The following is a 229,691-nucleotide window of genomic DNA, read 5'->3' as shown; positions in this document are numbered from 1 at the left end:
GAAGACATAGAAGTCGCAATCGAGGTACTGTACATCCACCGGCAGGTGCACCGCCGCCTGACTGCCATCGACCAGAACGGGGATTCCGCGCTCATGCGCGATGCGGCAGATTTCCTTGATCGGGGTGATCGTGCCGAGCGCATTCGACATATGGGTGATGGCGACGAGCTTCGTTCGTGGCGTCAGCGAGCGCTCGAATTCCTCGATGCGAAATGCGCCCAGATCATCGACCGGCACCCAGACCAGCTTAGCGCCCTGTCGCTCCCGGATGAAGTGCCAGGGAACGATGTTCGAGTGATGCTCCATGATGGAGAGCACGATTTCGTCGCCTTCGCCGATGTTCGGCATGCCGAATCCATAGGCGACAGTGTTGATGGCGGATGTCGTGTTCGAGGTGAAAACGATGTTGTCCACCGACGGCGCATTCAGGAAGCGCCGCACGATCTCGCGCGCCTTTTCATAGGCGTCCGTGGCGGTGTTGGAGAGGAAATGCAGGCCACGATGGACGTTGGCATATTCCTGCGAATAGGCGCGCTGGATGGTGTCGAGCACGATCTGCGGCTTCTGTGCCGAAGCGCCATTGTCTAGGTAGACCAGTGGCTTGCCATAGACTTCGCGCGACAGGATCGGGAAGTCGCGGCGGACGGCCTCGACGTCATAGGGTGGTGTTTCGACCTTCTGGTCCATCGTCCTAGCCGTGCGCCGCAAACCACGCATCGAGCCGCGCTTCCAGCGCCTCAACGACCGGCTCGACTTCCAGTTCCTCGATCACTTCGGCAAGGAATGCCTTCACAAGGAGGCCCCTTGCGTCCTTTTCGTCGATGCCCCGCGCCATCAGATAGAACAAATGGTTCCTGTCGATCTCGGTGACCGTCGCGCCGTGGCCGCAGGCAACATCGTCCGCGAAAATCTCCAGCTCCGGCTTTGTCGAAAACTCGCCGTCATCGGAGAGAAGCAGCGTGTTGCACGCCATCTTGGCATCGGTCTTCTGCGCGACCTGATGCACATTGATGCGTCCCTGAAAAACACCGCGCGCCTTGCCGGTCACGATATTGCGGACAAGCTCGCGCGAAGTCGTGTTCGGAACTGCGTGGTCAAGCACCATGGTGACGTCAGTGTGTGTGTCGCCGGCCAGCAGATTCACGCCGCGAAGCTGGAAGTCGGACCCTTCGCCCTTGGTGACGACTCGGATTTCCTGCCGGACGAGCTTGCCGCCGGAATTCATGATGAACAGCGTCAGCCGCGAGTTCTTGCCGATCCATGCATTGAACTGTGCCAGATGGGTGGAAGCCTCGGGCTGTTCCTGCACGATCAGCCACAGAACCTCCGCGTCATCGCCGACAAGGAGGTTGGTCACCGAACTCACCAGCCCCGTCTCGCGACCCGCATGGCGCTCGACAATTGTCGCCTTCGCGCCGTTTCCGACGCGCACCGGCAGGCGCACATGCGACTGGCCGCCGCCCTGAACGTTCTGCAATTCGAGCGGTGCGTCGGGTTCTGCACCGTCCGCGATGCGGACATGCCAGCCATCGGTCACGAACGCGGTGTTCAACGCGCCGATAGCATCATCGTCACCCGCAAGGTCTAGCGCCGCCGCGAGGCTGCCGTCCTGAAGCTTTTCCGAAACGCGCTGCACGGTGACGCCTTCGATCCCGCTCAGGTTCCCCACTGCCTTTCCGTTGAGCAAAGCAAGCACGGTGGAGCCTTCGATGACGGGTGCCAGCACCTTGGCGTCGCCCGCCGCGGCAAAGTCCGGCACGGAGGTCAGGAGCCGGCGCAGGTCCGTGTAGTGCCAGGATTCCACGCGCTTTGTGGGCAGGCCCGACTTCAGCAATTCGACGGCATTGTCGCGCTTGACGGCAATTGCGCTGTCACCCGGCAGATCGGCCATCTGGCGGTCGAAAGCGTCGAGGATCGCCTTCTCCGCAGTCGTGTGCATTTGAGCATGCATGTTCATGGCCAATCCTCAAGCCGCCTCGCCGATCACGCCGGCATAGCCGTTTGCCTCAAGCTCGTGCGCCAGCCCCTTGTCGCCCGACTTGATGACCTGACCCTTGTAGAGCACGTGGACCGTGTCTGGCACGATATGATCGAGCAGCCGCTGATAATGGGTGATGACGAGGACCGCGCGGTCCGGCGAACGCAAAGCGTTCACGCCTTCGGCGACGATCTTGAGCGCATCGATATCGAGGCCGGAATCGGTCTCGTCCAGCACGCAGAGCTTCGGTTCGAGAAGCTTCATCTGGAGAATTTCGGCCCGCTTCTTCTCGCCACCCGAAAAGCCGACATTGAGCGGACGCTTCAGCATGTCCATGTCCATCGACAGAGAAGCGGCGGCCTCTTTCACGCGCTTGAGAAATTCCGGCACTTTCAGCGGCTCCTCGCCGCGCGCCTTGCGCTGGGCATTCATCGCCACCTTTAGAAATTCCATAGTGGCGACGCCCGGTATTTCCATCGGATACTGGAACGCCAGGAAAATTCCGGCGGCAGCGCGTTCGGCGGGGTCCATCTCAAGAATGGATTCGCCGTTGTAGAGAATATCGCCCTCAGTGACTTCATAGTCGTCGCGTCCCGCGAGAATGTAGGACAGCGTGGACTTGCCGGAGCCGTTCGGCCCCATGATCGCCGCCACTTCACCCGCTTTCACGGTGAGATTGAGGCCGCGGATGATTTCCGTATCCGTATCGGCGATCTTGGCGTGCAGGTTCTTGATCTCAAGCATCTTGTTCTTCCTGAAATTTATTGCGGTCAGCCAACGGAGCCTTCGAGCGAAATCCCGATCAGCTTCTGCGCCTCGACGGCGAATTCCATCGGCAGTTCCTGAATCACTTCCTTGACGAAGCCGTTGACGATGAGCGCGATGGCTTCCTCCTCGGGGATGCCGCGCTGCATGACGTAGAACTTCTGGTCCTCGGAGATTTTCGAGGTTGTGGCTTCGTGCTCGAACTGCGCGGTTGCGTTTTTGGCCTCGATGTAGGGCACGGTGTGCGCGCCGCACTGGTCGCCGATCAGCAGGGAATCGCAATTGGTGAAGTTACGCGCATTGGTTGCCTTGCGGTGCGCCGAAACCTGCCCGCGATATGTGTTCTGCGAGAAACCGGCGGCAATGCCCTTCGAGATGATGCGGCTCGACGTGTTCTTGCCCAGATGGATCATCTTGGTGCCGCTGTCGATCTGCTGGTAGCCGTTGGAAACCGCAATCGAATAGAACTCGCCGCGCGAATCGTCGCCGCGCAGGATGCAGCTCGGATATTTCCAGGTGATCGCCGAGCCGGTTTCGACCTGCGTCCATGAAATCTTGGAGCGATGCCCGCGGCAATCGCCGCGCTTGGTGACGAAATTGTAGATCCCGCCCTTGCCCTGTGCGTCGCCGGGATACCAGTTCTGGACGGTCGAATATTTGATCTCGGCATCATCCAGCGCGATCAGTTCGACCACGGCCGCATGAAGCTGGTTTTCATCGCGCTGCGGCGCGGTGCAGCCTTCGAGATAGGAGACGTAAGCGCCCTCCTCCGCGATGATCAGCGTGCGCTCGAACTGGCCGGTGTTGCGCTCGTTGATGCGGAAATAGGTCGAAAGCTCCATCGGGCAGCGCACGCCCTTCGGCACGAACACGAAAGAGCCGTCCGTGAAGACCGCCGAGTTGAGCGTCGCATAGTAATTATCGGTCGTCGGCACCACAGAGCCGAGATATTTCTTCACGATCTCAGGATGCTCGCGGATCGCCTCCGAAATCGAACAGAAGATAACACCCGCCTTGGCCAGCTCCTCCTTGAAGGTCGTGACCACGGAAACGGAGTCGAACACGGCGTCCACGGCAACGCGACCGGACGCATAGACATTGTCGCTTTCCTCTGCCTCGCCGTCCCGCTTCTGGACTCCGGCTAGAATCTCCTGCTCGCGCAGCGGGATTCCCAGCTTTTCGTAGACCTTGAGCAGTTCGGGATCGACTTCGTCGAGCGAACGCGGTCCCGTCTGGTTCTTCGGCGCGGCGTAGTAGTAAATGTCCTGAAAGTCGATCTTCGGATATTCGACGCGCGCCCATGTGGGCTCCTCAAGCGTCAGCCAGCGCCGGAACGCCTCAAGACGCCATTCCAGCATCCATTCGGGCTCGTTCTTCTTCGCGGAAATGTAGCGGATGATATCTTCATCCAGCCCCTTCGGAGCCTTCTCGGTCTCGATTTCCGTTTCGAAGCCGTATTTGTATTGGTCCACATCGATCTTGCGGACAGTATCTATCGTCTCCTGCACTGCAGGCATCTGCGTTCTCCATCCATGCCGGGGTCAAGACCCGGCCGTTTTCAAACTCGGCGCTATGTGTTGCGCCTCATATAGTGTCTGCGGCTGATAAATTCAGCCGCTTCATTCTTCAAGCCGCCCGTGTGGTTGAATCGCGTCGCGAAATCAACGCGCCAAGCGCACGCTCGAAATCCTCGATGTCCGTTTCGGTCGTTCCATGCCCCATCGAAACGCGCAAACCGCCCGCGCCGTCGCCAAAGCCCATGGCCTTGAGCACATGGCTCGGGCCGACCTTGCCCGACGAGCACGCCGAACCGGCGGAAATCGCCACACCTGCGAGGTCGAACGCGATTTGCGCCGTTTCCGCCTTCATTCCCGGGATCGAGAAGAATGTGGTATTCGCGACACGCTGCGCGGCTGCGCCATACACAATCGCATCGGGACAGATTTCGAGGACACGCGCCTCCATCCGGTCCCGCAGTGCGCGAATGCGATCCGTGTGCGGCAGGGCGTTGGCTGCAAGCTCGGAAGCCACGCCGAAGCCAACGATTGCGGCAAGGTTTTCGGTACCCGCGCGATGTCCTTTTTCCTGCCCGCCGCCAGCGATCAGCGGCTTCGGCATCATCAGGTCGGAGGTCGCGACAATCGCCCCCGCGCCCTTCGGCCCGCCGATCTTATGCGAGGACAGGATGATGTAGTCGGCAATTCCCGCCGCCTGGTCGAGCGCGATGCGTCCCGCTGCCTGAACGGCATCCAGCACCAGTACACCGCCCGCATCACGAACCAGCGCCGCAATCTGCAAGACCGGCTGCACCACGCCCGATTCGTTGTTGACCGCATGGATTGCCACCAGCGGCAGGCCGCTGTCGCGCGGATGCAGGGCGAGCGCATCCCGCAACGCCTGAAGGTCGACAATACCGTCGCGGTCGACGCCGACGCGCGCAATCTCGCCCGTGGCGAACCGGCCGCCGTTCAACAGGCAGGGGTGGTCGGCCTCGCACACATAAAGCCTGCTCATACGAAGCGGCGCGCGGCCCATCTGCCAGTCGGGCGTCAGCAGCGTCGCGGCGGCCTCGGTGGCGCCCGAGGTGAACGTCACATGCTCGGCCCTGCCGTTGACCAGCGCTGCCACCTGTCGGCGCGCGGTCTCGACCAACTGCCGCGCCTTGCGTCCTTCGCTGTGAACGGAGGAAGGATTGCCGAACACGTCGAGCGCATCGACCACGGCAGAGCGCGCCGCGTCGAGCAGCGGGGCACTGGCGTTGTAGTCGAGATAGGCGCGACGCCCGTTCATGCGCTTTCGATCCGATATTCTTGCGATCAAAACCCGGCGCGAACTGCTGGACTCGCAATTTCCTTGAAATTGATAGTCGAGCCGTCCTATCTAGCCGCTCTTGCAGGGATGGCGTGTCACCATCCAATTTTGAACCATTCTAAACTAGCTCTAGGACGGCCAACGCACTGCGTCAAGGCTTGAGCGGGCCGGTTTCGAATCTCCCGGCACAATAAGTGGAGTCTTTCGGAGTATTTTATGCCAGAGGTCATTTTCAACGGTCCCGAAGGACGGCTCGAAGGCCGCTACCAGCCTTCCAAGGAAAAGAACGCACCGATTGCCATTGTGCTGCATCCGCACCCGCAATTTGGCGGAACGATGAACAACAAGATCGTCTACGATCTTTTCTATATGTTCCAGAAGCGAAATTTCACCACGCTTCGCTTCAATTTCAGGGGCATTGGCCGCAGTCAGGGCGCGTTCGACCACGGAGTCGGCGAGCTTTCCGACGCAGCCGCCGCGCTCGACTGGGTGCAGTCGCTGCATCCCGATTCGAAAAGCTGCTGGGTCGCGGGCTATTCGTTCGGCGCGTGGATCGGGATGCAACTCCTGATGCGCCGCCCGGAGATCGAAGGCTTCATTTCGGTCGCGCCGCAGCCGAACACATATGACTTCTCATTTCTCGCGCCCTGCCCTTCGTCGGGCCTGATTATCCACGGCGATGCGGACAAGGTTGCGCCGCCCAAGGATGTTCAGGTTCTGGTGGACAAGCTCCACACGCAAAAGGGCATCACCATCACCCAGAAAACGCTGCCCGGTGCGAACCATTTTTTCGCAAGCCATGCCGAGCAACTGATTGAGGAATGCGCGGACTATCTGGACCGCCGCCTCGCCGGGGAGCTTGCGGAGCCGAAGCCGAAGCGGCTCCGGTAGATCAAACCAGTTCGACCTCGACCACGCCGGGAATGGCGCGCATAGCGGAAGCGACGCGCGCATCGAACTTGTAGCGCTCGGGCAGTTCAATCTCGACCTCGCCCTTGCCCTCTTCCTTGATGACGATGAAGCTGACCTGGCCGTCACCCCTGACAGCAAGCTGAGATGCCAGTGCTGGAACGGGAATCCGGTCGCGAACATAGATACGCATGGATTTCTGTATCTGTGTCGCCTCTTCCTCAAGCGACTTGACGCTTTGGATCCGCAGGTTCACGCCTTCCGGGCGGTCTTCAGCCGCGACCGTGATGACCAATGATTTTCCTGGTTCGAGCATGTCGCGATATTGCGCCAGCGTTTCGGCAAACAGCACCGCCTCATATTGCCCGCTGGTGTCGGAAAACACCACGACGCCCATCTTGTTGCCCATGCGTGTCTTGCGCTCCTGACGCGAGGCAACCGTACCCGCCAGCCGTCCCGCAGTCGCGCCGAGCTTCACGGCGGCGGAAAAATCCGCCCAGCTCTGCACGCGCATCTTGGCCAAAGCCGCCTTGTATTCGTCGAGGGGATGCGCCGACAGATAGAAGCCGACGACCTGAAATTCCTTGTGCAGGCGTTCCGCCGGCTGCCACGGCTCGGTGATCGGCAGCCTCAGCGGCTCCGGTTTGCGGGCGGCGCTGCCCGCTCCGAAAATATCGATCTGGTCGCTGGAGGCGCTGCTTTGCGCAAAGGCGGCGGCAGCCATCATTTGCTCGACACCGGCCATCATCGCGGCGCGGTCGCGCCCAAAGCAATCCAGTGCGCCCGCCATGATGAGGCTTTCAAAGACGCGCTTGCCCACGATCTTGGGATCGACGCGCTGCACGAAATCCTCAAGGCTGTCGAACTGGCGCTCCTTGCGCTTTTCCACGATATGTTCGACCGCAGCCTCGCCGATGCCTTTGATGGCCGCAAGCGCGTAGTAGATTCGCTGCTCGCCGACCTCGAAATTCCTGAATGACGTCATCACCGAGGGCGGTATGACCTCGATGCCGAGCCGTGTGGCGTCCTGCCGGAAATCGTTCAGCTTGTCGGTGTTCGACATGTCGAGCGTCATGGAGGCCGCTAGGAACTCCACCGGAAAATGCGCTTTGAGATAGGCGGTCTGGTAGGACACGACCGCATAGGCGGCCGCATGCGACTTGTTGAAACCATAGTCCGCGAACTTCGCGAGCAGATCGAAGATGAAATCCGACTGCTGCTTTGTGACACCGCGCTCCACCGCCCCGGTGACGAAGCGCTCGCGCTGCTGGTCCATCTCCGCGCGGATCTTCTTGCCCATCGCGCGGCGCAGCAGGTCGGCTTCGCCGAGCGAATAGCCCGACAATTCCTGCGCGATCTGCATGACCTGCTCCTGATAGACGATTACGCCTTGGGTTTCCGTCACCAGATGATCGATCTTCGGATGGATGGAGGCGATCTCCTCCTGTCCGTTCTTGCGGTTGTTGTAGGTCGGGATGTTCTCCATCGGACCGGGACGATAGAGCGCGACAAGGGCGATGATGTCCTCGATGCGGTCGGGCTTCATGCCGAGCAGTGCCTTGCGCATGCCCGCACTTTCAACCTGGAACACGCCGACCACTTCGCCGCGCGCCAGCATTTCATAGGTCTTTGCGTCGTCCAGCGGCAGCGCCGACAGGTCGATCTGGACTCCACGGCGCTTGATGAGTTCGACCGCCGTTTGCAGAACCGTCAGCGTCTTGAGGCCGAGGAAGTCGAACTTCACCAGCCCCGCATCCTCGACCTTCTTCATGTTGAACTGCGTGACCGGCATGTCCGAGCGCGGATCGCGATAGAGCGGCACCAGTTCCCAGAGTGGACGGTCGCCGATGACGATGCCCGCCGCATGGGTGGATGCGTGCCGGTAAAGGCCCTCGAGCTTCTGCGCGATGGCGAGCAGGGTCTCGACAATCGGTTCCTTCTCGGCCTCTTCGGCGAAACGCGGCTCGCCTTCGATCGCCTTTGCCAGCGTCACCGGATTGGCGGGATTGGCCGGCACCATCTTGCACAGTCGGTCCACCTGTCCGTAGGGCATTTGCAGCACGCGGCCCACATCGCGCAGCACCGCGCGCGCCTGCAAGGTTCCGAACGTGATGATCTGCCCGACCTGGTTGCGCCCGTATTTCTGCTGGACGTAGCGGATCACCTCTTCGCGGCGATCCTGGCAGAAGTCGATGTCGAAGTCGGGCATCGACACGCGATCCGGGTTAAGGAAGCGCTCGAACAGCAGCGAGAAGCGCAGCGGATCGATGTCCGTGATGGTGGTTGCATAAGCAACCAGCGAGCCGGCGCCGGAACCGCGTCCCGGCCCGACCGGAATCCCTTGCGACTTTGCCCATTTGATGAAGTCGGCGACGATCAGGAAGTAGCCCGGATATTTCATCCGCTCGATGATCGAAAGCTCGTATTCCAGCCGCGTCCGATAGTCCTCCTCGGTGTAGCCCTGATAAGGACCGTGCGCCGAAAGGCGCGCCGTCAACCCCTCGCGGGCCTGCCGCGCAAGCTCGGCAGCTTCGGCGGCCACCACATCGTCAGCGTTCGACGCGTTACCGCCCGTGAAGCGCGGCAGGATCGGCGCGCGGTTCCTGGGATAGTAGGAACAGCGCCGCGCAATCTCCAACGTGTTCTCGACCGCTTCCGGCAGATCCGCGAACAGGACCGACATTTCGGCGGACGATTTGAGGTGATTGTCCGGCGATAGCCGCCGCCTGTCGTCAGACGCGATCACCGAACCCTCGGCAATGGCGATCAGCGCGTCATGCGCTTCGAAATCGTCCCGGCTCTGGAAGAATGCCCCATTCGTCGCGACGAGCGGCAACTGCATCGCATAGGCAAGCTCGACGGTGGCTGCTTCGAGCGCGCGATCATATCCACCCAGCCGTTCAAGCTCGACATAGAGCCGGTCGCCGAACAGCGTCTGCAACTGCTCGAGCCGCGCCTCCGCGACATCCGCATGTCCGGCCTTGAACGCGACGCCGACCGGCCCGCGCGGCCCGCCCGTCAGGCAGATCAGCCCGTCGGTGAATCCCTGCAACTGCGTGGCGCTGCGGTGCACCGGCTCGCCGGACGGCGTGTCGAGATAGGCCGCGCTGACGATGCGCATCAGGTTGGAATAGCCCTGCTCGCTGGCGACCAGAAGCACGATGGGTGCGAGATCGGGTCCCTGCCGCCGCCCCGACCGCGACGCATCGGGATCGGCTGCCTCGAAACTGAGGTCGAGCTGCATGCCGATGATCGGCTGCACGCCGTCCTTCGACGCCTTCTGGGCGAACTCCAGCGCACCGAAAAGATTGTTGGTGTCCGTCACCGCGATGGCAGGCGACTGGTCCTTGATGGCGTGGCCGATGATCTTGCCGTGCGGAAGCGCGCCTTCCAGCAGCGAATAGGCGGAATGAACCCGCAGGTGCACGAAAGGGCGCGGAGCGCTGCGCGGCTGCGGCTCGCCTTGAAGTGCTGCACGCAAGATCGGGTCACGGGGGGGACGGTCGCTGGCCATTGCCAAAGCCTAGCAGGATTCGCCGCCGCGGAGTCGGTCCCTGTCGAATTTCCTCAGGCGAATTCCATGATGACCGCATCGACGGCGAGGCTGTCGCCGGGCTTGCAGTTGATCTTGGTGACGGTCAGGTCGCGCTCGGCGCGCAACACGTTTTCCATCTTCATGGCCTCGACGACCGCAAGTGTGTCGCCCGCCTTGATCTCCTGCCCTTCCTTGACGGAAATCGAGACGACCAGCCCCGGCATGGGGCAGAGGAGCATTTTCGACGTGTCTGGCGGCAGTTTGACGGGCATCAGCTTTTCAAGCGCAGCTGTGCGCGGCAGCATGGCGCGGGTCGTGACCGACATGCCTTTCCAGTCGATGCGCAAGCCCTTGCGACCGGGCCGAAGCTGCGCCGAGACCGTCTTGCCAGCGACCGTGCCGTGCCAGACCGGCTCGCCGGGCCGCCAGTCGGACGCAATGGTGACCGGCGTGCCGCCCTCGACAGAAAAGTCCGCCTCGAACGGAATCGAGATCATGCCGTCGCGCAGCGAAACGGAGACGTAATCCTCATCGATCTTGACCACCCAGTCGGGCTTGATGACGCCCGAATGCGGCGCAAGGCGTCCGCCAAGACGATCGAGACGGTCGCGCCGCAGGAGTTCGACCGCCGTGGCAATCGTTGCAAGCACGGCCTTCTGCGCAGCGTCAGGCTTGATCGGTGCGAAGCCGTCGGGAAATTCCTCCGCGATGAAGCCCGTCGAAAGCCGGCCTTCGCGCCAGCGGGGATGCTGCATGAGCGCCGAGAGGAACGGAATATTGTGCTCGATGCCGTCGACAACGAAGCTGTCCAGCGCGTCGGACATGGCGTCGATGGCCTGCATGCGCGTGGGCGCCCAGGCGCAAAGCTTCGCGACCATCGGGTCGTAGAACATCGAAATCTCGGACCCTTCCGTCACGCCCGTGTCATTGCGGATGATGGCCTCGCCGGACGGCCCCTCCTCCGGCGGCCGGTAGCGGGTCAGGCGGCCAATCGAGGGCAGGAAATTACGGTAAGGATCTTCCGCGTAGAGGCGGCTCTCCACGGCCCAGCCGTTCAGCTTCACGTCCTTCTGTGCGATTGCGAGTTTTTCGCCCGCCGCGACGCGGATCATCTGCTCAACGAGATCGATGCCGGTAATCAACTCCGTGACCGGATGCTCGACCTGCAAACGTGTATTCATTTCAAGGAAATAGAAGTTCTTGTTCTTGTCTACGATGAACTCGACCGTGCCCGCGCTCTGGTAGTCCACGGCCTTGGCAAGCGCCACCGCCTGCTCGCCCATCGCGCGCCGCGTCGCCTCGTCCAGAAAAGGGGACGGCGCTTCCTCGACCACTTTCTGGTTGCGCCGCTGAATGGAGCATTCGCGTTCGCCAAGATAGATGGCATTGCCATGCGCGTCGGCCAGCACCTGGATTTCGATGTGACGGGGCTCGACCACGAATTTCTCGATGAAGACGCGGTCGTCGCCGAAGGAGTTTTTCGCTTCCGAACGGGCGCGGTCGAAACCGTCACGCACCTCGGATTTATCCCATGCGATGCGCATGCCCTTGCCGCCGCCTCCGGCGGACGCCTTGATCATCACCGGATAGCCGATCTCGCCCGCGATGCGCTCGGCATGATCCGCATCCTCGATGACGCCGAGGAAGCCCGGCACAGTGTTGACCTTCGCCGCGTTCGCGAATTTCTTGGACTCGATCTTGTCGCCCATCGCCTCGATGGCCCTTGGCTTCGGGCCGATGAACACAACGCCCTGCTTTTCAAGCTCGGCGCAAAAGGAGGCGCGCTCCGAAAGGAATCCGTAGCCCGGATGCACCGCTTCCGCGCCCGTCGCCTTGCACGCCTCGATGATCTTGTCGGCAACCAGATAGCTCTGCGCGGCGGGAGCCGGTCCGATATGCACGGCCTCGTCGGCCATCTCGACATGCATCGCGTTGCGGTCTGCGTCGGAATAGACGGCCACGGTCGCGATGCCCATGCGGCGCGCGGTCTTGATGACCCGGCAGGCGATTTCGCCGCGGTTGGCGATCAATATCTTCTTGAACATTCGGCGACTCCCTGCGGCTTCCTTTTATGGACTTGCGCTTTCGGGTCAAGCACGGCCTGCGCACATCTTTCGTCGCATCCGGCCAAGCTGTGCGTTCGCTTGATCCGCAAGGCAAATCCTGAAAGGTTCGGCTAATAAAACAGGTGGAGTCGGTGATGGCGAATGGCCTGCTTCACAGGCATGCTCCCTTCTATCTTGCGTCCCTTTTCGGGCTGGCGGGACTGGCCGTCGGCTGGTGGACGGGAACGGACATTACGCTCGTCATAGCCTCCAACGCCTTTTTTGCCGTCTACATAGCGACGACGCTGCCGACGCTCAAAAGCCTCACGCCGCAATATCTGCGCAAATATGCGGCTAGCAGCGATGCGCCTGTCTGGCTGATCTTCATCGTCACGATCAGTGCGGTTGTGGCAGCAATGATTTCGCTGTTCCTGTTGATAAACAACAAGCGCACTCCCGAGCCCGTGCATCTCTTTGTTGGTCTCATGGCGGTGCCGCTCGGCTGGTTCACCATCCACCTGATGGCGGCAATCCACTATGCGCACCTCTACTGGCAGCCCGAGACGTCCGACAAGGATGCCCGGCGCGGCCTGGATTTTCCCGGCACCAAAGACCCGATAGGCATTGATTTCCTTTACTTTTCCTGCGTCATCGGCATGACGGCTCAAACTTCGGACACCCAGATAACCGGGCGCCATATACGCTTCTTCTCGCTCGTCCACGGCATCGTGTCGTTTTTCTTCAACGCGGTGATCCTGGCGGCGGCGGTCAATCTCGCTGTTTCGCTCGGCGACTGAGGCTCATCGCAATCTGTGTCGCAGGGTGGTGACAAGATGTCGGTCATGGGTTATTTAGCAAATTGTCAGAGGCCCGAGTCTGCTATCGGATTTTGGCCTGCCGGTATGCGGGAGAGAGCAGCGCAAGCTGCCGCCGAAGGTGAAATAGCCCGAAATCTCTCAGGCAAAAGAACCGTTGCCGGTAATGACACTCTGGAAAGTCGGAACGAAAGTTCCGCGCCGAAGGTGTAAGCGAGGCTGGCATTGTTCAGGTTTCGCGAGTCTCTCAGGCTTCCGACAGAGGGGCGCTCACAGGCCGCATCCAGCGGCTGAACAGGCGCGACTCTGAGGGAGCCATGACAGGCGAAACCGTAAAAGAACTTCCACTCAAAGACATTCACGGCAAGGCGGGCGCAAAATTCGGCGCTTTCGCGGGCTGGAACATGCCGCTGACCTATCCGCCCGGCGTGATGAAGGAGCATCTGCACACGCGCGAGCATGTGGGGCTGTTCGACATTTCCCACATGAAGCTCTTCGAGATCGAGGGAAATGGCGCTGCGGCGCTCTTGTCCAAGACCTGCCCGCTCGATGCAGCCTCCATGTCGGTCGGCCAGTCGAAGCTGACATTTTTCCTCAACGACGACGCGGGCATCATGGACGACCTGATCGTCACGCGCCTCGGCGACGAGCGGTTCATGGTCGTGGCCAATGCCGGCAATGCAAAAGGCGACGAGGCGCATCTTCGAGATGTCGCCCGCCATTACACTGCCGTGGTCGAGCCTCTGGATCGTGTTTTCCTGGCAATTCAGGGACCTGAAGCCGCAGCCGTGCTTGCGCAGGCAGGCGTCGACACCGGCAATCTCGTGTTCATGACCGGGTTCGAGCCGCGCTCCGGCTGGTTCATGAGCCGCTCGGGTTATACCGGCGAGGACGGGTTCGAGATCGGCCTGCCCGAAGCCGATGCGCGCGCGCTGGTCGAGCGCCTCGCGGCGGATGAGCGCGTGCAGTGGATCGGCCTTGCCGCCCGCGACAGCCTTCGCCTTGAAGCGGGGCTTTGCCTGCACGGCAACGACATCGACGTGAACACCAATCCGGTCGATGCCGCGCTGCTGTGGGCCATTCCAAAGGATCTGCGCGAAACGGGAACGTTTATCGGGGCGGCGGCCCTGCGGACGGCAATCGCGGCCGGTGCCACCGAAAAGCGCGTCGGGCTGAAGCCGGAAGGCCGCCAGCCGGTGCGCGGCGGCGCCACGCTGGTCGATGCCGAGGGCAAGACGGTCGGGCGCGTCACGTCCGGCGGCTTTGGCCCCTCCGCCGCGCATCCGGTCGCCATGGGCTATGTGCGCGCCGGTCTTGCAAAGCCCGGCGCGGCTAAACTCTTCGCGGAAGTGCGTGGCAGCCGCATCCCGGTTGACGTCGCTCCGCTTCCTTTCATCCAGCATCGCTATTTCAAGGGATAATCCATGTCCAGGACCTACTACACCGAAGACCATGAGTGGCTGACCGTCGATGGCGGCGTTGCCACGGTCGGCATCACCGACTATGCGCAGGAACAGCTCGGCGACCTCGTATTCGTCGAGGCCGCCGAGGTCGGCAAGCAGTTGAAAAAGGGCGATACGGCGGTGGTCGTGGAGTCGGTCAAGGCCGCCTCGGACGTGTACGCGCCCGTGGACGGCGAAATCGTCGAGGCCAACGAGGCGCTGGCTTCCGATCCGGCATTGGTCAATTCCGCGGCGACGGGCGACGGCTGGCTTTGGAAGATGAAGCTGGCCGACGAGGGCCAGTTGGCGGGCCTCATGGATGAGGCCGGCTACAAGGCACATATTGGATAAGGCCATGAACAGCTACGCAACTTTCGCCCCAAGGCATATCGGGCCGAATGTGGCCGACACGCGCGCCATGCTGGCTGCGCTCGGCGTGCCTTCGCTCGAAACCCTGATCACTCAGGCCGTGCCGAACAAGATCAGGCTGGACCGACCCCTGAACCTGCCGCCCGCTGCCACGGAAGCGGAAGCTCTGGCGGAGCTTTCCGAAAAAATGTCGGCGAATGTCGTCCTGAAAAGCTTCGTCGGACTGGGCTATCACGGCACGCACACGCCGCCCGTCATCCTGCGCAACATGTTCGAGAACCCGGCCTGGTACACGGCCTACACGCCCTATCAGGCCGAGATCAGCCAGGGCCGTCTCGAAATGCTGTTCAATTTCCAGACACTGGTGACGGAACTGACCGGGCTGCCGGTCGCCTCCGCTTCGCTGCTGGATGAGGCGACCGCGCTTGCCGAGGCAATTGGCATCGCGGTTCGCCACCACAAGGAGAAGCGGACGCGCATTGCCTTTGCGAACGCGCCCCATCCGCAGACGCGCGATGTGGCGCAGACGCGCGCCGAACCGCTCGGTATAGAGATCGACGGCGATACCATCGACGAAAACACGGCCGCGCTGGTCGTGGCATGGCCGGACACGCACGGCGTCTATGGCAACCACGCGGCGAAGATCGCGGAGGCGAAGGCAGCGGGCGCGCTGGTCATTTTCGTCGCCGATCCGCTGGCGCTGACGGTGATGCAACCCCCTGCAAGTCTCGGAGCCGACATCGCCGTGGGGTCCATGCAACGTTTCGGCGTGCCCATCGGCTTCGGCGGGCCGCATGCCGCCTATTGCGCGGTGACCGAAGCGCTGACCCGGTTGATGCCGGGCCGCCTCGTGGGCCAATCGGTCGACACCAAGGGCCGTCCAGGATACAGGCTCGCGCTCCAGACGCGCGAACAGCACATTAGGCGCGACAAGGCGACCTCGAACATCTGCACCGCGCAGGCGCTGCTTGCCAATATGGCCACAGCATACGCGATCTGGCACGGGCCGGAGGGCTTGCAGGCCATTGCCAACCAGATCCACGCACTCGCGGCCCGGCTGGCGAGCGCGCTGATGGCGAAGGGCCTCAATGTGCTTGGCGCACAGCGCTTCGACACCGTAACCGTCGAGTTCAAGGGCAAGGCGAAGGAAAAGGCCAAGGAGGCGCAGAAGGACGGACGCCTGCTGCGCATGGTCAGTGATGATCTGATCGGCATCACCTTCGACGAGACATCGACGGAAGCGGACGTGCAGGCGATTGCCGCCCTGTTCGGCGCAACCGTTCCGGCGCAGGCGCTCATCGCCCTGCCCGGCGCGACTCGCGACGTGAGGACGTTCCTCACCCAGCCGGTGTTCCATGAAAACCGGTCTGAAACGGATATGATGCGTTTCATGCGCAAGCTTGCCGACAAGGATCTGGCACTCGACCGGACGATGATTCCGCTCGGTTCCTGCACCATGAAGCTGAACGCCGCGGCTGAAATGATCCCGGTAAGCTGGCCAAGCGTGGCGAACCTGCACCCCTTCGCGCCGAAGGCGCATTCGAAGGGCTATCAGGCCATGTGCGAGGATCTGGAGCGCTGGCTCGCGGAGATTACCGGTTTCCATGCCGTTTCGCTCCAGCCCAATGCGGGCAGCCAGGGCGAGTATGCGGGCCTGCTGGCAATCCGCCGCTATCACGCCGCGCGCGGCGACACCAACCGCGTCATCTGTCTCATTCCTTCGTCGGCGCACGGAACCAACCCGGCGAGCGCTGCGATGGCGGGAATGCAGGTCGTGGTGGTCAAGTGCACGGCCAGCGGCGACATCGACATGGACGACATGCGCGCCAAGGTCGAGCAGCACGCCGCCAATCTCGCGGCGCTGATGATCACTTATCCGTCCACGCACGGCGTGTTTGAAGAGACGATCAAGGACATCTGCAAGCTCGTGCATGACAATGGCGGGCAGGTCTATCTCGACGGCGCGAACCTCAACGCGCTGGTGGGCCTCGCCCGGCCCGGCGACATAGGCGGCGATGTCTGCCACATGAACCTACACAAGACGTTCTGCATTCCGCATGGCGGCGGTGGGCCGGGGGTCGGCCCGATCGGCGTTGCCGAACATCTCGCGCCCTACCTGCCCGGCCATATCGACCATGGCAGCACGCATCCTGTTTCGGCTGCGCCATATGGTTCAGCGTCGATCCTCCCGATCACATGGATGTATATCCGCATGATGGGAGCGGACGGCCTCAAGCGTGCGACCGAGCACGCCATCCTCGCCGCCAACTATGTGGCCGCGCGCCTCAAGGAGCACTATCCCGTGCTCTACAAGGGGCGTGGCGACCGGGTTGCCCATGAATGCATTCTGGATACGCGGGTGTTGAAGGACAGCGCAGGCATTACTGTAGACGACATCGCCAAGCGATTGATCGACTATGGTTTTCATGCGCCGACCATGTCCTGGCCGGTGGCCGGCACGCTGATGGTCGAGCCGACGGAATCCGAGCCGAAGCACGAGCTGGATCGCTTCTGCGAGGCGATGATCGGCATTGCGCGCGAGTCGGCAAAGGTTGCCTCTGGCGAGTGGTCGAAGACCGACAACCCGCTGCTCAATGCCCCGCACACGGCAACGGAAACGCTGGTCGCGGAGTGGTCGCATCCCTATTCGCGCATGGAAGCGGCCTATCCCGGTTCGGACCCGGACACGGCAGCGAAATACTGGCCGCCGGTATCGCGCATCGACAATGTGGCGGGAGACCGCAACCTGGTCTGCTCCTGCCCGCCGCTGAGCGCCTACAGCGACGCCGCTGAATAATCGCAAAGGCGGGCGATCAGCCCGCCTTCCTGCTTTGCTCGAAGAACACCACGCGGTTGCGGCCCGCGCGCTTGGCCGCGTACAGCGCGCGGTCGGCATCCGTCAGGATTTCGATGAGGCTCGATCCTGTCGGGGAACCGAAGCTGATGCCGACGCTGACCGTGCAGCGGACCGGCCCGAGGTCGGTGGCGATCTCGCGCTCGGCATATTCGCGCGAGATGCTGTCGGCGATGGCGTGCACCTGATCCCGGCTGACCCGGGAGACAATCATCGCAAATTCCTCGCCGCCCAGCCGGAAGGAATGGTCGTGCGGGCGGGTATGGGCATTCATCACCGCGCCGAACACCCTCAGCGCCTCGTCGCCCACCGCATGACCGAACAGGTCGTTGGTGCGCTTGAAGTGATCGAGATCGAACATGGCAACGGCGGTGAAACGTCCGAATTGCTTGTCGGCGTGCAGCGTCTGCATGGCCCGGCGGTTCATCAGCCCGGTAAGCGAATCGCGCATCGCCTCGGATTCGTGCTGAACGCCCGCCCTGATGTTGTGAAGGGTCAAGAGCAGGCCGCCCAGTCCGGTCATGCATGCGACGGAAATGACGATGTTCACGCGCTCGGCCCAATTGTCGGGAACATGGCCGATCTGCCATTGGCCGTTGAACAGGAGTACCGCGCCGCACGCGGCGAAGGACGCGGCGCAAAGCACGAAAAGCGTCGCGACCAGGGTCATCAGTGCAGGCGCCTCGGCCCTGTATCGCCAGTGGATCAATCCCGTCAGCACCAGCAGCAGAGCGGTCATGAAATAGGCCAGCATGAAGGCCGCGCCATCGGCGCCGGCCAGCACGAGCACCGTCGTACCCAAAGCAGAGCTGGCGGCCAGCCAAAGCGAGTCGTGCAACCCTTTCGAGATGCCGTAGAGCTGGCGCGCGGAAGCCAGCACAAGCGCCATGCCAGCCGGCAGAAGCGCGAGCATGATGCAGGCGATCCAGGTGCTGGCGTTGTGGGCATAGGCCCAGTAGAACATGACATGCGCGACGAGCGCCGCCACGCCCGCCGCGCTTGACACGAGATGTCTGTGCTCTCGTGCCGGTATCCACACTACCAGCAGCGCGACAAACAGGAACGAACCTGAAAGCGCAGCGGCCAACAGAAGTGAAACGTAGTCAAGGTCCATTTTTTCGTTCCGCACTCGCGCCGCCGCGCACCTTCGCGAACGGCTTTCGCACGCGCGCAACCAAAGGTAATCCAGTCACGTTTACAGAAACATGGACCAACAAGGAAAATTTTATCCTTTTGGTCAAAATATCGTTTACGTTTGACAAGCCGCAATTGACGAACAGAACCGGAACGCTTGTCGTGTACCGCCCCGAAATGGCAGTATTGCTCAACTGATTCGCACTAGGTCGTAGTGACGATTCAACGATTTGCTGCGCCGCAGATGAAATTGGTCAGTTCGAGGAAGAAGGAGGAAGGATATGCAGCGCATATTCGACGACGCGTGACGAAGAAATGGCCGATTTCGGCGCGGCCCCTCCGGGGTTGGGCAGAAAAGGCCGCTGAATGCGTCGAAAATGCTCGACGGTGGTCAACACCGCCTTGCGCTTTTCTCCTGTTCAGCGGTCTTTTCCGCTCCAACGCAGCGAACCGTTAAATCGTCACTACGACCTAGGGTCAGGGCCTGTTGATCTGAACGAAATGGCACACATGGACCAGTCCAACGATCTTTTCTCCGAGCTCGACGAGACGGGCCGCGCCGCCCAGCGCAAGGCCGACACCATCGTGCAGGCCGTGCGCAAGACCGCCGCGCAGGCGAAGGACGGCAGCGAAAGCTACAGCGCAGCCGACATCGAGGTTCTCGAGGGCTTGGAGCCGGTTCGGCGCCGCCCCGGAATGTATATCGGCGGAACGGACGAAAAGGCCCTCCACCACCTGTTTGCCGAGGTGATCGACAATTCGATGGACGAGGCCGTTGCCGGGCACGCGACATTCATCGAGGTCGAACTCGATGCGGAAGGGTTTCTCACGGTCACGGACAATGGTCGCGGCATTCCGGTCGACCCGCATCCGAAATTCAAGGACAAATCGGCGCTCGAAGTCATCATGACCACCCTGCATGCGGGCGGGAAGTTCGACTCGAAGGTCTATGAGACCTCCGGCGGCCTGCACGGCGTCGGCGTGTCGGTGGTGAACGCGCTTTCCGACCTGCTGGAGGTGGAGGTGGCGCGCGGACGCCAGCTATACCGCCAGCGCTTCACGCGCGGCATCCCCATCGGCAAGCTTGAAAAGCTTGGAGATGTCCACAACAGGCGCGGAACGCGCGTGCGGTTCCACCCGGACGCCGAAATCTTCGGCAAGAACGCGGCGTTCGAACCGGCGCGCCTCTATCGCATGGCGCGCTCGAAGGCCTATCTTTTCGGGGGCGTCAACATCAGGTGGTCCTGCGATCCATCGCTGCTCAAGGACAAGGACCCTACCCCGCCGAAGGCCGAGTTCCATTTTCCCGGCGGCCTCAAGGACTATCTGGCGGCTTCGCTCGGCGACGAGTTCCAGGTCACGCGCGAGATTTTCTCCGGCAAGAGCGAACGGCAGGGCGGACATGGTTCCGTGGAATGGGCCGTGACCTGGTATGGCGGCGACGGTTTTCTCAATTCCTACTGCAACACCATTCCGACACATGAGGGCGGCACCCACGAAACGGGTTTCCGCAATGTGCTGATGCGCGGCCTGCGCGCCTATGCCGACCTGACCGGAAACAAGCGCGCCTCGATCGTCACCAGCGAGGATGTGATGATTTCGGCGGCGGGCATGTTGTCCGTCTTTATCCGCGAGCCGGAATTCGTCGGCCAGACCAAGGACCGCCTCGCCACGCTTGAGGCAATCCGCATTGTGGAGGGCGCGGTACGGGACGCTTTCGATCACTGGCTTGCCGACAATCCGCAGGAGGCGTCGAAGCTTCTGGAATGGGTGATTGCGCGCGCGGACGAGCGCGTGCGGCGCAGGCAGGAAAAGGAAGTCAGCCGAAAATCCGCCGTGCGGAAATTGCGATTGCCGGGCAAGCTTGCCGATTGCTCGCAGAATGCGGCGGCGGGCGCCGAGCTTTTCATCGTCGAGGGCGATTCGGCGGGTGGATCGGCAAAGCAGGCGCGTGACCGGCAGATGCAGGCCGTGCTGCCACTGCGCGGAAAGATCCTGAACGTCGCCAGCGCGGGCAATGACAAGCTCGCGGGCAACCAGCAGATTTCCGATCTGATTCAGGCGCTTGGCTGCGGCACGCGGACAAAGTACCGCGACGAGGACCTGCGCTACGACCGCGTAATCGTCATGACCGACGCGGATGTGGACGGCGCTCACATCGCCTCGCTGCTTATCACGTTCTTCTATCAGGAAATGCCGGCGCTCATCCGTGGTGGCCATCTCTTCATGGCCGTTCCGCCGCTCTACAAGATCAGCCAGGGCGGCAAGACGATGTATGCCCGCGACGACGCGCACAAGGATGAACTGCTGAAAACGGAGTTCACCGGGCGCGGCAAGGTGGAGATCGGGCGCTTCAAGGGCCTTGGCGAGATGCTGGCCAGCCAGCTCAAGGAAACCACGATGGACCCCAGGAAGCGCACGCTGCTGCGCGTCGAAGTCATCGAGGACGAGGCCGAAACCCGCAAGAGCGTCGACGCTCTGATGGGAACCAAGGCCGATGCCCGCTTCCGCTTCATTCAGGAGCGCGCCGAATTCGCACAGGAAGACGCGCTCGATATCTGAGCGGTCAGGCGGCCCTTATCGCAAGCGCATGTCCGCGCGCGTTCACGCGCAACGCTTCCAGATGCACCGATTTCAGCATCGCCGCCAGATCGCTGCCGTCATCGCCGAGTTCCTTCAGCATGAGCCAGCTTGCTTCCTGCGCCCCGGCAACCAGCTTGCCGCGCGCCACCTCGCGCCAGATTTTCAACGCCCGCTCCATCACCTCGAAAGTGCGTTCGGGAAGTCCGGCCTTTCGGAACAGGGCATGAAGCGCGCTGTCAAATCCGTTGGCGATGAGTTCGCTGACGCGCTCATGCGGATATCCGGTCAGGGCGACGAGCGCAGCACCAAAGAAATCGACCTTGCCATGCGCCAGCGAGCGGATGAGGAAGCGCGGCGTCAAATCCCCGCGCAGCCGCAAATGCTCGACAAGGGCCGGAAATTCCGACGTGCGCGTCCGGTCGATCAGCGTGACCGATGCTTTCAGCCAGGCGTCCTTCAAGACCCGCCCTGCCCGCTCGCCGTGGAAAATGGCCCGCACCAGCGGCGATTCCATCAAGGCTTCACCGAGTCGCACCAGCAATTCATGGCGACACTCGGCGGGCAGCCGACGATCCGCAATGAGAACTTCGCGCACGCGACACACCCCGCCGAAGCGCTCGGTGATGCGCTTGAAGCTGAGTTCCGCGATATCCGCGCCATCATTCTTGAGCAAAACGATGCAGGAATCGGCGTCGCCCATCTCGGCGACAGCCGCGCAGACAGACATCGAGACGACCGGACGGTCTGCGATCACCGCCTGAATGGCGGCTTCGCCGACACGCACGCGTTCGATCAGGTCGCCATCGGAGAGCAAAGGGGAGCGCGCCAGCACCAGCTCGGCGACTTCCGGTTGGTCATGCGCCAGCGCGCTGACCACCTGCGGCGGCGCGACCCGGCTCATCGAAAGCACCTCGGCGAGCGCCATGCGCACCTTCACGGCAGGGTCGTCCAGCAGGAGCGTCAGCGCGGCATCGGCGGCGCAACGGTCCTCCATGGGAATGTCGCTATTGATGTAGGTGCGGGCCAGCGCAGCCGCCGCTGCAGCCCGCTCCGAAGCTGCCGCCGTCTTTACCCATTTCAAGAAATGCTCGACAATCATAGGGAATCGTAACCTCCGCAAGCCACACACTGACGCTATGCGGGAAATGGTTTACGAAGCGTTCACCATGTTTATTAACCAGCACTGAAGTCAGCGGCCGACCTTGCGGCGGCCGTGTCCCGCGCCTATGGAATGGCACAGGAGGATCGAATGGCCGGGCTTTATCTTGAGGAATTTTCGACAGGACAGGTTTTCAGGCACGGCCTGACGAAGACCGTCACCGAAAGCGACAACATGCTGTTTTCGGTCATGACGCTCAATCCCCAGCCGTTGCATATAGACTTCGATTTTGCCTCCAAGAGCGAATGGGGCAGGCCGTTGGTCAATTCCCTGTTCACGCTCGGGCTGATGATCGGCATTTCGGTGCACGACACGACTCTTGGAACGACCCTTGCCAATCTCGGCATGACCGACACCGTGTTCCCGCATCCGGTCTTTCATGGCGACACGATCAGGGTGGAGACCGAGGTCAAATCCGTGCGCGAGTCGAAATCGAAGAATGACCGCGGGATCGTAGAATTCGAGCATCGCGCCTACAATCAGGACGGGGTTCTGGTCGCGAGGACGATACGGCAGGCCATGTTGAAGAAGCGGCCCACCTGATGCGCTCGCTTTTGTTCGTACCCGCCGATTCGGAACGGAAGCTGGCGAAGGGCTTCGCCTCCGAGGCCGATGTCGTCATTGTCGATCTGGAGGATTCCGTCGCGCTGTCCAACAAGGAAGCCGCGCGCGCGACAGCCGCCGCCTTCATCGGGGCCGAGCGACACGCGACCCGCGCGCGGATCTATGTGCGTGTGAATGACCTTGCGACCGGGATGACGGACGCCGATCTCGCCGCAATCGTGAAGGCCGCGCCGGATGGCATCATGCTGCCCAAGTCCAACAGCGGACGGGATGTGCAGCAACTCTCCTCCATGTTGCGCGTCCATGAGGCCGAGGCCGGGCTGGAAGACGGCGGCATCCGCATCCTCCCGCTCATCACCGAGACGCCGGCAGGAGTTTTCACTGGCGGCACCTATGCCGGATGCAGCCCGCGCCTGTCCGGATTGACGTGGGGCGCCGAGGACCTGTCCGCAGCACTCGGCGCGCGCACCGCACGCGACGGTTCGGGACGATACACAGACGCCTTCAGGCTGGCGCGCGCCGTGACCTTGCTGGCGTCGGCGGCTGCGGACGTGCCGGCCGTCGATACGGTTTTTCCGAACTTTCGCGACATGGCCGGCTTCGAGGCCGAATGCCGCGAAGCCGAGCGCGACGGCTTCACCGCCAAGATGGCCATTCACCCCGATCAGATCCCGGTCATCAATGCCGCGTTCACGCCCTCTCCGGAAGCGGTCGAGCAGGCCCGTGCCATCATCGATGCCTTTGCCGCAGCGGGCAGTCCGGGCGTCGTTGCCGTCGATGGCAAGATGTACGACCGCCCTCACCTGCGATTGGCGGAGCGGCTGCTCGCCCGGCTGAATAGCTGAGCCCGGCGGGCGCTATTCCTTCCACGGACCGGAATAGTCGGAATAGATCGTTTCCGGATCGGGCCGCGGGCGGTCTGTCTGCCGGCCGGTATGTGTGCCGATGTGAACGAATCCGACCACCTGCTCGTCGGGAGCGAGGCCCAGAATTGCGCGGCCTTCCGGCACGGCGGAATACCAGTTGGTGATCCAGTTGGCGCCGAAGCCGAGCGCTGTTGCGCCAAGCAACAGGTTCATTGCCGCAGCACCCCCCGAGAGGAACATTTCCCATTGCGGAATTTTCGGGTTTTCCTTGGGCGCGGACACCACGCCGATCACCACGGGCGCACGCGAAAACCGCGTCAGTTCCTGATTGCGACGACCCTCCGCCAGCGGCCCTTCGCGCTTTTCGGCAAGATCGGCCAGCATTTCCCCGACGCGGTGACGCGCCTCTCCGCGATAGACGATGAACCGCCACGGGGCCAGCCGCCCGTGGTCAGGCACGCGCGAGGCGATGCGGATCAGTGTTTCGATTGCGGCGTCATCCGGCCCCGGCTCGTGCAATTCATGGATGGGCGGTGACACCCGGGTCAAAAGAAAATCGACGACAGTCTTGTTCAACAGGAATTCTCCCGGCAGATGATTGGAACGGCTTGGAACCCACCGGGGTACGCCTAGAGCGTTTCATGGGCAGGTTGAATCATTCTGTTTGTCGTTTGGCGAGGCGATCCACAAGGAAGGTCGCGAAGAACGGGCTGGTTGCCCGGTCGAGCGGCATGACGAAGTGGGCGCCCGCCAAACGCAAACCCGAAGGGCCGGGCCGGTTTGCGCCAAATCCTTCGGTCTTTGTCTTGTCCGGGCCACCAGCCCGACCTGCGACAAACCCCTTGGCCTTGCCGCAAACCGTCGCCGGCAGAATGCTTCAACCTGCCCATGAAACGCTCTAGCTGGAAATCGGCCATGAAAATGCCATCGCGACTCGCTTCATGGCAAGCTATGTATGAGGGGATGACACACAATTTTGCTCTTGCTTCGATTCTGGCTGCGCTGGCCTGGCCCGCCGCAGCGCAGGATTTCAGCTCGCCCGGCATGCCCGACCCCGGGCTTCCGGGCATATCCGGCTACGCGCCGGCAGTGCCCGCCGGGCCGGTCGCACGCACCGGCAACATCGCGCTCAACCTCAAGGCAAAGCTGACCGAGGACGGCAAGGACGTCGCGCGCGGATTGACCTGGCGCGTTTTTCGCCCCGACCCCGGACCGGACGGAAAACTGCCGCTGGTCGCCACTTCGCAAGGGGGCAGCGCGACATTCGAACTCGTGCCGGGCAGTTATCTGGTGCACGCAGCCTTCGGGCGCGCTGGCGCAACCAAGCGCATCACGCTCCAGAAAAATGCGGCCACCGAAATTGTCGTACTCGATGCCGGCGGGCTCAAGCTGAACGCGGTCGGGCCGAACGGAACGCAGGTTCATGGCGAAAAGCTGCGGTTTTCGATCTACGAGACGAAGCAGGACGCCAATGGCGACCGGGCGCTCGTCGCCAAGGATGTGAAGCCGAACACCGTGGTTCGGCTGAATGCGGGCATGTATCATGTCGTTTCCACCTATGGCGCGATCAATGCCGTTGTGCGCTCCGACATCAGGGTGGAAGCGGGCAAGCTGACGGAAGCCGCCGTCGAGCATTCGGCGGCTGAAATCACGCTCAAGCTTGTTCGCGAGCCGGGCGGCGAGGCGCTTGCCGATACGAGCTGGTCGATCCTCACTGAATCCGGCGACCCGGTCACGGAAAAGGTGGGGCCATACGCATCCATGGTGCTGGCAAACGGCAACTACACGGTCATCGCCAAGAACCGCGAGCACATTTACCAGCGCAATATTCTCGTCGAGGGCGGCAAGGACACCGAACTCGAAGTGGTGGCTAACCAGGAATCGGAAATCGATCCGGGCGACGGAGATTAGAGTCTATCGCTTCTTCACAGGCGACACCTGAATTTCGATACGCCGGTTCGCCGCTTTTCCCGCCTCGGTTTCATTCGCTTCTGCGGGGCGCGAACTTCCGAACCCGGTGACCGACATCCGGCGGGCATCCACGCCCTGCGCCGCAAGATGGCGCGCAACGGCCAATGCGCGCTTCTGGGTCAGGTCGAGGTTCTTCTTCTCATCGCCGCCATTGTCGGTGTGACCATAGACATCGACCGTGGTGCGCGCGTTCTTCTTGAGAACCGCGGCGATGATGTTGAGATCATCCAGTGAACCGCGCTTCAGGCTGTCCTTGTTGGCATCGAAGAGGTCACTACTCGGAATGGCAATCACCAGTTGGTCGCCCGCGCGCGCGATATCGACGGACTTGCCGGAAAGCTGCCGTTTCAGTTCCTGCTCCTGCCGGTCCATGTAGGGGTTCGTTTCGGCTGCGCCAACGGCATCGACACCGGCGTTGATCAGCGCATCGTTGCGCTCGGCGCGGTCGCGTCCGACAAGGCCCGTCACAGAATCCCAGCTTCGTTCGATGAAGGAACGCTCGCCCTGGTCGGCTTCGCCGCCGGACATGCAGCCGGATATCGCCAGACTGGCCGCAATGACCAATGCGGGCACCAATCCGCTGGTTTCGCGCATGTGTCTCCGCCTCCCAAAATCGAGCAGGCCGGCCAGCCGAACCGGCATGCGCAGTTTCAGGTCGGTTGACGGTTCGCACGTTTTCGGGCCGCATGGCCCCGTGCAGGTTCGGCTCCGCAACCGGCCTGCTTGCGGTGATTTCCGCCACAGAGTCATTCGCGCATATTGTGCGAAATCCCGCGACCGCCAGAGTAAGAGCCATTGATCAGCGGTGTCAAACGGTGCAGAGGAACGCTCGGCTTGGGGAGGAGAACCAGATGACTCATCGAACGACAAGCAATGCACCCGGATGCCGAAAATGGGTGGATGACGCTGTTGCGCGGATCGAAGCCGACGCGCGGCGTTCAGCGGATACGCATTTGTGGAAGCTGCCGCTCCCGGCGCTTGCGGGTGTGGACATCTACCTCAAGGACGAATCGACCCACCCGACAGGCAGCCTCAAGCACAGGCTCGCGCGGTCGCTGTTTCTCTATGGACTCTGCAACGGATTGATCAGGGAAGGCACCGCCGTCGTTGATGCGTCATCCGGCTCGACAGCGGTGTCGGAAGCCTATTTCGCACGCATGATCGGCGCGCCCTTTTATGCGGCCATGCCGCGCTCGACCTCAAGGGAGAAGATCGCCGCAATCGAGCATCACGGAGGGGTCTGCCATTTCGTGGACGACGGGCGCAGGCTCTACGCGGAGGCCGCAGAACTCGCCGCGCGGCTCGGCGGCCACTACATCGATCAGTTCACCTATGCCGAGCGCGCAACCGACTGGCGCGGCAACAACAACATCGCCGAATCCATCTTCGAGCAGATGCGTTCGGAGGAGCACCCCATCCCTGCATGGATCGTCATGAGCGCGGGCACGGGCGGAACCAGCGCCACAATCGGACGCTACATTCGCTACAAACGCCACGCCACGCGCCTTTCGGTGGCGGATGTCGAGCACTCCGCCTTCTTCGACGGCTATGCGAGCGGCGATCCGGGCTGTTGCTGTGAACAGTCCACTCGCATCGAGGGGATCGGACGACCCCGCGTGGAGCCATCATTCGTGCCCGGCGTGATCGATCATATGCTACGCGTGCCGGATGCGGTTTCGCTTGCGGCGATGCGGGTCCTTTCGCGGCTGCTCGGGCGGCGCGTCGGCGGCTCGACCGGAACGAATTTCGCAGGGGTCTGCCTGATGGCAGCCCGCATGCGCGAGCAAGAAGAACACGGCTCGATCGTGTCGCTGATCTGCGATTCAGGCGAGCGCTACGTGCACACCTACCATGACGACAACTGGCTGTCGGAAAACGGGCTGGCCACCGCCGAACACGAAGCCCGCTTCGAAACTTTCCTTGCTGGCGGGGCTTTTTCGTTCGCCTTCGATGAGGCTGTGGCGGGCTAAGCCCGGCCGGCGACCAGTTCCGCTATGGCCAGGCTGGAGGTCAGGCCCGGTGATTCCACGCCGAACAGATTGACCAGATGCGGAATGCCGTGCGCGTCTGACGTCTGGATCATGAAATCCGTGTTCGGTCCGCCGGGACGTTCGATCTTGGGCCGGATTCCTGCATAGGCGGGCTGGAGCGCATCGTCCGGCAGGCCCGGCCAATAACGCCGGATCGCTGCGTAAAAGCTGTCCGCCCGACGGGGATCGACATGATAGTCGATCGCATCGAGCCATTCGACATCGGGGCCGAAACGCGCCTGTCCGCCAAGGTCGAGCGTCAGATGCACGCCGAGCCCGCCCTTTTCCGGCATGGGATAGATCAGGCGCGAGAACGGCGCACGGCTCCCCAGCGCGTAATAGTTGCCCTTGGCCAGGTGCAGCGGCGGTATTTTGTCCGGAGGCATGCCGTGGAGGCTGCCTGCGATAGCCTGCGCACCGAGCCCTGCGGCATTGACCACAAAGCTGGCCTTGAGCGTCATCGGCTCCGCGCCGCCGGTCTCTATCACGATGCCGTCGGGTTCCACACTGCCGCCCGCAACGGGCGTTGCAAGCGCCGCCATCGCACCATGCGCTTCGGCATCGCCGAGCAGCGCACTCATATAGGCGGCGCTGTCGATGATGCCGGTTGAGGGTGAAAGCACGGCTGCGACGCAGTTCAGCGCCGGTTCCATCTCGCGCGCCTCTTCGCGAGCAAGCGGACGCAGGTCGGTCACGCCGTTCGCCGCCGCCTGCGCGCGGATCGCGCTGAGCTTTGCGATCTCGTCGTCGCTGGTTGCGACCAGCAGTTTGCCGCAGCGGCGATGGGGCACCGCATAATCCTCGCAGAAGCGGTACAGCAGCTCCTTGCCCGAAACGCAAAGGCCGGTCTTGGTCAGCCCGGTCGGATAGTAGATGCCCGCATGGATCACCTCGCTGGAGCGCGAACTGATGCCGAGCCCAATCGCCTGCTCCGCCTCAAGAACGATGACGTCGCGGCCTGCCCGCGCCAATGCACGCGCGGAAGCCAGTCCGACCGCCCCTGCCCCGATGACGATGCAATCCACATGTTCCATGCCGGTCGAAATGCCAGATCGTGCGCTGCTCAGTCCACACGGAAAATGGGAGATATCCTTTCGATGGATGCTGGCCGGGCAAACAAAAAGGCCGCCGGATTGCTCCGGCGGCCTTCGATTTTTCATGCCATGCCGCTCTATTCGGCAGCGTTGGTCATATCCGTCAGCATCGGTTCGGCGATTTCCACGCCCGAAGCCTTGCGGCGCTCGTCGAGGATCAACTCGTCGCGATGTGTGGCGATGCGGCGGATCTGGCTCATCGTGCCGCCCGTACCGGCCGGGATCAGGCGACCCACGATGACGTTCTCCTTGAGACCCTGCAGCATGTCGGTCTTGCCGGCAACCGCAGCCTCAGTGAGCACGCGCGTGGTTTCCTGGAACGACGCCGCCGAGATGAAGGAGGGTGTCTGCAACGACGCCTTGGTGATGCCGAGCAACACGGGCTGCCCGGACGCCGGCTTCTTGCCTTCCTCGATCAGGCGCTCATTGACCTCTTCCAGTTCGATCGTATCGACGTGATCGCCTGCGATATAGGTCGAATCGCCCTGATCCGTGATCTCAACCTTCTGCAGCATCTGGCGAACGATCACCTCGATGTGCTTGTCGTTGATGATAACGCCCTGCAACCGGTAGACTTCCTGGATTTCGTTCACGAGGTAGGAAGCGAGCGCTTCCACGCCCTTGATCGCCAGAATGTCGTGCGGCGCCGGGTTGCCGTCGAGGATGTAATCACCCTTCTCGATGGCGTCGCCGTCCTGGAGATGGAACGGCTTGCCCTTCGGAATGAGATATTCCACCGGCTCCAGCGTCGAGTCATGCGGCTCGATGATGATGCGGCGCTTGTTTTTGTAGTCGCGCCCGAAGCGGATCGTGCCATCGATCTCGGCGATGATGGCGTGATCCTTCGGACGACGAGCCTCGAACAGTTCGGCAACGCGCGGCAGACCGCCGGTGATGTCCTTCGTCTTGGCGCTTTCCATCGGGATACGCGCCAGAACGTCACCGGGCTTCACATGCGCACCCGGATCGACCGAAAGGATCGCTTCGACCGAAAGCAGGAAGCGCGCGTCACCACCCTTGGCAAGCTTGCCGACCTTGCCCTTGGAATCGAGCACCGTCAGCGCGGGTTTCAGGTCCGTACCACGAGGCGTCGAACGCCAGTCGATGACTTCACGCTTGGTGATGCCGGTCGACTCGTCCGCCGTTTCCTGCACCGAGATGCCGTCCACGAGGTCCTCGAACCCGACATGACCCTCGATTTCCGTGAGGATCGGGCGGGTGTACGGGTCCCATTCGGCAACGCGCTGGCCGCGCTTCACCTTGTCGCCGTCGTCCACATAGATGCGCGAACCATAGGTGACGCGATGCGCCGCGCGCTCCTTGCCTGCCTCGTCGAGAATAAGAACCGCCATGTTGCGGCCCATCGCGACAAGCTGGCCATCGGAGTTGCGAACCACATTGCGGTTGCGCAGCTTGACGACACCTTCATACGAGGCTTCGAGGAACGACTGATCGACCACCTGCGCCGTGCCACCCATGTGGAACGTGCGCATGGTGAGCTGGGTACCCGGCTCGCCGATGGACTGCGCGGCGATGACGCCGACAGCCTCACCGATATTGACCGGCGTGCCCCGCGCGAGGTCGCGGCCATAGCAAACCGCGCAGACACCGACCCGCACTTCGCAGGTGAGCGCCGAACGGATGCGCACCGACTGGATGCCGGACTTCTCGATGATGTCCACGTCGCGCTCGTCGAGCAGCTTCCCGCCCTTGACCAGCGTTTCGCCGCTGACCGGGTGGTTGATGTCCTCGAGCGAGGTGCGGCCAAGGATGCGCTGGCCGAGCGACGCCACAACCTGACCCGCATCGACGATGGGGGTCATGGTGAGGCCCTTGTCGGTGCCGCAGTCCACCGCGTTCACGATGCAATCCTGGGCCACGTCGACGAGACGGCGGGTCAGGTAGCCCGAGTTCGCGGTTTTCAGCGCGGTGTCGGCCAGACCCTTGCGGGCGCCGTGGGTCGAGTTGAAATACTCGAGCACGGTCAGGCCTTCCTTGAAGTTCGAGATGATCGGCGTTTCGATGATCTCGCCCGACGGCTTGGCCATGAGGCCGCGCATGCCGGCAAGCTGACGCATCTGCGTCGGCGAACCGCGCGCACCCGAATGGCTCATCATGTAGATCGAGTTCATCGGCTTCTGACGGCCGGTGTCGTCGAACTCGACCGCCTTGATGCGGCCCATCATCTCCTCGGCGACTTTTTCCGAGCACTTCGCCCAGGCGTCGACAACCTTGTTGTACTTTTCGCCCTGCGTGATCAGGCCGTCATTGTACTGCTGCTCATATTCCTTGGTCAGCGCCTCGGTGTCCGCGACGAGCTTCTCCTTGGCGACGGGGATGACCATGTCGTCCTTGCCGAAGGAAATGCCGGCGCGGCAGGCATGCGCGAAGCCCAGAGCCATGATGCGGTCGCAGAAAATGACCGTCTCCTTCTGGCCGCAGTGACGATACACCGTATCGATCATGCGGGAGATGTTCTTCTTGGTCATCTCCTGATTGGCGGTCTCGAACGGCACATTGTGGTTCTTCGGCAAGAGCTCGCCGATGATCATGCGGCCCGGCGTCGTGTCGTAGATTTTCGACACGAGATTTCCGTCCGCATCCACGGTCTTGAAGCGCCCCTTGATCTTGGCGTGCAGGGTGACGGCTTTCGTTTCCAGCGCGTGCTGAAGCTCGCCCATGTCGGCGAAAGCCATGCCCTGCCCCGGCTCGTTCTCGTTGACGATCGAGAGATAGTACAGACCGAGAACCATGTCCTGTGACGGCACGATGATCGGCGCGCCCGAAGCCGGATGCAGGATGTTGTTGGTGGACATCATCAGCACGCGGGCTTCCAGCTGCGCTTCAAGCGACAGCGGAACGTGGACAGCCATCTGATCGCCGTCGAAGTCGGCGTTGAACGCCGTGCAGACCAGAGGATGAAGCTGGATCGCCTTGCCTTCGATCAGGGTGGGCTCGAACGCCTGAATGCCGAGGCGGTGAAGCGTCGGCGCGCGGTTCAGCAGAACCGGATGCTCGCGGATCACCTCGTCGAGAATATCCCAGACTTCCGGCTTTTCCTTCTCGACCAGCTTCTTCGCCTGCTTGACGGTCGAGGAATAGCCCTTGGCGTCAAGGCGGGCATAGATGAAGGGCTTGAACAGTTCGAGCGCCATCTTCTTCGGCAGGCCGCACTGGTGCAGCTTGAGTTCGGGGCCGGTCACGATGACCGAGCGGCCCGAATAGTCGACGCGCTTGCCGAGCAGGTTCTGACGGAACCGGCCCTGCTTGCCCTTGAGCATGTCGGAGAGCGACTTCAACGGCCGCTTGTTGGCGCCCGTGATGACGCGGCCGCGACGGCCATTATCGAACAGCGCGTCCACAGCCTCCTGCAGCATGCGCTTTTCATTGCGGATGATGATGCCCGGCGCGCGCAACTCGATCAGCCGCTTGAGGCGGTTGTTTCGATTGATGACGCGGCGGTAAAGATCGTTGAGGTCCGACGTCGCGAAACGGCCGCCGTCCAGCGGGACGAGCGGGCGCAGGTCCGGCGGGATCACCGGGATGACCTTCATGATCATCCATTCGGGACGGTTGCCGGACTCCATGAAATTCTCAACCACCTTGAGGCGCTTGAGCAGCTTCTTCTGCTTCAGTTCCGATGTCGTCGAGGCAAGCTCGGAGCGCAGGTCGCCTGCGATCTTCTCAAGCTCCATGCCGGCCAGCAGATCGTGGATGGCTTCGGCACCAATCATGGCAGTGAAGGAATCCTCGCCATACTCGTCAACCGCGAGCATGTATTCCTCTTCCGACAGAAGCTGGTTTTCCTTGAGCGCAGTCAGGCCGGGCTCGGTCACGATGTAGTTCTCGAAATAGAGAACGCGCTCGATGTCCTTGAGCGTCATGTCGAGCAAAGTGCCGATGCGCGAGGGCAGCGACTTGAGGAACCAGATATGGGCAACCGGCGCGGCCAGTTCGATATGGCCCATGCGCTCGCGGCGAACGCGGGACAGCGTGACCTCGACGCCGCATTTTTCGCAGATGACGCCCTTGTACTTCATGCGCTTGTACTTGCCGCACAGGCACTCGTAATCCTTGATCGGTCCGAAAATGCGCGCACAGAACAGTCCGTCACGTTCGGGCTTGAACGTGCGGTAGTTGATGGTCTCCGGCTTCTTGATCTCGCCGAACGACCAGGACAGAATCTTGTCCGGGCTGGCCAGCGATATCCGGATCGAATCGAACACCTGGGCCGGGGCCTGCGGATTGAAGAGATTCATGACCTCTTGGTTCATGCCGTTCTCCTTTGCGGGGCCTTCGGCCCCTTTGCATCGTTTGCCGGGAGACACCCGGCGGGTCCGGCCTCAGCCGGCGAATTTCGAACGGTCGCGGGAAGAGGCCCGCGACCGATAAGCGGCCTTACTCGGCTGCGTCCGGCAATTGCTGCTGCTGCGCCGGATCGACCTTGGTGTTTTCGAGTTCGACATTGAGGCCGAGCGAACGCATTTCCTTGACGAGAACGTTGAAGCTCTCCGGAATGCCCGCCTCGAACGTGTCGTCGCCGCGCACAATGGCCTCGTAGACCTTGGTACGTCCCGCCACGTCGTCGGACTTGACCGTCAGCATTTCCTGCAAGGTGTAGGCGGCGCCGTAAGCCTCCAGCGCCCAGACCTCCATTTCGCCGAAACGCTGCCCGCCGAACTGAGCCTTGCCGCCCAGCGGCTGCTGGGTAACCAGCGAGTACGGACCGATCGAGCGCGCGTGGATCTTGTCGTCAACCAGATGGTGCAGCTTGAGCATATATATGTAGCCCATCGTCACCTTGCGATCGAACGGTTCGCCCGTGCGCCCGTCATAGAGCTGCGACTGGCCGCTGGTGTGCAGGCCCGCCTGTTCCAGCATCTCGTTGATGTTGGCCTCATGCGCTCCATCGAACACCGGCGTCGCGATCGACACCCCGCGCTTCAACTGGCTGGCCAGGCGAAGTACGGATTCGTCGTCATAGGCGCGCACCGGCTCGTTGCGGTCGTTGTCCGGGAAGATCGACTCGAGCGTGCCGCGCAGCGGCTTGATATCACCGCCCCGCCTGTACGCTTCGATCAGGTCGCCGATCTTGCGGCCCATGCCCGCGCAGGCCCAGCCGAGATGCGTTTCCAGAATCTGGCCGACATTCATACGCGACGGCACGCCCAACGGATTGAGCACGATATCGGCATGCGTGCCATCCTCAAGGAACGGCATGTCCTCGACCGGAACGATGCGCGACACGACACCCTTGTTGCCGTGACGGCCCGCCATCTTGTCACCGGGCTGCATCTTGCGCTTCACCGCGACGAAAACCTTGACGATCTTCATGACGCCGGGGGGCATCTCGTCGCCGCGCTGCACCTTCTCGACCTTGTCCATGAAGCGCTGTTCCAGCGCCTTCTTCGACTCGTCATACTGGCCGCGCAGCGCTTCCAGTTCGCCCTGTAGCTTCTCGTCATCGACGGCAAACTGCCACCATTGCGAACGCGGATGATCGCCAAGGATTTCAACGGAAAGGCTGGTGCCCTTCTTGAAGCCCTTCGGCCCCGCGATCGCGGACTTGCCAACCAGCATGTCGGCCAGGCGGCTGTAGACGTTGCGGTCCAGAATGGCCTGCTCGTCGTCACGGTCCTTGGCGAGACGCTCGATCTCCTCGCGCTCGATCGCCATGGCGCGCTCGTCCTTTTCAACGCCGTGGCGATTGAAGACGCGCACTTCGACAATGGTACCGAAGGTTCCGGGCGGCATCCGCATGGAGGTGTCCCGCACATCCGACGCCTTTTCGCCGAAGATGGCGCGCAGGAGCTTTTCCTCCGGCGTCATCGGGCTTTCGCCCTTCGGCGTGATCTTGCCGACCAGAATGTCGCCCGGCTGAACCTCCGCGCCGATATAGACGATGCCGGCCTCGTCGAGGTTCTTCAGCGCCTCTTCCGAGACGTTCGGAATGTCGCGCGTGATTTCCTCAGGCCCAAGCTTGGTGTCGCGCGCCATGACCTCGAATTCCTCGATGTGGATCGAGGTGAAGACATCATCGGCAACGATGCGCTCGGACAGGAGAATCGAGTCCTCGTAGTTGTAGCCGTTCCACGGCATGAACGCGACGAGCACGTTGCGACCAAGCGCCAGATCGCCAAGATCCGTCGAGGGACCGTCCGCGATGATGTCGCCCTTTTCGATCCGGTCGCCGACATTCACCAGCGGTCGCTGGTTGATGCAGGTGTTCTGGTTCGAACGCTGGAACTTCATCAGGCGGTAGATGTCGACGCCGGACTTGCCCGGATCGAGGTCTTCCGTCGCGCGGATGACGATACGCGTCGCGTCAACCTGGTCGACCACGCCGCCACGACGCGCCGCAATCGCCGCGCCTGAGTCACGCGCGACAATCGGCTCCATGCCGGTGCCAACGAACGGAGCCTCGGCACGCACCAGAGGCACGGCCTGACGCTGCATGTTCGAGCCCATCAGGGCGCGGTTGGCGTCGTCGTTTTCCAGGAACGGGATCAGCGCGGCGGCAACCGACACCATCTGCTTCGGCGACACGTCCATGAGGTCCACGTTCTCACGCGGCGCCATCATCACCTCGCCCGCATTGCGGCAGATGACGAATTCGTCAGTGAACTTGCCGTCCTTGTCCAGCTCGGCATTGGCCTGCGCAACGAAGTGCTTGGCCTCCTCCATCGCGGACAGGTAGACAACCTCATTGGTGAGATGACCGTCCACGATCTTGCGATACGGGCTTTCGATGAAGCCGTATTTATTGACGCGCGCAAAGGTCGCCAGCGAGTTGATGAGGCCGATGTTCGGGCCTTCAGGCGTCTCGATCGGGCAGATGCGGCCATAATGCGTCGGGTGAACGTCGCGCACTTCGAAGCCCGCGCGCTCGCGGGTCAGGCCGCCGGGCCCGAGGGCCGAAAGACGACGCTTGTGCGTTATCTCGGACAACGGGTTGGTCTGGTCCATGAACTGCGAAAGCTGCGAGGAACCAAAGAACTCGCGCACGGCGGCAGCCGCCGGCTTGGCGTTGATCAGGTCCTGCGGCATCACGGTGTCGATCTCGATGGACGACATGCGCTCCTTGATCGCACGCTCCATGCGCAGCAGACCGACGCGGTACTGATTTTCCATCAGCTCACCGACCGAGCGCACGCGGCGGTTGCCGAGATTGTCGATATCGTCGATCTCGCCCTTGCCGTCGCGAAGCTCCACCAGCGTCTTGACCACCGCGATGATGTCGTCCTTACGCAGCACGCGCACCGTGTCCTCGGCGTCGAGTTCGAGGCGCATGTTCATCTTGACGCGACCGACAGCGGAAAGGTCGTAGCGCTCGGGGTCGAAGAACAGCGAGTTGAACATCGCCTCCGCCGTTTCGAGTGTCGGCGGCTCGCCCGGCCGCATCACGCGATAGATGTCGAACAGCGCATCCTGACGGCTTTCGTTCTTGTCCGCGGCAAGCGTGTTACGGATGTAGCCGCCCACATTGATGTGGTCGATGTCGAGGACCTGGATTTCTTCCTGGCCCGCTTCGAGCAGAACCTTGAGCGTCTTCTCGTCGATCTCGTCGCCGGCTTCGAGATAAATCTCGCCGGTCGCGTAGTTGACGATGTCCTCCGCGAGATACGAACCGTAAAGGTCGTCATCCGTCGCCTTGATCGCCTTCAGGCCCTTTTCGGCAAGCTGGCGAGCCTGGCGGGCAGTGATCTTCTTGCCCTGCTCGACCACGACTTCGCCGGTGTCGGCGTCAACGAGATCGTTGACGGCCTTGAGGCCCTTGAAGCGCTCCGTGCTGAACGGAATGCGCCAGTGATCGCCCGACTTCTTGTACGTGATCTTGTTGTAGAAGGTGGAGAGGATTTCCTCACCGTCCATGCCAAGCGCCATCAGCAGCGAGGTCACCGGGATCTTGCGGCGACGGTCGATGCGCGCATGCACGATGTCCTTCGAGTCGAACTCGATGTCGAGCCAGGACCCGCGATAGGGTATCACCCGGGCCGCGAAAAGCAGCTTGCCAGAGGAGTGCGACTTGCCCTTGTCGTGGTCGAAAAAGACGCCCGGCGAACGGTGCATCTGCGAAACGATCACGCGCTCGGTGCCGTTCACGATGAAGGTGCCGTTCATCGTCATGAGCGGCATGTCGCCCATGTAGACGTCCTGCTCCTTGATGTCCTTGATGGACTTCGCCTGCGTATCCTCGTCCACATCGAACACGATGAGGCGCAGCGTCACCTTCAGCGGCGCAGCGTAAGTGAGGTCGCGCTGGCGGCATTCGTCAACGTCAAACTTGGGCGCCTCGAACTCATACTTGACGAATTCCAGCATGGATGTGCCGGAAAAATCCTTGATCGGAAACACCGACTTGAAAACAGCCTGCAAGCCTTCGTCCGGACGACCACCCTTCGGTTCGTCGACCATCAGAAACTGGTCGTAGGACGCCTTCTGCACCTCGATGAGGTTCGGCATCTCTGCAACTTCGGGGATCTTGCCGAAAAATTTCCGTACGCGTCTGCGGCCATTGAAAGTCTGCGTCTGGGCCATCGTCGCTCCTTGCCTTAGCCTCTTGGGCTTTACCTCTTGGGGCGCGCCGGGAACCGCGCCTTGCATCGCCTGTCGCTCCTGCGGGCGACGGGAATTTCACGTTCAACGCGTCCCTCCCGCATCCTCAAGGCAACACGCCCCAGAAACGGGAGAAAACCTGTTTCCTGAAAGCCGGATTTCGGCCTTCAGGAAATAGGTTTCCGCAACTCGACAATCCGGGGCCGACGGCTTTTCCGCCGGCCCCGAGATCGATTACTTCAACTCGACCTTGGCGCCAGCAGCTTCGAGCTGGGCCTTGATCTTCTCGGCATCGGCCTTGGAAGCAGCTTCCTTGACCGGCTTCGGAGCGCCTTCGACCAGGTCCTTGGCTTCCTTGAGGCCGAGGCCGGTGATGGCGCGCACTTCCTTGATGACTTCGATCTTCTTGTCGCCGGCGGCGGCAAGAATGACATCGAACTCGGTCTTCTCTTCCACCGGAGCAGCAGCGGCGCCAGCGCCACCCGCAGCGGCAGCGACAGCCACCGGAGCGGCGGCGGAAACGCCCCACTTCTCTTCCAGCAACTTGGAAAGCTCAGCCGCCTCGAGGACGGTCAGGCTCGACAGGTCTTCAACGATCTTGGCGAGATCAGCCATTTTTCAGTTCCTTATGGTTTGGTTCGAACGATTTGGTGACAGCGAGGAACGGCCTCATGCCGCCTCGTCCTTCCGGGCATATGCGCCGAACACGCGGGCAAGCTGTGCTGCCGGCGCATTGACGACCTGTGCGATCCGCGTTGCCGGCGTGGAAATCATGCCGACAATCTTGGCGCGAAGTTCGTCCAGCGACGGCATGGTGGCCAAAGCCTTCACACCATCGGGATTGAGAACGGTCGCACCCATTGCGCCGCCGAGGATGATCAGCTTTTCGTTCGACTTGGCGAACTCTGAAGCGATCTTCGGCGCCGTAACCGGATCTTCCGAGTAGGCGACCAGCGTCTGTCCCTTGAACAGCTCGATGATCTTCTCGGCTTCGGTACCCTGAAGGGCGATTTTGGCGAGACGGTTCTTCGCGACTTTGACGGTGCCGCCGGCCTGACGCATCTTCGAACGAAGATCGTTCATCTGCGCGACGGTGATACCGGCGTAGTGGGCCACGACGACTGAACCGGCGCCCGTGAAGGCGTCGTTCAGGCCCGTGACGAGTTCGCGCTTTTCCGCTCTATCCACTGCCTATCTCCAGTTGGCCCCTGCTCTACCGAGCGGGAGGCCGGGTTGCCTTCTGCCTTGCGGGTCACCCTTCATGGATCACCCGAAAGACGTTCGAGGATCCTGCCGCTTCCCGCCACGCCTTTCGGCGCACAGACAAAGGTCAACATGGTTCGAACCTTCCATCGGGACATTCGTCCCTTTGTCCGGTTTTCACCCGTCTCATGCCGGCCCATTCGGATTAAGGTCCGCCCTGGGGCAAGACCGCCTGCAATCTCGGACAGGATTCCGGAAACTTTCGTTCCCGGTATCCGGCCCCCGCGAACGGGAGCCGGAATTCTTGCCGGCAATCCGCCGATGGCGGACTGCCTGAAACTTACTGCGCCGGATTCAGCGACGCGATATCGAGCTTGAGGCCCGGGCCCATTGTCGAGGTCACGGAGACCTTCTTGACATAGTTGCCCTTCGCGCCAGCCGGCTTGGCCTTGGTCACCGCATCGGTGAACGCGCGTACATTCTCGGCGATCGCATTGGCATCGAACGACACCTTGCCGACGCCCGCATGAACGATGCCCGCCTTTTCGACGCGGAACTCGACCGCGCCACCCTTTGACGCCTTCACAGCCGCAGCCACATCCATGGTCACGGTGCCGACCTTCGGGTTCGGCATCATGCCGCGCGGACCTAGAACCTTGCCCAGACGACCGACGAGCGGCATCAGGTCGGGCGTTGCGATGCAACGGTCGAAATTGATCTCGCCCTTCTGGACGATCTCGACCAGATCCTCGGCGCCCACCAGGTCGGCCCCGGCGGCGGTCGCCTCATCGGCCTTCGCGCCCTTGGCGAAAACCGCAACCCGCACATTGCGGCCGGTTCCGTTCGGCAAGTTGACCACGCCGCGCACCATTTGGTCCGCATGGCGAGGATCGACTCCGAGATTCATTGCGACCTCGATCGTCTCGTCGAATTTCGCCGATGCGCGATCCTTCAGCAGCTTCACCGCATCTTCGAGCGAATAGGCCTTGTTCGGGTCAATACCCTCGCGCGCCTTGGCAATACGCTTGGAAACCTTAGCCATGATCTCAGCCCACCACTTCCAGGCCCATCGAACGGGCCGAGCCTTCAACCATGCGCATCGCTGCATCCACGTCGTTGGCGTTGAGGTCCTTCATCTTGGCTTCGGCGATCTTGCGCACTTCGTCGCGACCGATCTGCCCGGCCTTCACCTTGCCCGGCTCCTTCGAACCGGATTTCAGCTTCGCGGCCTTTTTCAGGAAATAGCTCACCGGTGGCGTCTTCATCACGAAGGTGAATGACTTGTCCTGATAATAAGTGATCACCACGGGAATCGGCGAACCCTTTTCCATTTCCTGCGTCTGCGCATTGAACGCCTTGCAGAATTCCATGATGTTGATGCCACGCTGACCAAGTGCGGGACCGATCGGCGGCGACGGTGTCGCCGAGCCTGCGGAAACCTGCAGCTTGAGCTGGCCTGCAACTTTCTTAGCCATCTCTTACCTGCCTTCACATTGTGCCGGACGTGCCGGCGGTTGCAGTTTGGTGGTCCGGTTCAGGCAGCCGGCAAAAGCCGCCTTCGCCTCCCACCATTCTTCCGACAGTTTCCCGTCGGCGTCGCGATCCTTGCGGATCGCGGCCGGATCAGGCCTTCTCGACCTGTCCGAATTCCAGATCGACCGGGACAGCCCGGCCAAAAATCGAAACTTCCACCTTGAGGCGCGCGCGCTCCTGATCGACTTCCTGCACGAAACCGTTGAAGGAAGCGAACGGACCGTCCGAAACCCGCACCTGCTCGCCGATCTCGAAAGTAACGGACGGCTTTGGCCGGTCCACACCTTCCTGAACCTGGTTGAGAATGCGTTCGGCTTCCGCCTCGGTGATCGGCACCGGCTTGGAATCCCCAAGAAAACCAGTTACCTTGGGCGTGTTCTTCACAAGCGAGAACACCGCATCGGTCAGGTTCGCCTTCAGCAGCACGTAGCCCGGGAAGAACTTGCGCTCCGCATCGATCTTGCGGCCCCGACGAACCTCGACGACCTTTTCCGTCGGCACGACGATCTTCTCGATCTGCTCCGAAAGCCCCTTCTGCCGGGCCTTGTGCTCTATATCTTCCGCGACCTTCTTCTCGAAGTTCGAATAGGCGTGAACGATGTACCAGCGAGCAGTCATCTTAAAATCAGTCCTTGTAGCCGCAATCAGCGGCCGATGCCCAGAATGAATTCGACCGCTTTTGCCATGGCCTGGTCGGCAACGAAAAAGAACGCCATGGCGATCAGCGAGAATACAAGAACCATGACCGTCGAGATCAGCGTCTCGCGGCGCGATGGCCAGGTGACCTTGCCGGTCTCGGCCCTTACCTGCTGAATGAAGGTAAAGGGGTTCGTCGTCTTTGCCATTCGCCGCTCTGTTCTCGTGAGCCCGTGTTCCGGGCCTTCTGGATTTGCCTTGCGCCTGCACGCCATCGCGATTCGGCCCGGCCATTCTAGACACGCAACAAAGGTGCGTAAAGCCAGCTTCCCAGCTCCACGCACCGCGTGTCCGTCGATCTACATAGAGACGTTTTGCCCCATATGCAAGGGCGCAAACACCTCCACCTCACCAAGCGCCGCGTCGGAACCATCCAGTCGTCCCGTTCCGGCTATGGCATTTCTATGCCAGATTTCCTCGATTGTCGCAAGACGAGCGATAATCCCGAGGAACTGGCAGGGGCAGCAGGGCTCGAACCCGCGACCTGCGGTTTTGGAGACCGCCGCTCTACCAACTGAGCTATACCCCTAGCGAGGACGCTCTCTTTTCACAATTCCCCCCTTGTTTCAAGGGAGGCTGCGGCGCTTCCACGCGGAAAAACGCATCTCGCCTGCGCGCGGCGGACCCTGATCGGGTCGCGCGCGCCTTCGCGTTCTCAGGCTGCTTCGGCCTGTTCATCCGCGGCTTCGGCTTCGACACGGGCCTTGTCGCCCGCGCCCTTGGCCGAAACGTCGCGGTCGACGAATTCGATCACCGCGAGCGGGGCGTTGTCACCGTGGCGGAAGCCCGCCTTCATGATGCGCAGATATCCGCCATTGCGCTGCGCATAGCGCGGCGCGATGGTTTCGAACAGGCGCTTCACGAGATGCTCGTTGCCGATCTGCGCGATAACCTGCCGCCGGGCGTGCAAGTCGCCGCGCTTGCCAAGCGTGACAAGCTTCTCGACGATCGGACGCAGGTCCTTCGCCTTCGGAAGCGTGGTGACGATCTGCTCATGTTCGATGAGCGAAGCAGCGAGATTGGCGAACATCGCCTTTCGGTGGCTCACGCTGCGGGCGAACCGGCGGCCGGCAAATCCGTGACGCATGGCTCTTCTCCTTGGTTTCGGTTGGGCGCTCGTCGCGCCTCAGGTGTTTTGCCGCATGGCCGGAGCTTCCGCCCCGGCGTCATGCTCAATATTGGTCTTCGTAACGCTTTGCGAGGTCTTCGATGTTGTCCGGCGGCCAATCCGGCACTTCCATGCCAAGATGAAGGCCCATAGCCGCGAGCACTTCCTTGATCTCGTTGAGCGACTTGCGCCCGAAATTCGGCGTCCGCAGCATCTCGGCTTCCGTCTTCTGGATCAGGTCGCCGATATAGACGATGTTATCGTTCTTGAGGCAGTTGGCCGAACGCACCGAAAGCTCCAGCTCGTCGACCTTCTTGAGAAGCGAAGGGTTGAAGGCAAGCTCGGTGACGGCTTCGGAAGCGACTTCCTTCTGCGGCTCCTCGAAATTCACGAAAAGCCCGAGCTGGTCCTGCAGGATGCGCGCCGCGAACGCCACCGCATCCTCGCCCGACACCGAGCCGTTCGTCTCAATGGTCATGGTCAGCTTGTCATAGTCCAGAACCTGGCCCTCGCGGGTGTTCTCGACCTTGTAGGAGACCTTCTTGACCGGCGAATAGAGGCTGTCTACCGGAATGAGCCCGATCGGCGCATCCTCGGCGCGATTGCGCTCGGCGGGAACATAGCCCTTGCCTGTATCGACCGTGAACTCCATGCGGATCTCGGCGCCATCATCGAGCGTGCAGATCACATGGTCCGGGTTCAGGATCTCGACATCGCCGACAGTCTGGATGTCACCAGCGAGCACGGCGCCCGGGCCCTGCTTGCGCACGACCATGCGCTTCGGACCATCGCCTTCCATGCGAATCGCGATCTCTTTGATGTTCAGCACGATATCCGTCACGTCCTCGCGAACGCCCGGGATCGAAGAGAACTCATGCAACACACCGTCGATCTGCACGGCAGTTACGGCAGCGCCCCGCAAGGACGACAGCAAGACGCGGCGCAACGCGTTGCCGAGCGTCAGGCCGAAGCCGCGCTCCAGCGGTTCCGCCACCAGCGTTGTGAGCGTGCGCCCCTTCGACGTGAAGTCGATCTTGTTGGGCTTTATCAATTCCTGCCAGTTTTTCTGGATCATGGTTTTTCCTTCCGTTTGCCCGCACCATCCAATCGTGACGGGCGACCTGGAAACCGTGGAGGAGCGCCGGTTGCCTCGCCGGACATGCCGGCAAAACAGATCGCGCGCTCGCGCGGCAGTTCGGTTCAAATCAGACGCGGCGCTTCTTGCGCGGACGGCAGCCATTGTGCGGGATCGGCGTCACGTCGCGGATCGACGTGATCGTGAAGCCCGCCGCCTGCAACGCACGAAGCGCCGACTCACGACCCGAGCCCGGGCCGCAGACTTCCACTTCCAGCGTGCGCATGCCGTGTTCCTGCGCCTTCTTGGCAACATCCTCGGCTGCGACCTGTGCCGCGAACGGAGTCGACTTGCGCGATCCCTTGAAGCCCTGAGCGCCAGCAGACGACCAGGCGATCGCGTTGCCCTGAGCATCGCTGATCGTGATCATCGTGTTGTTGAAGCTCGAATTGACGTGCGCGACGCCCGACGAAATGTTCTTGCGTTCGCGACGGCGAACGCGGGTGGCTTCCTTGGCCATTCAATGTCCTTCCAGTTGATCTCAACACCGCCGTAACACCAGCGGCTACACCACAAGAAATCGGCGGACGACCATTGGTCCGGCCCGCCGGTCTCCTGAATTACTTCTTCTTGCCGGCGATCGCCTTGCGGGGACCCTTGCGGGCGCGCGCATTGGTATGCGTGCGCTGGCCGCGGACCGGCAGGTTGCGACGATGGCGCAGGCCGCGATAGCTGCCCAGATCCATCAGGCGCTTGATATTCATCGACACGTCGCGGCGCAGGTCGCCTTCCACCTGGTAGTCGCGGTCGATTGTCTCGCGGATCGCGAGCACTTCGGCGTCGGTCAACTGGTTCACGCGGCGATCGGCGGGAATGCCCACCTTGTCGATGATTTCCTGCGCGAACTTCTTGCCAATGCCGTGAATGTACTGAAGCGCGATCACGACGCGCTTGTTGGTCGGTATGTTGACGCCGGCTATACGAGCCATATCATTTCTCCATGTGGGCCGGACATCCGGCGCTCGGGTTGACCCGCGTCCGGTGGAGGCCGGCCCTTGCGGGTGTTCCAATCAAAAAGCCGGCCACGCTCATACAAGAGCGGCCAGCCCGTTTCCTGATTGGAATGTGCGCCGCAGATAGTTCACGTCCGCGGCCAAGTCAACAGCAGCTTCTATCTTTTGTTACCGACCGACGCCAGAATGGCTTCAATGTCAGCCGTCACCCGATCGATGGATTGCATGCCGTCCACGTCGCGCAGCATACGCTTGGCGTAGTAGTAGCCGGTCAGCGGCGCGGTCTTCTTGTAATATTCGCGCAGACGCTCTTCAAACACGGCGGGATTGTCGTCTTTGCGAACCGGCTGTCCGGCGGCCTCGGCGTCCTGGGCGCGTTTCACGATGCGCCCGACAAGCGCCTTGTCATCGACGATGAGTTCGATCACGGCATCCAGCCCGAGATCGCGGGCCGCCAGCATCTCTTCGACCGCATCTGCCTGCTGAAGTGTGCGCGGATAGCCATCGAGGATGAAACCCTGCGCGCAGTCAGATTGATCGATGCGCTCGGCGACAATCGCATTGACGATCTCGTCCGACACGAGTTCGCCGGCATCCATCACAGCCTTGGCGCGCTTTCCGACTTCAGTTCCGGCCTTCACGGCCGCGCGCAGCATATCGCCTGTGGAAAGCTGCGGGATACCCAATTTTTCGATCAGGCGCTGTGCTTGTGTCCCCTTTCCCGCCCCCGGCGGGCCAAGCAGAATAAGCCTCATTTTCCTCTTTTCCCCCCACGCAGCTTCGATTTCTTGATGAGGCCCTCATACTGATGCGCAATGAGGTGCCCCTGGATTTGGGCGACGGTGTCGAGCGTTACACTGACAACGATCAAAAGCGAAGTGCCACCAAGGTAGAACGGCACGCCAGCCCAGGAAATCAGAAACTCCGGGATGAGGCAGACAATAACGAGATAGATTGCACCGACGGCGGTTATGCGCGTCAGCACGTAGTCTATGTATTCGGCGGTCCTTTCGCCCGGGCGATAGCCGGGAATGAAGCCGGAATGCTTCTTCAACTGGTCTGCCGTGTCCTTCGGATTGAACACGATGGCGGTATAAAAGAAGCAGAAGAATACGATCATCGCCGCATAGAGCAGCATATAGAGCGGCTGGCCGTGCCCGAGCAGCGCCAGTGCCGTGCTCGCCCAACCCGGCAGGGTGGTCGTGTTCGAAAAGCCAGCGAGCGTCGCGGGCAGGAGCAAAAGCGAGGATGCGAAGATCGGCGGAATGACGCCTGCGGTGTTCAGTTTCAGCGGCAGGTGCGACGTATCGCCCTGGAACATGCGGTTGCCGATCTGCCGCTTCGGATACTGGATCAGCAGGCGCCGTTGCGCGCGCTCGAAGAAGACGATTGCGCCGATCACCACAATGCAGAGCGCGATGATGCCGAGAATCAATCCCGTGGACATCGCTCCAGTGCGGCCAAGCTCAAGCGTCTGTCCAAGCGCATGCGGCAGGCCTGCGACGATACCGGAGAAGATGATGAGCGAAATGCCGTTGCCGATGCCGCGCGCCGTGATCTGCTCGCCGAGCCACATCAGGAACATCGTGCCGCCCGTCAGCGTGATCACGGTCGAGAGCCGGAAGAACCAACCCGGATCGGTGACGATCCCCTGCCCCGATTCTAGTCCGACGGAAATGCCGTAGGCCTGCACCATGGCCAGCAGCACCGTGCCGTAGCGCGTATACTGGTTGATGATCTTGCGGCCCTGCTCACCTTCCTTCTTCAACGCTTCCAGCGTCGGAATAACGGAAGTCATGAGCTGCATGATGATCGATGCGGAGATGTACGGCATGATGCCCAGCGCAAAGATCGCCATACGCTCGACCGCACCGCCTGCGAAGGCATTGAAAACGCCGAGGACGCCTTGGCTCTGCTGCTGGAATGCGTGTGCAAATGCGTCGGGGTTGATGCCCGGCAGCGGGATGTAGGTGCCGAGACGATAAACCAGCAGCGCGCCGAGCGTGAACCAGATACGCTTCTTGAGGTCTTCGGCTTTTGCGAAGGCCGCAAAATTCAGATTGGAAGCAAGTTGTTCAGCAGCCGATGCCATGCACCTGGTCTCCGTAAGAGCACGCGCTGCCGCTAAGGCGCACATACTCTGATGCTGGATTGCCCGCGCGAAGCACGGAAAGGGTCGTCACGACATAGGCGTGCAGGCCCGAAGATGCAAGCGGCGGCTCAAAGGCCGCCGCTTGTCCATCAAAATTACTCGGCGACCGCAGCCGGCTCGGGCAATTTCACCGAGCCGCCCGCTTTTTCAACCGCCGCGACAGCGGATTTCGAGGCGCCTGCAATGTCGAATGCGACCTTCGCCTTCAACTCGCCGCCGCCCAACAGGCGAACACCGTCCTTGACGCGGCGGATGACGCCGGCCTTGAGCAACGCTTCGGCGTTCACCGTCTCCTTGGCGTCGAGCTTTTTGGCGTCGATCGCGGTCTGGATTCGACCGAGGGACACGGCGTTGAAAGACTTGGCGAACGGCTTCTTGAAGCCACGCTTCGGCAGACGCCGGTAGAGCGGCATCTGTCCGCCTTCGAAGCCGTTGATGGCGACGCCCGAGCGCGCCTTCTGGCCCTTGACGCCGCGACCGGCGGTTTTGCCGGAGCCGGATCCAATACCCCGGCCCAGACGCTTGCGGGAATGGGTTGCCCCTTCCTTGTCACGCAGTTCGTTCAGTTTCATGGTCGTTCTCCTGCGCGGCTTACTTCTCGTCCACGACGCGGACGAGATGCGGGACCGAATTGATCATGCCGCGGACGGACGGGGTGTCCTCGAGCGTCGAACGGCGATGCAGCTTGTTCAATCCGAGGCCGACGAGCGTTGCACGCTGGCTCTTCGGCTGGCGGATCGGGCTGCCGATCTGTTCGACGGTTACGGTTTTACCTGCTTTGCTGGCCATGGCGGTCATCCCTTCCCTGGCTTACTCTTCAGCCGTCACGGCGGAGCCGCGGCGAGCCTGAAGTGTCGAATACTTGATGCCGCGCGCAGCCGCCACATCCTTGGGATGCATCTGGCTCTTCAACGCGTCGAACGTGGCGCGAACCATGTTATATGGGTTCGACGAACCCATCGACTTCGCAACCACGTCATGCATGCCGACCGTTTCGAAAACGGCGCGCATCGGACCGCCGGCGATGATGCCCGTACCGGGCTTCGCAGCGCGCAGCAGCACGCGGCCAGCGCCCCAGCGACCTTCCACGTCGTGATGGAGGGTACGACCCGAACGCAGCGGAACGAAGATCATGTCGCGCTTGGCGCTCTCGGTCGCCTTGCGGATCGCTTCCGGCACTTCGCGCGCCTTGCCGTGACCGAAGCCGACCCGGCCCTTCTGGTCACCGACGACGACGAGTGCGGCAAAGCCGAAGCGCTTGCCGCCCTTCACGACCTTGGCGACGCGATTGATGTGTACGAGCTTGTCGACGATGCCGTCGTCACGCTCCTCACGGTCACGACCGCGCTCGCGGCCGCCTTCCCGACGTTCTTGTGCCATATCCTGTTCCTTGTTCTTTTCCGGACTGACCAGGTTAAAAATGAAGCCCGGCGTCTATACCGACACCGGACCGGTTGCAAGCATGGATCCGCGCAACCTTCCGCGAAGCCGAACTCAGAAGTTCAGGCCGGCCTCACGGGCTGCCTCGGCCAGCGCCTTGACGCGACCGTGATAAATGTATGCCCCGCGATCGAACACCACGTCCTTGACGCCGGCCTTGACCGCGCGCTCGGCAACGAGCTTGCCCACGAGAGCTGCGGCGCCGGTGTCCGCACCGGTCTTGCCACGCTGGTCCTTCTCCAGCGACGACGCCGACGCCACCGTGTGGCCCTTCGCATCGTCAATGATCTGCGCGTAGATGTGCTTCGACGAACGATGCACGGAAAGGCGCGGGCGATCCCCCGCAACCTTCTTGATCTGCCGGCGCACGCGCTGCGCGCGCTTCTGAATCGATGCTTTCTCGGCCATGGCCAACTTCCTTTTGCCTTAGAAAACGGCGGCAGCCATCTGCGGTAGCCCTGCTCCCGCGACCACCTTCCGTAGCACTACTTCTTCTTGCCTTCCTTGCGCACGATGCGCTCGCCAGCATAGCGCACGCCCTTGCCCTTGTAGGGTTCGGGACCGCGATACTCGCGGATCTCGGCGGCCACCTGGCCGACACGCTGCTTGTCGATGCCCGCAACGGTAATCTCCGTGGGCTTCGGGACGCTGATCGTGATGCCATCCGGCGTCTCGTAGATCACATCATGGCTGAAGCCGAGCGCGAGCTGAAGGTTCTTGCCCTGCATCGCTGCGCGATAGCCGACGCCCGTGATCTCCAGCTTCTTCTCAAAGCCGTCCTTTACGCCATTGAGAATATTGACGATCTGGGTCCGCGACATGCCCCATTTCGAGCGAGCGTCCTTCGACTGGTCGCGTGGTTCGACCGAGATTTCGGTGCCTTCCAGCTTAACCAGAACTTCGTCGTTGACGACGAACTTCAACTCGCCCCTGGGGCCTTTCGCCGTCACGGTCTGGCCGTTGACATTTGCGGTGACGCCCTGGGGAACCGCGACGGGTTTCTTGCCAATACGAGACATCTTTCTGTCCTCGTTCCTAAACTTGCGTTCGCCGTGGGGCGCATGCCCCATCGGCCTCGTCCAATTTCAATGCCCGGCGGCTCAGACGCCGATCAGAACACCTGGCAGAGGATTTCCCCGCCGACATTCTCGTCTCGGGCCTGATGATCCGCCATCACGCCCTTCGGCGTGGAGAGGATCGAAATTCCCAGGCCATTCGCCACGTTCGGAATCGACTTGGCCGAAACATAGACGCGGCGGCCCGGCTTCGAGACACGCGCGATCTCGCGCACGACCGGCTTGCCGTCGAAATATTTCAGCTCGATTTCGATTTCGGACTTTCCGTTGCCGAAATCGGTCTGGCTGAAGTCGCGGATATAACCTTCGGACTTCAACACTTCCAGAACGCGCGCGCGCAACGTCGAAGCCGGCGTCGAGACCGAGCTCTTCTTGCGGCCATAGGCGTTGCGGATGCGGGTCAGCATATCGCCGAGCGGATCAGTAACAGACATCTCTCAGCCCTCCTTACCAGCTCGACTTGACCAGGCCGGGCACCATGCCCAGCGAGCCGAGTTCGCGCAAAGCGATACGGGACATTTTCAGCTTGCGATAATAGGCGCGCGGACGGCCCGTCACTTCGCAACGGTTGCGGATGCGGGTCTTGGAGCCATTGCGCGGCAGCGCAGCAAGCTTCAACTGCGCCTGGAAGCGCTCTTCGAGAGGCTGCTTCTGGTCCATGATGATCGCCTTCAACGCGCGGCGCTTGGCGGCGTTCTGCGCCACAAGCTTGCGACGGCGATTGTTCTTCTCAACTGAGCTGGTCTTTGCCATTTCTCAAACGTTCCTTTTCTCGCTGCCGTTACTGCCGGAACGGAAAGTTGAAAGCCTTGAGCAGTGCCCGGGCCTCGTCATCCGTCTTGGCGGTCGTACAAACGATGATGTCCATGCCCCAGATCTGATCGACCTTGTCGTAGTTGATCTCCGGGAACACGATGTGCTCCTTGATACCCATGGCGTAGTTGCCGCGACCATCAAAGCTCTTCGGGTTCAGGCCGCGGAAGTCGCGGACACGCGGCAGAGCGATGTTTACCAAGCGGTCAAGGAATTCGTACATCCGTTCCTTGCGCAAGGTGACCTTCGCGCCGATCGGCATGTTCTCGCGCACCTTGAAACCTGCAATCGACTTGCGCGCACGGGTAACGACGGCCTTCTGGCCCGCAATCAGGGCCAAGTCCTCGGCCGCAACGGCCGGCTTCTTGGAGTCGCCCGTCGCTTCGCCAACGCCCATGTTGAGCACGATCTTGTCGATGCGGGGAACCTGCATCTCGTTGTCGTACTTGAACTGTTCGAGCATCGCCTTGCGAATGGTCTCGTTGTAGACCGTCTTCAGGCGCGGTTCGTATGATTGTGCTGCCTTAGCCATTGATCACTGCTCCCGAGCGCTTGGCGACACGCACCTTCTTGCCGTCGCGAACCTCAAAGCCCACGCGGGTCGGCTTGCCGTCCTTCGGATCGGCCACGGCGATGTTCGACAGGTGGACCGGCGCTTCTTTTCTAACGATACCGCCCTGCTGGGTCTGGGACTGCTTCTGGTGACGCTGCACGACATTGACGCCACGCACCACGGCTTTGTCGTCCTTCGGCAATACCCGAAGCACTTCACCGCTGCGGCCTTTGTCCTTGCCGGTCAGCACGACGACCTGGTCGCCCTTACGGATCTTTTGCATCTTTCCGGCTCCTTACAGCACTTCAGGCGCGAGCGAGATGATCTTCATGTGGTTCTTGCCGCGAAGCTCGCGCGGAACCGGACCGAAGATACGCGTGCCGATTGGCTCTTTCTTGTTGTCGACCAGAACAGCTGCGTTCTTGTCGAAACGGATCACGCTGCCGTCCGGACGGCGAATGTCCTTGGCCGTGCGCACCACGACCGCCTTCATCACATCGCCCTTCTTCACGCGGCCGCGCGGAATGGCTTCCTTGATCGAAACGACGATGATGTCGCCGACCGAAGCGTATTTCCGCTTGGAGCCGCCCAGCACCTTGATGCACATGACACGACGCGCGCCGGAATTGTCAGCGACGTCGAGGTTTGTTTGCATCTGGATCATGACTGACCGCCTTCTTTTTCATGCACCGGGCTGGCTAGATGCCCGGCCCGGCAATTCTGTTTCTATCGAGCCTGCTCAGGGCTCAGGACGACCCAGCGCTTGTCCTTCGAAATCGGCTTCGATTCCTGGATGAACACCGTATCGCCAACCTTGTAGGCATTGTTCTCATCGTGCGCCTTGTACTTCTTGGAAAGGCGCACGGTCTTCTTCATGACGGGATGCGTGAAGCGACGCTCGACCTTGACGACTACCGTCTTCTCGTTCTTGTCGCTGACGACAGTGCCCTGCAAAACGCGCTTTGGCATAATTCTCGTCCTTAAGCCTTGTTCTTGCGGCCCGGGGCCGCCTTTTCCGCAGCAATGGTCTTGATGCGCGCGATGTCGCGGCGCACTTCCTTGATGCGGCCAGTCTTTTCGAGCTGGCCCGTCGCCTTCTGGAAGCGCAGGTTGAACTGCTCCTTCTTGAGGTCGGCGAGGTCGGTGTCCAACTCGTCGGTGGTCTTGGTTCTGATCTGCGAGGCTTTCATCTCAGCGTTCCTTATTCGGCGATGCGCTGTACGAAGCGCGTGCGGACCGACAGCTTCGCCGCTCCAAGACGAAGCGCCTCGCGAGCCACTTCCTCGCTGACGCCATCGATCTCGAACATGATACGACCCGGCTTGATGCGCGCGGCCCAGTAGTCCACCGCGCCCTTGCCCTTGCCCATGCGGACTTCGGTCGGCTTGGACGTCACTGGCACATCCGGGAAAATGCGGATCCAGACACGACCCTGACGCTTCATCTCGCGGGTGATCGCCCGGCGAGCCGCTTCGATCTCACGCGCGGTGACGCGGTTCGGCTCAAGCGCCTTCAGACCGAAGCCGCCGAAGTCGAGATTGGTGCCGCCCTTCGCAGTGCCGTGGATGCGGCCCTTGAACTGCTTACGGAACTTTGTGCGCTTTGGCTGCAGCATTGTTCTTGTTCTCCAAATTCCCTAGGCCGCTCAGGCGGCTTCGCGATCGGGACGGCGACGACCGCCCTGACGCTCGCCCGAATGATCGCCTTCGGTTGCACGACGCTCGGAAGCCATCGGGTCATGCTCAAGGATCTCGCCCTTGAAAACCCAGACCTTGACGCCGCAGATGCCGTAGGCTGTTTGTGCTTCGGCGGTGCCGAAATCCACATCTGCACGCAGCGTGTGAAGCGGCACGCGACCTTCGCGATACCATTCCATACGTGCGATTTCTGCGCCACCGAGGCGGCCCGAGCAGTTGATGCGGATCCCTTCCGCGCCGAGGCGCATGGCCGACTGAACGGCACGCTTCATGGCGCGACGGAAAGCGATGCGGCGCTCAAGCTGCTGTGCGATGGACTGCGCGATCAGCGTTGCGTCGATTTCCGGCTTACGAACCTCAACGATGTTGAGGTGCGTTTCCGACTTCGTCATCTCAGTCAGCTTCTTGCGCAGCTTCTCGATGTCGGCGCCCTTCTTGCCGATCACCAGACCCGGACGACCTGCGTGGATCGTCACCCGGCACTTCTTGTGCGGGCGCTCGATGACGACCTTCGAAACCGCAGCCTGCTTAAGTTCCTTCATCAGGTACTCACGGATTTTGAGATCCTCATGCAGCAGCTTGCCGTATTCGCCGGTGTTGGCATACCAGCGCGAATCCCACGTCCGGTTGATGCCGAGGCGAAGACCGATCGGATTGACTTTCTGACCCATTATGCGGCCTCCTTCTCTTCGACTTCGCGAACGACGATCGTGAGATGCGAAAACGGCTTTTCGATCCGGCTTGCGCGGCCACGGCCACGTGCATGGAAGCGCTTCATCACGATCGACTTGCCGACATAGGCTTCGGCGACGACCAGCGCGTCGACATCGAGGCTATGATTGTTTTCGGCATTGGCAATCGCGGATTCCAGCGTCTTCTTAACGGTTCCGGCGATACGCTTGCGCGAAAACTCAAGATCGTTGAGCGCCGTCGCAACCTTCTTGCCGCGAATGAGCGCGGCGACAAGGTTCAGCTTCTGCGGGCTGACGCGGATGGTGCGGAGAACCGCACGGGCCTCGTTGTCAGCAAGCCGGCGCGGGGCTTTTGGCTTGCTCATTGTTACTTCCTCTTCGCCTTCTTGTCCGCGCCATGGCCGTAATAGGTACGGGTCGGAGCGAACTCACCGAACTTGTGGCCAACCATCTCTTCGGAGACGGACACCGGAATGTGCTTCTGGCCGTTGTAAACGCCAAAGGTGAGACCAACGAACTGCGGAAGGATCGTCGAACGACGGCTCCACATCTTGATGACCTCGCTGCGTCCGCCTTCGCGGACCTTCTCTGCCTTCTTGAGCAGGAAGCCGTCGACAAACGGGCCTTTCCAAACTGAACGGGACACGTCTGACTACCTCTCTTAGCTCTTGCGCGCGTGGCGCGAGCGCATGATGAACTTGTCGGTCGACTTGTTGGACCGGGTCTTCTTGCCCTTGGTCGGCTTGCCCCACGGCGTGACCGGATGACGACCGCCGGACGTGCGGCCTTCGCCGCCGCCGTGCGGATGGTCGACGGGGTTCATGGTGACGCCGCGATTGTGCGGACGCTTGCCGAGCCAGACCTTGCGGCCCGCTTTGCCGAGGTTCACGTTGCCGTGGTCCGGGTTAGAGACCGCGCCGACCGTCGCCAGGCAGGAGCCGTTCACGATCCGCTGCTCACCTGAATTCAGGCGAAGAATTGCCATGCCCTGGTCGCGACCGACGAGCTGCGCATATGTGCCCGCCGAACGTGCGACCTGACCACCCTTGCCGGGCTTGAGCTCGACATTGTGGACTATGGTGCCGACAGGCATCGCTGACAGCGGCATCGCATTGCCCGGCTTCACATCCACAGCCTCACCTGCCACGACCTTGTCGCCGGCAGCAAGGCGCTGCGGCGCCAGGATGTAGTTCAACTCACCGTCCTCATACTTGATGAGCGCGATGAAAGCCGACCGGTTCGGGTCATACTCAAGCCGCTCGACGGTCGCCGTCATGTCGAACTTGCGGCGCTTGAAGTCGATGATGCGATAGGTCCGCTTGTGACCGCCGCCGATGAAGCGCGCCGTGATGCGACCGTAATTGTTGCGGCCACCCGACTTGGTCAGGCCCTCAGTCAAGCCCTTGACCGGCTTTCCCTTGTACAGGCTCGAGCGGTCAACCAGAACAAGCTGGCGGGTGCTCGGCGTCGTCGGCTTATATGTTTTCAATGCCATTGTTCTATCCTCGCGCCCCTGCTCAGAGCCCCGTGGCGACGTCGATCGAGTCGCCGTCGGCGAGCGTCACGACTGCCCTCTTCACGTCGCTCAAGCGGCCGACAGTTCCGCGAAACCGCTTGATCTTGCCCTTGCGGACCAAAGTGTTGACGCCCGTCACCTTGACGCCGAACAGCGCTTCCACCGCGGCCTTGATTTCAGGCTTTGTCGCCTTGCGCGCGACATTGAAAACGACCTGGTTCTGCTCGGAGGCCATGGTCGACTTTTCGGTGATCGCCGGGCTGACGATCACGTCATAGTGGCGGAGATCGGTCATTTGAAGCGCTCCTCAAGAGCCTCGACAGCGGCCTTCGACAGGACCAGCGTGCCACGGCGCAGAATGTCGTAAACATTGATGCCCTGCACCGGCAGCACATCGATATTGCGCAGCGCACGCGCCGCGCGGGCGAAATTCTGGTCGACCTCGGCGCCGCCAATGAACAAGGCGTTGGTCAGACCCAGCGTCTCGAAATTCGCCGCCAGCGCCTTCGTCTTGGCCTCAGCCAGCTTCAGTTCATCGACCACGATGATGTTCGACGCCTTCGCCTTGGCGGACAGAGCATGCTTCAGGCCGAGTGCGCGTACCTTCTTGGGCAGGTCATGCTCATGGCTGCGTGCCACCGGCCCATGCGCCTTGCCGCCGCCGCGAAACTGCGGAGCTCGAGCGGAGGAGTGACGGGCGCGGCCCGTACCTTTCTGCTTGTACATCTTGGCGCCGGTGCGCGCGATGTCCGCACGGCCTTTCGCCTGATGCGTGCCCTGCTGCTTCTTGGCCAACTGCCAGCGCACGACGCGCTGAAGGATGTCCTCGCGAGGCTCAAGGCCGAAAATCTCATCCGAGAGTTCCAGCTTGCCGGCATCCTTGCCGGCCAGAGTTGTAATCTTCAGGTCCATTATTCGGCTCCTTCAACAGCCGGAGCTTCATTCTTGGCCGCAGACGCGCGCAACGCAGCCGGCTTCGGCGCATTCTCCGGCAGCGGAACCTTCACGGCGTCGCGGACGAGGATCCATGCACCCTTGGTGCCCGGCACCGCGCCACGTACCAGAATCAATCCACGATCGGTGTCCGTCGCGTGGACCTCGACATTCTGCGTGGTTACCCGGGAAGCACCCATGTGGCCGGCCATCTTCTTGCCCTTGAATACCTTGCCGGGATCCTGGCGTTGACCGGTCGAACCATGCACGCGGTGCGACACAGAGTTACCGTGCGTTGCACGACCGCCACCGAAATTGTGGCGCTTCATGACACCCTGGAAGCCCTTGCCGGTGGAAGTGCCTGTCACGTCAACCTTCTGGCCCGCGACGAAATGGTCCGCCGTGATTTCCGCGCCGACATCGAGCATGTTTTCCGGGGAAACGCGGAACTCGGCGAGCTTCGACTTCGGCTCGACAGAAGCCTTGGCGAAATGTCCGCGCAAGGCCTTCGAGGTATTCTTTACCTTGGCCAGCCCCACGCCGAGCTGAACGGCAGTGTAGCCATTCTTCTCCGCCGTGCGCTGCGCCACGACCTGGCAATTCTCCATCCGGAGAACCGTTACCGGGATATGCTCGCCCGCGTCGTTGTAGACGCGGGTCATCCCGATCTTCTGAGCTATCACACCTGAACGCATTGGTTCATTTTCCTTCAGAGGAGCCTTTAGGTTGTGCCCGCCGGCTCATGTTCCTGCCCGCTTAGAGCTTGATTTCGACGTCGACACCTGCCGCCAGGTCGAGCTTCATGAGCGCATCCACGGTCTGCGGCGTCGGATCAACGATGTCGAGCAAACGCTTGTGCGTACGCATTTCGAACTGCTCGCGGCTCTTCTTGTCGATGTGCGGCGACCGGTTCACGGTGAACTTTTCGATCCGGGTCGGCAGCGGAATCGGCCCACGGACATTCGCGCCGGTGCGCTTTGCCGTCGACACGATTTCGCGGGTCGAAGCGTCAAGCACACGATGGTCAAACGCCTTGAGGCGAATACGGATATTTTGGCCGTTCATCACGTCTGTTTTCCTTGTTCTGGCGCGGCGCGGGCGAATTCCCGCCCGCGACAGATCATTGTTTTCTTACTCGATGATGGAAGCGACGACGCCTGCGCCGACGGTTCGGCCGCCTTCGCGGATGGCGAAGCGCAGCTTCTCTTCCATGGCGACCGGCACGATCAGTTCAACATCGACCGTCACATTGTCGCCGGGCATCACCATTTCAGTGCCTGCCGGAAGCGTCACGATGCCCGTCACGTCCGTCGTGCGGAAATAGAACTGCGGACGGTAGTTCGTGAAGAACGGCGTATGACGGCCGCCCTCTTCCTTCGTCAGGATGTAGGCTTCCGCCTTGAACTTCTTGTGCGGCTTCACCGAGCCGGGCTTGGCCAGAACCTGGCCACGCTCCACGCCGTCACGGTCCACGCCGCGCAACAGCGCGCCGATGTTGTCGCCAGCCTGGCCCTGATCGAGCAGCTTGCGGAACATCTCGACGCCCGTGCAGGTCGTCTTCGTCGTCGGGCGAATGCCGACGATCTCAAGTTCCTCGCCGACCTTGACGATGCCGCGCTCGACGCGACCCGTCACGACCGTGCCGCGACCCGAAATCGAGAACACGTCCTCGATCGGCATCAGGAACGGCTTGTCAACCGGACGCTCCGGCGTCGGGATGTAGCGGTCAACCTCTTCCATCAGCTTGCGGATCGCGTTCTCGCCGATCTCCTTGTTGCTGTCTTCCAGAGCGGCAAGCGCCGAACCCTTGACAATCGGAATGTCGTCGCCCGGGAACTCGTACTTCGACAGCAATTCGCGAACCTCAAGCTCGACAAGCTCAAGAAGCTCTTCATCGTCGACCTGGTCGACCTTGTTCAGGAAAACCACAATCGCCGGAACGCCAACCTGGCGAGCCAGAAGAATGTGCTCGCGCGTCTGCGGCATCGGGCCGTCAGCAGCCGAAACCACGAGGATCGCGCCGTCCATCTGCGCAGCACCCGTGATCATGTTCTTCACATAGTCAGCATGGCCGGGGCAGTCCACATGCGCATAGTGACGGCTCGGCGTCTCATATTCCACATGCGCCGTCGAGATCGTGATCCCGCGTGCCTTTTCCTCAGGCGCAGCATCAATCTGGTCATACGCCTTGAACTCGCCAAAATACTTCGTGATCGCCGCCGTCAACGACGTCTTGCCATGGTCAACGTGACCAATCGTGCCAACGTTCACATGAGGCTTCGTACGCTCAAATTTACCTTTTGCCATGTGAGGTCTCCATTTCCTTCCAGCCCATCAGGGCGAATTAGCTTTCTGATCTAAGCCCTTGGACTTACGCGTATTTTTTCTGAACTTCCTGTGCGACCGCGGTCGGCACCGGCTCATAGTGGTCGAACTGCATGGTGTACTGGGCGCGGCCCTGCGACATCGAACGCAGGTTGTCGACATACTTGAACATATTCGCCAGCGGCACCATGGCATTCACCACGACGGCCACGCCGCGCGTTTCCTGACCCTGGATCTGCCCACGACGGCTGTTGAGGTCACCGATCACGTTGCCGACATAATCTTCCGGTGTCACGACCTCGACCTTCATGATCGGTTCGAGCAACTGAACGCCCAGTTTCGACGCCGCTTCGCGGAAGCAAGCGCGCCCGGCAATTTCGAACGCCAGGACCGAAGAGTCCACGTCGTGGTAAGCGCCGTCGATGAGGGTCGCCTTCACGCCGATCATCGGGAAGCCTGCAAACGGACCGGAACCCATGACGCTTTCCACACCCTTCTCGACACCCGGGACATATTCCTTCGGGACCGAACCGCCGACGATCTTGGAATCGAACACGAATTCCTCGCCCTCGGTGTTCGGCTCGAAGGTGATCTTGACGCGCGCGAACTGTCCCGAACCGCCGGACTGCTTCTTGTGCGTATAGTCCTCGGTGTGCGAGCGAGTGATTGTCTCGCGATAGGCCACCTGCGGTGCGCCGACATTCGCTTCGACCTTGAACTCGCGACGCATGCGGTCAACGATGATGTCGAGGTGAAGCTCGCCCATGCCGGCAATGATCGTCTGGCCCGATTCCTCGTCCGTCTTGACGCGGAAGGACGGGTCCTCGGCAGCAAGACGGTTGAGCGCGAGGCCCATCTTTTCCTGGTCGCCCTTGGTCTTCGGCTCGATCGCGATCTGAATGACCGGGTCCGGGAACTCCATGCGCTCAAGGATGACAGGCTTCAGCGGATCGCAAAGCGTGTCGCCGGTGGTCGTTTCCTTGAGTCCCGCCAGCGCAACGATGTCGCCAGCATAGGCTTCATCGATATCCTCTCGGGAATTCGAGTGCATCTGGAGCATACGCCCAATGCGTTCCTTCTTGCCTTTCACGGTGTTGTCCAGCGAGACGCCCTTTGCGAGCTTGCCGGAATAGATGCGGCAGAAGGTCAGCGAACCCACGAACGGGTCGTTCATGATCTTGAACGCAAGCATGGACAGCGGTTCGTTGTCGTCGGACTTGCGGACCACTTCCTGCTCGGTCTTGGGATCGATGCCCTTGATCGCCGGAACGTCGATCGGCGAAGGCAGGAAATCGACAACGGCATCGAGCAGCGGCTGCACGCCCTTGTTCTTGAAGGCCGAGCCGCAGAACATCGGGAAGAACTTCACCGCGATGGTGCCCTTGCGGATCAGCGCGCGAAGCTCGTCGTTCGACGGCATATTGCCCTCGAGATAAGCGTTCATCGCATCGTCATCGACCTCGACGGCCGACTCGATCATCTTCTCGCGCCACTCCTCGGCCTTGGCTTGGAGGTCCGCCGGGATTTCGACCACATCCCACTGCGCGCCGAGCGACTCGTCGCGCCAAACCAGCGCCTTCATCTCAATGAGATCGACGACGCCTTTGAATTCATTTTCCGCACCGATGGGAAGCTGCACGGCGACCGCAGTCGCACCAAGGCGCGACTTGATCATCTCGTAGGAGCGGTAGAAGTCCGCGCCGATCTTGTCCATCTTGTTGCAGAAGATCATGCGCGGGACATGATACTTGTCGGCCTGACGCCAGACGGTCTCGGTCTGCGGCTCAACGCCGGCATTCGCGTCCAGCAGCGCGATCGCGCCGTCGAGTACGCGCAGCGAACGTTCGACCTCGATGGTGAAGTCGACGTGGCCCGGCGTGTCGATGATGTTGAAGCGCCGCATCTTGTCGTCGCGACCCTTCCAGAAGGTGGTCGTCGCAGCGGAGGTGATGGTGATGCCGCGCTCCTGCTCCTGCTCCATCCAGTCCATTGTGGCCGCGCCGTCATGGACTTCGCCGATCTTATGCGACTTGCCGGTATAGTAGAGCACGCGCTCCGTGGTCGTCGTCTTACCGGCATCGATGTGCGCCATGATGCCGAAATTGCGGTAGTCTTCGATTTTATATTCGCGTGCCATGATAGTGCCTCTGTCTCTCGCGCGCCGATTACCAGCGGTAATGGGCGAAGGCGCGGTTGGCCTCGGCCATCTTATGGGTGTCTTCACGCTTCTTGACGGCGGTGCCACGATTGTTGGCGGCATCCATCAATTCACCGGAAAGGCGATCGACCATCGTGGTCTCGTTGCGGTTGCGCGCAGCGGTAATCAGCCAGCGGATCGCGAGGGCCTGACGGCGCTCCGGACGAACATCGACCGGCACCTGATAGGTTGCACCACCGACGCGGCGGGAACGAACCTCGACGTGCGGCGCGACATTCTCGATGGCCTGATGGAAAACCCCGACGGGCTCCTGCTTGGTCTTGGCCTGCACCTGATCCAGCGCGCCATAGACGATGGTCTCGGCAACCGACTTCTTCCCGTCATACATGACGGCGTTCATGAATTTGGTGACAACCAGGTCTCCGAACTTCGGATCCGGGTTGATTTCGCGCTTTTCTGCACTGTGACGTCGGGACATAGTCTGTGTCTCTCAATCTTCGTCGGCCCGACGCTTCAAAAAGAAAAGCGCCGAAGCCGGGAAAAATTCCTTACTTCGGACGCTTCGCACCGTATTTCGAACGGCGCTGTTTGCGGTTTTTGACGCCTTGGGTGTCAAGCACGCCACGGATGATGTGGTAACGCACACCCGGAAGGTCTTTCACGCGACCGCCACGAATCATGACGACCGAGTGCTCCTGAAGGTTATGACCTTCACCGGGGATGTAGCCGATAACCTCGAAGCCATTGGTCAGACGGATCTTCGCAACCTTGCGCAGCGCCGAGTTCGGCTTCTTCGGCGTCGTCGTGTAGACGCGCGTGCAGACACCACGCTTCTGCGGGTTCTGCTGCATCGCCGGAACCTTGTTGCGCGTCGCCGGCGCCTGGCGCGGCTTGCGGATCAGCTGGTTTACGGTAGGCATTAAACCTTCCTCTTGTCTCTCAATCTCGTGTCACAAGCCTTTTCGAGGCCGCTTTGAACGATCCATTCCATACGCAAATTCGGGCTCAAAACCGTCTCTCACGGTTCCCGCCCGAACAAATGGCAGAGGAAGCATTGCTGCTTCATGCACGCCGGAAATGTCTTCACGTTCGTAAAACGAACCCTGTTTGAGGCGAACTCCAAGGCGCGACGCCCCGGAAAAGCAAGCCTCACATCGGCTCAGACGTCGCGGCTTCTACCTGCAACCCCCCTGCCCGTCAAGCCCGAAACCCCCGAAAAATCGCCATGCCGGACCGCCCGACAGCTATGCGAAAACGCAAAGTAATTATCTTTCGCAATCGGGCGCTTGCCGCAACAAAATGCCGGGCATGCGAGCCGTGGCCGGTGGGAATGCAGCCGCGCAGTGACTATATGGTGCGCTCAAGCCCTGTTTCCATACCGATTCCAGTACAGATCGAGAGAATCGCTTGCAATGAACGACAACGAACCGCCCATCGTCTGGATCATCGTCGGACGCGTCACGCGCCGCAAGGGCGGCGCCGAATCCAGCGTGCATGTCATGCTTCAGGCGCCGGACGAGGATTCGGCTGTCCGTCTTGCGCTGAACGGCCTCCAGAAAGAGGGATTCGCGGAAGCGCAACTCGACCAGATCGGCGAGCTGCAGGGCGAGCCGGACGAGGAACCCCATCTCTCGGCCTATCAGGGCGCGCTGGAAGGCGAAGTCGCCATCGTGATGGTGTGAGGTTTAGTCGAGGTCCTTGACCTCGCCGCCGGCCCCGCCCTCGATGCGGTGCGCCAGGCTGGCCTCCATGAAAGGGTCAAGGTCGCCGTCCAGCACATCCGACGGGCTGGTCGATTCGACGCCTGTGCGCAGGTCCTTCACCAACTGGTAGGGCTGGAGCACGTAGGAACGAATCTGGTGGCCCCAGCCTATATCCGTCTTTGAAGCCTGTTCCGCACTGGCGGCCGCTTCCCGCTTTTCAAGCTCGACCTCGTAGAGCCGGGAGCGCAGCATTTCCCATGCCTTGGCGCGGTTCTGGTGCTGTGAGCGGCCAGCCTGGCAGGCGACGGCGATGCCGGTCGGGATATGTGTGATGCGCACCGCCGAATCGGTCGTGTTGACGTGCTGGCCACCTGCGCCGGACGAGCGGTAGGTGTCGATGCGCACATCGGACTCGGGAATGTCGATCTCAATCGTGTCGTCGATGACCGGATATACCCAGGCGCTCGAAAACGAAGTGTGGCGGCGCGCATTCGAATCATAGGGCGAGATGCGGACAAGCCGATGGACACCCGACTCCGTCTTGAGCCAGCCATAGGCATTGTGGCCCTTGATGTGCAGCGTGGCAGACTTGATGCCCGCTTCCTCGCCGTCATGCATTTCCAGCACTTCGACCTTGAAGCCACGGCGCTCCGCCCAGCGGGTGTACATGCGCAGCAGCATGTTGGCCCAGTCCTGGCTCTCCGTTCCGCCCGCGCCCGCGTGAATTTCGAGATAGGTGTCGTTGGCGTCTGCCTCGCCGGACAGCATCGTCTCGATCTGCCGCTCGCGCACCTCTCCCGCCATCGCCTTGATTGAAGCCTCGGCGTCGGAGACGATTCCCTCGTCACCCTCCATTTCGCCAAGCTCGATAAGCTCGATATTGTCGGAAAGCGCCCGTTCAAGCCGTTTCACCGCGCCGATGCCGTCATCGAGCATCTGGCGCTCGCGCATGAGCTTCTGCGCTTCCTGCGGATCGTTCCACAGGTCAGCCTCCTCGGAGCGGGCATTCAGGTATTCAAGTCGCTTTACGGCCTGATCCCAGTCAAAGATGCCTCCTCAGCAGGGTTATGCCCTGCTTGATTTCATCGACGAGGTTCTCTGTTTCCGCACGCATCAAGGAGATTCTTTCATTGAAGGGCCGCTTCATAAGCGGCAGGCCATGCGCTGTAAAGCCATGCTTCAACTGTAGCCGGCATAGCGACCCGGACGATGGTTGAGCGCCAGGATCATGTTGATCACCACAGCGCCAAGCACCGAAAGGGCGATCTTGTCCGCGGGCAGGATGAAAAACGCGATGGCAAGAATGACGAGGTCGATGCCGAGTTGTACATATCCGGCGCGCCAGCCGAAGCGCTCCTGAAGCCAGATCGCAAGGATATTGATCCCGCCAAGGCCCGTGCGATGGCGAAAGAGCACCAGCATTCCGATGCCGATAAGGCAGCCGCCCGCAATGGCGGCATAGAGCGGGGCCAGCCTGCCGAACTCAAGCCATTGCGGCGTCAGGCGCACAAACACCGACACGAGGCTGACGGCGGCGAAGGTCCGCAGCGTGAACAGCCAGCCCATCCGCCAGATAGCAAGCAGGTAGAACGGCAGGTTAATAAGGGAAAAGATGACTGCAAAGCTCCAGCCCGTCGAATATTGCAGCAGCAGCGCGAGGCCGGAATTTCCCCCAAGCGCAAGCATCGCATGCGCATACAGGGCGACGCCAAGGGAAACGACCAGCGATCCGGTCAGGATCGCCAGAACGTCCTCTATCATAGTGTGGCGGTCGCCGGCGGGTTTGGACATCAATCGGCCCGGTGTGAGATTTGCCTGCCTTGCCACCTACAGCCTTGCCGCACAAAGCGAAAGACATTGCCGGGAAACCCCGGCATATTTCGCGCCGACGTGGCCGTCCGGAACGCGTGCGCCTGGCTCATGCGAGGCGACCGGGGTCCGGGCAAGGTGCCGCATTCAAACGACAAAGAGGAGCCCATGCTTTACGCAATATTGGCCTATCATGTCGAAGGCGCCATTACGGCCCTTTCTCCCGAGGAAGATGCCGCGCTCATGGAGCATCTGATCGGGATCAACCAGCGGCTGACGCGGGACGGCAAGCTCGGACCGGCGGCCCGGCTCGACTTCACCGGCAAAGCCACAACGCTGAGAGGTTCGGCCGCCTCGCCTGTGCTTGACGGCCCGTTTGCGGAAACCAAGGAGCAATTGCTCGGTCTCTACGTCCTGAATTGCGAGACGCATGACGAAGCGGTCGCCATTGCGCGCGAGTTCAAATCGGTGAACCCGACCGCCGTCTACGAAATCAGGCCGATTGTCTATTATGATCCGGGTGCGGCATCGCTCATCGCAAAGGAGGCGGCGGAATAGCTTCCGCCGCTCCTGTGTTCGTTCAGCCGTTGGCCTGAGCGACCGCGCGCTTGGCCATCGCCACGATCAGCGCGGCGCGATAGTCGGACGATGCATGCATGTCCTGCATCAGCGAGCCGGACGGAAGCTTGAGACCTTCGAGCGCGGACGGCTCGAATTTCTTTGAAAGCGCCGCTTCGACCTGCTTGGAGCGGAACACTCCGTCATCGCCGGCGCCGGTCACGGCGACGCGCACGCCGTCCTTGTCCTTTGCCACGAATACGCCGGTCATGGCATAGCGCGAGGCCGGATTCGGGAACTTCGCATAGCCCGCCTTTGCAGGCGCGGTGAAGCTGACGGACGTGACGATCTCGCCTTCCTTCAATGCGGTTTCGAACAGGCCTTTGAAAAACTTGTCCGCCGTAATCGACCTCTTGTTGGTGGTTATCGTCGCCGCCAGCGCCAGCATGGCCGCCGGATAGTCCGCCGCCGGATCGTTATTGGCGATGGATCCGCCAATGGTTCCACGGTGGCGCACCGCCGGATCGCCGATCAGCCCGGCCAGATAGACCAGCGCCGGGCACGCCTTTGCGAGCTTGGCGTCGGTCGAAACCTCGTAATGCGTGGTCCCCGCGCCGATTGTCACCGTCTTGCCGGAAACGGAAACGCCCTTGATCTCCTTGATATGGCTGAGATCGACCAGATCGGATGGCGCGGCAAGGCGGGTTTTCATCGCCGGGATCAGCGTCATGCCGCCCGACAGATATTTGGCGTCGCCCTTGCCAAGCTTGGCTGCTTCGGAAACCGATTTGGCGCGATGATAGTTAACTGCGTACATGAGTTCTTCCTCCCGCGCTCAGTTCTTTGCCGCCTGAAGTGCGCGCCACACGCGCTGCGGCGTGGCCGGCATTTCAAGATTGTTCGTCCCGATTGCGTCGGTGATCGCATTGATGACCGCGGGCGTCGAGCCGATTGCTCCAGCCTCGCCGCACCCCTTGATGCCGAGCGGATTGCCCGGGCACGGTGTGTTCTGGTGCGAAACCTGGAAGGACGGCAGGTCGTCGGCGCGCGGCATGCAATAGTCCATGTAGCTCGCCGTCAGGAGCTGCCCGTTCGACGCATCATAATTCGCGCCTTCGAGCAGCGCCTGCCCGACACCTTGCGCGATACCGCCATGAACCTGTCCCTCGACGATCATCGGGTTGATGATGTTGCCGAAATCGTCGGCAGCCACGAATGCGATGATCTCGGTCTTGCCCGTGTCGGGATCGATCTCGACTTCGCAGATGTAGCAGCCAGCGGGGAAGGTGAAGTTGGTCGGATCATAGAAGGCCGTCTCTTTCAGGCCCGGCTCCATGCCGCCCGGCAGATTGTGGGCGGTGTAGGCGGCCAACGCCATCTGGAACCAAGGCACATTCTTGTCCGTACCCGCCACCTTCAGCGCGCCGTTCTCGATCACGATGTCGCTTTCGTCCGCTTCGAGCAGATGCGCGGCGATCTTCTTCGCCTTTGCCTCAACCTTGTCGAGCGCCTTGACGATAGCCGACATGCCGACCGCGCCGGAACGCGAGCCGTATGTTCCCATGCCCATCTGCACCTTGTCGGTGTCGCCATGGACAATGGACACGCTGTCGATTGGCACACCGAAGCGTTCAGCAACGAGTTGCGAAAACGTCGTTTCGTGGCCCTGTCCGTGGCTGTGCGAACCCGTCAACACCTCGATGGTGCCGACCGCGTTCACCCGGACCTCGGCGGATTCCCAGAGGCCCACGCCTGCGCCGAGCGAACCCACCGCCGCCGACGGCGCGATGCCGCACGCCTCGATATAATTGCTCATGCCAATGCCGCGCAGCTTGCCGCGCTTGGCGGCTGCCGCCTTGCGCTTCTCGAAACCCTTGTAGTCGATGGCGTCCATCGCGGCATCGAGCGAAGCTGCGTAGTTGCCGGCGTCGTAGCACATGATAACCGGCGTCTGGTGCGGGAACTCGGTGACGAAATTCTGCCGGCGCAGTTCGGCGGGTGAAACGCCAAGCTCACGCGCCGCCGTCTCCATCGTGCGTTCCATGACGAAAGTCGCTTCGGGACGCCCTGCTCCGCGATATGCGTCAACGGGCGCGGTATTGGTGTAGACGGCGCGCACGTTGGCGTGGATTGCCGGGATATTGTATTGGCCCGACAGCAGCGTCGCATAGAGATAGGTCGGAACCGACGACGAGAACAGCGACATATAGGCGCCGAAATTGGCAATCGTATCGACCTTGAGGCCGATCACCCTGTTGTCCTTGTCGAAAGCCATCTGCACTTCGGTGACGTGGTCGCGGCCATGCGCGTCGGTCAGGAAGCTTTCCGTGCGGTCGGCCACCCACTTGACCGGCACGCCCGCTTTCTTCGACGCCCAGCAGCACACCACCTCTTCGGGGTAGATGAAGATTTTCGAGCCAAAGCCACCACCGACATCGGGCGCGATGACACGCAGCTTGTTTTCCGGCGCGACGTTATAGAACGCGCTCATCACCAGTCGCGCCACATGCGGATTCTGAGAAGTTGTCCAGCAGGTGAAATGATCCTCCGCCTTGTCGTATTGCGCAAGCGCGGCGCGGGGCTCCATAGCGTTCGGCACTAGTCGGTTGTTGACGATGTGCATCTTGGTGATGTGAGCCGCCTTTTGCAGCGCCGCATCCGTCGCTGCCGCGTCCCCGATCTCCCAATCATAGATCAGATTGTTGTCCGCCTCGGGGTGAAGCTGCGGCGCGCCCGCTTTCAGCGACTCGACCGCGCTCGTCACCGCCTTGCGCTCCTTATAGGTCACGTTGACGGCTTCTGCCGCGTCGCGCGCCTGCCCCTTCGTGTCGGCAATCACGATGGCGACCGCATCGCCGACATAACGCACGCGGTCGACCGCCAATGGCGACCACGCGCCCATCTTCATGGGGGTGCCGTCCTTCGAATGGATCATCCATCCGCAGATCAAATTGCCGATGCCGTCGGCTTTCAACTCCTTTCCCGTCAGCACGGCGATCACACCCGGCATCGCTTGCGCTTCCTTGACTTCGATCTTTTTGATGTCGGCATGCGCATGGGGACTGCGCACGAACACCGCATGCTTCATGCCCGGCACGACCATGTCGTCCGTGTAGCGTCCAGAACCCGTAATGAACCTTTTGTCTTCCTTGCGCGCCACGCGGGCGCCAATGCCTTCCATTCCCATCAGAGTTCCCTCCAGAACCGTAAGAACAGTGGGTGCGGGCGTTGTCTGCAGCGCTTCGGCGCAACTGCACGGCAGCGGACCCTATGTCCCGGCTGCCGCCGCCCGATCGTGTTCAGATCGTCAGGCCGCCTTGGCCTTCTTGCTTTTCGCGCCCTTCGCCATCTCCTTCGAGGCGGCAAGCACCGCCTTGACGATGTTGTGATAACCCGTGCAGCGGCAAATATTGCCTTCAAGTTCGGCGCGCACCGTCGCCTCATCGAGTCCTTCCGGGTGGCGATTGATCATGTCGACCGCCGACATGATCATGCCGGGCGTGCAGAAACCGCACTGCAATCCGTGATGCTCGCGAAACGCCGCCTGAACCGGATGAAGGTCAGCGCCGTTCGCCAGCCCTTCGATCGTCGTGATCGTGGACCCTGACGCCTGAACGGCCAGCATGGTGCAGGACTTCATCGCCTTGCCGTCGACATGCACGAGGCAGGCCCCGCACTGCGAGGTATCGCAGCCGACATGCGTTCCTGTCAGGCCGAGATGCTCGCGCAGGAAATGGACAAGGAGCGTGCGGTCCTCGACGGACGCCTGCACCTTTCGACCATTAACGGTCATTGAAACTTCCGACATTGTTCCTCCCCTGGCTGCGCCGGACCGGGCGTCGGGCGCGAGTGGTCATTGTGCCACTGCAAACGGCTAATAGGTAGTGAACCCAGCGCACGAAATGTGCCGCCGCCCCCTGCCGCATTCCATTGTACTTTCGGTCATAGATCGTGGCCCATTGCAAAGCGGCACCCGCCGAAACAATATGCATCCGATGCGCCACCCAACGCGTGGAGGATCGCGGGAGGAAGAACTGGCAGTTTCGCACACGAGCTATGCTTGTGGACTGGTCGCGCTAAGCACCGATTCGCACGACGAGGATGCGTTTATCCAACGCGTTGCCGTCGAAGCGACGTCTGCGCGCTTCAGCTTTGCGCTGTTCTTCTATTCAAGGTCGCTCTTCGATTCGGGCCGCCTCGCGCAGGCGATCAAGCGTCGCCTTCCGGGCCTGCCGCATGCGGGCTGCACGACTGCGGGTGAAATCACACCCGAGGGCCTGCATGAGGGACAAGCCGTGGCGCTGTTGTTTCCAGCCGCGGGATTTGCCGCCGCGGGCACACTTCTGAAAAACATATCCACTTCCGACATCAAGAGCGTGTCGTCACAGGTCGATGCGCTTCGACGCACCTTCACCTCTTCCTATGGACACCCGCAATCGAACATCTTCGCGATCTGCCTGATCGACGGGCTTTCCTTTTCCGAAGAATCCGTGACCTCCGCAATCCATTGGGAGCTGGAGGACATTCCGCTCGTGGGGGGCTCGGCGGGCGACGAACTGAAATTCGAGAACACCAGCCTGATCTGGAACGGGGGCGTCCACACTGACAGCGCAGTCGTCATCCTGTTCGCCACCGATATACCGTTCCGCACTTTCAAGACCGACAATTTCGTTGCAACAGACAGCAAGCTCGTGGTCACCGCATCTGATCCCGGACGCCGCGTGGTGCACGAGTTCAACGCGGCGGCCGCGGCGGACGAATATGCGAGCGCCGTCGGCCTGCTGCCCAAGGACCTGACGCCGTTGAGCTTCGCTTCGCACCCGACGGTCGTGCGCGTCGGCGGCGAATATTTCTGCCGCTCCATTCAAAAGAGCAACGCCGATGGCTCCCTCTCCTTTTTCTGCGCCATAGACGATGGGATCGTGCTCTCCATCGCGCGCGCGGTCGATCTGGTGGAGTCGACCGACGCCGCGCTCAAGGACGTCGAGTCCAGACTTGGCGGAACCGATGTCATTCTTGGCTTCGATTGCGTCCTGCGCCGACTAGACGCCGTGAACCGTCAGGCTGTGCGGGGGCTTTCCGAGGTCTATCGCAGAAACCACGTCCTTGGCTTCGGCACTTATGGAGAGCAGTATCAGTCCATGCACCTGAACCAGACCTTCACCGGCATTGCATTCGGGCATCGCCGCCAGGCTGCGGAATAGGAGAAGGCGGGTGTCGCTCGGACATATCGACGACCTTGAACGGTTGAAGAAAATCAACGCGGCGCTCATCAACCGCGTCGAACGGTCCATGGACCGACAGGGCAACGCCTTTTCGCTGTTCCAGACTGCGATAAACCTTGAAAGCCTCGTGCGAAGCCGGACGGATGAACTTCATTCGGCGCTGCGAAGGCTGGAGCAATCCAACGCCGAACTGATCGAGGCGCGGGACCGCGCCGAGCAGGCGAACATTTCGAAGACACGGTTCCTCGCCGCCGCGAGCCATGACGTCTTGCAACCGCTCAACGCCGCGCATCTTTCGGTGTCGGCGCTGGCCGATGTTCAGACCTCGGCCGAAGGACGTCGACTCGTGCGACAGGTCGAGCGTTCGCTGGAGACGATGGAGACGCTCCTGCGCACGCTTCTCGATATTTCGCGACTCGATGCGGGCGTTGTGGAACCGGACCTGACCAGCGTGCCGCTCGACCAGTTGTTCCAGGGCCTGCGGTCGGATTTTCTTCCGCTGGCCGAGCGCAAGGGACTGAAGCTGCGTTTTGCGCCGACGCTTTGGACTATTCGCACCGACAGGACGCTCATCCGCCGCATCCTCCAGAACATCGTCGCCAACGCCATTCGTTATACCACCGAGGGCGGCGTGCTCGTCGGTGTGCGCCGCCGCGGCGAAAACATCCGCATCGAGGTCGCCGATACCGGCAGCGGCATAGCTGAAGACCAGCGGGATGCGATCTTCGAGGAGTTCCATCGTGGTGTGGCTGTGGACGAATCCGGCCTGTCCGGCGCAGGGCTCGGTCTCGGTCTGGCTATCGTACGGCGCATGGTCGAGACGCTCGGCTATCGCGTCAGCCTCGATTCCCGCATCGGCAAGGGAACCGTGTTTCATCTCGACATACCGGGTGCAATGATCGCGCCACTGGAATCAACTCCCAACCCTGTGGAGCCCGAACAGCATCGCGGCTACGGACTTTTCGGGACAAAGGTGCTGCTTGTGGAAAACGATCCCGATGTCGCGTCTGCAATGTCCACCTTGCTGGAAAGCTGGAAATGCGAGGTTCGCGTCGCCGCCACCACCGAGGAGGCGCTGGCCGAACTCAACGATACGGCATGGATTCCCGACATCGTGATCGCCGACCAGCATCTCGACCGCGGCGACCTCGGCAGCGCAACGATCATGGGCATCCGCGCATGGCTTGGCCGCGTCGTGCCGGCGCTCGTCACGACCGCCGACCCCAGCGCCGAACTTCAGGAAGAAGTGGCGGAAATGGGCGTTGAACTGCTCGTCAAGCCCATCCGGCCCGCGCGGCTGCGCGCATTGCTCGCCCACATGCTGGCCTGAGCGAAGAGCCGAGCGTAAGCTTTCTGCTTACATTGCCTTGACAATATGTATGCATTTTGCTTACATCCATACATGATCAGGTCATTTAAGCTCAGATCGTTGGCAGACCTGTTCGAAACTGGAAAGACCGGCAAAATCGATGCCCGGCTGCACAAGCGGATCTTGCTGCGGCTGGACCGGCTTGAAGCTGTTGAGAAGCCCGAGGATATGAACCTTCCGGGATTCAATTTCCATTCACTCACCGGTTTCAACCCGGTGCGCTATTCGGTGCATGTCAACGGCCCGTGGTGCATTACATTCGAATTCGACGGCAATGACGCCGCTCGCGTCGATCTCGAGCAATATCATTGAGCAGGGCGCAGATTGGAGAAGTCCGTTTATGAGCGCATATAAGCCGAAGCGTCCGATCGAGCGCTGCCCGTCCCACCCTGGCGCTCTGCTCGACGAAATCATTCCGGCAACCGGAAAGACCAAGGTAGAGATTGCCGGATTGCTGGGTATTTCCCGCCAGCAACTTTACGACATCCTGCGCGAGCGGAAGCCCGTGTCTCCGGCCGTCGCCGCGCGGCTTGGCAAGTTGTTCGGCGATGGCGCTGCCATCTGGCTGCGAATGCAGGCGGCTTATGACGCGTGGCACGCCGAACGTGAAGTCGATGTGAGCAATATCCCGACGCTCAATGCGGCGTGACCGGACGCATACCGTCGCGGTCACTTCTCCTGCATTCGCGCCAACTGTCGCTGCGGCCTAAGCAGCCTTGCTGCCGAAGCGCTTGGCGCCGCCGAAGCGCTTCCTGCGGAACGGCTTCTTTCCCGCCGGCTTTGCGCCATCGGGTTTGCCCGGCTTGCCGTTGCCCCCATTGCGAGGCGCGCCCCGGCGCTGCATGTCCCTGTTGCGATCGGGATTGCCCCTGCCCTCGCCGCCATCCTTCCTTTCGCGCGGAGCCCGGTCATTGGCCGGCTGCTGCATGCGCTGGACGCCCGGCGCGGGCTTGGGATCAGGCTCCCCGGTGTGGTCGGCGACGACCGGCAGTTTCATCCGGATGATCTTCTCGACGGACCGAAGCTTCGAAGCCTCGGTCGGATCGCACAGCGTGATGGCGATGCCGTCCGCGCCGTTGCGCCCGGTGCGGCCAATACGGTGCACGTAGCTCGACGCCTCGTCCGGCAGGTCGAAATTCACGACATGCGATATGCCCGGCACATCGATGCCGCGCGCCGCAATGTCGGTTGCCACCAGAATGCGCACGGAACCGTCGCGAAAACCCGTCAGCGCCTTCTGGCGCGCGTTCTGCGACTTGTTGCCGTGGATGACGGCCGCGTCGAACCCGTCCCGCTCCAGGTCGCGGGTGACGCGATCCGCGCCATGCTTGGTACGCGCGAAAATCATCACCGACTTCATTTCGGGATCGGCCAACATTTTCGACAGGACCTGACGCTTCTGCTTGGTGCGGGCAAGGATCACGCTTTGCTTGATCTCCGCCGCGGTCGTGCCCTGCGGCGCCACATCGACGCGCACGGGGTCACGAAGCAGGTCTTGCGCAAGGGTGGCGATTTCCTGCGGCATCGTTGCCGAAAAAAGCGCCGTCCGACGCGCCGGATGCGTTGCCTTGGCAATGCGCCTCACATCGTTGATGAAGCCCATGTCCAGCATGCGATCAGCCTCGTCGAGCACCAGCCAAGTGGTCTCGCTCAGCACCACCGCGCCTTCGCGCACGAGGTCCATCAGGCGTCCGGGTGTAGCGACAAGAATGTCGATGCCCGGCGCGATGCGGCGCACCTGCGTGCCACGCGAAACACCACCCAGCACGAGAGCGGTGGAAACATGAGCGCCTCTGGAGAGCAGCCTTATCGTTTCCTCGATCTGAACCGCGAGTTCACGCGTCGGGGCGAGGATCAGCGCCCGCGCGGTCTTTGGACGACGCTTCGTGCCGAGGCCGATGATCTTCGAAAGGATCGGCAGCGCAAAGGCTGCGGTCTTTCCCGAGCCGGTCTGCGCAATTCCAAGTATGTCCTTGCCCGCAAGCTGCGGCGGTATTGCCATTTCCTGAATAGGCTTGGGCGCGGTGAATCCCGCCGCCGTGGTTGCCTTCAGAAGCTGGCCGGAGATGCCAAGGCGCTCGAAACCGTTCGGCGCAGGCGTATTTTCTGTAGTCAATTCAATCATCTTTCGCGCGGCATTCATGCCGCTGCCATTCACGCCGCAGGGCGCGCGCCCGCCGCGTTCAAATCTTGTTCTGGAACGACACGGCGGTGGACGATTGTCCACACGGTTGCGCTGTCGTGCCCGCGAATTAGCTCGCGGGACTGTCCGCCCTGTCCTTTCGGAAGGCGGAGCGAGACGCAACGAAGTCCATTTTTGGGAAAGCCGGCAATTGCGGCCCATGCGCCTGTCTGCGGCGCATATGGATGATTTGCGCCTCTATTGCAAGCTCATTGTGCGACGCAGTAAATTGTGAACGATCCGGCTACACCGTACGGCTATATGATAAAGCCTGCGAGCGTCTCGTTATCGGTTATGTCCTGATAGGCCCATCCGGCATCGTTGAAGCGCCGTGCGAGAATATCGAAATTCCGCCTGTCCTTCGTTTCGATGCCGATCAGCACCGATCCGAAATTGCGTGCCGATTTCTTCAGATACTCAAACCTCGCGATATCGTCGTCGGGGCCGAGCAAGTCGAGGAACGCGCGCAGCGCGCCCGGACGCTGCGGAAAACGAAATACGAAATACTTCTTGAGCCCTTCGAAGCGCAGGGCGCGCTCCTTCACATCGGGCAGGCGCTCGAAGTCGAAATTGCCGCCTGACACAACGCAAACCACGGTCTTGCCCTTCAGGTCGCGGCGCGAAAAATCTTTCAACGCATCGATGGACAGCGCACCTGCAGGCTCCAGCACAACCCCCTCGACATTGAGTAGCTCGATCATGGTGGCGCAGAGGCGGTTTTCGGGAATGAGGTGCACGGCGTCGGGTGCAAATTCCTTGAGGTGCCTCAACGGTTCACGACCAATCTCCGCGACCGCCGCCCCGTCGACGAAATTGTCCACCTTCGCCAGCTTCACACGTTTATGCTCAAGCAGGCTCTGCTTGAGGCTGGGCGCGCCTTGCGGTTCGCAGAACACGAAGCGGGTCTGCGCCTCTGCATCAGCGAAATATCTGGAAATGCCTGCCGACAGTCCACCGCCGCCGACCGGCACGAACAGCATGTCCGGCGCTTTGCCGTGCGGCATCTGGCGCAGGATTTCCGCGCCGACGGTGGCCTGCCCCTCGATGATATCCTTATGGTCGAACGGCGGCACCATGTGCCCGCCGCCGCTTTCCGAATAGTCGAGCGCAGCACGGTAGCAATCGTCGAAAAAGTCGCCGACGAGCCGCACTTCGATCCACTCGCCGCCGAACAGCTTGGTCTTGTCAATCTTCTGCTGCGGCGTGGTGACCGGCATGAACACCACGCCCTTCACTCCGAAATGCCTGCAAACAAAGGCGAAACCCTGCGCGTGATTGCCGGCTGAGGCGCATACGAAGGTCGCACCCTGCTTTTCCTGTGAAAGCTCCTTACGGAAGAAGTTGAACGCGCCGCGAATCTTGTAGGAGCGAACCGGCGTCAGGTCTTCGCGCTTGAGAAGCACCCGCGCGCCGAACTTGCGCGAGAGGTAGTCATTCTCCTGTAGCGGAGTTTCTGGAAAGAGGGTGCGCACGGCAGCTTCGGCGCGCAGTACGCGTTGTGCAAAGGTCATCGAACGGGAACTCCAATCGCTCCGCGTATTGCATATTGATGTCGGTGAAGCCACTGTCCGATCCATGGAAGGGTATTTGTTGGCGTGAACAGCTTGGCCATCCGTGCGGCGGTACATGTCGCCGCAGTCTTTGCGATGTATCTGTCGGCCGCAATGCTCATTCCGGCGGCGATCGATCTCTATTTTGGCAATCGCGACTGGCAGGTCTTCGCATTTTCCGCCCTTGTGATGGGCGGCATTTCGACCGCTCTCATGCTTGCCACACGTGGCGGCAGCCCGCAGCCGAACACAAGGTTCGGCTTCTTCCTCGTCAATCTGCTTTGGCTGACACTCGCGGTCGCAGGCGCTGTTCCATTCATGATGTCATCGCTTAGCTTGAGTTTCACCGATGCTCTTTTCGAGTCCGTGTCCGGCATTACGACCACGGGCGCGACCGTCATCAGCGGGCTGGACAACGCCGCTCCCGGCATCATCATGTGGCGCTCGCTGCTCTCATTCATGGGAGGCTTGGGGGTTATCGCCCTCGGCCTTTTTCTGCTGCCTTTTCTGAATATTGGCGGTGTTTCTTATTTCAAGATCGAATCGTCCGAGATCGCAGACCGGCCATTCGCCCGCTTCCACACCTTCGCAATCAGCCTCATCGCTATCTACACGATGCTGGTGACCTGCTGCGCGATTGCCTACGCCGCCAGCGGCATGCCCGGCTTCCATGCGATCAACCATGCCATGAGCACGATAGCGACCGGCGGATTCTCCACGCACGACACGTCTTTCCTGCGCTACGCGCAGAACAGCGCCATTCTTTGGACCGGCTCGATCTTCATGTTGATCGGCGGACTGCCCTTCTCCGTGATGATCCTGTTTGCCGTACGCGGCCGCTATGACGCCGTGCGAGATCCGCAGATCCGGATCTATGTCGGCTATACGATAGCCTTCTCGCTCGTCGTGGCGATCTATCTGCGGGCGACGCGGGATATCTCGTTCTTTGATGCGCTGACCCACGCCACCTTCAACATCGTCTCGATGATCACCACCACCGGCTATTCAAGCGACGACTACCTGCTGTGGGGACCTTTCGCCGTCGCCTGCATCTATGTGTCGATGTTCCTTGGCGGCTGCTCCGGCTCCACAACCGGGGCGATCAAGGCGTATCGGTTCCTTATCCTGTTTCAGCTTCTGGGTAATGGTTTCCGCCGCTTGATTTACCCCAACACCGTGCTGCCGGTGCGCTATGGCGACCGTACCATCGATCAGGACATGCAGCGCGCGGTGGTTTTGTTCATCTCGTCGTTCTTCGTATTGCTGGCGATCTTCACCGTCCTGCTGGGCGCGACCGGACTGGATTTCCTGAGCGCCAGTTCGGGTGCGCTGGCTTCACTGACCAACGTTGGCCCGGGGCTGAGCCCGCAGATCGGTCCGATGGGCAACTATGCAGACATTCCGGACGCTGCTAAATGGATATGCTCCGCGGCGATGCTGCTTGGGCGACTTGAAATTCTCTCCGTGCTGGTGATCTTTTCACCGGTCTTCTGGCGTGCCTGACTTTCACCGGCAGAATGAGTGCTTCCAATGGACGTCATCCGAAAAATCGCATTGGTTGCCTTGTTCTTGCTCGCCGTAGGCTGCGCCAATCAGAACACGCGTGAAATTCTGACGCTTCAATCCAGGGAAGCTCGCCCGGATCAGATTGCGGCCACGCACCAGATCTTCGTCGCCACGACACGCGAAAAGTCGGTCGACGAGCTTGAATATTACGGCAGCGTGCGCGCCCCTAAGACGGATTTCGCGAAGGTCGACATGACGGTGCCGTCCGTCCACGCAGTGGGAATGATCGAACGGCGCAAGGGCAAAGTTGCAGACCCGGCGAAATTCTTCACCGCGTCCTCGATCACGGGCTATTCGGAGCCTGCCTTTGAAAATGCGGTGGGGGCCGACATCGCAAAGCACGATGGCCGTGTGCTGGTATTTGTCCATGGCTACAAGACCAGCTTCGATTCCGCCGTCTATCGCATAACCCAGATCGTCCATGATGCGGGCTATGAAGGAACGCCTGTGCTCTTCTCGTGGGCATCCGGCGGCAAGCTGGTGGACTATGTGTACGACAACAACAGCGCGACAGCCGCCCGGGATTCACTTGAAGCCACCCTGCGGATGATTTCGAAGCGCGCGAAGCGCGTGGACATCATGGCGCACTCGATGGGCAACTGGGTCACGATGGAAGCGCTGCGCCAATTGGCGATTGCCGGCGACCCGACGCTTGGCGGCAAGCTCGGTGACGTCATTCTCGCCTCGCCCGACATCGATGTCGACGTGTTCAAGGCCCAGATGCGCCGCTATGGAAAGCCCAAGAAGCCGTTTATCCTTCTGCTTTCCGGCAATGACCGCGCGCTTCAGCTTTCCGGTTTCCTGGCCGGTGAACGTCCACGTGTGGGCGACTATGCGGATGCCGCCGACCTCGCGCAATATGGCGTCGCCGTTGCGGACCTGACGGCGGTCAAGGGAGATCGGCTGGGACACACCAAGTTCGCCGCAAATCCCGTCATCATCAAGCTGATCGGCGCGGGGCTGAACAACGAAGCCAGTACGATCGACAGCGAGGAAGCAATCACAGACCGTGTGAATGAACTCGGGCGGCGCCTGGGTGGTTCGCTCGGAACTGCGGCTGAGATTGTGCTGACGACGCCGCTGGCGGCTTTGAAGGTGGTCGTCGGAAATTAGGAACCTAGCCCATGCCCGTGGCGTGCCGCAGATAGAACGCCATCACCACGAACCCGACCATGAAGGCAAGGCCGGTCCAGTCGATTTCCCGTGTACGCGCAAACCGGATCGCTTGCGCTGCCAGAAACGAAACCGCGACAATTACCAGGCCAAGGACAACGAAACGGATCATAGCCTTCCCTCACGTGCTCCATTCCCGTCGAGCCAACGTCTCACCTTAAAAATATGGTACGCCCAGACCCGGCAACAAGGGCGTTGTTACAGCGTAAAAGCAGAAATTCGGCAGCCTCAAACCTCACTTCGTCAATTCTGGACAATTTCTGCCGGTAAGTGTCAAATCCGCGCATGGAAGCATTTCACTGGATCGTCGTGCCGATCTCGACCGTGCTGGGACTATCGATTGCGCGCGTGCTTACGGGTTACGTAAACGCATTCAAGGCTCGATCCAAGATGAAGTTCGACTGGCTCCCGCTGCTCTTTGCCGGCGCGGTGCTCGGCGAGGGACTGCAATTCTGGTGGGCGCTGTTCGAACTCTCGACGGCAAGCCATTGGTCGCTCCTTGCTTTCACAATGCTGGTCGCGATGGTGATGACGCTGTTCACCGCTGCCGCCCTCATCGTTCCTTCCGATACAGATCGCGACATGCTCGTGGCATTCGAACGCGACGGCAGATGGGCGCTGATCGCGTTGGCCTGTTTCCATTTGGTGGCCATCCTGGCGAATTCCTGGCTTTGGCAGGTGCGAATGCTTACAAAAGATCAGGGCCTGCTCGCGCTATTGGCTGTTCTTTGCGTCGTGGGGGCGATGACGACGAAGCGAAGAATTCAGGAGATCGTGGCGGTCGTGTACGTGGGGATAAGCGTCCTGGACACGTTCATTGCATCCGTCGCGGCCTATTGAGGTGGGCTGGCAGGCAAATTTTGGGATTTCTGGTGCCCCCGGCCGGGTTCGAACCGACGACCCCCTGATTACAAATCAGGTGCTCTACCAACTGAGCTACAAGGGCAACGCCTGCCGCTTATCACAGGTGCATTGGCGAATTCAACGGGCGATCAGCGGCGTTCGCTCCATCAAGTCGGCGCCGGGTCCATCAGATACCAACCCTCCAATGAAAAACCCGCCGGCGAGGCCGGCGGGTTTGCCGTGACAGGTTTCGGGCGGAAGGGTCATCACGGACAAACCGGATGCTACTCCTCCCTAATAAATAGGCAATTCAGCCGTTCGGAGATGCATTACCGGATATGCATCCCGAATGACCGGATTACTTGAGGGTTCCGTCGCCACTCTTATCCGCAGCGGCAAAATCCTTCATGACCTGGGTCATGAATTCCTTCTTGTCGACAGCTCCATTGCTGTTCGCGTCAAGTGTCGAGAACTGGTCGGGCGTCAGGACCTTCGCGGTTTCGGTCGCACTGAGCGATCCGTTGCCGTTCGCGTCGAGCTTTGCAAAAGCAGCGTTCATGAAGCTTTGATACTCGGCGGCGCTGACCGCGCCGTTTTTGTCTGTGTCGACCTGATTGAGTTGTCCCTCATTCATGGTCTGGCTCTGCTGGGCGAATGCGACACCCGTGCCAAGCAGCAGCGCGGCGGCGGAAAGTACATAGGATCTCATACCAACCTCCTTCAGCGGCAAGCCAGACGATTGCCGATATAACCACCCGCGCCGATGCCGGCGCCAATGGCCAGTGTAGTGCCCGTGCCTGCGCCTATGGTGCTGCCCACAAGGCCGCCAATTATCGCGCCGCCCACCGTTCCGGCCATGCAGCCGAACTCGTGTTCCTTGGCCTGGACGTCCGGATCGGAACTCGACTGGCAGCCGGCGAGCAGCACGGCGGTCGAGAGCACAGCCAGAATTTGTCGTTTGATCATTCCGGTCTCCCAAATGGTTTTGCAATTTCACCAGCGGATCCCGTCCGCCACCCCTCAACTGGCTAAAATGCGTCCTATCACAAGTTGAACACCGTGAGACCGCCGCTTGCACGTCCATACAGGATATTTTCAACGATAAGCGCGCTTTGCAGCCACTGCCCGCCATGCTACGCCCTCGTCGAAATGAACATGGACCCCGGCAAAGCTGCATGATTGGAACCGCGCCCAAAGTTTCATTTGCATCGTCGGACGTGCCGGATGCACGCGAGGGCGCAGCGCGGCTCATTGCGCTTTACGGTCAGGCCGATCCGAAGGAGGCAGACGTCGTCGTCGCCCTCGGCGGTGACGGATTCCTGTTGCAAACGCTCCGCGAAACCATGTCGACGGGCAAGCGCGTCTATGGCATGAACCGCGGTACGGTCGGTTTCCTGATGAATCCGTTCGCCGAGGACAATCTCCTCGAGCGCATCACAGTCGCCCAACCGGAAACGATCCGACCACTGGAAATGGAGGCCGTGCAAGCGGACGGAACCATCACCAATGCACTTGCGATCAATGAGGTCGCGCTTTGGAGGCAGTCCTACCAGACGGCAAAGATCCGCATCACGGTCGATGGCAAGGTGCGGCTCGAAGAGTTGAACTGCGATGGTGTGATGGTAGCGACGCCCGCAGGCTCGACCGCCTACAACCTTTCCGCGCAAGGGCCGATCCTGCCGCTCGACGCGCCGCTGCTTGCGCTGACTCCTGTCAGCCCCTTTCGACCCCGGCGCTGGCGTGGCGCGCTGCTGCCCGATCTCGCGCATGTGCGCTTCGACATACTGGAGTCTGAAAAGCGCCCCGTGAACGCCGCCGCCGATCACACGGAGGTCAAAGGTGTGACCACGGTCAGCGTTCGGGAATCACGCGTCCACACCGCCACCCTGCTGTTCGATCCCGACCATTCCTGGAATGAACGAATACTGTCCGAGCAGTTCCGCTACTGATGAACCAAGCAGATCATCACACTTATGCGTGACATTCTTAGTCACTTCGGCTGAAACCGCGGCACATTACATCAGGTTTAGTTGACAAATCGCGGGCGTGCGCCTACGTCGCGCCGAGAAGTTGGACGCCAAGCGTCTCCGGCGGCAATGCCGCGTTACCGCCAGTAAGGGCGCAACAACACTTGTCAGTAGATACAGAGTCCTCGTTGGACGTGACCACCGAAACGCAACCGCAAGCACAGCCCGTCTCTTTCGCGGATCTCGGCCTCTCTCCCAAGGTCCTTTCCGCGGTTACCGACAGCGGCTACGTCAACCCGACACCAATTCAGGCCGGTGCGATTCCGCACGCCTTGCAAGGCAAGGATGTGCTCGGCATCGCGCAGACCGGCACGGGCAAGACCGCTTCATTCGTCCTGCCCATGCTCACGCGCCTTGAAAAGGGGCGCGCTCGCGCACGCATGCCGCGCACGCTCATTCTCGAACCGACGCGCGAACTCGCGGCGCAGGTCGAGGAGAACTTCACGAAATACGGCAAGAACCATCGCCTGACCGTCGCCCTGCTTATCGGCGGTGTCTCCTTCGACGACCAGGAGAAGAAGCTTGAGCGCGGCGCCGATGTGCTGATTGCCACGCCGGGTCGGCTGCTGGACCATTTCGAGCGCGGCAAGCTGTTGCTAACCGGGGTCGAAATCCTTGTCATCGACGAGGCCGATCGCATGCTCGACATGGGATTCATTCCCGACATCGAGCGCATCTGCAAACTGATACCCTTCACGCGGCAGACATTGTTCTTTTCGGCCACCATGCCGCCGGAAATCACGAAGCTGACAGAGCAGTTCCTGCACGCTCCCGTTCGCATCGAGGTCGCGAAAGCATCCTCGACCGCCTCCACTGTCACCCAGCGGCTGGTCAAATCCGGCTCGAAGCCATGGGACAAGCGCGCCGTGCTGCGCGATCTCATCCAGTCGGAAGGCGATGGGATCAAGAACGCCATCATCTTCTGCAACCGCAAGGTGGACGTGTCCGAGCTTTTCCGCTCGCTGGTCAAATATGATTTCAATGCCGGGGCACTGCACGGCGACATGGATCAGCGCGCACGCATGACCATGCTGTCGAACTTCCGCGACGGCAAGCTGAAGCTGCTCGTCGCATCGGATGTCGCCGCGCGCGGTCTGGACATTCCCGACGTCAGCCACGTGTTCAATTTCGACGTGCCGATCCACTCGGAGGACTACGTGCACCGCATTGGCCGCACGGGCCGTGCGGGCCGCGCGGGCAAGTCCTTCACCATCGTCACGCGGTCCGACATGCGTTATGTCGACGCCATCGAAAAGCTGATCGGCAAAACGGTCGAATGGCATGACGGTGACCTGTCGACGCTGGCACCTTCCACGGATTCGGATGACGAAAGGCCACGGGGCCGCGGCGGGAAGCCGGAGCGGCGCACGCGCGGCAAGGACGCGCGCGGCAAGTCTGCCCCGCGGGTGAAGGCGGAGGAAGCGGAGGCGCCCGAGGCCGCCCCGGAGCGCCGGGTGCGCAAGGACGCGATCCGCCAAGACAATGCGGAACGCAAGATCCAGCCCGAACAGCGCGACCGGCCGGTTCGCGAGCCACGCCGTCACCGCGAAGATGACGAGGAAGTCAACACGACGGTGGGATTTGGCGAAGACACGCCTGCCTTCATGATGGTGTCGGCGAAAGTCTAGCCCATCGTTTCCAGCGCTTGCCTGAACCTGTCGGAAATGGGTTTCGGCCTGCGCGTGGTTCGATCCACATAAACGTGCACGAAGAACCCTTGGGCGGCGGCGTCCTCCTCGTCGTTGCGAAACAACCCCACCTCATAGCGCACTGAACTGGTGCCGATCCGCCCGACGCGGATTCCCGCCGCAACGACATCGGGAAACGCCATTTCCGCGAAATAGCGGCAGCCGGTTTCAACGACCAGTCCGATATGGTCGCTTTGCGCCAGATCGAGCACGCCCTGCTCGACGAGCCAGCCATTTATGGCCGTATCGAACAGGGAATAGTGAACGACATTGTTCATATGGCCGTAGACGTCGTTGTCCATCCAACGTGTGGTTATGGTCCGAAACGTCCTGTATTCGCTGCGTTTCGTCCGTCCGTCGCCGATGCTCATCTTCGCCCTCGCCTCACCGAATCCCAATTAAGGGTCGCATTCCTGAAAAGAATAGCCAATAAAAGCGCCTCGATTCACCGAGGGACACCACATGCCGTCATCGTCGATCGACAATGCCTTGACCGCGCGCAGCCTGACAGGCGCCGCTTCGGACCCGACCTATGCGGGCATTCTTTCCTTCATGCGCCGGAAATACACGAAGAACCTCAAGGGAGCAGACGTTGTCGTTTGGGGTGTCCCGTTCGATGCAGCCGTGACCAATCGCCCCGGCGCGCGCTTCGGGCCTCAGGCGATCCGCCGCGCCTCGGCGATTTTCGACAATGATCCGCAGTATCCGTTCCATCGCGACCTTTTCGAAAGGATGGCCGTGGTCGACTACGGCGATTGCCTGCTCGACAATGGCAACCACCAGAAGTCTCCGGCAATCATCGAACGCGAGGCGAGCAGGATCCTGAAAAGCGGCGCGTTCCTGCTGACGCTGGGCGGCGACCATTTCGTAACCTGGCCCATTCTCAAGGCGCATGCGGCAATCTACGGACCGCTCGCCCTCGTGCAATTCGACGCGCATCAGGACACCTGGTTCGACGACGGCAAGCGGATCGACCACGGCAGTTTCGTCGCGCGCGCGGTCCGCGAAGGCGTCGTGGACCCCGACCGTTCCATCCAGATCGGCATTCGCACCCATGCGCCTGAGGACTGCGGCATCAAGATCATCTACGGCAACGAGGTCGAAGAGATGCGGGCGGCGGACATCGCCTACGCGATTGCCGACCGCACGGGGGGGCGCAAGTGCTACGTCACTTTTGACATCGACTGCCTTGACCCCGCCTTTGCGCCGGGAACGGGCACTCCGGTCGCGGGGGGGCCCTCCTCCGCCAAGATCCTGTCGGTCTTGCGCCAGCTCACCCATCTCGACATTGTCGGCGCGGACGTGGTCGAGGTTGCACCGGCCTATGACCATGCCGATATTACGGCAATCGCGGCTTCGTCCGTCGCCATGCATTATCTCGGCTTGCTGGCGGAGCGGCGCGCGCGTTTCGACGATGGCGGCAATGGCGCTGGACTGCACGAGGCAGGCGGCATATGAGTGCCGGCCTTCAGGAGTGAAATCGACATGAAACCTAAGGTCTTTATCGACGGCGAACACGGCACGACCGGATTGCAGATCCGTTCGAGGCTGGCGCGCCGCGATGATCTTGCGCTTCTGTCGATCCCGGAGGCGGAGCGCCGCAACCTCGACGTTCGCGCGGCGATGCTTTCGGAGGCCGATATCGCCATCCTCTGCCTGCCCGACGACGCGTCCCGCGAGGCCGTCGCCATGCTGGAAGGCAGGAACTCCACCCGCATCATCGACACCTCCACGGCCCATCGGGTCCACCCGGACTGGACATATGGCTTTGCCGAGATGGAGACCGCTCAGCGCGACCGCATAGCGGGCGCACGGCTGGTAGCCAACCCCGGATGCTATCCGACCGGCGCGATCTCCCTGGTCCGCCCGCTGGTGACTGCCGGGATCCTGCCCGCCGACTATCCGGTCACGATCAACGCCGTCTCCGGCTACACCGGAGGGGGCAAGCAGATGATCGCGCAGATGGAAGATCCGGCGAACCCGGATCACATCGCCGCGCCCTATTTCGTTTACGGGCTGCCGCTCACGCACAAGCATGTCGCGGAGATGAAGACGCATGGCCTGCTTGACCGCCGCCCGATCTTTTCACCCTCGGTGGGCCGCTTTCCGCAGGGCATGATCGTGCAGCTTCCGCTCTATCTAGGCGATTTGAACGGCACGCCTTCCCTTGCCGACCTGCACGCTGCGCTTGAGCGGCACTATGCGGGGCAATCGATTGTCGAGGTCGTATCGCTGGCCGAAAGCGCGAAAATCACGCGGCTCGACCCGACGGAACTCGCGGATACGGACCGCATGAAGCTCTTTGTGTTCGGCACTGAGGGGAATGGGCAGGCAAACCTGATTGCCCTTTTGGACAATCTCGGCAAGGGCGCGTCAGGCGCAGCCGTCCAGAACATGGACCTTATGCTAGGACGCAGCCACTAGGCGCGGCAGCGGATAGCTGCCCTTCGTCGCGCGCCAGTGCGCGGCGGCATAGCCCAGCACGATCAGAGCCAGCGCCTGATGTGTCAGGGCGACGTGCAGATGCACCTGCGTCAGGAGCGTCACGATCCCGACGATTGCCTGCAAAAGCACGAGGTGAAACAGGATCAGCGCGCGCCGCGCGTGCGGCGTTCCCGGCTCCCGCTTTCGCACCGCAATCATGTGCCAGAGAGCGAGAGCGAAAACGGTATAGGCGCCGAGGCGGTGCACGAACTGCACCAGTTTCGGGTTCTCGAAGAAATTTCGCCATGCCGGTTCAAGGACGAACATATCTCCCGGCACGACACGGCCATCCATCAACGGCCAGGTGTTGTAGCTCAATCCGGCATCGAGCCCCGCGACCAGCCCGCCGAGATAAATCTGCACGAGCACCGCGACCATCAGGATGCCCGCGAAATTCTGGATGTAACGGCTTGCGGCCTTGCCTTGCGACGGCAGCAGGCCCCTTGCAACCACCATTGTTGAGGCAAAGATCACGGCGGCAATGGTGAGGTGAGTGGCCAGCCTGTACTGGCTTACATCCGTACGCTCCACCAGCCCGGACGCGACCATCCACCAGCCGACCGCGCCCTGAAACGCGCCAAGCGCAAGAATCCCGAGCAGCTTCGGCATCAACTGGCGTTCCACCCGGCCCGCGAGCCAGAACAAGAGCAAGGGCACGCCAAAAATGACTCCAACGCTGCGCGCAAGAAGCCTGTGCGCCCACTCCCACCAGAAAATCTGTTTGAAAGCAGCAAGATCCATGCCTTTGTTGATCTGCTGATACTCCGGAATCTGCTGGTATTTTGCAAATTCCTCCTGCCATTCCGCGTCGTTCAGCGGCGGAATGACGCCATGGATCGGCTTCCACTCGGTAATGGAAAGCCCCGAATCCGTCAGCCGCGTCGCACCTCCGACGAGGACCAGTGCGAACAGCGCCAGCAGGACAACATAGAGCCAGATGCGCAGCAAGGCTCGGTTGCGTTGTATTGTGTCAGTGGCCTGTTTGCTGGGCGAAAGGACGGCGGTTGTGCTCATGGGCTGTGTTGGTGAACCATCGCGCCATGCGTTGCAAGGGCGAGCGGCGACGCGCGACATGCGGTCGCGTCGCTGTTGCAGCGACCCTTCGGAAAGGCTATCCGGTTTGCCATGCCCATTCGCCTGAAAAAGCTGATCGGAACCGTGCTGCTTGTCGCGCTGGTTGTTGTCTATTCGCTGCTCGCAACAGCCATTGCCGTCGCGCGCCTCGGCGATTCAGGGCCGATTGTGCACTTCCTTTTTTTCCTCGTGTCGGGCCTTTTGTGGATATTACCGGCTATGCTGCTCATCAAATGGATGATGATTTCGCCGAAGGGATAAAATTCCCTCCAGCCGGTTTTTTTGCATTTTAACGTTCACTGAAACCCTCGGGAATTATTTCAGGAATAGGTTTGCGCCGCACCACAGGACGGGCGGGGCACGGCGGACTATGATGCAATGGCGGATATTGCTTTTCGAGAAGACGCACTGAGCCAGCCCAGGATTATGCGGCGTCACACGCATAAACTGGCGGGCTCGCGCTGGGAATTCAGGATCGACGACGACCTCGCGGCCTATGAGCGGGCGAGCATGCAGGCGATTTTCGCGCCGGCGCAAAGCCCCGAATGGGTTCAGGCATGGGCGAATGCAGGCGCGGACATTCTGGTGGCCCGCATCCATTCGACCGACGGCGCCTGCCTGCTCGGACTTGCGCTTGAAGTCGTTCGCACAGGCTCCCTCACTGTCGCCCGTTTTGCAGGCCATCGCCACGCAAACGGCAACTTTCCGCTTTGCTCCTACGGTTCAATCGACCGCATCGAGCCTGAATTGCTGGACGTGCTTTTCAAGGCCATCGCCGCCGAGCGCCCGGACATCGACCTTGTCAGTCTGGATCGCATGAGCCGGTCGCGTGCCGGCAAGCCCAATCCGCTTGTCACGATGCCGCACCGGCAAAGCGCCAACATCGCGCTTGCTGCCGATTTGACGGGCGGCTTCGACGGCCTCATTGCCCGAACGGGCGGAAGCAGCAGGTACAAGAAGTACCGTCGCCAGATCAAGAAATTCAGCGAGGCCGGTGAGATCCGGATGATAACCGCCACAACACCCGTCGAGATCGACCGGCTTTGGTCGGAATTTCTGGACATGAAGGCGCAGCGCTTCGCCGCGCAGGGCATCGACGATCCATTCGCCCCGCATCATGTTCGCGCTGCCTTCCGCAACCTCTTCGCCGATGCATTGAATGGCCAGGTTCGGCTGTTCACCCTGGAAGGGCTGGAGATTGGCGGCAAATTGCGTGCCGTCTCGGGGCACAGCCATGACGGCGAGCGGCTGGTCTGTGAGTTCTGCTCCTTTGCGAATGACGAACTCAGCTCCTACAGCCCCGGCTCCTACCTGTTCTTCGAAATCATCCGCAAAGCCGCGATGGACGGATATCGCCTGTATGATTTCAGCGTCGGGGACGAACCGTACAAGCGGCAGTGGTGCGACATCGAAATCGAGCATTTCGACGTAACTGTGCCGCTGACGCTCAAGGGCCGTGTCGCCGCCGCCGGATTGCGCGCGGGCTCTTCGGCAAAGCGTTGGCTGAAATCACAGCCCCAGGTCTGGGAGCAGGCCAAGCGGTTGCGCCGCATGATACGGGGCACCGAGGTTCAACAGGCCTGATTGTTTTGCCCGCTACGCGGCGTCGAGGCCCGGCATGGGTGGCGGCGGCGCAATGTGCCCGACCGGCGTGACCAGCGTCACATCCCTGTAGCCCTGCACCTCAAGAGCTTCGGTCGCACTGGTCACCGCACTGTCGTGCACGTCGATCGCGCTTACGAACAGTTCGCAGCCTGCGCCCGCCAGCCTGCGGATCGATTCCGCGCGCACCGGACCGCATTCGACAATCACGATTGAATAGGCCGTATCGAGCGCATCCAGCACCATCGGCAGCCGGTCTATTCCCTGCATGGCGCGCTCCGGCTCCGACGTGCCCGACGGAATGACATGGGCGTCGGAATAAAGATCGACATGGATCACATCGGTGAATTGCGCCGCGCCCGCCAGCAGGTCGGTTATCCCCGGCAAGGGGCGACCGTCGAGCATCGGCTTTCCGGCGACGCTGTTCGTCGTCAGATCGATCAGCAGCACCCGAAGCCCGGCGTCCGCGATCTCGCGCGCCACCATCACCGAAGAAGCAGCAGCTTCATCGCCCTCAGGTGAAATGAAAAGCGCCCTGCCCGAGCCGCGCTCGATGAGATGGCGAGCCACGCCCGCAATCCCCATCTCACGGTCTTTCGACTTGTCAGCGAGAACGGGCGTCGGTGGCACAAGCTTTTCCTGCGCAACCGGCAGAACAAGCGGCGCGGCGGGCTTCGCCGCTTCCAGCGTCTCAATTTCATTCACAGGCTCAAGCCGCGCGCCGCCGGCCGGAACCATTGCCCTGCCCGAAAACAATTCACCCAGAAGCGTCAGGATGGACATGACCAGCAACCCTGCCCCGAACGCCGCGCCGATAATCGGCAGCTTGCGCGGATAGTAGGGTTCGGCAGGCTCGGTCGCCCGCGAAAAGATGCGCGCATCCGCAGGCACATAGTTGCGATCCTGCCGGGAGGAGGCTTCTCGATAGCGCGTCATATAGGATTGAAGCAGGTCGCGCTGCGCCGCCGCCTCCCGTTCCAGCGCACGCAGGTCCACTTCCTGCTCGCCCGCCCGTCCCGACTCGGCCTTCAGGCGATTTAGATCGGCCACCAATTGCTGCTCGCGCGCGCGCTCCGTCTCGACCGTGTTGGTCAATCCCTTCAGCACATTTCCCGCCTCAGCGCGGATCTGGCGTTCCAGATTGGCCAATTGCGCGTTAAGCGCCCGGATGCGCGGATGATTCGGCAGCAGCGTGATTGAAAGATCGGCAATCTGGGCGCGCGTCTGCGCCAGCCGCTCGCGCAGGCTCTGGATCAGCGGCGAGGCCACCACTTCCGGCAGTGCATCCAATGTCGATCCGCTGTCCAGCGCCTTGCGCACGCTGTCAAGATTTGCCTCCGCAGTCGCGCGATTGGCGCGCACCCGCGACAATTCACTCGACAGTTCCGAAAGCTGCTGCGTCGAAAGCACGGTGTTGTTCTCCCCGACGATCAATCCGTGCCGTGCGCGATATTCTGCAACCTTTGCTTCCGCTTCCTTGACCCGCTGCGTCAGGTCCGCGATTTCCGGCGCCAGCCAATCGGTCGCGCTCACATTCGAATCGCGCTTTACCGCCTGGCTACCAGCGACGAATTCGTCCGCCAACGCATTCGGCACCGCGGCGGCCAGCCGGGGGGTGTTCGAGGTGAACTCGATGACGATTACGCGTGATTTTTCAACGCGGTAGACGCTCAAATTCTCACGCAGCTTCCGCATGACCCGTTCATCGACGGGCATCTGCGCGGGATCACTCACCAACCCGGCCAGAACGAGAAGCTGCGTCAGCCTGTTCGGATCGTCCGCGCCGAACTCCGGTTCCGAAGCAAGATCGAGCTTTTCAGCGACGCGCCGCAAATTGTCGGTCGAAAGGATCACCTCGACCTGGCTTGTAACACCCTCCTCGTCGAGCAATGGCTGCTCGTTCGACCCGGAAGCCTCCGGTCGCGTAAAGACGGACTCACGCGATTCGATGAGCAGCCGTGTTTCCGCCCGATATTGAGGCGTTGCGGTCCACACGAACAGGAACGCCGCCGCCGCGAACAGCAGCGACCCCAACAGGATGCGAAGCCAATGCCGTCCGATGCTGGCGAAGAGCCTGCCCAGATCGATATCGGTACTATCCGCGCTGTTCTGAAACCCTGGCATTACGCCCACCCGCGAGACTCGGCATAAGTATGGTGAACATTCATGGTAAGTTGAGGGTTAACACGCCATTAAAGAACCGTTAGGAAATCGCGCTCTTCGGGCTTATCGCGAAAGATTTTTTTACGCACCATTAACCCTAACAGTTAGATAAGACTCATGGCGCTGCACCTGCTGCTAGGGGTCCGTTCCGTTGAGAAAGTTGCATATCGCATTGTCCTGCCTGCTGCTGGGCGCGGCGTTCGCCGCAGGCTGCTCCGGCTATCGGCCAGCCCCGTCGGCGTTTCATGCCTCGCTGGACAAGCCCTATGTGCTAGGCGCGGGCGACCGCGTGCGTGTGACCGTTTTCGAGCAGGCGAGCCTGACCAACAGCTATGCGGTGGACCAGTCCGGCTATATCTCCTTCCCGCTCGTCGGTGCGGTGCCGGCGCGCGGCCAGACCACCAAGCAGGTTGAAAAGGTTCTCGCCGAAAAGCTGCGCAACGGCTACCTGCGCGACCCCGATGTTTCAGTCGAGGTCGACCAGTACCGCCCGATATTCGTGATGGGTGAAGTCGGCGCTGCCGGGCAATACGCCTATGTTCCGGGGCTGACGGTTCAAAAGGCAATCGCCACGGCGGGCGGCTTCTCCTCGCGTGCCAGCCAGGCCGATGTGGATGTGACGCGCGACATCAACGGCAAGGTGATGACCGGGCGGGTTCCGATCAGCGATCCCCTCCTTCCGGGCGACACGATCTACGTTCGCGAACGCCTGTTCTGATGCAGCCGGAAACGCGGCTTCGCATCGTTCACTGCTTCCGGGCCCCGGTCGGCGGCGTTTTCCGTCATGTTCGCGACCTTGCGGAGGAGCAGACGGCCAGCGGCCATGCGGTGGGGTTCGTGTGCGACTCCACGACCGGCGGCGACTATGAGGCGAAGCTTTTCGCCGAAGTCGAGCCTCGCCTGGCGCTTGGCGTCACCCGCATCCCGATGCAGCGGCAGATCGGCCTTGGCGACCTCGGCGCCGCCTTGAGGACGCACCGGGTGCTAAAGGCGCTAGCGCCGGATGTGCTGCACGGGCATGGCGCGAAAGGCGGCCTCTATGCGCGCCTGTTTGGAACCGCGCTGAGGCGGTCGAAGCCGGTCGGGCGATATTACTCGCCGCATGGCGGCAGCCTCCACTTTGACGAGCGGTCCCTCAAGGGCAAATCCTTCTTCGCGGTCGAGCGCTGGCTCGAACGCATGACGGACGGCCTTTTCTTTGTCTGCGACTATGAGCGCGCCGCCTATGTCAGGAAGGTCGGTCCGGTAAGAACAGCAAGCTGCATCGCGTATAATGGCTTGCGTGACGAGGAGTTCATCCCCGTCGAGCCCGTACGGGAAGCCAGCGACCTCCTCTTCATCGGCACGCTTCGCCAGTTGAAAGGCCCCGACCTCTTCATCGAGGCAATCGCCTCGGCGCAGCGCTCGCTCGAGCGAAAGCTCACCGCCGTGATTGTCGGCGACGGCGAGTGGGAGGCTACCTGCAAGGCGCTCGTCGAGGCGCGGGGCCTCGGCGGCCAGATCGAGTTTCGTCCCGCAATGCCTGCGCGCGCCGCATTCGCGCTTGCGCGCACTGTGGTCATTCCCTCCCGCGCCGAATCCTTCCCCTACATCGTGCTGGAGGCGCTGGCCGCAGGCAGGCCGGTCATCGCAACGAAGGTCGGCGGTATTCCTGAAATCATGGGCGCGGACTGCCCTGCCCTTGTAGACCCCGACTCGGACAGCCTTTCACAACGTCTGGTGGCGTTCGCAAACGACCCGGACCTGCTTGCAAATGCGATGCCGGACGAAGCGGAGTTGAAGCAGCGCTTCAGCCTCGGCAGCATGGCCCGAACGATCATGACGGCATACACCCAAAAGCGGTAAGCCGGCTCCATATAATACTATATAATGTCCACCCTCTCCCAATACTGAACTTGTCGCTATAGGTGCAATGCCGCATGGTGCAACAACCTTGCATTGTGCGGAATTGCATTGAAATGAGAATGAGCGGCGCGGTCGGACTCGCCCTTGTGGCGAAGGAACCGGCAACTGAAACAGTCCTGAACCCCGTCGCGAAACAGGTCGCGCAACTTTACCGACGAGACAAGTTCTCGCCGGTGATGCTGGGCGGAATCATGCAGCTTGCGGAAACCGCGCTGCTCGCCGTGATGGGTTTTCTCCTCTACGTCGCCTATGTCGGCCACGAACCGGCGCTGGTCTGGAACTATCTCGGCGTATCGACTGCGGCGGCGGTGTTCGCCGTGCTGATGCTGGATTTCGCGGAAGCCTACGAGGTTCCGACGCTGCTGAGTTCAAGACGGGCATTGCGCCCCGTGCTGATTGTCTGGAGCGCCACCTTCGCGCTCATGGCGACGGCGGCCTTCTTCACACGCATGTCGAACGAATTCTCGCGGGTCTGGTATGTGTCGTGGTTCTTCCTCGGCTTCGTCGCCATCATCGCAGTCCGCTATGTCGTGGCGCGTCTTGCGCGGCGTTGGGTCCGCAACGGGCGCATGGAACGTCGAGCGATCATCGTGGGCGGCGGCAAGCGCGCCGAGGGCCTGATCCGCGCGCTGGAACAGCAGCCGGCCAACGATATCCGCATTTGCGGAATCTTCGACGACCGGGACGACAAGCGCTCGCCCTCGCTCGTGGCGGGTCATCCCAAGCTTGGCACGATTTCCGAATTGATCGAGTTCGGGCGCATCGCGCGCATCGACATGCTGATCGTGTCGCTGCCACTCACGGCCGAGAATCGCGTGAAATCGCTGCTCAAGGACCTCTGGGTATTGCCGGTCGACATCCGGCTTTCCGCTCACGCCAGCGACCTCAGTTTCCGTCCGCGCACCTATTCCTACATCGGAAACGTGCCGATGCTCGACGTGTACGACCGACCCATCAGCAACTGGGATTCGGTCGCCAAGCGCTGCTTCGACATCGCCTTCGGCCTGCTCGCGCTGGTGCTGGTTGCGCCGGTCATGCTGGTGACGGCGCTCGCCATCAAGCTCGACAGCAAGGGGCCGGTATTCTTTCGCCAGAAGCGGCACGGATTCAATAACGAGATTATCGACGTCTACAAGTTCCGCTCGATGTATACCGACCGGCTGGACCCAAGCGGGCGCAACGCGGTTCGGCGGCAGGACCCGCGCGTCACGCGTGTCGGGCGCATCATCCGCAAGACCTCGATCGATGAATTGCCGCAGCTTTTCAACGTCCTGCGGGGAAATCTTTCACTTGTCGGGCCGCGTCCGCACGTCATGTCAGCCGTCGCCCGCGACATGCTCTATCACGAAGTCGTTGAAGGTTATTTCGCGCGCCATCGCGTGAAGCCGGGCGTCACGGGCTGGGCGCAGATCAATGGCTGGCGTGGCGAAACGGACACGGTGGACAAGATCCGCCAGCGCACTGAGCACGACCTCTATTATATCGAGAACTGGTCGATCTGGTTCGACCTGAAAATCCTGCTGCTGACGCCCTTCAGCCTGTTCAATACGGAGAACGCGTATTGACCGCCGGTGTTTCGACGCAGGCGCATCATGGAAAACTGATCGCGCTCGCAGCCGCCGCCTCGATCTTTCTCGGGGTGGGGCTGTCGGGCTTCGTGCTCGACGAACCTGCGCCCTATGAAATCTACATGGCAACCCTTATGGCCGTCTGGTTTGCATTCGGGCTGGCCATTTCGCGGACGGTTGCGGTGCTGCTCTGTTTCGTCACGGTATTCAATATCGGCGGCGCGCTCGCGATCCTCCAAATGGCGCATCCCGACGACGCGCCCCTCTACATCGCCGTTTCGCTGTTTCTCGGCCTGACATCCGTCTTTTTCGCCGCAGCCATCGAGCGGCAGCCCAATCTCTACGCCACCGTCTTTCAGGCATGGATCACGGCAGCTCTGCTGACTGCCTTCCTCGCCATCGTCGGCTATTTCGGCCTGCTTCCCGGCGGCGAGATTTTCACGCGTTACGGGCGCGCCAGCGGCGCATTCCAGGACCCGAACGTCTTCGGCCCGTTTCTCGTGGCACCCGCGACATTGCTGCTCTACCGGCTCTACACCGCGCCGATGACGCGGTTCGTCGTCTACTTTCCAATGTTCCTCGTGCTGCTCGCTGGAATATTCCTGTCCTTCTCGCGAGGCGCGTGGGGCCTTTTCCTTCTCTCCGCGCTGCTGCTGACGATCATCATGCTTGGACAGCGCACGCGCGGCGCGACAAAGCTGCGCATCGCAATTCTCTGCATACTCGCGGTGGCGGGAGCAGCGCTCGCCCTGCTCGCCATCCTTCAACTCCCCGGCGTCGGCGAATTGTTCAGCGCGCGTGCACATTTGGCGCAGGACTACGACTCCGGGCGTTTTGGACGCTTCGGCCGCTACAGCTTCGGCTTCGATATGGCGATGCAGAATCCATTCGGCATCGGCCCGCTCGTGTTCGGCAAGGTGCTTGGCGAGGACACGCACAACATCTGGCTCAAGGCGCTGCTTGACTATGGCTGGATCGGCTTTGCGAGCTATGTGATGCTGATTGTGCTGACCCTTGCGGGCGGCGCGACGCTTCTTTTCCGCCAGCGGCCATGGCAACCCTATTTCATATGCGCCTATGTGACTCTCTTCGGACACGTGCTTCTGGGCACCATCATCGACACCGACCACTGGCGACATTTCTACGTGCTGGTCGGCCTTGTCTGGGCTGCAATGGCCATCGAAGCGAAGGACATCCGTCGCACGGCGATCGCCCATCTCGCCTCAAGGTCAAGCTTGGCTGGTCGATAATCGCGCCTGCCGACCGATCCATATCGTATGTTGCAGTGCAAAAAGAAACCCTTTAGCGTGAAGCCGATATTCAGGATATTGGCCCATGCCCGAGAGTGAAGCTACAGCAAGCGGACCGTCCAAATCGGCCGGTGCGGCCGATGCAAAGCGCGACCCTGTTCTGGTCGACCTCGCCTTGCAGGGCGGCGGCTCCCACGGTGCCTTCACGTGGGGTGTGCTTGACCGGTTCCTTGAAGAGGACTGGATGGACATTTCGGGGGTTTCCGGGACGTCAGCGGGTGCGATGAACGCCGCCGTACTGGCGGACGGATATGCTGCCGGCGGCCGGGAAGGCGCGCGATCCGCACTTTCCAGATATTGGGAATCCGTCGCAGACGCAGCGCGTTTCAGCCCGTTCCAACGTGGACCAACAGATATCATGCTGGAAAGATGGTCGCTTGACCATTCGCCCCTGTTTCTCACGGTGGATATGATGTCGAGACTTTTTTCGCCCTACGACCTCAATCCAGCAAACCTGCATCCACTCGTTCCTGTCCTTGCCAGAACGATTGATTTCGAAAGGCTCAGGAATTCGCCGATAAAGGTATTTGTCACTGCAACAAACGTGCATACCGGACGGGGACGGGTGTTCAGTAACCCCGAAATCACTCCGGAAGTCCTGCTCGCTTCCGCTTGCTTGCCCACACTCTTTCAGGCGGTTGAGATAGACGGCGAAAGCTATTGGGACGGCGGTTACACGGGCAATCCAACCTTGACGCCGTTGGTCCGCGATCTGGAATCGAACGATACGATCTTGATCCCTATCAATCCCATTGAAAGACCAGGCACACCACGTTCGGCAGCCGAAATCCTTAATCGATTGAATGAAGTTTCCTTCAATGCGACAACCTTGAAGGAACTAAGGATGATGGCACTCCTTCGCCAGGTCGTCGATCCAGGCAACAGCGAAGGCGCGAGATGGGCAGCAAAGCGGATACATCTGGTTCGCAATGACATCATGACTTCGCTGGATTATTCCACAAAGCTCAATGCGGAGCGGGCATTTCTGCATATGCTCTTCGATGAGGGACGAAAATCTGCAGAACGCTTTCTTGAAGCCGAAGGTCCGAATATCGGCATCAAGTCCTCGGTCGATCTGAGCGTTTTGCTGGAAGGCGTCTAGGCAACACAATTCCGGGCACGCAAATGCGTGCCCGAAAAGATTGCAAATCGTCACTTCGAATGTAAACTTCCGGCAGGGAGAAGCCGAGCGGACAGGTGGATGTCTCGCCGGCGGTACCGGGATGTTCATAGGGCACAATCCCTATCTGGTCGCGCTCTCGGTGGTGATCGCGATCCTGGGAGGATATACAGGGTTCGGGCTGGCAGCCCGCGTTCGTGGCACGCCCGGCGCAAGCCGCCGCCTGCTGCTGGCGATGGCTGCCCTGTTCCTGGCCGTTGGAATCTGGACCATGCACTTCATCGGGATGCTGGCCGCGCCGCTCCCGCCTGATGCCACCTATCTGGTGCTTCCCACCATCGTCTCCTTCCTGATCTGCGCGCTGGTGGTCGGCGTCTCGCTGTTCTTCGTCTCCATCGGCGAACCGTCCGACGAGCGCGTCACCGCGTCCGCGCTGCTGCTCGGAGCCGGGATCGTATCGATGCACTATGTCGGCATTCATGGCCTGGCGGGCAATTTTCGGGTCGAGCACCAGCACGCCATGGTGCTGATGGCAATCCTGATCGCGGTGGGCGCAGGTTATGGCGGCTTGCGCATCTATCTCGCCCGGCAAGGTGGGCTGCGGCTGGCGCTGAGCGCCATTGCTTTTGGCATTGCCGTTTCGGGAATGCACTACACCGCGATGTACGGCATGCGCTTTGTGCCGGGTCCGCAGGAAGGCCCGGACGGACTGGTCGCCTCGCCGCAAATTCTGGCGCTGATTGTCTCGTTGCTGTGTTTCATCATCGTCGGCGGGTTCCTGCTCTTCCTCGTTCCAGACCCCCGCCCACGCGTCGCGGTCAATGCCCCCGATCCCGGCCCCGACACGGACCTTGCCTTCGCCTCGCCCGGTGCGGACATCAACGGATCGGCAATTCCCATCAACCGGCCCTTGCCCCTGCGCGGGCTTGGACAGCCGCGCCGACCGGCGGTCGCCCGTGTGCCCGTCGAAGGCGCGGACGGAACCCATTTCATCGACACGTCCGAAATCCGTGGCATTCGCGCGGATGCGCATTACACGCTCGTCCATGATGGCAATCGCGAGCGCATGTGCCCGTGGTCCATCTCCGAAGCAGAAGCGCAACTCGACCCCGCAGGCTTCTTCCGGGTGCATCGCAGCCACATCGTGGCGATCCCCCATGTGCGCCTGATGCGCAAGGAAGGCGACGGCGCAGTGGTCGAACTGGATGGGCCTGTTCCGCATCTTGTTCCGGTCAGCCGGGCGCGGATCACGGAACTCCGGGCGCGGCTCGGGCTTCTCAGGCGGCACGTCCCCGACGCATCACAGCCGAAGGAAGGTCAGTCAACCTGACGCATTTCGTGCGCCGATCGTGGCGTTTCGTGCGAATTGCGCTGTTTCGTGAGCGGTTTTCCGGCCCCGCCTTGATGCGGAAACGTTGTCGGACCAGCCTCCCGCCATGGTTCGGATGCTTCGCCTGACAATTGTCGGCAAGCCCAAGGATGTGGAGGAGACATGATCCCTGGACCCTTTACCTATCATCGGCCGGATTCCGTCGCCGATGCCGTCAAGCTGCTTGCCGAACTCGGCGAGGAGGCGCGGCCTCTTGCGGGTGGTCACAGCCTTATTCCCATGATGAAGCTGCGGCTCGCCACGCCCGAGCACCTGATCGACCTGCAAGGCATCGGAGAGTTGAAGGGCGTATCGCGAGTCGACGACAGGATCGTCATTCGCGCCATGACGACCCAGCACGAATTGCTTGCCTCGGAGCTGATCGCATCCTCCCTGCCGATCCTTCACGAGACGGCCCTGCTGATCGCCGATCCGCAGGTGCGCTATCGCGGCACAGTCGGCGGCAATGTCGCCAATGGCGACCCCGGCAACGACATGCCCGCACTGATGATGACGCTCGGGGCCGACTACGAGTTGCAGGGACCTGACGGCAGCCGCACGGTCGCCGCGCGCGACTTCTATCAGGGCGCCTATTTCACCTCGCTTGAGCCGGGAGAAATCCTGACTTCGATCTCCGTCCCCGTGCCGCCCAAGGGTCACGGCTATGCCTACGAAAAGCTGAAGCGCAAGATCGGCGACTACGCGACCGCCGCCGCCGCCGTCATCCTCACCATGGAGGGTGGCAGGGTAAAGACATGCGAAATCGGCCTGACTAACCTTTCGGAAACGCCGTTGGTTGCCGAAGAAGCTGCACAGGCGGTCATCGGGACAGCGCTGGACGATGCGGCGCTCAAGAAGGCAGCCGCCGCTGCAATCGCGATCATGGACCCGGCGGGCGACGGACGCGGGCCGCCCGAATACCGAAGGCATGTCGGCGGAATCATGGTCGAACGAGCGCTCAAACGCGCCGCTGAACGCATCGCCTGAGGAGGACACAGAATGGCCCAGGCAAAGAAAACCCAGGTCAGCATGACGGTGAATGGCCAGCCGGTCGAAGGGCTGGTTGAGCCGCGCACGCTGCTTATCCACTTCATCCGCGAAAACCTGCAACTGACCGGACCGCATATCGGGTGCGAAACCACCCATTGCGGCGCGTGCACAATCGACATGGACGGCATGTCAGTGAAGAGTTGCACGCTGTTCGCCGTGCAGGCCGAGGGTGCCGAGATCACCACGATTGAAGGCATGGCCAATCCTGACGGCACGCTCTCCGCGCTTCAGGAAGGCTTTCGCATGATGCACGGCTTGCAATGCGGGTTCTGCACGCCCGGCATGATCACGCGCGCGCACCGGCTGCTTCAGGAAAACCCCGACCCCACCGAAGAGGAAATCCGCTTCGGCATAGCAGGAAACCTCTGCCGCTGCACCGGCTATCAGAACATCGTGCGCGCCATTCAATATGCCGCCGCCAAGATCAACGGCACCGAATTCAAGGAGGCCGCGGAATGAACGACATGTCTCTCACGCGCGAGCAACGCGAGGCAAAGCTGGAAGGCATGGGCTGCAAGAGAAAGCGGGTCGAGGACATCCGCTTCACGCAGGGCAAGGGCCAGTATGTCGACGATATCAAGCTGCCCGGCATGCTGCACGGCGATTTCGTCCGCTCACCGCATGCGCATGCGCGCGTCAAATCCATCGACACCGAAAAGGCGCTGAAAGTGCCGGGCGTGCTCGCCGTCATCACCGCCGAGACGCTCAAGACCGTCAATCTCGCCTGGATGCCGACGCTGGCCGGCGATGTGCAGATGGTGCTGGCCGACGGCAAGGTGCTGTTCCAGAACCAGGAAGTCGCCTTCGTTGTCGCGACCGACCGCTATGCGGCGGATGACGGTGTGGCCGCCGTCGAGGTCGAGTATGAGGAACTGCCCACCCTGGTCGATCCATTCCACGCCATGGATGCCGACGCGCCTGTGCTGCGCGAGGACATCAAGGACAAGAAGGACGGCGCACATGGTCCGCGCAAGCACCACAACCACATTTTCGAGTGGGCTGTCGGCGACAAGGACCTGACCGACGCCGCGTTCCGCAAGGCGGACGTGACGATCAAGGAGATGATCTCCTACCACCGCACGCATCCGTCACCGCTCGAAACCTGTCAGTGCCTGTGCTCCTTCGACAAGGTGAAGGGCGAACTGACAATCTACGGAACATTTCAGGCTCCGCATGTCATCCGCACCGTGGTGTCGCTGATCGCCAAGATCCCCGAACAGAAGATCCATGTCATCGCGCCGGACATCGGCGGCGGTTTCGGCAACAAGGTCGGTGCCTATCCCGGCTATATCTGCGCGGCGGTCGCTTCCATCGTCACCGGCAAGCCGGTCAAATGGGTGGAGGACAGGATCGAGAACCTGACCGCCACCTCCTTTGCCCGCGACTATCACATGACCACCGAAATCGCCGCGACGAAGGAAGGCAAGGTCACGGGCCTGCGCGTTCACGTGCTGGCCGACCATGGCGCATTCGACGCCTGCGCAGACCCGTCCAAATGGCCGGCGGGCTTCTTTAACATCGTCACCGGCTCCTACGACTTTCCCGTCGCGCATCTGGCCGTCGACGGCGTCTACACCAACAAGGCTCCGGGCGGCGTCGCCTATCGCTGCTCATTCCGCGTTACGGAGGCCGCCTATTGCATCGAGCGGGCGATGGATATTCTCGCGCAGAAGCTCAACATGGACCCGGCGGAACTGCGGCTGAAGAACTTCATCAGGCCGGAGCAGTTTCCGTACAATTCGGCGCTCGGCTGGGAATATGACTCCGGCGACTATCACACCGCCATGAAGAAGGCGATGGAGACGGTCCAGTATGCGGAACTGCGCAAGGAGCAGGCCGAGAAGCGCGCGGCGTTCAAGCGCGGCGAGACACGCGAGATCATGGGCATCGGCATTTCCTTCTTCACGGAAATCGTCGGCGCAGGTCCGTCGAAGAATTGCGACATTCTCGGCATCGCGATGTTCGATAGCTGCGAAATCCGCCTGCATCCGACCGGCGCGGGCATCGCGCGCATGGGCACGAAATCGCAGGGCCAGGGCCACGAAACGACCTGGGCGCAGATCATCGCCACCGAGATCGGCATTCCCGCCGACGACATCATGGTCGAGGAGGGAAACACCGACACCGCGCCTTACGGTCTCGGCACCTACGGCTCGCGTTCCACCCCGGTTGCGGGAGCGGCCATTGCCATGGCCGCGCGCAAGATCAAGGCAAAGGCCCAGATGATCGCCTCCTACAAGCTGGAGGTTCACGAGGACGACCTCGAATGGGACATCGACGGATTTCGCGTGAAGGGCCTGCCGGAGAAATTCCTCGGCATGAAGGACATTTGCTGGATCGCCTACAATTCCCCGCCGCCCGGCATGGAGCCCGGCCTCGAAGCCGTGAGTTACTACGATCCACCCAACATGACCTATCCCTTTGGCGCTTATATCTGCGTCATGGACATCGATGTCGATACGGGCGTCTACAAGGTCCGCCGCTTCTATGCGCTCGACGATTGTGGCACGCGCATCAACCCCATGATCATCGAGGGCCAGGTGCACGGCGGCCTGACGGAAGCCTTCGCCATTGCGATGGGTCAGGAGATCAAATACGACGACAGCGGCAACGTCACCACCGGCTCGTTTATGGACTTCTTCCTGCCGACCGCAGTGGAAGCACCGAAGTGGGAGACGGACTTCACCGTCACGCCCTCGCCGCACCACCCCATCGGCGCGAAGGGCGTGGGCGAGAGCCCGAATGTTGGCGGCGTGCCGTGCTTCTCCAACGCGGTGAATGACGCCTTCGCGTTCCTCGGCGCGACGCATATCCAGATGCCGCACGACTTCTGGCGCAACTGGAAAGCCGCGAAGGAACTGGGCGCGGTGGGGTAGCATGACCTCGCTCTCCCGCGACGACATCGCCCAGCGCCTCACCGCTGCCGGCTACATCGCCGACACGGAACTGGCGACGGCGATTTCGATCATGCAACTGCTGAAACGGCCCTTGCTGCTCGAAGGCGAAGCAGGCGTCGGCAAGACCGAGGTGGCCAAGGCGCTGGCTTCGGTCCACGGCGCCGAACTGATACGGCTCCAATGCTATGAGGGTCTGGACCAGTCGGCGGCGCTCTACGAATGGAACTACCAGAGGCAGCTTCTGGCCATCGAAGCGCTGCGGGTCGCTTCCGGCCCGGGCCAGGACCTCTCCCGCATCGAGGACGAAGTCTTTTCCGAGCGCTACCTGCTGGAGCGGCCGCTGCTTGCCGCCATCCGCCGCCCCGAGCCTCCGGTGCTGCTGATCGACGAGATCGACCGGGCCGATGAGGAGTTCGAGGCATTCCTTCTGGAGCTTCTTTCCGACTGGCAGGTTTCGATCCCCGAGCTTGGCACGATCGAGGCCGCAGCCATTCCGCACGTGGTGCTGACCTCCAACGGCACGCGCGAATTGTCCGACGCGTTGCGCCGCCGCTGCCTGTATCACTATGTCGACTATCCCGACGCGGAGCGCGAGGCGCGCATCATCATGGCGCGCATTCCGCGTGCGGGCACCACGCTTGCACTGCAGATCGCGCGCATGGTCGAGGGCATCCGCAAGGAGGAACTGCGCAAGGTTCCGGGCGTAGCGGAAACGCTGGACTGGACGGCGGCTCTCGTCGGGCTGGACATTGCCAACCTGCACGACCGGCCCGAACTGGTGCACGAAACGCTGCTCTGCCTTCTCAAGACGCGCGAGGACAGCGCGCGGATGAGCGCCGAGGTCACTGCCCGCATTCTGGGGAGGGTGGCGTGAGTTGTTGCGGCACTCCTCCGACGCTCGAAGAACTGGACGAGGTATCGCGTCTGGTTTCCGGCAAGCTGGCCTCCTTCGTGAAAACCTTGCGAAATGCGGCGTTCACTGTCGGGATGCAGGAAGGTCAGGACGCGGCGGCCCTGCTCGCCGCGGGATATGGCAAGAAGCCCGGGCTGCTGCGCTCGGCGTTCAAACATCTGTTCTCCGCGCGCAAGTCGGAGTGGGACAAGTTCGACGGCATTTTCGATGCCTTCTGGCAGGGCAAGCGCGTGCGCTCGCGCACCCTGACAAGCGGGACGCCCGCCAATTCCAACAGCCCGTCCGTCAAATCCCTGAACGACGCAACCCAGCCCCAGGGGTCACAATCAGCGTTCGACCAGGCACCCTCCGGCGACGAGGCGGATCAAGATCAAAGGACCGGCGAAGGACGCGCCGAAGGCGCGACGCGCGCGGAAACGCTTGCCAACACCGATTTCCGCAAGCTGGCCAACCCCGCCGACATCGCCGAGGCGCATGCGATTGCGGCGCGGCTGGCCCGCGCCATGCGCATGCGCCTGACCCGCCGCGACCTCGCGCGCCGCTCCGGCTACCGGCTGGACCTGCGCCGCACGATCCACAAGAACATCAGCCATGGCGGCACGCCAATCAGCCTCGTGAAACGCCGCCGGAAGGAGAAGCCGCTGCGGCTGGTGGTCCTGCTCGATGCATCCGGCTCGATGAGCCTTTACACGGGCACGTTCCTGCGCTTCATCCACGGCGTGCTGGACGAATTTCGCGAGGCTGAAGCCTTCCTCTTTCACACGCGGCTCGCGCATGTGTCCGACGCCATGAAGGAGAAGGACGCCGCGCGCGCACTCGACCGGCTTTCGCTCCTCGCGCAAGGCGCGGGCGGCGGCACGCGCATTGGCGAGAGCCTCGCCACATTCAACCGCTGGCACGCGGCGCGGGTCATCCATTCGCGAACCTGCGTCATGATTATTTCGGACGGGTATGAAACGGGCGACGCCGCGCTGCTGGGCCGCGAGATGGCCCAGCTTTCGAAACGCTGCCGCCGCATCGTCTGGCTCAACCCGATGATCGGCTGGGACGGCTATTCGCCGGAAGCGGCGGGCATGAAGGCCGCCCTGCCCCATCTCGACCTGTTCGCACCGGCGCACACGCTGAAAAGCCTCGCCGCGCTCGAACCCTATCTGGCAAAGCTGTGACGGAGGCGAAAATGACCGCCCATGTCGACGTACTCGATCTTGTCGCCCGCCTGAAGGCCGCGGAAGAACCCTTCGTGATCGCAACCGTTGTGCGCACGGTTTCGGTCACAGCCGCCAAGGCGGGCGCAAAGGCAGTCATCCGGCCCGATGGTCGCATCGAGGCGGGCTGGATCGGCGGCGGCTGCGCGCGGGGAGCGACCCTCAATGCCGCGCGCGACGCGCTTGCGGATGGCCAGTCGCGGCTGATTTCTGTGCAGCCGGAAAACCTTCTGGAAGAGCTTGGCGTGAAGCCGGGCGAAGATCGCGACGGCATCAAGTTCGCCCGCAACATGTGCCCCTCGCGCGGCACCATGGACATATTCGTGGAACCCGTATTGCCGAGGCCGATCCTGTTCGTCCTTGGCGCAAGCCCGGTCGCGCAGGCGCTGGTCGAGCAGGCAAAGCTGCTCGACTATCACGTGACGCTCGCCGCCCCGCTCGCGGATTTCAACGTGCTGCCGCAAGCCGATGACATCGTCGACGGATTTCAGCCCGACGCGTCTGCGCCCGCGCGCCGCTTCGTCATCGTATCGACGCAGGGCAAGGGCGACGAAGCTGCGCTGAAGGCCGCGATCTCGATTGACGCGGACTATTTCGGCTTTGTGGGCAGCCGACGCAAAATGGCGTCGCTGCGCGCGAAGCTGACTGCGCAAGGCATGGATCCCGAGAGGATCGACAAGGTGAAAGCGCCTGCCGGTCTCGACCTCAGCGCCATCACCCCGGAAGAGATCGCGCTGTCGATCATGGCGGAGATCACCCAGCGACGCCGCGCCCGCATGCGCGACGCAAATAAACCTGCAACGAAGGACTAGCCGATGGACATGAATGGAGAGGAGCGCATCGCCGCTCCGATTGACGTGGTGTGGGCAGCGCTTAACGATCCCGAGGTGCTCCGACTCTGCATACCAGGATGCACGGCGCTGGAAAAAACCTCTGATACGAACATGACCGCAACGGTGCAGCTCAGGGTCGGGCCGATCAAGGCAAATTTCGAGGGCGTCGTCGAACTCTCGGACCTTGAGCCGCCACGGTCCTACACGATTTCGGGCGAGGGCAAAGGCGGCATTGCCGGTTTCGCCAAGGGGCAGGCGCAGGTGTCGCTCACGGAAAACGGCCCTTCCGATACGACATTGTCCTATCAGGTGAAGGCGGATGTCGGCGGCAGGATCGCGCAGCTGGGTGGCCGGTTGATCGACGCCACCGCGCGCAAGCTCGCAGGCCAGTTCTTCACCAGCTTCGGCGCGCAACTGGCCAACAAACCATCACCGGCGAGCAGCGATCTGAGATCGGCCGTTCCGCAATCCTGACCCTGACCGCATCTCGTGTCGGCGTGCCTCAACGAGGCGGGGCAAGGTTCTTCGGCAGCGGTTGGCTCGAACAGCGCAGGTGAATCTCGCGGTCGAGCTCCTTTTTCTGCTTGGCCTGATGCTCCTTTCCCGCTGCCACCAGCCCCAACCCGTAGGGGCCGAGCAGCAGACCGGCCGACCAGTAGACTTTCTGCTCTCTGGCTTCATAGCCCAATGCCGTCGCGCGGATTTGCTGGCATTCCGGCGACTGCCATTTCGGGTCCTGCGGCGACAGTGAAGCCACGTAGTCGGCGGGCGTCGCCACGCAGCCGGCCACGATCAACAGAACCATGCAGGCCGCTATCCCCCTCGAAATACGTTTCATGGATGCGCACCTTTCCGCTTCGCATGTTGGCATATGCATTCGCCGCCGCCTCATTCCGTGAGGCGCCTTGTGCTGTTTTCGACCGATTGGCGAATTTCGGCGGCAACCAGCTTTTGCAGCTTCCAGAGATTTCGATCCCTGATGCCGGACTTTTCCAGGCTGGAAATCGTGTTGAACGCATATCGGGCCGAGGAACCCCAATGGCCGGCGGCCCTGGCGAGCACCGCCGCCACCTCGTTCAGCGGGAGCCTGCCCGCATAGGCACGGCCATTCGGCAAGGCGATGAATGCGAGTGCTTTCAAAGGCCCTTCCGCGGTCGAAATATTGATCCAGCGTGGAACATTTGTCGCGGGAATTGCATCAAGCTCCCTTCGCGCGAGGTCGACGAGAGATTTGCGGATGTCGTCGCCGGCGATCTTGTAGGCAATGCCGATGCAGGTTCCCCCACGATCCAGCGCCAGCATCAGCGCCGGGAGCGCTCGCGTTCCCCGCCACCTTGTGAGTTTCAGGCAGAACGATCGATGCCATCCATGCGCGACGGCTCGCCTTTGTTCCATGAATTCGAACTCGGGGTTCCAGATCAGCGAGCCATAGGCGAACACCCACAGCGCATCCGGGCGATGAACCCGCAGAATTTCGTCCGCCGCCTGCTCGTAGTCGTCCTCGGTCAATTCGCGAGTGTCGGGGTCAGGTCCCGGATCGGGCTCCGTGCGCTCGACGAGAGTAACCAACGCTTCGGTGAGATCCATTGGCCGGGCCGCTCCACGTTTCGCAGCGCAGATGTTGCTGCCATCCGCGATCACTGTCCAGCGTTCAAGTCAGGTCACGCCCGCGCGATTTCCCTGATTGCGATCGAACCGTTCGGCGTTCACTTGACGACCGTATGTATCAGGCTTGCAACCTGCCGGTCGGTTTCCCGTTCGCTCTGCTCCAGACCGGTTGCAACGCCTTGCCGATCGGCCTCCGGTCGGTTCTGGCTCATCTTTCGCTTGCCTTGGATCCGGGAGATGGGCAGGCGCATCCCGACAATGCCCTTGAGCTGCGCCTTGATGAACTGGGCCGGCGCATCGGTCACTGCCCACGGCTCCCGGCGCGGCTGCTCATAGATGTCGGTCAGGCGCGCGACCGCTGCGGCCAGTCGATCCTCGTCCTCGAAGAACTCCACGGGTCCATGGACATGCACCGCAACGTAGTTCCATGTGGGAACGACCTTGCCATGCTCCTTCTTCGACGCATACCAGCTCGGCGTCACATAAGCGTCCGGACCCGAAAAAATGACCAGCGCCTCACCGATGACCGGCAACGTCCATTGCGGGTTGGCCTTGGCGAGATGACCGTAGAGAACACCCAACTCGCCCTCGCTTTCATCAAGGAACAGCGGTAGCGGCGTTGCGACAAGTCCTTCGGAGGTCGACGTTATGAGTGTCGCAAGACGTGCCTCGCGAATAATGCGTCGGAGTTCGTCGGGATCGTCTTCACGGAATGCCGGGGGCGTATACATCCAACCTCTCCCACTTTCCAATGTTTGCGCGTGCGGGCGATCGCCACCGCCCGGACGGCGCGCTCGCGGAACAATATAACCGCCAGGCTCACCGGGATGAATGGCCAGAATAGAAACGAGAAATTCTTGAATTTCAAAGGGCCTGCGGCATCGATGGTCGGAGCGGCGGGATTCGAACCCACGACCCCTTGACCCCCAGTCAAGTGCGCTACCGGGCTGCGCTACGCTCCGAGCCGGGCAAACGCTTATCGCTTCATTTCCCGCGCCGCAAGCTCAAATACCGGGCACCAGCAAGATTTTAGCGCACCTGATCCAGCAGGCGCTTGCACTCCAGCAAATCGAACAAAGCTTCTTGCAACAGCGCCCGGTTGTCGCGAGACAGACTGCCCGTGCCGGGCGCGACCGGGCCATCGTCGGACTTGCCGAGACCGAAGAAGCGCTTGCTGGGCTTCACCTTGGACTCGCCGACCAGCACCTCCTCATCCGGCATGCGAAGGGCGGGCGAAGCGTTCGCCGCCGCTTCCGCAGCGGCTTCGGCCTGCTTGCGCTGCGCAATGGCCTCTACGGCGGCAAGATCGCCATTGCCAAGGGCGACGACAAACTGATTGCCGTTTTCTTTCAAGAGCTTCTGGACACCCTTGATGGTGTAGCCCTGGTCGTAGAGCATATACCGTATGCCCTTTATCAGCTCGACATCCTGCGGGCGGTAATAGCGCCTCCCGCCGCCGCGCTTCATGGGCTTGATCTGGTTGAATCGCGTTTCCCAGAAGCGCAGCACATGCTGCGGCAGGTCCAGGTCTTCCGCCACTTCACTGATTGTTCGGAACGCGTCCGGGCTCTTCTCTATCACGGCGCACCTCCGTGGAGCGAATCGATGCTCTATTTCAGCGACTTACGCGCCAATATTCAAGCCATGCTCTCGAAAGCGGCAGTGGATAGATGAAGAAGGCTATTTTGCTGACTTCGCCTTGCGCTGATTGTGCGCCCGCAAAATGCGGCTCTTGAGCACATTCGACGCCTTGAACGTCATCACGCGGCGCGGCAGGATCGGCACTTCCTCACCGGTTTTCGGGTTGCGACCGACACGCTCGTTCTTGTCACGGACCTGAAAGGTTGCAAAAGACGACAGCTTGACGGACTCGCCGCGCACGATCGCGTCGCAAATCTCGTCGAGCACGGATTCGACCAATTCGGCGGACTCCGTCCGGGACAGGCCGACCTTCCGATAAACTGCCTCAGCAAGGTCGGCACGCGTGACAGTCTTACCGCTCATGGAGCCGTCGCCCTATTGTTCTGAAATTAAACGCCAAAATGGAAGCGCGACGTTAGAAAAATGCTGCTTCAAGGTCAAGGACCGCCAGCCAGCTATTTATCACCAGCGCAGCAGCACGGCTCCCCAGGTGAACCCGCCCCCCATCGCCTCGAGCAGAACAAGGTCGCCTTTTTTGATGCGTCCGTCCTCGACGGCCACCGAAAGCGCCAGCGGAACGGACGCCGCCGAGGTGTTTCCGTGCTTGTCCACGGTGATAACCACCTTTTCGTCGGCAATGCCGAGCTTTTTCGCCGAAGCGTCTATAATGCGCTTGTTGGCCTGATGCGGGACGAACCAGTCGAGATCGTCCGCCGTGATGCCCGCCTGCGTGAAGGTTGACTCGATCACATCGGTAATCATGCCGACCGCGTGCTTGAAGACCTCGCGGCCTTCCATCCTCAAATGGCCGACGGTGCCGGTCGTCGAAGGGCCGCCGTCGACATACAGCTTGTCCTTGTGCTGGCCGTCCGAGCGCAGGCTCGCGGCAAGGATGCCACGATCCGTCACCTTGCCTTCGCCTTCTGCCGCTTCGAGCACGATCGCCCCTGCCCCGTCGCCAAACAGCACGCAGGTCGAGCGATCGCTCCAGTCGAGGATGCGCGAAAAGGTCTCCGAACCGATGACAAGCACCCGCTTTGCCAGCCCGCCACGTATGTAGAGGTCGGCAGTGGTGATGGCGTAGACAAAGCCGCTGCAAACCGCCTGCATGTCGAAGGCAAAGCCGTGGCTCATGCCGAGGCGATGCTGGATTTCGACCGCCGTGGCAGGAAAGGTATTGTTCGGCGTGGATGTCGCAAGGATGATGAGGTCAAGGTCCGAGGCCTCCAGCCCGGCATTGCGCAGCGCCGCGCGCGCGGCTTCCTCGCCCAGCGAAGCGGTCGTCTCGTCGTCCGCCGCGACATGGCGCTGGCGGATGCCGGTCCGCTGCACGATCCACTCGTCGGAAGTCTCCACGACCCCTTCGAAATCCGTGTTTTTCATGATCCGGCGAGGCAACGCCGAACCGGTGGCACGTACAATCGATCTGATCAAGCGTCCGTTCCTATATCGGTATCTTCCGCTTCATCGTCGGGCGCCAGACCGGCTGACTGCGGGTATTTTGCATGGAAAAGGTCGAGATCGGCCTCGATCCTGTCGAGCAGCCGATTGCGCACCATGTCATAGGCCACCTCGACGGCGGCCGCGAAGCCCTCGGCATCCGTGCCGCCATGGCTCTTCACCACGATGCCGTTCAAACCGAGGAACACACCGCCATTGGAGCGGCGGGGGTCCATTTTCTCGCGCAGGAAATCGAACGCACCCTTCGCCAGAACATAGCCGATGCGCGACATCAGCGTGCGGCCCATTGCGCTGCGCAGGTAGGAACCCATCTGCTTGGCCGTGCCCTCCGCGGTTTTCAGCGCGATATTGCCGGCAAACCCTTCCGTGACCACGACATCCGCCGTGCCCTTGCCAATGTCGTCGCCCTCGACGAAGCCGATATAGTCCAGCGAGGCGAGACTGGACGCCTTGAGCATGCGCCCCGCATCCTTGACCTCTTCCTGCCCCTTGATCTCCTCGACCCCGACATTGAGCAGGCCGACCGTCGGGCGGTCGATCTCGAACAGGGCGCGGGCCATCGCCGCGCCGAGAATCGCAAAATCGGTGAGTTGCTGCGCATCCGCACCGATGGTCGCCCCAACGTCCAGCACCACGCTTTCGCTGCGCAGCGTCGGCCAGATGCAGGCAATCGCCGGGCGTTCGATATTCGCCATGGTGCGCAGGCAGAATTTCGACATCGCCATCAGCGCGCCGGTATTGCCGGCAGAGACGCAGGCATCCGCCTCGCCCGTCTTGACCGCTTCGATGGCCTTCCACATGGAGGACTTCCAGCGCCCGTGCCGCAGCGCGGCGCTCGGCTTGTCGTCCATCTTCACAACCACGTCGCAGTGAAAAACCTGGCTCACCGCCGCAATGCGCGGATGATGGTCCAGCACCGGGCGGATTGCCTCCTCACGACCGAAGATAAGAAAACGTACATCGCCGCGACGTTCGGCGACCTGCGCAAGCGCAGGCAGAATGGTCTGCGGGCCGTGGTCCCCGCCCATTGCATCGATGGAAATTCGGATCAAACCGTCCTAACCTCTATTCATGGCAGGCAGCCGCCCGCCGGAGTGGCGCGAAAATAGCTGTTTTGCGTCTCCGCACAATGGATAATTCGCCATTCACTTCTTTGAAAGTGCCGCACGCAACTTGTCGGCGAAGGCGCTGCCCTCGGCATTTTCGCCCTCCGGTTGAAGCAAATCTCCGGCTGCGTCGGCATCGCGCTTGCGCGGATAGGGGTCTATGCCAAGGCCGAAATATTCCTCGGCCAGCGCGCCGACATCGATCGTATCGCCTGAAAAAACCTCGGGACTGTCCGGCCCCTCGGGATCGAGCACGATTTCACCGCCAAGCCCGAATCCTTCACGGCCAAGCTTCGATTGCTGCGGCAGGAACACGGTCTCGATCTCCTCGCGGACCTTGTTCGCAACTGGCTCCAGCGTAACGATGCAGCTCTGGACGACAGACGCCTCCACTACGCCTGCAACCTTCACGCCGTTGCGCTTCCATGGCGTCACCATGAGGTTCGCCACCAGCGAATCGACCTGCTCCAGCCCATGTGTCTCGGCAAGCTCGCGTCGCTGCTCGTCATCCGCCTCGATGCGAACAGACATGCCGCGCTGCGGCAGGCGCGCCACATTCACGACGTATGAAATTGGGCTCCGCTCCACTTCGTCCTGCCGTTTCAACTCACTCTCCCGCCGCACCGGCGCTCGGAAAGCGCAGGCTTCCTGAGAGGATTTCCGCTTCGCCCTGCCCCTGCAGCAGGCTTTCCGCGCCGAGCGCATAGCGCGCCATCGGTCCGCCGAACGCCCAGCCGGGATTTTCCGGCACCGCGTTGCGTGCGAGCGCGGCGGCAAGCGCCGGCTCATCGTCCGAATCGAGCGCCTGCCCGTAGGAAGCGGCACGTCCGTAGAACATTTTCGCCAGCTTTTTCATGCGCTTGGGCACGCCGACGTCGCCAATGCCAAGCTCGCGCAGCGAGTGATCGACCTCGGTGAAAAACATATCGGTCAGTTCCTGCGCGACATCGCGCAGCGCTTTGGAGCCTTTGGTCAGCCGCCGCATGGCGAGGATCATATGCAATGAGATCATCTCGAATCGCCCGAGCGGCGTGTCCGGCACGTCCCAGTTTGAATAAAAATGCGGCTGCCGTGCCGCTGCCATGATTGCTGCGTAAAGGGCGGCGGTAATTTCGCGGTTCGCATCGTTTTCACGTTTGAAGAAACGCTGGAAAATCACGGTCGGCAAAGCCCTTCGATTGCGGTTCGCGCTGGTTGCATAGGACACAAAGCTGGTTTACCGGTTCTGCGGCACCGTGCAAGGGCATTGGCATCATAGGGAGTTGTTGTTGAGCGCATCGGTTTTCAAGAGGCCGAAGGGACGCGGCCTTGCATTGACGGCAAGCCTGCTGGCAGCGGGAATGGCCTCGGGATGCAATACATCCAAGACATTCGGCGATCTCACGCCCTCCGAAACCATTAGCCAGGGATATGTCGTGGATCAGCAGGCAATCGACATGGTTCCCATCGGCTCGAGCCGTGAGCAGGTCATTCTTGCGCTTGGCAGCCCGTCGACGACAGCGACCTTCGACAACGAAGCGTTCTACTACATTTCCCAGACGCGCCGTCGCTCGGTTGCCTTCGCCAAGCCGAAGCTGGTGGACCAGCGCGTGCTGGCCGTCTATTTCGGACCGGACGATCGCGTGACCCAGATCGCCAATTACGGTTTGAAGGACGGCAAGCTGTTCGATTTCATTTCGCGCACCACGCCGACCGGCGGCAAGGACCGCACCTTCCTCGGCCAGATCCTTTCCGGCGCGGGCGAAGATTCCGACCTGACCAAGACTTTGCTCGGCGGCTGATTTCTTCAAGTCAAAGAAAAGGCCCGCGGGATCGCTCCCGCGGGCCTTTTTTCTTGCGGCGCGGCTTATGCGCCGTGTGCGAGCACTGCCAGCAGCAGCAGCGCGACAATGTTGGTGATCTTGATCGCCGGGTTCACCGCCGGGCCAGCCGTGTCCTTGTAGGGATCGCCGACCGTGTCGCCGGTAACGGAGGCCTTGTGCGCTTCCGAACCCTTGAGATGCTTCACGCCGTCCTTGTCGGTGAAGCCATCCTCGAACGACTTCTTGGCATTGTCCCATGCACCGCCGCCCGAGGTCATCGAAATCGCCACGAACAGTCCGTTGACGATCACGCCGAGCAGGGATGCACCAAGAGCAGCGAACGCCGACGCCTTGGAACCCGAAATCAGCAGCACGCCGAAATAGACGACCAGCGGCGCCAGAACCGGCAGCAGCGACGGAACGACCATTTCCTTGATTGCAGCGCGGGTCAGAATGTCGACGGCGCGCGCATAGTTGGGCTTGGATGTGCCCTTCATGATGCCGGGGTTCTCGCGGAACTGCTTGCGCACTTCCTCCACGATGGAGCCTGCCGCGCGACCCACCGCCGTCATGGCTATGCCGCCGAACAAATACGGGATCAGGCCGCCGAAGATCAGGCCGGCGACGACATAGGGGTTCGAAAGGTCGAACGAGACCGTCCCTATTCCGGCGAAATAGGGATATTCAGCCGGGTTCGAGGCGAAGTACTGAAGGTCGTAGCTGTAGGCGGCAAACAGCACCAGCGCGCCGAGACCGGCGGAACCGATGGCATAGCCCTTCGTGACGGCCTTGGTGGTGTTGCCCACCGCGTCGAGCGCGTCGGTTGACTGGCGCACTTCCTTCGGCAGGCCGGACATTTCGGCGATGCCGCCTGCGTTGTCCGTCACCGGACCGAAGGCGTCAAGCGCCACGATCATGCCGGCAAGGCCGAGCATGGTGGTGACCGCGATGCCTGTTCCGAACAGGCCGGCAAGCTGGTAGGTGGCAATGATGCCGCCGACGATCACCAGCGCGGGCAGCGCCGTCGATTCGAGCGAAACCGCAAGGCCCTGGATGACGTTGGTGCCATGACCGGTGACCGAAGCCTGCGCAATCGAGTTGACCGGGCGCTTGTTTGTCCCCGTATAGTACTCGGTTATCACCACGATCAGCGCAGTGACGACGAGGCCGACCAGACCGCAGAAGAAGAGGTTGGTTCCGGTGATCGGCATGCCGCCGACATTGCCGATTTCACCCCAGCCGATGGTCATCGAGGTCGCCGCGCCCAGGCCAACGACGGAGAGAGCCCCCGTCACGATCAGGCCCTTGTACAGCGCGCCCATGATCGAGCCGTTTGCACCGAGCTTGACGAAGAACGTGCCGACTATGGAGGTCAGGATGCACGCGCCGCAGATGGCCAGCGGATAGATCATGACCGAACCGAGAATTGCCGATCCGGCGAAGAAGATCGCGGCCAGAACCATGGTCGCGACCACGGTGACAGCATAGGTCTCGAACAGGTCGGCGGCCATGCCGGCGCAGTCGCCCACATTGTCACCGACATTGTCGGCAATGGTGGCGGGATTGCGCGGATCGTCTTCCGGGATGCCCGCTTCCACCTTGCCCACGAGGTCGCCGCCGACATCCGCACCCTTGGTGAAGATGCCGCCGCCCAAACGCGCGAAGATCGAAATGAGCGACGCACCGAAACCGAGCGCCACGAGCGCATCGATCACCCTGCGATCCGCAGGCTGGTAGCCCATCGGGCCGATCAGCACCCAATAGTAAACCGCCACGCCAAGCAGCGCGAGGCCGGCCACCAGAAGGCCGGTGATCGCGCCCGACTTGAACGCGATGTCCAGTCCCGCGGAAAGGCTGTTTGATGCAGCCTGCGCGGTGCGCACATTGGCGCGCACGGAGACATGCATGCCGATGAAGCCGGCCACGCCCGAAAGCACCGCTCCGATCAGGAAGCCGATGGCGGCCGCCGAAGACAGCAGCCACCAGGCAAGGAAAAAGACCACGACGCCAACGATGGCGATCGTCGTGTACTGCCGGGCCAGATAGGCCTGCGCCCCCTCACGGATGGCAGCGGATATTTCCTGCATGCGCGCGTTTCCCTGGTCGGCGGCAAGCACCGACTGGGTCGCCCAGATCGCATATACGATGGACAACACGCCGCAGAGAATGACAACGTAAAGCATAGTCATGTGCGGAACATTCCTCAGGATATGGCCCCAAAGATCCCTCTCCCCGGGCCGTTCGATGGTAACGAAAGGTTGGCACCTCACGCTATTCGTCGCGGCTTATACCGAAACGGTCAAGTCGCCGTCAAATCATCGATATGATTCTGCCCAGTTTTCGCCGGATTGTGGCCGGTCCGCATATGGCAGCGAAAAGTTCAGGCGGTGCGGGGACGGCGCGAGAATGCAACCACGGCAAGCGCCGACAGGCACACAAAGCAAACAGGAAAGACCACCCAGTTCAGCATGCTCCAGCCGAATGCATTGTAGGTCGCCCCGGCCATCAGCGACGAAAAGGCGACCGTCGAAAACAGCACGAGGTCATGAAAACCCTGCACCTTGCCCTTTTCGGACGGGCGATATGTTTCCGACACGATCGCGGTCGCGCCGATAAAGCCGAAATTCCAGCCGATGCCGAGGAAGATCAGGGCGGACCAGAATTGCCACAGATGGATGCCCGAGAGCGCAACCACGGCGCAAAGGATCAGCAGGCCGATGCCGACCGCCACGATGGTCTCCGCGCCATAGCGCTGTATCAGTCGCCCGGTGAAGAAGCTCGGCCCAAACATCGCCATGACATGCCAGGAGATGCCAAGCGTCGCCTCGTCCGTGGTGAAGCCGCATCCCACCATTGCCAGCGGCGCGCCGGTCATGACGAAACTCATCAACGAATAGGAGCCGACGCCGCAGATCATCGCGGCGAGGAAACGCCGGTCGGAGATGATTTCGCCCAAAGGGCGCGCAGGTGCGGCGGCCGATCCGTCGCTTCTTGCCGTTGCCGATTGAGGCTTGAGGAAAAGCAGGATCGCTGCGCCGACGGCAGCCAGCACAATAATCGAGGCGAACGATCCGGCAAACATGACGGGTTGAAGCAGGTCGCGCGTGAAGATGACGATCTGCGGCCCGAGCAGCGCTGTCACCACGCCGCCTGCGAGCACGAACGAGATTGCACGCGCCTTGAACTGGACTGGCGCGTTGTCAGCGGCAGCGAAGCGGAACTGCTGGACAAAGGAGTTGCCGATCCCGAGCACCGCGAGCGCTGCGGTAAACAGCCAGAAATTCGACTGCATCAATGCCATTGTGGCAATAATTCCGCCCAGCGCCGTTATGAGCGTGCCGGTCAGGAACCCGCCCCGCTGGCCCATCGCGCGGATTGTCGCGGCAGCAGGAAGCGCGCCAACGGCCATGCCGCACACGAAGGCCGTTATCGGCGCGGTCGCAAGCGATTTGTCGGGACCGAGCAGGCTGTAGCCAACCAGCCCGCCCACCGACAGCGCGACCGGGTTTGCCGATCCGATGATCGCCTGGGCGGCAGCGAGCACCAGCGCATTGCGCTTCGCATCAGCCGCCGCGACCGTCATTCCGCGCTCTTTCCCCTGCCCTCGCCGCGAACACGACGGGCGACGCGGTCGAGCACCGCATTGACCAGCTTCGGCTCGTCCTCGTCATAGAACGCCTTGGCGATGTCTACATATTCCGAAACGATAACCGCAACCGGAACATCGTCGCGCTTTGTCAACTCATAGACGCCCGCGCGCAAAATGGCGCGCAGCGTGGAGTCGAGGCGCGACAGCGGCCAGTCCTCCGTCAGCGACTGGCCGATCAGGGGATCGACTTCCGTCTGGTTTTCCACGACGCCGGCCAGAATGGCGCGAAACCATTGCGCATCGGCCTCCCGATAGAGCGCGCCGTCGACTTCCTTGCCGAGCCGGAAAGATTCATATTCCGCCGTGGTCTCCAGCAGGCCGCTGCCGGTGACGTCCATCTGGTAGAGCGCCTGCACGGCTGCCAGCCGCGCCGCGCCCCTCTTGTTCGCCTGCCTGACCGGCTGGCCGTCCTTGCCGGAAGGGTTCACGCGTCGCCTCCGAGGCGTTCCTTGAGCGCGATCATGGTCAGCGCGGCGCGGGCAGCGAAGCCGCCCTTGTCGCCGTCGTTCCTGCGAGCCCGGACCCACGCCTGCTCCTCGTTTTCCGTGGTCAGGATGCCGTTGCCAATCGCCAGCGATTGCTGGACCGACAGATCCATCAAGGCGCGGCTCGATTCATTGGCCACGATGTCGAAGTGATAGGTGTCGCCGCGAATAACGGTGCCAAGCGCCACATAGCCGTCATAGGCCGTTCCGCCGTCGACCGCGCCGTCAAGCGCAAAGGAGATGACGGCTGGGATTTCCAGCGACCCGGGAACCGTGATCACGTCATAGGTGGCGCCCGCTTCCTCCAGCGCCTGCTTTGCGCCGTCGAGCAGGGCGTCCGACAGGTCGTCGTGAAAGCGCGCTTCCACGATCAACAGGTGCGCCTGCCGCTCGGGACGGATGAAAGCCTTGCCGTGATTCGATATGCCAGCCATCGGGAACTCCGGAAACGCGGGTCAATTAGGCCGAAGCCGCGAGGAGAGCAAGCGCTTCGTCGCCTCTGTTTTCACAATCCCTGCGCAGCGGCTTCCGACAGCCGCGCCGCATAGCGCGCCATGGTATCGATTTCGATATTCACGCGGTCGCCCGCCTGCCTTTCGCCCCATGTCGTGACGCTCAGGGAGTGGTGGATCAGCAGCACGTCGAACAGCCGTCCGTCCACCTTGTTGACGGTGAGCGAAGTGCCGTCCAGAGCCACGGAACCCTTGGGCGCAATGAATTTGGCCAGTTCTTTCGGCGACTCCAGCGTGAAGCGCACGGCCTCACCCTCGGGCTTGCGGCTGACGATCCCGGCCATGCCGTCGACATGCCCCGACACGATGTGTCCGCCAAGCTCGTCGCCCAGTTTCAGGGCGCGCTCCAGATTGAGCCGGGTGCCCGCCTGCCAGCCGGAAGCGGTGGTAAGCCGCAACGCCTCCTCCCACGCCTCCACCTCGAACCAGCGGGCGTTTGCGCCCCCGTCGGGCAATCCGACCACCGTCAGGCACACGCCTGCGCACGCTATCGACGCGCCGATGTCGATGGTCGCGGAATCATAAGCCGTCTCGATTCGAAACCGCACGCCTTCCGGCAAGGGGTTTGCGGACGCCACGCGTCCGACATCGGTGACAATTCCTGTGAACATCAGCTTGTCCTCGTCCACTCACGGCAAATATCCTCGCCAAAGCGTTCCTCACGGCTGAGGACGAAGCCGTCCGGTATAGTGGTTTCGTCGATGGGTGACGCAATGCCGCCGTCGCCGATCTTCACTGGCCCGCGAAAGAGCACGATGCGGTCGACCACACCGTCGGCGAGAAAGGCACGGGCGGTTTCGCCACCGCCCTCGACCAGAATGCGCGACATGCCGCGCGCCGCAATATCCTCAAGCAATTCGGGCAGCGCAATGCGACCCTCGTGCATTTCGCTGGCGAAAAAGCCCACCCCGCGCGCGGCGAGACTTTCGCGCTTTTCCGGCTCGCACTCGGAAGACGGCGTGACGAAAACCGGCACTTTTCCGCCACTTTCGACCAGCTTCGATGCCAGCGGGAGCCTGAGAAGCGGATCGATCACGATGCGCGCCGGCGAGCGTTTCTCCAGACCCGGCAGCCTGACAGTCAGTTCAGGATCGTCGGCCATCGCAGTGCCGATCCCGACCAGAACCGCATCGCATTCGGCCCGCATCAGATGGACCTGCGCCCGCGACACAGCCCCGGTAATCGCAACCTGCCCGGCCCCTTTCCTGCCGATATAGCCATCCGAAGAAATCGCAATCTTCAGAATGACTTCCGGCCTTTTCTCAACAGACCGAATGAGATAGCCGGACATCAGGTCGGCAGCCTCGTCGGCAAGCACGTGCTCGGTCACGGCAATGCCGGCGTCGCGCAGGATTGCATAGCCTTTGCCCGACACGCGGTCGTCGGGATCGCTCGCCGCGCCAACCACGCGCTTTATGCCCGCCGCGACAAGGGCGTTGGCGCAAGGTGGCGTGCGACCATGATGGGCACAGGGTTCGAGCGTCACGTAGGCCGTTGCGCCACGCACCAATTCGCCTGCTTCTTCAATGGCTTGCGGCTCGGCATGCGGCCTTCCGCCAATCGCCGTCACCCCGCGCCCGACAATCACGCCGTCGCGGACGATGAGCGTTCCGACCGACGGATTCGTGCCGGTCAAACCAAGATGGCGGCGGGAAAACCGGATTGCCGCCGCCATGAATCTGCGGTCGGATTCGGCATCGGACGAAGTGCTCACTCCGGTTCCTCATCGCCGCGCAATTCGCCCAGAACATCGTGGAAATCCTTGGCTTCCCTGAAATTCCGGTAGACGGAGGCAAAGCGCACATAGGCCACCTCGTCCAGCGATTTCAGCGCTTCCATGACCAGCCGTCCGATCTCCTCGGAGGCGATTTCGCTCTCGCCGGAGCTTTCCAACTGCCGCACCATTCCGGTCACCGCACGGTCCACGCGGTCCGGGTCGACGTTGCGCTTGCGAACCGCAATCTGCAACGAACGCAATAACTTATCGCGGTCGAACGGAACCTTGCGACCAGACTTTTTGACCACGGTCAGGTCGCGCAACTGCACTCGTTCGAAGGTGGTGAACCGTCCGCCGCAATCCGGGCAGACGCGACGCCGACGAATGGCCGAGCCATCCTCAGCGGGACGGGAATCCTTGACCTGGGTATCTTCCGATTGGCAGTAGGGACAGCGCATCCGAAACCTTCCGGGGAATCTCTGCGCAATCACTTAGTGTAAATTGCCGGAAACGCAAAGCGTTCGCGAATTTGCAACCACAGATTGTGGTTTCTCGCGCAAAATGCGCGTATTCGCCAAGAATACGCGCATAAAAGGTCCATTTTGCGCGAAGGTCAGCCGAGATAGGGATAGAGCGGAAAACGCTCCGTCAGCTTCTCGACCTTCGCCTTCACAACCGCCTCGACCGAGGCGTTGCCCTCGTCCGAATTGGCCGCCTTGAGACCGTCGAGCACTTCGGCGATCAGTTTGCCAATCTCGCGGAACTCCGCCTGTCCGAAGCCACGCGTGGTACCCGCAGGCGTGCCGAGGCGAACACCGGAGGTCACGAAGGGCTTTTCGGGATCGAAGGGGATGCCGTTCTTGTTGCAGGTGACATTGGCGCGGCCAAGGGCAGCTTCGGCGCGTTTGCCGGTGGCGTTCTTCGGACGCAGGTCGACCAGCATGAGATGGTTGTCCGTGCCGCCGGACACGATGTCCAGCCCCGTCTCCTGAAGCGAGGAGGCGAGCGCCTTGGCATTGGCGACGACGTCCTTCGCATAGACCTTGAATTCGGGCTTCAGCGCCTCGCCGAAGGCGACCGCCTTGGCGGCGATGACATGCATCAGCGGGCCGCCCTGCAATCCCGGGAACACGGCGGAATTGATCTTCTTGGCGATGTCCTCGTCATTGGTCAGCACCATGCCGCCGCGCGGCCCGCGCAGCGATTTATGGGTGGTGGTGGTGACGACATGGGCATGGGGCAGCGGCGACGGATGCTGGCCGCCCGCGACCAGCCCCGCGATATGCGCCATGTCGACCATCAGCCAAGCGCCGACCGCATCGGCGATCTCGCGAAAGCGCTTCCAGTCCCAGATTCGGGAATAGGCTGTGCCGCCGGCAAGGATCAGCTTCGGCTTGTGCTCATGGGCGAGGCGTTCGATCTCGTCCATGTCGAGCAGGTGGTCGTCGCGCCGCACGCCGTAGGAGACGACCTTGAACCACTTGCCCGACATGTTGACCGGCGAGCCATGCGTCAGGTGGCCGCCCGAATTGAGGTCGAGCCCCATGAAAGTGTCGCCCGGCTGAAGCAAGGCGAGGAACACGGCCTGGTTCATCTGGCTGCCGGAATTGGGCTGCACATTGGCGAACTTGCAGTCGAACAGCTTCTTCGCGCGTTCGATGGCCAGTTCCTCGGCAATGTCGACGAACTGGCAGCCGCCATAATAGCGCTTGCCGGGATAGCCCTCGGCATATTTGTTGGTCATGATCGAGCCTTGCGCCTCAAGAACGGCGCGGGACACGATGTTTTCGGACGCGATCAGTTCGATCTCGTGACGCTGGCGGCCAAGCTCCTTGCGGATCGCGCCGAAGATTTCGGGATCGATCTCTTCCAATGGAGCGGTGAAGAAAGTATCGGCGTTGGAAATCGTGCCTGCCTGTGCCATCCAAGTTCCCTCCTGAGCAATGCCCGGGCTTTCGAATTACTGGCGTGCGCCTTAGCACGCACTGCCGTCGCAAGTCACCGCCGCAATCCGAATTTCGCTTGCTCTTTTGCGACTGCTACCGCTTGCGCCTGCCGTTGTCCTGATGCAGCGCCTGCTGCATCGTGACTTCGGCCATGACCTGGCGCATCGTGGTGTCGTTGATCTTCTCGTCGCGGGTCAGTTGCAGCAGCGCAATCCGCTCGGCGGCAAGGGCTGCCTCGCGCATCTCTGAAAGAATGGGCGACGTTTCGCTGGCAGATGGCGTATCTCCCTGCACGGCAATGATCCTTTGCCGATAGAGCGAGATCAATTGCGATGCCACGGCCCGACGCGCCTCGACCTCGGAAGCGTCGTCGGTCGGCTTCCCCGCCAATTCCTCGATCGTGCGAATGGCAGCTTCGGCGGCGGTCACCCGCGCCAGCCGCTCCTCGTTCGCGGCCACGTCTCCGCTTTCGAGAGGCATCTTCCGCGCCAGCACAGGAAGGGTCAGGCTGGCGATCACCAGCGAGCAGATGATGACGCCCGCCGCGATATAGATGGCGACGTCGCGCGCCGGAAAGGGCGATCCGTCCGGCAGTGACAGCGGCAGCGAAAGGATGCCCGCGAGCGTGATCGCGCCGCGCACGCCCGCAAGCGCCATGATGATTTTGCCCACCAGCGTCAGGTGTTCGTATTTCGTGCCCCGCCGGCGATGGACAAGCCCCCGCAGCGAGGAAATGCTGTCGATCCAGAGGTAGCGGATCAGAAGCAGGATCAGGGTGAGGATGATGACGGCCAGAATCGGTTCGGGCGAGGAGCCGTAGATCGACAGTTCAGGAGGCGTCCTGCGGACGATCTCGGGGAGCTGGAGGCCGAGCACGATAAAAATCGCACCGTTGAAGACGAAGGAAACCAGCTCGTTGAGCGCTGCATTCTGCATGCGCGCGGGCGCGGTCAGAGGAAGGCTGATGGGCATTCGCTGCAGGGCAAGGAAACCCGCCGCGCTGAACGACAGCCCGGCCGAGACGGCGGCGAGGATGCCGGACGCATCGAGGAACTCGGCGAGCAGATAGGCAGCGAAAGGCAGCAGAAGCAGCAGCACCACCTGCACCTGCGGGCGAACGTCGCCGGCCTTGGTGATAAGACCGAGCAGGAAGGCCGTCGCCCAGAAGGTGGCCACACCGCAGAACACCCCGCCGGCGACGACAGCGACAAAGCTTGCCGCCGTATCGGTGAAGGAGAACTGCCCGGTCAGCGCAGCCGCCACCGCAAACCGAAATATGACAAGGCCGGTGGCATCATTGAGAAGCGATTCACCTTCGAGCACATGGCGCACCCGGCCCGGAAAGCCGTCCTTGTCGATGATCGAGCCGACGGCGACGGGATCGGTTGGCGACAACACGGCGGCAAGGGCAAATGCCACCGGCAGCGGCACCACAGGGATGAGCCAGTTCAGCGCATAGCCGAACACGATGGTGGTAAACAGCGACAGTCCGAACGCCAGGCTGAGGATAGGCCCCAGAAACTCGCGAAATTCGCGCTTCGGCGCCAGATGACCATCGAGGAACAACAGCGGCGGGATGAACACCAGCATGAAGATTTCCGGGTTCAGCTCAACCTGCAAGCCGCGCGCCGGGATCGCAAGCACAACCCCGAGTAAGATCTGCACGATCGGCAACGGCACGGGAATGAAGCGCACTATCACCCCGGACAGCGCGACCATGAGAAGCAGAAGCAGAATGAGCGTGACTGTCGGCATGCTTCGCGCGCTGCCTTTGCGGGCAAGATCGAATGCAACAGTTCTGTCCCGAAACGGGGGATTTTGCGAGCGGATTTTACGAGGCCGACATCGGGCTCAAAGCTTGCGTCCCGCGCGAGCCAGCCCGTGGGCGACAAGGCGATCGATGATCTCGGCATAACCGACACCGCTCGCGCCCATCACCTTCGAATACATGCTGATGTCGGTGAAGCCCGGAATGGTGTTCAGTTCGTTGACCAGTATGCGCATGTCCGGAGTGACAAAGAAATCCGCGCGCGCCATGCCGTCGCAGCCGAGCGCCCGAAAGGCGCGCAGCGCCAGCGCGCGCACCTTGTCCTCGACTTCCTGCGGCAGTTCCGCCGGCACCTTCAGCGCCGCGCCGTCCTCGTCGATATATTTGGCGTCATAAGTATAGAACCCGTGGCTCTGTGCCGGGACAATCTCGCCGGTTCGCGACACGAACAACGCGCCATCCTCATCTTCCAGAACGGCGCATTCGATTTCGCGGCCCTGAATAAATGCTTCGGCAAGCAGCTTGTTGTCGTGGCGAAAACCTTCGGCAAGCGCGGCATCGTACTCTGCGGCGGTCGACACCTTGCTGACGCCAACGGATGACCCCTGCCGCGCGGGCTTGATGAAAACAGGCAGGCCGAGCGCCTGTCGAAGCTCCTCGAAGGCGGGCGCATGGCCCGGATGAATCGTGACCGCTTCCGCCGAGGGAATGCCCGCCTCTTTCATCAGCCGCTTTGCGATATCCTTGTCGAGCGCGTTGGCCGAGCCGAGTATTCCGCAGCCAGCCAGCGGCACGCCGCAAACCTCCGCAAGGCCCTGCACCGCACCGTCTTCACCATGAAGTCCATGCAGGACGGGAAAGAGGATGTCGATTTTCGGAAAAAGCGCCGTCGCGCCGTCTTCGGCAAGCACGATCCCCTGCCCCTGCCCGCCCGGCAGCAGAGCGAGTCTCTTTCCGTCCAACGGCTTTGCCAGCACGCCGTTTTCAAATGCGCTGAGGAGCCATCGGCCATCGCGCGCCACATAGATCGGAACCGCTTCGTACCGGGCCGGCGACAGCGCCTTCATGACATTGGTGGCCGACAGCACCGAGACATCGTGCTCGGCGGAACGGCCGCCGAACAGTACGCCAATACGCAACCTGCCGGAAATGTCGGTCAAAGTCAGCCTCGCGCGGAAGGGGTCCGGAAGAATGGACAAGAAAAAAGCCGCCCGGATTTTCGGACGGCTTTCTGTTTAATTTCAAAGCATTAGAGCGCTGAAGTGATCTGCAGCTCGTCCACCCCGTCGCGACCGTAAATGTCGTCGCGGAACTGCACGACGCCGGGTCCGGTGGACCATGCCGAGACATAAAGGAAGTGGACCGGCACAGGGTCCGCAACGGAGATGGGATTGTTCTCGCCCGCCTTGATCGCGGCCTCGATCTGCTGGCGGTTCCAGCCCGGCGTGTTCTTCAGGATCCAGGTCACGAGGTCGCGCACATTCTGCACGCGCACGCATCCCGAAGAGTCGAAGCGCATCAGCTTGTTGAACAGGCTCTGCGTCGGGGTGTCGTGCATGTAGACGCCGTCCGGCGACGGGAAGTTGATCTTCACCGATGCCATCGCGTTGATCTTGCCCGGGTCCTGCCGCATGCGGTAGCGCGCGGCTTCCTCGGTGTTCCAGTCGATCGATTCCGGCGGAATCTCCTGCCCGTCCGGGCCGATGATATGGATGTTGTTGTCGGTCAGGTAATTCGGGTTCTTCCGCATCAGCGGAATGATGTCCTTGCGGATGATCGATTCCGGCGCGTTCCAGTAGGGATTGATGATGATTTCGTTGATCTTGGAGTTCACAACCGGCGTCTGGCGGTCGATCTTGCCGACAATGGCGGTATGGCGCAGCACCACGCGGCCGTTTTCGACGGCTTCGACCTGCGCAGCGGGAATGTTGACCAGCACATAGCGATGACCGAGATCGGGGGTCGACTGGAGACGCACAAGATTGGTCTCAAGCTGGCCAAGGCGCACCTGCGCCGAAATGTTCAGGGCGGCAAAGGTGTATTTGCCGGTCACGCCGTCGGCAGGCAGGCCATGGCGCTTCTGGAACCGCTTCAACGCCGCATCGACATAGGTGTCGAAGGCGGACGAGACACCGGCTTCACGAGCGAGGTCGCCCGACGCGATCAGCCGCTGGCGCAGCGCCTGCACATCCGGATCGGTCACGCCGATCTGCAGCTTCTTGGTTGACGGCACCTGCGGCCAGCCGCCCTGCGCGGCGAGGTTGCGGTAGTCGTTGATCGCCTGTTGCGTGTAGGCGATGGTCTGCGGCGAGAAAATCGGGAGGGTGGTGGAAATCTTGGTCTGCTGGCCGCTGGCCGAAACCTGCGCGTCGAACGTGTCGTCCCAGTTTCCGCGACGCGGCGATGCCAACACGTCGAGAAGGAAGTCCTGTTCCTGCGCCATCGCGCCACGAGCGATTGCCGAAAGCGCGAGCGCTCCCGTTCCAGCCAAGAAGAAGCGTCTGCTCTTGTTCAAATCCACTGCGTCCACCTGTAACGGAATGTAGGTCGGGCGTTTTTAAAGCGTCAACCTTAACATTAATTCACCGTGCGCCTTCACGCGGAGCGGCCTGTCCGATGCGCCGCCAGCCTATAGGCGTGATTTCCCTCGATGAAATCTGCGTAGCCATGTGATTATGGCCTTAGTTAGGCCCATTCAACCCACAAGCATGTGAGCGACGGCAAAGCCGCGAGCAAGCCACGCAAAGCGTGACACAATAGCAACGCAGGGCACCCGCGGGCGCCTCCTGCCGGAGGCGCCGTCGGGCGACAGGCAAAACGTGGCGCTGCGTATCACATGCGGTATGCGATGGTGTCGTTCCAGAAGCGGTCGAGCCGCTGGAGCGCGCGGTTCATCTGCTTGAACTCGTCCTGGTTGATGCCGCCGACCTGCTCGATGGAGCCGATATGGCGCTCATAGAGCTTGCCGACGACTTCCGCGATGTCCTGCCCCTTCGGCGTCAAGCTGATGCGGACCGAGCGGCGGTCGATGCGCGAACGCTGGTGATTGATGAAGCCGAGATCGACCAGCTTCTTCAGATTGTAGGACACGTTCGAGCCGAGATAGTAGCCGCGCGAGCGCAATTCGCCCGCCGTCAGCTCCGCATTGCCGATGTTGAACAACAGCAGCGCCTGGATCGCATTGATGTCCGACCGGCCGTTGCGCTCAAATTCATCCTTGATGACATCAAGCAAACGGCGATGAAGTCTTTCAACAAGTTGAAGAGATTCCATGTATAGCGTGCGAATAGCCTCACGGCGATCGCCAGACGCGGGGGCGGGTGTCGCCGCCGGACGCGAGTTGATCATGGTTATTACCTTTCGTTTGTCGCCCGGTGGCTTTTTGTTTTTGTGCCACCTTGTCCCGAACGGTAACCGCCACCCATAAAATTCGACTTAAACGCCAGCGTTAACGGAAGGTTAAAAAGAGGAGGTTTCCAAACAGGGTTAAGAAAGGGTTTGTCGAGCAAACTTTCTTAACTTTTGCCGAGCCGGCTATTCGTCCTGCGCGGCCTTGCGCCCGCGATAGACGAGGTACCAGAGGATCGCATAGATGGATATTGCAGCGACATGGGCGCCCACGATGGGCAGCCGATAGCCGAATATATGCGGATAGACGACATACATCGCGGTTTCGGCCACGGCGCAGATGAACCACACCGCCGCGCCCCACGATGCGGTCATCCAAAGGCCGATGGCCGCAAAGGGAAAGAAGCAGGCGAGGCAGACGCTGGCCACCTGCCAGTAGATCGGCATCAGGTCGAAGCGCCAGAGCATGCCGGGATGATAGCCGATCAGCCTGATCCAGTAGAGAACGCCGAACAGCAGGCAGTAGCCCGCGATCACGCGCTGGAACCACACGAACGCAAGTTCCGCGCTTGACGGCTCGATGCGGGCGCGGCGTGTGGAGAAGGCGTTCAAAACGTCAGGTCTCCCCCCGGCAACGGCGCGAAATAGGCATCGGCATCGGCTTGCGAGACCTGCTTTATCGATGCCGGATCCCAGACCGGCGTCGCCCCCTTGTCGACAATCGCCGCCCGGATGCCCTCGTAGAAATCATGGCCCGCCAGCATGCGGTTGACGATGCGGAACTCCATTCTCATGCACTCTTCCATGGAATGCGACAGCCCGCGTGCGATTTCCTGGAAGGTGACGCGCAGGCTGGTGGGCGATTTGGTCCTGAGCGTTGCAAGGATCTTGTCGGCCTCCGCGTCGCCGGCGTTCTTCTCCAGCGCTGCAAAGATTGCGTCGAGCGTCGGCTCGCCGAACCACCCGTCGATCTTCTCCCAGATCTCGCGCGGCGTTTCACGCGGCGGCATGGTGAAAAAATTGCGCAGCACGCCCTCGGCCTCGCCGTTGCGCGCGAGCATCTCCAGAAGCGCGCCGAGATGTTCGGACTTGACCGGATGCGTGGCCAGTCCCGACCACAGCGCGTCTCCCCATTTGATCCGCGTGCCGGTCAGGCCGAGATACATGCCGAAATTGTCGGCAAGGTCCGGCAGGAGATGACTGCCGCCGACATCGGGGAAAAAGCCGATGCCGACCTCCGGCATTGCGAACTGGGCGTTCTCGGTCATCACCCGGTGCGAGCCGTGGAAGGAAAGCCCGACGCCGCCACCCATGACGATGCCGTCGATCAGGGCGATGTAAGGCTTGCGGAACTTCTCGATCTGGACGTTCAGGCGATATTCGTCGGCGAAGAACTCGACCGGAGGATTTGCGCGGCCATTGTAGATGGCCATGAGGTCGCCGCCCGCCGAAAACGCCCTGCCCTCGCCCTTGATGACGACCAGCGCGACATTGGCGTTGCGCTCCCATGCGCCGAGCGCCGCCGAAATGGCCTTGACCATGCGATGGTTGAGCGCGTTCAGCGCGTTCGGCCGGGTGAGCGTGATGATCCCGGCAGCGCCCAAATGCTCGAAGCGCACGTCCTCGCCACCGCCGAAGTCCGCACCCCTGGCTTCCATCGCCATCAGCTGATCCCCTGAATCCTCAAATGCGAGTTACGCGGCACGGCCATGCGCGTCAATGGGAGAGGCGGCGCAGCGCCGCATTGGTATGACAGCGTGCGACGTGCTAGAAGCCACGCCATCCAGTGAGTGCCAGAGGCAGCCATGAACAAGCACAGCCCCCTGAAGGCCGCGATGGGCCATCGCAGCGTCGACGAGATCACCGGATCGCGACGGCTGAGGCGCATGCGCAAGGCGGACTGGTCGCGACGGCTGGTGCAGGAAAGCCGCCTGACGGTCGCCGACCTGATCTGGCCGATCTTCCTCGTGGACGGCGTTGGCGTGCGAGAGCCGATTGCGGCGATGCCCGGCGTCGAGTGCCTGAGCGTCGACGTGGCGGTGAAGGAAGCGGAACGCGCGGCGCGGCTGGGCATTCCGGCGCTGGCGACGTTTCCGCGTGTCGATGCCTCGCGCAAGGACGTGACGGGTTCGCATATCCTCGACGCCGACAACCTCATCAACCGCGCCACGCGCGCCATCAAGGAAGCCGTGCCGGAAATCGGCGTCATCACCGATGTCGCGCTCGATCCGTTCACCGACCATGGCCATGACGGCATCCTGCGTGACGGTGTCATCGTCAACGACGAGACCGTGGAGCAGGTCGCCGCGGCTGCCGTGTTGCAGGCGGCGGCGGGCGCGGACATCATCGCGCCCTCCGACATGATGGACGGGCGCATCGGCGCGATCCGCGAGGCGCTCGACGCTGGCGGCTTCCAGGACGTGGCGATCATGTCCTACGCGACGAAGTTCGCCTCGGCCTTCTACGGTCCCTATCGCGAGGCGATCGGCACCAAGGGCCTGCTGAAGGGCGACAAGAAAACCTATTATCTAGACCCGGCGAACGCCGCCGAAGCGGTGCGCGAGGCCGAGCAGGATCTTGCCGAAGGCGCGGACATGCTGATGGTCAAGCCCGGCCTGCCCTATCTCGACATCATCCGCACGCTGAAGAACGAGTTCAACGTGCCGATGTTCGCCTATCAGGTGTCCGGCGAGTATGCGATGATAAGGGCGGCGGCCGAGAATGGCTGGATCGACGGCGAGCGCGCGATGCTGGAAAGCCTGCTGGCGTTCAAGCGCGCGGGATGTGACGGCATCCTGACCTATTTCGCGCCGGAAGTCGCGAAATTGCTGGCTGGCGAGCGCGCTTGAATGCGGACGTGAAATGCCCATTTATGCGGCATGGACAGAGTGGAGCGCCTGCCGATGAACACTGAAACCTATGCGGCAAACGCGCCGTTTGCGCTGAACGATCCGCGCGCCCTCGACGGCGTGCTGACACGGCGCATGATGGCGTTCGTGATCGACTACCTGATTGTCGGAGCGATGACGATTGCGCTCGCGGTGGTGTTCTTCCTGCTGGGCGTCGCAACGCTCGGCGCGGGCTGGCTGCTGTTCTTCGTGTTCGGCCCGGCCACCGTGCTGATCGTGCTGACTTATATCTGGCAGACCATGGGCGGCCCCAACCAGGCGACGGTCGGCATGAGGATGATGGGGCTGCGGATCTACCGCATGGACGGCTCGCCCATCGACGGCATGACGGCTGTGGTGCATTCGGTGCTGTTCTGGGCGGGCAATGTCGTTCTCACGCCGCTGATCCTGCTGGCAACGCTGTTTACGGACTACAAGCGCACCGTTCACGACCTGCTGCTCGGAACGGTCGTGCTGCGCGACAATATCTAACGATCCATCATCTAACGATTCATCCGGTTCCAGGCGTCGAGGCCCGCAATCTTGTAGGCCTCGGCAAGCGTCGGATAGTTGAAGGTGTTGTTGACGAAGAAGTCCACCGTGCCGCCGAGATTGATGACAGCCTGCCCGATATGGACCAGCTCGGTCGCACCTTCACCAACGATATGCGCGCCCAGCAGGCGGCGCGTGTCCTGATCGAAAATCAGCTTCAGGAAGCCACTGTCAACGCCCATGATGTGGCCGCGCGACGTTTCGCGGAAACGGGCGACGCCGATTTCATAGGCCATGCCGCTGCTTCGAATTTCCTCCTCCGACTGACCGACGGTCGAAATTTCCGGCACCGCATAGATGCCGTACGGAAAGGTCTCCGGCGCCGGAGGCAGCGACACGCCGAACGCGTGGCAGGCCGCCACCCGGCCCTGCTCCATTGCCGTTGAGGCAAGGCTCGGGAAGCCGATGACGTCGCCCGCCGCATAAATGTTCGGAACCGTGGTCTGGAATGTCAGGGGGTCCACCTTGATGCGGCCCCGGTTGTCGGCCTCGATACCCACTGCATCGAGCCCGAGCGATTCCACATTGCCGCTCCTGCCCGCCGCATAGAGCACGACTTCCGAGCGCACGACCCGCCCGTCGGACAGCATGACTTCGGCCTGCCCGTTCTTGACTTCGATGGACTTGGCGGCGGTGCCGAGCCTGAGTTGCATTCCGCGGTCGCGCATCTGGTGCATGAAGTCGTCGACGATCTCGCGGTCGATGAAATCGAGTATCGACGTGCGCGGCTCGATCAGGGTGACCGGCACGTCGAGCGCCGAAAATATGGTCGCATATTCGACGCCGATGACGCCTCCCCCGATGACCGTCAAGGTGCGCGGCAGCCGTTCGATCTCCAGCATTTCGTCGCTGTCGAACACATGCTTGCGGTCGAACGGAACATCCTTGGGCCGATGGGGGCGGGTGCCCACGGAAATCAGCGCGTGATCGAAGGCAAGCGAACTGGTGTCGCCGTGATCGTTCGTCAGGGTCAGCAGGTTCGGCTCGGCGAAGCGCGCGCCTGCCCGCATGTTGCGCACGCCATTGCGCATGAACTGATGCTGGAGCACCTCGACCTCGTGGTCGAGCGTCTTGTGCAGCCGCTGCACGAGATCGGTGATCGAAATGTCCTGCTTGACGCGATAGCCGCGTCCGTAGAAGCCGCGCTCGCGCCAACCAGAAAGGTTGAGTACGGTTTCGCGCAAGGTCTTTGACGGGATGGTTCCGGTGTGCACCGAAACGCCGCCCAGACGGCGACCCCTGTCCACCACGACCACGGACTTCCCGAGCTTTGCGGCCTGGATTGCCGCGCGCCGCCCGGATGGACCGCTGCCGATCACAACGAGGTCGAAATGGTCCATGGTTGTCCCCTCATGGATTTCGCACTTGCGAAGATAAAGACAGATTGCGGCAAGGAACTATGGATTTCAACGGTTGAACGCGTTGTGCAGTGCATTATATTTTGAATGAACCCGGGCAGAAATATTGAATTGCTTAGCCGAATAGCTCTGCCCATCATCCGCAAGTTTCGAATTCAGGCGCTTCACGATTCGCGAGGCTGGCGCTATAGTTTGACAAACACATGACCCAGCAACCGATCCACTCGCCGCAATTTTTTCTGACCGCGCCGTCGCCCTGCCCTTATGTGGAAGGGCAATTCGAGCGGAAGGTTTTCACGCATCTTGTCGGCGAAAAGGCCCCCGAACTGAACGATTTGCTGACGCAGGGCGGTTTCAGGCGGTCGCAGAACATCGCCTACCGACCGGCGTGCGAGAACTGCCGCGCCTGCGTTTCGGTTCGCATCCTTACCAGCGAGTTCGCGCCGACGAAGAACATGAAGCGCATCCTGCGCCGCAACGCGGACCTGATCGGCGCGATGCATGACGCCGAACCCTCGACCGAGCAATATTCGCTTTTCCGCCAATATCTGGACGCGCGTCACAAGCGCGGCGGCATGTCGGACATGACCGTGCTGGACTATGCGATGATGGTCGAGGACACGCATGTCGACACGAAGGTGATCGAATACCGCCGACGCGGCCCGGACAGCTTCATCACGGGTCGCGGGGAAGGCGAGTTGATCGCAGTGGCGCTGACGGACCGCATGGCCGACGGCCTGTCCATGGTCTATTCCTTCTATGATTCCGGGATGGAGGACCGCTCTCTCGGCACGTTCATGATCCTCGACCATATCAGCCGGGCGCGCGCGGCTGGCCTGCCCCATGTCTATCTGGGCTATTGGGTGAACGGTTCGCGCAAGATGGGATACAAGGTCCGCTTCCTGCCGCAGGAGCATCTGGGACCGAAAGGCTGGGAGCGCTATGTCCCGCCCGATGCCGAGCGTGATTGAACGAGCTTCACGCTTCAGCTTCGGAGTCGATTGCACATGAAAAGCAAGATTGCCGTCTTTGACCTCGACGGAACTCTCATCCACACAGCTCCTGACCTGCTGGACGCACTGAACCATAGCCTTGCGGGCGACGGGCTGAGCGCGGTTGCCGCCGAAGGCTTTCGCCAGGCGCTGGGCTCCGGGGGCAAGGCAATGATCGAAAGCGCGCACCGCGCACAGAACCGCCCGCTCACGCCCGAAGCCCTGGAACGTATGTATGGCGCTTTTCTGGAGCACTATTCGGGCAATATACCGGGCAAGTCCCTGCCCTTTCCCGGGGTGCTCGACACGCTCGACCAATTGAGTTCAGCGGGCTATTTGCTTGCGATCTGCACAAACAAGACCGAAGCGCTGGCGCTCAGGCTGATCGAGGGGCTGGGCCTGCGCGAACGATTCGAGGCCATCTGCGGGGTTGACACCTTCATGCATTGCAAGCCGGACCCGCGCCACCTGCTGGAAACGATCGAGATGGCGAACGGAAATCCGTCGCAGGCATTGATGGTGGGCGATTCGCGTACGGACATCGACACGGCGAAGGCGGCGGGCATTCCCGTCATCGCCGTCGATTTCGGCTACACGGACATCCATGTGAGCGCGTTTGAGCCGTCTCTGGTGATCTCGCACTACCGGGAATTGACCGTGGAACTCGCGGACCGGCTGATCGCTGCGGGAAATGATAACCGGCATCCTTGACTTGTCGAAAGGCGACCCCTTATATGCCGCCCGTTCCGGGGCGCTTGCCGCCCCTGACGGGCGATTAGCTCAGCGGGAGAGCACACCCTTCACACGGGTGGGGTCGTAGGTTCAATCCCTACATCGCCCACCATTCTTCCTCCTGTATCTACAAATTCTTGGGGCGAAAGCGGTTTGTAGCCGAGCCGGGTTGTGCACGGGCTTATGGCCGCTAATTCAAACGTTGGCGGTGACGTCGGATTGATTCAGCCTTACTATCCGGACATGCCCGGAGGGAACATGAACACTCTAACCATGGTGTTTCTGGCCAGCGCTGCCATCTGTTTCTCGGGGTGGCTCTTCCTGCGACTGCGGACAGTTCGCAAGCCCGTTCTGCAAGGGGATGAACCGCCCGAAATCGAAACAAATTTCCGATGGACCAATCCCGGTCGTGTTTCCTACGAGTCCGACCGGTACGGCTGGAACGTTCCTATCCGGGAGGAACGCCCTGGCATCAATGTCAAAGTCGAGCGCGAAAGACGGGAAGCCGATTTCACAAGAGAAAGCGTAGAACCATTCGCGGATGCGGATATTGAAGATTCCGACTACCTCGAAGTGCCGTCCTTTCTGCGCCCGAAGCGTGACGATACGGCACGACGACGCGACGCGCCTCCAGCCGCACGCCCATCCCAGGTCGTGGTGCACGTTGAGCATATCCGCGCACTTCGCGAAGTAACGCAAAAGCCCATCAAAGCTGAAAAGCCCATGCCCGCACCCGTGCCGATGGCCGCACCGGCACAAAAAACCGCAGAGCCTGTGCAGGCCACCCCGGCCGCTGCCGCTCAGCCGAAAACCTCAAACAAATCCGCACCCGTCGTCGCCGACCACCCGTTGGGAAGGATATATTTCGATCCCCCCACAAAGATGACTGAAGGCGAAGTGACGGATATGTTCGTCCTCATCGTCTCGCCGACGCACATAGGTACCGTTCGTTTTGCAGACGTCACATCCAGCAAGCGTTCGCCCCAGACCGCTGAAGTGGCGGCACCCGGTTTGATGTTCGCGAAAGTCTATGCCGATCCGATGGCGCTTCAGGTCATTGCACTGGGCAACGACCCGGTAAAGATCGATTCAGCACTCGGATACGGCCAATGGCAGTGGCGCTTGCGGGCGCTTCAACCCGGCAATCACAAGATCACGGTACGGGTCAGCCATGCGCGGGCGATTCCGGGCGGCGGCGGCCTATATGCCGAAGACGTTGTCGCGTTGAACCGCGATATCATCATAAGTGTAAGCAAGAGCAGGGTTGCAAGGGCCTGGCTCTTGTCTGCCGCAGGGGTGTTGGTCGGGGCAGCCGCCTCTCAAATGGTTGAAGGCGCGACGCCCCTTGTCCGCAACGAGGCATATGGCCTGCTTGGGTGGGAATTGCCGGTTGACGAGGCCACCGAGCCGGCCGCGCCTTTGCCAGTCGACCCTAAGCCGACAAATGCCCACTAGAGCCGACGCGGTTCAGCCGTCAGCGACTTTTGTGCCTTAGCGAGGCATAGCGGGCCGCCTGCCGATCCATCCGCTGCATGCCCTCACTCGTCGGAAGAACCATGTCCAGCCGGGGATTTGCATGCTCGACATCGACGCGCGTGCCGTCCAGCGCGCGACGCGCAAGCATGGCCGCGCCCACGATGCCGGCATCGACATGTCTGCGCCGCAGCACGGGAAGCCCGAACGCATCCGCCTTCAATCCAAGCCAGCGGGAGGATCGCGCAGATCCACCCGCCACGGTGATCGCCTCGCAACCCGCTAGGTCGATGCCGCTGGAAAGGACCGCCTGCCGCGTTTCGAGAACGATCCCCTCGACCGCCGCGGCGGCAAGGCTTGCGGCATTGTCGGCATAGGTCAGGCCCACGACCATGCCTGTCGAATCAGGGTCGAAGTCGGGCGCGCCGGTCGTCCCGAATGTCGGAACCACCAGAAGCCTCTCGGGCCGTTCGCAATCATCCACGAATTGCTCGATCCTGTCCGTGTTCAACAGCCTTGAAAGCCAGCTCAACACCCGTCCGCCGTTAAGGTTCGGCACGGTGCGCATATAGACGCCGTCATCTACCTCGTATTGCGGAAGCGCGGAAGCCTGCGACACGTCGCTTTTCAGTGTCGCGAAGCTGTCGACCGTTCCTGTCGACCACATCGGAATTGCAGGCGACGCGCCCGTGCCGACGGCGGCGCAGAACTGGTCGTGGCCGCCGCTTGCCACGACGATGCCCGCAGGCAGGCCCCATTCATTGCCTCGTGCGGTCGTTCCAAGCACCCTGCCCGGCAGCGAGACCGGCGGCAAGCTTGCCGCGTCGATCCCGAGTACGTCGAGTATCTGCGACGACCACTCCCGCGCGCGCAGTTCCAGCATCATCGAGCGGGCAGCGAGCGAAAGCGACATTTGCGGCCTGACGCCGAGCGCGGCGACGATCATGTCCTCGAACGTCAGGAAGCGCGCGGGGCGCAGGCCCGCCCGGAGATGGTGGCCGACGACATTCGCGGCCCATGTGTCCCGCATCGGCAGGCCGGTAGTCTCGTGCAGCAAGGCCGGATCGATGCGCTCCGACCACCATTGGCGTGCGCCCGAAAGCCGCGCGTCGCCGTTCAGAATCGCGTCCGCGAGCGGATGGCCGTTCGCATCGACGGGCACCAGTATTTCGCCGACGCTTGCGATCGAAAGCGCGAACCGCGCATCCTTGCAGGTGCGGGACGCAGCCTCGAAACACTCTCCGATGGCCTCGCGCGATTTCGCAAGGACGTCGCGGACGGACAGTGTGACCTCGCCGCACGGTCCGCGCGTCTCGCTGTAGGACCTGCGGCCCTCTCCTGTCGCGATCCAGTCCTCATTGAAGGCCGTCGCCTTGACGGCGGACGACCCGATGTCCACGCCGATGACGCAGGCCTGCGTCATCTGGCGGCGCTGGCAACCGCTCCGTAGCCGCGCACAAGGTAGGGCTTGGCGAGCAGCGCCTTGATGTCCGCCCCGCGATCCATGGCAACCAGCGTGAAATAGGCTGAATCGTTCACGACGAAGGAACGATGCGTCGCCTGGTCGAGGCTGCCTCCTCCGACGAAAAGCCCATGGCCGCGAACCATGACCGCCGGATAGGTTTTCATCGCCGCGGCGACATTGGCCGCGAACGCCTTCGATGCGGTCGCAACCTCGAATTCCAGCACCGGAATGACGCCGGGCAGTGCGCCGTGCCCCTCGATCTGCATGGGATAGATCGCGTCCAGCAGGAAGCTCACGGCGATTGCATCGCGCGGATGGCAGTGCACAACCGCCTCATAGCCCGTCTCGTTGTAGATCGTCTCGTGCACCACGGATTCGCGCGAAAGCTGGGACCTGTCGCCGCTTCCGTCGAGAGGCGCGCGTATGATGTCGTGGAGGTTCATGTCGTGGCACATGCTGCGCGTGCGGGTGATCCACATCGCATCGCCGTCCCGCACGCTCATATTGCCGGAATGGCTGTTGTTCAAATTGCCCACGAACAGCGCGCTGCCGCATCTCTGGAATGCGTTGAGCAATTCCGCATTGCAGGTTGCGTCCGAAATCTTGCCCCAGGATGTCATGTGGAAACCTCGCTCTGGAACGGCACCGCCTTCGGTCCGTTCATTTCTTGGATGGCGCCTTTTTGGACACCGGTTGCGCGATGCCCTGGGCGGCTTCCTGCCGCTCCAGCCATTCGACGAATTTGCGCCCGCCCTCAAGCAGGTCCATAACCACGGCGTGCCTGAGCGCCTCGGGGTCCTTCTTGCGCAGCGCATCGATGATGTTGAGATGCTGGTGACGGTCGTCATAGGTCGGATGGCCATCGGGATAGAGGAAGGTGAGCATCGGCCCGACCTGCACCCACAGCTTTTCGAGCAGCGCGATCAGTTGTGGCATTCCCGAATGGCGATAGATGCTGAGATGGAAATCGTAATTGTGCAGCAGCGCGTCGTCATAGGCGCGCTCCTTCTCCGCCTTCACCAGCTTCCTGTGCGCCTCCGCGAGACCGCTGATGTCCGCCTTGGTCAAATGGGGAAGCGCCCTGACGGCGGCGAGCGGTTCCAGCTCCTGCCTTATGTCGCGGATTTCCAGATACTCGGCCAGCGACAGGTGCCTGACTCTGATATAGTAGCCTTCCTTCATCTCCAGCGCGCCGTCGCGCACCAGCTGCAGGAGTGCCTCGCGCACGGGCGTTTCGCTGACCTCCAGCGACCGCGACAACTCCCTGATCTTCAGCCGCTCACCCGGCTTGAGGCGCGCGGACATGAGCTGGTAGCTGAGATGCTGGTAGACGCGGCTGGCGAGGTTGAGCCGACCGGTGAGAACGCCGCCCTCAAACGTCTCTTTATTTGTAAGCACTTTATATCCTCCCGCCTTGCGCGAGCTGCCTGATTTCGACCTGAGCCTGTTGCGCAGATGGCGGCACGGGCCGGCACTTGTCAGTCTGCAAGGCGCGAAAAATTAAGAAAAGACCGAGTTTGCGTTCTATCTGCTATCCAACCCTTCGCTTCTGCTCAAGATGTTCTGCAAGGACACGGAACGCGCCGTCGGTCGCCTCAAGCGCCTCGTCGATATCCGCCTCGCGGTGCGCCATGGAAAAAAACATGTTGTGGCGCGGGTGAAGATAGACGCCGCGCCTCAGCGCTTCGCCCGTGAAAAGGAAGCCCTTGGCGTAGTCGGCATCATCGTCGAACAGGATCGTGGGCATCTGCGCCGGGCCGGTCTGGCGGACCCCGATGCCATATCTGGCCGCCTGCGCGGCGATGCCGGTCCTGAACCTTTCGCCGATCCGTTGCAGGTAGCCGATGCTGTCCACCGAACCCAACACCTTCAGCGTCGCAATGGAAGCGGCCATCGAGACGCCCGCCGACCAGAACGAACCGGTCGAGTAGATGCGTGTCGCCGCCTGCCTGAAGCGGTCGGAGCCGGCGACCGCCGCCAGCGCATAGCCATTGGCAAGCGCCTTGCTCCATGCGCTCAGATCCGGGTTCACGCCCAGCGTTTCCCAACTGCACCCCTTCGCGACACGCAGGCCCGCGCGTACGTCGTCGACGATGAGTGCGGCATCCTTCTCGTCGCAGATCGCGCGCACCCTTTGCGCAAAGTCCTTCCGCGCCAGTTGCTGGTCGAACCCGACATCGTGCCGGAAAGCCGAGACCATGATCCCGGCAAGGTCGTCGCCCGCTTCCGCTACCGCGCGCTCCAGCGCGTCGAGATCGTTGTAGGCGAAGTAGATGAGATGGGCGCGATCCTCCGCCGTCACGCCGGCAAGGGAAGGCGAGCACCACGGAATGGCGCCGTGATAGGCACCGCTTGCAACGAGGATCTTCCTGCGGCCGGTCCCTGCGCGCGCGACTGTCAGGCACACCGTCGTGGCATCCGTCCCGTTCTTCTGGAAAAGCGCCCAGTCGGCATGCTCAACCCTGTCGGTGAACAATTCGGCCAGTTCCACGAAGCGCTCCGTGGGACCGTTCAGGCAATCGCCCAGCGCCATCTGCCGCGCCACGGCTTCCTCGACCTCGGGATGATGGTGTCCGAGAATGACAGGACCCCAACTGCACATGAAATCGATGAACTCGCGCCCGTCGACGTCGCGTATCCGGCAGCCCGAGCCGGACTCGAAAAACTGCGGATAGCCGGATGGCAGCGCGGCTGCGTTGAGATGGCCCGTCATGCCGCCGGGCACAACCTTGAGGGCCCGCGCGCGCAGTTCCTGGTCGCGCGTCATGCTGTTGTTTTGATTCATGATGTGACCTTGGTCTCGACCAATTCGTATTGGGCTGATGCCTCGTTGTATGTGACCGCAACCCCGTAGATCTCCTGCGCCCTTTCGGGGCTCAGCCAGCCTAGATTCACGGTTCGCAGGACCCTTTCGGGCGATCGGTTGCGCGGCTCTCCATATCCGCCGCCGCCGCCCGCGAGAAATTCCATCTTCTCGCCGGCGCGGCATGTCTCGATGTTGAAGGCCGGAAGCTCCTTGCGGCTTCCGTCCGGCATGCGCTTGGCGCTGCGGCTCGGCGCTGCCGCCGCTCCGCCGAGCACGCCCTTGGGAGCGATGGTCGACCCGTCCGCCGAATAGATGACCGTCATGTCGTGGCCAACCGGATAGAACACGCCGCCGACGCCGGGCGAACCCTCGAACTCGCCGAACCCTTGGGTGTCGGGCTCGACCCCGCGCGACTCGATGACGAAGGGATACATCGCCTCGTCCACCTCGACGGAATCGAGATTGATCATTCCGCCATTGGCCGGGCCGCAATAGGTCAGCCAGCCGTCATAGCCGTATTTCGCGCCGCCGCCGCCATAGGCGATGAACACCTGGTTCACATAGGGCTGGCCGTCCTTGAAGGGATCGAAGCCCGACACGACGCCGATGCCGACAGGAAGCTGCTGTCCGCCTTCGGCCTGGCCCCAGGGCGGCCCCATCAGCGAAAAGGCCGCGCTGCCGGCTGCGATCAGCCTGTCGTTGACATTGGTCGTCGCGACGGAGGTGCCCACCGGATAGCGCGGCTTACCGACCACCGAGCCTTCGCGCATGAGCACCTTGACGCGGCTCGAACTGCCGTGATTGTGCGGAATTTTCGCATCGATATTGTTGAACAGGCTCATGCGGCATGCGCCTGTCGTGGTGTTTTCCGTAAGGTTCAGGCCGCCCGGCACATTGTCGATATTGTTGCGGACATCGACGGTGATCGTGCCCTCCTCCGGCTCCACCGTGATCTCGACGCGCACGGGTATGCCGTCCTCCGCCACGCCCGGCACCGGATCGTGCTTCGTTTCGTATTTGTAGACCCCGGCGGGCAGCTTGCTGATTTCGGCAATGGCCATTCGCTCGCCATACTCGAACCAGTCCTCGATGAAATCGGCGATGACGTCATGGCCATATTTGCCGAGCAATTCCGTCAAGCGGCGCTCGGCGGTCTTGCACGCGCCGATCTGCGCCTGAAGATCGCCCAGCCACAGGTTGGGCACGCGGTTCCTGACCATGCCGATGCGAATGACGTCCTCGATCAATTGATGGTCGCGCGCGATCCGCACGCAGGGGAAATGGATTCCCTCCTCATAGATCGTGCGGGCAAAGGGCAGATAGGTGGTCGGAACCGGCGCGCCGGTATCGGCATGGTGCGACAGCGCCATGGCCCAGAACAGCGGCTTGCCTTCGAAGAAACAGGGAATGGCCAGCGTCATATCGGCATGGTGCGTCGATCCGTGAAACGGCGAATTGTTGAGGAACATGTCGCCGGGGCGAATGTCGTCGAACAGTTCGGTGATCGGGCTGGTGACCAGGTTCATGGACGCAACGTGGATCGGCAACGCGTTCTCGGTCGAGACGATGCGATGATCGTAGGTCAGGAGCGCGCAACTGAAATCGCGCGCGTTCTTGATAACCGCCGAGCGGCTGGCCTTCATGACCACGAGCGTCATTTCCCGGACAATCGCCTCGAAGCGGCTTTTCAGGACCGCCATCAGCATCGGGTCGTTGCGCATCCCGACTGAGGATTTCGGTTCTTCGACGGTGCCGTGCATTCTCAGGTTCCTTGTTGCCGTTATTCGCCGCGTCACGCGACTTCGACGAGGAGATTTCCGTAGGCGTCGGCCTCGGCCCGATGTCCCGACTTGATGAGCGCGGTAAAGGTTTCGCTCTCGATCAGGCAGGGGCCTTCAAACACCGCCTGCGCCAACACCTGGCTGCCGTCATAGACTGGGAGATCGACGGCCTCGGAGCGCTCGTGCAGGTAGACCCTGCGCCGGTTCTTCGCGACTGCCGTTCCGCTCTTCGCCGGCAGTTTGAAATCACGGTAGAGCGTCTGCCCCGGTCGCGACCCAATCGCCCGCACCTTCCAGGTGATGAATTCCACCACATCCTCATCCGCGCGGATCGAATAGATGCGTTCGTGGATGCGGTGGAAATTCTCGACCAATTGCGGCAGGTCGTCGGCGGTCAGCGCTTCCGGCCGTTCGAAGCCGACCTCGATTTCCCACGATTGGTATTCGTAGCGGCCCATGAAGGAATATTCGAACCGCCTGCTGTCCTTCGGAATGCCTGCGCCTTCGAGGAAGCTGTCGCCCTCGCTGCGCAGCCTGTCCAGCGCCGCATTCACGGCGTCGGGCACAAACTTGCGGCTGTCGGTCTGGCACACGCCATTCTGCTCCCAGCGTATGTCGGAGATCAGGCCGCCGAAGGCGCTCAGCCCCGCCACGTAGCGCGGGATCATGTAGCGCTTCAGGTTGAGGATGTCGGCCATCTCGGCGATATGGCAGGGCGTCGCCCCGCCGCCGCAGACGAAATAGCTTTCCCTCGGGTTGAGCCCTTCGCGGATGGTAATTTCCTCGATGGCCGCGACCATGTTGTGGTTGCTGGTCGTGTGGATCGCGTAGGCCGCGTGCGTCAGGCTGGTGCCCAGCCGGTCGGCGATCTTCTGCACCGCGGCTTCCGCGAGATCGCGACGAAGCTTGATGCGCCCGCCGAGAAAGAAGTCCGGGTCGATGATGCCGAGCACGACATTGGCGTCGGTGACGGTCGCCTCCGTGTTACCGTTGCCGTAGCAGGCGGGACCCGGCCACGCCCCGGCGCTTTTCGGGCCGACATGCAAGAGGCCGCCCTGATCGACATGAGCAATCGAGCCGCCGCCGGCGCCCACCGACCGCACATCCACTTTAGGAATGCCGAGCGAGTCGTTGTGGATCATGGAATCCGGCGTGACGATGATCTGGTGGTTGCGCAGCGCCGACACGTCGAATGTGGTGCCGCCCATGTCGCCGACGATCACGTCCTCCTCGTCGGTCAGCGCAAGCGCGGCCATCGGCGCGAGCGTCGGCCCAGACATGACGCTGTAGATCGGGCGCTTGATCATATCGGAAACGGGCATCATGCCGCCGATGCAGTTGGCCAGCAGCAACTGTCCGCCGAATTTCTCGCGCTTCAGCGCCTCCTCAAGCTGCTCCACATAGCCGCGCACGATGGGGCTGATGGAGGCGTCGATGGCTGCCGCGATGATGCGCTTGTATTCGCGCGGCATCGGATTGATCTCGTGGGAAAGCGTGACCGAAACGTCCGGCCATTCGCGGGCAATGATGTCGCGCGCCCTCAGCTCGTGCGCCGGATTGACCACCGACCAGAGAAGCCCGACGGCGATGGCGACCACGCCCTGGCGCTTGAACACCTCGATGGCGTCGAGCACGTCCTGGTCGCGGAACGGCACGATCTCGTTGCCGCGCGCATCGATGCGGCCACCGACCGTGCGGGTGAGATTGCGCGAGATGTACGGCTCGGGATAGTTGATCTCCCATTCGAACGCGCCTTTGCGCGGCCCTTCGCGCAGGACCAGAATGTCCTGATGGCCTTCGTTGAGCAGCACGGCGGTTCGCGCCAGCTTGCGCTCGACGAGCGCATTCGTGGACACGGTCGAGCCGTGCACGATCATGTCTATCCGCGACATGAACTCCAGCGGAGACAGGCCGTAGCCTTCTGCCGCGACGTGAAGCACGTCGATGAAACCGCGATGGAATTCACCGGGGGTGGTCGGAGCCTTGAACAGCGAAATCTTTCCCGTCTCGTCCGAGACGAGGCAATCTGTGAACGTGCCGCCTATGTCGATGCAGGCCTGAAACATGCGGAATTCCTCTACGCAGATCGCTGGGAGCGCTGCGACCAGCGCTCGATAAGAAGGCTAAGGATGACGATTGCGCCGAGGCACATCTGCTGGATGTAGCCGTCGATGCGGACAAGGTTCATGCCGTTCGACAGAACGGTGATGAAGAAAGCGCCGACGAGGGCGGCAAGCGCACCCCCCTCCCCGCCGCGCAGACGCGTGCCGCCGATGACGGCTGCCGCGAAGGTTTCGAGCGTGATCGCAACGCCGATGTTCGGCTCGCCCGAACCGGCGCGCGCCGTGAGCAGCAGCGCGCCGCATGCGGCCAGCCCGGAGCACAGCACATAGGCCATGAACATATGCAGCCTGACGCTGACCCCGGCGACGAAGGCCATGCTCGGGTTCGAGCCGATCAGGTACAGGCTGCGGCCAAGCACGGTGCGCCTCAGCACAAGGCCGGCGGCAGCCAGCAGGACGAGCGCCACGACGATGGGCACCGGAACGCCCAGCACCGTGCCGGTGACCAGCAGCCTGCCAAGCTCCGGCGGAAAGCCAATCACCGGAAAGCCTCCGGTGATGGTCGAGTTCAGCGCCAGCAGGATGTTGAAGGTGCCGAGCGTCACCACGAACGGATTGACCCCGACGCCCGCCACCAGAAAGCCGTTGACCGCACCAACGAGCAGCCCGGCGGCAAGGCCAGCGAGAATGAACACGATGACCGCCACGACCGGATCGGCGATGAACTGCATCATCGCGAAGGACGCCGTGATGCTGACCCAGGACACGGCCATGCCGATGGACAGGTCCAGCCCCGCCGTCAGGATGACGAGCGACTGGCCAAGCGTGAAGATGGCGAGGTAGCTGGTCTGGACAGCGATGTTCCACAGATTTGCGCGCGATACGATATTCGGTTCGTAGATCGCGAAGCCCGCCAGCAGGACCAGCGCCGGAATCAGCGACCGCAACGGCGAAAGCGAAGGGGCGGAAAGCCATGCCCAGATCGAGGGCGAGCGCCCGGATTTCTGTATCGACATCTCAACCATGGCGTCTGCGCGCTCCGTAAAGCAGTTCGATGCACACGGCCGCGATCAGCACCACGCCGAGCACGAGCGTCTGAAATTTGCTGTCGATGCGGATGAGGTTCATCGAGTTGGAGACCAGCGCGAGGAACAGTGCGCCCAGCATCACGCGTTCGGCACGGCCCGTTCCGCCCATCAGCGACACGCCGCCCACCACCGCCGCCGCAATCGATTCTAGCGCCAGCGTCTCGCCGAGCGTGGACTGGCCCGAGCCGATGCGGGCAGTCAGCAATATGCCCGTGATCGCAGCCGTCGCCCCGCTTGCCGCATAGACCCCGATCAGCAGCCAGGTTGCGTTCACGCCCGACAGGCGCGCCGCATTTATGTTGCTGCCGATGGCGTAGACATGGCGGCCAAGGCTGGTGAACCGCTGCATGAGCGCCACCAGCGCCACAAAGGCGACGCCGATCACCGCGACGACGGGCACGCCGAACATCTGGCCGCGACCGACCCCGGTCAGGAAGAAATCGGGAATGCCGTAGATCGGGATGCCCTTGGTGAAATAGAAGGTGACGCCGGCCACCACCGAACTCATCGCCAGCGTCACCATGAAAGGCGACAGCCCGAAAAGGCTGACGAAGATGCCGTTGGCCATGCCGATCAGCGCGCCGCTGGCGACCGCGAGCATGATGGCGAGGATCACCGCCAGAACCGGAAAATCCGGCAGCCATGTAAGCAGCAATCCCATCAGGAACGCCGTCTCCACCGAGGCGAACGCTACTATGACGCCGACCGAAAGGTCGAACCCGCCGACGATGATCACCAGCATCTGGCCGAGCGAGACGATCGAGAGGATCGCCGCGTTGCGCAGCACGTTGATGATGTTGAGATGGTTGAGGAAGCGCGGCTGGATATAGGCCGTCACCGCCGCGGTGACCACGATGAGCAGGATCAGGATGCCGCCGCTCGTGAGCATGCCGACAAGGCGCTCGCGCATGCGCGATTGCTCCGGGGCGCTCATGCCGGCACCGCCACGGCGTCGCTGCCCGCCTGTTTGCTGGCCTTGCCGAAGAAGCACGACAGGATGTTGGCTTCCGTTCGTTCATCGCCGACCAGTTCGTCGACGATCCTGCCTTCGTGCATCACGTAGATGCGATGCGCGAGGTGCAGCACCTCCGGCATTTCCGAGGAGGAAAGCAGCACCGCCGCGCCCGCCTCGGTGAGGTCGCGCATCAGCGCGTAGATTTCCGCCTTCGCGCCGACATCGATGCCGACGGTTGGCTCGTCGAACAGGAACACGTCTATGTCGCGCATCAGCCCCCTGGCGAGCATGACCTTCTGGCGGTTGCCGCCGGAAAACTGCGCAACATTCTGCTCGGGCGCGAGAGGCCGGACGGCGAGGCGCTCGAGCACGGAGCGCACGCGCGTGCGTTCATTGCCGCTGCGCAGCCACCCCCCACCGCCGATGCTCTTCAGGTCTAGCGCCGCCGCCGACGCGTTTTCGCGGACCGGGCGGTTGAGCGCCAGCCCGTCGCGCCCGCGATCTGCGGGGAAATAGCAAACCCGGGAACGCAGCATGCCGCGCGGCGTCTGGTTGACCGGGACCTCGCCATTGACGAGGATGCGACCGGAACTCATTGCATCGATGCCGAAGACGAGGCGCCCGATCTCGCCCTTGCCGCAGCCGACAAGACCCGCCAGTCCGACGATCTCGCCCGCGCAAACCTCGAGCGACACGTTCTTGACACGCTGGTCCTTGCTGCTGAGGTTCTCGATCTCAAGGGCAACCCTGCCCGGCTTGTGGTGGACGGTCGGGTAAAGATCCTCGACCGGGCGGCCCACCATCATCTCGACGAGTTGGGCCTCGGTGACGCCTTTGCCATCCACCGTCGCAACCTTGCGGCCGCCGCGCAACACGGTGATCCGGTCTGCGAGCTGGCGGATTTCGCGCATGCGGTGCGACACGTAGATGATCGCGACGCCGCGCTCCTTGAGCCGCACGATGACGTCGAAGAGCTTGTTCGCGTCGGAATCGGTCAGCGATGCGGTCGGTTCGTCGAGGACCAGAATGCGTGCCTCGCCGAACAGCGCCTTGGCGATCTCGACCATCTGCCGCTCGGCCCGCGACAGCGCACCGACATTCGCGCGAACCGGAATGTCGAAGCCGAGCCTCGCCATGAAGGCGGCGGCCTCGGCGCGCATCTGTCCGCGCCTGAGAACGCCGTAGCCCTTCTTTTCGCGGCCGAGAAAAAGGTTTTCCTCCACGGAAAGGTCGGGAATGAGGCTGAATTCCTGAAACACGGCGGCAATGGCGGTCGAGCGCGCGAGCGCCGGAGTCATCCGGGCAATGGTTTCCCCGGCCAGCCGATATTGCCCGCGATCCGGCTGGAGATTGCCGGTGATGATATTGATCAGCGTGCTCTTGCCGGCGCCGTTTTCGCCGAACAGCACGTGGACCTCGCCCGGGCGAAGGTCGAAATCGACTTCGTCGAGCGCCAGTGATCCGCCGAACTGCTTCCTGACATTTGATAGCTGGAGTATCGCATCGGTCATATCTGGCCAGATCCGTTCAACAAGGAAATGTGCGCCACGACCTGGGAGGAGGGTCGTGGCGCGGCGCGGTCATTTGGTGTCGAAGACCGGCTGCCAATCGGCGGGCGCATAAATCTGCGTCGCGTCGAATGTCTTGATGTTCTCGGCGGTCACCAGGCCGGGAACGATGCGCAGAACGCGCGCGTCAGGATGCTTTTCCATGAACTCGATCGGCTTCTTCTCCAGTGCGCGCACCGCCAGGTCCACGCCGATGCGGGCGAGGATGACAGGATACTCAGTCGCGAAGGCGCCGATCTTGCCGTCGTTGATCAACTGCGGCGTGGTCTGGCTTTCCCAAGACGAGACAATTGCGATTTCGGGACGGCCTGCTTCGGCAATGGCGCCGACGGCGGCTTCCGCAGTCTGCGCTCCGCCCCAGATCGCGGTCATCTCAGGATAGGTCTGCAATGCGTCCTCGATCAAGGTGAGCTGTTCGGCAACGCCGGGTTCGCCCCACTTGACGCCGATCACCTCGACCTTGGTGCCTTCCAGCGCCTTCTGGAAGCCTTCCAGATAGGCTTCGGCCCAACCCGAGTTCTGCGGGCCGGGGAACGCCACAACCTTGCCGCCCTCAGGCCCGAGTTTGTCGACCAGCGCCTTGCCCGACTGGAACGCCTTGGCGCGGTGGTCGGTCGTGATGAGCGCGGTGATCGGATTGTCGTAGATCGGGTTGGCGACCGCGATGATCGGAATGCCTTTTTCCATCCCGACCTTCAGGCTTCCCGCGATGCCCGCCTCGGTGATCGGCGAGACCAGAATGGCATCGGCGTTGGAAGCGATGCAGTCGTCAAACTGCGAAAGCTGCTTGGACAACTGGTCGTATCCGCCCGCCTGGAAGGTGTAGGCGTGAACGCCGAGCCGCCTGGCTTCCTGCACCGTGCCGTAATTGTTGGCGAGCCAGTAGCTGTCCTTCAGGTGCGGGATAAGCACGCAAAGGTTCCACTCCTTAGATGCCTTCTCAAGCGGAACATATTCAATCGTGGTGCTGTCCGGTCCATCCGGGACGACGCCAAACGGCCACCAGTCCGCGGCCTGGGCCGGAAAGGATGCAGCGATCGCGCCCGCAGCGGCGAACGCCAGTATCAATGATCTCGATTTCATCAGTTGTCTCCGTTGTTCCCCATTGGCATTTGCTCGACTTTCCATTCACAACTTAAAATATACTGCACGTATGGTGATATATATTCAAACTGCGATGATTTATATTTATATGTCATCACGACAAAAGCCGAATATCGTCTATATGGAAAATCCGCTGCAACGCTTTCGGTCTTACCTTCCGCCAAGCGCCAACGGCAGGTCCATCTCCGTCTCAATTCCACTATAAGATATATCATACATGGGAAAACCGAGCGGTCAAGCGGCGGACTGTTGGAACCTGAATCCCGCCGAGCTCAGGCATCCATCCGATTTATCTTGTTCTATCGTACTGTTTTTATGTAATTTTTTCCTTCGTAGCTCAAAACCTTTCGCAGTGCGCCCGTCACGCTGAACCGTAAGACGGCGAAATTATTTCTGACGCCATCCACAAAATTCCCGTTCCTGGGTTTGACACCATCCGCCGTCGATATATCATGTATTGAAAGCGGATCGACCGAGTGCCTCGTTGCATCGCGGCCTCCGCATTTCGTGATTCAAATCGCGCTTCTTCGTGGGCACCATGAAAAATACAAGTATTTCTCAAGAAACGGCGGCCTACCTCACCGAACGCGCGAGCTTCATCCGGCTTGAGACGTTGCGGCTGATCGCGATTGCAAAGGTCGGGCACTACTCCTCCGTATTCTCATGCGCGGAGATATTCGCGGCGCTCTATTATGACGTCATGAACATCAGGCGCGGCGATCCCCGCTGGCCGGAGCGAGACCGCTTCCTGATGGGCAAGGGACACGCGGCGGTGGGGCTGTTTCCTATCCTCGCGGATCTCGATTTCTTCGACCGCGCATGGCTGGAGGATTATACGAGGCTCGGCAGTCCGCTTGGCGACCATCCCGACATGACGAAGGTGCCCGGCGTCGATTTCAGTTCGGGATCGATCGGCCATGCGCTGTCGAACGCCGTCGGCATGCTGCACGGCGCGCGCATCCAGAAGCTGAATTTCGATGCGTTCGTGCTGCTGGGCGATGGCGAAATGCAGGAAGGCCAGGTTTGGGAAGCAGCGCTCAACGCGTCCAGCCACGGCCTTTCGCGCCTCACCGCGATTGTCGACCGCAACGGCTACCAGCTCGATGGCAAGGTGGACGATGTCATCGCAATCGAGCCGCTTGGCGACAAATGGCGCAGCTTCGGTTGGGAGACGCATATCGTCGACGGCCACGACATCGTGGCGCTGACGGAAACGCTGCGCGCGGTCAAGGCAGACACGTCCCGCAAGAAGCCATGCTGCATCATCGCGCGGACGATGAAGGGCAAGGGCGTGCCATATATGGAGACGGAGCCGGGATGGCATCTGGGCTATCTCGCGCCGGATGACGAAGCGCGCGCCCGCGAGGCGATCCTTTCCGGGAGCAGGTCATGATGAACGGACCGCAGAATCCCGAGAGCTGGCAGTATCGCGATCTCAACAAGCGCGCGCCTTCGCTGTCCGTTCTCTCCGATACGCTGATCGAGCTTGTGGAGGCGGGCCACCCCGTTGCGGCGGGAACCGCCGACCTGCAACATTCGAACGGGCTGATCGGCTTCGCCCAACGCTTCCCGGAGCGCTTCGTCCAGTTCGGTATATCGGAGCAGAACATGGTGTCGGCGGCGGCAGGCATGGCCACCACGGGGCTGATCCCCTATGTGGCCACGTTCGCCTCCTTCCTGGGGTTGCTTGCCTGCGAGCAGATCCGAATGGACATCGCCTATTGCAATTTGCCGGTCAGGCTGATCGGCCACCACACCGGCATTTCGCTCGGCTTCTACGGAACCTCGCACCACGCCACCGAGGACATTTCCACCATGCGCGCGCTGGCCAATCTCGCGGTGATCTCGCCTGCGGACGGAGCGCAGTTCGCGGCCCTTCTGCGCGCCTCCGCCACCTATCCCCAGCCGATCTATTTCCGCATCGGACGCGGGCACGATCCGGTGGTCTACGACAAGGGAGAGCCGTTCTCCATCGGCCAGGCAAAGATACATGCCATCGGCGAGGAACTGACGATCATTGCCTGCGGCATGGCGGTCAACGGCGCGAAGGCAGCCATGGAAGCCTTGCGCGCAAAGGGCCGCTCGGTCGGCCTGATCGACATGCACACGATCAAGCCGCTCGACCGGGACGCCGTTGTCCGCGCCGCACAGGCTTCCGGCGTCGTGCTCACCGTCGAGGAGCACAATATCCTCGGAGGACTTGGATCGGCGGTCGCCGAAATCATGGCGGAGATACGCCCGAAGGCCCGGCTGGTGCGCCACGGCATCATGGACGAATACAGCCTGATCGCCCCTCCGACGCATCTCTATCGGCACTACAGGCTCGACGCCGCGGGCATAGAGGAGGTCGCGATGGATTGTCTGCAAGGCGATGCAGGCGCATGAAGGCAGTCAGGCTGGAAGCAGTCGGCCAATTGTTCCTGCGGGACATCGAACGTCCCGAGCCGGGACCGGGCGATCTGCTTGTGCGGGTCGATGCATGCGGCATCTGCGGCACGGATCGCCATCTTTTCAGGGGCACGTTTCCGAGCAGGCCGCCGGTAACGATCGGCCACGAATTGTGCGGAACCGTGGTCGACCTTGCCCCCGATGTCACGGGGTTCGAGGTCGGGGTGCTCGTGACCTGCGATCCGAATGTCGCCTGCCGCCAATGCGCGCAATGCCAGGACGGACGCAGCAATCTCTGCGCTCACATGCGCACCATAGGTATTCACAGTGACGGTGGCCTCGCCGAGTTCGTGCTGGTGCCTGCGGCGCAGGCATGCGCCCTGCCCTCCTCGCTGGACCCGGCGCACGGCGCATTCTGCGAGCCGCTGGCCTGCTGCCTGCATGCGGTTGACCTTGCGGCGATCCGGCCGGGCGCTTCGGTCGTTGTCCTTGGCGGAGGCGTCATCGGCCTGCTGACGGTGCAGCTTGCGCGGCTTGCCGGCGCGGCAAATGTCGTGCTGGTGACCCGCCAGCCCTCCAAGCGCGAGCTGGCTCTGGAGATCGGGGCTACGGCGGCAATCGATCCGAATGCCGGCAGCGTCGTGGACCGGATCGCCGGTCCCGAAGGGTTGCTTCCCGGCGGCGCGGAGGTGGTGATCGAATGCGCCGGTGCGCCTGAAACCATGTCGCAGATGACCCGCCTTGCACGGTCGGGCGGAACGGTCGTCGTGCTGGGCGTCATGCCGAAGGGCCAGACGATCCCCTTCGAACCGCAGGAGCTGCTGGTTCGTGAATTGAAGATTTTCGGTTCATTCATCAACCCTTCGACGCTGAGGCGGGCCTCGCAACTCATCGCGAACCGCGCCATCGAACTGGACAGGCTGATTTCGCGAAAAGTGCCGCTCGATGCGGTGCCGCAGATCGTTCGCGAACCTGTCGGGGAAGGAACCATCAAGACCATGTTCGTGAGGTGATGCGATGCCGGTGCGCACTTTCGCGGCAATAGCGGACGATTTGACGGGGGGCATGGAACTTGCCGCGATGCTGGTGGCGCGAGGCGTGAAATGCTCCTTCGTGACTTCGCCGGAACTCGCCACCGAAGACGACGAGGAAGCAATCGTCGTTGCCCAAAAAATCAGGACGGTTCCCGCTGAGGAGGCGACCGCAGCGGTGCGGACGTCGGTCGCAGCGCTCCGGCACATCGGCGCAAGGCAATATTTCTACAAATATTGCGCGACCTTCGATTCTACGCCTGCGGGCAATATCGGCCCTTGCGTCGACGCCATGGCCGAAATGCTCGATGTCGGCCAGACGCTTTTCGTGCCCGCCTTCCCGGAAGTGGGGCGCGCGGTGTTTCATGGGCATCTCTTTCTCGGAAACCAGCTTCTTTCGGAATCGCCCAAGCGGCACGATCCGCTGACCCCGATGACCGATCCGAACCTCGTCAGGGTGCTTCAGGCGCAGACGCGCGAAAAGGTCGGGCTGCTTTCGATTGAAGCGCTGCAAGGCGGCCCTGAACGGTCGCGGGCGGAACTTGCGCAACTCAAGGAACAGGGCTTCAGCCGCATCATTGCCGATACGATCACCGACGACGATCTCGACCGCATCGCAGCGCTGACGGCGGACTGGACCTTGATGACCGGCAACTCGACCATCGCGGGGCACTATCCCGCCGTGTGGCGCAAGCTCGGCTGGATTGCCGATGGCGCGAACGCAGCCCCCCTGCCCTGCGTCGACAGTCCCGGTATCGTGGTTGCGGGAAGCTGCTCCGAACGAACCATCGAGCAGCTTCACGCCTTCGAGGCGCACAGGCCGGTAATTTGGGTCGATCTGATCGAGGCGAGCCGCCGCGACATGGTTGGCGAGCTTGCGGACGCGGCTGCCGCCATGCTCTCCGAAGGCCCTGTGGCGATTGCCACCTCCGGCCCGCCGGAAAAGGTCGCTGCGATACAGGCCTCGCTCGGCGTCAGGGGCGCTGCGACCGTCGCCGAAGAGGTGCTTTCAGGCGTCGCCGCGAATTTGCGCGGCCGGGGCGTGCGCCGCATTCTCGTTGCCGGGGGCGAGACCTCCGGGGCGGTGATGGATGCGCTCGGCATCAAGCGCTTGCGGGTTGGACCCTATGAGGCGGCCGGTCTTGCGCGCGCGATCAGCGGCGATGGCGACGTCGCGCTCTGCCTCAAATCGGGCAAGCTCGGCCCGGTCGATATGTTTCTTCCAATGCTCGAACGCATGCGCACAGGTGGACAATGACGGCGAATGAAAGTGAAGCACGACGTGCAATCGTCAACTCCTATCGGGAACTGGCGGATGCCGGGCTGATGCAGCTCAGTTCCGGCAACATCAGCCACAGGCTGGGCGAGCGAATGCTGATTACACCGACCGGCGCGGAGCGCACGGTGCAGGAGGACGACATCGTTCTGGTCGACAGATCGGGGCGCGAGATCGGCGCGGGCATCCCGTCGAGCGAATGGTCCATGCACCTCGCCATCTATGCCAATTGCCCGGATGCGCAGGCAATCGTTCATACGCATGGGGACTATGCGACCGCGCTCGCCTGCCAGCGCAAGCCGCTGCCGGCCTTTCACTACATGGTCGCCTCGTTTGGCGGCGACGATGTCCCCTGTACCGATTTCGCTCCCTTCGGCTCGAAGCGCCTGGGGGAACTGGCCGCAGCGGCACTTGGCAACCGCACCGCCTGCCTGATGGCCAATCACGGCACGATCTGCCGGGGCGCGACCATGGCTGCGGCAACCAAGACGGCAAGGAAGCTGGAGATGATGGCACGGCAATATGTGCTGAGCCTTTCGGTCGGCAATCCGGTTCTGCTGAAACAGTCCGACATGGACGAGACGCTCCGCCGCTACAGCTTTTACGGGCACTCGCGGATACCCGAGGACGGACCGGCCTGGAGCGCCGGCTGAGTCAGGCGCTCAGGTCGAGGCGGTGTCCGCGGGCACCTTGCCGCGCGACGCCCACCATTCCTCGAACCGCTGGAACACCACGAAGAAAGTCGGCACGAACAGCACGGCGAGGCAGGTCGATGCGATCATGCCGGAAAACACCGTTATGCCGATGGACTTGCGCGCACTGGCCCCTGCCCCGGTTGCGAAGACCAGCGGCGCGACACCCAGCGTGAACGCAAACGACGTCATGATGATCGGGCGGAAGCGCGTGCGGGCGGCATCGACCGCCGCGTCCAGTATGGCCGTTCCGGCGTGCCGCAATTCGCGCGCGACCTCGACGATGAGAATGGCATTCTTCGCCGAAAGAGCGACCAGCAGGATCAGGCCGATCTGGACATAGAGGTTGTTGTCCACGCCGAGGCCCTTGAGCACAAGCACCGGCCCGACGAGCGAAAGCGGCGTGGCGACCATGACCGAAAGCGGCGCGATCCAGCTTTCATACTGACCGGCAAGCACAAGGTAGACCAGCAGCAATGCGAGGGCGAAAACGTAATAGATCTGGTTGCTGACGAGCTTTTCCTGGAAGGAAAGCGCGGTCCAGTCATAACCCATGCCGCTCGGCAGCGTCTGGTTTGCGATCTGCTCCATGAGCTTCAGAGAGTCTCCCGAAGAGAAGCCGCTGGCCGGAATGCCGACAACCGACGAGGACGGATACAGATTGTAGAGGCTTATCAGCGAAGGCCCGACACTGGGCTTGATGGTCAGGAGCGTGCCGAGCGGAATCATGTCGCCGTCGGTGTTGCGCACAGTCAGCCGGGAAATATCTTCCGGCATGAGACGGAATTGCGCATCGCTTTGAACGTAAATCTGAAACACCCGCCCGAACTTGTTGAACTGGCTGACATATGTCGATCCGAGATAGCCGGCGACCGTCTGGAACACCTGGTCGGTGGTCAGCTTGACGTTCTGGACCTTCTCGCGGTCGATCTCGACGCGATATTGCGGAACGTTGGCGCTGAACGATGACGAAACGCGCTGGATGCCCGATTGCGTTTCGGCAGCGTGTACGACTGTGTTGGTAGCGCCCTGGAGCTTCGTCATGTCGAAACTGCCGTCACGCAGCTCGATCTGCATGGTGAAGCCCGCCGCATTGCCGATGCCCTGAATTGCCGGCGGCGGCAGAACCAGCACCACGCCGTCATCGAGATTGGAGAGCTTGGCGCTCAGCGTCTTGTAGAGCGAGGCGAGGTCCTCGCCCTTGCCGCGCTCGCTCCACGTTTTCAGGATGATGTAGGCGACGCCTGCATTGGCAAGCGTCGAGTTGTTGTCCAGTGCGGATATGCCGGAAATCGTCACCACCTCGTCGACGCCCGGCGTCTCCTTGGCGATGCGGGTCAATTCGTCCAGCGTGTCGTGCGTGCGCCCGAGCGCCGCGCCATCCGGCAGACGAACGCTTGCCAGCAGATAGCCCTGATCCTCGATGGGTATGAAGCCGGTCGGCACGCGCGAAATGCCGTAGCCTGCCGCGCCGATAATCATGAGCGCCACGATGGCAAGCACGCCGCTGTGATGGACCATCCTGCCTATCAGTCGCGTATAGGCGTCTTCGGCCCGCTGATAGATGGCGTTGAAGCCCCGATAGAACCAGTTTCTCTTTTCGAGCGGCACGGGGCGGCGAAGCCAGGTGGCGCACTGCGTCGGCTTCAGCGTCGCCGCGTTGACTGCGCTGATGAAGGCGGTGGCGGCGATGACGAGCGCGAACTGCGCATACATCTGGCCGGTCAGCCCCGGCAAAAACGCAGCGGGAAGGAACACCGCCATCAGCACCAGGGTGATGCCGATGATGGGACCGAACAGGTCGTCCATCGCGCTGACTGCGGCGTCGTGGCCCGACATGCCGTTTTCGATGTTGTGCGAGGCGCGCTCGACGACGATGATCGCGTCGTCCACCACGATGCCGATGGCGAGCACGATTGCGAACAGCGTCGACAGGTTGACGGAGAACCCGAGCGCATACATAGCCACGAATGCGCCGATGATGGTGACCGGGACCGTTGTTGCAGGCACCAGCATGGCGCGCCAGTCCTGCAGGAACACGAGGATGACGACCAGAACCAGAATGGCCGCCTCGAAGAGGGTCTTATAGACCTCGTCGATGGCCTCTCCAACGAATTCGGTCGTGTCGAAGGGAACAGCATAGTCGACGCCTTGCGGAAAGGCCGCCTTCAACTCGCCCATCCTGTTACTCACAAGCGTCGCGACGTCGAGCGCGTTGGCGCCGGGCGTCAGGAAAATCGCCATGCCCGCCGCCGGCTTTCCGTCGAGGTCGAAGAACTGACCATAGGTCTGCGCGCCAAGCTCGACGCGGCCAATGTCGCGCACGCGCGTCATGTCGCCATCGGTACCCGTCTTGACGATCACTTCCGCAAACTGCTCAGGTTGGTCGAGACGGCTCGAAACGTCGATGGTGTACTGGAAGGACTGGCCATCGGGCGCGGGCGGCGCACCCACCTGCCCTGCCGTGACCTGCTCGCTCTGCTGCTGGAGCGCCTGCACGACATCCTGAACCGTCAGGTTCCGGGAGCGCATCTTTTCGGGGTCGAGCCAGATGCGCATGGAATACTGGCCTGCGCCGAACACGCTGACGCCGCCCACACCGGGCAGGCGCGAGATTTCGTCGCGCAGGCTGATGGTCGCGTAGTTGCTGAGATAAAGGCTGTCGCGCGAGCCGTCCGGCGAGGTCAGCGTGACGATCTCAAGGATCGACGTCGATTTCTTCTGGACATTGACGCCCTGCACCTGCACCGACTGGGGAAGCGAGGCCAGCGCCGCCGAGACACGGTTCTGAACCAGCACCTGTGCCTCGTCGAGATTGGTGCCGATCTCGAAGGTGACGGTCAGGTTGTAGCTGCCGTCGGAGGCGGCGAAGGACTGCATGTAGATCATGCGGTCGACGCCATTCACCTGCTGCTCGATCGGCAGCGCCACCGTGTCGATCACCGTGCGGGCACTGGCGCCCGGATAGCGCGTGGTGACGGAAACCGTCGGCGGAACCACATCTGGATATTGCGCGACCGGCAGCCGGTAGAGCGACACCAGCCCAAGCACGACGATGAGGATTGCGAGCACATTCGCCAGGACCGGCCTTTCGACGAAGAAGCGCGAGATCATTGCGCGCTTCCATCTGTCGAGGGCACCTCGAGCGGCTGTAGATCGGGTTCGATCTTCTGCCCCGGCACGGCCTTCATCAGCCCATCGGTGAGAATTCGATCCTCGGCGGAAATCCCGGAGTTGATGACCCTGAGCTTGCCGACGAGCTGGCCGATCTCCACGGGCCGCTGCTCGACGACATCATCCTTGTTCGCCACCAGCACATATCTGCCGCCCTGGTCCGTGCCGATGGCGCGGTCGGGAACGAGCAGGGAATCCGGCAGTTCACCCACCGGTATCCGCACGCGAACGAAATAGCCCGGCAGCAGCGCCTTGTCGCCGTTTTCGAACACCGCGCGGACGGGAAGCGTACCGGTCGAAACCGTCACGGCAGGCGCGACATAGTCGAGCGTTCCCGTATGCGGAAAGCCGTCCTCGGTCTGTAGCCCGATTTCAACGGGCACCTTGCGAAGGTCCTGCTCGGTCATGCCCTGTTTCCGCATCGCCGCGCGAATCCTGAGCACATCCTGTTCGCTGACCGTGAAATTGACATGGATCGGGTCGAGCTGGACGATCGTCGCCAGCTCCGTGGGGCTGCCCGAGCCGACATACTGGCCGAGCGACACCTGCCGGGCGGTCACGGTGCCGTCGAAGGGCGCATTGACTTGCGTATAGCTCAGATTGAGTTCTGCCTGCTTCACATCCACTTCGGATTGCTGGACCTTGGCGGCATCGGAATCGGCCTGGGCAGATGCCTGATCGGCGCTCGACTGGGCCACCACCTTCTGCTTCAGCAGATCCTGCTGGCGCTTCAGTTCGGCCGCGGAAACCTCGCTTGCGGCCTGCGCGGAGGCAAGCCCGGCCTGAGCCTGCTGGAGCGCAAGCTGGTAAGGTTCGGGCTCAATGAGAAATGTCCTCTGCCCGGACTTCAGCGCTTCACCGTCCTTGTAGTTGATTTCCTGAATGAAACCCGGCACGCGCGCCAGCAATGTTGCCGAGTTCACGGCAGCCGTGTTGCCGGTTGTTTCAAGGAAGGGTGTGACTGTCTGCCTGGCGGGCACCGCGACGACAACCTTCGGCGGCGGTGGCGGAACATAGCTGTTTTCGTTGCTGCACGCCGAAAGCGCCGCCACCACAGTAAAGAGCACAACCGGCAGCGCTGCGCGCAGGTACATCATCCCTGACCCCTCATGAGACAAGATGACTGTAAGTGAGAACGTGCTATTGTGGAAGGCAGCAATTCCCGGTTGCCTGCCGTTTTGTGCCGCCAACCTCGGAAACCGGAGACGAGCATGCGCGCCTTGATGATTCTCGCCTTGTCTGGCTCGCTTTCCGGCGTCGGCATGGCATCGGCACAGACCGCCGCGCAACAGGCAGCCTGCAAGGCCGACTACCAGAAGTTCTGTTCAGGCGTGATGCCGGGTGGCGGGCGCATCATCAAATGCCTGAACGAGCACATCGACCAGCTCACCGCGCAGTGCCAACAGGTAGTGAAGGAAAACACCCCGAAATAGCACGGGCGTGAGGGCGCAGATCGCGACTGCGATTGGCGTGCAGCCCGGCGTTCAAACGCCGATTTTCGACAAAAGTCCTCTTATTGCCCGAAGCGCTGTATCGGTCGCCTGCCCGCCATTGTTCATGCCGTCCCAGATAATGAAGCCGGCTAGCACAGCAACGATGATGACGTAGCGCATGTTCTTGCTCCCCTTGCCTGCCCGCACGACAATCGCCCGTGGGGAGAATGTCTAACATCTCTCGCGTGGGTTGTCTCGCTTGCCTCTTGCAGAACGCCCGATTGAAGTGGAAAATCAATCATCGGGACTGAGTGGAAGCGCGTTGCAATCACGGTAGAGGGGCGCTTCGGGCAAAGGCGGGGGACACACCGTCGACACCGGACGCTCATGTCCCCTTAACGCATGGGGGAAACCGGATGGCTTTCAGGAAGCGATCTGAAAAGGCGGATGCAATCAGGCTCGATGCGAGCAACTACGCGGAAATCGCACGCGAGCTGCCGGCCAAGGCCCGGTTCGTGCTCCAGGGCGCAATGCAGCTTGCCTATGGAAAGCTTCGGGTCACATTGCCGGATGGCCGCGCGCTCCAGATCGACGGCAAGGCCCCCGGACCGTCAGCCGAACTGGTGCTCAACAACTGGCGCTTGCCGCAGCGCGCTTTTGCGGGAGGAACGATCGGTGTCGCCGAATCCTATTTCGACGGAGACTGGCACAGCCCCGACATAACCAGCTTTCTCGAACTGTTCGTCGTGAATACGGAGCAAGGCGACCAGCTTGCAGGTGGGGCGAACTGGTTCCTCATGACAATCCAGCGCATCCGGCATTGGCTGAACGACAATACCCGCACGGGGTCGAAGAAGAATATTTCCGCTCACTACGATCTCGGCAACCGCTTCTACAGCGCATGGCTCGACCCCAGCATGACCTATTCTTCCGCCTTGTATCAAACCGGCGCAAACGATCTTGAGGGCGCGCAGGCCGCTAAATATCGGGCGCTCGCAAACGACATCGGCATTCGCGAAGGCGAGCATGTGCTGGAGATCGGATGTGGATGGGGCGGGTTCGCGGAGTTCGCCGCGCGCGAGTTCGGATGCAAGGTGACAGGGCTGACGATCAGCCGGGAGCAGCATGCTTATGCGAGCGAGCGCATCGCCAAGGCCGGTCTCTCGGACAGGGTGGAGATAAAGTTCCAGGATTATCGCGACGAACACGGCCGCTACGACCGGATTGCTTCAATCGAGATGTTCGAGGCGGTCGGCGAAAAGCACTGGCCGGTGTTTTTCGGCAAGATGCGCGAATGCCTCAAGACCGGCGGAACCGCCGGGCTCCAGATCATCACCATCAATGAAGCGGCCTATCCGAATTATCGCCGCACGCCCGACTTCATACAGCGCTATATTTTCCCGGGCGGCATGCTGCCGACCCCAACGATCTTGCGCTCGCTTGGAAACGATCAGGGCTTTGCCTATCTCAAGGAAAGAGTTTTCCCACAGGATTATGCGCGCACTCTGGCCGAATGGCGCGAGCGTTTCCGGGCTTCTTGGGAAAAACTTATTCCGATGGGTTTCGACGAACGCTTCAAAAAGCTATGGGAATTCTATCTACACTACTGTGAGGCAGGATTCCGTGCAGAATATATCGATGTGCGGCAGGTTATATACAGGGCATAGCTGCAATGTTTTGCACATGGCGCGCTTTGCATTGCCCGCGCTGTTGTGCATTGCGATGTTGGTGAACACAGGCTGCACACGAACCTCCGACGGCACCATCGTGATGGCCGACCCGACGCCGCCTTCGGCATTCAGAACGCCCTGGTGGCGGCGCTCACAGCCGCAAGCGCCCGCCTATCCGCCGCAACCGGTCCTGGCCGCTCCCACGTCACCGCCACCGCAAAGCAGCGTCAGACGTTCGCCGCAGCGTCAAGGCCCCACCACCAACGCTGGCAAATCGGTCGAGCAGTTTCACGGAATGCGCGTTGGCGTCCGTCCGCCCTTCACGCCCTCCGAAAGCGGGAAGGCGCTGAACTGCGCCAACAAGACCCAGCCCGGCGGCCGGGTAAAAGTCGTATGTGAATAGAAGCGCCTACCCGTCGCTCTGCGCCACGGCGTGAGCCTGGCTGCGCACCGCCTCCGTGGCGGAGAGCGCCGCCCGCAGCCGGTCGTCCCGCTTGTAGACGTCCGGGAAATATTCGACTGCGCCGCTCTCGGTCGGCCATGCCGTGAAGTAAGACACGTAGACCGGGATTTTCGGGGTCTTTTCGACCGAATGCCCCTGCGCAAGCTTGCCGGCGATGTAGTCGCGGTTGGTGCCCAGCACGGCAGCGGCCATGCCGCGCGGGTCCTGCAAACGGATGCATCCGTGGCTGAGCGCGCGCATGTCGCGGTCGAAGAACTGCTTCTGCGGCGTGTCGTGCATGTAGATCGCATGCTTGTTCGGGAACAGGATCTTCAACTCGCCAAGCGCATTCGCCTCGCTCGGCGCCTGACGCACGGCATAAGGAACCTTGGAGCCGTACGCACCCCAGTCAACTGCTGAAGAAGGCACGCGCTTGCCCTTCTGGTCGAACACCTCATAGCCGGAGCGATCCAGATAGCCGGGGTCGCTGCGCAGCCTCGGCAGCATCTCGTTGACGATGATCGATTGCGGAACGCCCCAATAGGGATTGTAGTCGATCTGCTCGATCTCGTCATAGAAGAAGCTGGTCTGGTTGGTGGCCTTGCCGACGACCGCGCGCATGGACAGCACCGGCGTCTCGCCCTCGATGAAGCTCGCCGTATATGCCGGTTGGTTGATCCAGACGCGGGGGCTTCCGAACTCCGAAGGCAGCCAGCGCAGCTGCTCAAGCGCAACAAGCACCTTCTGCAATTTTTCCGTCTTTGACGTGCCCGCGATCGCCTTGACCGTGCGAGGGCCGATGACACCATCGGGCTTCAATCCGGCCCTCTCCTGCTCCGCCCTGAACACCGTCACCAGTTCGTCGGTATAAGTTTCACTCTCTCCAAGGCGATAGAGCACCTCACCGAAATCACCGCCACTATCATCGTCGAGCCGGCCCGCGACCAGATGAATCAATTTTGGAAGCTCGGCGCTTGACTGGCCGGGCTTCAACAGAAGATCGGGGTCGACGACGACATCGTCTTCCTGCGCCTGCCGCAGCGCCGCCAGTTCGTCGCGCAGTGCCCTGTATTGCGGGTTCTGCGGATGCTGCGCCTCAAGCATCGCCCGCACATCATCGGAATGCGCGGACTGGGCAAGAAGCCCGGTGAGGTCGACCGGCTTGGCCGGGAAGTCGTAATACCCGGAAATCCGGTTTGGAATGACACGTCCGCCATGCGCATCCATCGCGTAGCGCAGCACGCGCGCGGAGAGGTTCATCTCGAAGGCCATCATGTCGTCCGGCGACGCGGACGCCAATGGCTGGACCTCATAGTCCGCGGCGTTCAGCCCATAGGAGTCCGCATCGGCAAGGACCGCAAGCGCATCTTTCGCGCGCTGGTTCGGCGAACCGTCGCTGATCCAGAGGAAATCCGGTTGCTGGGCGTAATGCTCGACCAGAGCGGAAGCGACCTGCTTTTCGGCCCGCAAATCGACCGATGCGAGCGCCGCCAGATCGTCCCGAAAAGCATTGCTCTCGCCATCCGTGGCGGGCGCAAGCGTCGTCAACGAGGAAAAATCGACCCGCACCAAAGAGTCGGCCCGATAGTCGTAGTACGACGGCGCGGATATTTTCGCGGGCTTGGCAACGCGTTTCGGCGTCATCGGGGCCGGAGGAAATGCGCTGTTTTCCATCGCGCGGCGCTTCGAGTGGCCGAAGAGTGCTTCCAACAAGCCCTGGGCCTGTGCGACCTCCGGAGCGATGACGGCTGCCCCGAGGGAAAGCGCGAACAACGATTTGATGAACCGACTCACTGAGCGTACTCCGCTTTTGCGCCCGAACCCCTGCCCCGGCTACGTGCGTGAAGCAACCGCTTCGTGGTTAAGATTACGTATCGCTCCCGGCGATGAACAGACGTTTCCCGATATTGTGATGATCACGGTCAAGCCGCTGCTTCGCCGGCGCGCGCACGCGGCCTTCGATTTCGGCTGCCGCCCTGCCCCTGCCTGACATAGGCGATGGGAACCAGCGCAAGGCCCGTAAACAACACCCACCATGCGGGACGGATCGAATGGGCGAAGTTGAGATTGGCGGCCAATACCCTGCCGGGCGGAATGTTGGTGGCAAGCCCATACCAGCCATATTCCAGAGCAGCGGTCAGCAGGCCCGCGACCAGTGCAAGAAGCGTCAGGGTGAGCACCGAGCCGCCATTCGCGCCGCGCGACTGGGCGACGCGCCACAGCATCATATAGGCGAAGAACCCCGCCATGAGCGTAGGCTGGAACACATCAGCCTTGGATTGCATGAAGTAATGCAGCACCGCCAGTGCAGCGAGAACGTAGACCAGTTTGTGAAGCTGGTTCCATCGCTTGCCGAGCTTGCGGATCATCGCGTCCGTCGAGGTTACGCCGAGCGCCAGCAGACCCATCAGCGCCACGAAGCCGATTGTCAAATAGTAACGCAGCACGATTTCCGATGCGACCTTGGCGAGGTCCCATTTCTGGTCCAGCGCGTAGAGTACGAGATGCGCCGCCGCATAGAACAATGCCGCAAGGCCGATCTGGCGCCGCACGATGATAAGCTTGGGCAGGCTCGCGATGCGTCGGAGCGTCGTTACGGCAAGAGAGGCCAAAAGGAAACGGATCGCCCAATCGCCTGTGAAATGGATGGCTTCCGTGACGGGTCGCGGGCCGAGCGGGCCTGTCGCACCCGTCCCGAGGCTGCCGATGGTCGCGCGCCACGCCAGGATCGCGGCGGGAGCGAGGATTGCCGCGAGGCACAGCGCCTTGAGCGGAGAAAACGCTCCGCCGCGATCGTTCCAGGGAAATTTGCCTGCTGCAATCATGCTGCCATGTCCGAAGCCGTTTTCCCACTATACGGCGGCGCGGTGGAAATCGTTACAGCGCGTCGCGCAGTTGCGATCTATCCCCTGCCAAGCCCTTTCGCCGCAAGCTCGTCCAGATAAGCCTGCCATAGCGCGGCTTTCTCGTGGCCAAGACGATGCAGGTAATCCCACGTGAAAATGCCCGTATCGTGACGGTCGTCGAAAGTAATGCGCACGGCGTAGTTGCCGACCGGCTCGATCTTCACGATTGTGACATTGCGTTTGCCCGGAACGGTGACGCGCTGTTCGGGCGAATGCCCCTGCACCTCCGCCGAGGGAGAAAGCACGCGCAGCATTTCAGCCGGCAGTTCGAACGGCGCGTGTCCGCCGAAGGTGACCGTCAGCAGCTTGCGGTCTTTCGAAACACGGATTTCCTTTGGGGCGGTCATGAGGTTCGGGCCTGACTTGAGTTACGCCTTGTTGCAACAGCGAAGGCTCTGCGGCAAGTGCAAACCGCTGGAGAAGCGGCGATGCGTCACCTTCTGACACGCTGCGATTTGTGACATAATTTGTTTCGGCCCAGCGCCTGAAATGGAGGAGCGTGACGTTGCATATCAAGACCATGAGCGAGGTGGAGTGTCTGGACTTCGTCCAGTCCCACCGGCTTGCCCGGCTGGCCTGTTCAGTCGACGACCGCCCCTATGCCGTGCCGATCCACTATGCGTTCAGGAACCATTTCTTCTACTCCTTCTCGATGCGGGGCCGGAAGATCGACATGATGCGCAAGAACCCGAACGTCGCGCTGCTGGTCGAGGAATTCGGCAGTGAACGCGGCTGGAAGAGCGTCGTGGCGGAGGGCCGTTTCGAGGAACTGCCGGACCGGATCGGCTCGAAGATCGAGCGGGATCACGCGTGGTCGCTGCTCAGCAAGCACGCGAACTGGTGGGAACCGGGCGCGCTCAAGCCGGAGATGGCCATACCGTCGGACGAGGAAGTGCATATCTTCTACCGCATCTCGGTTGGCACGCTTTCGGGCCGCGCAGCATCGACGTGACGGAACGCCCGGAACTGTTGTATGAACCAAAGCATGACGCGCGATGGCTTGAACCATCGAAGGGGAGGAACGACATTAGCCGGATGAGCATGACCGACCCCTTCGGCAGGGACATCACCTATCTGCGGGTTTCCGTGACGGACCGCTGCGACTTCCGCTGCACCTATTGCATGGCGGAGGACATGACATTCCTGCCGAAAAAGGACCTGCTTTCGCTGGAAGAGCTTGAGCGCCTTTGCGGGGTGTTCATCGCGAAAGGCGTGCGCAAGCTTCGCCTGACCGGCGGCGAGCCGCTGGTGCGCAAGAATATCATGCACCTTGTGCGCCAGCTTTCGGCGCATCTGGAAAGCGGGCAACTCGAGGAACTGACGCTGACCACGAACGGATCGCAGCTCGCGCGCTTTGCCGCCGAGCTGGCCGAATGCGGCGTTAAACGCATCAACGTGTCGCTTGATACGCTCGATCCCGACAAGTTCCGGACGATAACCCGCTGGGGCGATCTATCGCGCGTGCAGGCGGGGATCGACGCCGCGCAGGCCGCGGGCATCCACGTCAAGATCAATGCGGTTGCACTGAAGAACTTCAACGAAGAGGAACTGCCGTCGCTGATGCGCTGGGCGCACGGGCGCGGCATGGACCTGACCGTGATCGAAACCATGCCGATGGGCGATATAGACGGCGACCGCACCGACCAGTACCTGCCGCTCTCGCTGCTGCGGGCCAATCTGGAGGGCAGCTTCACCTTCACCGACATACCCTTCAAGACGGGCGGCCCGGCGCGCTACGTCCATGTGGCGGAAACCAATGGACGGCTGGGGTTCATAACCCCGATGACGCACAATTTCTGCGAAAGCTGCAATCGTGTGCGCATCACCTGCACCGGCACGCTCTATATGTGCCTTGGCCAGGACGACGCGGCTGACCTGCGCGCGCCGCTGCGGGCATCGGAGGGCAACGAGCTTCTGTCGGCGACCATAGACGAGGCCATAGGGCGCAAGCCGAAGGGCCATGATTTCATAATCGACCGGCGCACGCGCCGTCCGGCTGTCGCGCGGCATATGAGCGTGACCGGCGGCTGATCCTGCCCGTTTCGTGAGCCGCATGCGATGAACCATTCGCGCAACATCGCAGGCATCGTTCTGGCGGGCGGGCGCTCGACCCGGATGAACGGCCCGGACAAGGCACTCGTGACACTGGCGGGCGCGACGCTGCTCGACCGCACGATTGCGCGCCTGCGGCCGCAAGTTGCCCTTGTCGCAGTCAACAGCAATGCAAGCATGCGGGATTTCGCGCCAGCGGGTCGACCCACGATTCCAGACGGCATCGCGGATTTTCCGGGTCCGCTTGCGGGCATTTTGGCGGGCCTGGAATGGGCGGCGACGGAAGGCGCGGACCATGTGGCGACCGCCGCCTGCGACACGCCGTTTTTTCCGCCAGATCTGGTCGAGCGGCTGAATGCGGCTCTGCCGGAAAACGACATCGCGATGGCGTCGAGCGGCGGCCGGGTGCATCCGGTGTTCGCACTCTGGCCGACACGGCTTTCCGCGCATCTGCGCGCCCATCTCGAAGCGGGCGGAAATCGCTCCGTGCTCGCCTACGCTGAACTGCATCGCATCGCGCGAGTGGATTTCCCGCTCGCCGACGCAGGCGACCGGCAGGTCGACCCGTTCTTCAACATCAACACGCCGCAGGACCTTGCCGAAGCCGAACGCTTCGCGGAAAAGGTCAGCCCATGACCAATCGGATATTCGGCATCACGGGCTGGAAGAATTCAGGCAAGACCACGCTTGTCGAGCGCCTTGTTTCAGAACTGACCGGGCGCGGCTGGAAAATCTCGACGATCAAGCATGCCCACCACGCCTTCGACATCGACAAGGAAGGCACCGATTCGTTCCGGCACCGGCAGGCGGGAGCATCGGAGGTGGCGATCGTTTCCGGCAATCGCTGGGCGCTGATGCACGAGTTGCGCGACGAAAGCGAACCCGAGCTGGCCGCGATCCTGCACCGGCTGTCGCCGTGCGATCTCGTGCTGATTGAAGGCTTCAAGCGCGAGCCGCATGCCAAAATCGAAGTCAGGCGGCTCGGCGCCAGGGACACGACGCCAATCGCGCCGACAGATCCGGCCATCGTCGCCATTGCCTCCGATCATCCGGTCGGCGACACCGATCTTCCCCAATTCGAACTCGACGACATCGCCGGGATCGCCCGGTTCATCGAACAACGGGCCGGTTTGCGACGCAACGGTTGACGCAACGTCATCCCAAAAAGCTGGCTTTTCCCTGAGCCGCGGTTGCGTCACACGGCTGTTTTGCAGTTGCAATTTTTCAAAAAAGAGTGGGAGTATCGGGTTCAGCCGGGCGACGGAAACGCCGAACCGGGGCGACCGCAAGACGGTCACCGAAGTCCAACAGAGAGGAACATTATGCGAATTGCATTGAAACTCGCACTCGCGGCAACCGCGGCCATCATGGCCATCGGCGTCGCACAGGCGCAGGAGCGCACGATCAAACTCGGCACCGAAGGCGCCTATCCCCCCTTCAACAACCTGACCGCCGACGGGAAGCTGGAAGGCTTCGACATCGAAATCGGCAACGCCCTTTGCGAACAGATGAAGGCGAAGTGTGAATGGGTCACGCAGGATTGGGACGGCATCATCCCTGCCCTTCAGGCCGGCAAGTTCGACGCCATCATCGCATCCATGTCGATCACCGATGAACGCAAACAGCAGGTCGATTTCTCGGAAAAGTATTACAACACCCCGCCATCCATCGCCGCGCCCAAGGACAGCGACATCAAGGGCGTGACCAAGGAAGACCTTGCCGGCAAGAGCATTGGCGTCCAGGGCGGGACGACACACTTCAACTATGCGGAAGCGACCTATACCGACAGTGAGATCAAACCCTATCCGACCGCGCAGGAAATGCATGCCGACCTCGCCAATGGCAGGCTCGACGCCATCAATGACGACATCATCGTCACGCAGGGTTTCCTCGACACGCCGGAAGGCCAGGCCTGCTGCAAGTTGATCGGCACGATCACGCCCGTGGTCGAGATCCATGGGCCGGGCGCAGGCATCGCGGTGCGCAAGGGCGACAAGCTCGCCGAGGAATTCACTGCGGCGATCAAGGCGATCCGTGAAAACGGAAAGTACAAGGAAATCAACGACAAATACTTCAAGTTCGACGCCTACGGCGCTGAAGGATCTTGATTTTCAAGCTTTTGAACGGCGGCCTTTGAGCCGCCGTTCTTCTATCAAAATAAGCGCAACGACCAAGGGGAACAGTCGTAATGACGCTTTTAAGCTGGGGGCCGAACGGCTGGCTCGACGAGATCATGAGCGGTGTGCTCGTGACCGTTTCGCTGGCGCTCGCAACTCTGCCCGTCGGGCTGGCGCTCGGTTTCCTGATCGCGCTTGCGAAACAATCGGCGGAGCCGACGCTGCGCATGGCGGGCAATGTCTACACCACCATCTTTCGCGGCCTTCCCGAACTGCTGACACTGTTCCTCATCTATTTCGGCGTGGCGCTACCGCTGTTCACCTATCTGTTCCCCAATGGCGGCGACCAGGTGACGAGTTTCGCGGCGGGCATGGTGGCGCTGGCATTCGTGTTCTCGTCCTATGCCAGCGAGGTGTTCCTTTCGGCGTTTAGGGCAATCCCGCGCGGGCAATATGAGGGTGGTTACGCTGTCGGCCTTTCTCATTTGCGGACCATGCGGTTCATCATCCTTCCACAACTCATACGCATCGCCCTGCCCGGCCTGACCAATCTCTGGCTGATCCTCCTGAAAGACACCTCTCTGGTGTCGGCCATCGGCCTTTCCGACATTTTGCGCGAGACCAGCATCGCAGCCCGCGTCACCAAGGCGCCGTTCCTCTTTTTCGGATTCGCGTGCCTCGTCTATCTGGTGCTGGCGATTGTTTCCTCCGTGGGCATCGGCGGAATTGAGCGCTGGACCAACAAGCGGGAGGCAAGCCGATGAGCCTTGCCAGCCAGGTCAGCGATGCAATTGAGCGCCCTCCGGCGCAGCCGCGCCCGTGGAATGCCGCCCGCATCGCGGGGGCTGCGTTTCTCGCCTTCTGGGCGGTGATCGGCGTCGTTCTGATCGTTTACCTTGCCGGCAGGTGGAACCCCGAGCTTTTCACCAACTACGCGCCGAAATACATGCAGGGCCTGTGGGTGACGATAAGGCTCGTGGTCATTTCCATGATCCTCGGCGGGCTGCTTTCCATACCCATCGCCTACGGACGCATGTCCAAAAATCGCATCGCCTCGGCGCTGGCCTATGCCTATGTCTATTTCTTTCGCGGCACGCCGCTTCTGGCACAGACCTTCCTGATCTATTACGGGCTCGGCTCATTCCGCCCGCAACTGGAGGCGCTTGGTCTTTGGGGCTTCCTGAGGGAGGCGTGGTATTGCGCCATACTGGCGTTTTCGCTCAACACCGCGGCCTATCAGGCCGAAATCCTGCGCGGCGCGATCCAGAGCATTCCCCGCGGCCAGTGGGAAGGTGCTGCGGCGCTCGGCCTGTCGAAATGGCAGACCATGCGCAAGATCATCGCGCCGCAGGCAATGATCGTGGGGCTGCGGCCATATGGCAACGAGCTGATCCTGATGATCAAGGGCTCGGCCATCGTGTCGATCATCACCGTTTACGACCTGATGGGCGAAACGCGGCGCGCTTTCTCGCGAAGCTTCGACTTCCAGACCTATATCTGGGCGGCGATCATCTACCTCACCATGGTCGAAATGCTGCGTCACGTCATTGACTGGGTGGAGCGCCGGATCACCAAGCACCTGATCCGCTAAATCAGACCAGGCGGCTCTGTTCCACGGCGGCACCGATGAAGCTTGCGAAGAGCGGATGCGGCTCAAACGGGCGGCTCTTGAGTTCGGGGTGATACTGCACGCCGATGAACCACGGATGGTCCGCATATTCCACCGTCTCCGGCAGGATGCCATCCGGCGACATGCCCGCAAAGACCAGCCCGCAATCCTCAAGTCGCTTCTTGTAGTCGATATTGACCTCGTAGCGGTGCCGGTGGCGCTCTGAAATCGCCGTATCGCCATAGATCGATGCAATCTTGGATTCAGGCGTCAGGCGGGCGTCATAGGCGCCAAGCCGCATCGTGCCGCCAAGATCGCCCGAGGCGCGGCGCTTTTCCAGCATGTTACCCTTGAGCCATTCGGTCATCAGGCCGACGACCGGCTCGGAGGTTTCGCCGAATTCGGTCGAAGATGCATCGGCGATACCCGCCAGCGACCGCGCCGCCTCGATGCAGGCCATCTGCATTCCGAAGCAGATGCCGAAATAAGGAACCTTGCGCTCGCGTGCGAATTTCGCAGCAAGTATCTTGCCTTCCGACCCACGCTCGCCGAAGCCACCCGGCACCAGAATGCCATGCACCTTTTCAAGGAACGGCGCGGGATCTTCCTTCTCGAATATCTCGCTCTCGATCCAGTCGAGCTTGACGCGGACACGGTTCGCCATGCCGCCATGCGCCAGCGCCTCGATGAGCGATTTGTAGGCGTCCTTCAGCCCGGTATATTTGCCGACAACGGCAATCGTGACCTCGCCTTCGGGATTGTGGATGCGCTCGGTGATTTCCGTCCAGCGCTCCATGCGCGGCTTCGGCGCGGGGTCGATGCCGAATGCGGCAAGCACCTCCGAATCCAGCCCCTCCTGATGGTAGGCCATCGGAACATCGTAGATGTGGCTGACGTCGAGCGCCTGAATCACCGCGCTTTCGCGGACATTGCAGAACAGGGAGAGCTTGCGCCGCTCCTCCTTCGGAATCTGCCGGTCGGCGCGCACCAGCAGGATGTCGGGCGCGATGCCGATGGAGCGCAATTCCTTGACCGAATGCTGGGTCGGCTTGGTCTTCAACTCGCCCGCCGCCGGAATGTAGGGCATCAGCGTGAGATGGATATAGACGCACTGGCCGCGCGGCAGGTCGTTCCCAACCTGACGGATGGCTTCGAGGAACGGCATCGCCTCGATGTCGCCCACCGTGCCCCCGATCTCGCACAGCACGAAGTCAAAGTCCTCATTGCCTTCGAGGATGAAGTTCTTGATCTCGTCGGTAACGTGCGGGATGACCTGCACGGTCGCGCCGAGATAGTCGCCGCGCCGCTCGCGGTCGATGATGTTTTTGTAGATGCGCCCGGTGGTGATGTTGTCGCTCTGGTTGGCCGAACGCCCGGTGAAGCGCTCGTAATGCCCGAGGTCGAGGTCGGTTTCCGCGCCGTCATCGGTCACGAACACCTCGCCGTGCTGGTAAGGCGACATGGTTCCGGGGTCGACATTCAGGTACGGGTCGAGCTTGCGGATGCGCACGCGGTAGCCACGTGCCTGCAACAATGCCCCGAGAGCGGCTGCGGCTATACCCTTGCCAAGAGAGGAAACCACGCCGCCAGTGATGAATACATATCGCGCCATGGGAGTCGGTGCTTATCGCGGCGAAGTTGATTCCGCCAGAAGAAAAATGGTGACGCCGCGCTTTTCCAACGGAGCCGGTGGACGAAAAAACAAAACGCCGATCCCAAAGGACCGGCGTTTTGAACATACAGCCTTGTATATCAGAGCACGACGACGTTGGTGCCGACCTTGACGCGACGGTACAGGTCGATGACGTGGTCGTTGATCATGCGGAAGCAGCCGTTCGAGGAATTGGTGCCGATGGTCTGCGGCGCGATGGTGCCGTGGATACGCAGATGCGTGTCCTTCCTGCCGTCATAGAGGTAGATGGCGCGCGCGCCGAGCGGGTTCTGGCCACCACCGGCCATGCCGTCCTTGTACTGGCCATACTTGCTCGGCTCGCGCTCCTGCATTTCCTTGGTCGGAATCCAGCGCGGCCATTCCTGCTTGTCGCCAACGCGCACACTGCCCTTGTATTGCAGCCCTTCCTTGCCGACGGCGATGCCGTAGCGGCGGGCGCTGCCAAGCCCCTCGACGAGGTAGAGGAAGTGGTTTGCCGTATCGATCACGATGGTGCCGCGCGGATAGCCGGAGAACGACACGATCTGCGGTTCATATTCGGGCTTCGGACGGAATTTCTTGTTGGCTTCCTTGGCGCGCAGGGCATTGTCCAGCGCGCGCGTCTGGGGAAGGTACTGATCCTCCTCCCCGAAGAGCGAAGCCATGAACCCACCCTTGGTGACGTCCTCGCTGCGCAACTCGCCATTGTTGCCGTTGGCCATGACTTCCGTGACCTCCGGGGTCAGCGCGACAGGCTGCACCGGGGTAATCGGGTTGAGCGCGGGAAGCTGGGTCTTGTTCGTGAATATAAACTTCTTCGAAGGAGCCGGTTCGGCCTTCGCGGCCTGGGCTTGCGGGTCCTTCGGCTTCTGCGAGCCGAAGAGCACCGCCAGAAAACCCTTCGGCTTGGCCGCTTCCTGCGTTTCGCCGGCGGGCGGCTTCTTGGATTTCGTCTTGGTGTCGGCCTTCACAGTCTGCTTGGGCTTGGTCGAAACCTTCTTTTCAGTTTTCTTCTTGACCACCGGCTTCTGCACGATGGCCGATGTCGTTTCCGGTTTTGCAGATTGCGCAATCGTGATTGACGAAGAGCCGAGCACCAAACCCAGGCCCAGGCCCATTGCTAGAAGGCTACGAGAAAGCATTTTGCCGATCCTGATATTTTCCCAAGCGTAGACAGACCGTCTCTGCCTAACCGCCACCAAATAGACCTATACGATTCACCGCTCCGGTGCTCAAGAAGATGCACCCATCACAGGCCGCTCACAAGCGCTTGATACCGCAGCTTTATTGCGAAGTGTGTTCTCCTCACAACAGCAAGCGCGAAAGGAGTTGCACTTTCGTTAAGCGAGACGTCTCAGTTGTTTGGAACGGCCGGAGCAGCCGGTTGTGCCGGAGCAGTCTCCTGAGCCGGCGCGGCAGGCGCGGGCGCTTCGCCCGTCGGTGCGGCGGGCTGGCTTTCGCCGGTCGCGGGCGTCGTGGTCGACGAGCCGCCAAGCTGGTCGAGGACGCCGCGATTGGCGGGCGCGCCCTGTTCGGTCTGCGCGGGCAGCCGGTCGAGAATGTCGGTCGGGCGTTCGGTGTAGTAGCGGGCAAGGACCGACAGCGCGAGCGAGGAGATGAAAAACGCCGCCGCCAGTATGGCGGTCGTGCGCGTCAGCGCATTTGCCGCGCCGCGCGCGGTCATGAAACCGGAACCGCCGCCGATGCCCAGCCCACCGCCCTCCGAACGTTGCAAAAGCACAACGCCGACGAGTGCGACGACGATCATCAGATGAATGACGATGACTACGGTTTCCATGAATACTGCCTGACGGTTTTAGCTGCCGGTGCGAGCCTCAGCGCGCGGAAGGCGGCTCCTTACAATGCTTTGTGGGCATTTCCAAGCCCAACCCGACATATGGGGCAACGCACGCAAGTTGCAACGCCCCGACCAGGCACAATCACGCCGGACGGTAGGATTCGGCGATGCCCAGGAAGTCCGATGCCTTGAGGCTGGCGCCACCGACGAGCGCGCCGTTGACATTTTCGACGGCGAGCAATTCGGCTGCGTTGGAAGGCTTCACGGAGCCGCCATAGAGAATCCGCATCGCGTCGGCTTCCTGACCCAGCCGGCGCACAAGCTCGGCGCGAATATGCGCATGCGCTTCGGCGACGTCGGGAATGGTCGGCGTCAGCCCGGTGCCGATCGCCCACACGGGCTCATAGGCGACGACCGTGTTCGCGGGAACGGCGCCGGCAGGCACCGAGCCCTCGATCTGCGCCGTCAGCACATCGAGCGTCAGCCCGCGCTCCCTCTGACCCTGCGTTTCGCCGATGCAGATGATCGCGATCAGACCGGCGCGCCATGCGGCCTCAGCCTTTGCATGGACGATCTCGTTGGTTTCGCCATGGTCGGTGCGCCGCTCGGAATGGCCGACGATCGCGAAGCTCGCGCCCGCATCCTTTAGCATCTCTGCGGAAATGTCGCCGGTATGTGCCCCGCTTTCCGCAATCGCGCAATCCTGCCCCCCGACTCGCACGGGCGTCGACGACAGCGCGTCATGGGCGCGCGCGACAAGCGTGGCAGGCGGACAGATCAGCGCTTCGACCTGCACGTCGAACCCGTGCGTGAACGCCTTGCCGATCGCGATAAGCTCCGGCATCGACGCGCTGGTGCCGTTCATCTTCCAGTTACCGGCGACGAGCGGGCGAATTGCAGTGGTCACGAGCGGTATCTCCTCATTCAGCAACGTGACCTCCCTACCAAAAAGCGGACACAAAGCAATCGACACTGCGCGCCAAGGGCGCTATTTGCGGTTGCTCGATGCGGTCGGAACCGGCCGCGCCCATGTTGAGGTTGGAACGGAAATCGCCGGATGCTTGATTCACTGCGCAATGCAGCCCAGACCTGGATTGCCAAATTCCTGTTCATTATCCTGGTCGTGAGCTTTGTCGGATGGGGCGTGAGCGGACAGCTTGCCAACAGCCCGTCGATGGGTTCCGTCATATCGGTCGGCGACACATCCGTCAGCCCCACCGAATATCGCCTCGCTTATGACCGCGCCATCTCGCAGATGTCACAGCAGTTCGGAACGAGGCTCACGCCGGAACAGGCAAAGATGCTGGGCCTGCCGCAGCAGGTGCTCGGCAGCCTTGTCGGCGGAGCCGTGCTCAGCGAGCAGGCGCGCAGGCTGGGGCTGGGACTTTCCAAGGACCGTATCGCCACGCTGACCGCCGAGGATCCTGCCTTCCGTGGACCTGACGGGCGCTTCGACCGCCAGCAGTTCGACTATGTGCTGCGCCAGGTCGGAATGTCGCCGCAGAATTATTTCGACACGCGGGCGAATGAAGCGGTGCGGCTCCAGATCGTGGATGCCGCGAGCAACGGAATGCAGGTTCCCGCCGCCTTCCTCACCGCCGTCGCGCTTTATCGCGGCGAGGGCAGGACCGTCGACTACATCACCCTGCCCCGCTCGCTGGTCGAGCCTGTCGAGGAACCGGCGGCGGATGCGCTTTCCAAATGGTTCGAGGCGAACAAGGCCAAATATGCCGCGCCTGAATACCGCAAGATTTCCTATGTGAAGCTCGAACCCGAGGACATCGCCGATACGACCGCCGTCACCGACCAGCAGGTTTCGGACGACTACGAGGCCAACAAGTCGAAATTCACGACGCCGGAGACACGCACGGTCGATCAGCTTGTGTTCGCTTCGGAAGAAGAGGCACGCAGGGTTAGCGACGAACTCAAGGCGGGCACGAAATCCTTCGACCAGGCAGTAGCCGACCAGAACAAGCAGGCTTCGGACGTGGCGCTCGGAACACTGACCAGGGAACAGATTCCCGACAAGGCAGTTGCCGACGCGGCCTTCGCCTTGCAGGCAAATCAGGCGAGCGATGTCGTCGCTGGCACTTTCGGGCCGGTTATTGTGCGCGTCAGCGCGATCACGCCGCAGGCGGTCAGGTCGCTGGACGAGGTGAGAGACGAAATCCGCAAGGACATTGCTTTGGCGGAGGCCAACCGCATCCTGCTTGACGTTCACGATTCCTATGAGGATGCGCGCGCGGGCGGCGCATCGATGGCGGATGCGGCGCAGCAGCTCAAGCTGAAGGTCGTGACCATCGATGCGGTCGACCGTCAGGGCAAGCGCCCCGACGGCACGGTGATCGATGATATTCCGGGTTCGGCGGACCTTCTGGCAGGCGCTTTTGAGGCCGACGTGAAGGCCGACAACCAGCCGATCAATGTCGGAAGTTCAGGCTTTGTGTTCTACGAGGTCGAGTCCGTGGACGCGGCGCACGACCGCACGCTCGATGAGGTCAAGGACCGGGTGGTCGCCGACTGGAAGTCGGAACAGGCCGCGACGCGGCTTCAGGCGAAAGCCGACGAAGCCGCAAAGAAGATCAAGGATGGGGCCACGCCGGATGCGGTTGCTGCTGAACTTGGCCTCGAAAAGCAGACCAAGCGCGGGCTGAAGCGCGACAGCAACGATCCGGATTTCGGCCAGCCGGGCGTTGCGGCCGCATTCGGCGTCGCGCAGGGCGAAACCGGCGCATTCGAGGGTCCCGATGGCTCATCCCGCGTCGTGTTCCAGGTGGTGGAGTCCATCGAGCCCGCCGACGCGGATGCATCCGGTATTCCCGACGATGCGCGCCAGACATTCGCGGGCGGCATGGCCAACGACCTGATCGATCAACTGGTGTCGCGCCTGCGTGCCGAATACGATGTCGAGATCAACCAGGCCGCAATCGACCGTGCATTGACCTTCTGAGACCCATGAGCGCGCTGAAACCACATATCGCAAAAGTCGCTTCCGGCGCTTCGCTTTCCTTCGATGAGGCGAGCGAGGCGTTCGACATCATCATGTCGGGAGACGCGACCCCCGGCCAGATTGGCGGGTTCCTCATGGCGCTGCGCGTGCGCGGCGAAACCATCGACGAGATCGGCGGCGCGGTTTCGACCATGCGCAGCAAGATGGTGCGCGTTGCCGCGCCGGAGACGGCCATCGACATTGTCGGCACAGGAGGCGACGGCCAGCACAGCCTCAACATTTCCACCGCGTCGGCCTTCGTCATCGCGGGCGCGGGCGTGCCTGTCGCAAAGCACGGCAACCGCAATCTGTCCTCGCAGACCGGCTCGGCGGACGTGCTGACCGCGCTCGGCGTCAAGCTCGACATCGACGCCGAACAGATCGGCAGGTGCATCGGCGAGGCCGGCATCGGCTTCATGTTCGCGCCATCCCATCACCCCGCGATGCGCCATGTCGGGCCGACCCGCGTGGAACTCGGGACGCGCACGATTTTCAACCTGCTGGGACCGCTGTCCAATCCGGCGGGCGTGCGCCGCCAGCTCGTCGGCGTTTTCGCGCCCGAATGGGTGGTTCCCATCGCGGAGACCCTGAAGGCGCTCGGAGCGGAACGCGCATGGGTCGTGCATGGCGACGGGTTTGACGAGATAACCGCGACCGGCGAAACGCAGATCGCGGAACTCAAGGATGGCGTGGTGCGCACATTCACGGTAACGCCGGAGGATGTCGGCTTGCCGGTCTATTCAAAGGATGCGCTGCGCGGCGGCGAACCTGCCCAGAATGCAAAAGCGCTGAAAGACCTTCTCGACGGCGCGCCCGGCGCATATCGGGACACCGTGCTGATGAATGCCGGGGCCGGACTGCTGGTCGCGGGCGTCGCCGCCACCTTTGCCGAAGGGGTCGCCAAGGCGGCGGAAGCCATCGACAGCGGCAAGGCAAAGGCAGCGCTTGCCCGACTGGTTGAGGTATCCAACCGCTGATGGCCGACATTCTGCGCAAGATCGAAAACTACAAGCGCCAGGAAATCGAGCGCGCCAAGTCGCTCTTGCCGCTCAGCGAGCTTGTCGCTATGGCGGCGGACGCCGATGCGCCGCGCGGCTTCCTGAATGCGCTGCGCGCCAGACGCCGCGATGGAATGATCGGCCTGATCGCGGAGGTCAAGAAGGCAAGCCCCTCAAAAGGCCTGATCCGCGCCGACTTCGACCCGCCTGCCCTGGCCCGGGCCTATGAGGCTGGCGGGGCGGCGTGCCTCTCGGTGCTGACGGACGAGCCGTCCTTTCAGGGGTCGCCGGCCTTCCTGACGGCGGCACGCGCGGCAACGACGCTGCCCGCCTTGCGCAAGGATTTCATGTTCGAGACCTATCAGGTCCATGAGGCGCGAGCGTGGGGCGCCGACTGCATTCTGGTCATCATGGCCAGCGTTTCGGATGACGAGGCGCGCGCGCTGGAAGATGCCGCGTTCGAACTGGGCATGGATGTTCTGATCGAGGTGCATGACGCCGCCGAGATGGAGCGCGCACTGCGGCTGCAATCGCGGTTGGTCGGCATCAACAACCGCGACCTGCGGACGTTCAACGTGAGCCTGGAAACATCTGAAAAGCTTGCGAAAATGGTGCCGGATACGCATCTGCTCGTGAGCGAGAGCGGCATCTTCTCGAATGCGGATTGCAGGCGTCTTGAGACCAGCGGCATCAGCACTTTTCTCGTCGGGGAAAGCCTGATGCGTCAGGACGATGTGGAGGCCGCGACACGCAGCCTGCTCGGCCTCGGTGACGCCGCCCGCAGGGCAAGCGCATGACGGGTTCGCTGACGCATATCGACAAGGCGGGGCAGGCCAACATGGTCGATGTCGGCGACAAGGCGGAAACGGCGCGCGTCGCGACCGCCGAAGGCTGCATCGTCATGCGCGCGGAAACGCTCAATATGATCCTTGAGGGCAATGCGCAAAAGGGCGACGTGCTTGCCGTCGCGCGCATTGCCGGCATCATGGCCGCGAAGAAGACGCACGAACTCATTCCGCTGTGCCACCCTTTGCTGCTCAACAAGATCACCGTCGATATTTCAGCCGACCGCGACCTTCCCGGATTGCGCGTGACCGCAACCGCGCGGGTGACCGGCAAGACCGGCGTGGAAATGGAAGCGCTGACGGCGGCGTCCGTCGCCTGCCTCACGCTCTACGACATGGCCAAGGCCATAGATCGCGGCATGACGATCACCGACATAAGGCTGGTCGAAAAGAGCGGCGGTAAGTCCGGCCCATATCGCAGGTCACAACCCTGATGGCGCTGTTGCCCGTCGCGGATGCGCTGGCCCGGGTTCTGGACGGGGCAAGCCCCCGATCGGAGGAAATGGTCGCGCTGCATGCCGCCTCCGGGCGCGCGCTCTCCCGGCCCGTCATTTCCCGCCGCACCCACCCACCCTTCGACGCTTCGGCCATGGACGGCTATGCCGTCCGCGCGGAGGATGTGGCGCGCGTTCCGGCCACATTGAAGCTGATCGGAATTGCCGCTGCGGGCGCGGGCTTTGCAGGCAAGGTCGGCAGTGGCGAAACAGTGCGCATTTTCACCGGAGCACCCGTGCCGGAGGGTGCGGACACCATCGTCATACAGGAAAACGCCGACCGCATCGGCGATGATGCCGTCGAGATCCGGGACTCCTCCCCGCCCGGCAAGCACATCCGCAATCGCGGGCTCGATTTTGCCGAAGGCGATGTCCTGCTGGATGCGGGGCGCACGCTGGATGCGGCCGCACTTTCGCTGGCGGCGGCGGGAAACCACGCCGAGCTGCCGGTCTGGAAGCGCCCGCTGGTCGCACTGATCGCAACCGGAGACGAGTTGCTGCTTCCCGGAAGCAAGGTCGGGCCGCACCAGATCATTTCCTCGAATGCCTATGGCGTCGCCGCGATCGTGTCGAGCGCCGGAGGAGAGCCGCTTGACCTCGGCATTGCGCGCGACGACGAGGGCGTCATCGGTTCGCTTCTGGATCGCGCGGTCGATACGGGCGCGGATGTGATCGTGACGCTGGGCGGAGCGTCGGTCGGCGACCACGACCTTGTCAACAAGGCGATGGCCAATCGCGGCGTCGGACTCGCCTTCTGGAAAATCGCCATGCGCCCCGGCAAACCGCTGATGTTCGGCACGCTCGGCCCGACGCGCTGCCTTGGCCTGCCGGGCAATCCCGTCTCCAGCCTGATCTGCGCGCATCTGTTCCTGAAACCGCTCGTTCGGGCGCTGGCCGGTCTGGCCCAGACCGACGATGAACGCGACGCGATACTGGCAAGCCCCCTGCCCGCCAATGACAGCCGCCAGGACTATGTTCGCGCCCGCGTCGAGGAGCGGGACGGCGCGCTGCATGCGCAAGCTTTTGCCATTCAGGATTCGTCGATGCTGCGCACCTTGTCGGATGCGAACGCGGCCATTATCCGCGAGCCTAACGCGCCTGCCGCCTCAAAGGGCGAGTGCTGCCGGGTGCTGATGCTGCGCTGACAAGGCGGCACTCTTCAGGTGAAGTTCGGCGGGAAGAACGGCCCCTCCGTAGGGAGGGGCCGGGTCAAGCTCAGAACTTGACGGCAAATTGGGCGCTGAATGCGCTCTGCGTCTGGGACGAGCCATATTGTCCGTTGTAGTTCACCGACAGTTTCGCCTTGTCCGAAACTTCGAAGGACAGGCCCGCACCGACGAGGAACGCATCCTTGCCGACCGGGACGCCCGCGACCTCGAAATCCGATCCCGAACCCGCGAAGGCCAGGCTGACATCCGAATCCCTGTCGCCGAGCGCGTGCTGCCAGCCGACGGACAGGCTCGGGGTAAAGACCTTGCCGTTGAGATCGAGCGTTGTCGCCGCCCGCAGCCCCAGCGTGGTGTAATAGGTGTCCATGCCCGCCGCCTCGCCGGAGAGCGCGGCAGCGCCTCCGCTTTCGGCAAACGCGGCCTTGTCCACATGAATGTAGGAAAGCCCGGCAAACGGTTCGAAGTCATAACCCTTGACCGAGAGGCCATAAGCCACTTCGCCGAATGCCTGCGCGGTATAGGTGTCGTAGTCCGCGGAGGTCGTGTCCGCAAAGCCCGGGAAGGCAACCGAACGGTCGGCGGATATGTCGTGCCAGGAATAAGCGACGCCGCTGCGCAAGGCGAGGGACGCAACTTCCGCGCTCGCATAAGCGCCGACATCATAGCTTTCGACGGAGCCCGACGACCCGCGTGACGCGACATCGAGGCCGGAATGCCCGTACCCGCCGAAGACACCGGCCCGGAAGCCCGGAGCGATCTGCACATCGGCGCCAACCAGCGCGCCGGCTGTGTCGTTGGAAACGCGCCCGGCATTCCCGTTTCCGCCGATGTCACCCCAGCCGCCATATGCCTGCGCCCAAAGCGTCAGGTCCTTGTTGAACACGGCCTTTGCGACGGTCGCGCCCGATGCCTTGGACGCTTCCTCGAGCGCGTCGCCGGTTCCGCCCGACTGCCGCATCCGCCCGCCAACCGCTTCGCGCACATAGTTCGACTGCTGCTGGAGCACCGAATTGACGGAGGCGTACACCTCGCCAGACAGGCTGTCATAGGATGCTGCCACGGCGTCGGTCGTCTGCGTGAGTATCGCGTCGTAGACGGCATTGCCCGCGCCCAGCCCCTGCACTGCGACCGAGGTGCTGGTCTGATTCGGCGTCATGGCGTAGGCCGAGTAGGACGTGCCCGAATAAGCGAGGTTCAGATAGACGTTTTGCGCGTCGTAGGTCAGCGTGGGAGTCAGGAAGGCATAGTTTGACGTCACGCTTCCGAACGTGCCCATCACCGTACCGGCGGTCGTGATGATTGCGTAGGTCGAGCTTGGCGCATAGGCGCCGGGCTGGGCCACGAGATCCACCGCCGCACCGGAAGAAATCGTCACGATCCCGGTCGCGGAAATGAGGTCGTGCGCGCCTCCCGGCGTCACGTCGACACGGTAAGTCGATCCGGAATTGAACGTGACTGCCCCGGTGACGGTGATCGTGCCCGGCGAATAGCCGGGCGCAGCGATGCCCGCATCGTTGACGAAGAGCCCGCCGATCGTTCCGGAACCTCCGAGCGTTCCGCCATTGTCCAGGATGAAACTCGCGCCGGTGGTTGAACCATTCTCCAGGGTGACGACGGTGTCGTCCACTTCAACCGTTCCGGCGAAGTCGGTCGAGAAGGTCGCGGAGCCGCCGCCAACAAGCTGCAGATCGCCCGTACCGGTCAAATTGATGTCGACAGTATAATTGCCGGAACGGTTGAAGATCAGCGTGCCGTCGTTCTGCACGTCGCCTGTGATGGAACCGCTCGTTCCGCCGTCGCCGATCTGGAGAACGCCGCCATAGTAGATGGTGGTGCCGCCTTGATAAGTGTTGTTTCCGGTCAGGATAAGAGTACCCGTACCGTCCTTGCCCAGCGCACCGTCACCTGAAATGACTCCCGATATGGTCAGTGTCTCGTCGCGGGAAACCGCGATATAGCCGTAGCGGCCGCCCTCGCTTTCGGTCAAAGTAATCGGCGCGGACATCTCGAACGAACCCTCGGCAAGAAGCGAACTGCCGCCGTTTATGGTCAGGCCGCCTGCGCCGATCGCGGTCGCATCCGAAATCGCCAGCGAGCCCTCTCCGATCGTCGTGCCGCCAGAATAGCTGTTGCCTCCGGAGAGCCTCAGCCCCCCGCTCCCGCTTTTCACCAGCGCGCCCTCTCCGCTGATGAGGCCTCCCAATGTGAGCAGGCCCGTCTCTGTATCGAAAAGCGCATCTTCGTTCAGCGCAATGTCGTTCGAGAGCGTCAAGCTGCCCACGCCGGCGAGCCCGCCGCCCGAGAAAGTCAGCGCCCCGACACCGAGCGACGCCGCGTTCGAGACTGACACCATGCCGGATTTGAATTCGAGTTGTGCGTCACTCACATTGGTGCCGCTCAGCCGCCATGTGGCCTCCTCAGCCGCGAACTCAACCTTTCCCACATCCTGGAAAGCGGAGCCCAGGTCGTTCATTTCGAAATTTCCGCCTGCGCCCGCCAGGTTCAGCACCCAGTCATTTGCTGGGTCGTCGCTCGTAACGGAGCCATAGACGCCCGAATGGTTGTCGCCGTCGCCAAGAAGGGTGAGTCGGTTGTCCGCTCCCTTGAAGAGAATGTCGCCGTTGATGAACGTGCCCAGGCCGATCGTGAGGTCGATTCCTTCGCCCTCGATGGCGTTCGCTCGATCCGACGTAGACCCGCCGTTCAGACCACCGCTGACGACGCTGGTGCCGGCGATATTGATCGTAGCGTGATCCACATCTATGCCGACGCCGCCGCGGCCGCTTGTTCCGCCCATCGATGCGCTGCCGCCGTCACCGCCAGTGACCACGCCGGTTACATTGAGGGTCAGCGCGGTGTTCGAACCGTCAAAATGGACACCGGCGCCGCCATTGCCGCCGTCGGATGAGCCGGGCGAGATGCTCGCATCACCGCCGGCACCGCCCGTCACATCGCTGGCAAGGTTGAGCTCGAGGGAACTGCCTGCCGCACCGTCCAGGATGCGCACAGCGGTTCCGCCGTCGCCGCCGTCGCCGCCCTCCGTCGTCGGACCATCACCACCGTCGCCACCGCTCCCGCCATAGACATAGCGGCCTGCCCTGATGCGGTTCGCGCCGTTCGGGCTTGCCACGAGCAGCCCCGTGCCGCCGTTGCCGCCGTTGCCGCCCCTGCCGTCATCAATGCCAGTTTCGTTATCGCCGCCAGCGCCACCGCTGCCGCCGAAAAGGTTTGCCGAGATCGATATGTCAAGGTTCTCCGGGTCGAGAATGACGACGCCGAAGCCACCTCCGCCGCCTCCACCGCCGCCGCCCTTGACGCCCGGGGCGTCAAACCCCATGCCGCCGTCGCCGCCGTCACCGCCGATCAGAATAGTGCCGGAAATGTTCGTTCCATCCCCGACATAGGCGTGCGCACCACCACCGCCGCCGCTGGCCGTCGTGCCGGCGCCACCGACGCCGCTCTGGCCGTCCGCGCCCGGAGTAGCGCCCCCGTACCCGCCAAGCAGAAGGGTACCGCGCCCGCCATCACCGCCCGAGACGCCGCTTCCGCCGCCAGATCCCGTTTCCGTGATCACAATCGTCGGGGTGCCGCCAACGCCGCTCGCGGAAGCCTCCCCGCCCGGCGTGGAATCGGTCGATCCGCCGACGCCCCCCGCTCCGTCGGCGGCAAGCGCGCCGAAAGGCACCGAGGATGCCAGGACCAGAACCGCAACGGATGCCATCAGGCGCGATTTCCGCCGCCGCGATGTCGAGGGCGAACAGGAGGCTGCAACAATATCCGACATTTACCCAGATTTCTCCAATCGATCCCATTCAGCCGCGGCAGACCGGGATGCGTTTCATTGCGTTGGATCGCCGGCATGCCGACGAAGACTTCAGGTGCAGGGGGAAGACACGTCGCGACTCCCGCGTGCCGCCACACCGATATTAATATTTTCTAAATAAGATTGTTTTCATATACAAGCGACCGCATGCCCCCCCAATCAAAAAAAATCTTGATCGTTGCGGCTGGGTGCCTCTGGGCGGGCAGCTTCGCTCTCGAGATGCGCCCGACGCAATCTGCTTGAACGTAAAGCGCAGACGTATGTCTTGTTGGGAGGTTTTTTACCGGATCCTGCCGGGATCAAATCAAGAGTGGTCGGTACATTTCGGTGCCATCGTCATTGACGACATCTCAAACCCGGTAACGAATGGAGCGCGTCGTGGGACCCGCTTGAACCTTCTGCACGTCAGCCTCGAGCTGCCTCGCATGTGCGATTGCTCTTCTTTCTTCCACACCCGACTGAATCTCCAGCGCGGTTACCTCAATTTTCGCCTTCTCTTTCAGAACTTCGACCACCGCGTTGGCAACAGGAACAAGATATCTTGCCGGCGCGGCAAATCCGGTGTCTCCGTCCGACATAACATCCGCGCTCCCGTGCGAACACTCTGTATGCCCATCGAAAAATTCATATTTATAATTTCTGATCGACGCACTATTATCATCCTGATATTCGTCGGGCAAACCTATCAAATGCCCATATTCATGCGCCTCAAGAACCTCTCTTGGCGCATTAATTCTTCCGTTTGGATTTGCGGCGCTACGCCAGTCTCCGATGTTTATTTTTAGTCTGTTCACTGCCGGATCAAAATATGATGATGCAGGATGTTCCCCATTGCAGTCTTTTATTTGCTCGGACTCTTTTATTGCATCGGACTCTTTTATTGCATCGGATTGGATCACATTCGGATCAACATGCCATGATGCTGGATGTGTTATTTTGCAAGCTTCTATTTTTTCGGAAGAGAAGGGCACATTTACGAAGTGGACATAATAGTCTCCCGAAAACTTGGTCAGTATTGGGTTGAAAACGATCTCAAAAAGACGTTCGTTACAGCTTGTGTCCCTGATCTTCAAACGGTAGGGGCCCGCGTTCCAAACGGCCCTGATGGCACGAGGGATATCCCGAATGAGCGCCGACAATTGCTTATTGGTCAGCGCAATGGTTCCTGGAAAATTCTTGGTGTTCGCAGTCGAATTAATAACAACCAACTCCGTATCGACATAAATCTTGCCAAGTTGCTGCCTGCTGTCGATAGTAATATTGGCGCGGAAGATATCGTCAGGCGCTTCGTACGCTTTATCAGACTCTTTGATCTCGTTCCCCGCACGATCAACCTTTATGATTTTTCCAAACGGCCCGAACGTCTTTTTGAGGTCGTATTCGGCTTTGCAGCACGCTGCTACCGCAGAGTTTGGCCGATTTTGGCCTTTGCCAAGCTGTGATGGCGCAACAGCGTAGGAAGTTGAACACGAACATCCCATTTCATTTCACTTTCATCGCATTATCTTGATGTGTACGTTTTGCTGTTTGCCAAATGCGCAAGCAGTCCCGCTCAGCCGGCCTTGCTCGGTCCAGGTATGATTTCCATCGCTGTGACCGTGACTCCTTTAGCCTCCAGCATTTTGAGGACGGCATCGGCGACAGGCAGGAAATAGCGCGCCGGCAGAACGCCGATATCCTCACCATGACCCATGAGGCCGCGCTGGCTGACCTCGATCTCGGGCGGCGCGCCGAAATGCCTGTACAGGCATCCTCTTATATTGCGCGCTTCATCCGCATATTCTTCCAGCAAGCCGATCATGTGACCGTATTCATGCGGTTCGGTGTATATTCTCACGCTCTGATTGTTTGCCGCGCTTTCCGTGTCGCCGAGATTGAACTTCGCACTCTGCGCGCTCATATTTGTATATGTGTCGTAGGATTCTTCGCCGTTCTCGTCCAGCGCGGTCACGGTTTCAGGCACATTCACAAATTCAATCTTATAGTGCGGCGGCTCCGCGAAAACGACATTGAACTCCACGTCGTAGATACGCTCGCCGCATTTCTCGTCCCTGATCCGGATCTTGCGCGAACCGGCGTTCCAGATAGCATTGATTGCAGGAGCTATTCTATCTACGCGCTCCCGGAATTCGGCCTCGCCGAGAGCAATCGTCCCGGGAAAGCGGTCGACATCCGCAGTGACATTTTGCGCCTGTAGCCTTGTGCTCACAGTAATTTTGCAGGGGCTCGCAGCGCTGTCGATCTTGATGTGCGCATGGAAGCGATTAGCAGTAGCACCCGTCACAAGTGGCACTGAAAATTGAAGCTGCTTGACCCTTTCGCAAGGGCCATGCTCGTCGTCCCTTTCAACGACCTCCCCACAACACCCCGCCACTGCCGAGTTGGGCAGAGCCTGCGCGCCCGACAAGTCGGCGTGGTAGTTCACGGCGTCAGGCGTGCACCCCATTCTGTGTTTGCTTTCATCCTAGCGTGGGCTTTGATGCGAACGCTCGCCAATCGCTCGGTGTTGTTTGAAAAGCGTGCGGGGCACAGGTGAGCCCCAACGCGACGTCACCCTTCATGATGTCACGGTCCGCTGTCGATCTATACTTTCTTCCTCAGCTTTTTTTAATTTTTCAGCCATGTATTTTTTATACGCTTTCTTGTTTCCACTTTTTAACAATTTATCGACAAATTCGGCTTCTTCATCCAACAGCCGCTGCTTTTCCCGGCGTTCCTTTTCGACAAGATCCAAACGCTTTTGTACAAATGCCTCTTTTTGTGCAAGCGGAGCTGTAATCGTACCTTCTTCCAGAACTGGACCCCTCTTTATTTGCACAAGCTGTTCTTTTATTTCGTCTTCCAAATGATTTTTAATCTCAAGATTGGTGACCCTGACTCCATTTTCTGCAAATATTTTGGCGACCGCATCAGCAATCGTGACGAGATATCTGCACGGCTTAGCAAACATATCGTCACACGACATCAATCCATTTCTAAACAATTCGCCAAAATTTTCCGAGTTATATTTATACTTACATCCATTAAAATCCCATCTGAAACTTTGATACTCATCAAGCAGACCTATCATGTGTCCATATTCATGAGGCGCTGTAAGAGGATCTGCAGTAGAGGCATATTCGTCTTCCCAGTAACCACCAATATTTAATTTTACTATATGATCTTCTTGATCTACCCATGAAACATGAGTATGGTGGCCAAAGGGATCAAAAAGCCCCTCGTTCTTGGGTGAATTTACAACGTAGACTTCATAATGAGGCGATTCATCTGTAAAACCAACATTGAACCTTACCTCGAATTCGCGTTCCCCACATTTTTTGTCTGTTATCTTTAATTTGTATGGCCCCTTATTCCAAGCGTTATTGATTTTTGTTTCTGCGCTTTTAAGGTATTTCTTAAATGTTTCATCTGATACTTTGATCGTTCCTGGAGAAATATCCGACTTTTCAGTATAATTATTACCTTTCAATCGCGTATTAACATATATCATAGGTGGAGTAATTTCACCATCGATGATAATCTCAGCATCGAAATCATGATCGTATGTATATTTTGTGCCACCTATATTGAATTGCCTAAGCTTGTAGCTGGGGCCGTGCGTGCCGTCCTTCAAGTAGACACACGCGCAGCACCCCGCTACTGCGGTGGTTGACCGCTTCCGTGCGTCCGCAATGGCCGCCGTGTCGGTCTTGTAGTTCATGGCTCCAAGTCTGATCCCCATTTGTCTGCACTTTCTTCATGTTTGGAAGGATGGCTTGCGATCGCTTGAGCAGCAAATCGCTGCTGTTGCCTGTGAAAAACGCCGAGGGGTTGCGACTGAACGGCCCCGGTTCGTTGCCTTGGTCAATCGAAATGAATCGGCAGATCGGGGAGGGTGATTTCGAAAGGCTGCCCCTCAACTTCGAGGTAGGCATAGGGCAGCAGCCGGAGAAGATAATCGCCTTTGTCGAGGTCTGCGCGGCGCGCTATGGTGGTCAAGGCCGGATAGGCCAGCCTGAACTCCCAACTGTCTCCGCCTCTGTTGAAGGCCAGACCCTTCTTGAACGGATCCCCCGTGTCCATGGGACCGATTCGCACGTCCGTGATATCGACCCAATTTCCATCGACGTTCCTGAACAATTGCCCGAAGAAGGCCAGAGGCTTCGGCTCCGTAAAGCAAAAATTGCGGACGGACGGGTTCTTGTCGTTGGTGACGACCATGGCGACGCAATCCTGCCCGAACTTTTCGTGTTTCAGATCCCGCATGTGCGCGATTTTTGCATTCCGCGTGTACCAGAGAGAGAAAGTCACGCCCCCGCAATCGGCTTCAAACGCCTTGGTCAGTCCATCTGGCATGCTATCCACTCCAGTCCGAAGAATTGAAATTCCGGGAACACAGCGCCAGCGGCGCCCGTTCACCCGTTCATGAGGTCCTTGTTGAGCCGGTGGATGGCATATTTGCGCAGCTCCGGCTCGCCGCCCTTCGCCGCCTTTTCCGGGATCCAGGGATAGAGCGGGTCCTTCCAGAAGCCGCTGCCCAGCCAGTAGCCGAGCAGGACGGACAGTTGCAGCCCCCTGTCGCCCTCCAGCCCGAGGCGGTGGGCGCCGATCTCGGCTTGCTGCATGCGTGCGGCGTGGTCTTCGCGCGAAAGGTCATAGCTTCGCTCGCCATGACACCGCGTCACCATGGATAACGTCCTGCTCGCCGAATGCCGGTCCAGATCCGGCAAAAGCGACTGGCGGAACTGGTCCAGATCCTGATGATAGAGTTCCAGCCCCTCGCCGATGAAGCGATCCCCGAATGCGATGAAACGATCGCGCAAGTCCCTGATCCGGTAGTCCGCAGCTTCAGGGATATCCGGCAGGACCACCCCTATGAATGAATGGCGCGGATCTTCGTGGAAGAACGACCCCAGATAGGTCATCACGAACATGATGTAGGCCACATCGTCGATATAGGGAATTTCCCAGCCGTCGCAGCAGGTGGTAGCGTGCCGGATGAAAGCCTCGCGGTTTTCCTCTCCCAGCCCGCGAAACCTGTCCGGATCGATCTTCATCAGGATGCCGTCATAGGTCTCGTAATTTGCCTCGAAGCGAATTTCATCGAGCACTTCCGGCGAGATTTTCAGCGCCATCAGTATTCTCCCCTCAGATAGTGGAACAGTGTCGGGTCTCTGCGGTTTCGCAGGACGAAGCCGTGATGGCTCGCGAGCTTCGCGAAAAGCGAGTCGTCCTTGCGTGCTTTCAGCAAGGCAGGGTGAAGGTTCGTTTCCCAGAACCGGAAATAGAACCACTTGCCGTTCTCGTCCTGCAGGCGCGTGAACTTCCTGAAATGCCGCCAGAGCTGGTCGAGGCTGTCATGTGTGCGGATATAGAATCCCGTGTCCTTCAGCCACAGGTCGGACGGCATGCCCGAACGCGTGAACAACTGCCGCATCAGCACATTGTCCTGCTCCAGAACCACGATATAGGGCGCGAGGTTCCTCAGCTCCACCTCGGCTGCGCCCTTGAACAGGCACCTGAATTCCAGCCCCGAGCTTTGTAGCATTTCCGGGAGCAATCTTGCTTTTGCGGCATCCAGGATCGCATATGTCCCCAGCGGCGGAACGGCATCTGCGGAACCGAAATAGGCAATTTCCGCCTTGGTGGGTTCGGGCTGCCCGAACAACGGATCGACCAGGACGTCCGGCACGGTCTTCTTCGGCCACACCCCGAATTGCGCATCGAACGGCTCGGCCCCCACGATCTTTTCCGCAACGCGCGGAGGCTCCGGTGTGGCCAACTCGCGACGCATGCCGATTTCGACCGGGCGGCCCGGATGCACCGAACGTGCGAGGTTCAGCGCCCCGCGCTCGCGCGGAAAGCGAGACTGCCACTGCACGGCAGGGTGCACTTCCTCGCTCCACAGGAGCCTATACCCGGACCCCGCCAGATGCCTGCCAAGCTCCGCGTCGAAGCCTTCGCGCCCCTCGCACCACACCGCCGCATGCGCTTCGAAATTCGTCCTGGCCGCGCCCTCCCCCTCATAGAAGTGGCAAAGCCCGATCCAAGCCTCCTCCCCGTTCATGGCGCTGCCCAACCACCTGTCGCGGATGCGGCGCCGGCAATGCCGGCAACATCAGCCAAAGCTGGCGTCCCCCGTCGTCGTCGTCTCAGACTGTTTTTCGCATTCCTCGCAGAGCGGCAGGCCCTCTTTCGCGGCAAATTTCAAAACTTCAAGCTGCGTCGCCGTCGCGCTGGCCACGTTGACCTTACCCCTGAAGTAGATGTTCGGCGCGTCGAGCGTGATCCCGGCAGGGTCGAGGAGTATCTTGCCGTTCGGCCCGATGATCTCGATTTTTATGGCGCCTGACAGATCGTACACGTTCGTGGTGACCTTCATGGAAGTCTTCACCTCCATGTCGTAGGTACCGTGCACCTTGGCCTCGTATTTTCCCTCCGTTTCATAGAGGTGATCGAACTTGATCGCCTCCTTGAGGATGTTGCCGACCCTGTGCACGTGATCCTTGCCATAGTCTTCGATCTGGTTTCGCTTGACCTCATAGAAGACGTCGTTGTCGACCATAATCCTTGCATCTTGCTTGACGTGCTCGAACCGGTCCTTGCCCACCGTTATCGACTGGTTGCCGGTGATGTTTTCGGAATGATCGTTGCCTACCGAAATACTTTTATTGTTGCGGATGGTTTCCGACTGGTCGTTACCGACAGTCTTGGATCGATTGCGGGTGATCGAATGGGTCTCGTCGTTTCCGATCACCGTGTCGTGGTTGCGCTGGGCATGAAGGTACACCTGCTCGCCGCCCGCTTTGTCCTCGAAAGACAATTCGTTGAAGCCCTCGCCCTTGTGGGTCTGGGACTTGATCGTCATCCGCGTCTTGTTCTCGGACAGGCTGTATGGCGGCCTGTTCGCGGCGTGATAGGTTCTGCCGGTGATGATCGGCTGGTCCGGGTCGCCGTCTAGAAACTCCACGACGACCTCGTTGCCGACGCGGGGAATTGCCATGTGGCCCCAGCCGCCACCGGCCCAGTTCTGCGAAACACGGATCCAGCAGGACGATGTCTCGTCCTTCTTCCCCTTGCGGTCCCAGGGGAACCACACCTTCACCCGGCCATGCTCGTCGCAATAGATTTCCTCGCCTTCGGGGCCGGTAACATGGGCGATCTGCGGCCCGTCGATGCGCGGGCGAGGATTGGGGTTCACCGGCCTGTAAGGCAAGTGCGCGGGCTGGGTTGTGAAGCGCGCACGATAGGTGGTGCCCTTGTCCGTGGCGGCTTCTTCCTGCATAGCCGAGGCCTGGTGCCCTTCATGAATGACACGAAGGATGCGATGGTTGGTATTGGCCGCCGGGTCGGGATGCTCCATCAGGGTAAAGCCATAGCCCGCGGACAGCCGCACCGAATTCGTCTCGCCCTCGGCGATCGCGGCCTCGACACGATGCGCTTCCAGCGCATAATCATTGAAAGCGCGCCCGGTTTCGGCCGATTTGTGCCGGCCCGGCCAGGCGTACAGCTCATACTCTGCCTTCGCGCCATTTGCCTTCGTCTGCACCGCGCGTTCCTCGAGCGACTGGGCCGGGCTCAAAAAACTGTAGTCCCGCACGGCGCGATGCGTCGCACGCAGTCGTTCTATCCGGTCGAAACGCCATATCCGCGGGCCCTGGCCGATGCCGCCGGGGAGATTGTTGAAGGGGAACGTCGACAGGCCGGGCAACATCGGCATTGCAAGCGGCGCGTCCGAAACGATCATCTTGTGGCTGGTCGCGCTGTGTTCGAACCAGAAGAATATTCCTTCCTCCGCCCACAATCGGCGCAGGAAATCGTAGCTCGTTTCCTGATATTGCACACAGAATTCGCGAGGCTCGTGCACGCCTTCGATCCGCCATTCGACATCGGTGATCTGGTGGTCGGCCAAAATGGATTTGGCGATGTCCGGCACCGATTGGGCCTGGAATATCCGGTTGTCGGATTGATAATGGAGCCGGTGCAGCGACGGCTTCAGCGTCGCGCGATATAATGTGCGTCTGAAAGTCAGGCTTCGCCGCTCGATCTCGACGATCACGCCATGCAGGAAGCGCGGCTGCTCATAGGCGTGGAGCAACGAAAGTACCGCAGGCGTGTCGAGCAGTGCCGCGAGGTCGAGCGAAGGGTCTTCCGAGACCAGATCGACGACGATCTCATAGCCCTCGAACAGCGCCTCTTCGCCGACAAGGTTCAGCACCGAAAATGCGCCCGGCATAGCCTCGGCCTCGAATGCAAAGGCGACATCCGCATCCTGCGGGATTATGCGTTCAAACACTCCCAAGACCCCAGACTCCATTCCATTCAATGCGATTTTTCGATTTCTCTCCGGTCGCGCCGCGCTTCAGGGGTCGGGAAAGCGCACACGATCATGTTCACGCCACCTTTGTTTCCGGTGCAGTCACGACCTTAGTCGCCAGCACCAGGCATCTGCACTATCTCGGCACGTCTGCCGGGTAGCGCGGACTTGACGGGCGCATGACTCAGCCGACAGCCAGGCCAACGCTCGCCCGGGCGTTGTTAAGGGAGCACGCCGAGCAGAATCCAAGGAATTTGGAAACAATCTTCAATATTATATCTCTCTGAAATAACAACACATTCCGCGGCTGAGCACTGGCAAACCGGGCGAAATTCCGCCCGCTCACGCATGCTTCCTGGCGAAGTCCCGCCCAGTTTGCGGAATCGCCGAGATTGTCGGCGAAGAACTGGAGAAAGTGGATATTCTTCCGAAGGGTCAGCAATCCTCCCCATCTCAAATCCTGGCTCAGAGCGCTGTCCGAAACTGAAAATCGATAACCTCTCCATAATTATATGTCGTTGGTAATAATTCGGAATAGGTGAGAAACGGCGATAAAAGGTGATAATCGCTGATAATGACCGCCGTCAGGTCGGGTCGCGTGGCAGAGATTGGACGCGTTTTGGCTTCATAAGAAAACGGTGAATTGCCGATTTTGAAGGAAAGCGATCAGCGTCGAACCTCTGCTGACAAGCTTCCCATATTTCCATGATAGTAATTGTGCCCGCGCATTGAGAGATGAAGGTTGATATCTCCGCATCCCGCTCAATCTTCGAACGCGGTTTAACGCACCTTTGAAGTGGCTTTGAAAAGAGCTGTTGCGCTTCCAAAAGTCGCTGATACTCGCTCAAGGATATCGTTATCGTTGGCGCATTGAGCGTTGCTTTTCCGCAGATCGAGCAAATGGCCAAATTCATTAGAAGGTTTCCTTGAACACTTTTCGAGAATGGCCGCTTTGAAATTACGCCGCGCCCCTGGAGAAAGGCGCGGCGCTGATCAACTATCTTATCCAAACCAAACGTCAGTTGACCGGAGCAGTTGCGTATTCGATCTGCAGGGCGACTTGTGCCCCCAGTTCGTTCACGCAATCAGACCATCTGTTCAATGCCGCGATGTGTTCTTCTGTCAGGCCGTCACAGCATGAAATCTCATGCAGCATGGCGTTGTTTGCAACCGTCAGTGAGTGCACATAAGCCTCGTACAGCACGACCAAAGCAACCGCCTGTTCCGCTGTGAGATTTATTTCCTCCAATGCCATCGTCAGAGCGCCACCCACGGGGTGATGATAAGTTCCGCCGTGCCCTTCCATTCGTTGGTTTCGCCGCCAACTCCAAACTCGCTAAGCAATAGCCTTCGGGCCGCGCTTTCCAACGAAGGCGGAACGACCAGATGCGTCGGGGTGACGCCCAGCGGCCTGCCGCTGTCATTTCTGAAGCCGGTCATGGCGGCACGAGCGGCGGCATAGTTCGCCGGTGTCAATGCAAGCTTGGACCCAAAGGCGAGTTGCCAAAGACCGTAACCGGCATTTGAGCGACCACGGACGCCATAAACATAGCGGTCATTGAAGAACACCTGCTGTTCGTTCTCCCCGTCAATTCGGGCCATGCTGAACGGAAGCCGCTCCTGCCACACCATCGGCTTGATCGACTGGCTGCAATCCAGCAGGAACCATGCCGGTTGGTCGCCTGTCTGGACGTTGGAAACACTTTCGCCGCCAACCTCATGATCGGCGTCAAAGAAATATTGCCCGTCAAAACATTTGGTGGAAAAGCCGCTTGCCAGAAGCTCGAACACCATCTTGTCGGGATGGCGGGCGGTATCGCTCCCCATCTTCTCGAAGATCGGAGAGAATACCCCGTATTGATCATCCTCGATCTGCGTGCGGCGAACCGAAACCGTTTCCTCGTAGAGCCGGTTCTCCACGACATAATGTGAAAGCGAAAGATCGTGAATGATGCGGTCGCCAATCCACTCGCGAATGCCGGGAAGGTCTTTCAGCCATCCATAATTGTTCGAAGCACCGGACGAAGGCACCGTCATGGCAACCTTGGTGTAGTGATTGGTTGTTTCCTTCAAACCCTTGTTGAAGGCGACGCTGAACGCCTTGAAAAGGCCGTTCAAATTCGGTGCGGTGGCGTCCATCAGTTCTGTTCCTTGTTGCCGTACCTGTCCACGTCCTCGCGGGTCAGGCGCATGTTGCGGTAGATTTCATCCTCGCCGGCGGAGCCGCCGTGCAGCTTGCGGTCGATCTCCCGGCCACGTTCGGCCACGCCGCTTGGCCCGAACATCGTGGCCATCGGCTTGCCCATACGTTCAATGAAGCCGTCGAAGGCGGGCTTGTTGGCAGTACAAAGCTCAATCGCCCAATCACGCATGAAGGGCAGTAGCTTCATTTCGTCCATTGCCTTTTCAACCGCCTGCTCAGCCGCATTGAGCGAAACGCCCGCGTTCACGCGGTTCAGTTCGGCAAGCGTTGCCTCGAACGTCTCAATCGGCACATAGCGCGCCGGATCGACGCTGTTCATCTCGCGGCCTGCCAAGCCATCGACCGCTTTCAGGATGGCGGCAAAGTCCGCATCTTCTTCAAGGCCAAGCGCCTTTCGCAGATCGGCAAGGAATTGTTCTGTGTCCATAAGTGTGTTGCTCCCGGCTGCATTCAGCGCCTTCAATGTGAGGTTGGGATTGTTGGTGAGTGACGCCCGTTCGATTGACAGAACCTCGCGGTTGAGGTTGTGGCGAATGACCGGCGAGAGAAACCGGTATTCGCGTTCGGCCACATGCTGGCTGGCGCGTGGCGTCCATTCGATCAAGCCCCAGATGGAACCATCCCGAACCTCCATGCGCGAAATCCAGCCCGCCGCCGGTGACGGTTCGCCCTTGGGCGCGGCAACGTCGATTGCATGGTTGTAGTCAACCGGAATTTGTCCGGCTGTGTTCGCCGCCCACTCGAACGATCTGGCAATGATCGCCATGCCATTGGTCGCCTTGAACTTGCGGCCATCCACGCCGTTCACGGCCCCGATTGGCAACAGTTCAGCCCATTGACCAGCTTCTCCAGCCGAGAACGATTGCAGCGCATGGGCGTGAAGAAATGCCGCCGTCAACATCACGCGGCCCTCACTTTACGCTTGGATAGCGAAACGGTGCGCTTATTGTTCGCCTCAAAAAGCCTGCCCACGCCGCTTTCCGTCATACCTAGTTTCAGAGCGATTGCCGAATTGGGCAGGCCCTCTTGCCGGTAACGATGAGCGCGAAACTTTCGTGCGAGCGGCACCTTGATGTAGAGGCGACCAAATTCTTCCGACAGTTTGTGTGAAGCTTCCGAGCCAAGATGCTCAAAAATCTGCGAACGCACTGAGTGATTTGCGATGTAGAGCCGCGTTCCGCCCCAACGATCTACCAGTCGTAGGAACGCGTCATCACCCAGCAACTCACGCAACTCGATTTCAATATCGCTTCTGGATTGCATTCTGCGCCTGCCCGGTCAGTTTCATGCCTGCCAAGGAAGGTTTTTCAGAATTCATACAGTGGGAATATGCCTGCCATCGCGGGGCGGGAAAAGCGTGCCGGGGAGCCTTAGTTTTTCCCGCAATTCAAGACACCGGCTCCGCAATGACTCGGCGCAAAATGCACCCCTAGCACACCAGCATGAGGATCAAACGCACCGGGGGGCCGGAAATACCATCCCACTCCGCCTCAAAGGCGGCGCTTCCTGCTCGGTGCTGGCGGCACCATATCATGCATTTGCCCACGCGCAACGCTGTCCCAGAAGTTGGTACGCTATTGCCGCCTCTTACAAAACAGCGATAAACATGTGAGCGCTTAAGCCATTCGAATAGTGCTGGTTTCGGCCAGCAGGGGGAGCTTTCGGCCCTCCGAGCGCGCTTCTCGCTTCCCAATCCATCGAAAGCCAAAGCCGCAGCGATGGCCATAGAAGCGCTTTCCGCCTCCGTCTAGTGAACTTTCCCATCCGCAACAACAAAAACCGCTCCACGGGCTTCGAAGGGCCTTCGAATTTAATCCTATTGGCGCGCGACCATTGCCTTAAGCGCGGTTATCACCGATTTCGCTTTCTTGGCGCTCACAAACCGCATGGCGGACACGCCATGGAAGCGACGCAGCCATGCGTTCAAATGCTTTTCGTCTTCATCGGCTGGATCGTACTTTTCCCAAAGCGAACGCATCAGCTCGACTTGTGCAGCCGACGCCATGGAGGAATGCCGATCGCCGAATGTTCGTTTTGTCCAGGTCGAACGAAAGCCAAGCCCTGCCATGCGTATCATGACGGCCTCAAATTCGACCGGATCAAGATCGGCACTGCTTTCCACGCCGCCGAAGCGGCGTAGAATATCGCGGTAGGTGTCTTCATCCAGCCCGAGTTGCCGCTTGGCGACATGCAAAAGGGCGATCTTCTTGGCTGGAATACTGGATGATTTTCTCGGGCGGTGCATATCAAGCCCCAGCATTCGCGGGCGTGACTTGATAGCCAAAAGCCTCATTGAACGATTGGGGTTGGAAGCCATTTTGTTCGCGATCATGGCGCTTTTTAAGTCTGAAATGAATGAGTGCTTTGATAATACGCTCGACGGTTTCGTAATCGGCCCCAACCTCTAGAGATACCTGCTCCATCGCATTCTTTGACTCCGATACTACCAATGCCGAAACGCCACGCACGTTATCTACAAATTCGTCCAAATCGTCGTCTGACAGGAATGGGTCTTGAATGCCGGTAGCTACAGCGACAACTCGTGCTGCGAATTTCGGCGAAATTCCTACCAACTCCGCGATCAACCTACTGTCTTTAAGTTGGAGTTTGCTTTTTTTTCAGACGATTGAATTCTCGCAGAAGCGCGCTCCGAAGGTGACGCAGATCATCGCATTGTTGCAATAACATACTCCCAACACCAGAGCTTATCTCTCTAACGTCATCGCCAGAATTAAGTGTATGCTCCATCATGCCGCAGAATGCATTGATTTTTGAAATAGTCGCATCCATTTCATACAAAATATTACTGAAATCGGCGTAGCTATCTACATGCTTGGCATTCATTTTCTATATCCCTCACGTTGGAAATGCGCGCTACGCAATACAAAAGCGCGGGAAAGTTGATTGATTTCAGGTGACTGGCGACAGAAGCTTGAGGGCGTCACGCGAACTGCGCATTCCCATCAAGGTCGTTTCGATGTGCGAAAGGCGGATGCTGCCGACGCCTTGCGTCGTGGCGATCACGCATGTTTCCAGCAAATGACAGGCTGCCCGCAATGACGTTCGCAGCCCGTAATTCGCTATAGCCGAATAGGCTTCCTTGCCCTCGACATTGTATTCAACGGCTATGCTGCGAAAATCGGCGTCTGTCGGTTTCTCGATTTTGAACGTCGCGCCAATGCGGCTGTATATCTGCTCAAGCGCGTTTGCGTCTTTCGCCGTCGATTGCGCCAACCTTTCGCTATTGCCAACAAGCAAAAGCGGAAATCCGCTTTGCTCCTGAAAATGCAGAAGTTCGCGCAGAACGGTGGCTGAAAACGTTTGGTACTCGCCTACGAAAAGAGGCGGTACCGTTCGGGTCGTTGTATCGAGGCGATTGCGAAGCTGGCGGGCAAGCACATCAATGAAATGGCTTTCCGTATGAATGCCATAGGCATTGAGCACCATGCGATACATGCCTGTGAGCAACTTCGTGTGTTGTGTCACTTCGCAATGCGCTGCTTCTATTTCAGCGGCGACCATCCGCAGCGCGGTCGTTTTTCCGATCCCCGCATCGCCAACAACGCGAACCGGATAACCAATGGTACAAGCCATCGACGCAGCCTTACGAACTTGGTCAACCGCTCGAATTTGAATGGCTTTGCGTTTGTTGAACACGACCTATCCAACCTTGAAATTCTGTTGAATTTGATAGATTTCTTCGGCTTCGCGGCGGCGGTCGGCCTCTGTTTTGACCGCTTTCACCTCGACCTGCTTAGGCAACTGGCGAGACGGCGCGCCATCCATCACAGAAACCGTGCCCAAAGGTTCGTTCGGCTGAACTGGCAGATTGGCTTTGCCGTAGGCGATTAGTTCCTTGCCGACATCAATGTTCGGCGTTGAACGATCCATTGCCCGCAACGCCTTGTTCTTTTCTTTCACGCGACTGGCAGAGCTTTTCGCGCCACGTTCATCGAAATACTCGAGTTCCTCATGGGGCTTCACAATGCCCAGTTCCTCGCCCTTTTCCCCGACGATCAACAATTCGTTGAAGCCGTGATAGGCTGGAATGTGAACGGTGACGCTCGAACCGAAATAGCTATCAAGCGCCGGACCTGTCCAAATGCGGCCATCGACGCTGATGGAATGATTGCGCACCATGCGCGTTTCGGGCTTGGTGAACACCATGTGCAAGCTTTCAGGATTGATAACCGTTGCGGCCCAACCCGCGTCGACATGCTCTTTGAAAATATCGTTTGGCGACCGTCCTTTGTGTTCACCGTGCGTGTGCGGCATGGCCTGATAGGCTTGGAGCAAGCCGAAGAAATAGGGCTTGAACGTCTCAAAGCTGCCAAACGGCGCAACCGCCTTTCCGATTTCCTGTTGCTTCTTGTTCACGCGGTCGCCGCCAATCCAGCCTTTCGCATGGCGCAAGAAATGCTGTTCCAAATGCCCGAATAGCCGCTCAATCGGCTTTGCCGCCGCGTTATAAGGAAGCGCCCGAATAACCCGCGAACCGCGCTTTCCATCCGGTGTCAGGTAAGGAACGGCCAGTTTGAGCGCATCGCCCAGAAAATCGGCAAAGCGGTATTCGCTGCCATTGTCGATGTAGATGGTTTCCGGCAATCCAAATGAAGGATCAGTCGCCATAGCGATAAACGCTTCGACCACGTCACGATTGCGAACGCCCCCTCGCTTGTCGAAAAAGATCAGTTCGGCCCATAAGCGACCCGTTGCCAGATCGAGAAAGCCAAGAAGCTTGGCGGTGGCGGTCAAACCGTCTGGACGCGCGACCAGAACGTCAATCGGGTGAACGTCCATCACGACGATTTCCATAGGCCGCAAGCCGCGCTTGGTGCGTTTGACTCGCGGGCGATCATCCTCGCTCGCCTTGCGGTCGTATTTGTGCCGGTAGAGCTTCCGATATTGGCTTTCGGCCTCGATCAAATGGCGGGGAATGCGGCAAGCGCGCTCCAAAGGCGCGTTTTCAGCCGGTCGAAATCCCCATTGCCGTGTGATGCGAACCAGATAGGCCGACGCCAACACGTTCAATTCTTTCGGCTGCGTTCCTTGCTTGAGATAGCCGCGAATTTGCTGGCGAAGGTCTTCCGCAAGCTTGGCTTTTGTCTCGTCGTCGAATGAAACCAATCCATCCCATTCACGGGAAATGAAGGTGCGTTTCTTGCCCTTGTCTGCCCTGCCATAGCGGGCCAGCGGCCTGATACTGCCTTCTCCTTCCATGCGCTCAAGCTTACGTTGAAGCGTTCGCATACTGGGTTTCCAGCGACGGCCATGCCAATCAAGTTGTGTGGTGGAAGCGGCTTCGGCCAGCGCCGACTTGCGTTCCTGTGAGCCTTTCGGAAGCTCCAAAGCCGGACCCAGAACATGCAACCACCACGACCGCTCCCGCGCCGCATCATTGCCTGAAAGCACGTTTGAACGGCCTTCAACAGGGCTTTGAAGCGTCTTCAAACGCTGTTGAAGTTCGGGCGGAAGGCTGGTGTCTTCAACAACGTAGGAAACACCCGCCGCACCACCGCACCCGGTGATCTTGCGCACATTGAGAAAGTATCCACGCCAAGAAGACAACTCGCCCGAAGCAATCGCCGAAAGCGCCTTTCTCACCCCTCGATCAGAAATAGCCGCTATAGACGCCAAGGTGGCAGTGTTCACCCAACTCATTGCGATGAACTCTTAGCCTTGAGACCGAGAGCAACGGCAATCCTGTGCCCTTTGCCACGAGTTGCCCTTAATTCACCACGCACGACGGCGCGAACTGTCCTGATATTGAAGCCATGAATGCGCGCCCATTCGGCAAGAGAAATACCATTCTCCTCCATTAGTTTCCGGATTTTTGAAGTAGCGTTTGGCAAAATGCCCCCGATATGCTTCGTTATTGAAACCTGTCAGATTTATGTAACATTAGTGAAACATGTCAAGACGAAAAAGCTTCGATAGTGAAACATTAGTTGCTATTGGCCAGCGCATTCGGGAAGCGAGAGGCTCCCGAACACAAGATGAATTTGCCTCTATGTTGGAAGTAAGCCGGGCCGCCCTGACTAACTATGAGGCAGGTCGGAGACTTCCTAACGATCTGATATTGAAAAGAATTTCTGATATTTCCGGAATTCCAGTACCGACCATCCTTTTTGGACCCACGCTCGTTCCATTCGACGAGTATCTGCATTCCATCGAGAATGATGCGATCCGCGAATCACAACGGCGTCCCGGGTTCATTCCGCGCTTTATGATTAGCGATGATGAGCTTGCGATGGTTTCACTATTCCGTCTTTTGATGGACATGGGAGAGCCTGCCGCGTGGGCGACTATCAAAACTATCATCGATTATTGGGAAGCTGAGCTCACTCACGCTAAGAGTATAGATGGCGAACCTCCTATTCAGTGGGGAGAAGGCCATCTTGATCGTTTGAAAGCCGCATACGCAGAACAGTCTTGGGAAAAAGGGGTTGACCCCATGCAATGGCTATGGCCAACCCTCGCCGAGGAAGCGAATGCACGAGCAAAAGACGAAACTTCTGAAAAATAGTTCCGCAATAGGGTCCGCAATCTGTTCCCGCTACGCTCGCCCTTCGTTCTGGTTCCGCAAAATACCTTGTGAAATCAACAACCTATAATTATTTGTCGTTAGATCAGATTGAGGACCCTGAAAACGACAGATTGCGGACCTATCCAGCCACATAATTCTCTATTTTATCAATAACTTAGCCTATTACTAATTCGCCAACTTAATTATAGCAGCGACGACAGATAATTTTCGCGACCTTACCAAACAGCCATTTCACTTTCACCAAAAGTTAAACGCTTGCAGAACACAAATGGAACAGATAGTGATTGTTCCTGATTTGTTTTCAAGTGATTCCTGTGGGGGAGCCAACGATGCTGACGCGAAAGCAACACGAGCTTCTGGTCTTTATTCACGAGCGGCTGAAGGAAACCGGCATTCCGCCATCGTTCGACGAAATGAAGGAAGCGCTTGATCTTGCATCGAAGTCCGGAATTCATCGGCTGATTACCGCGCTCGAGGAACGCGGCTTTATACGCAGGCTTCCCAATCGCGCGCGGGCGCTTGAAGTTCTTCGCCTGCCGGACTCCATTGCGCCGGGGCTCAGCGGCCCAAAAAAATTCTCGCCCAGCGTCATTGAAGGCTCTCTCGGGAAAGCTCCGGCGCCCGCCCCACTGAGGCGGCCCCAGCCGAGCAATGATGAAGCGGGAGTCTCGGTGCCGGTCATGGGTCGCATCGCCGCCGGTGTTCCCGTCGACGCCATCCAGAACCACACGCACAGCATCGCCGTGCCGCCCGGCATGATCACGGGTGGCGATCATTTCGCGCTCGAAGTCAAAGGCGATTCGATGATCGAGGCCGGCATTTTCGACGGTGATACCGTCGTGATCCGGCAAACGAACACGGCCAACCCGGGCGACATCGTCGTTGCACTAGTGGACGAAGAAGAAGCGACCCTGAAGCGCTTTCGGCGCAAGGGAGCCTCGATTGCGCTCGAAGCTGCAAACCCCGCCTATGAGACCCGGATATTTCCTCCCGACCGCGTCAAGGTTCAGGGCCGTCTTGTCGGGCTGATCCGCGTATATTGATGCACTGTTGCCGGTTCGGTCAACCGGGACGGGTGGATGAAACGGCGGCCTTGGCCTTGCTTCGCATGTAAGGCAGTTGGCCGCGAGCAGTCCGCGAAAAAGCGCGGTGCGCGTGCCAGGGCCGGTAGTGAGCGCCAATTGCATATTCCACGGCGATATCTGGCCAAACCGCCCCGGCAGGTTGCGCAATGCTGACCGCGGCCGCTCCACGCCTCGCCAGCGAGGCCGCGTCGATTGTGGTCGTATGGCCGTTGCGACATGGACGATGGATTTTGGGGACCTGCACAACGATGAGATCGGCAACCGCACACAATTCGCGGGGAATGCGCGAGGCGGCGAGAACGGCGATGATCGAACCGGAACGGTGTTCGAGCACGCAGAGCGAATCCGCACAGAGGAAGTGATGCGGCGAAATATTGGTCAGAAGCACTTCAATCGTTCGCTGCGTCGGGTGGAATCCGATTGCGTCGGCACGTTTGGAGCCCGCGTCCGGCTTCTGTCGAACCGGCGCAATCGTTTCCTGAGCCATGAAGGCTCGTTTCCACCCGTCCAAAGTAAAGCTTCGCATGTTGGGGTCGCTCAACAGCAGCCTCCCCTGCCCGTCGCCGACGGCGACTACGCCTGCGTCATCGGAAATGTAGATGTCCGGCGTCAGTCCCGTTTGCAGGCACAGTACGCCCGCCATTCCGCAAGCAAGGCCCAGCAGCCGCAATCGGGTTGTGGCGAGCGTCGCGAGAAGCAAGGCCGCGGTAAGCCAGATCACGGCCGCGCCGGGAACAAGGCCGATGACGTCGAGCGGCGAGCGCGCCGAAAGCCAGTCGGAAATCCACAACATCGCACTCAGGCCCTTGCCCATCACGATGAGGAAGGGAGCGTCGATTCCGAAAGGCATTGCCGTCGCCGAAAGTACGGCGAACGGCATGACGACCAGCGAAACGATGGGCGACGTGGCGAGGTTTGCGAAGAGGCTCAAGGGCGAGATGCGCTGAAAATGCCATACGCCGAAGATCGCCGTGGCAAGCCCCGCCACAAGGGCCGTGGCGATGCTGCCCGCGACCATCGAGCTGACCGCTTGCGCCATCCGACGCAGCAGCGGGACATGTGCGCCGCTCTTTGTGGGAGGCGTGCGCCTCGCCCTGAGCGCGCCCCAGATCGCATAGCCGCCGATGAGCGCCGCCGTTGCCGCAAACGACATCTGGAAGCTTGGCCCGGCGATCTCGTGCGGCGTGAATATCATCACCACCGTTGCGGCGACCGCAAGATTTCGCATGGACAATGCGCGGCGGTCCACGAGGACAGCCAACAGCATGACCGCCAGCATCAAGAAGCTTCGCTCTGCCGCCACGTCGCCGCCGGAAATGAAGAGATATGCGCCAACTACGAAAAGGGCTGCGGCAGCGGCATATTTCTTCGCGGGATAGAGCGTGGCGAAGCGTGGAACAAGCGCCGCTCCCGAGCGGACGGCGCCCATGACGATTGCAGCGACAAGCGCCATGTGCAACCCGGAGATGGAAAGGATGTGGGCAAGGCCGGTGCGCCTGAGCGATTCGTTGACGCTCTCCGGAATGCCCGCGCGCACGCCGACGATGAGCGCTGCGGCGATCTCGCCTTCCGGTCCGTCGATCGACTGGCGTATGCGCGCCGCAATCGCATTTCTTGCATTGTCCAGCATTGCCTTGAAACGCATTTCAAAGGGCTGGCTGGCCGAAGGGGCAGCGGGCTTCGGCATGCCCAGGAAGAAGCCATTCGCTCCGATCCCCCTGAAATAGCTCTGGAACGAATAGTCGTAGCCGCCCGGGCGCACCGGGCCGGGCGGGGGCATGAGCCGCACTGGTCCTGTAATCAGATCCCCGGCGCGCGTGCCGTCCGGCAGGCGGCTCGCCGACACGCTCACCCTGTCGGGCTGGTAGCGCAATGTTGGCCGCTCCGTCCTGACGACATCGATCAGGAGACGCACGCGACCGTTTGCCAGGTGATCGATGTTCACCACATGGCCTGTGAGCCGCGTCGAAATCTCGCCGCCGATGACCTTGGTGCCTGCGCGATAGACTTCCAGCTTTGCAAGGGTAGCTCCCGACGCCACGAGCGAAATGAAGAGCAGCGCCAGCCGCAGGAAGGGAATGCCACGCGCAGCGGTGGCCCCCGCAAACGGCGCGGCGACCCACAGCAGCAGAAGGAACAGCGGCGGCTCCTCCGACGCCGCATAGTAGGCGAGCGCACCGCAGCCCATCGATACGGGAACCAGCAAGGCAGGAATGCCGCGCTCGAGTTCCAGCGTCGCGCTTTGCCGCAAGGCACGGCCCGCCGAAGCGACGCGCCGCACAAGCTCAACCCTGATCGGTGTCGGACCAGCGTCGGGCAGTCCTCGGGCCGGCAATGCGGGGTTGGCGCCAACGCCCGCCACTGCCCGCACCAGTTCGCGTTCCTTGACGTCTATGTCGGGCGGCCCCGTCCCCATTGAGGCTCCTCAAGCCCTTGCACCTGTGGGGTCCTATGCTACATGAGCGCCAGCAAATGGCCATGCTTATATTAGCATTTCCTTTTCAAAGAGATCGCGAGTTCACAGAATGCCCGACAAGGTTGTCACCCGCTTTGCGCCCTCGCCCACCGGCTATCTTCACATCGGCGGAGCGAGAACAGCGCTTTTCAACTGGCTCTATGCGCGCCGGTTCGGCGGCCGCATGCTGCTGCGCATCGAGGACACCGATCGCGAGCGTTCCACGGAAGACGCAACCCGAGCGATTCTCGATGGTTTGAAATGGCTTGGTCTCGACTGGGATGGCGAGCCGATCTCGCAGTTTGCGCGCGCGGCGCGGCACCGCGAGGTGGCCGAACAACTCGTCCGGGACGGCAAGGCCTATTATTGCTATGCCACGCCGGAAGAACTGAACGAGATGCGCGAAAAGGCCCGCGCAGAGGGCCGGCCGCCGCGCTATGACGGGCGCTGGCGCGACCGCAATCCCGCCGAGGCGCCACCCGGCGCGAAGGGAGCCATTCGCATCAAAGCCCCGCAGGAAGGCGAGACGATCGTCCACGACCAGGTGCAGGGCGAGGTTCGGTTTCCCAACAAGGATCTGGACGATTTCATCATCCTGCGCTCCGACGGCAACCCGACCTACATGCATGCGGTCGTCGTCGACGATCACGACATGGGCGTGACGCACATCATTCGCGGCGACGACCATCTGACCAATGCTGCGCGCCAGACCGTCATCTACAACGCGATGGGCTGGGACGTTCCGGTGATGGCGCATATCCCTCTCATCCACGGGGCGGACGGCGCCAAGCTTTCCAAGCGCCATGGCGCGCTCGGCGTGGAGGCCTATCGCGAAATGGGCTACCTGCCCCCCGCCCTGCTGAACTATCTCGCGCGGCTCGGATGGAGCCATGGCGACGACGAGGTCATGTCGATCCCGCAGATGACGGAATGGTTCGACATCGTCGACGTTAACAAGGGTGCTGCGCGCTTCGATTTCGCCAAGCTCGAAGCCCTGAACGGCCTCTACATGCGCAAGACCGCTGACGAGGAACTACTGGGCATATTGTTGAAGACATTGCCGTTCCTTCCAGGCGGCGCGGCAATGACGTCGGCGATCGATTCGAAGCGCGAGCAGCAGTTGCTGCGCGCCATGCCGGGCCTGAAGGAGCGCGCGAAAACGCTGGTCGAGCTTGCCGACGGCGCGGCCTTCCTGTTCGCGGTGCGCCCCCTTGTGCTCGACGAGAAGGCCACCGCCCTGCTTTCGCCGCAGGCGAAAACGGTTCTCGCTGGCGTTCTCGAACCGATGCGCGCCATTGGTGCAGACGACTGGAACGCCGCCTCGGCGGAGGCCGCCGTACGCAGCTATGCCGAAGCCGCCGGCGTCAAGCTCGGCGCGGTTGCGCAGCCCTTGCGGGCCGCTTTGACGGGCCGGGCAACCTCGCCGGGTGTTTTCGACGTGCTCGACGTGCTCGGCAGGTATGAAAGTCTGGCGCGAATTGAGGATCAAATCGATTAGGACAGGAGCCCTTACCTTGTAGCCACTTAGTAGCTATTGAAATCAACCTGTTGCGGTGCAACATTGCCTCTGGCGCGCATCGCGCCTACCTGCGGAAAGCAACGTCCTGCGCTGCCTACCCGTAGCATCTCAATACCGCGCTCCGGACCATTCCTCTCCGTGCTAGGCGCCTTGCTTGAAAGGGAGTTTGCCATGACCAACGCTGTTGCGAAGCTGGATTTTGATGGGAAGACTCACGAATTCAAGGTGAAGAAGGGTTCGGTCGGGCCGGATGTCATCGACATAGCGGCGCTGTACAAGGACACCGGCGCCTTCACCTACGATCCGGGTTTCACATCCACCGCGAGCTGTGAATCCAAGATCACCTTCATCGATGGCGACGAGGGAATTCTGCTGCATCGTGGCTACCCGATCGAGCAGCTCGCCGAACACGGCGATTTCCTCGAAGTCTGCTACCTGCTGCTCTATGGCGAATTGCCGACCAAGGTGCAGAAGGAGGATTTCGACTATCGCGTCACGCGCCACACGATGGTGCATGAACAGATGTCACGCTTTTTCACCGGCTTTCGCCGCGACGCGCACCCCATGGCGGTGATGTGCGGCGTGGTCGGGGCGCTGTCGGCCTTCTACCACGACTCGACGGATATTTCGGACCCCTACCAGCGCATGGTCGCCTCCATGCGGCTGATTGCGAAAATGCCGACAATCGCGGCGATGGCGTACAAATATCATATCGGCCAGCCCTTCGTTTATCCGAAGAACGAACTGAGCTACGCCGCCAATTTCCTGCACATGTGCTTTGCGGTTCCCTGCGAGGAATACAAGGTCAATCCGGTGCTGGCGCGCGCCATGGACCGCATCTTCATCCTGCATGCGGACCACGAGCAGAACGCCTCAACCTCGACCGTTCGCCTCGCAGGCTCCTCCGGCGCGAACCCCTTTGCCTGCATTGCGGCCGGCATCGCGTGTCTGTGGGGTCCGGCGCATGGCGGCGCCAACGAGGCTGCGCTCAACATGCTGGCGGAAATCGGCACCGTCGACCGCATTCCGGAATTCATCGCCCGCTCCAAGGATAAGGACGATCCATTCCGGTTGATGGGTTTCGGCCACCGCGTCTACAAGAACTACGATCCCCGCGCCAAGATCATGCAGAAAACCACGCATGAAGTGCTCGGCGAACTCGGCATCAAGGACGATCCGTTGCTCGATGTCGCGATGGAGCTGGAACGCATCGCATTGACCGACGAATATTTCATCGACAAGAAGCTCTATCCGAACATCGACTTCTATTCCGGCATCACGCTCAAGGCGCTCGGCTTCCCGACCACCATGTTCACCGTCCTGTTCGCGCTCGCGCGCACGGTCGGCTGGATTGCGCAGTGGAAGGAAATGATCGAGGACCCGCAGCAGAAAATCGGCCGTCCGCGCCAGCTCTACACCGGTTCGCCGGAACGCGACTACGTGCCGATCGCCAAGCGCTGAACAATTCCCGGCGCCGCAGCGCAGGTTGCGGCGCTTATTTCTTTCCGGCCTCGATGGCTTCCAGCACTGCTTGTGCGGCGATTTCCCGCGACGGGCGGTCGGTTTGCATGCGGCGGTGAACCTCGGCGAAGCCGCTCTTCTGCCAGCGGCGCAGATCGGTATCGTCCATCAGGGCTTCCAGTTGCCGCGCCACATAATGCGGGCGCAGCATCTCGTCGATATATTCCGGCACCACCACCCTGTCGGCAATCAGGTTCGGCAGCGAGGCCGACCAGGCCGTGACCAGGCTGCGGGCAAACCGCGCCAGAAGGTCAAGTTTGTAGGTCGAAATCATCGGCACGCCGCAGAGCGCAAGCTCCAGCGAAACGGTGCCGGACGCAATCAGCGCGGCGTCCGCTTCGGCAAACGCATCCCATTTCGCATCCGCGCCGACCAGAATTTCCGGTTTCAGCGGCCAACGGCCTGTCTCTTCGCGAACGATATCCGCCACATGCGGAACTGTCGGCAGCAACAGGCGCAGGCTGCGCCCGCGCTCTATCAATATCTCAACAGTCTCGCGAAAAGGCTCCAGCAGCGAGCGCACCTCGCCCTTGCGCGAGCCCGGCAGCAGCAGCAACGTCCGGCGCGTTCCGGGCAGCAGGTCGCGGGGCTCTTCCTGCGCCGAAGCCGCACGCATCACCCCTTCGTCGCGCATCAGCCTGTGGCCGACAAAGGTTCCGGGCGGCCCGCCGAGCCGCGCAAGCTCCCCAACCTCGAACGGCAGAATGCAAAGCACTCGATCGATGTTCGGGCGCATCGCAGCGGCGCGGCCCGGTCGCCATGCCCAAACGCTGGGGCAGACATAGTGGACGATGGGAATTGCCGCATCCATGGCGCGGATCTTCGCAGCCACCCGCAGATTGAATTCGGGGCTGTCGACTGTGACGACGCAATCGGGCTGTTCGGCCACAATGGCGCGCGCCGTGGAGCCGATGCGGGCAATCAGGCGCGGCAGATCGCGCACCACCGCGCTGACCCCCATCAGGGCGATGTCACCGGACGGAAACATCGAGGTCAGGCCGAGCGCGGCGAGGTGCCGCCCGCCTACCCCGACAAGTTGCGCGTCGCGCCCGCTTTGCGCCTTCAGCGCCTCGACCAGATCGGCGGCAAGCAGTTCGCCGGATTCCTCGCCGGCAATGATCGCGAGCTTGAGCGGACGGTTCATGGCGTCCGACCCGGTGCCAGACCGACGACAAAAACGCCAAGCGCATCAGCGCGTTCAACCAATTCCCTAAACCCAATGGCAAGTGTCGAATCCGCTACAACCGCTATGCCGCGAAGTCCCGCGGCAGCCGCGCCTTCGACCGTTTGCACGCCGATGCCGGGCAGATCAGTGCGCAATTCCTGCCCCGGCTTCACGCTCTTCACGAGAACGCCGCCCGCTTTGCCGGCGAGCCGTCCGTGTTTGCGCAGGCCGGCAACGCGTTCCAGCAGCCCGTCTGTCCCTTCGATGCCCTCAAGCGCGACGGCACGTCCACCGATGGCGACCGCCGCCTGCCCGATGTCCAACGCACCAATGGCAAGTGCTGCTTCCAGCGCCGCCGCAATGTCCCGGCGGTCAGCCGCGTTTGGCCGCGCGCGTGTATGCACCCCTTCGGGCACCAGCAAATCCGGCAGGATCTGGTGCGCGCCAACCACCGCGATGCCATGTTCTTCCGCATAGCCGACAACGCTTCTCAACAGCGCATCATCGCCCTTGCCCAGCGCCGCGGCAAGGCGCGCCAGCACCGGCAGGAGAGGCAACAGGGGGCGCATGGCCAAAAGGCGCGGCCTGCGCTTGACTGTGCCCGCAAAAACGAGGCGCTCGACCTTTCGCGCCTTCAGATGCGCCAGCAATCCGCCCAGCGCTTCCAGTTGAAAATTGGTTTGGGGAAAGCCCGAAAAGGCGGACGGGTTTTCAACCTCGCCATCGAGCATCACCACATAAGTCGGCACATCCTGCGCCTTGAGCGCATGCGCCAGATCGACCGGCAGCCTGCCGCCGCCTGCGATGAGCGCGGTCGAAGCCTTGTCAGCCTTCGGGCCGGGCTCACTCTTCCGCTTGGCCGGCATCTTTATCGCCGCCCTTGACCGGCGGTGTGACGAAGTAGCGTTTGCCGCGAACACTGAGGAACTCGATGATCCGCATGGACAGCGGTGAATCGGAAAACTGCCTGCGCGCCGTTTCGAGATTTTCCGCCAGGGGCCGCGACCTGTCAAAAATCGTCACGTAGGCCTCGCGCACTTTCTTTATGTCGTCCTTGCTCATGCCCGAACGCCGCATGCCGACCACGTTCAAGCCACGAAGGTCGGCAAGATTCCCCTGCGCCATTCCGAACGGAATCACATCGCCCGAAATGCCAGACATGCCCGCGAGGAATGCGTTGTTGCCGACGCGTACGAACTGGAGCACGGCGGTCAGGCCACCAATATTGACATTGTCGCCGATCTCGCAATGGCCGGCGAGCGTCGCGCCATTGGCCATGATGACGTTGTTGCCGACAACGCAATCATGCGCGATGTGGCAATACGCCATGATAAAGCAATTCTCGCCCACCGACGTGTGGCCGTGGCTCGAGTCGGAGCCTGCATGGATGGTCGCCGCTTCACGGATCGTTGTGCCCGACCCGATGCTCAGCGTCGTGGCGCCGCCCTTGTGGGAAAGATTCTGCGGCGCTTCACCCAGCGCGACATGCGGGTAGACGCGGCAATTGTCGCCAAGCGTCGTCACGCCCGTGACGGAGACATGGCTGGAAAGCTTCACATTCCTGCCGATCACCACGGAGGGCCCGATGTGGCAGAAAGGGCCGATCACCGAACCCGCTCCTATGACCGCGCCCGGCTCCACCACGGAACTGGGATGAACAATCGCACTATCGGGCATGCTTCAGTCCGTCTTTGGCGACAGCATGGCCGAGATTTCGGCTTCCGCTGCCTTCGCACCGTCAACCAGCGCCTCGCAGGCGAAGCGCCAGATGTTGCCGCGCTTCTTCGTCTTGCGCACATGGATTTCCAGCCGGTCGCCGGGAACGACCGGGCGGCGGAACTTCGCATTGTCGATGGTCATGAAATAGACGAGCGACGGCTTATCCGCGCCGGTCGCGTTGATGCAGATCGCACCTGCGGTCTGGGCCATTGCCTCGACGATGAGAACGCCCGGCATCACCGGGTGATCGGGAAAGTGCCCCTGGAAATGCGGCTCGTTGAACGTGACGTTCTTGATGCCGATTGCGGAATCGTCTCCGTTGATCTCAACGATCCGATCCACCAGCAGCATAGGATAGCGATGCGGCAAAAGCCGCAACAACCTTAGGATATCCGCAGCTTCCAGCCTTGCGACAGGTTCATTCATGCGTACCTCCCGATTTGCGACCTGCAAGTTTGCGTATGGCAGAGACCTGCCGGAAGAAGTCACGAACGGGAAGCGCCGGCAGACCAGCCCAGCGCTCGTCATCCGGAATGTTGTCCATGACGCCGGATGCCGCCGCGATCTGCACGCGCGATCCGATGGTCACATGGTCCGAGATACCCACACGCCCCCCCAGCATCACATAGTCTCCAAGCGTCACGGACCCCGACAGCCCGCAATGGCCGGCGATGACGCAGCCGCGCCCGATCTTCACATTGTGCGCAACCTGCACGAGATTGTCGATCTTCGTGCCCTCGCCGATGACCGTATCGTCGAGCGCCCCACGATCCACGGTCGTGTTCGCGCCAATCTCCACATCGTCCTGGATGATGACGCGGCCCAATTGCGGCATCCGCTCCGGCCCCTTTTCGCCGAAGACGAAGCCGAAGCCGTCCTGTCCGATCTGCGCCCCGCCATGAATGGTGACGCGGTCTCCGATGAGCGCATAGCGGATGGAGACATTCGAGCCGACATATCCGTCGCGGCCGATCTTGCAGCCCTCACCGATGACCGCATTCGGCGCGACCACCGTTCCTGAACCGATGGCGGCACGCGGACCGATCACTGCTCCGGCCTCGACGATAGCGCCACTTTCTACGATCGCAGACGGGTCGATGTGAGCGAAGGGCGAGATACCTGTTTCGCCGGTCGCGGGCGCAGGCATGGCAGACGACGGAAAAAGTGCGCGCCCGATCCGGGCGAAGGCCAGTTGAGGCCGTTTGTGCGGGATGGCGACCACGCCTTCCCGGACATCACCAGCCAGTTCCGGCGGACAAAGAACCGCAGCCGCATGCAGCGTCTGGAGCAGGCCGGCATGCTTGCGGCTTTCTACAAAGACCAGCTTTCCTGCGCCTCCGACCTCGATCTGGGCCAGTCCGTCGATCTCGATATTGGGGTCCTGCGTGCTGGACAGCTCGACACCGACGAGCCGCGCCGCATCACCCACGGTGAAGCGCCGCGATGGAACAAAAAAATCGGTGGTCATGCGAGCCCGTGGTCCGGCGGGCGCTTTCGCGCCCGCGTTCTAGAACTTGGTGGAAACGCCGAAGCTGAATTCCTGCACCTGGTCGTAGTCTTCCTTGGCGACCGGGATCGCGTAGTCGACGCGCAACGGCCCGAATGGAGAAGCCCACAGCAGCCCGAAGCCGACCGACGCGCGCCACTGCATGTCGTCGCCCTGAACATTTACGCCTGCGACCTGAATATCGCTGCCGTAAAGCGTCGCCGCATCGGCGAACACCGCGCCGCGCATGCCGAGCCCCTCGGGCACCAGCGGAAGCGGGAATTGCGCTTCCAATGAAGCGTTCAGGTAGGTCGTACCGCCAAGATGGTTCTCTTCCGGATCGTCGACATTGGCGTCATAAGGACCGATGCCATTGTAGTCGAAGCCGCGGATGATGCGGTTGTTGCTCTTGAACTGGTCGAAGATGCGCAATCCATCGTCGCCATTCGCGGAAATGTGCCCGCCCCCGATCGAAGCAAGGCCGACAATGTCCATCTCTTCGCTGAGAGTCTTGTATGCCGTGCCACGCGCCGTCAGCTTGAGGTAATCGGCATCGCCGCCCAGACCGGCATATTCCGTCGTGAACGTGCCATAGAGACCTTCATGCGGGTTCTTTTTGTCGTCAATCGTATCGTAGACGACCGTGCCGCTGACCGAAGACCGGACCCAAGGTGATTCGTCTATCGCCTGGATAACGGCCTGCGAAATGTTCGGAAGACAGCTCGGGTCAGGGATCCCGTCGCCATTGGCATCGCAGGTATCGCGATAGTCGTATTCTTCCTGCGAGTAGGTATAGGCGAGCTGAGTCGAGATCGACTCAGTGATCGGCAGGCCGAACCGGATCGTTCCACCCGTCTGCTGGCTTTCATAGTAACTGTAGCGCCGGGTGGTTCGGAAAATATCGAAGCCGGCAGAGATGCGGTTCCCGAGGAAATATGGCTCGGTGAACGAGAACATGAAATCCTTCGAATTTTCGCCGCCGCCCGCCGAAATGCGGATGAACTGGCCGCGTCCCAGGAAGTTGCGTTCGGTAATCGAACCTTCGATGGTCGGACCGGAGGTTTCGCCGCCGGTCGAATAACCTGCGCCGACCGCGAACTCGCCTGTCGATTTCTCGACGACATCCACGATCAGCACCACCTGGTCGGGCTGCGAGCCAGGCGCAGTCGCCACATCGACCTTCTGGAAATAATCGAGCTTTTCGAGGCGGCGCTTGGCGCGCTGGATCAGGACCTGGTTGAAGGCGTCACCTTCACTGATGTCGAATTCGCGGCGGATGACATAGTCGCGCGTGCGGTCATTACCCCGGATTTCGATACGTTCCACATAGGCGCGCTGGCCCTGGTCGATCGTGTAGACGACATCGATGGTATGGTTCTCGAAGTTGCGGTCGCCGCGCGGCGTCACCTGCGCAAAGGCATAGCCGCGACCCGCGACAGTCTCGGTCAGAGCGATGATAGTGTCCTCGACGTCCTTGGCGCTGTACCAGTCGTTGGAGCGCGTTTCGACGACCGAGTTCAGGGAATTGGCATCGATCTCGGGGATGCTGCTTTCGACGCTGATATTGCCGAAGCGATAGCGCTCTCCCTCTTCCACCGTGATGTTGATGGTGTATTCGTTGTTCGCCTCGTTCAGGTCCGCCGTTGCCGAAATGACCTGGAAATCGGCATAGCCGCGATTGAAATAGAAGCGGCGCAGCGCTTCTTCATCCGCGCGAAGGCGATCCTCGCTATAGATATCGTCGCGGAACAGGAAGGAAAGATAGCCCGACGCCTTGGTTGAAACGACCTGCGCGAGGCGGCGGTCGCTGTAGGCATTGTTGCCGTTGAAATTCACGGCGGCGATCTTGGTGCGACCGCCTTCATTGATCTCGAACAAGACGTTGACGCGGTTGTTGCCGAGGTCCACGACCTGGGTCCGCACCGTGGCGTCATCGCGCCCGACGGCCGCATATGCATCCTTCACCGTCTGCGCATCGGATTCGAGTTGCGCACTGGAGAACGCCGAACGCGGCTTGGTCTGAACCGAATTGGAAAGCTGAGCGTCCTTGATCTTCTTATTGCCCTGGAACAGCACCTGATTGACGATCTGGTGCTCCGAGACCTGGACGATCAATGTCGAGCCGGACTGGTTGATCTTGACGTCGGAATAGAGACCCGTGGCAAAAAGACGCTTCACGGCCTCGTCGATCTCATCGCTCGTCACGTTCTGGCCGGGAGCGATTCCGATCTGGCTGCGAACTGTTGACGCATCGATTCCGGCGCTGCCGCGCACTTCGATGTTCCTGACAACCGCTGCATGGGCTGCAGATACGGTCACCAACTCCGCAACAACTGCGCCAGGAAGCACAAGAGCGGTGGACATCGCCACCGCAGACGCGGCGCTAAGATAACGAGTACGTGCCTTCATCGGGCTTTATTACCTTTTTTTCTCGAAGTCCCCACGGCGAGAAAACCGGACTTTCAGGGATTCCCACTCTCGTAATAGCGAGATTTTCCCTACACGCAAGGCTCCCGGTTAATTTCGATTTACTAAGCACCGATGCGTGGCAATCGCGTCACGCCTATCTCGAGAGTATGGTAAATACACGGTCAATTTTCAGCGATTTTGATCTATTCACGGGTCGTGAGGTGCGAAAATCGGGACTCGCGCCGGTCACTCGCCCATCGCCGCCTTGACCGCAAGAATGGCGTCATTTGCTTTCGATGCGTCGGGGCCGCCGGCTTGCGCCATGTCTGGACGCCCGCCGCCGCCCTGTCCGCCGAGCGCGGCGGAAGCCACGCGCACCAGATCGACTGCGCTGAACCGCGCCGTCAGGTCATCCGTGACGCCGACCACCACGCTCGCCTTGCCATCGGCCTCGCCAACCAGAACCACGACGCCGGAACCCAGCGCCTTCTTGCCCTCGTCGGCGAGCGATTTCAGGTCCTTGGGCGCAACGCCGGCCACCGTCCTGCCGAGGAAACCGACTCCTGCGACCTTTTCCGCCTCGCTGACCCCGTCGGCCTTGGCCGCGCCGCCCATGGCCAACTTCTTGCGCGCGTCGGTCAGTTCTCGCTCAAGTTTCTTTCGCTCGTCGAGCAGCGATTCGACGCGTGACAGCACGTCGCCCGGAGCGACCTTGAGCGCGGCGGCGACAGCCTTCAGGCGCTGGTCCTGCTCATCGAGATGCTTGCGCGCGGCAACTCCGGTCAGCGCTTCGACACGGCGAACGCCCGCCGCGACCGCACCCTCGCCGACGATGCGCACCAGGCCTATGTCACCGGTCGCGGATACGTGCGTTCCGCCGCACAACTCGACCGAATATGGCCGATTCGCCTTTGCTCCATGCAGCCCGGTTCCCATCGACACGACGCGGACCTCGTCGCCGTATTTCTCGCCGAACAGCGCCATCGCGCCCTCCGCAATGGCGTCGTCGACGCTCATCAGGCGCGTAGTCACCGGCGCGTTCTGCACAATGATCTCGTTTGCGAGTTCCTCGACGCGCTCAAGCTCCTCGTGACTGATGGGCTTCGGATGCGAGAAGTCGAACCGCAGGCGGTCCGGCGCGACGAGCGATCCCTTCTGCGCGACATGGGTGCCCAGCACCTCGCGCAGCCCCTCATGCAGCAGGTGCGTGGCCGAATGGTTCGCGCGCAGGCGCGAGCGGCGGTCATGCGCCACCTCAAGCTCGACGGCGGCGCCCGTCCTGATCGCGCCCTTTGTCACCTTGCCGAGATGGACGAACAGTCCGTCGGCCTTCTTCTGCGTATCGGTGACGGCGAAGCGGAACCCCTCGCCGGAAATCGTCCCGGTGTCGCCCATCTGGCCGCCGGACTCGCCGTAAAATGGCGTCTGATTGACGACAATTGCGGCCTGCGACCCCTCGCCCGCCTCGGCAATCTCCTTGCCGTCCTGAACGATGGCCAGCACGACCCCTTCTGCCTTTTCGGTGTCGTAGCCGAGAAATTCGGTTGCGCCGAGCTTCTCGCGCAGGCCGAACCAGATGGTTTCGGTCGCCGCCTCGCCGGAGCCGGCCCAGTTGGCGCGCGCTTCGGCCTTCTGGCGCTCCATCGCGTCCTGGAAGCCGTCGAGATTGACGGAAATATTTCGCTGACGCAGCGCATCCTGCGTGAGGTCGAGCGGAAAGCCGTAAGTATCGTAGAGCTTGAAGGCGGTCTCGCCGTCCAGCATGTCGCCGGATTTCAACGTCGCGGTCGCGTCCTCGAGCAAGCCGAGACCCCGCGCCAGTGTCTTGCGGAAGCGCGTCTCCTCAAGCTTCAGCGTCTCGGTTATCAGCGCCTCGCCGCGCACCAGCTCAGGGTAGGCCTGCCCCATTTCGCGCAGGAGGGACGGCACCAGCTTCCACATCAACGGCTCGGAAGCACCGAGCAACTGCCCATGGCGCATGGCGCGGCGCATGATGCGCCTCAGCACATAGCCCCTGCCCTCGTTCGACGGCAGAACGCCGTCGGCAATCAGGAAGCAGGACGAGCGCAGATGGTCCGCGATGACGCGGAAGGATGCGGTGTTGTCGCCCTCCGGTCCGCGCCCCAGCGCCGACGCGGTCGCGTCGATCAGGTGGCGGAACAGATCCGTCTCGAAAACGCTCTCGACCCCTTGCAGGATCGAAGCCATGCGCTCCAGCCCCATGCCAGTGTCGATGGACGGGCGCGGCAGGTCGATGCGCTCGTCCTTGGTGACCTGCTCATACTGCATGAAGACCAGGTTCCAGAACTCAAGGAAGCGGTCGCCGTCTTCTTCCGGGCTGCCGGGAGGCCCGCCCCAGATATGTTCGCCCCGGTCGATGAAGATCTCCGAGCACGGCCCACAGGGGCCGGTGTCGCCCATCGCCCAGAAATTGTCCGAAGTCGGGATGCGGATGATGCGGTCGTCGGAAAGGCCCGCGATCTTCTTCCAGTAGCCAGCCGCCTCATCGTCGGTGTGGTAGACGGTGACGAGGAGCTTGTCCTTCGGCAGGGCGAAGTCCTTCGTTATCAGGTTCCACGCCAGCTCGATGGCATGTTCCTTGAAGTAGTCGCCGAAGGAAAAATTGCCGAGCATCTCGAAAAAGGTCAGGTGGCGCGCGGTGTAGCCGACATTGTCGAGGTCGTTGTGCTTACCGCCAGCGCGCACGCTCTTCTGCGCCGTCGCGGCGCGCGTATAGGGGCGCTTTTCAAGGCCGGTGAAAACGTTCTTGAACTGCACCATACCCGCATTGGTGAACATCAGGGTGGGGTCGTTGCGCGGCACCAGCGGGCTTGAAGCGACGACCTCATGACCATTCTTGCGAAAATAGTCGAGAAATGTTGACCTGATCTCGTTGACGCCGCTCATGCACTGACCTTCAAGAAAAACCGCCGGAGAACCGGCGGGAACATTCGACGGTGCTTCTTAGCGGCCCGCTCTATGCCTGTCTAGGAAATCGCTTTGGTCAGGGACCGAACCTGGCTCAGCTTTCGGCTTCGGCGCGCAAGGTGAGATCGGCGGGGGGTAGCGAGACCTCGCGACGCTCGGCAAATTCCGGGACCACATGGTGCAGGATCAGGATGGCGCGCTCGCCGTCCTCGCGTGCAAGCGCGGCCTCCATCTCGGCTATGGACTTGTTGAGCAGCGCGTGGTCGATCATGCGCGGTGAGGCGACGAAATAGCCGTCATGCGGCACCTCCTCACGCACCTCGGACTTGTCGAACAACTCTTCATAGAGCTTCTCGCCCGGGCGCAAGCCGCTGAAAACGATGTCGACATCCGAATAGGGCTTGTAGCCCGCAAGCTGGATCATGCGCTCGGCCAGATGCAGGATGCGCACCGGCTTGCCCATGTCCAGCACAAGGATCTTGCCGCGATCATTGGCGCGGTGCATGGCATGCGACGAGGCGTTCAGCACCAGGCGCACCGCTTCCGGGATGGTCATGAAGAAGCGGATGATGTCCGGGTGCGTAACCGTCACCGGCCCGCCCGCCGCGATCTGCTCCTTGAAGCGCGGCACCACCGACCCGTTCGAGCCGAGCACGTTGCCGAAGCGCACGGTCTTGAAGCTCGTCTTGTCGCTCGCGACATCGAGCGCCTGACAATAGGATTCCGCCGCGCGCTTGGTGGCGCCCATGACATTGGTCGGGTTCACGGCCTTGTCGGTCGAAATCATGACAAAGGAAAGCGCGCTGTTGGCATGCGCCGCGTCGGCGACGTTGCGCGTTCCCAGCAGGTTGGTCTTGAGCGCTTCGAGCGGATTGTCCTCGACGAGCGGCACATGCTTGAGGGCCGCCGCATGAAAGACGATCTGCGGCTGGAACTCCTCGAAGATGCGGTTGACGCGCGCACGGTCGCGCACGTCCAGAATGCGCGCCACGACCGACAATTGCGGATGGCGGTCCCGAAGCTCGGTGTCGAGATTGTAGAGCAGGAACTCGGAATTGTCGGTAATGATAAGCGATTGGGGCCCAAGCATCGCGATCTGACGGCACAGTTCCGACCCGATGGACCCGCCGCTTCCCGTCACCAGAACGATGCGCCCGTTGATCATGGCGGACACGCCCTCGAGGTCGGTCCTGATCTCCGGGCGACCGAGCAGGTCGCCAAGTTCGATTTCCTTTGGCTCCAGAAGCTGGTCGCTCGTCAGCACCGTCGCGGAGGTGCGGTCAGGCAGCCGCATCACCTTCAATCCGGCCGCCGTTCCCGCCTCGACAATCTCGCCGAGACGCTTGCGGGAGAGATTGGGGTCCGCGATGATGAGGTCCGTGGCGGCCTTGCCGCGCGCCTTCAGCAGCGACTGGATCGCCTCCAGATCGGAAAGCTTTCCGCGCACCTTGACGCCCTGCACGATGCGGCCCTTGGCGAAAAGCCCGTCGTCCACGATGGCCAGCACTTTGAAATTGCTTCCGCTGGAACGCCGGGTGGACCGGATGAAGCTCTCCGCCTCGTCGGTCATTCCGAGCAGGATGACGGCGCGCGGATTGCGCCGGTCGCGCAGGATCGCGGAGGGCATTGCCATGCGCTCGACGAGCAGCCGATATGCAAAGCGCGAGGCGGCCATGCCGCCGATCATGAAAAACGTGGTCAGGACCGGCACGGAGCGCGGCACGTTCTGGCCGCGAGACACGAGGAATGCGCCGACCGTGTAGATGGCGACGGCCACGATCACCGCCTTGATGATCTCCAGCAGGTCCGGGATCGAGACATAGCGCCACGAGGTGCGGTTGATCCGGAACACATAAATGCAAATGGCGCTCAAGCCGACAAACGCCGCCACCTTCTGCGGGAAGCTCGGAATCCAGGACAGGTAGTTGGTGTTGTAGGCAACAGCGAATGCAGCCACGAACGCAATCGCCGCAACGACCAGATCATGCCCGAAGCTGAGATATTGCAGCCAGCCCCGCTGCCGAACATATTGGTATAGCTTCAACATATGCCTGCCTGTCTGATCTGGCGGACCAATATACCTTGTTTAAGCGCTCAACAATATACTACTTCAAGGTCTACCACAGGATGCAGCCCCCGGGGATGCGGTAGTGTTACCTGAGATTGTGTCCTATTCCAGTCGGCCGACCTCCGGCTTCATTCCGACCGTCGTCCGGTCGATAACCTCGCGCAGCGCGAAAGACGAATTGATCTTGGTGACGTGCGGCATGGCCGAAAGCCATTCCTTATGGATGCGCTCATAGTCCTGCAGGTCTTTCACGGCGATGCGCAGGATATAATCGTATTCACCCGACATGAGATGGCAGGACAGCACATTCGGGCAGCGCCGGATCGCCGCCTCGAACTCGGCGAGCGATTTCTCGAACTGGCCCGCAAGCGAGATGTGCACGATCGCCGTCGTCCCGTAGCCGAGCGCCGCATTCGACAGGCGCGCATGATAGCCGCGGATCGCACCGCTTTTTTCAAGGATGTCGAGGCGACGCGAGCAGGCCGATTGCGAAAGTCCGACACGCTCGGAGAGCGCTGCGTTCGACAGCCGCCCGTCGGACTGAAGCGCATCCAAAATTGCGATATCGAGCTTATCCAATGTCATTCGTCGAATGTTATTCGAAAAAGAGCCAGTTTCACGCAAGGAATAACGAATATTAGCCCGTTCTGCAACTGACTTCGCAAAGACCTTCGATGCCTTCTGTGGTCTAATGCGCCTATTCTGGGAAAGCAGGCGAGAAGCCACAGGAGAGCGACATGCGAATTGGGTGCCCGAAAGAAATCAAAAACCATGAATATCGCGTCGGTCTGACGCCCGGTGCGGTGCGCGAATATGTTGCGCATGGGCACGAGGTGATCGTTCAGACCGGCGCTGGCGCCGGCATCGGTGCCGATGACAACGCTTACCGTGCGGCGGGCGCCGCAATCGCCAAGACGGCGGAGGAAATCTTCACCCGCTCGGACATGATCGTGAAGGTCAAGGAGCCGCAGCCGGGCGAATGGGTTCAGCTTCGCGAAGGGCAGATTCTTTATACCTATCTCCATCTCGCTCCCGACCCGGAGCAGACGAAAGGCCTGATCGATTCCGGTGTGACCGCTGTTGCCTATGAGACCGTGACCGACGATCGCGGCGGCCTGCCGCTGCTGGCCCCGATGTCGGAGGTCGCCGGCCGGCTGGCGATCCAGGCGGGCGCAACCGCGCTGCAGAAGGCGAATGGCGGTCGCGGCGTGCTGCTCGGCGGCGTTCCGGGCGTTTTGCCGGGCAAGGTCACTGTTGTCGGCGGCGGGGTCGTCGGCCTCAACGCGGCCAAGATGGCTGCCGGCCTTGGAGCCGATGTCACCATTCTCGACCGCTCCATTCCGCGCCTGCGGCAGCTCGACGACATTTTCAACGGGCGCGTGCACACGCGCTATTCAACGGTTGAGGCGCTGGAGGAAGAATGCTTCTCCGCCGACATCGTCGTTGGAGCCGTGCTCATCCCCGGTGCGGCCGCGCCCAAGCTCGTGACCCGCGAAATGCTTTCCGGAATGAAGAAGGGCGCGGTGCTGGTCGATGTCGCAATCGACCAGGGCGGCTGCTTCGAGACCTCGCATGCGACGACCCATGCCGAACCGACCTATGAGGTCGACGGCATCATCCACTATTGCGTCGCCAACATGCCGGGCGCGGTTCCCGTGACCTCCGCTCACGCGCTGAACAACGCGACGCTGCACTATGGATTGCAGCTCGCCGACAAGGGCATCAAGGCGATCCTCGACGACCAGAACCTGCGCAACGGCCTGAATGTCCACAAGGGCCGCATCACAAATCGCGCGGTTGCCGAAGCGCTCGGCTACGAGGCGGTCGAGCCGAAGGCCGTGCTCGCCGCTGCCTGAGCAGAGCACGACGCATATTGCGCCCGCCTGCTTACCGCAGGCGGGTTTTTCGTGCGCGAGCAAAGCGCGCCAAGCAGCTCAATGAAAAGGAAAATTCGGGAAGGAAGTTGGAGCGGGTGAAGGGAATCGAACCCTCGTATTCAGCTTGGAAGGCTGCTGCTCTACCATTGAGCTACACCCGCCTGGCATCCGGCGCGACAGTGGTGGAGGGGGTTGGATTCGAACCAACGTAGGCTAAGCCAACGGATTTACAGTCCGTCCCCTTTAACCACTCGGGCACCCCTCCATACTGTCTTCCGGAGCCATGCGACGAGGCACGTCATGCATCGTGATCCGACCTCGGCCACGACGCGAAGCGCCTTATGGCGACTGCGTATATGCGTGTCAACCACGGCAGCACATATTCGTCGCCTATTTTCAGCGAATGGCGATATTCGTTCCAATCGAACCGCCGCGCGTGTAGCCATTTCGCCCGAAACTGATACAGCGTTCGGCCAATCAGGAAGCAAACGGCATGAGCGACGACAAGAAGTCCGGAACACCCAAGGACAGCCACTATGCGCGGCTGCGGCGCAAGCATCGCGCCGAGACCGGCGGCCAGCAGCCGCACCGGGCGCGCGCCGCCGTTCCCGGCGGGCCGGTACCGACCGGGCTGGTCCACATTTACGGGCTGCATTCGGTGCGGGAGGCTATCGCCAATCCTCGACGCCGAATCGAGCGCATGATGGTCACGCGCAACGCGCTGGAGCGGCTCGGGCTGGACGATCCATCCGCCCTGCCCTTCGAGGTCAGCATGGTAGATCCGCGCGAGATCGACCGCGTGACCGGCAGCGATGCCGTGCATCAAGGCGCGCTGGTGGAAGCCCGCCCGCTGCAACCGAAACGATTGGAAGAGCTTGGCTCTTCGCCCCTGCTGCTGGTGCTCGATCAGGTCACCGACCCGCACAATGTCGGCGCGATCATGCGCTCGGCGGTTGCCTTCGGCGCGGGCGCGCTCATCACCACCGCGCGCCACAGTCCGCAGGAAAGCGGTGTGCTCGCCAAGGCTGCTTCCGGGGCGCTCGAACATATCGACCACATCGAGGTGCGCAATCTGGCCGAGGCGCTGGAAGCGCTGCACGACTCCGGTTTCCAGACGATCGGGCTCGATTCCGACGGTCCTGGGGAGCTGGAAGAGACCTTTGCGGGCGGCAAGATCGCGCTTGTGCTCGGCGCCGAGGGCAAGGGCCTGCGGCAAAAGACGCGCGAGACAGTCTCGGCGCTGGCGCGGCTCGACATGCCGGGCGCGATCCGTTCGCTGAACGTATCGAACGCTGCCGCAGTCGCGCTCTACGCGGCGCGGAAGCATCTTGCCTCAGCCTAGCGCTACGCCACCGTGTGACCGGCCATCAATTCCAGCGCCTTCACCAACCCTGAATGATCGTCCCTGCCGCCGCCATTGGCCGCGCAGGCATTGAAAAGCTGTTGCGTGGTCGATGTGTTCGGCAGCGCCACGCCAAGCGAACGCGCGCCCTCCAGAGCAAGATTCAAATCCTTGCGGTGCAGGTCAATGCGGAAACCGGGATCGAAGGTGCGCTTGATCATGCGTTCGCCGTGCACCTCCAGGATGCGCGATGTGGCCAGCCCGCCCATCAGCGCCTGTCGCACCTTTGCTGGGTCCGCGCCCGCCTTGGCGGCAAAGACCAGCGCTTCCGCAACCGCCTCGATGGTCAGCGCGACGACAATCTGGTTGGCGACCTTGGCCGTCTGCCCTGCCCCGACCGGCCCGACCAGCGTGATGTTCTTGCCCATCTTTTCGAGCACGGGGAGCGCGCGCTCGAACACGTCCGACCTGCCGCCGCACATGATCGAAAGGCTGGCGGCCTTTGCGCCGACCTCTCCACCGGAAACCGGCGCATCGAGATAATCCGCAGCCAATGCCTCGACCTTCCCGCCAAAGACCTTCGTCTCGATGGGCGAAATCGAACTCATGTCGATGACGAGCTTACCCGTCGCGAGACCGGCGGACAGACTGTCCTCGCCGCCAAACAGAACGTCGGCGACATCGGGCGTGTCGGGCACCATGGTGATGACAATATCCGCCGCCTGCGCGACCGCCTTGTTGCCGGTCACGGCCTCCAGCCCTTTTGCCAAGAGGTCGGCGCGCGGCTTGCCGCGATGATCGGACGTGACGACGCGATAGCCCGCGTCGAGCAGATGGCCGGCCATCGGGCCGCCCATGATGCCGAGGCCGATGAATCCGATGGTTTCCTTACGCGTCGCCATCACGCAGCCGCCTTTCCTGCCACGTCCCGGAACCAGCCCAGCCCCTCGACTGTGCCGCTCTTCGGCTTATATTCGGCCCCGATCCACCCGGAATAGCCGATGCGGTCGAGATGCGCGTAGAGGAAGGGATAGTTGATTTCTCCCGTGCCCGGCTCGTGACGTCCGGGATTGTCGGCGATCTGGATATGGGCAATGCGCGACAGGTGCTTCTCTAGCGAGCGCGCGAGGTCGCCCTCCATGATCTGCATGTGATAGATGTCGTATTGCAGGTAGAGGTTGTCGGACCCGACCTTGTCCATCAAACCCAGCGCCTGACGGCTGGTCCTCAGGAAAAAGCCGGGAATGTCGAGCGTGTTGATCGGCTCGATCAGCAGGCGGATACCCGCTTCTTTCAGCCTCGGGGCTGCGTAGCGAAGGTTCTCGACAAAGACGTTTTCAAGAAGGGATGCATCGATTCCCGCCGGCGCAATGCCTGCAAGGCAATTCACCTGATTGCAGCCGAGCGCTTTCGCATAGGTGATCGCGGTGTCCACGCTCCTGCGAAATTCGTCGATGCGATCCGGCAGCACCGCAATGCCGCGCTCGCCAGCCGCCCAATCGCCCGGCGGCAGGTTGAACAGCACCTGCGTCAGCCCGTTGCGCTTCAGCCGTTCGGCCACGATTTCGGGCGAATGGTCATATGGCCCGACATATTCGACACCCTTGAAACCGGCTTGCGCGGCGGCGTCGAAACGGTCGAGAAAATCGTGCTCGCCGAAAAGCATCGAAAGATTTGCCGAGAATTTTGGCATGTATTGCTTCCCTTTTTCAGTCGAGCATCATGATGGCGGTGGGCGCGTCCTCGTTGCGCTCCGCCAGTTCCTCGAACTCGACGATATTATCTATTTCCGTGCCCATCGAAATGTTGGTCACGCGCTCAAGGATGAACTCGATAACCACCGGAACCTGATGTTCCCTGACGAGCCGCCGCGCTTCCCGGAAAGCCGCCGCGCAATCTTCCGGCCTGCGCACGCGCAGCGCCTTGCAGCCCATCGCCTCGGCCACTGCGACATGATCGACGCCGTAGCCCGCTTCCGCGTCGTCCCCCGCATTGATGTTCTCAAAGGCGAGGTCGACCTGGAAATCCATGTTGAAGCCGCGCTGCGACTGACGGATCAAGCCAAGATAGGCATTATTCACGAGAACATGGATGTAAGGCAGCTTGTGCTGTGCGCCGACGGCAAGCTCCTCGATCATGAACTGGAAATCGTAGTCGCCCGACAGCGCCACGATGTCGGCGTCGGGACGCGCGGCACGCACGCCGAGCGCGGCGGGCAGGGTCCAGCCGAGCGGCCCGGCCTGTCCGCAATTGATCCAGTTGCGCGCCTTGTAGACATGCAGGAACTGCGCGCCTGCGATCTGGCTCAGCCCGATGGTGGTGACATAGGTTGTGTCACGGCCAAACGCCTTATTCATCTCCTCATAGACACGCTGCGGCTTGAGCGGCACATTGTCGAAATGGGTCTTGCGCTTGAGCGCCTTCTTGCGATCCTGACAGTCGCCGACCCAACCGCTCCAGTCCCGCAGGCGTCCGGCAGCCTTCCATTCGGTAGCGACGTCGAGCAGCATCTTGAGCGCAGCTCCCGCATCGGAGGCAATGCCAAGGTCTGGCGCGAACACCCGACCGATCTGCGTCGGCTCGATGTCGATGTGCACGAATCTCCGGCCCTCGGTGTATTTCTCGACGGAGCCTGTGTGACGGTTGGCAAAGCGGTTGCCGATGCCCAGCACAAAGTCGGACGCCAGCATGTTGGCATTGCCGTAGCGCTGCGAGGTTTGCAGGCCGCACATGCCCGCCATCAGCGGATGGTCGTCCGGGATCGCGCCCCAGCCCATCAGCGTCGGAATGACCGGGATGCCGGCGATTTCGGCAAATTCGGTCAGCAGGTCCTGCGCATCCGCGTTGATGATGCCGCCGCCGGCGACGATCAGCGGACGCTCGGCTTCGTTCAACATGCTAAGGGTCTTTTCCGCCTGAGCGCGCGTCATCGCGGGCCGCGCAATCGGCAGCGGCTCATAGCTGTCGATGTCGAACTCGATTTCAGCCATCTGTACGTCGATGGGCAGGTCGATCAGGACAGGGCCGGGCCTGCCCGAGCGCATGAGGTGAAACGCCTTCTGGAAAGCCATCGGCACCAGATACGGCTCCATGACGGTTACCGCCCATTTGGTGACGGGCGCAGCGATGGCCGGGATGTCGACCGCCTGGAAATCCTCCTTGTTCAGGCGTGCACGCGGCGCCTGCCCGGTGACGCAGAGAATCGGGATGGAATCCGCCGAGGCGGAATAGAGGCCGGTGATCATGTCCGTTCCCGCCGGGCCGGACGTGCCGATGCACAGGCCGATATTGCCTGCCTTTGCACGCGTATAGCCCTCGGCCATATGTGACGCGCCTTCGACGTGCCGCGCCAGGATGTGGCGGATGCTACCCCTGCCCTTCAAGGCCGAATAGAATGGATTGATGGCCGCGCCCGGCACACCAAAGGCGCATTGCACGCCTTCCGCTTCGAGAACGAGAACCGCTGCATCGACTGCCCGCATGCGCGCCATGGCTTCCTCCTAACGCCGGAATTCGGGATGGCCTCAAGCGTCGCGCAGGCCCCCTTCAACGACAACCGGGTTAAATGCTGTTTCATTTTCAAGATTTTCTTGTCAATTCGCCCCTCCCGACCTTGAGGTTAGGGGTTGCGGCGCAACCGCTTTCTTGCTCTTTCGGGATGATAAAGGCCATCGTCAGCAAGACGAAACGGCCCGGAGGAACACGCATGTCCGGCGAGATCAGGCAAAAACACAGCGACCTCGAAGAAGCCGCTCTTTTCTTTCACAAATATCCCGTTCCGGGAAAGCTGGAGATCCAGGCGACCAAGCCACTGGGCAACCAGCGTGACCTTGCGCTCGCCTATTCGCCGGGCGTTGCCGCGCCCTGCCTCGAAATCCACGACAATCCCGCGCTTGCCGCCGAGTACACCGCCCGCGCCAACCTCGTCGGCGTGGTCTCCAACGGCTCGGCTGTCCTCGGCCTCGGCAATATCGGGCCGCTCGCCTCAAAGCCGGTGATGGAGGGCAAGGCGGTCCTGTTCAAGAAATTCGCCGGAATCGACGTGTTCGACATCGAGATCGACGCGCCGGAAATCGACACGATGGTGAGCACGGTCGCAGCACTCGAGCCTACCTTCGGCGGCATCAACCTTGAGGACATCAAGGCGCCTGAGTGCTTCGAGGTCGAGGAACGGCTGAAGGCGCGGATGAAGATACCCGTCTTTCACGACGACCAGCATGGAACCGCGATCATCGTTGCCGCTGCCGTGCTCAATGCGCTGGAACTCGCGGGCAAGGACATCGGCAAGGTCAAGATCGTCAGTTCGGGCGCGGGTGCGGCGGCGCTGGCGTGCCTCAACCTGCTTGTCTCTCTCGGCGCCCGCATCGATAACATCTGGGTCACCGACCGCTTCGGCGTTGCCTACAAAGGCCGCACCGAAGAGATGGACCGCTGGAAAGACCCCTATGTGAAGGACACCGACAAGCGCGTGCTGGCCGATGTCATCGAAGGGGCGGACGTGTTCCTCGGCCTCTCGGCGGCGGGCGTTCTCAAACCGGAACTTCTGGCCGGCATGGCCAAAAACCCGCTTATCCTGGCGCTGGCGAACCCGACGCCGGAAATCATGCCTGAGGTGGCGCGCGCCGCCCGCCACGACGCCATGATCTGCACGGGCCGCTCCGATTTTCCCAACCAGGTCAACAATGTGCTCTGCTTTCCCTATATTTTCCGGGGCGCACTGGACTGCGGGGCGAGCGCTATCAATGAGGAAATGAAGATGGCGGCAGTCCGCGCGATTGCCGGGCTGGCGCGCGAGGAACCTTCCGACGTGGCGGCGCGGGCCTATTCGGGCGAAACCCCGACATTCGGACCGAACTACCTTATCCCCTCGCCGTTCGATCCAAGGCTCATCCTGCGCATTGCGCCCGCCGTCGCGCGCGCTGCTGCGGAAACCGGGGTCGCGGCGCGCCCGATTGCCGACATGGACGCCTATATGGACCGGCTGACGCGGTTCGTGTTCCGCTCCGGGCTGGTCATGAAGCCGATTTTCTCCGTCGCCAAGGCGTCGAACGTCAAGCGCGTCATCTATGCCAATGGCGAGGACGAGCGCGTGCTGCGCGCGGCGCAGGTGGTGATCGAGGAAGGCCTGGCGGAGCCCATCCTCATCGGTCGTCCGCATGTCATCAAGGTTCGCTGCAAGCGCTACGGGTTGAGGATCAAAGCGGGCACGGATTTCGAACTCATCAACCCCGAGGACGATCCGCGCTACCGTCACTATGTGGACGAGCTTGTGGAAGCGGCGGGCCGTCGCGGCGTCACCACCGAAGGAGCGCGCACCATGGTGCGCACCGACAATACGGTGATTGCAGCGCTTGCTCTCCGGCGCGGCGACGCGGACGCCATGATCGGCGGGCTGGAAGGCCGGTTCGAGCGGCACTTGCGCAATGTGCGCCTGATCGTAGGCACCCGTCCCGGCATCAAGGACAAGGACCTTTCGGCCCTTTCCATGCTGATCTCGCAGCGGGGTGTGACGTTCTTCACGGACACCTATGTGACGGTCGATCCGTCTGCGCAGGAAATTGCGGAAATGACCGTTCTGGCGGCGGAGGAAATCCGGCGGTTTGGCATCCATCCCAAGGCCGCCCTGCTCTCGCATTCGGATTTCGGCTCACGCGATTCGCCCAGTGCGATGAAGATGCGCGAGGCGGCGGACATATTGAAACGGCTTGCGCCCGACCTCGACTGCGACGGCGAAATGCACGGCGATTCAGCACTTTCGGAAGCGCTGCGCCAACGCGTCTACCCGCACTCCAAGCTCAAGGGTGAAGCGAACCTGCTTGTTTTTCCGAACCTCGATTCGGCGAACATCGCGCTTTCGACGGTCAAGCAGATGATGGATGCGCTGCATGTCGGGCCGATCCTGCTCGGCACAAACAAGCCCGCGCATATCCTCACGCCCTCCGTCACGTCTCGCGGCATCGTCAACATGACGGCGCTCGCCGTTGCCGAAGCCGCACAGAAGGCCGAAGCTTCGCTGCCGGGGATATAGCGACCGGAGAATGTAGATCGGTGGTGGCGGGGAATGTGGCTGCGCCCACTCCGGTTCGCTGCATGTGAGAAGTAGCTGCCCCCACTCCGTCTCCGCTTCGCGGATCCACCTCTCCCCCACAAAGTGGGGGGTGAGGAAGGGTGCGGTGGAGATGGCAGGCTCCCTTCCTCTCCCCTGCGAAGTGGGGGAGAGGTGGATCCGCAAAGCGGAGACGGAGTGGGGGAAAGAATATCGACCCCAAGCGCGAAAAAGCGCCTGGCAGGTGCGCCCTTCAGGGTCGCCGCGCCATCATCCCGTCATAGCCGATCAGCGGCAGCAGGTCGGCGAGTTCGGGGCCGGATTCGCGGCCCGTGATCGCAACCCTCAACGGCGTAAAAAGCTGCTTGCCCTTGCGCCCGGTGCCTTCGCGAACGGCAGCAATCCACGTCTTCCACGTGGTCTGGTCCCACGGCTCCGGCGGCAGCAGGTCGAAGGCCGCGCGCACGAATTCCGCATCGGCATCGCTGAGTTCGGGCTTTTCGTGAGGGCCGTCGCGCACGATGCGCCACCAGCCGGCTGCATCCTGCAACCGGTCGAGATTGCCGCGCACCACGTTCCAGAATTCCTCGGCGCGCTCGCCCGACACGCCATGTGCGCCGAGCCTGTCCTGCGCATCGCTGAAATCCATATGATGCAGGATCGCCCGGTTGAGCGTGACCAGCTCGTCCGGGTCGAACTTGGCGGAGGACTTCGAAACCGTCGCGAGATCGAAATGCTGCGCGAGCTCGGCCATCGTGCCGCAGGGCACCACATTTTCCGAGGTGCCGTGCAGGACCGCGAGCGAAGCGATCGACATCGGCTCAACGCCGTCCTCGCGCAATCCGCCGATGGAAAGTGCACCGCTGCGTTTTGACAGACCCTCGCCGGACGCGGTGGTCAGCAGGTTGTGGTGGCCAAAGACCGGCGGCTCGGCGCCAAGCGCCTTGAATATTTCGATCTGCACGCCGGTGTTCGTCACATGGTCATCGCCGCGTATGACATGGCTGATGCCGAGATCGACATCGTCGGCCACGGAGGGCAGCGTGTAGAGATAGGTTCCGTCTTCGCGCACCAGAACGGGGTCGGAGAGCGAAGCGAGGTCAACCGTCTGCTTGCCCTTGATGATATCTTCCCATGAGATCTTGGTGTGGCGCGGCTCCAGCGGATCGGAGGCATAGTTCGGAAGCAGGAAGCGCCAGTGCGGCCTGCGGCCCTCGGCGGCGTATTCGGCCTTTTCCTTGTCGGACAGAACCAGCGCCTCACGGCCATAGACCGGCGGCATTTTCCGGGAGCGGCGAATCTTGCGCCGCAATTCAAGCTCCTCCTCCGTTTCGTAGCACGGATAGAGCAGCCCCTTTGCCTTCAACGTGTCGACGGCATCGGCATATATATCGAAGCGGCGCGACTGATATTTCTGCTTGTCCGGAAAAATGCCCAGCCAGTGCAGGTCGTATTGCGTGGCGTCCGCATATTCCTGCCGCGAGCGTTCGGTGTCCGTATCGTCGAAGCGCAGGATGAACTGGCCGCCCTTCTGCATCGCAAACAGCCAGTTGAACAGCGCGGTGCGCGCATTGCCGATATGGATGTAGCCGGTTGGAGACGGCGCGAAACGAACGGTAACAGTCATGAGGTTCGACTAATTCAAGCGGTCAGCCTTTGCAAGGTCGGCCATGGTCCGCGTGCACATGCAATGCCGGTCGCTCACTGCCTGTCCCTGAACCGGTTGGTGATCGGATAGCGGCGATCGCGCCCGAAATTCTTCTTCGTGATCTTCACGCCAGGTGCCGCCTGCCTGCGCTTGTATTCGGCGATGTAGAGCAGATGCTCTACCCGCTCGACGGTGGCGCGGTCGAACCCCTGCGCGACGATGTCGTCAACGCCAAGCTCGCCTTCAACCAGCCCCTCCAGAATGGCGTCGAGCACCGGGTAAGGCGGCAGCGAATCCTGGTCTGTCTGGTTGGGTCGCAATTCGGCGGACGGCGCCTTGTCGATGATGTTCTTCGGAATGACCTCGCCCGAAGGTCCGAGCGCGCCGGGCGGAACATGATCGTTGCGCCACCGCGAAAGCGCATAGACCTGCATCTTGTAGAGGTCCTTGATCGGGTTGAAGCCGCCATTCATATCGCCATAGAGCGTCGCATAGCCGACCGACATTTCCGACTTGTTGCCGGTGGTGACGACCATCGAGCCGAACTTGTTGGATACCGCCATCAGGATTGTGCCGCGCGCGCGGCTCTGCAAATTCTCCTCAGTGATACCCTCCTTGGTGCCCTCGAACAGCGGCCCGAGCGCTTCAAGGAAGCCTTCCACGGGCTTGAAGATCGGTACCACATCATAGGCGCAGCCCAGCGCACGCGCGCAATCCTCGGCGTCCTTGAGCGAATCCTTCGAAGTATAGTGATAGGGCATCATGATGCAGCGCACCCGCTCCTCGCCCAGTGCATCGACGGCAAGCGCGGCGCAGATGGCGGAATCGATGCCGCCCGAAAGGCCGAGCACCACATCCTTGAAGCTGTTCTTGTTCACATAGTCGCGCAGGCCGAGCATACAGGCGCGATAGTCGCCCTCCTCGGGCTCCGGCAGCCGCGACATCGGGCCGTCCACGCAAGTCCAGCCCTCGCCCACCCGCTTCCACGTGGTGACCGCGATCGTTTCCTCGAACTGGCTCATCTGGAAAGCGAGAGTCTTGTCGGCGTTGATGGCGAAGGACGCTCCGTCGAACACGAGATCGTCCTGTCCGCCAAGCTGGTTGGCGTAGAGCATCGGCAATCCCGTCTCGATCACCTGCCGGATGACGATCTGCTGGCGCACATCGACCTTCGCGCGGTAGTATGGCGAGCCGTTCGGCACCAGCAGAATTTCCGCCCCGCTTTCCGCCAGCGTCTCGCACACGCCGAGGTCGCCCCAGATGTCCTCGCAGATCGGCACGCCGAGCCGCACGCCGCGAAAATTCACCGGCCCCGGCATGTCCGGTCCGGGCTGGAACACGCGCTTCTCGTCGAACTCGCCATAGTTCGGCAGGTCGAGCTTGAAACGCTCGGCGACGATCTTGCCGCCATCGGCCACGATGATTGCGTTGTGGCGACCGCTCTTGCGCTTGAGCGGCGTGCCGATCACGATGCCCGGCCCGCCGTCCGCCGTGTCGGCGGCAATCTCGTTTGCGGCTTTCTCGCACGCCTTGAGGAAGGCGGGACGCACCACGAGGTCCTCAGGTGGATAGCCTGCAATAAAAAGCTCGGTGAAAAGCACGAGGTCCGCGCCATGCCTTGCGGCTTCAGCCCGCGCGGCGCGCGCCTTGGCGAGATTGTCCGACACGTCGCCCACCGTGGGGTTGAGCTGGGCAACGGCGATGCGAAGAACGTCGGGAGCTTTGGTCATGGGTAGCGATTTAGCGGCTCAGCATTTCGCCTGCAATGGTGCAGCCGTCAGGTTGTAGATACCAAACAGCGGGATTTTTTTCGACTTCGCTGTGTATCCGGGCTGCGCCTTGCGCTATGAGCGCAGCTACAGCCGCAATGGATTCTTGCAGACGCGCGATGACGATCCCGAACACCGTGAAAATAACCGATGAACTGGTCAAGGCGCACGGCCTCAAGCCGGACGAATACCAGCGCATTCTCGACCTGATCGGGCGCGAGCCGACGTTCACCGAACTGGGCATCTTCTCGGCCATGTGGAACGAGCATTGTTCCTACAAAAGCTCGAAGAAATGGCTGCGCACCCTGCCGACGAGCGGCAAGGTGGTCATTCAGGGACCGGGCGAGAATGCGGGCGTGGTGGACATCGGCGACGGCGATTGCGTGGTGTTCAAGATGGAGAGCCACAACCACCCCTCCTATATCGAGCCCTATCAGGGCGCGGCCACCGGCGTCGGCGGCATTTTGCGCGACGTGTTCACCATGGGCGCTCGGCCCGTCGCGGCGATGAACGCGCTGCGCTTCGGCGAGCCGGACCATCCCAAGACGCGCCATCTGGTGGCGGGCGTCGTGGCGGGCGTCGGCGGCTATGGCAATTCCTTCGGCGTGCCGACCGTCGGCGGCGAGGTGAATTTCGACGCGCGCTACAACGGCAATTGCCTCGTCAACGCCTTTGCCGCGGGGCTGGCAAAAACCGACGCGATTTTCTACTCCAGGGCCGAAGGCGTCGGCCTGCCGGTTGTCTATCTCGGCGCAAAGACCGGGCGCGACGGCGTCGGCGGCGCGACGATGGCTTCCGCCGAATTCGACGACAAGATCGAGGAAAAGCGCCCGACCGTGCAGGTGGGCGATCCGTTCACCGAAAAATGCCTGCTGGAAGCCTGCCTCGAACTGATGGCGTCCGGCGCGGTGATCGCCATTCAGGACATGGGTGCGGCGGGACTGACCTGCTCAGCGGTCGAAATGGGCGCGAAGGGCGACCTCGGCATCGAACTCGACCTCGACAAGGTACCGGTGCGTGAGGAGCGTATGTCGGCCTACGAGATGATGCTGTCGGAGAGCCAGGAGCGCATGCTCATGGTGCTCAGGCCGGAAAAGGAAAAGGAAGCGGAGGCCATCTTCCGAAAATGGGGGCTGGATTTCGCCATCGTGGGACGCACGACCGACGATCTGCGCTTCCGCATCCTGCATCAGGGCGAGGAAGTCGCCGACCTGCCGATCAAGGACCTTGGCGACCAGGCGCCTGAATATGATCGCCCATGGGTCGCGCCCGCGCCGCAACCGGAACTGGCGGGAAATGTCCCGCAGATGGACACGGCGGAAGCTCTGCTGCGCCTGCTCGGCAGCCACGATCTGTCGAGCCGCCGCTGGGTGTTCGAGCAATACGACACGCTGATACAAGGCAATTCGCTGCAGATTCCCGGCGGCGATGCCGGCGTCGTGCGCGTCGACGGCCATGCGGCGAAGGCGCTTGCCTTCTCGTCCGACGTGACGCCGCGCTACTGCGAGGCCGATCCGTTCGAGGGCGGCAAGCAGGCGGTGGCCGAATGCTGGCGAAACCTGACGGCGACCGGCGCGTTGCCGCTCGCCGCGACCGACAATCTCAATTTCGGCAATCCCGAACGGCCCGAAATCATGGGCCAGTTCGTCCATGCCATCAAAGGCATTGGCGAAGCCTGCCGCGCACTGGATTTCCCCATCGTTTCAGGCAACGTGTCGCTCTACAATGAGACCAACGGACGCGGCATCCTGCCCACTCCGACAATCGGCGGTGTGGGCCTGATTGCCGACTGGTCGAAGATGGCGCGCATCCGCTTTGCCGCTGCCGACGAGGTGATCCTGCTGGTTGGTGCGCCGGAGGCGTGGGGCACCCATCTCGGCCAGTCCGTTTATCTGCGCGACCTGTTCGGCAAGGCGGAAGGCCCTGCCCCCAGGGTCGACCTCGCGCATGAGCGCGCGGTCGGAGATTTCGTGCGCGGGCTCATTGCCGACGCGAAAGCCACCGCCGTGCACGATCTGTCGGATGGAGGGCTTGCGGTCGCGCTGGCAGAGATGGCGATTGCGTCCGACATCGGTGCGACTGTCCAACAGCCGCCGCTGGATGGTGCGGCGACATGGTTCGGCGAGGATCAGGGGCGCTATGTTCTGACCGTTGCGGCGGACGCGGTTGCGGGTGTGCAGGCACAGGCAGCGAACGCGGGCGTCAACGTGGCCGTGATCGGCACGACAGGCGGCAACTCCTTGAAGCTCGGCGGTGCGCGTGCGATACCCGTTGCTGAACTCAAGGCCGCGCATGAGGGCTGGTTCCCCGCCTTCATGGCCGCGTAACGCACAGCGGAGCTAGCGCAACGAATGGCAATGGACGCACGCGACATCGAACGTCTCATCAAGGAAGGCATACCGGATGCGGTGGTGACGATCCGCGACCTCGCGGGCGACGGCGACCACTACGCGGCCGAAGTCGTGGCGGAAAGCTTTCGCGGCAAGAGCCGCGTTCAACAGCACCAGATGGTCTATGATGCGCTGAAGGGCAAT

213 protein-coding genes, 6 tRNA genes and 1 riboswitch (2 of these 220 running past the window's edge) are annotated in these 229,691 nt (G+C 61.4%); of the genes, 74 read left to right on the top strand and 145 right to left on the bottom strand.

Going from position 1 to position 229,691, the window contains the following annotated elements:
• The 5 genes from M9924_15770 to M9924_15750 all read right to left on the bottom strand — a co-directional run.
• Positions 1–687, bottom strand: the 5' portion of a protein-coding gene (locus tag M9924_15770; GenBank protein ID MCO5065855.1) for a cysteine desulfurase. Its footprint begins 555 nt before the window's first position; only the first 687 of its 1,242 coding nucleotides appear in the window; it begins with the start codon at positions 685–687; its stop codon lies beyond the left edge, outside the window.
• Positions 688–691: 4 nt separating this feature from the next.
• Positions 692–1,957 carry a Fe-S cluster assembly protein SufD gene (gene sufD, locus M9924_15765; protein MCO5065854.1) on the bottom strand — a complete coding sequence of 422 codons (1,266 nt, stop codon included), beginning with the start codon at positions 1,955–1,957 and terminating at the stop codon, positions 692–694.
• A 9-nt stretch (positions 1,958–1,966) separates the two neighbouring features.
• Positions 1,967–2,722 carry a Fe-S cluster assembly ATPase SufC gene (gene sufC, locus M9924_15760; protein ID MCO5065853.1) on the bottom strand — a complete coding sequence of 252 codons (756 nt, stop codon included), beginning with the start codon at positions 2,720–2,722 and terminating at the stop codon, positions 1,967–1,969.
• Between the two features lie 26 nt (positions 2,723–2,748).
• Positions 2,749–4,260 (bottom strand): Fe-S cluster assembly protein SufB, encoded by a 1,512-nt coding sequence (gene sufB / locus M9924_15755; GenBank protein ID MCO5065852.1) that lies wholly within the window; start codon positions 4,258–4,260, stop codon positions 2,749–2,751.
• 109 nt (positions 4,261–4,369) lie between these two features.
• Positions 4,370–5,533 carry a cysteine desulfurase gene (locus M9924_15750; GenBank protein ID MCO5065851.1) on the bottom strand — a complete coding sequence of 388 codons (1,164 nt, stop codon included), beginning with the start codon at positions 5,531–5,533 and terminating at the stop codon, positions 4,370–4,372.
• Between the two features lie 237 nt (positions 5,534–5,770).
• On the opposite strand from M9924_15750, the gene M9924_15745 reads away from it, so the two are divergent.
• Positions 5,771–6,445: an alpha/beta hydrolase gene (locus M9924_15745; protein MCO5065850.1), complete on the top strand. Its 675-nt coding sequence runs from the start codon at positions 5,771–5,773 to the stop codon at positions 6,443–6,445.
• Position 6,446: 1 nt separating this feature from the next.
• On the opposite strand, the gene dnaE is transcribed toward M9924_15745, so the two are convergent.
• Both dnaE and M9924_15735 read right to left on the bottom strand, forming a co-directional pair.
• On the bottom strand, positions 6,447–9,977 hold the full coding sequence (gene dnaE / locus M9924_15740) for a DNA polymerase III subunit alpha (GenBank protein ID MCO5065849.1): 3,531 nt from the start codon (positions 9,975–9,977) through the stop codon (positions 6,447–6,449).
• 53 nt (positions 9,978–10,030) lie between these two features.
• A complete protein-coding gene (locus M9924_15735; protein MCO5065848.1) occupies positions 10,031–12,043 on the bottom strand; it encodes an acetyl/propionyl/methylcrotonyl-CoA carboxylase subunit alpha in 2,013 nt (670 codons plus the stop codon).
• A gap of 155 nt (positions 12,044–12,198) precedes the next feature.
• On the opposite strand from M9924_15735, the gene M9924_15730 reads away from it, so the two are divergent.
• The 4 genes from M9924_15730 to gcvP all read left to right on the top strand — a co-directional run bounded on the left by M9924_15730 (position 12,199) and on the right by gcvP (position 17,466).
• Positions 12,199–12,840: a DUF1345 domain-containing protein gene (locus tag M9924_15730; GenBank protein MCO5065847.1), complete on the top strand. Its 642-nt coding sequence runs from the start codon at positions 12,199–12,201 to the stop codon at positions 12,838–12,840.
• Between the two features lie 98 nt (positions 12,841–12,938).
• Positions 12,939–13,025: riboswitch (glycine riboswitch) on the top strand.
• Positions 13,026–13,175: 150 nt separating this feature from the next.
• Positions 13,176–14,279, top strand: a complete 1,104-nt coding sequence (gcvT, locus tag M9924_15725) for a glycine cleavage system aminomethyltransferase GcvT (GenBank protein MCO5065846.1) — start codon at positions 13,176–13,178, stop codon at positions 14,277–14,279.
• Between the two features lie 3 nt (positions 14,280–14,282).
• A complete protein-coding gene (gcvH, locus tag M9924_15720) occupies positions 14,283–14,651 on the top strand; it encodes a glycine cleavage system protein GcvH (GenBank protein ID MCO5065845.1) in 369 nt (122 codons plus the stop codon).
• 4 nt (positions 14,652–14,655) lie between these two features.
• Entirely contained in the window at positions 14,656–17,466 is a 2,811-nt protein-coding gene (gcvP, locus tag M9924_15715; GenBank protein MCO5065844.1) for an aminomethyl-transferring glycine dehydrogenase, read from the top strand.
• A gap of 16 nt (positions 17,467–17,482) precedes the next feature.
• On the opposite strand, the gene M9924_15710 is transcribed toward gcvP, so the two are convergent.
• On the bottom strand, positions 17,483–18,637 hold the full coding sequence (locus tag M9924_15710; protein ID MCO5065843.1) for a GGDEF domain-containing protein: 1,155 nt from the start codon (positions 18,635–18,637) through the stop codon (positions 17,483–17,485).
• A 530-nt stretch (positions 18,638–19,167) separates the two neighbouring features.
• Between M9924_15710 and parE the strand changes: the two genes are divergently transcribed.
• Positions 19,168–21,219: a DNA topoisomerase IV subunit B gene (gene parE, locus M9924_15705; protein MCO5065842.1), complete on the top strand. Its 2,052-nt coding sequence runs from the start codon at positions 19,168–19,170 to the stop codon at positions 21,217–21,219.
• Positions 21,220–21,223: 4 nt separating this feature from the next.
• Here the strand turns inward: parE and M9924_15700 are convergent, their stop codons facing one another.
• Positions 21,224–22,339 carry a DUF2336 domain-containing protein gene (locus tag M9924_15700; GenBank protein MCO5065841.1) on the bottom strand — a complete coding sequence of 372 codons (1,116 nt, stop codon included), beginning with the start codon at positions 22,337–22,339 and terminating at the stop codon, positions 21,224–21,226.
• A gap of 150 nt (positions 22,340–22,489) precedes the next feature.
• Between M9924_15700 and M9924_15695 the strand changes: the two genes are divergently transcribed.
• Both M9924_15695 and M9924_15690 read left to right on the top strand, forming a co-directional pair.
• A complete protein-coding gene (locus tag M9924_15695; protein ID MCO5065840.1) occupies positions 22,490–22,942 on the top strand; it encodes a MaoC family dehydratase in 453 nt (150 codons plus the stop codon).
• Positions 22,942–23,808, top strand: coding sequence for a CoA ester lyase (locus tag M9924_15690; GenBank protein MCO5065839.1), 867 nt, complete (start codon positions 22,942–22,944; stop codon positions 23,806–23,808). Before M9924_15695 ends, M9924_15690 begins: the two co-directional genes overlap by 1 nt.
• A gap of 12 nt (positions 23,809–23,820) precedes the next feature.
• Here the strand turns inward: M9924_15690 and M9924_15685 are convergent, their stop codons facing one another.
• Positions 23,821–24,405, bottom strand: coding sequence for a nitroreductase (locus M9924_15685; protein MCO5065838.1), 585 nt, complete (start codon positions 24,403–24,405; stop codon positions 23,821–23,823).
• Between the two features lie 387 nt (positions 24,406–24,792).
• Here M9924_15685 and M9924_15680 point away from each other — a divergent pair, with 387 nt between their 5' ends.
• Positions 24,793–25,740, top strand: coding sequence for a hypothetical protein (locus tag M9924_15680; protein MCO5065837.1), 948 nt, complete (start codon positions 24,793–24,795; stop codon positions 25,738–25,740).
• Between the two features lie 3 nt (positions 25,741–25,743).
• Here the strand turns inward: M9924_15680 and M9924_15675 are convergent, their stop codons facing one another.
• Positions 25,744–26,394: an OmpA family protein gene (locus M9924_15675; protein ID MCO5065836.1), complete on the bottom strand. Its 651-nt coding sequence runs from the start codon at positions 26,392–26,394 to the stop codon at positions 25,744–25,746.
• A 257-nt stretch (positions 26,395–26,651) separates the two neighbouring features.
• On the opposite strand from M9924_15675, the gene M9924_15670 reads away from it, so the two are divergent.
• Complete coding sequence (locus M9924_15670) at positions 26,652–27,770, top strand: PLP-dependent cysteine synthase family protein (GenBank protein MCO5065835.1); 1,119 nt, start codon at positions 26,652–26,654, stop codon at positions 27,768–27,770.
• On the opposite strand, the gene M9924_15665 is transcribed toward M9924_15670, so the two are convergent.
• The 41 genes from M9924_15665 to rpsL all read right to left on the bottom strand — a co-directional run bounded on the left by M9924_15665 (position 27,767) and on the right by rpsL (position 60,383).
• Positions 27,767–28,864, bottom strand: coding sequence for an NAD(P)/FAD-dependent oxidoreductase (locus M9924_15665; protein MCO5065834.1), 1,098 nt, complete (start codon positions 28,862–28,864; stop codon positions 27,767–27,769). The genes M9924_15670 and M9924_15665 overlap by 4 nt on opposite strands.
• 137 nt (positions 28,865–29,001) lie before the next feature.
• Complete coding sequence (gene rpoC, locus M9924_15660; protein MCO5065833.1) at positions 29,002–33,198, bottom strand: DNA-directed RNA polymerase subunit beta'; 4,197 nt, start codon at positions 33,196–33,198, stop codon at positions 29,002–29,004.
• A 124-nt stretch (positions 33,199–33,322) separates the two neighbouring features.
• Positions 33,323–37,462, bottom strand: coding sequence for a DNA-directed RNA polymerase subunit beta (rpoB, locus tag M9924_15655; protein ID MCO5065832.1), 4,140 nt, complete (start codon positions 37,460–37,462; stop codon positions 33,323–33,325).
• Between the two features lie 252 nt (positions 37,463–37,714).
• The gene (gene rplL / locus M9924_15650) at positions 37,715–38,095 is read right to left on the bottom strand and encodes a 50S ribosomal protein L7/L12 (protein ID MCO5065831.1); all 381 of its coding nucleotides are present in this window, start codon (positions 38,093–38,095) and stop codon (positions 37,715–37,717) included.
• 54 nt (positions 38,096–38,149) lie between these two features.
• Positions 38,150–38,668: a 50S ribosomal protein L10 gene (rplJ, locus tag M9924_15645; protein MCO5065830.1), complete on the bottom strand. Its 519-nt coding sequence runs from the start codon at positions 38,666–38,668 to the stop codon at positions 38,150–38,152.
• 355 nt (positions 38,669–39,023) lie between these two features.
• On the bottom strand, positions 39,024–39,725 hold the full coding sequence (rplA, locus tag M9924_15640) for a 50S ribosomal protein L1 (protein ID MCO5065829.1): 702 nt from the start codon (positions 39,723–39,725) through the stop codon (positions 39,024–39,026).
• A gap of 4 nt (positions 39,726–39,729) precedes the next feature.
• Entirely contained in the window at positions 39,730–40,158 is a 429-nt protein-coding gene (rplK, locus tag M9924_15635; GenBank protein ID MCO5065828.1) for a 50S ribosomal protein L11, read from the bottom strand.
• Between the two features lie 148 nt (positions 40,159–40,306).
• On the bottom strand, positions 40,307–40,834 hold the full coding sequence (gene nusG / locus M9924_15630) for a transcription termination/antitermination protein NusG (protein MCO5065827.1): 528 nt from the start codon (positions 40,832–40,834) through the stop codon (positions 40,307–40,309).
• Positions 40,835–40,860: 26 nt separating this feature from the next.
• Complete coding sequence (gene secE / locus M9924_15625) at positions 40,861–41,061, bottom strand: preprotein translocase subunit SecE (GenBank protein ID MCO5065826.1); 201 nt, start codon at positions 41,059–41,061, stop codon at positions 40,861–40,863.
• A 304-nt stretch (positions 41,062–41,365) separates the two neighbouring features.
• Positions 41,366–41,441: transfer RNA gene (locus M9924_15620), tRNA-Trp, on the bottom strand.
• 126 nt (positions 41,442–41,567) lie between these two features.
• The gene (gene rplQ, locus M9924_15615) at positions 41,568–41,999 is read right to left on the bottom strand and encodes a 50S ribosomal protein L17 (GenBank protein MCO5065825.1); all 432 of its coding nucleotides are present in this window, start codon (positions 41,997–41,999) and stop codon (positions 41,568–41,570) included.
• An 85-nt stretch (positions 42,000–42,084) separates the two neighbouring features.
• Positions 42,085–43,095: a DNA-directed RNA polymerase subunit alpha gene (locus tag M9924_15610; protein ID MCO5065824.1), complete on the bottom strand. Its 1,011-nt coding sequence runs from the start codon at positions 43,093–43,095 to the stop codon at positions 42,085–42,087.
• A 130-nt stretch (positions 43,096–43,225) separates the two neighbouring features.
• The gene (gene rpsK / locus M9924_15605; protein MCO5065823.1) at positions 43,226–43,615 is read right to left on the bottom strand and encodes a 30S ribosomal protein S11; all 390 of its coding nucleotides are present in this window, start codon (positions 43,613–43,615) and stop codon (positions 43,226–43,228) included.
• Between the two features lie 100 nt (positions 43,616–43,715).
• Positions 43,716–44,084: a 30S ribosomal protein S13 gene (rpsM, locus tag M9924_15600; protein ID MCO5065822.1), complete on the bottom strand. Its 369-nt coding sequence runs from the start codon at positions 44,082–44,084 to the stop codon at positions 43,716–43,718.
• Positions 44,085–44,266: 182 nt separating this feature from the next.
• Positions 44,267–44,863: an adenylate kinase gene (locus M9924_15595; protein ID MCO5065821.1), complete on the bottom strand. Its 597-nt coding sequence runs from the start codon at positions 44,861–44,863 to the stop codon at positions 44,267–44,269.
• The gene (gene secY / locus M9924_15590; protein MCO5065820.1) at positions 44,860–46,200 is read right to left on the bottom strand and encodes a preprotein translocase subunit SecY; all 1,341 of its coding nucleotides are present in this window, start codon (positions 46,198–46,200) and stop codon (positions 44,860–44,862) included. The genes M9924_15595 and secY overlap by 4 nt, the downstream gene beginning before the upstream one ends.
• A 155-nt stretch (positions 46,201–46,355) precedes the next feature.
• Complete coding sequence (rplO, locus tag M9924_15585; GenBank protein MCO5065819.1) at positions 46,356–46,832, bottom strand: 50S ribosomal protein L15; 477 nt, start codon at positions 46,830–46,832, stop codon at positions 46,356–46,358.
• Between the two features lie 19 nt (positions 46,833–46,851).
• On the bottom strand, positions 46,852–47,049 hold the full coding sequence (gene rpmD / locus M9924_15580; GenBank protein ID MCO5065818.1) for a 50S ribosomal protein L30: 198 nt from the start codon (positions 47,047–47,049) through the stop codon (positions 46,852–46,854).
• A gap of 21 nt (positions 47,050–47,070) precedes the next feature.
• Positions 47,071–47,640 carry a 30S ribosomal protein S5 gene (gene rpsE / locus M9924_15575; GenBank protein ID MCO5065817.1) on the bottom strand — a complete coding sequence of 190 codons (570 nt, stop codon included), beginning with the start codon at positions 47,638–47,640 and terminating at the stop codon, positions 47,071–47,073.
• A 114-nt stretch (positions 47,641–47,754) separates the two neighbouring features.
• Positions 47,755–48,108, bottom strand: a complete 354-nt coding sequence (rplR, locus tag M9924_15570) for a 50S ribosomal protein L18 (GenBank protein MCO5065816.1) — start codon at positions 48,106–48,108, stop codon at positions 47,755–47,757.
• Positions 48,109–48,185: 77 nt separating this feature from the next.
• A complete protein-coding gene (rplF, locus tag M9924_15565) occupies positions 48,186–48,719 on the bottom strand; it encodes a 50S ribosomal protein L6 (GenBank protein MCO5065815.1) in 534 nt (177 codons plus the stop codon).
• A 92-nt stretch (positions 48,720–48,811) separates the two neighbouring features.
• Positions 48,812–49,210, bottom strand: coding sequence for a 30S ribosomal protein S8 (gene rpsH, locus M9924_15560; GenBank protein ID MCO5065814.1), 399 nt, complete (start codon positions 49,208–49,210; stop codon positions 48,812–48,814).
• Between the two features lie 13 nt (positions 49,211–49,223).
• The gene (rpsN, locus tag M9924_15555) at positions 49,224–49,529 is read right to left on the bottom strand and encodes a 30S ribosomal protein S14 (protein MCO5065813.1); all 306 of its coding nucleotides are present in this window, start codon (positions 49,527–49,529) and stop codon (positions 49,224–49,226) included.
• Positions 49,530–49,557: 28 nt separating this feature from the next.
• The gene (rplE, locus tag M9924_15550; GenBank protein ID MCO5065812.1) at positions 49,558–50,121 is read right to left on the bottom strand and encodes a 50S ribosomal protein L5; all 564 of its coding nucleotides are present in this window, start codon (positions 50,119–50,121) and stop codon (positions 49,558–49,560) included.
• Positions 50,114–50,425 carry a 50S ribosomal protein L24 gene (gene rplX / locus M9924_15545; protein ID MCO5065811.1) on the bottom strand — a complete coding sequence of 104 codons (312 nt, stop codon included), beginning with the start codon at positions 50,423–50,425 and terminating at the stop codon, positions 50,114–50,116. Before rplX ends, rplE begins: the two co-directional genes overlap by 8 nt.
• Positions 50,426–50,437: 12 nt before the next feature.
• A complete protein-coding gene (gene rplN / locus M9924_15540) occupies positions 50,438–50,806 on the bottom strand; it encodes a 50S ribosomal protein L14 (GenBank protein ID MCO5065810.1) in 369 nt (122 codons plus the stop codon).
• A gap of 62 nt (positions 50,807–50,868) precedes the next feature.
• Positions 50,869–51,111: a 30S ribosomal protein S17 gene (rpsQ, locus tag M9924_15535; GenBank protein ID MCO5065809.1), complete on the bottom strand. Its 243-nt coding sequence runs from the start codon at positions 51,109–51,111 to the stop codon at positions 50,869–50,871.
• An 11-nt stretch (positions 51,112–51,122) separates the two neighbouring features.
• Positions 51,123–51,332, bottom strand: coding sequence for a 50S ribosomal protein L29 (gene rpmC, locus M9924_15530; protein ID MCO5065808.1), 210 nt, complete (start codon positions 51,330–51,332; stop codon positions 51,123–51,125).
• An 11-nt stretch (positions 51,333–51,343) separates the two neighbouring features.
• The gene (rplP, locus tag M9924_15525) at positions 51,344–51,757 is read right to left on the bottom strand and encodes a 50S ribosomal protein L16 (protein ID MCO5065807.1); all 414 of its coding nucleotides are present in this window, start codon (positions 51,755–51,757) and stop codon (positions 51,344–51,346) included.
• Positions 51,758–51,787: 30 nt separating this feature from the next.
• Positions 51,788–52,510 (bottom strand): 30S ribosomal protein S3, encoded by a 723-nt coding sequence (rpsC, locus tag M9924_15520; protein ID MCO5065806.1) that lies wholly within the window; start codon positions 52,508–52,510, stop codon positions 51,788–51,790.
• Positions 52,510–52,896, bottom strand: a complete 387-nt coding sequence (rplV, locus tag M9924_15515; protein ID MCO5065805.1) for a 50S ribosomal protein L22 — start codon at positions 52,894–52,896, stop codon at positions 52,510–52,512. The genes rpsC and rplV overlap by 1 nt, the downstream gene beginning before the upstream one ends.
• Positions 52,897–52,898: 2 nt before the next feature.
• Entirely contained in the window at positions 52,899–53,177 is a 279-nt protein-coding gene (gene rpsS, locus M9924_15510) for a 30S ribosomal protein S19 (GenBank protein MCO5065804.1), read from the bottom strand.
• A gap of 15 nt (positions 53,178–53,192) precedes the next feature.
• Positions 53,193–54,026 (bottom strand): 50S ribosomal protein L2, encoded by an 834-nt coding sequence (gene rplB, locus M9924_15505; GenBank protein MCO5065803.1) that lies wholly within the window; start codon positions 54,024–54,026, stop codon positions 53,193–53,195.
• Between the two features lie 22 nt (positions 54,027–54,048).
• On the bottom strand, positions 54,049–54,342 hold the full coding sequence (locus M9924_15500; GenBank protein MCO5065802.1) for a 50S ribosomal protein L23: 294 nt from the start codon (positions 54,340–54,342) through the stop codon (positions 54,049–54,051).
• A complete protein-coding gene (rplD, locus tag M9924_15495; protein MCO5065801.1) occupies positions 54,339–54,959 on the bottom strand; it encodes a 50S ribosomal protein L4 in 621 nt (206 codons plus the stop codon). The genes M9924_15500 and rplD overlap by 4 nt, the downstream gene beginning before the upstream one ends.
• Positions 54,959–55,675 (bottom strand): 50S ribosomal protein L3, encoded by a 717-nt coding sequence (gene rplC / locus M9924_15490; GenBank protein MCO5065800.1) that lies wholly within the window; start codon positions 55,673–55,675, stop codon positions 54,959–54,961. The genes rplD and rplC overlap by 1 nt, the downstream gene beginning before the upstream one ends.
• A 61-nt stretch (positions 55,676–55,736) precedes the next feature.
• On the bottom strand, positions 55,737–56,045 hold the full coding sequence (gene rpsJ / locus M9924_15485) for a 30S ribosomal protein S10 (protein MCO5065799.1): 309 nt from the start codon (positions 56,043–56,045) through the stop codon (positions 55,737–55,739).
• A gap of 66 nt (positions 56,046–56,111) precedes the next feature.
• Positions 56,112–57,287, bottom strand: coding sequence for an elongation factor Tu (tuf, locus tag M9924_15480; GenBank protein MCO5065798.1), 1,176 nt, complete (start codon positions 57,285–57,287; stop codon positions 56,112–56,114).
• A 64-nt stretch (positions 57,288–57,351) separates the two neighbouring features.
• Positions 57,352–59,442, bottom strand: coding sequence for an elongation factor G (gene fusA, locus M9924_15475; protein MCO5065797.1), 2,091 nt, complete (start codon positions 59,440–59,442; stop codon positions 57,352–57,354).
• Between the two features lie 28 nt (positions 59,443–59,470).
• Positions 59,471–59,941 (bottom strand): 30S ribosomal protein S7, encoded by a 471-nt coding sequence (gene rpsG / locus M9924_15470; protein ID MCO5065796.1) that lies wholly within the window; start codon positions 59,939–59,941, stop codon positions 59,471–59,473.
• Between the two features lie 70 nt (positions 59,942–60,011).
• Positions 60,012–60,383 carry a 30S ribosomal protein S12 gene (gene rpsL, locus M9924_15465; protein MCO5065795.1) on the bottom strand — a complete coding sequence of 124 codons (372 nt, stop codon included), beginning with the start codon at positions 60,381–60,383 and terminating at the stop codon, positions 60,012–60,014.
• Between the two features lie 492 nt (positions 60,384–60,875).
• On the opposite strand from rpsL, the gene M9924_15460 reads away from it, so the two are divergent.
• A complete protein-coding gene (locus tag M9924_15460; protein ID MCO5065794.1) occupies positions 60,876–61,145 on the top strand; it encodes a transcriptional regulator in 270 nt (89 codons plus the stop codon).
• Between the two features lie 3 nt (positions 61,146–61,148).
• Here the strand turns inward: M9924_15460 and prfB are convergent.
• Positions 61,149–62,280 (bottom strand): peptide chain release factor 2 gene (gene prfB, locus M9924_15455; GenBank protein ID MCO5065793.1). Its coding sequence is split into 2 segments (ribosomal slippage): positions 61,149–62,213 and positions 62,215–62,280, totalling 1,131 coding nucleotides; the frame shifts between segments, so codons are not numbered across the junction.
• A 65-nt stretch (positions 62,281–62,345) separates the two neighbouring features.
• Positions 62,346–62,957, bottom strand: a complete 612-nt coding sequence (locus M9924_15450) for a YitT family protein (GenBank protein MCO5065792.1) — start codon at positions 62,955–62,957, stop codon at positions 62,346–62,348.
• Positions 62,958–63,143: 186 nt separating this feature from the next.
• On the opposite strand from M9924_15450, the gene M9924_15445 reads away from it, so the two are divergent.
• Positions 63,144–63,533 (top strand): YciI family protein, encoded by a 390-nt coding sequence (locus M9924_15445; GenBank protein MCO5065791.1) that lies wholly within the window; start codon positions 63,144–63,146, stop codon positions 63,531–63,533.
• Between the two features lie 22 nt (positions 63,534–63,555).
• Here M9924_15445 and M9924_15440 read toward each other — a convergent pair whose 3' ends face one another.
• The 3 genes from M9924_15440 to M9924_15430 form a co-directional block, all read right to left on the bottom strand.
• Entirely contained in the window at positions 63,556–64,350 is a 795-nt protein-coding gene (locus M9924_15440) for a xanthine dehydrogenase family protein subunit M (GenBank protein MCO5065790.1), read from the bottom strand.
• An 18-nt stretch (positions 64,351–64,368) separates the two neighbouring features.
• Positions 64,369–66,720, bottom strand: a complete 2,352-nt coding sequence (locus M9924_15435; protein ID MCO5065789.1) for a xanthine dehydrogenase family protein molybdopterin-binding subunit — start codon at positions 66,718–66,720, stop codon at positions 64,369–64,371.
• A 120-nt stretch (positions 66,721–66,840) separates the two neighbouring features.
• A complete protein-coding gene (locus M9924_15430) occupies positions 66,841–67,341 on the bottom strand; it encodes a (2Fe-2S)-binding protein (protein MCO5065788.1) in 501 nt (166 codons plus the stop codon).
• Between the two features lie 187 nt (positions 67,342–67,528).
• Here M9924_15430 and M9924_15425 point away from each other — a divergent pair, with 187 nt between their 5' ends.
• The 4 genes from M9924_15425 to M9924_15410 all read left to right on the top strand — a co-directional run bounded on the left by M9924_15425 (position 67,529) and on the right by M9924_15410 (position 70,776).
• Entirely contained in the window at positions 67,529–68,737 is a 1,209-nt protein-coding gene (locus M9924_15425; GenBank protein ID MCO5065787.1) for an FIST C-terminal domain-containing protein, read from the top strand.
• Positions 68,738–68,747: 10 nt separating this feature from the next.
• A complete protein-coding gene (locus M9924_15420; protein MCO5065786.1) occupies positions 68,748–70,088 on the top strand; it encodes a hybrid sensor histidine kinase/response regulator in 1,341 nt (446 codons plus the stop codon).
• A gap of 72 nt (positions 70,089–70,160) precedes the next feature.
• Entirely contained in the window at positions 70,161–70,439 is a 279-nt protein-coding gene (locus tag M9924_15415) for a type II toxin-antitoxin system RelE/ParE family toxin (GenBank protein MCO5065785.1), read from the top strand.
• 28 nt (positions 70,440–70,467) lie between these two features.
• A complete protein-coding gene (locus M9924_15410) occupies positions 70,468–70,776 on the top strand; it encodes a HigA family addiction module antitoxin (GenBank protein ID MCO5065784.1) in 309 nt (102 codons plus the stop codon).
• 57 nt (positions 70,777–70,833) lie between these two features.
• Here M9924_15410 and M9924_15405 read toward each other — a convergent pair whose 3' ends face one another.
• Complete coding sequence (locus M9924_15405; GenBank protein ID MCO5065783.1) at positions 70,834–72,252, bottom strand: DEAD/DEAH box helicase; 1,419 nt, start codon at positions 72,250–72,252, stop codon at positions 70,834–70,836.
• 314 nt (positions 72,253–72,566) lie between these two features.
• Entirely contained in the window at positions 72,567–73,820 is a 1,254-nt protein-coding gene (gene ilvA / locus M9924_15400) for a threonine ammonia-lyase IlvA (GenBank protein MCO5065782.1), read from the bottom strand.
• Positions 73,821–73,904: 84 nt separating this feature from the next.
• Between ilvA and M9924_15395 the strand changes: the two genes are divergently transcribed.
• Entirely contained in the window at positions 73,905–75,362 is a 1,458-nt protein-coding gene (locus M9924_15395; GenBank protein MCO5065781.1) for a TrkH family potassium uptake protein, read from the top strand.
• A gap of 27 nt (positions 75,363–75,389) precedes the next feature.
• A complete protein-coding gene (locus tag M9924_15390) occupies positions 75,390–76,538 on the top strand; it encodes an alpha/beta hydrolase (GenBank protein MCO5065780.1) in 1,149 nt (382 codons plus the stop codon).
• Positions 76,539–76,542: 4 nt separating this feature from the next.
• Here the strand turns inward: M9924_15390 and M9924_15385 are convergent, their stop codons facing one another.
• Positions 76,543–76,710, bottom strand: a complete 168-nt coding sequence (locus M9924_15385; GenBank protein MCO5065779.1) for a hypothetical protein — start codon at positions 76,708–76,710, stop codon at positions 76,543–76,545.
• Between the two features lie 173 nt (positions 76,711–76,883).
• Here M9924_15385 and M9924_15380 point away from each other — a divergent pair, with 173 nt between their 5' ends.
• The gene (locus M9924_15380) at positions 76,884–77,438 is read left to right on the top strand and encodes a hypothetical protein (protein MCO5065778.1); all 555 of its coding nucleotides are present in this window, start codon (positions 76,884–76,886) and stop codon (positions 77,436–77,438) included.
• 30 nt (positions 77,439–77,468) lie between these two features.
• On the opposite strand, the gene M9924_15375 is transcribed toward M9924_15380, so the two are convergent.
• From M9924_15375 to M9924_15365, 3 genes are all read right to left on the bottom strand, one after another.
• Positions 77,469–77,544: transfer RNA gene (locus M9924_15375), tRNA-Thr, on the bottom strand.
• Between the two features lie 255 nt (positions 77,545–77,799).
• Positions 77,800–78,150, bottom strand: coding sequence for an EF-hand domain-containing protein (locus M9924_15370; GenBank protein MCO5065777.1), 351 nt, complete (start codon positions 78,148–78,150; stop codon positions 77,800–77,802).
• Between the two features lie 11 nt (positions 78,151–78,161).
• Positions 78,162–78,389: a hypothetical protein gene (locus M9924_15365; GenBank protein ID MCO5065776.1), complete on the bottom strand. Its 228-nt coding sequence runs from the start codon at positions 78,387–78,389 to the stop codon at positions 78,162–78,164.
• 227 nt (positions 78,390–78,616) lie between these two features.
• On the opposite strand from M9924_15365, the gene M9924_15360 reads away from it, so the two are divergent.
• Positions 78,617–79,390 (top strand): NAD kinase, encoded by a 774-nt coding sequence (locus M9924_15360; GenBank protein ID MCO5065775.1) that lies wholly within the window; start codon positions 78,617–78,619, stop codon positions 79,388–79,390.
• A gap of 212 nt (positions 79,391–79,602) precedes the next feature.
• Positions 79,603–81,096 (top strand): DEAD/DEAH box helicase, encoded by a 1,494-nt coding sequence (locus M9924_15355; GenBank protein ID MCO5065774.1) that lies wholly within the window; start codon positions 79,603–79,605, stop codon positions 81,094–81,096.
• On the opposite strand, the gene M9924_15350 is transcribed toward M9924_15355, so the two are convergent.
• Positions 81,093–81,527, bottom strand: coding sequence for an acyl-CoA thioesterase (locus M9924_15350; GenBank protein ID MCO5065773.1), 435 nt, complete (start codon positions 81,525–81,527; stop codon positions 81,093–81,095). The two genes, M9924_15355 and M9924_15350, sit on opposite strands and share 4 nt — an antisense overlap.
• A 91-nt stretch (positions 81,528–81,618) precedes the next feature.
• On the opposite strand from M9924_15350, the gene speB reads away from it, so the two are divergent.
• Positions 81,619–82,614 (top strand): agmatinase, encoded by a 996-nt coding sequence (gene speB / locus M9924_15345; protein ID MCO5065772.1) that lies wholly within the window; start codon positions 81,619–81,621, stop codon positions 82,612–82,614.
• 27 nt (positions 82,615–82,641) lie between these two features.
• On the top strand, positions 82,642–83,580 hold the full coding sequence (argC, locus tag M9924_15340) for an N-acetyl-gamma-glutamyl-phosphate reductase (GenBank protein MCO5065771.1): 939 nt from the start codon (positions 82,642–82,644) through the stop codon (positions 83,578–83,580).
• On the opposite strand, the gene M9924_15335 is transcribed toward argC, so the two are convergent.
• Positions 83,563–84,654: a COX15/CtaA family protein gene (locus tag M9924_15335; GenBank protein ID MCO5065770.1), complete on the bottom strand. Its 1,092-nt coding sequence runs from the start codon at positions 84,652–84,654 to the stop codon at positions 83,563–83,565. The two genes, argC and M9924_15335, sit on opposite strands and share 18 nt — an antisense overlap.
• Before the next feature lie 111 nt (positions 84,655–84,765).
• Here M9924_15335 and M9924_15330 point away from each other — a divergent pair, with 111 nt between their 5' ends.
• Together M9924_15330 and M9924_15325 are read left to right on the top strand one after the other, a co-directional pair.
• Positions 84,766–84,975: a DUF2842 domain-containing protein gene (locus M9924_15330; protein MCO5065769.1), complete on the top strand. Its 210-nt coding sequence runs from the start codon at positions 84,766–84,768 to the stop codon at positions 84,973–84,975.
• A 117-nt stretch (positions 84,976–85,092) separates the two neighbouring features.
• Positions 85,093–86,298, top strand: coding sequence for a GNAT family N-acetyltransferase (locus M9924_15325; protein MCO5065768.1), 1,206 nt, complete (start codon positions 85,093–85,095; stop codon positions 86,296–86,298).
• A 12-nt stretch (positions 86,299–86,310) separates the two neighbouring features.
• Here the strand turns inward: M9924_15325 and M9924_15320 are convergent, their stop codons facing one another.
• Entirely contained in the window at positions 86,311–88,440 is a 2,130-nt protein-coding gene (locus tag M9924_15320) for a Wzz/FepE/Etk N-terminal domain-containing protein (protein ID MCO5065767.1), read from the bottom strand.
• 190 nt (positions 88,441–88,630) lie between these two features.
• Here M9924_15320 and M9924_15315 point away from each other — a divergent pair, with 190 nt between their 5' ends.
• The 13 genes from M9924_15315 to M9924_15255 all read left to right on the top strand — a co-directional run bounded on the left by M9924_15315 (position 88,631) and on the right by M9924_15255 (position 103,123).
• Positions 88,631–89,197, top strand: coding sequence for a polysaccharide export protein (locus tag M9924_15315; protein MCO5065766.1), 567 nt, complete (start codon positions 88,631–88,633; stop codon positions 89,195–89,197).
• Complete coding sequence (locus M9924_15310) at positions 89,197–90,324, top strand: glycosyltransferase family 4 protein (protein MCO5065765.1); 1,128 nt, start codon at positions 89,197–89,199, stop codon at positions 90,322–90,324. The genes M9924_15315 and M9924_15310 overlap by 1 nt, the downstream gene beginning before the upstream one ends.
• Positions 90,325–90,443: 119 nt before the next feature.
• Positions 90,444–91,949, top strand: coding sequence for an undecaprenyl-phosphate glucose phosphotransferase (locus tag M9924_15305; protein ID MCO5065764.1), 1,506 nt, complete (start codon positions 90,444–90,446; stop codon positions 91,947–91,949).
• A complete protein-coding gene (locus M9924_15300; protein MCO5065763.1) occupies positions 91,946–93,202 on the top strand; it encodes an O-antigen ligase family protein in 1,257 nt (418 codons plus the stop codon). The genes M9924_15305 and M9924_15300 overlap by 4 nt, the downstream gene beginning before the upstream one ends.
• Before the next feature lie 85 nt (positions 93,203–93,287).
• Positions 93,288–94,364 carry a patatin-like phospholipase family protein gene (locus M9924_15295; protein ID MCO5065762.1) on the top strand — a complete coding sequence of 359 codons (1,077 nt, stop codon included), beginning with the start codon at positions 93,288–93,290 and terminating at the stop codon, positions 94,362–94,364.
• 121 nt (positions 94,365–94,485) lie between these two features.
• On the top strand, positions 94,486–95,712 hold the full coding sequence (locus M9924_15290) for a LytTR family transcriptional regulator DNA-binding domain-containing protein (GenBank protein ID MCO5065761.1): 1,227 nt from the start codon (positions 94,486–94,488) through the stop codon (positions 95,710–95,712).
• Positions 95,713–95,874: 162 nt separating this feature from the next.
• Complete coding sequence (locus M9924_15285) at positions 95,875–96,738, top strand: xanthine dehydrogenase family protein subunit M (protein MCO5065760.1); 864 nt, start codon at positions 95,875–95,877, stop codon at positions 96,736–96,738.
• Positions 96,739–96,750: 12 nt separating this feature from the next.
• Entirely contained in the window at positions 96,751–97,260 is a 510-nt protein-coding gene (locus tag M9924_15280) for a (2Fe-2S)-binding protein (GenBank protein MCO5065759.1), read from the top strand.
• On the top strand, positions 97,257–99,677 hold the full coding sequence (locus tag M9924_15275; protein MCO5065758.1) for an aerobic carbon-monoxide dehydrogenase large subunit: 2,421 nt from the start codon (positions 97,257–97,259) through the stop codon (positions 99,675–99,677). The genes M9924_15280 and M9924_15275 overlap by 4 nt, the downstream gene beginning before the upstream one ends.
• A gap of 1 nt (position 99,678) precedes the next feature.
• Positions 99,679–100,572, top strand: coding sequence for a MoxR family ATPase (locus tag M9924_15270; GenBank protein MCO5065757.1), 894 nt, complete (start codon positions 99,679–99,681; stop codon positions 100,570–100,572).
• Complete coding sequence (locus M9924_15265) at positions 100,569–101,777, top strand: VWA domain-containing protein (protein MCO5065756.1); 1,209 nt, start codon at positions 100,569–100,571, stop codon at positions 101,775–101,777. Before M9924_15270 ends, M9924_15265 begins: the two co-directional genes overlap by 4 nt.
• Positions 101,778–101,788: 11 nt before the next feature.
• Positions 101,789–102,628 (top strand): XdhC family protein, encoded by an 840-nt coding sequence (locus M9924_15260; protein MCO5065755.1) that lies wholly within the window; start codon positions 101,789–101,791, stop codon positions 102,626–102,628.
• 3 nt (positions 102,629–102,631) lie between these two features.
• Positions 102,632–103,123, top strand: a complete 492-nt coding sequence (locus M9924_15255) for a carbon monoxide dehydrogenase subunit G (protein ID MCO5065754.1) — start codon at positions 102,632–102,634, stop codon at positions 103,121–103,123.
• Positions 103,124–103,151: 28 nt separating this feature from the next.
• Here the strand turns inward: M9924_15255 and M9924_15250 are convergent, their stop codons facing one another.
• The 10 genes from M9924_15250 to M9924_15205 all read right to left on the bottom strand — a co-directional run bounded on the left by M9924_15250 (position 103,152) and on the right by M9924_15205 (position 109,621).
• Positions 103,152–103,487, bottom strand: coding sequence for a hypothetical protein (locus M9924_15250; protein ID MCO5065753.1), 336 nt, complete (start codon positions 103,485–103,487; stop codon positions 103,152–103,154).
• Positions 103,488–103,537: 50 nt separating this feature from the next.
• On the bottom strand, positions 103,538–104,236 hold the full coding sequence (locus M9924_15245) for a gamma-glutamylcyclotransferase (protein MCO5065752.1): 699 nt from the start codon (positions 104,234–104,236) through the stop codon (positions 103,538–103,540).
• A 119-nt stretch (positions 104,237–104,355) separates the two neighbouring features.
• On the bottom strand, positions 104,356–104,988 hold the full coding sequence (locus tag M9924_15240) for an FMN-binding negative transcriptional regulator (GenBank protein MCO5065751.1): 633 nt from the start codon (positions 104,986–104,988) through the stop codon (positions 104,356–104,358).
• A 154-nt stretch (positions 104,989–105,142) separates the two neighbouring features.
• Positions 105,143–105,219, bottom strand: a tRNA-Pro gene (locus tag M9924_15235).
• A gap of 67 nt (positions 105,220–105,286) precedes the next feature.
• Positions 105,287–105,835 carry a MerR family transcriptional regulator gene (locus M9924_15230; GenBank protein ID MCO5065750.1) on the bottom strand — a complete coding sequence of 183 codons (549 nt, stop codon included), beginning with the start codon at positions 105,833–105,835 and terminating at the stop codon, positions 105,287–105,289.
• Positions 105,836–105,937: 102 nt separating this feature from the next.
• Entirely contained in the window at positions 105,938–106,261 is a 324-nt protein-coding gene (locus M9924_15225; protein ID MCO5065749.1) for an integration host factor subunit alpha, read from the bottom strand.
• A 99-nt stretch (positions 106,262–106,360) separates the two neighbouring features.
• Positions 106,361–107,332, bottom strand: coding sequence for a ketoacyl-ACP synthase III (locus M9924_15220; GenBank protein ID MCO5065748.1), 972 nt, complete (start codon positions 107,330–107,332; stop codon positions 106,361–106,363).
• Positions 107,329–108,411 (bottom strand): phosphate acyltransferase PlsX, encoded by a 1,083-nt coding sequence (gene plsX, locus M9924_15215; GenBank protein MCO5065747.1) that lies wholly within the window; start codon positions 108,409–108,411, stop codon positions 107,329–107,331. The genes M9924_15220 and plsX overlap by 4 nt, the downstream gene beginning before the upstream one ends.
• Positions 108,412–108,504: 93 nt before the next feature.
• Positions 108,505–109,071: a DUF177 domain-containing protein gene (locus M9924_15210; protein MCO5065746.1), complete on the bottom strand. Its 567-nt coding sequence runs from the start codon at positions 109,069–109,071 to the stop codon at positions 108,505–108,507.
• A gap of 1 nt (position 109,072) precedes the next feature.
• Entirely contained in the window at positions 109,073–109,621 is a 549-nt protein-coding gene (locus tag M9924_15205) for a ubiquinol-cytochrome C chaperone (protein ID MCO5065745.1), read from the bottom strand.
• A gap of 184 nt (positions 109,622–109,805) precedes the next feature.
• Between M9924_15205 and M9924_15200 the strand changes: the two genes are divergently transcribed.
• Complete coding sequence (locus M9924_15200; GenBank protein MCO5065744.1) at positions 109,806–110,246, top strand: outer membrane protein assembly factor BamE; 441 nt, start codon at positions 109,806–109,808, stop codon at positions 110,244–110,246.
• A 65-nt stretch (positions 110,247–110,311) separates the two neighbouring features.
• Here M9924_15200 and M9924_15195 read toward each other — a convergent pair whose 3' ends face one another.
• The 14 genes from M9924_15195 to M9924_15130 form a co-directional block, all read right to left on the bottom strand.
• Positions 110,312–112,456 (bottom strand): sodium-translocating pyrophosphatase, encoded by a 2,145-nt coding sequence (locus M9924_15195; GenBank protein ID MCO5065743.1) that lies wholly within the window; start codon positions 112,454–112,456, stop codon positions 110,312–110,314.
• A gap of 191 nt (positions 112,457–112,647) precedes the next feature.
• Positions 112,648–113,850, bottom strand: a complete 1,203-nt coding sequence (locus tag M9924_15190; GenBank protein ID MCO5065742.1) for an MFS transporter — start codon at positions 113,848–113,850, stop codon at positions 112,648–112,650.
• Positions 113,847–114,344 (bottom strand): transcription antitermination factor NusB, encoded by a 498-nt coding sequence (gene nusB / locus M9924_15185; protein MCO5065741.1) that lies wholly within the window; start codon positions 114,342–114,344, stop codon positions 113,847–113,849. The genes M9924_15190 and nusB overlap by 4 nt, the downstream gene beginning before the upstream one ends.
• Positions 114,341–114,835, bottom strand: coding sequence for a 6,7-dimethyl-8-ribityllumazine synthase (locus tag M9924_15180; protein MCO5065740.1), 495 nt, complete (start codon positions 114,833–114,835; stop codon positions 114,341–114,343). The genes nusB and M9924_15180 overlap by 4 nt, the downstream gene beginning before the upstream one ends.
• Before the next feature lie 71 nt (positions 114,836–114,906).
• Positions 114,907–115,524 carry a riboflavin synthase gene (locus M9924_15175; GenBank protein ID MCO5065739.1) on the bottom strand — a complete coding sequence of 206 codons (618 nt, stop codon included), beginning with the start codon at positions 115,522–115,524 and terminating at the stop codon, positions 114,907–114,909.
• Positions 115,524–116,588, bottom strand: a complete 1,065-nt coding sequence (gene ribD / locus M9924_15170; GenBank protein MCO5065738.1) for a bifunctional diaminohydroxyphosphoribosylaminopyrimidine deaminase/5-amino-6-(5-phosphoribosylamino)uracil reductase RibD — start codon at positions 116,586–116,588, stop codon at positions 115,524–115,526. Before ribD ends, M9924_15175 begins: the two co-directional genes overlap by 1 nt.
• 35 nt (positions 116,589–116,623) lie before the next feature.
• Positions 116,624–117,088, bottom strand: coding sequence for a transcriptional regulator NrdR (nrdR, locus tag M9924_15165; protein ID MCO5065737.1), 465 nt, complete (start codon positions 117,086–117,088; stop codon positions 116,624–116,626).
• Positions 117,089–117,243: 155 nt separating this feature from the next.
• Positions 117,244–118,554, bottom strand: a complete 1,311-nt coding sequence (locus M9924_15160) for a serine hydroxymethyltransferase (GenBank protein MCO5065736.1) — start codon at positions 118,552–118,554, stop codon at positions 117,244–117,246.
• A gap of 115 nt (positions 118,555–118,669) precedes the next feature.
• A complete protein-coding gene (locus M9924_15155) occupies positions 118,670–120,331 on the bottom strand; it encodes a Na+/H+ antiporter (protein ID MCO5065735.1) in 1,662 nt (553 codons plus the stop codon).
• Positions 120,332–120,427: 96 nt separating this feature from the next.
• Positions 120,428–121,504, bottom strand: coding sequence for a D-alanine--D-alanine ligase (locus M9924_15150; GenBank protein ID MCO5065734.1), 1,077 nt, complete (start codon positions 121,502–121,504; stop codon positions 120,428–120,430).
• An 89-nt stretch (positions 121,505–121,593) separates the two neighbouring features.
• Entirely contained in the window at positions 121,594–122,859 is a 1,266-nt protein-coding gene (locus M9924_15145; protein MCO5065733.1) for a L,D-transpeptidase family protein, read from the bottom strand.
• Between the two features lie 317 nt (positions 122,860–123,176).
• Positions 123,177–123,692: a MarR family winged helix-turn-helix transcriptional regulator gene (locus M9924_15140; GenBank protein MCO5065732.1), complete on the bottom strand. Its 516-nt coding sequence runs from the start codon at positions 123,690–123,692 to the stop codon at positions 123,177–123,179.
• 186 nt (positions 123,693–123,878) lie between these two features.
• Positions 123,879–124,304: a DUF6163 family protein gene (locus tag M9924_15135; GenBank protein MCO5065731.1), complete on the bottom strand. Its 426-nt coding sequence runs from the start codon at positions 124,302–124,304 to the stop codon at positions 123,879–123,881.
• Positions 124,301–125,356 carry an enoyl-CoA hydratase/isomerase family protein gene (locus tag M9924_15130; protein MCO5065730.1) on the bottom strand — a complete coding sequence of 352 codons (1,056 nt, stop codon included), beginning with the start codon at positions 125,354–125,356 and terminating at the stop codon, positions 124,301–124,303. Before M9924_15130 ends, M9924_15135 begins: the two co-directional genes overlap by 4 nt.
• Before the next feature lie 141 nt (positions 125,357–125,497).
• On the opposite strand from M9924_15130, the gene hemB reads away from it, so the two are divergent.
• Positions 125,498–126,541 (top strand): porphobilinogen synthase, encoded by a 1,044-nt coding sequence (gene hemB / locus M9924_15125; GenBank protein ID MCO5065729.1) that lies wholly within the window; start codon positions 125,498–125,500, stop codon positions 126,539–126,541.
• Positions 126,542–126,595: 54 nt separating this feature from the next.
• A complete protein-coding gene (locus tag M9924_15120; protein MCO5065728.1) occupies positions 126,596–127,072 on the top strand; it encodes an RDD family protein in 477 nt (158 codons plus the stop codon).
• 11 nt (positions 127,073–127,083) lie between these two features.
• On the opposite strand, the gene sthA is transcribed toward M9924_15120, so the two are convergent.
• Positions 127,084–128,472, bottom strand: coding sequence for a Si-specific NAD(P)(+) transhydrogenase (gene sthA, locus M9924_15115; GenBank protein MCO5065727.1), 1,389 nt, complete (start codon positions 128,470–128,472; stop codon positions 127,084–127,086).
• A 221-nt stretch (positions 128,473–128,693) separates the two neighbouring features.
• Here sthA and M9924_15110 point away from each other — a divergent pair, with 221 nt between their 5' ends.
• The 4 genes from M9924_15110 (at position 128,694) to M9924_15095 (ending at position 131,669) form a co-directional block, all read left to right on the top strand.
• Positions 128,694–129,461 (top strand): arginyltransferase, encoded by a 768-nt coding sequence (locus M9924_15110; protein MCO5065726.1) that lies wholly within the window; start codon positions 128,694–128,696, stop codon positions 129,459–129,461.
• A 36-nt stretch (positions 129,462–129,497) separates the two neighbouring features.
• Positions 129,498–130,193 carry a phosphoglycolate phosphatase gene (locus M9924_15105; GenBank protein MCO5065725.1) on the top strand — a complete coding sequence of 232 codons (696 nt, stop codon included), beginning with the start codon at positions 129,498–129,500 and terminating at the stop codon, positions 130,191–130,193.
• A gap of 58 nt (positions 130,194–130,251) precedes the next feature.
• A tRNA-Val gene (locus M9924_15100) sits at positions 130,252–130,326 on the top strand.
• 71 nt (positions 130,327–130,397) lie between these two features.
• Positions 130,398–131,669 (top strand): hypothetical protein, encoded by a 1,272-nt coding sequence (locus M9924_15095; protein MCO5065724.1) that lies wholly within the window; start codon positions 130,398–130,400, stop codon positions 131,667–131,669.
• A gap of 19 nt (positions 131,670–131,688) precedes the next feature.
• On the opposite strand, the gene M9924_15090 is transcribed toward M9924_15095, so the two are convergent.
• From M9924_15090 to torT, 10 genes are all read right to left on the bottom strand, one after another.
• On the bottom strand, positions 131,689–133,110 hold the full coding sequence (locus tag M9924_15090) for an FGGY family carbohydrate kinase (protein MCO5065723.1): 1,422 nt from the start codon (positions 133,108–133,110) through the stop codon (positions 131,689–131,691).
• Positions 133,107–133,772: a class II aldolase/adducin family protein gene (locus tag M9924_15085; GenBank protein MCO5065722.1), complete on the bottom strand. Its 666-nt coding sequence runs from the start codon at positions 133,770–133,772 to the stop codon at positions 133,107–133,109. The genes M9924_15090 and M9924_15085 overlap by 4 nt, the downstream gene beginning before the upstream one ends.
• A gap of 40 nt (positions 133,773–133,812) precedes the next feature.
• Entirely contained in the window at positions 133,813–134,550 is a 738-nt protein-coding gene (locus M9924_15080; GenBank protein ID MCO5065721.1) for a GntR family transcriptional regulator, read from the bottom strand.
• Between the two features lie 133 nt (positions 134,551–134,683).
• Positions 134,684–135,937: an aminotransferase class III-fold pyridoxal phosphate-dependent enzyme gene (locus M9924_15075; GenBank protein ID MCO5065720.1), complete on the bottom strand. Its 1,254-nt coding sequence runs from the start codon at positions 135,935–135,937 to the stop codon at positions 134,684–134,686.
• Positions 135,934–137,718: a hydantoinase B/oxoprolinase family protein gene (locus M9924_15070; GenBank protein ID MCO5065719.1), complete on the bottom strand. Its 1,785-nt coding sequence runs from the start codon at positions 137,716–137,718 to the stop codon at positions 135,934–135,936. The genes M9924_15075 and M9924_15070 overlap by 4 nt, the downstream gene beginning before the upstream one ends.
• 32 nt (positions 137,719–137,750) lie before the next feature.
• Entirely contained in the window at positions 137,751–139,805 is a 2,055-nt protein-coding gene (locus tag M9924_15065) for a hydantoinase/oxoprolinase family protein (protein MCO5065718.1), read from the bottom strand.
• Positions 139,806–139,816: 11 nt separating this feature from the next.
• Entirely contained in the window at positions 139,817–140,827 is a 1,011-nt protein-coding gene (locus M9924_15060; protein ID MCO5065717.1) for an ABC transporter permease, read from the bottom strand.
• The gene (locus M9924_15055; protein ID MCO5065716.1) at positions 140,820–141,824 is read right to left on the bottom strand and encodes an ABC transporter permease; all 1,005 of its coding nucleotides are present in this window, start codon (positions 141,822–141,824) and stop codon (positions 140,820–140,822) included. Before M9924_15055 ends, M9924_15060 begins: the two co-directional genes overlap by 8 nt.
• Positions 141,821–143,356, bottom strand: a complete 1,536-nt coding sequence (locus tag M9924_15050) for a sugar ABC transporter ATP-binding protein (protein ID MCO5065715.1) — start codon at positions 143,354–143,356, stop codon at positions 141,821–141,823. The genes M9924_15055 and M9924_15050 overlap by 4 nt, the downstream gene beginning before the upstream one ends.
• 69 nt (positions 143,357–143,425) lie before the next feature.
• The gene (gene torT, locus M9924_15045; protein ID MCO5065714.1) at positions 143,426–144,496 is read right to left on the bottom strand and encodes a TMAO reductase system periplasmic protein TorT; all 1,071 of its coding nucleotides are present in this window, start codon (positions 144,494–144,496) and stop codon (positions 143,426–143,428) included.
• Positions 144,497–145,055: 559 nt separating this feature from the next.
• Between torT and M9924_15040 the strand changes: the two genes are divergently transcribed.
• The 5 genes from M9924_15040 to M9924_15020 are packed head-to-tail and all read left to right on the top strand — an operon-like array spanning position 145,056 to position 149,865.
• Positions 145,056–145,910: a transketolase gene (locus tag M9924_15040; protein ID MCO5065713.1), complete on the top strand. Its 855-nt coding sequence runs from the start codon at positions 145,056–145,058 to the stop codon at positions 145,908–145,910.
• On the top strand, positions 145,910–146,902 hold the full coding sequence (locus M9924_15035) for a transketolase (protein ID MCO5065712.1): 993 nt from the start codon (positions 145,910–145,912) through the stop codon (positions 146,900–146,902). Before M9924_15040 ends, M9924_15035 begins: the two co-directional genes overlap by 1 nt.
• Positions 146,899–147,918 (top strand): zinc-dependent alcohol dehydrogenase family protein, encoded by a 1,020-nt coding sequence (locus tag M9924_15030; GenBank protein ID MCO5065711.1) that lies wholly within the window; start codon positions 146,899–146,901, stop codon positions 147,916–147,918. Before M9924_15035 ends, M9924_15030 begins: the two co-directional genes overlap by 4 nt.
• A gap of 4 nt (positions 147,919–147,922) precedes the next feature.
• Positions 147,923–149,194, top strand: coding sequence for a four-carbon acid sugar kinase family protein (locus M9924_15025; GenBank protein ID MCO5065710.1), 1,272 nt, complete (start codon positions 147,923–147,925; stop codon positions 149,192–149,194).
• Positions 149,191–149,865 carry a class II aldolase/adducin family protein gene (locus M9924_15020; protein ID MCO5065709.1) on the top strand — a complete coding sequence of 225 codons (675 nt, stop codon included), beginning with the start codon at positions 149,191–149,193 and terminating at the stop codon, positions 149,863–149,865. Before M9924_15025 ends, M9924_15020 begins: the two co-directional genes overlap by 4 nt.
• Positions 149,866–149,874: 9 nt before the next feature.
• On the opposite strand, the gene M9924_15015 is transcribed toward M9924_15020, so the two are convergent.
• Both M9924_15015 and M9924_15010 read right to left on the bottom strand, forming a co-directional pair.
• Positions 149,875–153,018 carry a multidrug efflux RND transporter permease subunit gene (locus M9924_15015; protein ID MCO5065708.1) on the bottom strand — a complete coding sequence of 1,048 codons (3,144 nt, stop codon included), beginning with the start codon at positions 153,016–153,018 and terminating at the stop codon, positions 149,875–149,877.
• Positions 153,015–154,175, bottom strand: a complete 1,161-nt coding sequence (locus M9924_15010) for an efflux RND transporter periplasmic adaptor subunit (protein ID MCO5065707.1) — start codon at positions 154,173–154,175, stop codon at positions 153,015–153,017. Before M9924_15010 ends, M9924_15015 begins: the two co-directional genes overlap by 4 nt.
• A 114-nt stretch (positions 154,176–154,289) precedes the next feature.
• Here M9924_15010 and M9924_15005 point away from each other — a divergent pair, with 114 nt between their 5' ends.
• From M9924_15005 to M9924_14995, 3 genes are all read left to right on the top strand, one after another.
• The gene (locus M9924_15005; protein MCO5065706.1) at positions 154,290–154,511 is read left to right on the top strand and encodes a cysteine rich repeat-containing protein; all 222 of its coding nucleotides are present in this window, start codon (positions 154,290–154,292) and stop codon (positions 154,509–154,511) included.
• Between the two features lie 416 nt (positions 154,512–154,927).
• Entirely contained in the window at positions 154,928–156,178 is a 1,251-nt protein-coding gene (locus M9924_15000) for a cyclopropane-fatty-acyl-phospholipid synthase family protein (GenBank protein ID MCO5065705.1), read from the top strand.
• A 16-nt stretch (positions 156,179–156,194) separates the two neighbouring features.
• Positions 156,195–156,584 carry a hypothetical protein gene (locus M9924_14995; GenBank protein ID MCO5065704.1) on the top strand — a complete coding sequence of 130 codons (390 nt, stop codon included), beginning with the start codon at positions 156,195–156,197 and terminating at the stop codon, positions 156,582–156,584.
• Between the two features lie 6 nt (positions 156,585–156,590).
• On the opposite strand, the gene M9924_14990 is transcribed toward M9924_14995, so the two are convergent.
• The 3 genes from M9924_14990 to M9924_14980 all read right to left on the bottom strand — a co-directional run bounded on the left by M9924_14990 (position 156,591) and on the right by M9924_14980 (position 159,876).
• Entirely contained in the window at positions 156,591–158,417 is a 1,827-nt protein-coding gene (locus tag M9924_14990) for a L,D-transpeptidase family protein (GenBank protein MCO5065703.1), read from the bottom strand.
• A 128-nt stretch (positions 158,418–158,545) separates the two neighbouring features.
• Positions 158,546–159,448 carry a sulfoxide reductase heme-binding subunit YedZ gene (locus M9924_14985; GenBank protein ID MCO5065702.1) on the bottom strand — a complete coding sequence of 301 codons (903 nt, stop codon included), beginning with the start codon at positions 159,446–159,448 and terminating at the stop codon, positions 158,546–158,548.
• A gap of 77 nt (positions 159,449–159,525) precedes the next feature.
• Entirely contained in the window at positions 159,526–159,876 is a 351-nt protein-coding gene (locus tag M9924_14980) for a DUF971 domain-containing protein (protein ID MCO5065701.1), read from the bottom strand.
• A 158-nt stretch (positions 159,877–160,034) separates the two neighbouring features.
• On the opposite strand from M9924_14980, the gene M9924_14975 reads away from it, so the two are divergent.
• From M9924_14975 to M9924_14945, 7 genes are all read left to right on the top strand, one after another.
• Positions 160,035–160,481, top strand: coding sequence for a pyridoxamine 5'-phosphate oxidase family protein (locus M9924_14975; GenBank protein MCO5065700.1), 447 nt, complete (start codon positions 160,035–160,037; stop codon positions 160,479–160,481).
• A gap of 83 nt (positions 160,482–160,564) precedes the next feature.
• On the top strand, positions 160,565–161,560 hold the full coding sequence (moaA, locus tag M9924_14970) for a GTP 3',8-cyclase MoaA (GenBank protein MCO5065699.1): 996 nt from the start codon (positions 160,565–160,567) through the stop codon (positions 161,558–161,560).
• Between the two features lie 27 nt (positions 161,561–161,587).
• Positions 161,588–162,217, top strand: a complete 630-nt coding sequence (gene mobA / locus M9924_14965) for a molybdenum cofactor guanylyltransferase MobA (GenBank protein ID MCO5065698.1) — start codon at positions 161,588–161,590, stop codon at positions 162,215–162,217.
• A complete protein-coding gene (gene mobB, locus M9924_14960; protein MCO5065697.1) occupies positions 162,214–162,729 on the top strand; it encodes a molybdopterin-guanine dinucleotide biosynthesis protein B in 516 nt (171 codons plus the stop codon). Before mobA ends, mobB begins: the two co-directional genes overlap by 4 nt.
• Positions 162,730–162,903: 174 nt before the next feature.
• The gene (locus M9924_14955) at positions 162,904–163,689 is read left to right on the top strand and encodes an ABC transporter substrate-binding protein (protein MCO5065696.1); all 786 of its coding nucleotides are present in this window, start codon (positions 162,904–162,906) and stop codon (positions 163,687–163,689) included.
• 80 nt (positions 163,690–163,769) lie between these two features.
• Positions 163,770–164,462, top strand: coding sequence for an ABC transporter permease (locus M9924_14950; GenBank protein ID MCO5065695.1), 693 nt, complete (start codon positions 163,770–163,772; stop codon positions 164,460–164,462).
• Positions 164,459–165,289: an ABC transporter permease gene (locus M9924_14945; protein ID MCO5065694.1), complete on the top strand. Its 831-nt coding sequence runs from the start codon at positions 164,459–164,461 to the stop codon at positions 165,287–165,289. The genes M9924_14950 and M9924_14945 overlap by 4 nt, the downstream gene beginning before the upstream one ends.
• Before the next feature lies 1 nt (position 165,290).
• Here the strand turns inward: M9924_14945 and M9924_14940 are convergent, their stop codons facing one another.
• The 4 genes from M9924_14940 to tpiA form a co-directional block, all read right to left on the bottom strand.
• A complete protein-coding gene (locus M9924_14940) occupies positions 165,291–166,919 on the bottom strand; it encodes a CTP synthase (GenBank protein MCO5065693.1) in 1,629 nt (542 codons plus the stop codon).
• Positions 166,920–167,059: 140 nt separating this feature from the next.
• The gene (locus M9924_14935) at positions 167,060–168,100 is read right to left on the bottom strand and encodes a L,D-transpeptidase (GenBank protein MCO5065692.1); all 1,041 of its coding nucleotides are present in this window, start codon (positions 168,098–168,100) and stop codon (positions 167,060–167,062) included.
• A 212-nt stretch (positions 168,101–168,312) separates the two neighbouring features.
• On the bottom strand, positions 168,313–168,756 hold the full coding sequence (secG, locus tag M9924_14930) for a preprotein translocase subunit SecG (protein ID MCO5065691.1): 444 nt from the start codon (positions 168,754–168,756) through the stop codon (positions 168,313–168,315).
• Positions 168,757–168,898: 142 nt separating this feature from the next.
• The gene (tpiA, locus tag M9924_14925) at positions 168,899–169,663 is read right to left on the bottom strand and encodes a triose-phosphate isomerase (GenBank protein MCO5065690.1); all 765 of its coding nucleotides are present in this window, start codon (positions 169,661–169,663) and stop codon (positions 168,899–168,901) included.
• 150 nt (positions 169,664–169,813) lie between these two features.
• Between tpiA and M9924_14920 the strand changes: the two genes are divergently transcribed.
• From M9924_14920 to M9924_14900, 5 genes are read left to right on the top strand one after another with little or no spacing between them, the layout of a single operon-like run.
• The gene (locus M9924_14920) at positions 169,814–171,706 is read left to right on the top strand and encodes a SurA N-terminal domain-containing protein (GenBank protein MCO5065689.1); all 1,893 of its coding nucleotides are present in this window, start codon (positions 169,814–169,816) and stop codon (positions 171,704–171,706) included.
• 5 nt (positions 171,707–171,711) lie between these two features.
• On the top strand, positions 171,712–172,722 hold the full coding sequence (trpD, locus tag M9924_14915) for an anthranilate phosphoribosyltransferase (protein MCO5065688.1): 1,011 nt from the start codon (positions 171,712–171,714) through the stop codon (positions 172,720–172,722).
• Positions 172,722–173,540, top strand: coding sequence for an indole-3-glycerol phosphate synthase TrpC (gene trpC / locus M9924_14910; protein ID MCO5065687.1), 819 nt, complete (start codon positions 172,722–172,724; stop codon positions 173,538–173,540). Before trpD ends, trpC begins: the two co-directional genes overlap by 1 nt.
• Positions 173,537–174,022: a cyclic pyranopterin monophosphate synthase MoaC gene (moaC, locus tag M9924_14905; protein ID MCO5065686.1), complete on the top strand. Its 486-nt coding sequence runs from the start codon at positions 173,537–173,539 to the stop codon at positions 174,020–174,022. The genes trpC and moaC overlap by 4 nt, the downstream gene beginning before the upstream one ends.
• Positions 174,022–175,227: a molybdopterin molybdotransferase MoeA gene (locus M9924_14900; protein ID MCO5065685.1), complete on the top strand. Its 1,206-nt coding sequence runs from the start codon at positions 174,022–174,024 to the stop codon at positions 175,225–175,227. Before moaC ends, M9924_14900 begins: the two co-directional genes overlap by 1 nt.
• A 70-nt stretch (positions 175,228–175,297) precedes the next feature.
• Here the strand turns inward: M9924_14900 and M9924_14895 are convergent, their stop codons facing one another.
• The 18 genes from M9924_14895 to M9924_14810 form a co-directional block, all read right to left on the bottom strand.
• On the bottom strand, positions 175,298–178,972 hold the full coding sequence (locus M9924_14895; GenBank protein ID MCO5065684.1) for an autotransporter domain-containing protein: 3,675 nt from the start codon (positions 178,970–178,972) through the stop codon (positions 175,298–175,300).
• A 452-nt stretch (positions 178,973–179,424) separates the two neighbouring features.
• Positions 179,425–180,555 carry a hypothetical protein gene (locus tag M9924_14890; GenBank protein MCO5065683.1) on the bottom strand — a complete coding sequence of 377 codons (1,131 nt, stop codon included), beginning with the start codon at positions 180,553–180,555 and terminating at the stop codon, positions 179,425–179,427.
• 71 nt (positions 180,556–180,626) lie between these two features.
• Positions 180,627–181,283: a hypothetical protein gene (locus M9924_14885; GenBank protein MCO5065682.1), complete on the bottom strand. Its 657-nt coding sequence runs from the start codon at positions 181,281–181,283 to the stop codon at positions 180,627–180,629.
• 348 nt (positions 181,284–181,631) lie between these two features.
• Positions 181,632–182,774 (bottom strand): hypothetical protein, encoded by a 1,143-nt coding sequence (locus M9924_14880; GenBank protein ID MCO5065681.1) that lies wholly within the window; start codon positions 182,772–182,774, stop codon positions 181,632–181,634.
• Between the two features lie 143 nt (positions 182,775–182,917).
• Entirely contained in the window at positions 182,918–183,409 is a 492-nt protein-coding gene (locus M9924_14875; protein ID MCO5065680.1) for a hypothetical protein, read from the bottom strand.
• A gap of 59 nt (positions 183,410–183,468) precedes the next feature.
• A complete protein-coding gene (locus M9924_14870) occupies positions 183,469–184,188 on the bottom strand; it encodes a hypothetical protein (protein MCO5065679.1) in 720 nt (239 codons plus the stop codon).
• Positions 184,188–185,120: a DUF4123 domain-containing protein gene (locus tag M9924_14865; protein MCO5065678.1), complete on the bottom strand. Its 933-nt coding sequence runs from the start codon at positions 185,118–185,120 to the stop codon at positions 184,188–184,190. The genes M9924_14870 and M9924_14865 overlap by 1 nt, the downstream gene beginning before the upstream one ends.
• A gap of 51 nt (positions 185,121–185,171) precedes the next feature.
• Positions 185,172–187,349 carry a type VI secretion system tip protein VgrG gene (gene vgrG / locus M9924_14860; GenBank protein MCO5065677.1) on the bottom strand — a complete coding sequence of 726 codons (2,178 nt, stop codon included), beginning with the start codon at positions 187,347–187,349 and terminating at the stop codon, positions 185,172–185,174.
• A gap of 1,039 nt (positions 187,350–188,388) precedes the next feature.
• Positions 188,389–188,625, bottom strand: a complete 237-nt coding sequence (locus tag M9924_14855; protein MCO5065676.1) for a hypothetical protein — start codon at positions 188,623–188,625, stop codon at positions 188,389–188,391.
• Between the two features lie 2 nt (positions 188,626–188,627).
• The gene (locus M9924_14850) at positions 188,628–189,509 is read right to left on the bottom strand and encodes a Mu-like prophage major head subunit gpT family protein (protein ID MCO5065675.1); all 882 of its coding nucleotides are present in this window, start codon (positions 189,507–189,509) and stop codon (positions 188,628–188,630) included.
• Positions 189,509–190,474 carry a phage protease gene (locus M9924_14845; GenBank protein MCO5065674.1) on the bottom strand — a complete coding sequence of 322 codons (966 nt, stop codon included), beginning with the start codon at positions 190,472–190,474 and terminating at the stop codon, positions 189,509–189,511. The genes M9924_14850 and M9924_14845 overlap by 1 nt, the downstream gene beginning before the upstream one ends.
• Positions 190,474–190,836 (bottom strand): hypothetical protein, encoded by a 363-nt coding sequence (locus tag M9924_14840; protein MCO5065673.1) that lies wholly within the window; start codon positions 190,834–190,836, stop codon positions 190,474–190,476. The genes M9924_14845 and M9924_14840 overlap by 1 nt, the downstream gene beginning before the upstream one ends.
• Before the next feature lie 553 nt (positions 190,837–191,389).
• The gene (locus tag M9924_14835) at positions 191,390–191,833 is read right to left on the bottom strand and encodes a regulatory protein GemA (protein ID MCO5065672.1); all 444 of its coding nucleotides are present in this window, start codon (positions 191,831–191,833) and stop codon (positions 191,390–191,392) included.
• The gene (locus M9924_14830) at positions 191,820–192,158 is read right to left on the bottom strand and encodes a hypothetical protein (protein ID MCO5065671.1); all 339 of its coding nucleotides are present in this window, start codon (positions 192,156–192,158) and stop codon (positions 191,820–191,822) included. The genes M9924_14835 and M9924_14830 overlap by 14 nt, the downstream gene beginning before the upstream one ends.
• 10 nt (positions 192,159–192,168) lie before the next feature.
• Positions 192,169–192,417: a hypothetical protein gene (locus M9924_14825; GenBank protein MCO5065670.1), complete on the bottom strand. Its 249-nt coding sequence runs from the start codon at positions 192,415–192,417 to the stop codon at positions 192,169–192,171.
• A 66-nt stretch (positions 192,418–192,483) separates the two neighbouring features.
• Entirely contained in the window at positions 192,484–193,230 is a 747-nt protein-coding gene (locus M9924_14820) for an ATP-binding protein (protein MCO5065669.1), read from the bottom strand.
• A 3-nt stretch (positions 193,231–193,233) separates the two neighbouring features.
• A complete protein-coding gene (locus M9924_14815; GenBank protein MCO5065668.1) occupies positions 193,234–195,234 on the bottom strand; it encodes a transposase family protein in 2,001 nt (666 codons plus the stop codon).
• Positions 195,231–195,392 (bottom strand): hypothetical protein, encoded by a 162-nt coding sequence (locus M9924_14810; protein ID MCO5065667.1) that lies wholly within the window; start codon positions 195,390–195,392, stop codon positions 195,231–195,233. The genes M9924_14815 and M9924_14810 overlap by 4 nt, the downstream gene beginning before the upstream one ends.
• A 92-nt stretch (positions 195,393–195,484) precedes the next feature.
• Between M9924_14810 and M9924_14805 the strand changes: the two genes are divergently transcribed.
• Both M9924_14805 and lexA read left to right on the top strand, forming a co-directional pair.
• Complete coding sequence (locus M9924_14805; protein MCO5065666.1) at positions 195,485–196,099, top strand: helix-turn-helix domain-containing protein; 615 nt, start codon at positions 195,485–195,487, stop codon at positions 196,097–196,099.
• Between the two features lie 350 nt (positions 196,100–196,449).
• Positions 196,450–197,163 carry a transcriptional repressor LexA gene (lexA, locus tag M9924_14800; GenBank protein ID MCO5065665.1) on the top strand — a complete coding sequence of 238 codons (714 nt, stop codon included), beginning with the start codon at positions 196,450–196,452 and terminating at the stop codon, positions 197,161–197,163.
• A gap of 19 nt (positions 197,164–197,182) precedes the next feature.
• Here lexA and M9924_14795 read toward each other — a convergent pair whose 3' ends face one another.
• A complete protein-coding gene (locus M9924_14795; protein MCO5065664.1) occupies positions 197,183–199,621 on the bottom strand; it encodes a ComEC/Rec2 family competence protein in 2,439 nt (812 codons plus the stop codon).
• Between the two features lie 109 nt (positions 199,622–199,730).
• On the opposite strand from M9924_14795, the gene gltX (M9924_14790) reads away from it, so the two are divergent.
• A complete protein-coding gene (gene gltX / locus M9924_14790; protein MCO5065663.1) occupies positions 199,731–201,158 on the top strand; it encodes a glutamate--tRNA ligase in 1,428 nt (475 codons plus the stop codon).
• Between the two features lie 192 nt (positions 201,159–201,350).
• Positions 201,351–202,640, top strand: a complete 1,290-nt coding sequence (gene gltA / locus M9924_14785) for a citrate synthase (GenBank protein MCO5065662.1) — start codon at positions 201,351–201,353, stop codon at positions 202,638–202,640.
• 34 nt (positions 202,641–202,674) lie between these two features.
• On the opposite strand, the gene lpxB is transcribed toward gltA, so the two are convergent.
• The 9 genes from lpxB to M9924_14740 all read right to left on the bottom strand — a co-directional run bounded on the left by lpxB (position 202,675) and on the right by M9924_14740 (position 215,060).
• Complete coding sequence (gene lpxB / locus M9924_14780; GenBank protein ID MCO5065661.1) at positions 202,675–203,844, bottom strand: lipid-A-disaccharide synthase; 1,170 nt, start codon at positions 203,842–203,844, stop codon at positions 202,675–202,677.
• Positions 203,841–204,731 carry a UDP-2,3-diacylglucosamine diphosphatase LpxI gene (gene lpxI / locus M9924_14775; protein MCO5065660.1) on the bottom strand — a complete coding sequence of 297 codons (891 nt, stop codon included), beginning with the start codon at positions 204,729–204,731 and terminating at the stop codon, positions 203,841–203,843. The genes lpxB and lpxI overlap by 4 nt, the downstream gene beginning before the upstream one ends.
• Positions 204,709–205,542, bottom strand: coding sequence for an acyl-ACP--UDP-N-acetylglucosamine O-acyltransferase (gene lpxA, locus M9924_14770; protein ID MCO5065659.1), 834 nt, complete (start codon positions 205,540–205,542; stop codon positions 204,709–204,711). Before lpxA ends, lpxI begins: the two co-directional genes overlap by 23 nt.
• A gap of 3 nt (positions 205,543–205,545) precedes the next feature.
• A complete protein-coding gene (gene fabZ, locus M9924_14765) occupies positions 205,546–206,010 on the bottom strand; it encodes a 3-hydroxyacyl-ACP dehydratase FabZ (protein MCO5065658.1) in 465 nt (154 codons plus the stop codon).
• The gene (gene lpxD / locus M9924_14760) at positions 206,003–207,052 is read right to left on the bottom strand and encodes a UDP-3-O-(3-hydroxymyristoyl)glucosamine N-acyltransferase (GenBank protein ID MCO5065657.1); all 1,050 of its coding nucleotides are present in this window, start codon (positions 207,050–207,052) and stop codon (positions 206,003–206,005) included. The genes fabZ and lpxD overlap by 8 nt, the downstream gene beginning before the upstream one ends.
• Before the next feature lie 39 nt (positions 207,053–207,091).
• A complete protein-coding gene (bamA, locus tag M9924_14755; protein ID MCO5065656.1) occupies positions 207,092–209,479 on the bottom strand; it encodes an outer membrane protein assembly factor BamA in 2,388 nt (795 codons plus the stop codon).
• A gap of 246 nt (positions 209,480–209,725) precedes the next feature.
• Positions 209,726–212,386, bottom strand: coding sequence for an alanine--tRNA ligase (gene alaS / locus M9924_14750; protein MCO5065655.1), 2,661 nt, complete (start codon positions 212,384–212,386; stop codon positions 209,726–209,728).
• A gap of 115 nt (positions 212,387–212,501) precedes the next feature.
• Positions 212,502–214,454, bottom strand: coding sequence for a polysaccharide biosynthesis protein (locus M9924_14745; GenBank protein MCO5065654.1), 1,953 nt, complete (start codon positions 214,452–214,454; stop codon positions 212,502–212,504).
• 123 nt (positions 214,455–214,577) lie between these two features.
• Entirely contained in the window at positions 214,578–215,060 is a 483-nt protein-coding gene (locus M9924_14740) for an Lrp/AsnC family transcriptional regulator (protein ID MCO5065653.1), read from the bottom strand.
• Between the two features lie 152 nt (positions 215,061–215,212).
• Here M9924_14740 and ald point away from each other — a divergent pair, with 152 nt between their 5' ends.
• Positions 215,213–216,331: an alanine dehydrogenase gene (ald, locus tag M9924_14735; GenBank protein MCO5065652.1), complete on the top strand. Its 1,119-nt coding sequence runs from the start codon at positions 215,213–215,215 to the stop codon at positions 216,329–216,331.
• Positions 216,332–216,439: 108 nt separating this feature from the next.
• Here the strand turns inward: ald and M9924_14730 are convergent.
• A tRNA-Gly gene (locus M9924_14730) sits at positions 216,440–216,513 on the bottom strand.
• 19 nt (positions 216,514–216,532) lie between these two features.
• Positions 216,533–216,617: transfer RNA gene (locus M9924_14725), tRNA-Tyr, on the bottom strand.
• Positions 216,618–216,845: 228 nt separating this feature from the next.
• On the opposite strand from M9924_14725, the gene M9924_14720 reads away from it, so the two are divergent.
• The gene (locus M9924_14720; GenBank protein MCO5065651.1) at positions 216,846–217,694 is read left to right on the top strand and encodes an RNA methyltransferase; all 849 of its coding nucleotides are present in this window, start codon (positions 216,846–216,848) and stop codon (positions 217,692–217,694) included.
• A gap of 2 nt (positions 217,695–217,696) precedes the next feature.
• On the opposite strand, the gene M9924_14715 is transcribed toward M9924_14720, so the two are convergent.
• Genes M9924_14715 through gcl form a run of 3 tightly spaced genes read right to left on the bottom strand, consistent with a single transcriptional unit; the run spans position 217,697 to position 221,185 of the window.
• Entirely contained in the window at positions 217,697–218,596 is a 900-nt protein-coding gene (locus M9924_14715) for a 2-hydroxy-3-oxopropionate reductase (protein ID MCO5065650.1), read from the bottom strand.
• Entirely contained in the window at positions 218,596–219,387 is a 792-nt protein-coding gene (gene hyi, locus M9924_14710; GenBank protein ID MCO5065649.1) for a hydroxypyruvate isomerase, read from the bottom strand. The genes M9924_14715 and hyi overlap by 1 nt, the downstream gene beginning before the upstream one ends.
• Positions 219,388–219,403: 16 nt before the next feature.
• Positions 219,404–221,185: a glyoxylate carboligase gene (gcl, locus tag M9924_14705; protein MCO5065648.1), complete on the bottom strand. Its 1,782-nt coding sequence runs from the start codon at positions 221,183–221,185 to the stop codon at positions 219,404–219,406.
• 215 nt (positions 221,186–221,400) lie between these two features.
• On the opposite strand from gcl, the gene M9924_14700 reads away from it, so the two are divergent.
• Complete coding sequence (locus M9924_14700) at positions 221,401–223,722, top strand: NADP-dependent malic enzyme (GenBank protein MCO5065647.1); 2,322 nt, start codon at positions 221,401–221,403, stop codon at positions 223,720–223,722.
• A gap of 271 nt (positions 223,723–223,993) precedes the next feature.
• On the opposite strand, the gene gltX (M9924_14695) is transcribed toward M9924_14700, so the two are convergent.
• Together gltX (M9924_14695) and M9924_14690 are read right to left on the bottom strand one after the other, a co-directional pair.
• Positions 223,994–225,367, bottom strand: coding sequence for a glutamate--tRNA ligase (gltX, locus tag M9924_14695; GenBank protein MCO5065646.1), 1,374 nt, complete (start codon positions 225,365–225,367; stop codon positions 223,994–223,996).
• A gap of 74 nt (positions 225,368–225,441) precedes the next feature.
• Positions 225,442–227,118 carry an NAD+ synthase gene (locus tag M9924_14690; GenBank protein ID MCO5065645.1) on the bottom strand — a complete coding sequence of 559 codons (1,677 nt, stop codon included), beginning with the start codon at positions 227,116–227,118 and terminating at the stop codon, positions 225,442–225,444.
• Between the two features lie 158 nt (positions 227,119–227,276).
• Here M9924_14690 and purL point away from each other — a divergent pair, with 158 nt between their 5' ends.
• Complete coding sequence (gene purL / locus M9924_14685; protein ID MCO5065644.1) at positions 227,277–229,484, top strand: phosphoribosylformylglycinamidine synthase subunit PurL; 2,208 nt, start codon at positions 227,277–227,279, stop codon at positions 229,482–229,484.
• A 24-nt stretch (positions 229,485–229,508) separates the two neighbouring features.
• On the top strand, positions 229,509–229,691 hold the 5' portion of the coding sequence (locus M9924_14680) for a BolA family transcriptional regulator (protein MCO5065643.1). 51 nt of this gene lie beyond the right edge of the window; only the first 183 of its 234 coding nucleotides appear in the window; it begins with the start codon at positions 229,509–229,511; its stop codon lies beyond the right edge, outside the window.

The sequence above is a fragment of the Rhizobiaceae bacterium genome, assembly GCA_023953835.1.
Classification (GTDB): Bacteria; Pseudomonadota; Alphaproteobacteria; order Rhizobiales; family Rhizobiaceae; genus Mesorhizobium_G.
Note: the sequence above shows the minus strand (reverse complement) of the source record. Positions and strands in the feature narration are given on the sequence as shown.

Bases quoted from the DNA above. Each gene is read 5' to 3' on its own strand.
- sufD (MCO5065854.1), bottom strand. From the start codon at position 1,957: ATGAACATGCATGCTCAAATGCACACGACTGCGGAGAAGGCGATCCTC.
- sufC (MCO5065853.1), bottom strand. From the start codon at position 2,722: ATGCTTGAGATCAAGAACCTGCACGCCAAGATCGCCGATACGGATACG.
- sufB (MCO5065852.1), bottom strand. From the start codon at position 4,260: ATGCCTGCAGTGCAGGAGACGATAGATACTGTCCGCAAGATCGATGTG.
- M9924_15750 (MCO5065851.1), bottom strand. From the start codon at position 5,533: ATGAACGGGCGTCGCGCCTATCTCGACTACAACGCCAGTGCCCCGCTG.
- M9924_15745 (MCO5065850.1), top strand. From the start codon at position 5,771: ATGCCAGAGGTCATTTTCAACGGTCCCGAAGGACGGCTCGAAGGCCGC.
- dnaE (MCO5065849.1), bottom strand. From the start codon at position 9,977: ATGGCCAGCGACCGTCCCCCCCGTGACCCGATCTTGCGTGCAGCACTT.
- M9924_15735 (MCO5065848.1), bottom strand. From the start codon at position 12,043: ATGTTCAAGAAGATATTGATCGCCAACCGCGGCGAAATCGCCTGCCGG.
- M9924_15730 (MCO5065847.1), top strand. From the start codon at position 12,199: ATGGCGAATGGCCTGCTTCACAGGCATGCTCCCTTCTATCTTGCGTCC.
- gcvT (MCO5065846.1), top strand. From the start codon at position 13,176: ATGACAGGCGAAACCGTAAAAGAACTTCCACTCAAAGACATTCACGGC.
- gcvH (MCO5065845.1), top strand. From the start codon at position 14,283: ATGTCCAGGACCTACTACACCGAAGACCATGAGTGGCTGACCGTCGAT.
- gcvP (MCO5065844.1), top strand. From the start codon at position 14,656: ATGAACAGCTACGCAACTTTCGCCCCAAGGCATATCGGGCCGAATGTG.
- M9924_15710 (MCO5065843.1), bottom strand. From the start codon at position 18,637: ATGGACCTTGACTACGTTTCACTTCTGTTGGCCGCTGCGCTTTCAGGT.
- parE (MCO5065842.1), top strand. From the start codon at position 19,168: ATGGACCAGTCCAACGATCTTTTCTCCGAGCTCGACGAGACGGGCCGC.
- M9924_15700 (MCO5065841.1), bottom strand. From the start codon at position 22,339: ATGATTGTCGAGCATTTCTTGAAATGGGTAAAGACGGCGGCAGCTTCG.
- M9924_15695 (MCO5065840.1), top strand. From the start codon at position 22,490: ATGGCCGGGCTTTATCTTGAGGAATTTTCGACAGGACAGGTTTTCAGG.
- M9924_15690 (MCO5065839.1), top strand. From the start codon at position 22,942: ATGCGCTCGCTTTTGTTCGTACCCGCCGATTCGGAACGGAAGCTGGCG.
- M9924_15680 (MCO5065837.1), top strand. From the start codon at position 24,793: ATGACACACAATTTTGCTCTTGCTTCGATTCTGGCTGCGCTGGCCTGG.
- M9924_15675 (MCO5065836.1), bottom strand. From the start codon at position 26,394: ATGCGCGAAACCAGCGGATTGGTGCCCGCATTGGTCATTGCGGCCAGT.
- M9924_15670 (MCO5065835.1), top strand. From the start codon at position 26,652: ATGACTCATCGAACGACAAGCAATGCACCCGGATGCCGAAAATGGGTG.
- M9924_15665 (MCO5065834.1), bottom strand. From the start codon at position 28,864: ATGGAACATGTGGATTGCATCGTCATCGGGGCAGGGGCGGTCGGACTG.
- rpoC (MCO5065833.1), bottom strand. From the start codon at position 33,198: ATGAACCAAGAGGTCATGAATCTCTTCAATCCGCAGGCCCCGGCCCAG.
- rpoB (MCO5065832.1), bottom strand. From the start codon at position 37,462: ATGGCCCAGACGCAGACTTTCAATGGCCGCAGACGCGTACGGAAATTT.
- rplL (MCO5065831.1), bottom strand. From the start codon at position 38,095: ATGGCTGATCTCGCCAAGATCGTTGAAGACCTGTCGAGCCTGACCGTC.
- rplA (MCO5065829.1), bottom strand. From the start codon at position 39,725: ATGGCTAAGGTTTCCAAGCGTATTGCCAAGGCGCGCGAGGGTATTGAC.
- rplK (MCO5065828.1), bottom strand. From the start codon at position 40,158: ATGGCTAAGAAAGTTGCAGGCCAGCTCAAGCTGCAGGTTTCCGCAGGC.
- nusG (MCO5065827.1), bottom strand. From the start codon at position 40,834: ATGACTGCTCGCTGGTACATCGTTCACGCCTATTCGAACTTCGAGAAG.
- secE (MCO5065826.1), bottom strand. From the start codon at position 41,061: ATGGCAAAGACGACGAACCCCTTTACCTTCATTCAGCAGGTAAGGGCC.
- rplQ (MCO5065825.1), bottom strand. From the start codon at position 41,999: ATGCGTCACGGATTTGCCGGCCGCCGGTTCGCCCGCAGCGTGAGCCAC.
- M9924_15610 (MCO5065824.1), bottom strand. From the start codon at position 43,095: ATGATCCAGAAAAACTGGCAGGAATTGATAAAGCCCAACAAGATCGAC.
- rpsK (MCO5065823.1), bottom strand. From the start codon at position 43,615: ATGGCCAAGGAAGCCACCCGCGTTCGCCGTCGCGAACGCAAGAACATT.
- rpsM (MCO5065822.1), bottom strand. From the start codon at position 44,084: ATGGCTCGTATAGCCGGCGTCAACATACCGACCAACAAGCGCGTCGTG.
- M9924_15595 (MCO5065821.1), bottom strand. From the start codon at position 44,863: ATGAGGCTTATTCTGCTTGGCCCGCCGGGGGCGGGAAAGGGGACACAA.
- secY (MCO5065820.1), bottom strand. From the start codon at position 46,200: ATGGCATCGGCTGCTGAACAACTTGCTTCCAATCTGAATTTTGCGGCC.
- rplO (MCO5065819.1), bottom strand. From the start codon at position 46,832: ATGAAACTGAACGAACTGCGTGACAAGGAAGGGGCAACCCATTCCCGC.
- rpmD (MCO5065818.1), bottom strand. From the start codon at position 47,049: ATGGCCAGCAAAGCAGGTAAAACCGTAACCGTCGAACAGATCGGCAGC.
- rpsE (MCO5065817.1), bottom strand. From the start codon at position 47,640: ATGGCACAAGAACGTCGGGAAGGCGGCCGCGAGCGCGGTCGTGACCGT.
- rplR (MCO5065816.1), bottom strand. From the start codon at position 48,108: ATGGCCGAGAAAGCATCGATTCAGAAGCGCGCGCAGCGCGTGCGCCGG.
- rplF (MCO5065815.1), bottom strand. From the start codon at position 48,719: ATGTCTCGTATTGGCAAGAAACCCGTCGCGGTTCCCCAGGGCGTCACC.
- rpsH (MCO5065814.1), bottom strand. From the start codon at position 49,210: ATGTCTGTTACTGATCCGCTCGGCGATATGCTGACCCGCATCCGCAAC.
- rpsN (MCO5065813.1), bottom strand. From the start codon at position 49,529: ATGGCAAAGACCAGCTCAGTTGAGAAGAACAATCGCCGTCGCAAGCTT.
- rplE (MCO5065812.1), bottom strand. From the start codon at position 50,121: ATGGCTAAGGCAGCACAATCATACGAACCGCGCCTGAAGACGGTCTAC.
- rplX (MCO5065811.1), bottom strand. From the start codon at position 50,425: ATGCAAAAGATCCGTAAGGGCGACCAGGTCGTCGTGCTGACCGGCAAG.
- rplN (MCO5065810.1), bottom strand. From the start codon at position 50,806: ATGATCCAGATGCAAACAAACCTCGACGTCGCTGACAATTCCGGCGCG.
- rpsQ (MCO5065809.1), bottom strand. From the start codon at position 51,111: ATGCCAAAGCGCGTTTTGCAGGGCACTGTCGTCAGCGACAAGAACGAG.
- rpmC (MCO5065808.1), bottom strand. From the start codon at position 51,332: ATGAAAGCCTCGCAGATCAGAACCAAGACCACCGACGAGTTGGACACC.
- rplP (MCO5065807.1), bottom strand. From the start codon at position 51,757: ATGCTGCAGCCAAAGCGCACAAAGTTCCGTAAGCAGTTCAAGGGCCGC.
- rpsC (MCO5065806.1), bottom strand. From the start codon at position 52,510: ATGGGTCAGAAAGTCAATCCGATCGGTCTTCGCCTCGGCATCAACCGG.
- rplV (MCO5065805.1), bottom strand. From the start codon at position 52,896: ATGAGCAAGCCAAAAGCCCCGCGCCGGCTTGCTGACAACGAGGCCCGT.
- rplB (MCO5065803.1), bottom strand. From the start codon at position 54,026: ATGGCATTGAAAACATATAAGCCGACGACGCCGAGCACCCGCCAGCTT.
- M9924_15500 (MCO5065802.1), bottom strand. From the start codon at position 54,342: ATGACCGATCTCCGCCACTATGACGTGATCGTCAGCCCGGCGATCACC.
- rplD (MCO5065801.1), bottom strand. From the start codon at position 54,959: ATGGACCTGAAGATTACAACTCTGGCCGGCAAGGATGCCGGCAAGCTG.
- rplC (MCO5065800.1), bottom strand. From the start codon at position 55,675: ATGCGTTCAGGTGTGATAGCTCAGAAGATCGGGATGACCCGCGTCTAC.
- rpsJ (MCO5065799.1), bottom strand. From the start codon at position 56,045: ATGAACGGCCAAAATATCCGTATTCGCCTCAAGGCGTTTGACCATCGT.
- tuf (MCO5065798.1), bottom strand. From the start codon at position 57,287: ATGGCAAAAGGTAAATTTGAGCGTACGAAGCCTCATGTGAACGTTGGC.
- fusA (MCO5065797.1), bottom strand. From the start codon at position 59,442: ATGGCACGCGAATATAAAATCGAAGACTACCGCAATTTCGGCATCATG.
- rpsG (MCO5065796.1), bottom strand. From the start codon at position 59,941: ATGTCCCGACGTCACAGTGCAGAAAAGCGCGAAATCAACCCGGATCCG.
- rpsL (MCO5065795.1), bottom strand. From the start codon at position 60,383: ATGCCTACCGTAAACCAGCTGATCCGCAAGCCGCGCCAGGCGCCGGCG.
- M9924_15460 (MCO5065794.1), top strand. From the start codon at position 60,876: ATGAACGACAACGAACCGCCCATCGTCTGGATCATCGTCGGACGCGTC.
- M9924_15450 (MCO5065792.1), bottom strand. From the start codon at position 62,957: ATGTCCAAACCCGCCGGCGACCGCCACACTATGATAGAGGACGTTCTG.
- M9924_15445 (MCO5065791.1), top strand. From the start codon at position 63,144: ATGCTTTACGCAATATTGGCCTATCATGTCGAAGGCGCCATTACGGCC.
- M9924_15440 (MCO5065790.1), bottom strand. From the start codon at position 64,350: ATGTACGCAGTTAACTATCATCGCGCCAAATCGGTTTCCGAAGCAGCC.
- M9924_15435 (MCO5065789.1), bottom strand. From the start codon at position 66,720: ATGGGAATGGAAGGCATTGGCGCCCGCGTGGCGCGCAAGGAAGACAAA.
- M9924_15430 (MCO5065788.1), bottom strand. From the start codon at position 67,341: ATGTCGGAAGTTTCAATGACCGTTAATGGTCGAAAGGTGCAGGCGTCC.
- M9924_15425 (MCO5065787.1), top strand. From the start codon at position 67,529: ATGCGCCACCCAACGCGTGGAGGATCGCGGGAGGAAGAACTGGCAGTT.
- M9924_15415 (MCO5065785.1), top strand. From the start codon at position 70,161: ATGATCAGGTCATTTAAGCTCAGATCGTTGGCAGACCTGTTCGAAACT.
- M9924_15410 (MCO5065784.1), top strand. From the start codon at position 70,468: ATGAGCGCATATAAGCCGAAGCGTCCGATCGAGCGCTGCCCGTCCCAC.
- M9924_15405 (MCO5065783.1), bottom strand. From the start codon at position 72,252: ATGATTGAATTGACTACAGAAAATACGCCTGCGCCGAACGGTTTCGAG.
- ilvA (MCO5065782.1), bottom strand. From the start codon at position 73,820: ATGACCTTTGCACAACGCGTACTGCGCGCCGAAGCTGCCGTGCGCACC.
- M9924_15390 (MCO5065780.1), top strand. From the start codon at position 75,390: ATGGACGTCATCCGAAAAATCGCATTGGTTGCCTTGTTCTTGCTCGCC.
- M9924_15385 (MCO5065779.1), bottom strand. From the start codon at position 76,710: ATGATCCGTTTCGTTGTCCTTGGCCTGGTAATTGTCGCGGTTTCGTTT.
- M9924_15380 (MCO5065778.1), top strand. From the start codon at position 76,884: ATGGAAGCATTTCACTGGATCGTCGTGCCGATCTCGACCGTGCTGGGA.
- M9924_15370 (MCO5065777.1), bottom strand. From the start codon at position 78,150: ATGAGATCCTATGTACTTTCCGCCGCCGCGCTGCTGCTTGGCACGGGT.
- M9924_15360 (MCO5065775.1), top strand. From the start codon at position 78,617: ATGATTGGAACCGCGCCCAAAGTTTCATTTGCATCGTCGGACGTGCCG.
- M9924_15350 (MCO5065773.1), bottom strand. From the start codon at position 81,527: ATGAGCATCGGCGACGGACGGACGAAACGCAGCGAATACAGGACGTTT.
- speB (MCO5065772.1), top strand. From the start codon at position 81,619: ATGCCGTCATCGTCGATCGACAATGCCTTGACCGCGCGCAGCCTGACA.
- argC (MCO5065771.1), top strand. From the start codon at position 82,642: ATGAAACCTAAGGTCTTTATCGACGGCGAACACGGCACGACCGGATTG.
- M9924_15335 (MCO5065770.1), bottom strand. From the start codon at position 84,654: ATGAGCACAACCGCCGTCCTTTCGCCCAGCAAACAGGCCACTGACACA.
- M9924_15330 (MCO5065769.1), top strand. From the start codon at position 84,766: ATGCCCATTCGCCTGAAAAAGCTGATCGGAACCGTGCTGCTTGTCGCG.
- M9924_15325 (MCO5065768.1), top strand. From the start codon at position 85,093: ATGGCGGATATTGCTTTTCGAGAAGACGCACTGAGCCAGCCCAGGATT.
- M9924_15320 (MCO5065767.1), bottom strand. From the start codon at position 88,440: ATGCCAGGGTTTCAGAACAGCGCGGATAGTACCGATATCGATCTGGGC.
- M9924_15310 (MCO5065765.1), top strand. From the start codon at position 89,197: ATGCAGCCGGAAACGCGGCTTCGCATCGTTCACTGCTTCCGGGCCCCG.
- M9924_15305 (MCO5065764.1), top strand. From the start codon at position 90,444: ATGAGCGGCGCGGTCGGACTCGCCCTTGTGGCGAAGGAACCGGCAACT.
- M9924_15295 (MCO5065762.1), top strand. From the start codon at position 93,288: ATGCCCGAGAGTGAAGCTACAGCAAGCGGACCGTCCAAATCGGCCGGT.
- M9924_15290 (MCO5065761.1), top strand. From the start codon at position 94,486: ATGTTCATAGGGCACAATCCCTATCTGGTCGCGCTCTCGGTGGTGATC.
- M9924_15285 (MCO5065760.1), top strand. From the start codon at position 95,875: ATGATCCCTGGACCCTTTACCTATCATCGGCCGGATTCCGTCGCCGAT.
- M9924_15280 (MCO5065759.1), top strand. From the start codon at position 96,751: ATGGCCCAGGCAAAGAAAACCCAGGTCAGCATGACGGTGAATGGCCAG.
- M9924_15275 (MCO5065758.1), top strand. From the start codon at position 97,257: ATGAACGACATGTCTCTCACGCGCGAGCAACGCGAGGCAAAGCTGGAA.
- M9924_15270 (MCO5065757.1), top strand. From the start codon at position 99,679: ATGACCTCGCTCTCCCGCGACGACATCGCCCAGCGCCTCACCGCTGCC.
- M9924_15260 (MCO5065755.1), top strand. From the start codon at position 101,789: ATGACCGCCCATGTCGACGTACTCGATCTTGTCGCCCGCCTGAAGGCC.
- M9924_15255 (MCO5065754.1), top strand. From the start codon at position 102,632: ATGGACATGAATGGAGAGGAGCGCATCGCCGCTCCGATTGACGTGGTG.
- M9924_15250 (MCO5065753.1), bottom strand. From the start codon at position 103,487: ATGAAACGTATTTCGAGGGGGATAGCGGCCTGCATGGTTCTGTTGATC.
- M9924_15245 (MCO5065752.1), bottom strand. From the start codon at position 104,236: ATGGATCTCACCGAAGCGTTGGTTACTCTCGTCGAGCGCACGGAGCCC.
- M9924_15240 (MCO5065751.1), bottom strand. From the start codon at position 104,988: ATGTATACGCCCCCGGCATTCCGTGAAGACGATCCCGACGAACTCCGA.
- M9924_15225 (MCO5065749.1), bottom strand. From the start codon at position 106,261: ATGAGCGGTAAGACTGTCACGCGTGCCGACCTTGCTGAGGCAGTTTAT.
- M9924_15200 (MCO5065744.1), top strand. From the start codon at position 109,806: ATGGCCTCGGGATGCAATACATCCAAGACATTCGGCGATCTCACGCCC.
- M9924_15195 (MCO5065743.1), bottom strand. From the start codon at position 112,456: ATGACTATGCTTTACGTTGTCATTCTCTGCGGCGTGTTGTCCATCGTA.
- M9924_15190 (MCO5065742.1), bottom strand. From the start codon at position 113,850: ATGACGGTCGCGGCGGCTGATGCGAAGCGCAATGCGCTGGTGCTCGCT.
- M9924_15180 (MCO5065740.1), bottom strand. From the start codon at position 114,835: ATGGCTGGCATATCGAATCACGGCAAGGCTTTCATCCGTCCCGAGCGG.
- M9924_15175 (MCO5065739.1), bottom strand. From the start codon at position 115,524: ATGTTCACAGGAATTGTCACCGATGTCGGACGCGTGGCGTCCGCAAAC.
- ribD (MCO5065738.1), bottom strand. From the start codon at position 116,588: ATGGCGGCGGCAATCCGGTTTTCCCGCCGCCATCTTGGTTTGACCGGC.
- nrdR (MCO5065737.1), bottom strand. From the start codon at position 117,088: ATGCGCTGTCCCTACTGCCAATCGGAAGATACCCAGGTCAAGGATTCC.
- M9924_15160 (MCO5065736.1), bottom strand. From the start codon at position 118,554: ATGGCACAGGCAGGCACGATTTCCAACGCCGATACTTTCTTCACCGCT.
- M9924_15155 (MCO5065735.1), bottom strand. From the start codon at position 120,331: ATGCCGACAGTCACGCTCATTCTGCTTCTGCTTCTCATGGTCGCGCTG.
- M9924_15140 (MCO5065732.1), bottom strand. From the start codon at position 123,692: ATGATCAACTCGCGTCCGGCGGCGACACCCGCCCCCGCGTCTGGCGAT.
- M9924_15130 (MCO5065730.1), bottom strand. From the start codon at position 125,356: ATGGCGATGGAAGCCAGGGGTGCGGACTTCGGCGGTGGCGAGGACGTG.
- hemB (MCO5065729.1), top strand. From the start codon at position 125,498: ATGAACAAGCACAGCCCCCTGAAGGCCGCGATGGGCCATCGCAGCGTC.
- M9924_15120 (MCO5065728.1), top strand. From the start codon at position 126,596: ATGAACACTGAAACCTATGCGGCAAACGCGCCGTTTGCGCTGAACGAT.
- sthA (MCO5065727.1), bottom strand. From the start codon at position 128,472: ATGGACCATTTCGACCTCGTTGTGATCGGCAGCGGTCCATCCGGGCGG.
- M9924_15110 (MCO5065726.1), top strand. From the start codon at position 128,694: ATGACCCAGCAACCGATCCACTCGCCGCAATTTTTTCTGACCGCGCCG.
- M9924_15105 (MCO5065725.1), top strand. From the start codon at position 129,498: ATGAAAAGCAAGATTGCCGTCTTTGACCTCGACGGAACTCTCATCCAC.
- M9924_15095 (MCO5065724.1), top strand. From the start codon at position 130,398: ATGGCCGCTAATTCAAACGTTGGCGGTGACGTCGGATTGATTCAGCCT.
- M9924_15090 (MCO5065723.1), bottom strand. From the start codon at position 133,110: ATGACGCAGGCCTGCGTCATCGGCGTGGACATCGGGTCGTCCGCCGTC.
- M9924_15085 (MCO5065722.1), bottom strand. From the start codon at position 133,772: ATGACATCCTGGGGCAAGATTTCGGACGCAACCTGCAATGCGGAATTG.
- M9924_15075 (MCO5065720.1), bottom strand. From the start codon at position 135,937: ATGAATCAAAACAACAGCATGACGCGCGACCAGGAACTGCGCGCGCGG.
- M9924_15070 (MCO5065719.1), bottom strand. From the start codon at position 137,718: ATGCACGGCACCGTCGAAGAACCGAAATCCTCAGTCGGGATGCGCAAC.
- M9924_15065 (MCO5065718.1), bottom strand. From the start codon at position 139,805: ATGTTTCAGGCCTGCATCGACATAGGCGGCACGTTCACAGATTGCCTC.
- M9924_15060 (MCO5065717.1), bottom strand. From the start codon at position 140,827: ATGGTTGAGATGTCGATACAGAAATCCGGGCGCTCGCCCTCGATCTGG.
- M9924_15055 (MCO5065716.1), bottom strand. From the start codon at position 141,824: ATGAGCGCCCCGGAGCAATCGCGCATGCGCGAGCGCCTTGTCGGCATG.
- M9924_15050 (MCO5065715.1), bottom strand. From the start codon at position 143,356: ATGACCGATGCGATACTCCAGCTATCAAATGTCAGGAAGCAGTTCGGC.
- torT (MCO5065714.1), bottom strand. From the start codon at position 144,496: ATGAAATCGAGATCATTGATACTGGCGTTCGCCGCTGCGGGCGCGATC.
- M9924_15040 (MCO5065713.1), top strand. From the start codon at position 145,056: ATGAAAAATACAAGTATTTCTCAAGAAACGGCGGCCTACCTCACCGAA.
- M9924_15035 (MCO5065712.1), top strand. From the start codon at position 145,910: ATGAACGGACCGCAGAATCCCGAGAGCTGGCAGTATCGCGATCTCAAC.
- M9924_15030 (MCO5065711.1), top strand. From the start codon at position 146,899: ATGAAGGCAGTCAGGCTGGAAGCAGTCGGCCAATTGTTCCTGCGGGAC.
- M9924_15025 (MCO5065710.1), top strand. From the start codon at position 147,923: ATGCCGGTGCGCACTTTCGCGGCAATAGCGGACGATTTGACGGGGGGC.
- M9924_15020 (MCO5065709.1), top strand. From the start codon at position 149,191: ATGACGGCGAATGAAAGTGAAGCACGACGTGCAATCGTCAACTCCTAT.
- M9924_15015 (MCO5065708.1), bottom strand. From the start codon at position 153,018: ATGATCTCGCGCTTCTTCGTCGAAAGGCCGGTCCTGGCGAATGTGCTC.
- M9924_15010 (MCO5065707.1), bottom strand. From the start codon at position 154,175: ATGATGTACCTGCGCGCAGCGCTGCCGGTTGTGCTCTTTACTGTGGTG.
- M9924_15005 (MCO5065706.1), top strand. From the start codon at position 154,290: ATGCGCGCCTTGATGATTCTCGCCTTGTCTGGCTCGCTTTCCGGCGTC.
- M9924_15000 (MCO5065705.1), top strand. From the start codon at position 154,928: ATGGCTTTCAGGAAGCGATCTGAAAAGGCGGATGCAATCAGGCTCGAT.
- M9924_14995 (MCO5065704.1), top strand. From the start codon at position 156,195: ATGGCGCGCTTTGCATTGCCCGCGCTGTTGTGCATTGCGATGTTGGTG.
- M9924_14985 (MCO5065702.1), bottom strand. From the start codon at position 159,448: ATGATTGCAGCAGGCAAATTTCCCTGGAACGATCGCGGCGGAGCGTTT.
- M9924_14980 (MCO5065701.1), bottom strand. From the start codon at position 159,876: ATGACCGCCCCAAAGGAAATCCGTGTTTCGAAAGACCGCAAGCTGCTG.
- moaA (MCO5065699.1), top strand. From the start codon at position 160,565: ATGAGCATGACCGACCCCTTCGGCAGGGACATCACCTATCTGCGGGTT.
- mobA (MCO5065698.1), top strand. From the start codon at position 161,588: ATGAACCATTCGCGCAACATCGCAGGCATCGTTCTGGCGGGCGGGCGC.
- mobB (MCO5065697.1), top strand. From the start codon at position 162,214: ATGACCAATCGGATATTCGGCATCACGGGCTGGAAGAATTCAGGCAAG.
- M9924_14955 (MCO5065696.1), top strand. From the start codon at position 162,904: ATGCGAATTGCATTGAAACTCGCACTCGCGGCAACCGCGGCCATCATG.
- M9924_14950 (MCO5065695.1), top strand. From the start codon at position 163,770: ATGACGCTTTTAAGCTGGGGGCCGAACGGCTGGCTCGACGAGATCATG.
- M9924_14945 (MCO5065694.1), top strand. From the start codon at position 164,459: ATGAGCCTTGCCAGCCAGGTCAGCGATGCAATTGAGCGCCCTCCGGCG.
- M9924_14940 (MCO5065693.1), bottom strand. From the start codon at position 166,919: ATGGCGCGATATGTATTCATCACTGGCGGCGTGGTTTCCTCTCTTGGC.
- M9924_14935 (MCO5065692.1), bottom strand. From the start codon at position 168,100: ATGCTTTCTCGTAGCCTTCTAGCAATGGGCCTGGGCCTGGGTTTGGTG.
- secG (MCO5065691.1), bottom strand. From the start codon at position 168,756: ATGGAAACCGTAGTCATCGTCATTCATCTGATGATCGTCGTCGCACTC.
- M9924_14920 (MCO5065689.1), top strand. From the start codon at position 169,814: ATGCTTGATTCACTGCGCAATGCAGCCCAGACCTGGATTGCCAAATTC.
- trpD (MCO5065688.1), top strand. From the start codon at position 171,712: ATGAGCGCGCTGAAACCACATATCGCAAAAGTCGCTTCCGGCGCTTCG.
- trpC (MCO5065687.1), top strand. From the start codon at position 172,722: ATGGCCGACATTCTGCGCAAGATCGAAAACTACAAGCGCCAGGAAATC.
- moaC (MCO5065686.1), top strand. From the start codon at position 173,537: ATGACGGGTTCGCTGACGCATATCGACAAGGCGGGGCAGGCCAACATG.
- M9924_14900 (MCO5065685.1), top strand. From the start codon at position 174,022: ATGGCGCTGTTGCCCGTCGCGGATGCGCTGGCCCGGGTTCTGGACGGG.
- M9924_14895 (MCO5065684.1), bottom strand. From the start codon at position 178,972: ATGGCATCCGTTGCGGTTCTGGTCCTGGCATCCTCGGTGCCTTTCGGC.
- M9924_14890 (MCO5065683.1), bottom strand. From the start codon at position 180,555: ATGGGATGTTCGTGTTCAACTTCCTACGCTGTTGCGCCATCACAGCTT.
- M9924_14880 (MCO5065681.1), bottom strand. From the start codon at position 182,774: ATGAACTACAAGACCGACACGGCGGCCATTGCGGACGCACGGAAGCGG.
- M9924_14875 (MCO5065680.1), bottom strand. From the start codon at position 183,409: ATGCCAGATGGACTGACCAAGGCGTTTGAAGCCGATTGCGGGGGCGTG.
- M9924_14870 (MCO5065679.1), bottom strand. From the start codon at position 184,188: ATGGCGCTGAAAATCTCGCCGGAAGTGCTCGATGAAATTCGCTTCGAG.
- M9924_14865 (MCO5065678.1), bottom strand. From the start codon at position 185,120: ATGAACGGGGAGGAGGCTTGGATCGGGCTTTGCCACTTCTATGAGGGG.
- M9924_14855 (MCO5065676.1), bottom strand. From the start codon at position 188,625: ATGGCATTGGAGGAAATAAATCTCACAGCGGAACAGGCGGTTGCTTTG.
- M9924_14850 (MCO5065675.1), bottom strand. From the start codon at position 189,509: ATGGACGCCACCGCACCGAATTTGAACGGCCTTTTCAAGGCGTTCAGC.
- M9924_14845 (MCO5065674.1), bottom strand. From the start codon at position 190,474: ATGTTGACGGCGGCATTTCTTCACGCCCATGCGCTGCAATCGTTCTCG.
- M9924_14840 (MCO5065673.1), bottom strand. From the start codon at position 190,836: ATGCAATCCAGAAGCGATATTGAAATCGAGTTGCGTGAGTTGCTGGGT.
- M9924_14835 (MCO5065672.1), bottom strand. From the start codon at position 191,833: ATGCTGGGGCTTGATATGCACCGCCCGAGAAAATCATCCAGTATTCCA.
- M9924_14825 (MCO5065670.1), bottom strand. From the start codon at position 192,417: ATGAATGCCAAGCATGTAGATAGCTACGCCGATTTCAGTAATATTTTG.
- M9924_14815 (MCO5065668.1), bottom strand. From the start codon at position 195,234: ATGAGTTGGGTGAACACTGCCACCTTGGCGTCTATAGCGGCTATTTCT.
- M9924_14810 (MCO5065667.1), bottom strand. From the start codon at position 195,392: ATGGAGGAGAATGGTATTTCTCTTGCCGAATGGGCGCGCATTCATGGC.
- M9924_14805 (MCO5065666.1), top strand. From the start codon at position 195,485: ATGTCAAGACGAAAAAGCTTCGATAGTGAAACATTAGTTGCTATTGGC.
- lexA (MCO5065665.1), top strand. From the start codon at position 196,450: ATGCTGACGCGAAAGCAACACGAGCTTCTGGTCTTTATTCACGAGCGG.
- M9924_14795 (MCO5065664.1), bottom strand. From the start codon at position 199,621: ATGGGGACGGGGCCGCCCGACATAGACGTCAAGGAACGCGAACTGGTG.
- gltX (MCO5065663.1), top strand. From the start codon at position 199,731: ATGCCCGACAAGGTTGTCACCCGCTTTGCGCCCTCGCCCACCGGCTAT.
- gltA (MCO5065662.1), top strand. From the start codon at position 201,351: ATGACCAACGCTGTTGCGAAGCTGGATTTTGATGGGAAGACTCACGAA.
- lpxB (MCO5065661.1), bottom strand. From the start codon at position 203,844: ATGAACCGTCCGCTCAAGCTCGCGATCATTGCCGGCGAGGAATCCGGC.
- lpxI (MCO5065660.1), bottom strand. From the start codon at position 204,731: ATGCCGGCCAAGCGGAAGAGTGAGCCCGGCCCGAAGGCTGACAAGGCT.
- lpxA (MCO5065659.1), bottom strand. From the start codon at position 205,542: ATGCCCGATAGTGCGATTGTTCATCCCAGTTCCGTGGTGGAGCCGGGC.
- fabZ (MCO5065658.1), bottom strand. From the start codon at position 206,010: ATGAATGAACCTGTCGCAAGGCTGGAAGCTGCGGATATCCTAAGGTTG.
- lpxD (MCO5065657.1), bottom strand. From the start codon at position 207,052: ATGACCACCGATTTTTTTGTTCCATCGCGGCGCTTCACCGTGGGTGAT.
- bamA (MCO5065656.1), bottom strand. From the start codon at position 209,479: ATGAAGGCACGTACTCGTTATCTTAGCGCCGCGTCTGCGGTGGCGATG.
- alaS (MCO5065655.1), bottom strand. From the start codon at position 212,386: ATGAGCGGCGTCAACGAGATCAGGTCAACATTTCTCGACTATTTTCGC.
- M9924_14745 (MCO5065654.1), bottom strand. From the start codon at position 214,454: ATGTTGAAGCTATACCAATATGTTCGGCAGCGGGGCTGGCTGCAATAT.
- M9924_14740 (MCO5065653.1), bottom strand. From the start codon at position 215,060: ATGACATTGGATAAGCTCGATATCGCAATTTTGGATGCGCTTCAGTCC.
- ald (MCO5065652.1), top strand. From the start codon at position 215,213: ATGCGAATTGGGTGCCCGAAAGAAATCAAAAACCATGAATATCGCGTC.
- M9924_14720 (MCO5065651.1), top strand. From the start codon at position 216,846: ATGAGCGACGACAAGAAGTCCGGAACACCCAAGGACAGCCACTATGCG.
- M9924_14715 (MCO5065650.1), bottom strand. From the start codon at position 218,596: ATGGCGACGCGTAAGGAAACCATCGGATTCATCGGCCTCGGCATCATG.
- hyi (MCO5065649.1), bottom strand. From the start codon at position 219,387: ATGCCAAAATTCTCGGCAAATCTTTCGATGCTTTTCGGCGAGCACGAT.
- gcl (MCO5065648.1), bottom strand. From the start codon at position 221,185: ATGGCGCGCATGCGGGCAGTCGATGCAGCGGTTCTCGTTCTCGAAGCG.
- M9924_14700 (MCO5065647.1), top strand. From the start codon at position 221,401: ATGTCCGGCGAGATCAGGCAAAAACACAGCGACCTCGAAGAAGCCGCT.
- gltX (MCO5065646.1), bottom strand. From the start codon at position 225,367: ATGACTGTTACCGTTCGTTTCGCGCCGTCTCCAACCGGCTACATCCAT.
- M9924_14690 (MCO5065645.1), bottom strand. From the start codon at position 227,118: ATGACCAAAGCTCCCGACGTTCTTCGCATCGCCGTTGCCCAGCTCAAC.
- purL (MCO5065644.1), top strand. From the start codon at position 227,277: ATGACGATCCCGAACACCGTGAAAATAACCGATGAACTGGTCAAGGCG.